We start from the raw sequence: 230,686 nt of genomic DNA, 5'->3' as shown, positions 1-230,686 counted from the left end.
AAAGACAAGGCTATTTCGTATTATTCTGCATTTTGATGTCAAAGTTAAGGCTTTAAACGGCTTTTTCCAGTGAGGTTTTATTCTTATTGTGGATTGTTCGCCCGCCCACTTCGATATTCGGCAAACTGATAGACAGCATTTGCAATAGCCGTTGCCATCCTCGCCCGCCATATTGGATCTGAAATCAACCTTTCATCCTCTCTGTTCGAAAGGTACCCGATCTCTATCAGAACAGAGGGGACATCCGGTGCCTTCAATACCTGGAACCCTGCATAGCGATGTGGATTTTTAATCAAATTTATGTTGCTGCGGGAAAGCCCCATAACGACTCGATCCGCAAAATTTACAGAAAAGGCATGCGTCTCTCGCCGTGTCAAATCAATCAGAATATCTGTGACCTCGGGCGTTTCATCCGCCGGCAGACCATCGAGAAGATCGGCTTTATTTTCCCGTTCCGCTAGGGCGCGTGCGACATCATCCGACGCTTTGTCTGAGATCGTATAAACTGTTGCACCGCGCAGAGAACTGGTATTAATCGTATCCGCATGAATTGAAATGAATAGATCAGCACCAAAGCCGCGGGCTTTTTGGACACGCTCATTCAAACGTAAGAAAACATCCGTGTCGCGAGTAAGAAAAACGTCTAAAGCCGTCTTTTTCTCTAATTGGTCGCGAAGCGCTTTTGCAAAAGCCAGCGTGACATCCTTTTCTAATATCCCGCTAATTCCTTGTGCCCCGCTGTCGATACCGCCGTGCCCTGCATCAATGACAACACGGAATGGTCGTAAAGCAATGTTTGCCACAGGTGTATTGGATGACGAATTTAACTCGCGCTGTTTTTTCAGCGCATTATCAAAATTCAGTCGGCTATCTTTTGTCAGGTCAACAACAAGCTGCCAGAGTCCACCATCCAGTTGCTGAACAGTATCTTTTTCGATGTTGAAGGGCGTAACGGTCGTTAAGATAATACGAGCAGCACCCGGCCCGGAAACACCATAACGGATATCTTTAACCATCCCCATTTTTGCAGGTGGCTGCTTTTGCGCGGAGAAATCCACCTCTGGCAGATTAATGACCAACCGTGCGGGGGAATCAAGCAGCAACAATTTATAATCCGGACGCGTGTTAAATACGGCGATCAAACGCAATCGCGAGTCATCCCCTGCCACACGTAGGTTCACAAGTCCAAGAACAGATGCTTGTTGCGCGTTTACTTGTCCGATGAAACAAGTGGTCAACAGTAAAAACAAGAGAGCCAAAAAACGTTTAAAATGGTTCCATCGTGATCCTGAACACCATTGTATCGCTTTCTCTCTCATTACTCCTACTTTTCCCTTCCGTCGCGTATTGTTCAACTCATTCTAGAGAATCGATGTTCTTATGGGCTGTATTTGGCAATTTCAAGGAGTTTGGCATGAAGACAATATCTCTTGGCAATTGCCAGTCCGATAAAACAATAAGATGCTGATTAATAGCCGCACTTTATGATTGTCACTTGTCATCATCACGATATCGACATAAAAGCATGATTGGCTTTTTATGCTTTGGGAAACAATGTGCGATAGATTATTCAATCAAGCGCGTGAATGCTTTCCAGCGCAAAAGCCCGCAGACTCTTGGTCTTTGATACAGCTGAGGCACCATGACCACAGCGTATCTTGATAACAGGTTTGTGTGATTTAAGTTTCGCTGGTTCGGGTAGCCGAACTATTTTAAAATTGTTTTGCCGGAGACTCGCAAGAGTATGAGTCATACAAAACAGATGGTGAAGATAATTACGAGAGCGGCACATGCTAGCAGGCATTTGCGCTCAGCCACCCATCTTGATGACCTGACAAAACACCTTTTCATTGGCAGACTGCGCTTCTTTCAACTTGGCATCCCCGGTGTCATATTGACGGGGTTTGCGCATGTCGCCTTCAGGATTTCATATAATGTCAAACAAAATGCTTATCGATGCCTCCCACCCGGAGGAAACACGGGTTGTTGTTGTTCGCGGCAATCGCATTGAAGAATTCGATTTCGAATCGGAACATAAAAAACAGTTAAAAGGTAATATTTATCTAGCGCGTGTTACGCGTGTCGAACCTTCGCTACAGGCTGCATTTGTCGAATATGGAGGCAACCGTCATGGTTTTTTAGCTTTTTCGGAAATACATCCAGATTATTACCAGATCCCCGTAGCCGATCGTCTTGCCCTTTTAGAAGAAGAGGAAAAGGCTGCTATTGACGAAAATGATGCCGACGATCTCGCGGCTGAAAAAAGTCAGAAGAAAAAGCGCTCTAAGAAATCTAAAAAGGATAAGAGCGACGAAACTATCGCCGCTGCCAATGAAACAGAGGTTGTGTCCGAAGCTTTAGAAAACGACGAGCATGACGATAATGATCATCATGACGACAATGGTGAAGATAGCGTCGAAATGGTTGGTGCAGAGGATGCGCTGGAAGAAGTACCGACACATCAACGCACACAGCGTCGCCAGTATAAAATTCAGGAAGTCATCAAGCGTCGTCAGATTCTTCTCGTTCAAGTCGTTAAAGAAGAGCGCGGCAACAAGGGCGCGGCCTTGACAACCTACTTATCGCTCGCAGGACGATATTCGGTTTTGATGCCTAATACCGCGCGCGGCGGTGGAATTTCGAGAAAAATTACCAACATACAAGATCGCAAGCGTCTTAAGGATATTGTCAAGGATCTCGATGTCCCAAAAGGTATGGGCGTTATTCTACGCACGGCTGGTGCCAACCGTACAAAAGCTGAAGTGAAACGCGACTATGAATATCTAATGCGGCTATGGGAAAATGTTCGTAATCTCACTCTTGAATCCGTCGCACCGTCTTTGGTCTATGAAGAGGGCAGTCTGATTAAACGGTCCATTCGTGACCTCTATAATAAGGATATCGGAGAGATATTGGTCGCGGGTGATCAGGGCTATCGTGAAGCAAAAGACTTCATGCGCATGCTAATGCCAAGCCACGCCAAAGTTGTGCAGCCTTATCGCGATCCATTTCCCATTTTTGCGCGTAATGGAATAGAAACCCAGCTGGACAGAATGTTGCAACCTCAGGTGACATTGAAGTCCGGCGGCTATTTGGTTATCAACCAAACAGAGGCCCTTGTCGCCATTGATGTGAATTCCGGCCGTTCGACCAAAGAGCATTCGATCGAAGAAACGGCCTATCAAACAAATCTTGAGGCTGCTGAAGAAGTAGCGCGCCAGCTACGCTTGCGCGATTTGGCTGGTCTTGTTGTTATCGATTTTATCGATATGGAAGAAAAGCGGAACATTCGCGTTGTCGAGAAAAAGCTTAAAGATTGTCTTAAAGATGATCGGGCACGCATACAGGTAGGCCGTATTTCGCATTTCGGACTGATGGAGATGAGCCGTCAGCGTATTCGTGCGTCTGTCTTGGAAAGCACGATGCAGCCCTGCCCGCATTGTGGCGGCACCGGCCATATTCGTTCAGATTCTTCGGTTGCGCTGCACGTTATCCGCTCCATTGAAGAGTATCTTCTACGTAATCCGCAATTCAATATAATTGTTCGGACACCGGTTGCCACAGCTCTCTATGTTCTAAATCATAAACGTCAAGTTTTGGGCGATTTGGAACTGCGTTTTGGTCTCACTATCAGTATCGAAGCTGATGATGCCGTTGGTGCACAACATCTAGCGATCTACAAAGGCACACCTGCTGAAGGGACGCCTATGGCACCGCCTCCACTTCCTCCCGTAGAAGAGGAACCGGAAGAAGAAACAATCGAAACGGTAGTCGATGAGATTGAAGAAGAAAGCCCAGCTGATAATAGCCAGCGCCGTCGCAGACGCCGTCGTGGAAAGCGCAGTGATCGGGACGACGATCAAAATCAGCGTGTAAACGCAACTGACGACGATCAGGGTGACGAAGATAGCCGACGCCGCAGAAGGCGTGGACGTCGGGGCGGCAGACGCAATCGCGATAGCGATTTCGATCGTCGTCGCATTCCTTACGCTGAACCTGTTGGTGAGTTTGCCGAACAAGCACTTGCAGAAATCAAGGCCGCACGTCGTCAACGCCGCGTTCCTGCTGCGGAGCCGGTTGGTTTTACTGGCAATGAAAATCCGAATAATGCCGTTAATCCTGTTGTTGCGGAACAGACAAGACAAGAAGAGACACAAACGGAATCGGTAAAACCCCAAGCACGTAGACAACGGAAAAAACGTGGAGAAAATAGTAAGGTTTCGTCCGCTGAAATTGATAGCAACGAAAAGAGTGATGACGTTGTTGCCGAATCAGTCGTTGAAAATGCCGAAACGGTAAAGCCAGTTCGCAAACGTGGACGAAAGCCTAAAGCGGAAAAACTGCCCGAAGCTGAAAGCATGAACGCAATCGCTTCTTCATCTATTACCGAAACTGAAAAGCCTGAAGCATCAGTGACAGCAGAAGAAAAGAAACCTGTCAAACGTACGCGTAAAAAAGCGGTGAAGGCGGAAGCGGTAGAAATAGCTGAAGAAGTTCAGATATCAAGCCCAAAAGAAGAGGTTATTGAGCCAAAACCCAGCCGTTCACGTCGTAAGGTGGTTACGAATACCGAACCTTCTGAGCCGGTTTTAACGTCCTCTGAAACCATAGAAGAGGAAAAGCCTAAGCGGGCTGGTTGGTGGCAACGAAAAGGCTTTTTCTAAGTTACTCGCAAACAACATTAAAATTTAAATTACAATTTACTGCCGTCGTGTAAAAAAAACATTTCCACGGCGGCATTTGTTTGGAACATACAATGCCGAATTTAGCGGCATTCCACGCTATCTTGATGGCCTGATCTCATAAATAGATAAGGCGAAAGAAATGGCGCTCACTTTGCGTGAAATTGAAACACAGTTAGCATCTGGTTTTGAAGCGCTTTCCCTTGACGAGCGCATGCTGAAGATTGAAAGCTTGGCAGGCTCTCAGGCCGTACTGACGACAAGCTTCGGCATTGAGGACCAACTCTTGACGCACCTCATTTCAAATCTTGGCCTCAATATTTGCCTTGTAACGCTGGATACTGGCAGATTATTCCCTGAGACTTATACACTTTGGCAGAAAACCGAAGAAAAATATGGCTGTCGCATTGCTGTTAAGTTTCCCGATCAAAATGACATAGAAGCACTCGTCGCTGATCAGGGGATCAACGGATTTTATTATGCATCCGAAATGCGCAAGAACTGCTGCAACATAAGAAAAGTTAAGCCGTTAAAACATGTTTTATCGGGTGCAAAGGTTTGGGTAACCGGATTACGCCGCGATCAGTCTGAGATAAGGAACGCATCGGATTTTGTCTCCTTCGATGCAGAGCACAATCTTATAAAAATCAATCCGCTCTTTGATTGGAAAAGGGATGATATCAAGCGATATACAGATGCACATACCATTCCCGTCAATACACTTCATCAAAAAGGCTTTTTATCCATAGGTTGTGCGCCCTGCACACGTGCGGTTGAAACTGGAGAGCTTGAGCGTGCGGGTCGCTGGTGGTGGGAGAGTGAAAGCCAGAAGGAATGTGGTTTGCATGTGAAACATGGACCAAACAGTGTCATCGATCACACGAAGACACTTCCTCGTAATTCTGGAGCGCAACGATGACGTCGAAGCCGCACCTTCTGAGGCTTGAAGCGGAATCGATTTTCATTTTACGTGAAGTTGTCGCGACGGCAGAAAATCCGGTAATGCTCTACTCGATTGGCAAAGATTCAGCGGTTATGCTGCATCTCGCGATGAAGGCATTTGCTCCTGGAAAGCCCCCCTTCCCTCTACTTCATGTCGACACGGGTTGGAAATTCAAGGAAATGATAGCTTTTCGAGACAGGGAGATCGAAAGGCTTGGATTGAACCTTATCATACACAGAAACGAAGAAGGTATCGCACAGAATATCAATCCTTTTGATTCCGGTTCCCGTATGCATACTGACATTATGAAAACTGCGGCGCTGAAACAGGCACTTGATAAATACTGTTTCGATGCGGCCTTTGGCGGAGCGCGTCGTGACGAAGAAAAAAGTCGCGCTAAAGAGCGTTTTTTTTCGTTACGTTCCAAAGAGCATCGGTGGGATCCAAAGTTTCAGCGACCCGAGCCTTGGAATCTTTTCAATACGAGGAAAAACCCAGGAGAGAGCTTTCGCGTCTTCCCTCTATCAAACTGGACTGAAAGTGACATCTGGGAATATATCGAAAGTGAGAAAATTCCTGTTGTACCGCTTTATTTTGCAGCCATTCGGCCAATTGTTGAGCGTGAGGGAATGCTAATCATGCGTGATGATGAACGTATGATTCTCAGACCGGGCGAACAACTTCAATCATTGAGCGTACGCTTCCGAACGTTAGGTTGTTATCCTTTAACCGGTGCAGTGAAATCCTTCGCATCCGATCTCCCCTCAATTCGCGCGGAGATGCTGCTTTCCCGTATATCTGAAAGGCAAGGAAGGGCCATTGACAAGGATGGCGGAGCTTCGATGGAAGAGAAAAAACAAGAAGGTTATTTCTGATGAGCTTGGCAATGCAACCCGCAAGTCTATCCGCAGCGCCCGATGAAGACAATGGACCTATAGAACAGGAGAACACTCTGTTACGTTTCTTAACATGTGGGTCTGTCGATGATGGTAAGTCAACGCTAATAGGCCGTCTTCTTTATGACACTGGCTCCATCTATGACGACCAACAAGCGAGCCTCGAGAGCGATTCAAAGAAATTTGGTACAACGGGGGACGATATTGATTTTGCATTGTTGGTAGACGGTCTGGCTGCAGAGCGCGAGCAAGGTATCACAATAGATGTCGCTTATCGTTATTTTTCATCGACAAAGCGTTCCTATATCATTGCAGATACGCCGGGACATGAACAATATACACGCAATATGGCCACGGGTGCCTCTCAAGCCGATCTTGCAATCATTCTAATCGATGCACGTAAGGGCGTCCTTCCGCAAACGCGCCGCCACGCCTTCATCACATCATTGGTGGGGATACGCTCCGTGATTGTTGCCGTTAACAAAATGGACCTCGTGAGCTACGACGAAATTCGGTTCAAAAGCATCGTTGACGAATTTTCAACGCTCCTACCCGCCCTATCTTTTGAGCAGATCGTATTCATCCCGTTAAGTGCGAAACTGGGAGACAATTTAGCAAATAAATCAGAAAATTTAAGCTGGTATGACGGATTAACACTGCTCGACTATCTTGATACCGTTTCGATAAAAAATAATGATACGACCAACAAGCCATTTCGTTTGCCAGTCCAGTGGGTCAATCGACCCAATCTGGACTTCCGCGGCTTCAGCGGAACTATTGGAACCGGAAAGGTTAAAAGCGGACACGAAGTTATCTCCCTACCGAGTGGAGCGCGGTCAGTCATTAAAGATATATTCGGAAGCGATGGCAAAGTCACAGAAGCTGCCAGCGGCGATGCCGTAACTGTCACCTTAACAAGCGAGATAGATGTATCGCGTGGAGATGTTTTGGTATCTGCAACAGATACCATAAATGCCTCTCGGAGCTTTTGCACCGACATTTTATGGATGCGACCTATACAGCTTTCACTAAAAGACCGCTTTTTATTGCGTATAGGCACAGCTACAACGCCAATGAAAATAATTTCACTCGATTATAAAACTGATATCCATAGCTATCAAAAGATTTTTGACAGTACACTGACGATGAATGAAATCGGCAGGCTAACGATCAATACAGAAAAGCCTATAGTCGCATCAAATTATCAAGATGACAAAACCCTGGGCGCTTTCATACTGATTGATCCCTATACAAACGAAACCGTCGCGTTAGGAACAGTAGCTTCTGTAAACGACTTACCAGAAGCTAATGACAAGAAACTAAAAAATTCTGATAAGGCTATCGTCAAAGAAGCGATAGAGCTCTGGATTCATCCCTTGAGCAATCAAAACGTTACTTCAATACTGTTTGGTCGGCTTTTGGCAGCGATACTCTTCGGCCTTATCATTTACCATCTCACAACATCTTTTATTGGGACATTATTCGTCATCGCGCTTGATTTCGTGTTGCGCCCATTTGTCTACCAAATAGCGAACAGACCGGACAAAACGCGCGTGCAAGGACTGCAAGACGGAGCCGGCATCTAGGCCTGACGTTACCCTGTTGATAGTTACACGATAAACACACTTCTTCTCGTCTGAAAACACTTGTAGAACAATTAATGAACATATAGAGTATGTTCTGGTTTTGTTTCTATTTTGATTCGTTGATTGGAAGGCTGTATGCTTACGCGCAAACAATATGAACTTTTATTGTTCATCCACGACCGCCTTAAAGAAAGCGGCATCCCACCTTCATTTGACGAAATGAAAGAAGCTTTGGATCTATCTTCCAAATCCGGCATTCATCGATTGATAACTGCATTGGAAGAACGCGGTTTTATCCGTCGGCTTCCCAATCGTGCGCGTGCATTGGAAGTTGTCCGGCTTCCCGATACCATTGCTCCTGGCCTCACAACAACGCGTAAATTTTCGCCGAGTGTGATAGAAGGAACAAAAGGACAGACATTGAAAAATGTCATGCCGCAAACACCTTCTTCAGCAAATGATATGGCTGTTGCGAATGTCAATGTTCCTGTTATGGGGCGTATTGCAGCTGGTGTTCCGATCTCTGCAATTCAGCAACAGACCAATATGTTATCGCTTCCGCCGGATATGATTGGTGTTGGAGAACATTATGCGCTTGAAGTGAAAGGTGATTCTATGATTGAAGCCGGTATTTTTGACGGCGATACCGTGATCATCAAACGTGGAGATACCGCCAATCCGGGCGAGATCGTCGTAGCGCTTGTTGACGATGAAGAAGCAACATTGAAGCGCTATCGTCGTAAAGGAGCTTCGGTTGCCTTGGAAGCTGCAAATCCTGCATATGAAACGCGTATTTTCGGGCCAGATCGCATCAGGTTGCAGGGCCGGCTTGTCGGCCTTATCCGACGTTATTAAAAGGCTTTTGGAAACCGTTTATCGCAATTTAAAAGCTTTCACGTTGTTAGACGCGAAAGTTTAGGAGAGCGGTTTTCGGTAGCAAACTTAACAACTTCATGTTATTCGCGCTTTTGTTAAAAAGTCGAAAAACGAGCAATATACCGCATGTCATAAAATATCTGGTCTACTACCAAGGTTTGACTTAAGGTTTTTCGGCCAATTTATAATCTCGGCAATGGATACAAGGTTGTCCATCCATATTGTTTTTGGGAATAAGTATGTCTGCGCCACGTATTAGCTTTGTATCGCTTGGTTGTCCTAAAGCGCTTGTGGATTCTGAGCGTATAATAACAAGCTTGCGTGCTGAAGGGTATGAAATTGCTCGCAAGCATGAGGGAGCAGATCTTGTAATCGTAAATACTTGCGGCTTTCTGGATTCTGCCCGTGATGAGTCTCTTGCTAATATTGGCGATGCTATTAAGGAAAACGGTAAGGTCATTGTTACGGGATGCTTGGGTGCTGAGCCCGATGTCATACGCAAAGCGCATCCTAACGTTCTCGCTATTACGGGACCTCAAGCCTATGAAAGTGTTATGGAGGCTGTTCACGAGGCAGCGCCTCCGGCACATGACCCGTTTGTAGATCTCGTTCCCCCGCAAGGTATTCGCCTGACGCCTCGCCATTATGCCTACCTGAAGATTTCAGAAGGATGTTCTAATAGGTGTAGTTTTTGCATTATACCGGCTCTGCGTGGCGATTTAGTCTCGCGCCCTGCAGCCGATGTTTTGCGTGAAGCTGAAAAGCTCGTCAATGCTGGTGTTAAAGAGCTTCTGGTTATTTCTCAAGATACCAGTGCTTATGGCGTTGATCTGAAATATAGTGAAAGCCCGTGGAAAGATCGACAAGTTCGGGCAAAGTTCCTTGATCTATCGAAAGAGCTCGGTGACATGGGGATTTGGGTGCGAATGCATTACGTTTACCCCTACCCCCACGTGGATGATGTTATTGAGTTGATGGCGGAAGGAAAAATTCTACCCTATTTGGATATTCCCTTTCAACATGCTTCGTCAAACGTATTGAAACATATGAAGCGTCCAGCCCATTTGGAAAAAACAAGTCGGCGCATCGAAAAATGGCGCGAAATTTGTCCTGATTTAGCGTTACGATCAACCTTCATTGTCGGCTTTCCTGGGGAGACTGAAGAAGACTTTCAGATACTTCTGGACTGGTTGGCTGAAGCGAAAATCGAGCGTGCAGGTTGCTTCAAATATGAGCCAGTTCATGGCGCTGCCGCAAATGATCTAGGTCTTGATATGGTACCAGACGAAATCAAAGATAACCGTTGGCATCGTTTCATGGCGCAGCAGCAAAATATATCGGCTGGCCTCTTGAAAAAAAAGGTCGGCAAGCGATTGCAGGTTCTCATTGACGAAGCATCCGGTACATCTGGAAAAGGTCGAACCAAATATGACGCGCCTGAAATTGATGGCGTCGTTCACATCACATCGCGGCGTCCTTTGCGGGTAGGAGAGTTTGTTACTGTTCGCGTCGAAAATTCAGATGCTTATGATCTCTACGGCACAGCGGTTTAAATTTAATCAGGTTTACGCCTGATAAACCGGTGACTTTGTTTGCTCTACCCTTGACGTTTGCGGCGAATGTCGCAAATCTTAGCTATTAACATCGCGGATTTAGGGAATATGACAGAGCATGACAAAAATGTGCCACAGTTTTTTCTAACTGCGCCCCAGCCTTGTCCATATTTACCAGATCGTTTTGAACGCAAGGTTTTCACCTATCTGAGTGATCCTGTTGCTGGTGACATGAATTCTGTCTTAACGCAGGGGGGATTCCGGAGGTCACAAAATATCGCCTATAGACCCGTATGCGATGGCTGTCAGGCGTGTGTGTCCATACGCATTGTAGTCGATGCCTTCCAACCGGATCGTACAATGAGGCGCGTTACAAAAAAGAATGCCCATATTTTTGGTGCGATTTGCGCTCCAAAAATAACGTCGGAGCAATATGCACTTTTCAGCGATTATCTTAATGCCCGTCATCCTGATGGCGGGATGAGCGAGATGTCAGTTTTGGATTATCAGATGATGGTTGAGGATACGCGGGCCGATACGCAGCTCATAGAATATCGCGGGTCCGGGATTGACACAGGCATTACAGGAAAAGGCGAAGGCCCTTTATTGGCGGTCGCATTGACAGATATCATTAATGATGGATTGTCGATGGTTTATTCGTTTTTTTCTCCTGAATTACGAAGTTCGTCTTTAGGTATGTTCGTCATCCTAGACCACATAAAACGGGCAAAGTCACTTGGTTTGCCTTATGTGTATCTTGGTTACTGGGTCGCAGGGTCAGAAAAAATGGGTTATAAGGAACGCTACCGTCCCCAGGAACATCTGACATCTAAAGGGTGGCAAATCTCCGGCAAATAAGCTAGTTATCCGCGATAATCGGATTTAATAGATATGAAACCTTATTTCGTTGCACTTTCGGGGTTGGAGCCTCGTTTCAAAGGAAACGCCAGGCTCGTTTTTGTACATCCCGACGATCCAGACCTGTTAATCAAAGTTCCACGACCCGAATGGATTGCGAAGACACATAAAGTCCCTGCATGGAAGAAAAGATTTAAACCGCTAGGTGCAAATTCTGTCAATATGCATGAGTTTCGTGAAATTATCCGTATCAACCCTAAACCTGAAAGCCAGCAACCTCACATGTTTTCCGTTGTAGGTATGCAGCAAACAGATCTTGGATGGGGGCTTACGGTAAAAGCAGAGAAAGACGCAAATAATGCTTTTGCCCCGCCGGTTGCTATATTTGCCAACAATCCATCTCCGATCAGATCCGCATTGGAGCAATTTGAGATCTGGATTCGTGAAACACCCGCTATCCTTTACGATTTAAATCCTTGGAACCTGGTTTTAGCCAATCGTAATGGTGAACAGCAGATCGTTATTATTGATGGAATCTCGGAGAAGTCTGCTCTTCAAACACGCACTTATTTCCCTTCCATCAATGCGAAGAAGAATCTCGAAGTTTATCAACGCTTCCAACGTCACATGGAGCGACTGCGTGAGAAAGAAGAATAAACGTCTTTACTCCTTCCCGGTGATTTGATACCCGAAAAGCTATCCGGTCGCAGCCTACCCGGTCAAAACAAGGACTTGATATGAAAGCTTTTCTTATATGTTCTGGTGGATTGGATTCCATCACATTGGCCTACCATCTTTTTCATCGCCAAGCCCTACAAGGGATAATTTCATTCGATTATAACCAACGACACAGAAAAGAAATTGCCTTTGCAAAGCAATGCGCTGAAAAACTTGATGTGCCGTTCCATTTGATTGATATTTCCTCAATAGGCACAAACCTATCCGGCTCGTCTTTAACGAGTGATGTTGACGTGCCAGACGGTCACTACGCTGAAGAGACAATGAAATTGACTGTTGTCCCTAACCGTAATGCAATATTCTTATCAATCGCTTTTGGCATTGCCGCTGCCAACAATGCTGATACAGTTGCTACCGCTGTACATGGTGGAGATCATTTCATCTATGCAGATTGCCGCCCAGATTTTATAGCTGCGTTTGATGCAATGGAGCAGCTGTCTTTGGACGGTCAATGCCAGCTTTATGCGCCTTACGTCAATGTAAGCAAAGCAGCTATCGTAGCGGATGGTGTGATCAATAGAGTCCCATTTGCAGAGACATGGTCATGTTACAAAGGCGGTGACCATCATTGCGGACGTTGCGGGACATGTGTAGAAAGACGTGAGGCATTTCATCTTGCAGGCGTTACAGATCCTACTATCTATGATGACGATTCATTCTGGATCAGCGCAGTCCGTGACAATAAAAAGCCAGATTTGGTTTAGATAGCGACGAATTCTGTAAATAGCATCAAGAGGAAATACACATGTCACCGAACCAATCTATCTATGCCAACCTTACCCAATTAGGAAAAGCCGCGGATTTACCTCCCTCACCTGAAGAAGCTGTTTTAGAAAAAGTCGCCAATCCGCAGAGTGACATAAACTATTGTGTGCGGTTTACCGCTCCGGAATTCACTTCGTTATGCCCGATTACCAGCCAACCTGATTACGCCTATCTCATGATCGACTACATTCCTGATCAATGGCTTGTGGAAAGCAAGGCGCTTAAGCTTTATCTCGGATCATTTCGTAATCATGGTGCTTTTCATGAAGATTGTACCGTCAGCATCGCACGCCGTTTGGTAGAACTTTTAACACCGCGCTGGCTGCGCATTGGTGGTTATTGGTACCCCCGCGGCGGCATCCCAATTGACGTTTTTTGGCAAACAGGAACAGCCCCTAGCAACGTTTGGATACCAGAGCAAAATGTGCCTAACTATCGCGGTCGCGGCTGACTAACGGATCTAACCGGAAAATTTACCCGAGCGTGGAAAACCTTTTGGCACCATACGCCCCGCGCCTGCGCGCGTACCGATCCATTCAATCAACTCACCGGCTTGGCGGGTAAAGCTGCGCTCCGCGGCATCCTGCCAAGTCAGTCCATCAGCCAAATTGAACGTACGGACATCACTTATTCCACCATCTTTGTAACGCTGAAGCCGCACACCCTTCCCGCGGTTCATTTCCGGTATTTGTTCAAGCGGGAAAACAAGTAGTTTACGATTTTCACCCACAACAGCAACATGATCGCCGCTCACCGGAACGCACAGTTTCGCTTCATCAGGCAGTTTGACGTTCATTATCTGCTTGCCCTTTCGGGTCGTTGCTACAATATCTGTTTCCGGAATGATAAAACCATTGCCCTGATGGGAAGCCAACAAGAGCTTCTGTTGGGGATTGTGAACAAAAGCGGTCAGAATGTCCTGATCATTTTCCATATCTACCAAGATACGAATAGGTTCACCATGCCCACGCCCACCAGGCAATGTATTCGCACCGATAGTGAAAAATTTGCCGCCCGTACTCATAACCACAATTTTATCTGTCGTAACTGCGGGGAATGCTATTTTCAACCTGTCACCTTCCTTGAAGGTGAAAGCTGAGTAATCATTTAGATGCCCTTTTAAGGCACGAAGCCAACCCTTTTCGGATATAACAATCGTTACCGGCTCTTTCTCGATCATAGCCTGCTGGATATCTTCCAGATCGTGCGAAGGCGCTTCCTCAAATGTTGTACGGCGTTTTCCAAGTGGTGTATCCGGCCCGTAAGTTTTTCGAACCTTAGCTATCTCTGTTGCGATAGCTTTCCACTGCTTAGTGTTTGAGGCTAAAAGTTCTTGTAACTCGGCTTCTTCTGCTTTCAAGCCATCAAATTCTTTGCGAATTTCAAATTCTTCAAGCTTACGCAACGAACGCAGACGCATATTCAAAATAGCTTCAGCCTGATTTTCCGTTAAATCGAAACGAGCGATCAAAGTCTTCTTCGGCTCATCTTCCTCGCGGATAATACGGATTACCTCGTCAAGATTGAGATAGGCGATGAGATACCCGCCTAAAATCTCCAAACGACGCGCTATTTCATCCAGCCGATGCTGCGAACGGCGTATAAGCACATCCTGACGATGCTGCAACCATTGCTGTAAGGTCTCACGGAGCGACAGGACATTAGGCACCTTACCCAATGTGAGAACATTCAAGTTTAGTGGGATCCTGACTTCAAAGTCAGTGAGCTTGAAGAGAGATTCCATAAGAAGCTCTGGATCGACTGTACGGTTTTTAGGCTCCAAAACAATACGAATATCTTCAGCCGATTCATCCCGTATATCATCCAACATCGGCAAACGGCGGGCGAGCAAAAGCTCGGCTGTTTTTTCGATCAAACGAGATTTCTGCACCTGATATGGTATTTCCGTCACAACGATGACATATGCGCCGCGGCTTCCCTCTTCCTTATGCCAACGTGCACGCAATCGGAATGCACCACGCCCTGTACGATAGGATTCATGTATACTGTTTTTCGGCTCGACGAGAATACCACCTGTCGGGAAGTCTGGGCCAAGAACAAACTTGGCGAGATCGTCGGTTGTCGCATCCGGATGCGCAATCAAATGTGTAGCGGCATCACAAAGTTCGGCAACGTTATGGGGCGGGATTGATGTCGCCATACCGACAGCAATTCCTGAAGAGCCATTTGCCAGAAGATTTGGGAAAGCACCAGGTAATACAACAGGTTCCTCATCTTCTTCATTGTAGGTCGGACGAAAATCAATTGCATTTTCGGTAATACCTTCAAGGAGAAGCGTTGCGACCTCTGTCATACGTGCTTCCGTATAGCGCATTGCGGCAGCGTTATCGCCATCGATATTGCCGAAATTTCCCTGCCCGTCGACCAAGGGATAGCGAACTGCGAAATCCTGTGCCAAACGCACTAAAGCATCATAAATTGACGCATCACCATGCGGGTGGAATTTGCCCATAACATCGCCAACGATACGCGCACATTTTGCATATGCCTGATCTGGGTTGAGCCGCAACAAACGCATGGCGTGAATAATGCGCCGATGAACAGGCTTAAGTCCATCGCGGACATCAGGCAAGGCACGATGCATGATTGTGGAAAGCGCATAGGCGAGATAACGTTCTTGCAAGGCAGAGCGCAACTCTACTGGCTCAATATGCTCTTTATCGGAAGATAGAATCACTTTGTCAGACATAAAGCAGAAATAGCAATTCAACGAATCGCCCGCAAGTGTTCCACCGCTATTGAGCGACGTATACTTGCAGTTATCAACGCTCGCTGTTACCAGTCAAAAGGAAATAGATCTTTATTCTGAAAAATGCAGGGATTCCGAAATGAATAAGCAATTTAAAACAGCTTTAAAATTGAGCGTATTCGCCTTTATGGCCGTAAACTCCATCCACAGTCAAGCATGGGCTGTGGAACCAGCAGCATTCATGGAGCGCGTTCAAAATAGCTTGAAAGCGAATTCATGGATTCTATCTTCCAGCAAGAGCGAAGCTGATGGGGATGACATCATCCTCCGCGAGGCGACGTTGAAACCCAATTTGCCACAAGCAAAATCCCCGGCAGAACCCATCAAAATCGGTGATCTTCGGTTCGAAAATGTGACAGAGGACAATGAAGGAAATTACAAGGCAGCAACACTGAAGATTCCGTCATTTGTGATGGACAAGGAAGATGCCAAGCTGCAAATTCAAAATATGGAATGGGATAATCTGAGTTTTATTTCCGACAAAAACACAAATCCCATGCTAAAATTCCTGCCTTACGAAAAATTACTGGTGGGCAGCATCTCTGTTTCAAAAAGCACGACACCGTTTCTAAGCATTGACGGTTTAAAAGTAATCTATACACCGAAAGATGGAACGCAGACTGTAGATATTACTTCAGGTATTGATGCGTTCGATTTTCAACCTGAACAAACCGGTGATCCAGCGACAGTTTCCAAATTTAAAAACCTTGGCTATGAACAGCTCAAAGGATCTTTTGATGGTCACATGCTATGGGACCTGAAATCTGGCAAAATAGATTCCGACAAGGCAGAACTCAAAGTCGATGATGCGGGAAACTTGAATATAACGCTCAATCTCGAAGGTGTTACCGCTGGCTTGCTTGAAGACATAGCGACGCTACGAAATAGTGCGTTGTCCGATAAAGCCGATCAAAATGTGGTCATGCTTGGCCTTATGGGGGTATCTCAACAAATTTCTTTGGGTGAATTGCAAATTCGCTATGAAGATAAGTCCCTGACCGGTCGAGCCCTCGACTTGGGCGCAAGTCAAAATGGCATATCACGCCCTGATTTCGTCGCCCAGATCAAAACCATGCTTCCATTGATGGGCACCCAGATTAATCATCCTGCGTTTGTCAAAAACACCAGCGAACAGCTGAGCACCTTTTTAGACAATCCACAATCACTGACGATTAGCGCAAAGCCAACCAAGCCGATTTCGTTTGCAATTTTGGGTGCAACGGCGGCAACGGCAAAAGAACAGCTGATTGATATGTTGGATATAAAAGTCGAGGCCAATAAATAGTTGGCAATGTCATAAATAAAAAAGCCCGATTCGATCGGGCTTTTTTTATACTTGAAAATGACATCATTGATGTATCAAACGGCTTTAGCGCTCAGACGGATCTTAGTCTTTTGCCGTTGGGGCCAGACGAATGGATAAATCACGCAATTGCGCGGGCGATACATTTGAAGGTGCACCCATAAGTAAATCAAAAGCTTGCTGATTCATTGGGAACAGTGAAATCTCGCGAAGATTTTTGACGCCAAGCAACAGCATGACGATACGATCAATACCGGCTGCCATACCACCATGTGGCGGCGCGCCATAATGGAAGGCACGGTAAAGTCCACCAAAACGTTCCTCGACCACATCACGCGATAAGCCTGCAATTTCAAAAGCTCTCACCATCGTTTCCGGTAAGTGGTTACGAATGCCACCAGATCCAACTTCAAATCCGTTACATACAACATCGTACTGATAAGCTTTGATGCTGAGCGGGTCTTGATTATCCAAAGCATCTTTCCCGCCCTGCGGCATGGAAAAAGGATTATGCGAGAATTCAACGCGCTTTTCGTCTTCATTCCATTCATAGAAAGGAAAATCCACAATCCAAGCGAGCGCAAAACGATCACGGTCAAGCAGATTGAGTTCCTCACCGGCTCTCGTACGGGCCGCACCGGCAAAAGTTGCGAATTTACGCGGATCACCCGCTGCAAAGAAACAAGCGTCACCATCCGTTAAGCCGAGCTGCAAGCGAATTGCTTCAACACGTTCTGCGCCGATGTTTTTCGCAATAGGCCCTGCACCTTCAAGGACGTCACCTTCCTTGCGCCAGAAAATATAACCCAAACCAGGCTGTCCCTCGCCTTGCGCCCATGAATTCATGCGGTCACAAAATGCACGGCTACCGCCGGTTTTTGCTGGGATGGCCCAAACCTCAGCTTTTTCATCATTCGCCAAAATGTTGGCAAAGACTTTGAACCCAGAATCCCTAAAATGCTCCGATACATCTTCCATGACAATTGGATTGCGCAAGTCAGGCTTATCCGAGCCATATTTACGCATAGCTTCGTCATACGGGATGCGCGGAAATTTCTGTGTGACCGGTTTGCCATCAGCAAATTCTTCAAAAATACCACGAATAACCGGTTCCATCGTTTCCAAGATTTCATCTTGCTCAACGAAGCTCATTTCGACGTCAAGCTGATAAAACTCACCCGGCAGACGATCGGCACGCGGATCTTCATCGCGGAAACATGGCGCAATTTGGAAATAGCGATCAAACCCTGACATCATCAGCAATTGCTTATATTGCTGAGGTGCTTGGGGAAGCGCGTAGAATTTGCCTGCATGAATACGACTTGGGACCAAGAAGTCGCGCGCGCCCTCAGGGGATGAAGCTGTCAGAATCGGTGTCGTGAACTCGGTGAACGTTGCCTCCTGCATGCGACGTCGGATAGACGCGACAATCTCGGTACGACGCATAATGTTTTTATGAAGTGTTTCGCGGCGAAGGTCCAAAAAACGATATTTGAGACGGATGTCTTCAGGATAATCAGGCTCACCAAAAACAGGCAGAGGTAATTCGTCCGATTTGGAAAGAACTTCCACTTCTTGCGCGAAGATTTCAACTTCACCCGTTGGTAAGTTGGTATTGATCGTTTCAGCCGAACGGGCACGCACTTCACCATCAATGCGTAGAACCCATTCCCCACGAACGATTTCAGCGGACTTGAAAGCTGGAGAATCAGGATCAGCGACAATCTGAGTGATGCCAAAATGATCGCGCAAATCGATAAACAGAATTCCTCCGTGGTCACGTACACGATGGACCCATCCTGAAAGACGGACATTTGTTCCTACATCGCTCTTACGGAGAGCGGCGCAGTTATGGCTGCGATAACGATGCATGGTCTTGCCTTTTTTGTTATTTCAAGCGCCTAAAAGCGCGATCAGACTGTGGGCAAAAGCGCATTTTGGCGGCCATTTGTCAAGATATGGCTCTGACTGTGCATGAAAAAAGATAGCAAAAGACAAAATCTTCATAATCGTTTATAGCCTCGACTATGAAACTGATAACACATACCAAAGACCTAGACGCCGCTGTTGCGATATTGCGCAAATCGAATTTCGTTACGGTTGACACCGAGTTTATCCGCGAAACCACCTTTTGGCCTGAACTCTGTCTCATTCAGATGGCGTCACCTGATACCAGTGTGCTTGTGGATCCTCTATCGCCCGATATCGATTTAAAATCCTTTTTCGAGCTGATGGCTGATAGTCATGTCGTCAAAGTTTTCCACGCTGCACGGCAGGATTTGGAAATCATCTATAAATTGGGCGGGCTGATACCGACACCATTGTTCGATACACAGATCGCCGGCGCGGTTTGCGGCTTTGGCGAAACCATTTCCTACGATCAAATTGTCCAGCGCATCACCGGCCAGCATCTTGATAAATCATCGCGTTTCACCGATTGGAGCCATCGTCCTTTATCGGAAAAGCAGCTCACTTATGCTTTGGCTGATGTAACCTATCTTCGCGATGTCTATCTTGCTCTCGTTGATCAGCTTGGAAACAGCGGCCGTAGTGCGTGGCTAGACGAGGAAATGGCTGTTTTGCAGTCTCCCACAACTTATGACGTGCCAGAAGATGAAGCATGGAAAAAGGTCAAGGGACGTGTACGCAAACCGCGGGAGCTCGCTGTTCTACAGAAGGTGGCGGCTTGGCGTGAACGAGAAGCAAAGGCGCGCAACGTGCCGCGGGGGCGTATACTCAAAGATGATAGTTTGATTGAGATCGCAACCCAGCAACCCAAAGATGAAGCCGCATTGTCGCGGTTGCGCAGTATCGGCAAGGGGTGGGAGCGATCGGCAGCCGCGGCGGGTCTTATCCAAGCCGTTCTTGATGGACTTGTTACGGATACCGACACACTACCGCCAATACAAAAACATGTGCCATTGAGCGATGGTACAGCTGCAGCAATCGATCTCTTAAGGGTGCTTTTGAAGTTAACGGCAGATGAAAACAATATTGCCGCCCGTATCATCGCCAGCGGCGATGACCTGGAAAAAATTGCAAAAGGTGACAAGGAAAAACATGTACTAGCGATGCAAGGATGGCGGTACGATATGTTTGGCAAAAAAGCCGAGGATATGCTGAATGGGCGCCTCGGTTTCTACTTCAATCATGGAAAAATATCGACCAAAGAACTTGAGCCTTAAATTGTGCTAAAAAATCGTGTTTACTAGCGGCTTGACTGAACATTTCGCTGTTTTTTTATCTACATTGGGGGGAACGCTATGGAAAAAGTTCTGACGGTCACATTTAATCCGACGGTTGATGCTGCCAGCGAAACAGATACAGTACGTCCGACCAGAAAGATCAGAACATCCGATGAAAGCTTTCATCCTGGTGGCGGTGGCATAAATGTCGCGCGTGTCATCCATCGGCTTGGGGGACATGTTACCGCGTTATACGCCAGTGGCGGCGTCATGGGACACGTTTTGAGCCATCTATTAGATGAGCGCGGCATCAACTGTGTAAAGATTGATATCGCGGGAAATACCCGTATTAACAATGTTATTCATGAACGTTCTTCCGGAATGGAGTACCGCTTCATAGCCGAAGGACCGGTAATGGATGAACTCGAATGGCGCAAAGCCGTTACCGAGGTCAACAACCAAGATTGGAATTGGCTCGTCGTTAGCGGAAGTCTGCCTCGTGGTGTTCCCTCGGCGGTTTATGATACGTTTATTGAACTGGCACAAACCCGCCAGGCTAAAATCGTTATCGATACCTCAGGAGACGCGCTTCATTACGTCTTAAAAAAGGGCGGTTTGACCATGGTCAAGCCCAGCCAAGGCGAATTCGAAATATGTACTGGCACGGTCTATAATTCAGCAGATGAAATCGCAAAAGCGGCTCAAAAGCTCTGTCGTCAAGGCGCAGCAGAGATTATTGCCGTAACACTTGGGCATCAAGGTGCCGTTTTGGCAACCACGAATGACACGCTTTATCTTCCGTCCCCTCATGTCAAAGTTCTGAGCGCGTCCGGTGCAGGCGATAGCTTTGTCGGCGGAATGGTTCATGCACTTGCTCTCGGCTGGAACGCTGAAGATGCTTTCAGGCTCGCAACGGCGTGCGGTACTGCAGCTGTTGCCGAAAAAGGAACAGGACTTTGTCAAATCGCTGACATTAAGCGGCTATATCAAGCGCTCGCGCGCGATGATGCACATTTCATGGCTGTGACACTGGAGCGTGAGCCTTAAGCGAAGTTAATAATTTTCGTTTCAATCGAAGACCAATGGATACCAGCGCGGATCAACATATTCTCACCGGCTTGTTTACGACGCTATTTAATCGAGTAAAACCAGCTATCAGACAATGCTGAATTGCCAAACAATCAGCTTACTTCAAACCTTAGATTATTATCTGTCACCTTAGATAATTGTTGCAGGCGGCCCAAAGGCCGTTCCGCAATAAGGTCGGAATGTCGTTCTGGTATGTTCAATACGATGTTCTTCTTTTTCTTTTCCCATGTCAGTTCGGGTAGGATTCCCGCAGTCGAGGCAGAAAACAAATTTGCCACCCGCATGAACCCACCCAACACGCGCGCCCTTTCTATCATAGCGGGCGACGCAAGCTTTATAATTGCAGGAGCCTGACTATCAGCGAACAAGCCTTCATTACGGAAGAAAACCGCAAGCGCGACAAATACCCTACCCGCGTGAGAAATACCGGGATAAGGGCCATAAGCAATCTGGATAGCCGCCTGATCACCTCTATAGTCAGGATGCACGCGCCAGCCAATATCAGCAAGAAGGCACGCCGCTTCCCGATACCGTTTTTGATTGTCGTTTTCGTCAATACCAAAAACTTGGAAGGCGTTGGCGGTAAAATCAATTAACTCGCTAGCTTGCTGAGGTGAGCGAGCGCGCAGAGTCGCCATTTCTCCACAAGCGGCCAATAAAGGATCCTCTTTACGCAATTTTGATGGCAGCATCGAGTATAGAAAACCTTCACGCACACCAGCGCCCGAAAAGATAATATGCTCGGGCGTCATACAGTGAATAAGCTCTATAAGCGCCGCTGCGCCATAGGAAAGCAATTGTCGACGGTTTTTCGATATTGCAGAGATTCCCCTCATCTGATCGAGGTCACCTTTGGCAACGCGATGCAGGAAACCTTCCAACTCATGGGCTTCAACTTCATAACCATGCATAACCGGCAGGGGATAACGCTTCGTCGACATGTGTAGTTTGGCGAGATTTCTCCACGTCCCACCCACGGCATAAAAATTACGCCCTTTATTTTTTTTCAAAAGATCAGACTTGCGTAGGTGCTTTCTTGCGATTTTGGTCGCTTCGGCAACATTGTTGTTAGACATATCTTGCAGACGCAACCCACCAAGCGGCAGTGTAATGCCATCTCCTACCCGATCATTGCATATGTCAACCAATTCGAGGCTACCGCCGCCTAGATCGCCTGCAATACCGTCCGGTTTGTGAAACGTTGAAATGATACCATAGGCAGAATACGTGGCTTCTTCTTTGCCGGTTAAAACGCAAATTTCGCTTTTCAAAATCTTTTGCGCTTCAGCGATAAAAGCTGGACCGTTTTCTGCCTCCCTAGCAGCGGCAGTTGCCAAGGTTTGCAATTCATCTACGCCAATTTGCTCGCAAACTGCGTGAAAGCGCTTGAGTGTACGCAGCGCCATCTCGACCGATTCTGCTTCCAGCCTGCCTGTCTTCGCCAAACCTTTGCCAAGTCCGCAAAGTATCTTTTCGTTGAACAAAACCGTCGGAGAGCGCACCAATCCTTCATAAACGACCAAGCGAACGGAGTTCGAACCAATATCGATGACGGCCACGGGCTTACGCCCTTTTAACCGTCCCTGCGCAGTTGCTTGTGTCATTGGCTATATCAGTCTTTACTTGTTTCTGTCTGTTGACGTCGAAGGGCGATTAATCGTGGAGCAGAGGACCGCAAAGATTTACCGCGACCAGAAAGGCTGGGATTGGTCATAAAATATTCCTGCGCATTGAACGGTTTTTCGCCTTTGATCGGTGTTATACGCTGTGACGTACCATCACTCAATATCTCAAAGCTCTGTTGGTTATCAATAATATTTGCCAGCATGATTTGAGATAAAATTTGCTGGTGTACGGTTTTGTTAAAAACAGGAACCAGTGTTTCAACTCGTCTGTCGAGGTTACGTGTCATCATGTCGGCTGAACCGAAATAGACAATCGCATTTTCACTTGGCAAATCTTCCCCATTGCCAAAACAAAAAATCCGGCTGTGCTCTAAAAATCGGCCAACAATGGACTTGGCCCGGATATTCTCTGAGAACCCCGGAATACCGGGGCGCAGGCAACATATACCCCGCACGACAAGATCAATCTGAACCCCTGCCTGCCCTGCCCGGTAAAGCGCATCGATGATTTGAGGATCGACAAGGGAATTCACTTTCATCCATATAGCAGCTGGAAGACCTTTTGCGACATTCGTGATCTCATCCTCTATATGCCCCAGAATACGTCGACGCAAAGTCAAAGGCGAAAACGCCAATTTCATTGACTCATCTGGTTGGGCATAGCCGGTGATGTAGTTGAAAATCAATTGAACATCATGACCGATATCATCATCAGTCGTGAAGAAGGATAGATCGGTATAAATTTTTGCGGTAATAGGGTGATAGTTACCCGTTCCCAAATGCACGTAGGAACGGAGACGATTTTCTTCACGTCTCACCACCAGAGACATTTTCGCGTGGGTCTTGAGCTCGATAAATCCAAAAACGACCTGTACTCCGGCTCTTTCAAGATCTCTAGCCCAGCGAATATTGGCCTCTTCATCAAAACGCGCCTTTAACTCCACAAGTGCCGTGACAGATTTTCCCGCTTCCGCAGCATCAATCAACGCACGCACAATCGGGCTATCGTTAGATGTCCTATAAAGTGTCTGTTTGATTGCAACCACATCGGGATCGGCAGCCGCCTGGCGCAAAAACTGCACAACAACGTCAAAAGATTCGTAAGGATGATGGACAACGATATCCTTTTCGCGAATGGCTGCAAAGCAATCCCCTGCATGCTCTCTGATGCGTTCGGGAAAACGCGGATTATAAGGCACAAACTTTAGATCTTCCCGCGGAATTGAAACAATCTCCGAAATCATGTTCAACGCCAATAATCCATCAAGAACGCTGATGCGGTTGTCTGGAACGGCAAGCTCACTGGTAACAAATTGGCGCAGATCGTCCGGCATCTCTGAATCGAATTCAATACGGATAACTTGTCCGCGACGCCGCCTCTTTAGGGCGCTTTCAAACAAGCGGACGAGATCTTCCGCTTCTTCTTCGACCTCAATATCGCTGTCACGGATGATGCGAAATGTGCCCGCGCCATTGACCTCATATCCAGGGAATAGCCTGCTGATAAACAGGCTGACAGTGTCTTCGAGCGCAATAAAGCGATAACCGTTTCCTTCTTCCGGTAGTAAAACAAAACGCTTAAGCGCTGTAGGAAGACGCAATAGTGCTGTCATGGGCTGCCGGTCGGTACGACGTAACAAGTGCAGGGCGATGGAAAAACCAAGATTGGGGATAAAGGGAAATGGATGGGCCGGATCAATGGATAGAGGCGTCAGAACAGGGAATATCGTCTCTAGGAAGTGTGTTTCCAACCAGGCTTTTTCTGTACCAGTTAAACGATCAGGACGAATGATAGCTATACATTCTTTTTCCAACTCACGACGCAATGCACGCAACTCTTGCTGTTGATTGGACTGTAGACGAGCTACTTCTGCAAGCACGAAATCCAGTTGCTCTTGAGGGGTTCGACCATCAGCACTACGGGTAACGATGCCTGCCCTGACCTGTCCAGCAAGACCGGCAATACGCACCATAAAAAATTCGTCTAAATTCGTTGCCGAAATTGATAAAAAACGTAAGCGCTCTAACAATGGATGCTTATCATTTGCTGCTTCCATCAAGACGCGGTTGTTAAACTGCAGCCAAGAAAACTCACGATTCACAAAACGCGCGGGACTTTCCATATTGATGTCCGTTAGAACCGATTGATTCGCGGAGCCGTTCTTAGTCCTTAAAGCCATGCTTATGTCCCTTCATTTTGTTTTCAAAAGCATATCATGCGCTGATAACACGTACCATCGCTGTTACGCTTCTACCCCCTGCTAACATAACCACAGATTACATTAAGCGGTTTATATGAAACATTCATTGCGATGATAGCGCTTGATTGCCCATATTAGAGAGATAATTTGTGCATATGAAGCTTTCCAGTAGCGCTGTTTCCGGCAAATTGTCGCAGTATCGGCAGGGCATTATCAACTAACTTGTAACAAAGCGTTGGCGACGAGCAAAAATTTGGCTTATATGAATCCAAACACTTTATTCGTTAGCAATAATTACATGGAGTTTACGCTATGGCTGATCATCACATTCCGCACTTTCAAAATGATGGTGGATACAAGGTGATAGAAATTGGTGTGAAGGAATTCATGTGCGTGGGAGCAAGCGCGCCTTTCGATCATCCGCATATTTTCATTGATATGGGCGCGGAAGACGAAAAAATATGCTCTTATTGTTCTACGCTTTATCAGTTCAACAGCGCCTTGTCCGAGACAGAAACCAAGCCTGCGGGTTGCGTCTACAATGTGAAGAATGCAGCCTGATCAAACAAGGCAAATACAATGAAATGGCAAAGTGATCAAAAACCTCTGATTGTTGGTGCAGGAATTGCCGGTTTGAGCTCGGCGTTGGCATTGGCACACAAGGGTATCAGCAGCACTATTTTTGAAAGCCGCGAAAAACTTGAAGAAGTCGGTGCCGGTATACAACTTGCCTCCAATGCTACGCGCATTCTCGATAGATGGGGCATCCTCGATAAAATCATAGAAAAAGGTGTTGAGCCGCGTTTCTTGGAATTGAAAGATGGCCTGTCTTTAAAAACACACGTACAGGTGGACTTGATAGATGTTGCCAAAAGGCGTTGGAAATCGCCCTACGTCACAATTCATCGCGCTGATTTACAAGACATTCTCTACGAAGCAGCCTCTGAAAATTCACTCATTCAAATGAATATGGGCGAGCGGGTTGTGACTGCGGCAACAACATCGGCTAAGGCTATTGATGTTGAAACAATGAGGGATGACCAACGGCAATTCTACTCAGCTCCTCTGCTTGTTGCATGCGATGGTGTATGGTCGAAAATCCGTCAATTACCGCCACTTAACGAGCATGCTGTTTTTAGCGGCTTCATTGCATGGCGCGTCACTATCCCCGTAGACAAGCTACCAGAAGGTTTTCGACAGGCTTTACCCGACTTAAAGACGATTGCGGCTTGGATGGGGCCGCGCAACCATCTCGTGGCCTATCCAGTACAAGCAGGGAAATCTTTCAATTTTGTGGCGATTACCCAAGGTAATAATCCCGGCGAAACCTGGTCACGTCATGGAGAAAAAGATCAGCTTCTCAATCATTTCAAAGATTGGAATCGTCACATCAGGGAAATCTTCGAGATCGTGGACGACTGGACATACTGGCCTTTGTACCAGATGCCGAACCATCGCTTTACTGGCCATTGTTGGCAAGTGTTTGTTGGAGATGCATCACATGGTTTCCTGCCTTTCGCGGCACAAGGCTCGGCTATGGCTATTGAAGATGCTGCAGCATTAGCCGAAGTGCTCGCAATGGATGATGTCGTTTTACCGGAAGCGTTATCGCTCTACAGCAACATTCGGACAGCGCGCGTCGCAGCTGTGAACAAGCGTGGTGATTTCAATCGCTTTGTTTATCATGCCACTGGTCCGGTCGCATTTGCGCGAAACCTTGCAATGAAGATGCGTTCTGCTGAAAGTTTCATGGCAAGTCTTGATTGGCTCTATACGTATGACGCCATGGCATTCGCACGGCGGCAATAGGTTTATGCTATAGGATTTGAGCAAGAAATTCCTTGGCACGCACATGTTCCGGATGGTTGAAAAAATCATCCGGTTTGGAAATTTCTAATATTTGACCCTCATCCATAAATACAACGCGATCCGCAACTTCCCGTGCGAATCCCATTTCATGGGTTACACAAAGCATCGTCATGCCCGTATCAGCCAGGTCGATCATCGTATCCAGAACTTCCTTGATCATTTCAGGATCGAGCGCGGAGGTTGGTTCATCAAACAACATAACACGCGGCTGCATACAAAGAGAGCGCGCAATTGCCACGCGCTGCTGTTGGCCGCCCGATAGTTGACCAGGATATTTGCCCGCTTGATCCGGTATTTTCACACGTTCCAATAGGTGCATGGCGCGCTCTTCAGCTTCCCGCCGCGAAATATGCTTGACCCAGATAGGTGCAAGGACACAATTCTCTAAAACCGTCAAATGCGGAAAGAGATTAAAGTGCTGAAATACCATACCGACATTTTGACGGATTTTTTCCAAATTTCGCAAACCGTTTGTAAGTGGAATTCCGGTGACACTGATATCGCCTTGCTGAACCCTTTCGAGCCCATTGATGCAGCGGATCAGCGTAGATTTTCCCGAACCAGATGGACCAGCAATAATCACCCTTTCTTTTGCCTTTACAGCCAGGTCGATGTCCCGCAAGACGTGCATTTTCCCAAACCATTTATTGACTTGATGCATGAAAACTTCGGTATCTTTTTCTGGTGTGGCACCCATCTTTTACATTAACCCCTATTAATTATCTACATGGTCTTTGGATGCGTTCAACCAACGCTCGATATAGTGGGCATAACGCGACATGGCAAAACAAAAGGCCCAAAACACAAGACCGATGAAAATCATTCCAGTCGCAGGTGTTTGCGGTGTACTCCATTGCGCCTGCTGAATTGCTTGCCGCACGACACCCAAAAGGTCAAACATGCCTATAATGTAAACAAGGCTGGTTTCCTTAAACATGCCGATCAGGACGTTTATGATGCCGGGTACAACCAGACTGTAGGCTTGTGGCAATATAACCAATAACATTGTTTTTGCATAGCCAAGGCCAAGCGACTGCGCCGCCTCATACTGTCCGCGCGGTATCGCCTGTAGACCTCCGCGCACCACTTCGGCGATATAAGCCGACGTAAAGAGCGCAACTCCAATCATTGCCCGCAATAATTTATCAAATGTCATCCCCTGCGGCAGAAATAATGGAAACATTACACTCGCAATAAACAGAACTGCTACGAGAGGAATACCGCGCACCGTTTCAATAAAAACAACTGAGATAATGCGTATCACGGGCTTTTGAGAACGTCGCCCTAAAGCTAACAAGCTGCCTAAAGGAAGAGAGATCGTGATACTGGTATAGGCAATTGTCAAAGTGACGAGCAAGCCGCCCCAAAGCTGCGTTTCAACCAATGGAAGATTGAAATAGCCACCCAAAAGCAGAAAGAAACCTATAAACGGTACGACGAACAAGGAAATCAGAGCATTCAAAATCTTGTAAGGTACCGATGGCATCAACATTGGAATATTGACCACGATAACAATAACCGCCATCGCATTGACACGCCATCTTTCCGGTTCTGGATAACGTCCATAAATGAATTGCCAAAAATTTGCTTTAACAAAGGCCCAACAGGCACCGCTCCAACCATTAGGCATTACACCGCCTTGATCGACAGTCGCGCAGGCTCTACGATCATCTCCGCTCCAAACGGCTTGAATAACCATCCAATTCAACAGCGGGATAAGACAGTAGATCAGCGCACCTGCCGTTAAGATAGTGACAACTGAATGAAGGGGCGTCACGAATAGATTTTGGCGCAACCATAGAAGCGCGCCACGCTCCGATATAGGAGGAGGTGAAGAAGGTATAATTTTCTCACTAACAAAATGTTTCACCACTATCAGCGCTCCACCAAAGCCATGCGCTTATTAAACCAATTCATAAACAGTGAAACGAGTAGACTTAACCCTAAATAGACAATGATCCATATCATAGCCAATTCAATGGATTGACCTGTTTTTTCAATAATGGTGCTTGATACCATCATCAGTTCTGAATATCCCACAGCAGCACCTAAGGAAGTATTCTTTACAAGGTTCATGTATTGGCTTGCCAAAGGGGGAATGATAATCCGCATAGCCAGCGGAAGCGTTATCAAACGCGTGATAAGGCCATCTGAAAGACCAAGCGAAGCACCAGCTTCTTTTAAGCCGTTGTCGACGCCCTGCAAACCTGACCTAAATGTTTCGGCGATAAGTGCTGCGGTATAAATTGAAAGCGCCAGATAAAGAGCCACAAATTCAGGGGAGATATAATAGCCGCCGCTATAATTGAAACCCTTGAGTTGTGGAACGCTCCATCCTTGAGGCCATCCCAAACCAATAATCGCAAAAATGGGGCACGCAACACCGATAAATGTTATATGCCACCAACGAATTAGCGTATACCCTTCATTGCGTCGCGCTTTAACTGCCATTGCGTAAAGTACAATCGCACATACGATTGCAATCGCCGATATAACCAATGCTAATCCGATGGAATTTCCCCAAATCGGTGCCGGCAAATAAAAGCCGCGAATATTGATAGTGAGCGGTCCCCAGACAAGACTTTGTCTTGCTGATGGTAGGATCTGCATTACGCCTATCGACCAGAAAAAAAGGAGAACAAGTGGCGGAATATTGCGAAAAAATTCAACATAGCAAAGCGCCAACTTCGCAATAAGCCAGTTTTTTGATAAACGTGCCAAGCCAATCGCAAGACCAAGGAAGGTAGCGGTAATCAGGCAAAGAATAGATATGAAAACCAAATTTACGAGACTGGCTAAGATGACCGCACCATTGGTCGCGTTGTCATCATATTGAATGATACTTGAGGGCTGGTTGAAACCGGCCCTTTTATCTAAAAATTCAAATCCGGATGCGATACCCGAAGCTTTAAGATTGGTGAGCGTATTATGTGCGATCCATTGGATCACTGCGATAAGTATAGCCAAAACAGCCAGTTGAACGGCAAAAGAAAGGAGCGAGCGAGCGCTGAAAAGGGCAGAAAAATCTGCCCTTCTCGTTTTTTTTCTTGTCATTCGTTTTTTTTCGCTCATCACTGCTTTCAATAACGCGGACAACCGTCAGCGAATAGGAAGACCGTATTGCAATCCGCCCTTTGTCCACAGCGCATTGATGCCACGAGAAATTTTCAAAGGGGTATTCTGACCGATATTACGCTCGAATATTTCTCCGTAATTTCCAACCGATTTCACAATTTGGACAACCCAGTCGTTGTTTAAACCGAGGTCTTTGCCAATCGTATTACCCTCTTCAACTCCAAGCATACGGCGGATGTCGGGATTTTCTGATTTGAGCATTTCATCAACATTGGTCTGCGTGATACCATACTCTTCCGCATTGAGAAGTGCATTGTGGGTCCAACGGACGACATCCGCCCATTGAGGGTCACCTTGCCTGACTGCCGGGCCGAACGGCTCTTTGGATATGATCTGCGGTAAAACAACATGAGCATCCGGCTGCTTCAATTGCAAACGCAAACCATAAAGTGACGACTGGTCAGTTGTATAAACATCACAACGTCCAGCATCATAGGCTTGATTGACCTCTGTAAATTTGTCAAACACAACCGGCGTATATTCCATCTTATTAGTACGGAAATAATCGGCCAAGGTAAGCTCGGTAGATGTACCTGATTGCACACAGATGGAAGCGCCTGACAACTGCATGGCTGACGTAATACCATCTAAATTCTTGCTATTGATCATGAAACCTTGACCGTCGTAATAATTGACGCCTACGAAGTCCAGTCCTAGAGCTGTTTCACGGCTCATGGTCCAAGTCGTATTACGGATTAGCACGTCAATCTCGCCCGACTGAAGCGCCGTAAAACGCTCTTTGGAACTCAACGGTACGAATTTAACCTTTTTACCATCGCCAAAGACTGCTGCCGCGACCGCGCGACAGTAATCAACGTCAAAGCCTGTCCACTCACCTTTTTCGTCCGGAATGCTAAAGCCGACGAGCCCCGTGCTTACACCGCATTGTACAAAGCCACGCGCCTTTACGTCATCCAACGTTCCTGCCGAAGCGGAACTTACGCCTATTGCCGCTGTAGCAAGCGTCGCCGCAGCGAGATAAGTGCTGATCTTCATATTCCCTCTCCTGAAGTTCAAAAATTTTTAAGACTTGCTCCATCGAAAAGCATTATTGACATTCGGTCAAGCAAATAGCGTTTCCTTAACAATAGAAATACGAACAGATTTTGCTTGACGCAGGTAGCATTTTGACAATGGTATTACGCCTTAGGGCAATTGCTTAAAAAGAAAGTTCAATCCATGACGGCAAAACTGAAACACGATCATTTTGGCATCAACACACAATTGGCGCACAATGGATACGATCCAATGGATTATTTCGGTTTTGTCAATCCTCCCGTCGTTCGTGCATCGACCGTGTTATTCCCAGACGCGCAGACGATGAAAACGGAGGAGCAACCTTACACCTATGGTACCCATGGGACAACGACAACCGATGCTCTTTGCCGAGCGGTCGATGCGTTGGAGGGATCCGTAAAAACTGTTCTTGTGCCATCGGGACTCGCCGCAATAACGGTTCCATTGTTGGGTGCACTCGGCAGCGGCGACCATGTCTTGATCGTTGATTCTGTGTACGGGCCTACACGCCGATTTGCCAACACCATGCTAAAAAAAATGGGTATTGAAGTCGAATATTATGATCCTTTGATTGGTGCTGATATCAAGAACTTGATGAAGCCAAATACGAAGGTTGTCTTCACCGAATCCCCCGGATCCAACACTTTCGAAATCCAAGACATTCCAACGATAAGCGCTATAGCACATGAACATAACGCGATCGTCATGATGGACAACACCTGGGCAACTCCTATTTATTTCAAGCCGTTAGACAATGGAGTTGATATTTCGATTAATGCTGCAACTAAATATCCCGCCGGTCACGCAGACATACTTATCGGGTTCATCTCTGCCAATGAACGGGTAAAACATCTAGTCGAACACGCGCATATGTTACTTGGCATGAGCGTATCAGGTGACGATGCATATACAACGCTGCGTTCGATGCGAACGATGGGTATTCGCTTGCAACATCAAGGCAAGACAGCTTTGGAACTGGCAAAATGGCTGGAAACGATGCCTCAAGTGTCACAAGTGCTACATCCCGCGCTGGAAAGCCACACTGGTCACACGCTTTGGAAGCGAGATTTTTCAGGTGCCTCAGCAATTTTCTCAATTGTATTAAAATCCGGGGGAGAAAGGGAAGCACATAACTTCCTGAATGCTCTTGATATATTCGGACTTGGCTATTCATGGGGCGGTTATGAAAGTTTAGCTGTTCACGTCAACCTCAATGACCGCACCGTTGCAAAAGGTTCGTATTCTGGACCAGTATTGCGACTACAAATCGGGATTGAGGATCTGGAGGATCTAAAGTCTGACTTAGAGAAAGCACTACTTGCGACACAAATCTAGGCAAAAAATCGCATCTTATAGTTCAACTCTTCACGAAAAAAACGCCAAAACCCAATCAGAATAAATAATTCCAAACAGACACTTATTAAAAGACTTTGAATCATTTTAGTAGATATTTCGTAGAAATATCTACTGTACGACAGCATTTTTTCCGCTGCTGCGGACGATGGTAATAACAGCGCCACACCACAAAAATAAGCTAGATTTAAAAGGTCGAATTGATCGTTTAAACCGGACTCTAAAGGGAAAACAGTCGCTACACGAGCTCAACGTCCACAATGCCACGAAGTGCTTTCATTGCACCCGCTACTTGCGGGCTCACGCGATACTTCTGCGGCAGAGATATTTCTACTTCCCTCGCCCCATCATCTTGTATCACGATGAGACCGACGTCACCATCACTACCACGCTCAAGATTTTTTTCAATTTGTTCAATTATTTCAGCGGTTCGCACAAAAATTCTCATAGTTTTGTGCAACCTCTCCGCTTCCGATTCAAGCGAATGCACCGTTTGAATCCTGAGACTTATACCTTCAGGACGATTTTCCGCAGCGACTGTGATGACAACCGATTGACCGGGCTCCAACATATCTCCGTATGCCGCCAGTCCTTCTGCAAACATGATCGCTTCATACTGTCCGGTGGAATCGGAAAACTGGATAATCCCCATTTTTTTCCCGGACTTTGTTTTTCGTATTTGCTTGACGCTAACCGTACCAGCCAAACGTCCCGCGCTTGCGCCTCTGCGCACAGCATTTGCAAAACTACCCCAGTTTTGCACGCGCATTTTATCCAGAATATCCTGATATTCATCAAGGGGATGAGCAGATAAATAAAAGCCTATCGCCTGAAATTCCAAATGCAATTTTTCGGCAGGCAGCCAAGGTTTTGTTTGTGGTAAAATCAACGGCTCTTTTGGCCCACCACTCATACCAAAAATATCAGTTTGACCGCTGCGATTATCGTCTAAAATGCGCAATGCACGTGCATTGATTGTTTCCAGTCCGGCAACTAGAACTTCTCGCGCAATATGAAAGCAATCAAAAGCACCGGCATTGATAAGGCTTTCCATGACACGCTTATTGACAATACGCGGGTCAGTTCTCTCGCAGAAATCTTCAAGATCCTTGAAAGGCTTATTGCCCCGCCTCTCTACTATATGGTCGACTGCCGGCTCCCCAACCCCTTTGATAGCTGCCAACGAATAATATATCCGCTTTTCACCCACTTCGAAGACACGGTGTGAAGTTTGTACAGACGGAGCAACAACCTCAATACCAAGCCTTGCAGCTTCACGCCTGAAGTCATTGAGCTTTTCGGTATTGGCCATATCGTAGGTCATTGATGCAGCGAGAAATTCTACCGGATAGTGAGCCTTCATATAAGCGGTTTGATAAGATACGATAGCGTAAGCCGCAGCGTGTGACTTATTGAACCCATAGTCTGCAAATTTTGCCAAAAGATCAAAGATCGTGTTGGCTTGGTTTTTATCAACACCGCCATCTGTTGCACCTTGCACGAAACGCGCACGCTGTTTTTCCATCTCCGCGTGGATTTTTTTACCCATGGCACGGCGCAAAAGATCAGCTTCACCAAGCGAATAGCCAGAAAGCACCTGAGCTATCTGCATCACTTGTTCCTGGTAAACGATAACACCCTGCGTTTCTTTGACCAGATGATCGATTTTAGGGTGGATGGAAGCAATTTCTTCCTCTCCATGTTTACGGGCATTGTAAGTCGGGATGTTTTCCATCGGGCCCGGACGATAAAGGGCGACAAGCGCAATAATATCTTCTATGCGATCGGGCTTCATACCAATGAGCGCTTTACGCATACCCGCGCTTTCCACCTGAAACACGCCCACAGTCTCGCCACGCGCCATCATTTCATATGTGGGAGCATCATCCAAAGGAATGTGTGATAAATCAATAGCGATGCCCTTACGTGCAACAAAATCGACGGCGGTCTTCAACACGGTTAGGGTTTTCAACCCCAAAAAGTCAAACTTGACCAAACCGGCCTGCTCAACAAACTTCATGTTGAACTGAGTGACCGGCATATCCGAGCGAGGATCACGATACATCGGCACCAATTGCCACAACGGCCGATCACCTATGACTATACCCGCAGCGTGTGTTGATGCATGGCGATAAAGCCCCTCCAATTGCAGGGCAATATCAAGGAGACGCCCAACAACGGGTTCTTTTTGTTTCTCCTCGTCAAATTTGGGTTCGTCTTTAATTGCTTTGGCTAGCTCAACATTACTGCCCGGTGTCTGCGGTACCAACTTTGTTAGGTAGTCCACCTGCCGATATGGCATTTCAAGAACACGGCCAACATCGCGCAAAACGGCTCGCGCCTGAAGTTTACCAAACGTAATGATTTGGGCCACCTGTTCACGCCCATATTTCTCTTGAACGTAGTGAATGACTTCTTCACGACGATCCTGACAAAAATCAATATCAAAGTCCGGCATTGAAACACGATCAGGATTTAGGAAACGTTCAAACAGTAAAGAGAAACGTAGCGGATCCACATCGGTAATTGTCAAAGCATAAGCCACCAGCGACCCAGCTCCTGATCCACGACCGGGCCCTACAGGTATGTCGTGGGCTTTGGCCCATTTAATAAAGTCGGAAACGATAAGAAAGTAGCCAGGAAATTGCATTCGGGTAATGATGGATATCTCATAATCCAACCGTTCTTCATAATCTTGAATGCTGTAACCTTCTGCTACACCGGCTGTATCCAGACGCATGCGCAGGCCTTCTTTTGCTTGCCGCGTAAGCTCTTCAGCTTCAGCTTGGACGCCCGCGGCAGGGTCATCGGATTGCCCTGTAAACCGCGGCAGAATTGGCTTCCTCGTCTGCGTATAGGCGTGACATCGCAAGGCAATTTCCACGGTATTGTCGACAGCCTCAGGAAGATCGGCAAAAAGAGCCACCATCTCTTCCTGCGTTTTCAAATAATGGTCTGGTGTGACACGGCGTCGATCAGGATTGGAGACAATCTGCCCCTCTGCAACAGCCATCAACGCATCGTGCGCCTCATATCCACCTTTGTTTGCAAAGAATGCCTCATTTGTGGCAACCAGAGGAAGGTTATGCTTATAGGCAAGATCAACCAGCGCTGCTTCAATAGAATGATCATAACTGCCATGGCGTTGAAGTTCCATGTAGAGCCGGTCGCCAAACGCGGCCATCAAAAATTCCAAGCGCTCCAGCGCCCTATCCGGTTTATCATCGGACAGCGCATCATTTATAGGTCCACCCGTGCCACCCGTTAGAGCTATTATTCCTTCGCATGAAGCAGGCAACCAATCGAATCGAATATTGGGTGGATCAGTGTCACGCTTATCCAAATAAGCGCGGCTGACAAGGTGAACAAGGTTATTATACCCCGTCTCGGTTGCAGCAATCAAAACGATTGAGGTAAACTCTGACGGATACCGCCACTTTGTTACACGCGGGTCATAACCGACGTCATCGAAATCCACTGCCAGCTGACAGCCGATGATTGGCTGCACACCATCAGCAAAACAATATTGCGAAAACTCAAGTGCACCGAATAGATTATTTGTATCTGTAATGGCGATCGCAGGCGCATTGTCCTTTGCAGCATGCTTTACAATTTCCTTGACCTTTAATGCACCTTCAAGCAGGGAATAAGCAGAATGCACCCGCAGGTGGATAAAGCGAGGCTTCGCAATTTCATCGCCATTTGCTTGATCAGTATTGTTCGGCATATTGAGTCTTTCTCACTCCTAACGGAACCCGCAAACAGTCGCTGTCAAACCGGTCTTTCATGCCCCACTGCAATTCAAAGTCAGTTTATACTACACGTTTAACACATTGTAAGTGTGTAGCCAGCTCCTTTGACTGCACCCTTTTAAAATGCCGTCAACCAAATTCCTATAGTCGCAACGAACAAACTCACAGAAACAAATGAAAGAACATCATACAAAATATCAGACATACATATCTCCTTTTCACTTTATGTATCCTTTATGTTCTCTTTTTGTTCTGATATCAAGATAAAAAAATTGGGAAGGCAATACTCGTTAACAAACTGTAAATTGAAATATCGACCACTGAGTTAAGTCCAATCGGAAGTTACAATGACTTTATGCGCGCGCATCAGGTACTCGCAGGTCGACTTAGATTGGATTATACCCCGTCTGATGACATGTCGCTTCTGGACTTGTCCCCAACTAACGCCGGCAAGAGCACTGGTAAAAGGTTGCTATCAACGTTATTTTTAAAATATGCGACCATCTTTGCTTGATCCCTTCTTTGCGTCAATCCGCTCCCTTTCCGGTGTGGGGCCGAAAGTGTGCGCTTTACTCTCTAAGGTCCTCGGAATAGATCCCACCCAGGATGATCCACGGCTTATCGACTTGCTGCAACTCATGCCACACAGCGTTATTGATCGAAGGGATAGACCTGGCGTTGCTTATGCCAAGGATGGGGCAATTACCACGGTGGAGATAACTGTTGATCAACACCAACCGCCGCCAGCAGGACGCCGACAATTGCCCTACAGGGTAATCGGTCACGACGATACCGGTGAGATCACGCTGGTTTTTTTTCACGCTCAGCAACCTTGGCTTGAAAAACAGCTGCCGGAAGGCGAAAAGGTTGTCGTGTCTGGAAAGGTTGAATGGTTCAACGCAAAAGCTTCAATGGTCCATCCCGACCATATGGCATTGGCCAGTCAAAGTGATCTGATGCCGTTGATTGAACCAATCTATCCATTAACAGCCGGCCTTTCCGGTAAAACAGTCACCCGGACTGTACATGAAGCTGTCAGCCACATTCCGACATTGCCTGAATGGATTGATGAGAGCGTCGTTAGAAAGAATGATTTTCCTTCATTTTCATCAGCGCTTTGCCGCATTCATAAACCAGATGATCCGACAGATGTTTCTTTGGAAAGCCTTGCGCGACAACGTCTGGCGTACGACGAATTTTTGGCAGGCCAACTTGCCTTAGGTCTTGTAAGATTGAAAACAAAGAAGCTTTCAGGCCTATCGAAGCCTTTAACCGGGTACTTTACGGAAGCGTTAAACAAAGCATTACCTTTTCGCTTGACTGAAGGGCAGAACAAGGCGATCAGCGAGATCGCTCTGGATTTAGCCGCACCTGAACGTATGCTGCGTTTATTACAAGGCGACGTTGGATCAGGAAAGACCGTGGTAGCTTTAATGGCAATGGCTCAGATTGCTGAGAATAAAGGTCAATCTGCCTTGATGGCACCCACAGAAGTGCTCGCACGACAGCATTATGCAACGATCGCACCGCTTGCAAAAAAAATGGGCCTTCAGGCGATATTGTTGACAGGTCGGGAAAAAGGCAAAGTCCGCGAGGCTATTTTATCCGACATACGCGATAGAACAACAGCAATCATCATAGGCACGCATGCCTTGATACAAGATGGCGTAGAGTATCATAATTTATCTCTGGTGGTGATTGACGAGCAGCATAGGTTTGGCGTTCATCAACGGCTCGCATTGACCGCAAAAGGCACTATGCCGGACATGCTCGTCATGACAGCAACACCCATTCCCCGCACGCTTGTTCTTACGGCATTTGGTGATATGGATGTATCCAAGCTTTATGAAAAACCCGCAGGTCGTAAACCGATCACCACAGCGACTCTGCCGTTTGAACGTATGGGGGAGCTGTTAGACCGGGTTTCAGCCGCATTGGAACGCGGTGAAAAGCTGTATTGGATCTGTCCATTGGTTGAGGAATCTGAAGCACTTGACCTTACTTCTGTGCAGGATCGGTTTGAAACATTACAACAAAGATTTGGGAACTTAGTTGGTTTAGTTCATGGGAAAATGCCGGGAATCGAGAAGGATGCAGCGATGGACGCCTTCAAGCGGGGCGAAACGCGACTGTTGGTTGCCACAACAGTAATAGAGGTCGGTGTCGATGTGCCAGATGCGTCGATTATCATCATAGAACACGCTGAGCGATTCGGCCTTTCGCAGCTCCATCAGCTACGTGGGCGCGTCGGAAGGGGCGACAAGCAATCTTCATGCATTCTGCTATATAAAGGCCCGCTGGGCAAAATCGCTGAATCACGTTTGAACGTCATGCGCGAAACGGAGGACGGGTTCCGTATAGCAGAAGAGGATCTGCGATTGCGGGGCGAAGGCGAGCTGTTAGGAACACGACAATCAGGTGTGCCAGGTTTTCGAATGGCAGACCTGACAGCGCATAGTCATCTGTTGAATATTGCGAGACAAGACGCGCGGCTCATATTAGAAAAAGATGCAAATCTTGATTCGGAGCGCGGTGAAGCACTGCGTCTGTTGCTTTACCTGTTCCGGCGCAATGATGCGATCAAACTTCTGCGCGCGGGATAAAAGATGAAGAAGCTCAAAAAGAATCACATCATCACACCTATCCTAATTTTGCTTACCGGATTTCTTATTACACTTGGCGGTATTGCTTTCTTCAAAACATTGCCTACGAAAACACCACGAGAACCTATAGGCGTCATGCCTGAAACATCGAATCCTTCTCCCGACAACTTGAGGGATCATACATTTTGCAAACGAGAAACATTTGAAAATAAGTCTTACATTGTCTGCAGCGTTGATCCTTCAAAATTAAAAATTGCTCTATTTCTGAACGATGCGGCGAACCGACCGTTTAAATATTTTCGCAATATTGAGAAAATGCTTCAAACAAGGGGGCAAACACTCGCATTTGCGGTGAATGGTGGCATGTATCACAAGGATTATAGCGCCGTAGGTCTTTACATAGAAAACGGGAAAGAACTGCATCCCCTTTCAACGAAAGATGGCCCTGGTAATTTTCACATGAAGCCCAACGGCGTTTTCTTCATCCGAAATGACAAGGCAGCAATCCTTGATACGGAGGCTTTCAAGAAGATAAGTTTTATGCCGGATCTGGCGACACAATCAGGTCCCATGCTCGTAATAAATAACGCAATCCATCCGCGTTTCATACCCAATTCTCCCTATTTAGAATATAGAAATGGCGTCGGAGTAAGGGAGGATGGGACAGTTGTGTTCGTCAACTCCGAGATGAAAGTGAATTTTGATGAACTAGCGCGCTTTTTTCGAGATAGCTTAAAAACCCCAAACGCACTTTTTCTCGATGGTTCCATCTCCAGCCTTTATGCGCCAGAAATGAAGCGTTATGATTGGTGGTATGGCTTAGGACCGATCATCGGGGTTGTTATCCCCGCTGATGAAAAGCCAAACGATATCGATACAGACAAATAAGCAACACGTTCCAAACACAGATAAAGGCTGGAACGTGTTTGAGTAGTTTATTCGACGGTTACCGATTTTGCCAAATTCCGAGGCTGATCGACATCCGTTCCGAGCAATACTGCTGTATGATATGCAATGAGCTGCACAGGAATTGCATAGGCGATCGGAGCGACGAATTCCGGCACATCAGGCATGACCACTGTTGCCAAATTATCCAGCCCGGTTGCCAAAGCCCCTTTTTTGTCAGTAATCAGAATGATCCGACCACCGCGAGCAGCAACTTCCTGCATATTGGATACTGTTTTTTCAAACCACTTATCGTGGGGAGCGACAACAATGACCGGCATGTTTTCATCGATCAATGCGATAGGACCATGTTTGAGTTCCCCAGCCGCATATCCTTCAGCATGGATGTAGGACAGTTCCTTAAGCTTTAAGGCGCCTTCCAATGCGATAGGATAAGATGTACCGCGGCCAAGGTAGAGGATATTCTGCACATTCATGAGATCGCGACAAATCTGCTCAATCTGGATATCCAGCTTAAGAGCTTCTGTGATGATACGTGGCAATTCAGCTAACTCACGGACCAGTCTTTGCTCAGTATCTTCCGTTAGCTTGCCTCGTTTCTTCGCAGCAGCAACGGCAAGAGAAGCCAATGTCGCAAGCTGACAAGTGAAAGCCTTCGTCGATGCGACCCCAATCTCTGGCCCAGCCAAGGTCGGCAAAACGTAGTCGGCTGCGCGGGCCATAGTAGATTCCGAAACATTGACCACCGTTGCAGTTTTTACCCCAAGTTCGTGGCAGTAGCGTAGCGAAGCAAGTGTATCGGCAGTTTCACCAGATTGAGAAACGAATATCGACAAGGTATCGCTTGTCATCGGGGGTTCACGATAACGAAACTCAGAAGCAACATCATTGTCAACAATCAAACCAGCGATACTTTCAAACCAGTAGCGCGCAACTAAGGTAGAATAGAAAGCAGTACCGCAACTGGCAAAGCTCAAGCGATTGATATTATTCCAGTCAATCGGATTTTGCATCTCGCGAACTTTGCCTTTGGCAAGATCAAGATAACGCGCCAGAGTATGTGCTATGACTTCTGGTTGCTCGAACATTTCCTTTTGCATGAAATGACGATGATTGCCCTTGGAAACCAAAAAAGCCGCCCCCGATGAAGTAGTGACCGCACGTTCAACAACACAATCATTACTATCATATATCACGGCGCTATTACGCTTTAGAACAACCCAATCACCATCTTCCATATAACTGATGCGATCTGTAAATGGAGCCAGCGCAATAGCGTCGGAACCAACAAACATCTCCCCCTCACCATAGCCAATGGCCAACGGCGGTCCAGAGCGGGCGGCGATCATGAGATCGTCTTCACCTTCGAAAATCAGAGCGACGGCAAAAGCGCCCCGTAAACGTTTAAGGCTGGTACGCATGGCCTCCTGTGGTGTCAGACCATTTTTCAAAGCACGCGTCACAAGATGCACTACAGCTTCCGTATCCGTTTCGGTTTCGAACACATAACCATCGGCGATCAATTCGTCTCGAAGTTCCGCAAAATTCTCAATGATTCCGTTGTGCACCATTGCCAACTTATCGGTCATATGCGGATGAGCATTATGTTCCACCGGCGCGCCGTGGCTTGCCCAGCGGGTGTGGCCGATTCCCAGATTGCCTGCCAAAGGCATTGCACGTAATTTTTCCTCAAGATGTACAAGTTTGCCCTCGGCGCGCAAACGTCCAAGATGTCCATTATCAACAGTGGCTATACCGGCGGAATCGTAACCGCGATATTCCAGCCTTTTCAGACCATCTACAAGAAGGGGCGCCACAGCCCTGTTGCCGAGAATACCTATAATTCCGCACATGCTAAATTCTCCAACCTAACCTTATAATTCTGTTATTGGTCGCAATGTTTTGTATTTCAAGTGCATTCGCTGAAATCTTATTGAAAACACACGTGTTTCAACTCAAGCAGACTGTAAAGTTAATCATTTCAGCACTTTTTGGACAATAACAATCAATTCGTTCAAAATATTCACTCAACATGGAATTTTCTAAGACGCATCGGCTCTCGCCATTTCTTAACCGTTGCTATTTTTATTTTGTTTGATCGCTGCAAAATGCGCACGCAATACAGAAGCACGACCATCTTTGTTCACTTGATGAGAGCGCGCAAAAGCGACACTATCTGCAGGAACAGCTTTTGTTACAACGCTTCCCGATGCGACATAAGCCCCCTGCCCTATCTCCACCGGCGCTACCAACGCAGAATTGGAACCAATGAATGCGTTTTCACCGATGACAGTTTTCCATTTGTTAAAACCGTCATAATTACAGGTAATGGTTCCAGCACCTATGTTCGCACGAGCACCAATATCTGCATCCCCTATATAGGTTAAATGATTGACCTTTGCGCCCTCACCAATATTGGATTGCTTAACCTCGCAGAAATTTCCTACCTTGGAAGATCTTTGCAGGTTTGCGCCCGGACGCAAACGTGCGTAAGGCCCAACTTCAGCGTTTTCACCAACTTCGGCACCCTCCAAATGGCTGAAAGCGTGTATAATTGCGCCTTTCGAAACATGAACGTCCGGGCCAAAATAAACATTCGGTTCGATAATTACATCTGCTTCAATAACGGTATCGTATGATAGATAAACGCTATCCGGCTTTAGCATGGTAACTCCAGCCAATAGCAGTTCGTTTGCCCTACGTCGTTGCCATAAAGCATCTGCTTCTGCCAATTCTAATCGATTATTGATGCCAATTACATTATCAAATGGCACTTCAATTGCCCGAACATCCATCCCCTGTTTGCTTGCGATGGAAACGATATCCGTCAGATAGTATTCATTTTTCGAATTATTATTGTCTATCTTATCGAGTAGATCCAAAGCCAACTTTCCCCGAAGCGCCATCAAGCCGCCATTGCAAAAGGTAATATCTCTTTCAATGTTGGTTGCATCTTTCTCTTCGACGATGGCTATCAGCTTTCCATCTTGCTGCAGCAAACGACCATAACCGAAAGGATTATCAGTTTCAAACCCCATGACGACAATATCAGCACCATCAGCGAGTTGATGACGAGCTTGTTCAAGCGAGGAACGTTGTATGAGCGGTGTATCGCCAAACGCTATGAGAACATCATCATAATTTTCCTTCAACGCTGACCGTGCAGCCAAAACAGCATGCGCTGTTCCTAACCGGTCTTTTTGCTCAAAAATAAGCGCATCAGGCTCAAATTCTTTAACGGCAGCAGACACTTGTTCTCCACCGCGGCCAACGACCACTGCAAGGCGGGCAGAGCCCACAGATTGCATCTGGCGCACAACATGGCAAACCAACGGTAATCCGGCTATTTTATGCAAAACTTTTGGCAGAGAAGATTTCATTCGCGTGCCTTCACCGGCAGCGAGGATAACGGAAAGGCAGCTACGGCTCATGACTTACCCTTTTACTGATCAAAAGAGATTGCGGAAGAAGTTTGTTATATCAGACCAGCTTAACGCCTCAATAGTGCTAAGAGTTGGATATTGCTCCAATAGCCAGAACGAGAAATTTTGCATATAGCCTGTTAAAAATAAAACACCAGCGATTACGAGTAATATACCGATAAACTTTTCGACCTTGCCAAGGTGGACTCTGAAAGAGCCTAAAAACCACATGAACGCACTGGAAAAAACAGCAGCCAAAATAAAGGGTATCGCCAAACCCAAAGAATACACCCCGAGCAGAAAGGCCCCTTCTCCAACGGATTCTTTCGTACCGGCAAGTGTGATGATTGGGCCTAGAATAGGCCCAATACAAGGTGTCCATCCAAAAGCGAATGCAAGGCCAATAACGTAGGCGCCCAAGGGACCGGCCGGTGTTTTTCGCGTCTGAAAGCGCGCCTCTCGCGATAGAAATCCTATTTTGAAAACACCGAGGAAATTCAAACCAAAAATAATAATGATGACACCAGCTGCCATGGCAAGCCAGTCGCGATAATAACCGATAAAACGCCCGATGGTACTGGCACTCGCACCAAGTGCAACAAAAACTGTGGTAAACCCGAGGGCAAACGCAATAGCGGCAATTACCAGCGCAATCCGCACCGGCTGTTTCTCCGGCCTGTCTCCACTCCGGAAATCTTCCACACTTACGCCAGCCATGTAGCACAAATACGGTGGCACCAAGGGCAGCACACAGGGAGAGAGAAACGATAAGGCGCCGGCAAAAAAAACGCCTAAGGTTGAGAGTTCTAAAGACAAAGCAGAATTTCCATGTTTTTCTAATGCTTTTTATTCTATTTTCCTTGACGAGGAAACCATCTATTTCCGCGGTGTTTTTTGTAGTATTGCAGCGATGATTTCATCACAAAGATATGATGGCGTGGTGAAATCTGCAAACACAACTATGCCCTAAATAAGGCGCAGCTGACGTTAAGCATGACAACCGCGCGGAAACATACCATGGCAAATGAATTAAAAACGAATGAAGGACCGATTGAACCGAGCGTTGCAGTAATCCCGTCACGCTTACGCAGCCTTTTAAAAACATCAATTGCTCCACTTGTCGGTGTAACGATTGCTGCCATTTCATTTTTTGTTTTATGGGAGCTTTTAAAGACGACCTCCAGACATGAAACGATGGAAGCCTTCCGAAGCTATAGTGGAAGCAGTTTTTTCTATGCGATTCTGTTCACAGCTATAAGTTATTGCGGCATTGCCCTTTATGATGTGGTCGCCGCCAGAACCATAGCACCGGGCAAAATAGCTCCATCCGTGGCCGCTTTGGCGGGTTCTGCCGGATACGCCGTGTCAAACGCGCTTGGTTTCTCATTTTTGACCGGTGGTGCGTTACGCTATCGTGTTTACGCCGGTGAAGGCGTCGGAATTGCAGACATCGGACGCATCATCAGCATGTCATGGTTTTCGATGTGGTTTGCCTTGCTGACCATTATCGGTTTCGCGCTGATTTTTGAACCCGAGAATCTGCCTTGGATCGGCACGTTGAATATCACCGCGGATCGTATAGTCGGTATTTTTATTGCATGTGCATTGATAGCTTTGATTGTTTGGCTCTATGGTGGTGCACGAAACCTGAAAGTAGGGCCTCTATCACTTAAACTACCTGGCTCTCGTGGTGCAACGCTACAAATCATTGCAGGTCTTATAGATGTTATCGCGGCATCAGCGACCCTCTACGTTCTAATGCCAGCAGATATTCAAACCGGTTTTGCAGCATTTACACTTGTCTACGCCATTGCCATCGTGATTGGTGTAGCCAGTCACGCGCCCGGGGGGCTTGGGGCATTTGAAGCTGTTCTTATCGGCGGCTTAGGCTTGGCGGGAAACCCACATGCGTTGGCTGCGCTGTTGATCTATCGCCTTATTTATACAATCCTACCACTCATAGTCGCCGTGTTCGGCATGACCTGTTGGGAGTTGTTACGGCAACGCAAAAGGGTTTCTGCGAAAGCTGCGCAGGTATCACGTATCATAGAACCGATGATACCCCTTGTTTCTGCCGGCCTGACATTTCTTGCCGGCGTTGTCATGCTTATATCTGTCGTGACTCCTGGCCGACGCATTCGCCTTGATGTGCTATCAGATATTCTACCGCTTATCTTCATAGAGACATCAAACCTTGTGGCCAGTTTGATCGGCGTCACACTTCTGATCGTCTCCTATGGTCTTGCCCGTCGCTTGGCGAATGCTTGGTTCGTGACCACGTTCCTCCTGCTAATTGGTGCTGTGTTTTGTCTGACGAAAGGACTTGATTGGGAAGAAGCGACGATCCTCTGTGTCTTCTGTGCGATCCTATGGGTATTCAGACAATCATTCTATCGCCGCCCTCTCAATAATGGCCTCACCATCAGTTGGGCTTGGCTTGCCAGCATTGCCACGTTAGGCTGTGCTGTCTTGTGGCTCGGATTTTTCCTTTATCGCCATGTAGAATATTCGAATGAACTATGGTGGAGCTTCGCATGGAATGCGAATGCGCCAAGGTTTTTGCGCGCGAGTGTCGTAATCTTTTCCGTTATTGTCATCGTTGCGGTTTATAATATTATTCATCGTCCCGTCGGAAAGCAACGAAGGTCGGTTGCAATCATTCCCGATTGCATACCGAATCTTGTTGCCCAGTCACCACTGTCGGACACGGCCTTGGCGCTCTTGGGCGACAAACAATTTCTGGTATCCCCTAATGAAGACGGCTTTATCATGTATAGTCGTTCAGGCGGCAGCATGATCGCGCTTGGAGAACCGGTCAGCAACAATAAAGAAGTCATCAATGAACTCGCTTGGGAATTCCGAAAACGGGCAGATAGCGCTGCCTTGCGTACCGTTTTTTATGGTGTAGGCCCCGCTCATCTTCCCCTCTATCTAGACATGGGACTATCGGTTATAAAACTAGGTGAAGTCGCAAAAGTGTACTTACCTGATTTTTCGTTGGATGGCCCTAAACGCCAGCCGTTCCGATATGCAGAACGCAAAGCTGAGAGAGAGGGGCTGAAGTTCAGTATCATTCCAGCACATGACGTTGAAAATCATTTGGTTGCTTTACGCCACGTCTCCGACACGTGGATGGTATCGAAAGCAGGTGCGGAAAAGCGATTCTCGATCGGTTATTTTAATGACGACTTCCTAAAGCGTTACGACGTAGCGGTTATGATAAAAGACGACCAGATCGTTGCCTTTGCAAATGTTTGGAAAAGCGGTCAACAGCAAGAAATTACAGTTGATATGATGCGTTATCTCCCCAACGTTTCGAAGATCATGATGGATGCTTTATTTGCGCATTTGATGCTTTATGGCAAAGAGCAGGGATTTCAGTGGTTTAATCTTGGCGCTGCACCTTTGGCGGGATTATCGGCTAATAGACTGGCAGCCCGCTGGCATCGTATTGGTTCATTCATCTATCGCCGTGGACGGGACCTATATCATTTTGATGGGCTCAAAACATTTAAAGACAAATTTGATCCCGTCTGGACCCCTCATTATCTTATATGCCCCGGCGGTCTTGACACAGCAAAGGTGCTGATTGATGTCACGACGCTTATAAATGGCAACCCTCTGGAGTTTTTACGAAAATGACCATCCGACGCATATTTTTCGTAATCTTGTCTATCTGTATAATTGGTTTGGCCGCATACGGAATTTTGCACCGCGGAAAAATCAATAGAATATGGGCAGGGTTGATAGGCTCCACATCTCCTGTTGTTTACGCCGAAGGTGAAAGGTTGACCAGTATCCCCGTGTATGTTCCTCAGGGTGACATTCGTGGATTGGTGATTTTGATCTCTGATACTGGTGGAGCAAAAACCAGAGAAACTGATCTCACATCCGCGCTTCTGAAGCGTCACCTCATTGTGGCATCTGTAGACTTCGATACTTGGCGGGATACTTTGAATAAGGAAGATGGCGAATGTATCTATCTTGTCTCTGACCTTGAAGCATTGTCGAAGGATGTTTTGCGTCGATTGGATCTGGACGTTTACTTTCACCCTGTCCTTGCAGGAATTGGCGAGGGTGGCGCCATAGCCTACGCCGCAGCGGCAGATTCACCCGAAAATACTTTGGCGGGAACCGTTGTTGTGGATCCATCATTGTCTTCCCATACCCGGCTTCCATCCTGCACTGAAGATGTTCAAGCTGTGAAGACAAGTGACGGTGGTTATGCATATGAAATCAATGCAACAATTCCCTCCCCAGCAACCCTTATTAGAAGTGAGGGACCGGCAAATAACCCCAAGGATGCAGCCCGGCAGCATATAGCAGCCCTGGTTAGCGAGCCCTCCTTTGAAGCGCGCATGAAGAAAACGGCAGATGTAGCTCTTGACTATGCAATCCGCGATGCAGCGAACTCCGCACTGCCGGTCATCGACATGCCATCCACAAAACCGGCAAAGGCTTTGGTGATTTTCTTTTCCGGAGACGGTGGTTGGCGAGACATTGATATGGAGATAGGTGACTGGCTTCAAAAGCAGGACGTGCATGTTATCGGCATTGATTCGCTGCGCTATTTCTGGAGTAAACGCACACCGGAAGAGATGGCGACAGATATTGAGGGACTGGTCAAACAGGCCGACCCCGACGGCAAACTTCCTGTCGCTCTATTCGGTTATTCTTTTGGCGCCGATGCTCTGCCATTTGCCTGGCCTCTTTTGGATGAAACAGTGCAGTCGCAAACCGCGATGATAGCGTTGATGGGCGTTTCAACTACAGCGGACTTCCAAATATCAATCGACGGGTGGCTTGGAGGATCAGGAGATATGCCGGAACTGCCCGCTTTGCAAAAAATGCCGCGCGATAAAACTATCTGTATCTATGGCGAAGACGAGGATGATACATCATGTCCTGATCCTTCCTTAGAACCCATGCAGCGGATAAAGCTTTCAGGCGGGCATCATTTTGATGAGGACTATCAGAGTCTTGCCAAATCTTTGCATGCGCTTCTACTTGAGAAAGCGGGATTAACAGGTGATCAACCCTGATAGACACATTGCGAGAAGCTTAATTGTAATGTTTCAGCTGGAATATTCCGGCCGATAACGACCAATTGGGATCGTTGGCGTTCCTCCTCTAACCAATGATCCCCATAGTCAAAGCCCACAATCTTGTGTACGCCTTGCACAATCAGTTTTCGATCGTCATCATGAACAGCAAAAATACCTTTATAGCGTAACATGTCATTGCCATATTGTTCGACAAGCGCTTCCATCCATGTTCCGATTGCGTCTGTATCCAGTAAACCTGCATCAAACACGTAACTTTTGATGTTGTCGTCCCAGGATTGCGTGCTTACCGCCTGAGCCACACCAAACATATGACTTTGCGGGTTTCGCTGTGTTACAGCTGTTGGCAGATCAGAATTCAGCTGGAATCCACCGATGTGAAGCCACACATTCGCATCACAACATCCATAGTCTACCGCTACAATATCGGCCTTCACGTTCATCGCTTTCAGGCGCGATATAACCGATTGCTTTGTTTGTTCATCAACAAGATCGGTTTTGGTCAATAAAATACGATCAGCAAAACCGATTTGCGCTGCGGCTACGGCATGTTCATTCAATTGTTTCATAATATGAACACAGTCAACCACGGTGATACAGGCTTCAAGTGCCAAAGTGTTTCTCAGGTTCTCATCAATGAAAAAGGCCTGCGCAATAGGCGAAGGGTCAGCCAGTCCCGTCGTTTCTACGATGATGAGATCGAAATCCAGCACGCCGTCTTCGTGCTGACGCATAAGATCAGTCATTGCAGCTGTGAATTCGCCTCTGACACTGCAACAAACGCAACCATTGCTTAATTCAACAACACTGACGTTTCGGGATTTATTCAAGAGCGCTCCGTCGATACTCGCGCTACCAAACTCGTTTTCAATGATTGCGACACGTAAGCCCGCGTCTCGCTGCAAAATTCCATTAAGCAACGTTGTTTTACCAGCGCCGAGAAAGCCGGTAAGGATAGTCACTGGTATTAAAGATGCCATAACATGCTCCTCACACAGAATTTCAACTCAACTCGGTGCTTCATACCTAGCAACAGCGAAATCCGCCTTTTCCACCATAGCGAGCATCTTGACGTTCACGGAAAAATTCTGGGTAGGTCATTGGCTCCTGATCAGGATGAGTCAATTTCATGTGCTGGACATAATTGTCATAGTCAGGCACACCTACCATCAGTTTGGCGGCTTGTCCGAGATATTTGCCCGCGGTCGACAATCGACGAAACATAACATTCTCCGAAATTTTATTGCAGTGTCACTGATACAGCGACACTGCAATACGCGTTTTAGTGCCCGCCGTTTTGCCCCACAGGCATAGATTGCGGAAACGGTTCATAGGGTGCTTCATTGACCGTTGGATTTTTGCTTTTCAAAGCTTTAAGAGCTGTTTTTATTGCAAAAAGCGTAAGAGCGACTACAACCAGCATAAAGAATGCCGTCAACACACCGTTGATTGTGTTGCCAAATGCCTGCTGCGGAGTTGCAGCCTTACCGGCGGCAACAAAAAAGCTCAATTTCGCATCGAAAACTTTCTGCCAACCGGCTGTCATTGTACAGACCAAAAGCCAAGCCGCTGGCAAAATAGCAACCCATGCGTATCGTTGCTGTTTCATCTTAAACAACACCACAGCACATAGCAATAACGCCATGGCAGCAAGCATTTGATTGGCAATCCCAAACAATGGCCATAGCGAATATATACCGCCTTTAGGATCAACAGCGCCTTGGTAAACGAAATATCCCCATAGTATGACAACCAATGCGGTGGCGAAAAGATTGGCAAACATGCTATCAGTCTTACGCATATGAGGATGTATCATACCCAACAAATCCTGAAGCATAAATCGGGCAGATCGGGTGCCGGCATCAACAGCGGTAAGGATGAAAAGTGCTTCGAACAGTATAGCAAAGTGATACCAGAAAGACATATTCATCCAACCGCCAAGCGCATTGTGCAGGATATGTGCCATACCCACTGCAAGTGTCGGTGCGCCGCCGGTTTTTGCAATGATGCTTTCTTCACCTACTTCATGAGCCACATTAATTAACATTTCCGGTGTAATATGAAAGCCCCAGCTATTCACAACGGCTGCGGCCGATTGCGCTGCATCGACAGCGCCTGCAGGGACAAGCACAGCCATAGGAGCGTTCATTGCGAAATAGATACCGGGGTTGATAACACATGCAGCGATCAATGCCATGATTGCCACAAATGACTCCATCAACATGCCGCCATAACCGATAAAACAAGCTTGGTCTTCATTGGCTAACATCTTTGGCGTTGTGCCAGATGAAATCAGCGCATGAAAACCGGAGACCGCACCGCAGGCAATGGTGATGAATAGGAACGGAAACAAATCACCGCCCCAGACAGGTCCCGTACCATCAATGTATTTGGTCAGAGCTGGCATTTCTAAAGTGGGCCTCAAAACAACAATTCCCACGGCCAAAGCGATGATGGTGCCGATTTTCAGAAATGTCGATAGATAATCACGAGGTGCCAAAAGCAGCCATACCGGCAAGACCGCCGCGATAAATCCATAAATGATAATCATCCATGTCAGTGTCGTTGCTTCAAAATTGAACCAAGAAGCATAGGCGCTTTCTTTTATCCAACCGCCGGAGATGATCGCAAACAGCAAAAAGAGCAGGCCAATAATCGACACCTCTCCGATGCGGCCAGGCCTGATATAACGCAGATAGACCCCCATAAAAAGAGCCAGCGGAATTGTAAATCCAACGGTGTAGGTGCCCCATGGGCTACCCGCCAAGGCTTTGACGACTACCATTGCCAATACGCCGAGAATGATGATCATGATCATGAAACAAGCAACAAGCGCAATTACACCCGCAACATTGCCCATTTCTTCACGCACCAATTCGCCCAAAGATCGGCCGTCTCGGCGTGTCGATATGAAAAGCACCATGAAATCTTGAACAGCACCTGCGAGCACACAGCCCGCTAATATCCAAAGCATTCCGGGCAGATACCCCATTTGCGCGGCCAATACCGGACCAACGAGAGGTCCAGCGCCGGCAATAGCTGCAAAATGGTGCCCGAAAAGTATATTTTTATCGGTAGGAACATAATCTAAACCGTCATTACGCCTGTAAGCCGGCGTCATGCGAGTCGAATCTGCTTTTAAAACGGTATTCGATATAAACAGGCCATAGAGTCTATATGCCACGAGATAGACACATACAGCCGCTACGACAATCCACATAGCGTTTATCGCTTCGCCACGATTGAGCGCGATATAGCCAAGAGCAAAAGCACCGAGTATCGCCAACACTGCCAATATGCAATATTGAACCGGTGTCATCGGTTTACGAATATTAGTCATGAATCCTCCTCCTCAGGAAGTGCAATCCACAAATGAAGCTCGCTCCTATACCGGAATCATGGCCCCATGAGTTGTTTCCCGTTTAGTTATGAATTCATTATTTGTTTTTGTCTACCACCGGCATAAAACAACCAAGCCATATTGTTATGTCCCTGTCATTTACGCATGTGATGAATGTTTTTTGATCTGCAAAGAATCTCATTTGCTTGAGCGTTGCCCCCCACTCCTTACAAGCTGCATTGCTTATATCAGCATCCTCCCCGTTTGTGATCGATATGATGACCCGAAAAGCGTAGGCCAATCTTAGAACGCAATAGATTATCTTTTCGAGGCTGGAAATTGCACGTCAACAATACCTGATGATATCTCTAACCGCAAAATCTAGGTTCGTACACCTTCAGTACAATAATGTCCTGGATACTGCATGGTGTCTCGCTAACTTGAGATGGCTAATATCAGGAGAAATGAGCCAATGAAAAATGGCGGCATAAAGCCGCCATTCATACAAAACATCCCCTATAGTGCTGCTTTAGAAGTTGCGTTGCATACGAACCATGCCCTGGAAAGCATCATCACCATGGAATGTCACGCGTGCGCCATCATCCCATTTTTTATCATTTCCGAAGTTGAGGTAAGAAACTTCAGGTGTAATGACCAACCCTGGAACCAGCTCATAAGCTAAGTTCACGGAAGCGCTGAAAACATCTGTATCGTCATAGGTCAACTGCGTATTGAACGAAGCTTTCTTGGTTGCCTTGAACGTACCGCCTCCCCAAACAGCCCAATCGCCACCCCAATCACCATATTGGCTTGTATGCATGCGATAATAGTAATCGCGTTTTCTGTTCGGATGCGCGCTATTATAATCGGCGTCATAAGCGTAATAATCATCATTGGTCTTGTAGCCGCCCATAACCCAAACAGACAGACGATCTGTCACGTTTAGGTTGACACGAACCTTCGCGGCCCATTCTTCCCACTGTGCATCATAGGCACCAATGGCAGCAATAGACCCCCAACCTTGCACGAATTTTGCGCCAACTAGAATGTTTGGTGTGTAGTCATCTATTTGGCTGCCACTGTAAAAATGACGTGCATCCGCATCATTACGGTAACCGATGCCAGAATTAATGCCTACACGCTTTCCATAGCCGCGCAAATAGTAATTGTCGCCGGCATTGTCGCTACCATCATCTGTGCCTTGCTCGACACCGATGATAGCGGAAAACCCATTGCTAGCTGTAAATGTATAGCTCAACACGTTCGTACGTTGGAACGCACCCGGGTCCACGATATCATCGTTTAGCACCTTACCAAGATATCCTGTCCAATGCCAAAATATCGACTCATCGACACCGACGCGCAATCCACCGAGCTCGATATAGGCAAAGTGGGCTTGACCGCTTAAAGAGTCATGGCCGTCATCCCATTGGTTACGCAGCTCCACAAGCGTACGCAAAGTTCCAAGTTCAGTCTCACTTGCTGTTTGAAAACGCAATTCCGCACGTGAGCGCCAATTATAGCTATCGCGATCCTTCTTGCCCTTATAGGCATATACATTATCGCCACCTTTTATATCGACGCGCAGATATCCGCCAACGCGCATACAAGTGTCGGTGCCAGGAATGTAAAAATAACCCTCGCCATAAGCATCACAAACCCTCACATATTCAACAGGTTCGGGTTCTGCGACCACGACATCGGCCGCATAAGCCGCATTTGAAATGATGACGGCGGCAGCCGAACCAGCCAATAACGTTTTAAGTTTCATAAAAACTCTCCCTCTGTCCGGTCCCACGCGCCGGAAATAAAAATTCTTCGATATTGGATACGCGACTCAACGTGCCAATTGAAAAACACAAAACCGTGAGCATTGCCATCTGTCAATCAGCCGTGATATTTTGGTTACAGGCGCAATTCACGTAGAATGGATGGAATAGACGCAATGAGGTCTTCGGCGATCGTTCCAATTCCAGTTTTTTGTCCGCACTCGGCGTGGACCCAAACACTTGCGCAAGCCGCTTCGAAAGCTGGCATTCTTTGTGCAGAAATTCCACCTAACAAACCGGCAAGAACATCACCTGACCCTGCTGTTGCGAGATACGGTGTGCCGTTAATAGAAACGGCCGTTGCCCGCTCTGGCGACGCGACTATGGTGTCCGGCCCCTTATAGATAATGATCGCCCCACTGATCTCGGCAGCATTTCTTGCTTTTTCAATGCGGGTTAGTTTTTCATCTTGGGCCAGATCAGGAAAAACTCTTTTGAATTCGCCTTCATGCGGGGTCATGACAACATCGACGGAAGACTTTTTGATCAACGCGAAAATCTCATCTGTTTGCCCTGCTAATGCACTTAAAGCGTCCGCATCAAGTACCAGCGCATTCACAACTTCATTCGCTAGAATGTATTTGGTTATCTGGACTGATTGCGTGAAAGATCCAAATCCTGGGCCGATAACAACCGATCTTACCTTCCGATCGATGAGAAACTGTTGCGTGTCGTCTTCACCCTTCAGTTCCCGCAACATGATGCTCGTCAAGTGCTGTCGATGAATAGGCAGAGCGTTTTCTGGCGCCATGATCGTAACGATACCCGCACCAACCCTTGCCGCTGCAAGCGCCGAAAGCCGCGCTGCTCCAGTAGAGTTTTCCGGCCCCGAAAAAACCACCGCATGTCCACGGCTAAATTTATGCGCGTCATAAGGGAGTTCAGGCCATTTTTGGATCCACAGACCGGGTACATTTATACTCGCTAACGGACAAATGTCGGTCAACACACTTTTATCTATGCCGATATCCGCCAATACAATGTCGCCACAATACTCTCTGCCGGGATAGCAAACGTGCCCCGGCTTCAAGCGGAAAAAGGTCACGGTTTTCGTCGCTTTTATAGCCGCTCCACAGACCCGTCCTGTCACCCCTGAAATACCAGTTGGAAGATCTATCGCAACCACAGGCCGATCCGTCGCAATAATCTGATGAATGAAATCATAAAGAACAGGTTCAAGATCGCGATCAAGGCCAGCGCCATAGAGCGCATCGACGAAAAGGTCATAATCGCGCGCGACAAAGTCATCCGGTGTCAAGGTTTTTCCATGCCATAAAGCGTATGCACGAGCAGCGGCGCTTTCTGTTTGTGGTAGTTGATTGCAAAAACAAACGACGTCCATACCTGCCTCATTCAATAGTCGTGCGACAACATAACCGTCGCCTCCATTGTTTCCTGGACCGCAAAGCACAGCGATCTTTTGGCAGGAAGCATAGTGCCGCAATATGATGTCACAGACAGCAGCACCGGCACGATGCATCAATTGATCTCTATCAAACTGGCCTGCAACAAGGGCTAAATGATCTGCCTTGGCCATTTCGAGTGGCGTTAGAAGTTCTGCAGTGCTGTTGAAATCATTTACATTTAGAATTGCACAATTTTTCATCAAAAGGCCCATTCTCTAATCATCACTTTGTTTCTCACCGCTATTCTATACCATCTCGCGCGACGCCGCATGCGCTATTCACAGTCGCACAGTGCCGATAACAGGCGCGCAGGTTTTATTTCATCAGCAATGTTGCGAGTTGGCATAGTTCGTGCTTGTATGATTATGGAAGCCGCCCATAAGGGCTGAACTTTAAGTCGGAGGCAATTTCAGTATGAAAAAAATTGAAGCTATCATTAAGCCCTTCAAGCTTGATGAAGTTAAGGAAGCGCTTCAGGAAGTCGGCCTGCAAGGCATTACGGTGACAGAAGCGAAAGGTTTTGGCCGCCAGAAGGGACACACAGAGCTCTATCGCGGCGCCGAATATGTCGTTGATTTTTTACCAAAGGTAAAAGTCGAAGTTGTTGTTGCTGACGAAACGGTTGAGCCCGCAATCGAAGCAATACGTAAAGCTGCTCAGACGGGACGTATCGGAGACGGAAAAATCTTCGTTTCCGCGGTAGAAGAAGTCATTCGTATCCGTACCGGTGAATCGGGCGTAGACGCTATCTAACGCAAGGAGTTACCCAATTAATTGCATTCAGCTTTCATGTTACAAGTCTAAAATAGATTGCAAACTTACATGAAAACAAGCCTTGTATTCGCGTTATTGTTCAGGCTGAATATAGCAACTGTGTTGGTTCTAATTGCCGCTTTCAAACTATCCATCGTCGTTTAATAAGGAAATGTAATATGACGACTGCATCTGATATCCTCAAACAAATTAAAGACAATGATATTCGTTTTGTTGACCTGCGCTTCAGCGACCCGAAGGGTAAGCTACACCACGTAACAATGGATATTGCCGAGATCAGCGAAGATAGTTTCGCCGACGGCGTAATGTTTGATGGTTCTTCAATCGCTGGCTGGAAGGCTATCAACGAGTCGGACATGGTCTTGATGCCGGACCCGGCGACTGCCCATATCGACCCCTTCTTTGCTCAGTCGACACTTGTGCTGCTTTGTGATGTTCTGGATCCTATCTCAGGTGAGTCATACAACCGCGATCCACGTTCGATTGCGAAAAAAGCTGAAGCCTATCTCAAGTCTTTAGGCATCGGCGATACAGTCAATGTCGGGCCCGAAGCCGAATTCTTCATTTTTGACGATGTTCGGTTCAAAACCGATCCTTACAATACCGGTTTCAAACTTGATTCCAGTGAATTGCCTTCCAACGACGATACAGAATACGAAATGGGCAATCTTGCTCATCGTCCGCGTGTTAAGGGTGGTTATTTTCCCGTCCCTCCAATTGATTCTTGCCAGGACATGCGTTCAGAAATGTTAACTGCATTGACGGACATGGGTGTACGCGTAGAAAAGCATCACCATGAAGTTGCCGCAGCACAACATGAATTGGGTATTCGTTTCGACACACTCGTTCGCGAAGCCGATAAAATGCAGATTTTCAAATATGTCGTTCATCAGGTTGCAAATACCTATGGGAAAACAGCGACATTCATGCCCAAGCCTATCTTTGGCGACAATGGTTCGGGTATGCATGTGCATATGTCCATCTGGAAAGATGGTAAGCCGACTTTTGCGGGCAATGAATATGCCGGTTTGTCTGAAACCTGCCTCTTTTTCATTGGCGGCGTTATCAAACACGCTAAGGCTATCAATGCATTCACCAACCCTTCTACCAATTCTTATAAGCGTTTGGTGCCAGGATATGAGGCACCTGTCTTGTTGGCTTATTCAGCACGTAATCGCTCGGCTTCTTGCCGTATTCCTTTTGGCTCATCGCCAAATTCTAAGCGTGTGGAAGTTCGCTTCCCTGATCCTACAGCAAATCCGTATCTTGCATTCGCGGCAATCCTGATGGCTGGCCTTGATGGTATCAAGAATAAGATTCATCCAGGTCAGGCAATGGATAAAGATCTTTACGATCTGCCACCTAAAGAACTCAAAAAGATACCAACCGTTGCCGGAAGCTTGCGTGAAGCCTTGCAATGCCTTGATAAGGATCGCGGCTTCCTTAAGGCTGGTGACGTATTTGATGATGACCAGATTGACTCATTCATTGAATTGAAGATGCAAGAAGTGATGCGTTTTGAAATGACCCCGCATCCAGTCGAATTTGACATGTACTATTCGGTGTAACCGAAAAATTAACGGAGGCTTCGGCCTCCGTTTTTTATTCTGGGTGTAAACTCTGCCATTTTGCGGTCACGCTTTGCCTTTAACGCTCGATTTGGCTAAACAATAAGCAAAATCAGTTTTAAGGGTCTTTTATGCGTCATTTCCGCCAGTTTATTCTTGCAATTTCTCTATTCGCAAGCTCTACAATATTCGTTCAAGCGCGTCCTGCGTCGGAAGCCGAGGTTAAATTGCTTGGTGAGGCAACCTCTGCCTATGCAAACGCTTTGCAAACTGCCGACTTTGATTCAATTCTCAATGCTATACCGCCACGGATAGTTGAAAAGCTTGCAGAGCAATCAAAAATTGCGCCGGAACAATTCCGCCAGATTATGATCAATCAAATGAAGCAATTGTCAAATAGCTATAAGGTAGTACAAATAGCCATTAATCAAACAAAAAAACGTGCAGGCGAATTTGAGGATGGAACACCCTACTTCATCATGCCTCTAGACTTTACAATCTTGGCAAATGGAAGCGATAAAAGTCGCATTAAGGGCGAATTGGTCGCAATATTGGACAACGATAAATGGTATTTTGTCCGTGGCGATGATGCAGCAACCCTGAGCACAATGAATGCCGCTTTTCCAGGCTTTGAAAAAATAAAGTTAAGCGCGCCCCAAGTTTCAAAAGTTGAATAGGCCGCGACCTCTAGATTGGTAGATCCAATCTGCATGGAATATTTGCGGTGCGTTCGTAACAACCGTGTCGAACGAACACCGTTAAAAAACGGAACAAACCACATCAAAAACCTTGGCCCGTCCATACTAATCAAATCAATATGGGCGGGCTATTATTCCGAATTTAAACAATGCGTATTTCTACATCAACATTTCCACGCGTGGCGTGAGAATATGGACAAATTTCATTATGGGCTGTGTGGGCTGCCATTTCGGCCTGTTGCTTGTCCAATCCTTCAAGATGTACATTAAGCACGACTGCAAGCTGAAATCCTCCAGCTTTACGCGGTCCGATTCCAACTTCAGCTTTCACGTAGCTTCCATCTAGTACCTTCCACCCCGACTTTGAGGCAACCAATCTGGTAGCGGATTCGAAACATGCTGCATAACCAGCCGCGAAAAGCGTTTCCGGGTTCGCCCCTACGGCACCACTTCCCCCCATTTCTTTAGGTTTAACGAGCGCTAAATCCAAAGCTCCATCATCGGAATGGATACGGCCTTCACGTCCGCCTTCCGCTGTGGCAGCGGTTTTATAGATTACATTTGATAACATTGACTTCTCCTCGCGTTGCGCATGCAAGCTATTGAATGCCTGCATTCTAAATCAGTTGCTTGATCATCGACCAATTTAGATAAATCGTCAAAGAAAAACTTCAATGGTTGAATGCGGCCAATATGGATACCGCAGCATCAAACTCAGCCATTTTATAGGCGCGACGATCTCGCGCCTCATGGTCTTCACCCCAATGTTCGATCGTCCAATCTTCATCAAGGTGAGCCAGATCCCATGCTTGTTTGAAACCTATACCACCAGACCGAACCGCCAATGCCAGCAGCGCTGAGCCACTCAGTGTTGTCATCGTATGCAACGCTGCCAATACATATGGAGATTCAATTTGTCTCAGATGGTTGCTCACAGCAGTAACGGCATCGTGTGGCTGTTCGATGTGCATAACGCCTTCTGCAAGAATAAAACGCGCACCCATTTTGTCAGCAGCCCAATCGAGAACCGGATCCCAAGCTCGATTTTGCCGTTCAACAAGTTCCTTAGGTGTGCTGGCGCGGTAAAAAAGCATGTCATTGGCAACAAAGCGTAACAAATCCTCAAAGACAGCCTGCATATCATCAGCGATACCATCAATCACGGTATTGACCAATCTCGTGACAGGCATCTTAGCAGGGTCAATGACCAATTCCTGCAAGTCGAATTCTCTGGCTATCATATCAGCTAGAACCGCATTCGGCACAAACAGATCTCGTCGCGCCGGGGTCTTTACCGGTCTTCCATCAAGTAAAACGGCATAGTTCTCGTCCCGTTTTTCCGCACTTACCGATTCATAGAAACGCTTTGGAAGCTGCCTCGCTGAAAGTGTCTGGGCTTTTTTAACCGGATCTGAATCTTCGCTGTCTTTGTCAAAATATTCAAGAATTTCGCGCATGGATATGAGCCTCAATAAGAATTGGCAGATCTTCAGGTTTCTTGGCGATCATGTCCGCACCAGCTTGCTGCAATGCATGTGCTGTATGGTATCCCCAAGACACACCGATTGCTGTGGCGCCGGCAAGTTTTGCCATTTGCATATCATAAATGGAATCGCCAACAACATAAGTATTGGTCGCATCAACGCCAGTCTCATCACAACATGAAAGCACCATGGTCGGGTCTGGTTTTGAGGGACAATCATCCGCTGTCTTGGTCGTGATAAAACAATCCAGACCATGAGTCTTGCAAACGAGATCTGCTCCCCGTCTAGACTTTCCTGTCACCATGCCCAATAGAATATCATCTTGTCTTTCGAAGGCTGCGAGCGCTTTTTTTATGCCACCATAGAGTGGCTCTTCAAACGCGATATCCTGCCTCAAGGTTGAAAATGCAGCTTTGTAAGCAACCACCATTTGACCAACCTCATCGTCTATTTGTCGGTGAAAAAGATGCGCTATCGCTGTATCCAAAGATAGACCGATAATCGACTTTGTCTGCTCGAAACTTGGAGGTTCGTAGGAAAAAGCTTCGAATGCTTTTTCCATACAATCTTGTATTGCGAAACCACTATCAACCAGTGTGCCATCACAATCGAACAGAACCAGAGATAGAGGTCTCCCGATCACTCGATATCTCCATCAGCTTCATCAAAAGCCAGCAGATTGAAGCTCTGTACCATATGGGGAGGAATGGGCGCGGTTACATCCAGCATACCGCCAGAAGGATTGGGAATGCGAATTCTTCTTGCATGAAGATGCAGCCGGTTTTGCATACCGCCAGGCAGATCCCAGTTGCTGTCTGCATAAAAGTACTTAGGGTCACCTATAATTGGATGATCAATATAAGCGGCATGAACACGCAGTTGATGTGTCCGACCTGTATAGGGTTCCATCTCAAGCCAGGATAGCACGCGTCCCCTCGTATCAATTACCCGGTAATGGGAAACCGCATGATCGGAATCAGGTTCTCCATGTTCGCAAACGCGCATCTTATCGCCATCTGGCGTGCTTTCCTTAACCAACCATGTCGATATCTTATCCTGATGCTTCTTTGGTACACCGCGCACCAATGCCCAATAAGTTTTTTTCGTCTCTCGAGCACGAAAGGCTGCCGTCAGTGCCTGCGCTGCGCCGCGTGTTCTTGCAACCACCAAAACGCCGGATGTATCCCTATCAAGACGGTGGACAAGCCTTGGTTTCTCGCCTTTTTTATTGCGCCAAGATTCCAGCATACCATCAACATGTCTTGCCACACCGGATCCACCCTGCACAGCCAAGCCGGCTGGTTTATTAAAGACGTAAACCTTTGCATCCTCATAAATGAGCATCTGTTTAAGCACATTGCTATCGTCTTGGCCGCGAATAGTTTTGCCTGTAAGCGGCACCTTGCCTTTTTCATCAACTGGCAAAGGCGGCACACGAACCGTTTGCCCAGGCTCCAGCCTGCTATCGGCTTTGACGCGACCACCATCGACACGTATCTGTCCAGAACGTAACAATTTTTGCAAATGGCCGAAGCCTAACCCTGGATAATGCACCTTGAACCATCGGTCCATGCGCATCCCGTTCTCATCCGCTTCAACTTTTTTAATCTCTACACCGGCCATACTGGTCTCCTTGGCCCCTCCTCTAACATTAACAACGGATAATGGCGATACTGTTTATCACGCTGCGTTACATCCCGTCGTGAAAATTGCCTTTCATCGTCACAAAACTGTCGATAGCGCTCACTATATTAAATACTTGCCCGACAATGGGTTTTTGGCTTGTTTATTTGCTTATCGCAATGGAGAGAAGTTTGTCGCTTTTTAAAACTTATACGCGCGCAGTCAGTTATTTGATGACCGAGAAAAAAGCTGTCATCATTATCTGCGCGGCCAATATCTCCATGGCGGCTATTCAAGTCTTTATTCCCAAAATTTTTGGTTGGATTGTTGATGACCTTTCTGCAACAGCCAGGGCTGTTTCAGAAGGAACGACATTTACAGCAGGTGATGCCTTTACCAACGTCATCCCCTATCTTGCTTTATGGACAGGCCTTGGCATGTTCAGCATCTTCGCCACGGTTATGGTCGACCGCGGGGCAGATCGTCTAGCGCATCGTCGTAGGTTAGGCGTGTTGAGTGAATCTTATCAGCGTATCATCAATATGCCTCTTTCTTGGCACCAGAAGCTCGGCACATCCAACGCTCTCCATACGATGTTGCGCGCCTGTGAATCGATGTTCACGATGTGGCTGGAATTCATGCGTCAACATCTGGCATCTATGATACAGCTCGTCATCCTATTAAGCGTAGCTATTTATACCGATTACAGACTTTCGGCCGTTCTAATATCGCTCGGCATAATTTACATTATGATTGCTCGCTTGGTGATGGCTAAAACCAAAAACGGCCAAGAATCGGTTGAAAAACACCATCTCGCTCTGTTTGAACATGTGACGGATTCAATTTCGAACGTATCCGTCGTCCAAAGCTATAATCGGGTAGAGCAAGAAAGCGCCAGATTGAGGGAGAACACACAAAAGGTTCTCAAGGCACAATATCCGGTACTAAACTGGTGGGCGCTGGCCGCCGGACTTAACCGTATGGCCTCGACAATCACTGTCATTGTAGTCATCGTTCTTGGTGCGTATCTGGTTAGCAAAGGTGTATTGAACATCGGTGACGTTGTTGCGTTTGTGTTCTTTTCTCAAATGATGATCGGTCAGCTCGACCAAATCAGCAATTTCATCAACCTTATTGGATCTAATCGCGCAAAGCTTGATGCGTTCTATGACATGATGGATTCAACAGTCGCAGAAGCCGAACCAGAAAATCTGCCCGCTTTGGAAAATGTCAAAGGCGAAATTCGTTTTGACCATGTCACCCACGAGTTTGCCAATACAGGACAGGGCGTTTACGATGTCAGCTTTAATATCAAGCCTGGACAGACAGTTGCTATCGTTGGCCCAACAGGTGCGGGAAAGACAACACTTATAAATTTGTTGCAACGCGTCTATGACCCTGCTGTCGGACACATCATGATTGATGGCATAGATACCAAAACCGTCAGCCGTCAATCGTTACGCCATGCAATGGCGACGGTCTTTCAAGATGCCGGGCTATTTAACCGCACAATACGCGAGAATATCGGCATTGGGCGTCCTAGCGCTTCAGATGACGAGTTGTTTGAAGCTGCCCGTGCAGCGGCTGCCCATGACTTTATCGAAGCGAAAAGTGATGGTTATGACACAAAAGTTGGGGAACGCGGCTCTCTGCTTTCAGGCGGAGAACGCCAGCGCCTTGCCATTGCTCGTGCAGTTTTAAAAAACTCACCGATTTTAGTACTTGATGAAGCAACAAGTGCACTGGATGTTGAAACAGAAGCGCGTGTGAAAGAAGCGATTGATACAGTTAGTCAAAACCGTACAACAATCATAATCGCTCACCGTTTATCTACAGTTCGCAATGCCGATCTTGTTCTGTTCATGGATCGTGGAAGAATGGTTGAACAGGGCAGTTTCGATGAGCTTGCTAAAAAAGGCGGTCGTTTTTCGGCACTCCTGAAGGCAGGCGGCCTTACAATTGATCAAACGCCAGTGGCATCGAAAACCGGCAACGTCATCCCGCTTCATGAGAATTTAGCCCGTTCATGAGAATAAAACGGGTTTTTTCAAACCCGTTTTATACACTATCTAACTAAAAACTTATCAAAGTGCATTTTTTACAGCAAGAATTGCGTTGTCTGCTTTTGTTCCATCGGGGCCACCGGCCTGCGCCATATCAGGACGTCCACCGCCACCTTTACCACCCAGTGCCTCTGACGCAATGCGTACCAAATCCACCGCATTGAAACGTCCGGTTAAGTCATCTGTCACGCCGACGACCGCGCTGGCTTTGCCGTCATCACCCACACCAATGAATACGACGATACCGCTGTCGATCTGGCTTTTACCCGCATCGGTTAGTGGCTTGAGATCACGAGGCGAAACGCCCGTCACGATACGTCCCATAAATGAAACACCATTAACGCTTTCAATATCCTGCTCAGTGTTTCCAGCTTTCCCGCCGCTAAGCGCCAATTGCCTACGGGCATCTGCAAGCTCCTTGTCAAGCTTACGGCGTTCATCAACCAGTGTTCGCACTCGATCAAGAGCATCTTGTGGAGTGGCCTTGAGCGCGCCGGCAATCTCTTGTACGCACAAATCTTGGCGATTGAGATAATGACGCGCAGCATTACCAGTTAAAGCTTCCAAGCGTCTCACGCCCGCAGCAACAGCACTTTCCGACACGATACGAATGAGACCAATATCGCCTGTTTGACGGACATGTGTTCCTCCGCACAACTCTATCGACCACGCCCTGTTCGTTAAACCTGATTGATCAAATTGTCTGCCCATGGACACAACGCGGACTTCATCACCATATTTTTCGCCGAAAAGCGCCATTGCACCTTCTGCAATGGCGTCGTCAACAGCCATCAAGCGCGTTGTAACGACGCTATTTTGCAAGATGATGTCATTTGCGAGATCTTCTATCTTTACGAGTTCTTCCGGTGAGATAGGTTTAGGGTGAGAAAAGTCGAAACGCAGACGATCAGGTGACACCAGAGAACCCTTTTGCGCTACGTGCGTTCCCAAGGTTTCTCTCAAAGCTTCATGGAGAAGATGCGTTGCTGAATGGTTGGATCGAATTTTTCCACGCCGCACATGATCTACTGCAAGCTCCACAGCATCCCCTGTCGCCACGCTGCCAGTTTTTACAACACCAAGATGGATAAAAACTCCATTTGCCTTTTTTTGCGTATCACTTACTTCGAAACTAAAGTTTTCACCCGCAATAACGCCGGTGTCACCCACTTGCCCGCCAGATTCGCCATAGAATGGTGTTTGGTTGACAACCAGAATACCTTCTTGTCCTTCAGACAGGCTCTCAGCCAACTGTCCATTTTCAATGACAGCCGTAATTACCCCCTCAGCCTTTTCAGTTTCGTAGCCCAAGAATTCAGTAGCACCTACCTTGTCGCGAACAGCAAACCAGATTGTCTCGGTAGCCGCCTCCCCTGAACCCGACCAATTGGCTCGCGCTTCAGCCTTTTGACGTTCCATGGCTTTATCAAATGCATCTGTATCCACCGATATATCGCGACGACGGAGTGCATCCTGCGTCAAATCTAATGGAAACCCATAGGTGTCATATAATTTGAATGCAACTTCACCGTCAAACCGATCCCCTGCATCGAGGCCTTCACTGGCTTCATTCAACAATACAAGTCCACGCTCCAACGTTTTGCGAAACCGTGTCTCCTCAAGCTTGAGCGTCTCCGAGATCAAGGATTCGGCGCGTAAAAGCTCTGGATATGCCTGTCCCATTTCACGTGTTAATGTAGGCAGAAGCCTCCACATCAAGGGGTCTTTAGAGCCAAGCAATTGTGCATGACGCATGGCACGACGCATAATACGACGTAACACATAACCACGACCCTCATTTGAAGGAAGAACACCATCTGCTATCAAAAATGCAGACGAACGCAAGTGATCTGCTATAACACGATGACTTGCCGTGAATTCGCCTTGGGCTTTAACACCAGTGGCTTCTTCTGATGCCCGTATGAGCGTACGAAAGAGATCGATATCATAATTATCGTGGACACCTTGTAAAACCGCGGCGATCCGTTCAAGCCCCATACCGGTATCAATTGATGGACGAGGCAGGTTCACACGTTCCTCTTTGGATATCTGTTCATATTGCATGAATACAAGATTCCAAATCTCAATGAAGCGGTCGCCATCCTCGTCAGCACTTCCGGGAGGACCGCCCCAAATTTTTTCTCCATGATCAAAAAAGATTTCAGAACAAGGTCCGCAAGGCCCAGTATCGCCCATAGCCCAGAAATTGTCATTCGTCGCAATACGAATGATTTTATCATCGGATAAGCCAGCAATCTTTTTCCATAAATCTGCCGCGGCCTCATCATCGTGATAAACCGTCACCAATAGCTTATCTTTAGGAAGAGCGAATTCCTTGGTCAGAAGGTTCCAAGCAAAAAGGATAGCTTCTTCTTTAAAGTAATCACCGAAGGAAAAATTGCCCAGCATCTCAAAAAACGTATGGTGGCGAGCCGTGTATCCAACATTATCAAGGTCATTATGTTTACCGCCAGCTCTAACGCATTTCTGTGCCGTTGTCGCCCGACTATACGGACGCTGCTCGAGACCAGTGAAAACATTCTTGAATTGCACCATTCCGGCATTTGTAAACATCAAAGTCGGATCGTTGCGCGGTACCAACGGACTCGAGGAAACAATCTCATGACCGTTACGATGAAAATAGTCCAGGAATGTTGACCGGATCTCGTTTACGCTATTCATAGTTCACACCTATACGATCCGTATCAACCAAACTGGTTCCACGGTATTTGCACAATCATTGTCCGCCTTTTAGAGCAATTTGTTGCATGTGGGAACCTATTTTTCTTGCCACTTTCGCTTATGCACCCAACGAAAAGTGCTCTGTCACCGACCAACACAAACGCCTGATAACTTGTTATCCGGAGAACACCAGCCGAGACAACCTCTATCGTATCTTCCCCCACTAAACAGTGGGTTGTCTTAGAAACCTGTCGATGATCAATAGTTTGCGAAACCTGAACAACAGCGATCATAGCCAATTTGAAAAAGAAAAGCCGCTACAATCTTTCGATTATAGCGGCCCTAAATCGCTGCCAGAAAGCAGCTAAGGCGTCTGAAAAAACTTAAACTGCTTCGCTTTCTTCTTGCGCATCTGGGCCACCGTTTTCTAAAAGCTCTGCAGCGATCAGGCCAGCATTTTGACGCAACGAAGTTTCGATCTCGTCAGCAACTTCCTTATTATCACGTAAAAACTGCTTTGCATTCTCACGGCCCTGCCCCAAGCGCTGAGAATTATAAGAGAACCATGCGCCAGACTTTTCGACGACACCTGCTTTAACACCCAGGTCAATCAACTCACCTAGCTTTGAGATGCCTTCTCCATACATGATGTCAAACTCGACCTGTTTGAATGGAGGTGCCAACTTGTTCTTTACAACCTTCACACGGGTTTGATTACCCACGACTTCATCACGATCCTTGATTGCACCAATACGCCGGATATCCAAGCGGACAGACGCATAAAACTTTAGAGCATTACCACCCGTTGTCGTTTCGGGCGAACCAAACATCACGCCAATTTTCATACGTATCTGATTGATGAAAATAACCATACAATTAGACCGCGAAATGGATGCCGTTAATTTGCGCAATGCCTGACTCATCAATCGCGCTTGAAGACCAGGAAGAGAATCCCCCATTTCGCCTTCAATTTCTGCACGCGGTGTTAATGCTGCAACCGAATCCACAACCAAGACATCTACAGCACCTGAACGCACTAATGTATCTGTAATCTCAAGGGCTTGCTCACCCGTATCCGGCTGAGAGATGAGTAGATTTTCAAGATCAACGCCAAGCTTACGTGCATATACCGGATCAAGAGCATGCTCTGCATCGACAAAAGCGCAGATACCACCACGTTTTTGCGCTTCAGCAATTGTATGCAAGGCTAGCGTTGTTTTACCTGAACTTTCGGGTCCATAGATTTCAACGATACGACCTTTGGGCAGTCCACCGACACCCAAAGCAATGTCCAACGACAAGGAACCCGTTGGTATCGTTTCTATTTCAACAACCTGCTCGTTCTGGCCAAGACGCATAATTGAGCCTTTGCCAAATGAGCGTTCAATCTGAGATAGCGCAGCATCCAGAGCCTTTGATTTATCCACCGTTTTATCCTCAACGAGTCGCAATGTGTTCTGGGACATTTTACACTAACCTTTTCTCAGACTTGAAGCCCATAGCGTTTATTCTCACAGACTATTTTGTACCTCTTTTGTTCTGTTTTTGCAATACCGCTATGCTGTTGATTTATCACATTTTTATAATTTTGTTCTTTTATTGTTCTAGGTACCTATTTGTTATCAGATTTGTAAGAAATAAAAAACCGCCGCACTGCATGCGGCGGTTTCAACCATTTTTTATATGGCTATTGCTTAATATCCACTCTGACGCAGAGGGGAAATTTGAATTTCTACACGACGATTCTGCGAGCGCCCATCTGGTGTTGCATTTGACGCAATTGGATTGGACGGCCCATAACCGACGACTGAAAGACGACGGCCATCAATACCCTGACTATTCAAATAGTTTGCAACCGATAGTGCTCTGCGCTGTGATAGGTCCTGATTGTGCTGCAGACTGCCTGTCGAGTCTGTATAACCAAGAACGTCCACAAGTGATTTTTCATATTTTTTCAGCACAAGACCGACAGAATTCAAGACCGGGTAGAACTGCGGGCGAACAGCATCCTGATCCGTATTGAAGGTGATGTTCCCAGGCATATTAAGAAGAATTTGATCACCATTTCTTGTCACAGAAACGCCCGAGCCTTGCAACTGTGCACGCAACTCTGATTCCTGTCGATCCATGTAATTGCCGATGAGGCCACCACCAAGCGCACCCACTCCAGCACCAATAAGAACTGCATTGCGTTGAGCCCGGCTTGAACCGCCAACCATAAGGCCGCCTAAGGCACCCGCGACAGCACCGATCGTTGCTCCTCCAGCGGTTTTGGATATCTGGCTCTCGCCGGTATAGGGATTGGTGGTTGTACAAGCAGCCAAGACACTACCGGACAAAAATAAGATGCCTATCTTTTTCAACATAGTCGATTAACTCCATTCTTAATTAGATCGTATAATCTCCGAATGGAGATCGTCGGTTTCCTCGAGCATTTGAGCAGAAATTATTAGAGGCTTTCTACGCAAACACCAAGTTTTTATTTCCTATTTGCGTTCGCTACGCAGCTTAGACCACCATTCCAAGCGTTTATTCAACTCGCGTTCAAAGCCGCGCTCAGGCGGTTTATAGTAATGTTGACGGCCCATTTTTTCCGGAAAATAATCTTGCCCTGAAAATGCGTCCGGCTCGTCATGGTCATACCGATAACCATCCCCATATCCCTCGCCCTTCATCAACTTTGTTGGTGCGTTGAGAATGTGCTTGGGCGGCAACAGCGAACCGTTTTCCTTCGCCGATCGCATGGCAGTCTTGAATGCCATATAAGCTGCATTTGATTTCGGAGCCGTTGCGAGATAAATGCACGCTTGCGCCAATGCAAGTTCGCCCTCCGGCGAACCAAGGTAATCATAGGCATCCTTGGCAGCATTACAAATGACCAATGCTTGTGGATCTGCAAGGCCAATATCTTCAACAGCCATACGCACCAGACGCCTACCTATATACAGCGGGTTTTCACCGGCATCAAACATGCGAGCAAGATAATAGAGTGCAGCATCCGGATCGGAACCGCGCACAGATTTATGTAAGGCGGAAATGAGATTGTAGTGTCCATCCTGTCCCTTATCATAAACAGGCGCTCGTCTTTGAACGATCTCCTGCAACATCTTCGCGTCGAATAATTCGCCATCACGCGCAGCGCGCCAAACCTCCTCGGCTAAGGTCAAGACAGCTCGACCATCTCCATCGGCCATGCGAACAAGCATGGTACGTGCCTCATCATCAAGCGGTAGTGTCTTGGCCTCAATCCGTTCAGCACGCGCCAACAAAGTTGCCAGACTTGCTTCATCATGAGCGCGGAATGTAAGAACGCGAGAACGCGATAAAAGAGCGGCATTAAGCTCGAAAGATGGATTCTCTGTGGTCGCTCCAATCAAAATAACCGTACCATCTTCCATTACGGGTAGGAAACTGTCTTGTTGGGCACGATTGAAACGATGGATTTCGTCAACAAAAAGCAGAGTTTGCCGTCCCGACATTTGGCGCGCACGTGCGCTTTCAAAAACCTTCTTAAGGTCAGCAACACCTGTAAAGATTGCCGAAACTTGCTCGAATGCCAAGCTCGTTTCATTCGCCAGAAGCCTTGCCACCGTCGTTTTACCTGTCCCTGGCGGTCCCCAAAAAATCATGGACCCCAAAGAGCCAGCAGCGATCATACGGCTCAGCACCCCTTCTGGGCCAGTCAGATGGTCCTGACCAGTCACCTCGCTGAGATGATGTGGACGCATCCGCTCTGCTAGAGGGCGGTTGCGATCTGCCCTTGGATCTGGCGAAGCTTCAAAAAGGTCATTGCTCAAAACACACCTCAACGAACGAATTGGCGGATAAGCATGCCATTGCGTTCAAATTCTAATTGCCAGATACGCGGAGTACCCGCAGCAAGAACCTTTTTTAGATCAGCAATCGATTTTATCTCATTGCCGTTCACTGCACGTATGATATCCCCCGGCCGGAATACAACAGCCGCATTGGCGTTGGCTTCTAAATTGTTGATTACCACACCGGTGCTATTCGGGGGCAGTCTGAAACGACGTGTATTTTGGGGCGTAAGATTTAATATTTCTGCTCCAGTGAATGGTGTATCACCAGCAAGAATCTCCGGCTTTGCAATCTGGTCAGCCGGTGTTGCTGCGAGTGCTATAGATGTTTCTATCGTTTTTCCATCCCGTAGATATTCGAGTTTCAGTTCGTGTCCGACCCCCGTCGTCATCAAACGATAACCGAGACTATCCGGGGTATCAACGCGCGCACCTTGCGCTGTCAAAATGACATCACCGATTTTTAAACCAGCCCGTTCTGCCGGACTATTTTTGACAATATCAGTAATGATCGCGCCATATGGTTGCTCCATCCCTAAACCTTCGGCCACATCCGCCGTGACATTCTGGAACGATGCACCGATGTAGGGTGGTTCGAAGCTTGTTTCACCACGTTTCACCGTATCGACCACAGCGCGCACAAGATTTGCCGGGATTGCGAAACCAATACCGACTGAACCGCCAGAACGCGAATAAATCGCGGTATTTATGCCAATCAACTCGCCCTTCATATCAATAAGAGCGCCACCGGAATTCCCCGGATTGATGGCTGCATCTGTCTGGATGAAAAAATCAAAATCTGAAATGCCAACTCTCGTACGAGCTTGAGCGGAGACTATTCCACTCGTAACGGTTTGCCCTACCCCAAAGGGATTGCCTATAGCAAGCACAAGGTCACCAACTTCAACGGCATCAGAGTTTCCTAATGGCAGAACAGGAAATTTAGCACCTTTAGGTTCAATCTTCAAAACCGCAATATCCGTTGCCTCATCTTTCAGCATGACTTTACTTTCGAACTCGCGACCATCAGATAGCGCGACCTTGATCTCGTCAGCGTCCCTTATCACGTGATAATTCGTTACTATCAGACCACCTTCATCGACAATTACACCCGAACCGAGTGAAGATTGGGTACGCGATGGACGATTCGGCATTGTCCGCCCGAAAAACTGCTCGAAAAATGGATCACCTTCGAAAGGCGAACGCGCGCGTACCTGACGTGCCGCATAAATATTCACGACCGATGGAACTGTTTTCTTCACCAATGGCGCGAAAGAGAGTTTGATTTCACCTTGCGATTGAGGAATCTGAGCCTGACTTGCTACCGGGGAGAAAAACGCCCAACAAATGCATGTAACAATTGTACAGAAGGATAGTTTCATATTCTTCTCCTCAATATCTATCAAAAACGACTATTCGGGTTCAACATAGCTGCTGCTGATGCGAGTGGACAGTACTCTCCTTTTATATGAGCGATTCGGGCAAAAGAACGATACCGATGGTAAAATTAATCACATCTATGTGTGAGATGTCGACCTCAACCAAATTTGTATTGCGCGTTTTTGGAACAGCTCTAAACACAGAAAACAAGTGTACATCGGGAAAGAACCATGATGAATAGAAGAGAACTGCTCACCGCTTTGGTCTTAACACCGCCGATTTTGGCATTACAAACCAACACGCTTTTCGCTCAAACGTCCAACCGTTCTGCAATATTGATTGTTAGTGAAGCACTGACAGGACGTTCTCCGCTTGATCCAGAAATCGCGATGAGAGTGGAACGGATCCTCACAAAACATGATGAGACATTTCCAAGCAGACTAGCCAAGCTGGCATCTGCCATTGGCGCCGCACAAGCCAGAGATCGTGATCACACTATAGCGTCTTTATCAGATGAGAATATCGATACAGCAATAGAAATAATACGACCCTGGTATTTAGGCTTCACCGGCACCCCCTCTACATCCCATATGGAAGATGATGCCGAATTTGTTACGTTTCTGTCTGCTCTCATGTATGAACCGACAAAAGATAATACGGTAAGACCAAGTTATGCGCGCGATGGTCGTGATTATTGGGCACAAACACCAGCCGGTGTCGAACCTCCAAACATGGATCCAAACATTCGCGAGTGGGGTGACAAATCTCCTAAAGCGGCAGCGACATATGCGTCAGCTGATCCGGCCTATCTTATACTCGTACAGGGGCGCGCAAAAACACTCAGCGAAGCAGAAACAATGCTGAAGAATGAAGCCGACCAAACAAACGAAGGCGCGACATCTAAAGGAGCGGTTCAATGAGTGTATTTGATGCGGATGTCGTGATCATCGGTTCTGGTGCTTTGGGCGCAAATGCTGCCTGCCGTTTAGCAAAGGCAGGAAAGTCGGTCATTATGTTGGAAGCTGGCCCGTATATTCCACGGTGGAAGGTTGTAGAAAACTATCGTAATGCTGCGGCTAAAAGAAATTGGAACGCTCCTTATCCCAATCTTCCTTGGTCGCCCAATTCCTATACGAAAGGCTACATTGACGCAGTAACTGATGATGATCTCGATTATGCGACCAGCTTCATCAAAGTAGCCGGTGGCACAACCCGTCATTGGGCTTCTGCCTGTTGGCGTCTATTGCCTAACGACTTTAAACTCAATACCGTTTACGGCGTAGGACGTGACTGGCCGATTTCTTATGACGATCTGGAACCATGGTATCTACAAGCAGAACGTGAAGTCGGAGTCGTTGGTACTCATGAAGAAGATCAGAGTGGTCAGGGTCGAGGTCACTATCCTCCTCGCTCGGCACCGTATCCATTGCCGCCAGAAGCGAAACCGTACATGCTTTTGCGCATGCAATCAAAGCTTGGGCCTCTCGGTTATCAAGTAACCCACGAACCGCATGGACGTGTCTCGCGCCCTTATGACGGCAGACCTGCCTGTGCAGGCAATAATAATTGTGAACCTGTTTGCCCGATTGGGGCAATGTATTCGGGCGATATGCATGTTGATAAGGCGATCAAGCTCGGCGTAAAACTCCTAACGGAATCGGTCGCATTTAAACTTGAAAAAGGCGAGAAGAATAAAATCGTCGCGGTTCACTATCGCAAACCGGATGGAAGCGATCATCGTTTAACCGCCAAGACTTTTATCCTCGCCGCGCATGCAATGGAAACACCTAAACTTCTGTTGATGTCCGATATCGCAAACAGTTCCGATCAAGTAGGCCGTAACTATATGGATCACACCGGAATGAGCCTTTCATTCCTGGCAAACGAACCGCTTTGGACGGGTCGCGGATCGGTCCAACATGGCAATATCGTCAATCGCCGTGATGAGCCAAGCAGATCACAGCACTCTGCTATACGATATTCATTTCGCAATCTCGTCCCGAATGTCGATGTGACACCTGCTTTATTGAAACAGCGATTGATGGGGACAAAGCTTGATGATGCAATACGCGACCATGCTTCACGTTCGATGAATATATCGACAATGAGCGAAACCCTTCCCAATCCCGCCAACCGGATACAGCCAAATCCTGATTACAGAGATTCAATCGGTCTGCCGGGATTGAAGATACACTACCATCTTGATGAGTATGTGCGGGGAATGCGTCCGCAAGCATGGAGTGACTTTGCAAACTTCTTACAGGCTTTCGAGGGCGAGATTACAGAAGCACCTACAGGATGGCGAAACCAGTTTCATATCATGGGCACTGTCATCATGGGCGCCGATGCTAGAAATTCTGTCGTCAATTCGGAGTGTCGAACTTGGGACCACGATAATCTTTTTCTGGCCACGACAGGTGTGATGCCCACATCCGCAACTGTCAATCCGACGCTGACAGGGATTGCACTGGCAATCCGTATTGGCGAAACCGTTGCCACAGAGGTTTAAGACATGCACAAGCTTTTAACCAAAATATTAGTTGCTTGCGCAATGCTTGTAAGCGTTTCATTCGCCGCACTATGTCAAACATCGAATCCTATTGATGCTAATACCATCCAACGAGGGCAGTATTTGGCGATAGCTGGCGACTGTGCCGCCTGCCATACGAACCCCGACGATAGCAACCCTTATTCAGGCGGCTTCGCAGTCAATTCGCCGATGGGTAAAATTTATGGGGCAAATATTACGCCCTCCAAAGTTAACGGTATAGGCAATTACAGTTTGGAAGATTTCTCGCGTGCTTTACGTGAAGGCGTGGCACCCGGTGGCAAATATCTTTTTCCTGCGATGCCTTATACCGCTTTTTCAGGACTATCCGATGAGGATATACATGCGCTATACGTTTATTTTATGAAAGGAATACCACCCGTTGACCACAATGTCTCGGAAACAGACCTCGGCTTTCCTTTCATTCGACCGGCCATGATCGGATGGAACATTCTTTTTCTGAACAAAAACACAATCGCTGGATCAGCTGAAGGGGCAACGCCTATTCAGCGCGGCGAATATCTCGTGAAGACACTAGGACATTGCTCTACCTGTCATACGCCACGTAATAGTTTTGCTGCTGAAAAGATGTCGGAGTTTTTGAGCGGTGGTAAAGTCGGTGCTTGGACTGCACCTAATATTACGCCCGACAACAAAACAGGAATCGGCGAGTGGTCGAATGATGATATCTTTACATATTTAAAAACCGGTCAGTTGCATGGCAAAGCTTATGCAGATGGCGATATGGGATTGGCAGTTCAAAACTCTTTCTCCAAACTTACGGATGAAGATCTTCGCGCTATCGCGGCTTACTTGAAGCAGATCCCCCCTATCTCTATTCCGTCACAGGCGCGAAATGGGAAAAAGGTCGACGACCACATAATTATTCACGATGTGGAAATGGGACAACCGAACGACTACAACACCAATTTCGATCTGAGCCAAATGACTGGTGCAGAAATATATAACGGCGCTTGCGCTACATGTCACGGCGCTGATGGTCAGGGCGCGCTGAGCGGGTCGAACGCATTTCCGCCGCTTCGTGGTACAACAACCGTCAATGCTACTGACGCATCAAACTTGATAATGACAATAAACAACGGCGTTCATAGAACAACCAATAGCAGACAAGTTTTCATGCCGGCTTTTAGGAATCAATTCGATGAAGAACAACTTCAAAAAGTAGCCGACTACGTTACCGCACATTTTAGCGTTGACGGTCACCATGTCTCAAGATCGCAAATCAATCAGGCGCTGTCTGGTGGCCCGAAACCCGGTTTTTTGTTAGAGAATGCCAAGACGCTTTCGATAGCAGGCTTTTTCATCATGTTGCTGCTCATAGTCGGGCTGATCAAACGCCTATTTACCGCAAAAAAATGACGTCAATTAAATTGGGTGATATGAGCGTGTATCTTAACAGGTCGTCTCACTGCTTATGTATTGTGGTGGGGCGACATCATCAAATAACGTTCGATGTGAAAACCACCTCACTCCGCAACTATCCCGTTTCGCTTCGCAATTCATAACTAAACTGACGTTTGAACTAAAAAGCTCATACCATCATTATCCCGACACTAAATTTATAGCTCGTCTGAGCTTAAAGATTATTTGGGGTATCCGGTAACCTGCCCAGTAACACAGCATACAATATTGTCCCATTAAATTGCCAAGAAGACCAAATATAGCGGATTACATCAAGCACTCGAAGAGAAACAGAATATCCGAACTGCGCGAAGACGCTACAGTGAAAAGAATGTCCAAGAATACATATAGTTACAACGCTTTCGGCAGTTCCAAACCATGAATTTGCGCATAAATAAGCGAAAGATAATAAGTCAATGACTAATGGCAGCGGTCAGGTTCGCTTTATCTCATTCTAAACAATCCAAACAAAAATAAATCATAGTGCAGTAACATTGGCTTTTCGATAAATTTTGGATATTTTTAGCGTTACCGGTAAGAATATGCCCCAAAAACTTAGTCGTTCAGAAGTGACGCCTTCAACTCTTAGAAAATAGAAAAACCCGCTGAAAATCAGCGGGTTTTCTGTCGAACAATGTAATTCACTTATAAAGCAAATTTCAAAAATTAGGCTGCGTCAGCTTCTTTTGCTTCTGCCTCAACACGAGCGCGGTCTGCTGCGCCCTTGGCATTAACATCGCGATCAACAAATTCAACAACAGCCAATGGTGCATTGTCGCCTGCACGATAACCAGCTTTCATAATACGCAGATAGCCGCCATTACGCGAAGCGTAACGAGGAGCAAGCGTTTCAAAAAGCTTCGCAACCTGTTTAACATCGCGAATAGCCGAAATAGCTTGACGACGTGCATGCAAGTCACCACGCTTTCCAAGCGTTACCAACTTTTCAACAATAGGACGTATTTCTTTAGCCTTCGGAAGCGTCGTCACGATCTGCTCGTGTTCGATAAGCGAAGTTGCCATATTGGCAAACATAGCTTTACGGTGACTAGCAGTCCGGTTCAGCTTGCGGCCTGATTTACCATGGCGCATGAGCTTTCTCCTTAATTCTTAAACTCAATATTGATCTTCGTAGCGTTTTGCGAGGTCATCGATGTTCTCCGGCGGCCATGCGGGGATTTCCATACCCAAATGGAGTCCCATGGAAGCCAGAACCTCTTTGATCTCGTTTAATGATTTGCGGCCAAAATTCGGAGTACGAAGCATTTCGGCTTCCGTCTTTTGGATAAGATCGCCAATATAAACGATATTGTCGTTCTTTAGGCAGTTCGCCGAGCGGACTGACAATTCAAGTTCATCGACCTTTTTGAGAAGCGCTGGATTGAAAGCAAGTTCGGAGACCTGTTCCTGAGGTGCTTCTTTCTGCGGCTCTTCAAAGTTCACAAAAACTGACAACTGATCTTGAAGAATACGAGCAGCAAAAGCGACTGCATCCTCACCTGTAACAGCACCATTCGTTTCGATCGTCAAAGTCAACTTATCATAATCAAGAACCTGTCCCTCACGGGTATTCTCAACTTTATAAGAGACCTTACGCACTGGCGAATAGAGACTATCAACTGGAATAAGACCAATCGGAGCATCTTCTGCACGATTTCTATCAGCAGGAACATATCCCTTGCCTGTATTGACAGTAAATTCCATGCGAATTTCTGCACCATCATCAAGCGTACAAATGACGTGATCTGGATTAAGAATCTCGACATCTCCAACCGTCTGGATATCACCAGCTGTAACAACACCAGGCCCTTCCTTGCGTACAACCATACGCTTAGGACCTTCGCCTTCCATACGAATGGCGATTTCTTTGATATTCAAAATAATATCAGTTACATCTTCCCGCACACCGGGAATAGATGAGAACTCATGCAAAACACCATCGATCTGAACTGCGGTAACAGCTGCACCGCGAAGCGACGACAATAACACCCGGCGCAATGCGTTTCCCAAAGTCAAACCAAAGCCGCGCTCCAATGGCTCGGCAATAACGATTGCCTTATTGGAACCAATTTGCGTCTGGAAATCGACCTTATTAGGCTTAATCAATTCCTGCCAGTTTTTCTGGATCATATTCCTATTCCTGTTCTTTACTCTCGTCACTATTCAGCCGTGACGACCAGTCTGAACGTCGAAGCATATAACTCCGACAATGAAAAACATACCGGATTAAACGCGACGCTTCTTGCGCGGGCGGCAACCATTGTGCGGGATTGGCGTCACATCACGAATCGACGTAATAACGAAACCCGCAGCCTGCAAGGCGCGCAAAGCGGATTCACGACCAGAACCAGGACCACAAACTTCTACTTCCAACGAGCGCATGCCGTGCTCTTGTGCTTTCTTGGCACAATCCTCTGCAGCAACCTGAGCCGCAAAAGGTGTAGATTTACGTGAACCCTTAAATCCTTGTGCACCGGCAGACGACCAAGCAATCGCATTACCTTGTGCATCCGTAATCGTAATCATTGTGTTATTAAACGTCGAGTTGACATGAGCAACCCCAGACGAAATATTTTTGCGTTCGCGACGACGAACACGTGTGGCTTCCTTGGCCATAATATCCCTTTCATTGATCTCTGCACCGCCGTAATACCAGCAGCTACACCCTCATTCGCTGTGACCACAAAGAGGCACTTGAGATGGCGAATGCACCTAAAACAAAACTGAAAAAATCAGTATTATTTCTTTTTACCCGCAATAGCCTTCGCAGGCCCCTTACGTGTACGAGCATTTGTATGTGTACGCTGTCCACGAACAGGAAGCGAGCGACGATGACGCAGACCGCGGTAGCAACCCAAGTCCATCAAACGCTTAATATTCATAGCAACTTCACGACGAAGATCACCCTCAACCTGATAGTCACGGTCGATAGCTTCGCGAATCTGAAGAACTTCAGCATCTGAAAGTTCATTCACACGACGTTCAGCAGGAATACCTACTTTTTCGACGATTTCCTTAGCAAATTTCGGTCCAATCCCATGAATATATTGTAGCGCAATAACAACACGCTTATTCGTAGGGATGTTGACGCCAGCAATACGAGCCACGCCTTTTCTCCTTAATTAGGTTGTCAACTAACTGTAAAGTAAATAACTACCATACAGCACAAAACGACCGGCACCGGTTGATACATCCGATTCCGATCATCTCACTGAAATGAATTGGTGCTGTCTTTGACGGATTTCTCCGGAAAAGTCAACTCCATTTCAATACTCCTGATCGATTGCTCTTATTTGAGCAATTGTTCGATGGCCGACGTCACAACAGATACATCAGCCATACCATCAACTGTTTTCAACTGCTGTGTACCAGAGTAAAACTGCGACAAAGGTGCAGTTTTTTCTCTGTACTCAATCAACCGCTTTTCAAACGCCTCTGGATTATCATCGGAGCGCACCTTACCGCCTGAAGCAAGCGTCTCTTCGACGCGCTTTTTCATACGGTTTACCAGAGCACCTTGATCAACAATCAATTCGATTACGCCATCAAGTTTCGTATTGCTTGATTCTAAAATCGACTGCAACGCCTCAGCCTGACCGACTGTTCTAGGATAACCATCCAAAATAAAACCGTTTTCGCAATCTTTTTCGCGGATTCTATCCGCAACAATTTGATTAACGATTTCATCCGAAACAAGACCACCATTATCCATAATAGCCTTGGCGCGCTTTCCTACTTCCGTTTGGGCGGCAACTGCAGCGCGCAACATATCACCCGTTGACAGTTGGGGAATATTGTATTTTTCAGTCAATATCTTGGCCTGGGTACCCTTTCCGGCACCGGGTGGTCCTAACAAAATAAGTTTCATCGATTCCTCTTCCCTCCCCTCAGTTTGGACTTCTTGATCAAACCTTCATACTGATGTGCAACAAGATGTCCCTGCACTTGCGAGACCGTATCAAGCGTAACTGTCACAACGATCAAAAGTGATGTACCTCCAAGATAAAACGGAACATGCAATGCTGACATCATGAATTCAGGCAAGAGACAAACCAAAATGATATAAACTGCACCTACAACCGTAATACGGGTCAAAACGTAATCAATATATTCCGCAGTACGCTCACCCGGACGGATCCCCGGAATAAAACCTGAATGCTTCTTAAGTTGGTCTGCCGTATCCTTAGGATTGAAAACAATTGCAGTATAGAAAAAACAGAAAAACGCCATAAGCCCCGCATAAACTAGCATATAAAGAGGCTGTCCATGGCTCAACGAGAACGATACGGTTTGAAGCCATTGCGGCATATTTTCAGAAAAATTATTGATTGTTGCGGGTAACATCAACAATGACGATGCAAAAATAGGTGGAATAACGCCGGCTGTATTTAGTTTAAGTGGGAGATGTGAAGTATCACCTTGAAACATACGGTTCCCAACTTGACGCTTCGGATACTGGATAAGAATGCGACGTTGTGCACGCTCAACAAAAACAATCACGGCAATGACCGCAACCACAATAAACACGATTGCTATAAGCAAGAAGGTGGATAGATCAGCCTGACTATGCGCTGTAAGCAGCTGTGCAATCGCAGAAGGAAGATTTGCCACGATACCTGCAAAAATAATCAGTGATATTCCATTTCCTATACCACGCGAGGTTATCTGCTCACCCAGCCACATCAAAAACATCGTGCCGCCCACAAGAGTAATAACGGCGGTTATACGGAAGAACATCCCTGGCTCTGTTACAATTTGCAAACCGGTCCCAAGCCCCGTTTCCAATGCAACAGCTATACCATAAGCCTGTATAAGCGCCAAAAATACCGTTCCGTACCTTGTATACTGGTTGATGATTTTCCTGCCGCTTTCTCCCTCTTTCTTCAACGCTTCAAGTGACGGCACAACTGACGTCATGAGCTGAACAATAATTGAAGCAGAAATGTAAGGCATAATACCTAATGCGAAAATCGCCATACGCCCTACAGCACCGCCGGCAAACATATTGAACAGCCCCAACACACCCGAAGCATGATGTTCAAAAGTCTGACGTAAAGCATCCGTATTGATTCCTGGCATCGGAATATACGTGCCAAAACGATAAACGAGCAGTGCACCCAAGGTGAACCAAATACGTTTTTTCAACTCGGTTGCACGTGAGAATGCGCCAAAATTCAAGTTCGAAGCGAGTTGCTCAGCGGCTGATGCCATAAAATTTCTCCGGTCTTCAATTCGTAACGAATTTAAAAGTTACGAAAACTTTGACAAGTCTTATCGTCATGCTACATCAAAAGCAAAGCCAAAGACTGTCCATTAAACCATTTTGTTAACAATTCTCGCTTTTGCCCTATTCAGAATCATATTGCAACGAGAAAAGACCACAAATAGAAAATGGCCCGGATGAGATGATAACCATCTCATCCGGGCCACAAAATTTTACTAAACGTTTTATTCAGCAGCAGCCGGAAGCTTGACCGAACCGCCGGCTTTTTCGACTTTTTCCACTGCAGCCTTCGAGGCACCGGCAACTTCAAAGACCACTTTTGTCTTTAACTCACCATCTGAAAGAAGACGAACTCCGTCTTTTTCGCGACGAAGAATGCCAGCTGCTTTCAACGCAGCAACGTCAACAGGCTTTGTACCGTCTAGCTTACCAGCATCAATAGCTTCTTGAACGCGGCCAATCGAAACTTCATTAAAGTTCTTTGCGAACAAGTTTGTAAAGCCACGCTTAGGTAACCGACGGTAAATTGGCATTTGACCGCCTTCAAAACCGTTTATTGCTACACCTGAACGAGACTTTTGCCCCTTAACGCCGCGACCAGCTGTTTTACCAGTCCCTGAACCAATACCACGTCCAACACGTTTACGGCTCTTTGTTGCGCCCTCTTGATCGCGCAGTTCATTGAGTTTCATTATCTTTACTCCTGCGATACTCAGCCTTCGTCCACAACGCGAACGAGATGCTGTACCTTGGCGATCATACCACGCACTGCAGGTGTATCCTGCAAAGTACGACGGCGGTGCATTTTATTAAGCCCAAGACCCTTCAACGTTGCACGTTGAACCTGAGGACGGCGGATCGGACTACCGACCTGCTCTACAGTAACCGTCTTGCCACCCTGAGATTTTTTCTCAGCCATTTTGAAATTCCTTTATCTCGCAAGTCCGGAGGACTATTCTTCCGAACCGACCAGATGCTGGCGACGAGCCTGCAAGGTCGAATACTTAATACCACGCTGGGCGGCGATATCTTTCGGATGCATCTGATGTTTCAAAGCATCAAAGGTTGCACGAACCATGTTGTATGGATTCGATGAACCAAGTGACTTAGCAACAACGTCTTGCATACCAAGCGTTTCAAATACTGCACGCATTGGACCACCAGCAATAATACCGGTACCTGCAGCAGCAGAACGCAACAAGACCTTACCGGCACCATGTCGCCCTTCAACATCATGATGAAGTGTACGACCTGAGCGCAGCGGAACATAAATCATTTCACGCTTGGCAGCTTCTGTCGCTTTACGAATAGCTTCAGGCACTTCGCGCGCCTTACCATGTCCAAAACCTACACGGCCCTTCTGATCGCCAACGACAACCAGAGCAGCAAAACCAAAACGGCGACCACCCTTTACAACCTTGGCAACGCGATTAATGTGAACGAGCTTATCAACAAACTCGCTATCACGTTCTTCGCGACGCTCGTCGCGATTATTACGTTCTTTTTGTGCCATTCCTCATTCCTTTTTCTTTTCCGGAAGCACGCAACTAAAAGAATCCTCTGGGTATCCAAGAGGATTCTTTGTGAAACACCCGAACACGATCCGGGTGAATATATTAAAAGCTCAGACCACCTTCACGCGCAGCATCAGCGAGCGCCTTGACACGACCATGATAAATGTACGGTCCGCGATCAAAAACAACTTCACTCACACCAGCCTTCTTTGCACGTTCTGCTATCAACTTACCAACAGCAGTCGCAGCATCTTTGCCAGCTCCACTCTTGACTGAATTTTTCAATTCACCCTCAAGTGTTGAAGCAGAGGCAACCGTGTGACCACGAAGATCATCAATGATCTGCGCATAAATATTTTGATTAGAGCGATGAACACTAAGCCGCAAACGACCATTAGCCACCGCTTTAACCTGACGGCGAACACGCTGAGCGCGACGCTGAAGAATTTCCTTAGGCGAAGCCATGATGCAAGTTCCTTATTTCTTCTTGCCTTCTTTGCGCACGATACGCTCGTTCGCATACTTAACACCCTTACCCTTATAAGGCTCAGGCCCACGATACTCACGAATCTCCGCAGCCACTTGACCGACTTGCTGCTTACTGATGCCAGAAACAACAATTTCGGTTGGCTTAGGAACGACTACCGTTATACCATTTGGCACTTCGTAGACTACATCATGACTGAAACCAAGTGAAAGCTGAATGTTTTTGCCCTGCATCGCAGCACGATAACCAACACCATTGATTTCAAGCTTTTTTTCAAAGCCGTCCTTCACGCCCTGAAAGATATTCTCAATCATCGAACGAGACATACCCCATTTAGAGCGTGCATCCTTAGACTGATCACGCGGAGTCACCGACACCGCATTTTCTTCAAATTTAACTAGAACTTCGTCATTAACGACATAGCTCAACTCACCCTTAGGGCCCTTGGCTTTAACCAACTGACCTTCAACAGTCGCTGTAACACCAGCGGGAACCGGTACGGGCTTTTTTCCAATACGAGACATTGCTTTAACCTGTCTTTCTGCCTGCGCCTATCACCACATCAGAAGATGCGGCAAAGAAGCTCCCCACCAACATTCTGCTCACGCGCCTCATGATCTGCCATAACACCCTTTGGTGTAGACAGAATCGAGATTCCCAAACCATTTGCAACTTGTGGAATGGATTTAACGGAAACATAAACACGACGGCCAGGCTTAGATACGCGCGAAATTTCACGAATAACCGCTGCACCCTCAAAATATTTCAACTCAATTTCGATTTCGGACTGACCGTTATCAAAATCAACCTGACTATAGCCACGAATATAACCTTCACGTTGGAGAACATCCAACACGCGGGCACGAAGCTTTGAAGCAGGTGTAGAAACCTTTGACTTTTTACGACCAAGAGCATTACGGATACGGGTAAGCATATCACCAAGAGGATCTGACATAGACATAACTATTCTCCCCTTACCAGCTAGACTTAACGATACCTGGGATATGCCCCAGTGAACCGAGATCACGCAAAGCAATACGCGACATTTTCAACTTGCGATAATAAGCACGCGGACGACCGGAAACTTCACAACGATTGCGAATACGAACTTTCGCAGAATTGCGCGGCATTTCCGCCAATTGAATAGAAGCGCGAAAGCGCTCATCAAGCGGTACTTTCTGATCCATAATAATGGCTTTCAAACGAGCACGACGGGCAGCATGACGCTTTACCATTGACTCGCGATGCTTATTTTTTTCAACGGCACTTGTCTTGGCCATAAACTTTTACCTCGCTACGCTTGCCGTTACGTACGGAACGGAAAATTGAAACCACGCAACAATTCACGTGCTTCATCATCCGTCTTCGCCGTCGTACAAACGATAATATCCATGCCCCAAATTTGATCAACCTTATCGTAGTTGATTTCTGGAAACACAATGTGTTCCTTAATACCCATGGCAAAGTTGCCACGACCATCAAAGCTTTTTGGATTTAGACCACGAAAGTCGCGTACGCGCGGAAGCGCGATCGTTACCAAGCGATCTAAAAATTCAAACATACGATCTTTACGCAAAGTGACCTTTGCGCCAAGCGGCATACCTTCACGCACCTTGAACGTCGCAATAGAATTGCGCGCATGCGTCACGATAGCTTTCTGACCCGAAATAAGAGCCAAATCTTCCGCAGCAATTGCAGGCTTCTTCGAATCTGCTGTAGCCTCGCCGACACCCATATTGATAACAACCTTATCAACACGAGGGATCTGCATTTCATTTTCATAACTAAATTTCTCTTGAAGCGCCTTACGAACAACCTCAAGATAATGCGTTTTTAAACGCGGCTCTTGTTTTTTATCAGCCATTGATCAGTTCTCCCGAACGCTTGGCAATACGAACCTTCTTACCATCTTCAACCCGAATACCAACTCGAGTAGGCTTGCCGTCTTTTGGATCAGCAACAGCCAAATTAGAAAGATGGATAGGAGCTTCTTTCGATATGATGCCAGCCTCCTGAGTCTGCGTCTGCCGTTGGTGACGCTTAACCATGTTTATACCGCGAACGAGAGCATTATTCTCTTTCGGGCTAACCTTGATAACCTCACCGCTGCGACCTTTGTCCTTACCAGACAAAACAACGACCTTATCGCCTTTACGAATTTTTTGCATCGCAATAGCTCCCTATAGAACTTCTGGAGCGAGCGAAATAATCTTCATATGATTCTTACCACGAAGTTCGCGGGGAACCGGTCCAAAGATACGTGTACCGATCGGCTCTTTCTTGTTATCTACTAAAACAGCAGCATTCTTATCAAAACGAATAACGCTACCGTCAGCGCGACGAATATCCTTAGCGGTACGAACCACTACAGCCTTCATCACATCACCTTTTTTTACGCGGCCGCGCGGAATAGCTTCCTTAACCGAAACGACAATAATGTCGCCGACTGAAGCATATTTACGCTTCGAACCGCCCAGCACCTTGATGCACATGACACGACGGGCGCCGGAATTATCCGCTACGTCGAGGTTTGTTTGCATCTGAATCATGACTGGCCGCCTTCTCTTAATGTTTACGTCCGGCAGTGCCTTTGACACATCCGGACTTGCCTGTCAAACAATGTTTAAAACTTTCTTCTCTAAATCGAAACGTTGGGCCACAATAAGCAACCCAACATTAATGTTTCAAAGTCAGAAAGTCTGGTTAATTACGCAGCGCCGTCTGTTACAACAACCCAGCGTTTATCTTTCGAAATCGGCTTTGATTCCTGAATAGAAACCTGATCACCGGTTTTGAACTGATTGTTCTCGTCATGCGCCTTGTACTTTTTAGACTGACGAATGGTTTTTTGTAGGAGCGGATGCGAATAACGACGCTCTACCTTTACCACAACAGTCTTATCGTTTTTGTCGCTGACAACAACGCCCTGCAGAATGCGTTTAGGCATGTCTTAACTTCCTTAAGCCTTGCTTTCGGCCGCCTTCTGGCGGGCGATGGTTTTAATACGTGCAATATCACGGCGAACCTGTTTTACACGTGCGGTTTTTTCCAACTGGCCAGTAGCCTTCTGAAAACGCAGATTAAACTGCTCTTTCTTTAGCTTCGCCAATTCATCGTTCATTTGGTCGAGCGTTTGCGCCCGTACTTCTGCGGCTTTCATCGCTTAACCTCTTTATTCAGCTATACGCTGGATGAAACGAGTCTTAACGGGCAGCTTTGCAGCTCCCAAACGTAAAGCTTCACGTGCCACATCTTCAGGTACACCGTCAAGCTCAAACATGATACGACCTGGAGCAACACGTGCTGCCCAATAGTCAACACTACCCTTACCTTTACCCATACGGACTTCGGTAGGTTTAGAAGTTACTGGAAGATCCGGAAAAATACGGATCCATACACGCCCTGCGCGCTTCATGTGACGCGTAATCGCACGACGAGCTGCTTCAATCTGACGCGCTGTCACACGCTCAGGCTCGACTGCCTTCAGGCCGTAAGCACCGAAATTTAGATCCGTACCACCTTTTGAAGCGCCATGAATGCGGCCTTTAAATTGTTTACGGAACTTTGTGCGCTTTGGCTGCAACATTGTTCTCTACTCCAAATCTTATCTGTACGTCAGAAAATCAAGCGTTTTCACGACGACGGTTCGTATTAGAACCCTGATTATCACCTTCAGTGGCACGGCGTTCGGAAGCCATTGGATCATGTTCAAGAATTTCGCCCTTGAATACCCAAACCTTCACACCACAAATACCGTAAGCGGTTTTCGCTTCTGCTGTACCGTAATCAACATCTGCGCGCAAGGTATGAAGAGGAACGCGACCTTCACGATACCACTCCATCCGCGCAATTTCTGCACCACCAAGACGACCGGCACAATTGATACGAATACCCTCAGCTCCGAGACGCATTGCAGATTGAACAGCACGCTTCATAGCGCGGCGGAAAGCAACGCGACGTTCTAGCTGCTGCGCAATAGATTGGGCGACAAGTGTTGCGTCAATCTCTGGCTTACGAACCTCGACAATATTGAGAGACGTATCAGCGTTGGTCATCTCAGCAAGCTTACGACGAAGCTTTTCAATATCAGCGCCTTTCTTACCAATGATAAGACCAGGGCGAGCCGAATGGATCGTAACGCGACATTTCTTATGGGGACGCTCGATAACAACTTTAGAAATGGCAGCTTGCTTGAGCTCTTCCATAACATATTCACGAATTTTCAAATCCTCGTGAAGTAGTTTGCCATACTCGCCTGTATCAGCATACCAGCGGGAATCCCAAGTACGATTGATGCCGAGACGAAGCCCGATAGGATTAATCTTCTGGCCCATTATGCAGCCTCCCCTTTTTCGGAAACTTCGCGAACGATAATGGTAAGATGCGAAAACGGACGTTCAATCCGACTTGCACGCCCTCGACCACGCACATGGAACCGTTTCATAACGATCGACTTACCAACATGTGCTTCGGCAACAATCAACGAATCAACATCAAGATCATGATTGTTCTCGGCATTGGCTACTGCTGATTCCAAAGTTTTCTTCACTGTTTCAGCAATACGCTTACGTGAGAATGTTAAATCAGCAAGAGCTGTATTCACCTTCTTACCGCGAATCAAAGCAGCCACCAGATTAAGCTTCTGGGGACTAACGCGGATTGTACGGGCGACAGCTTTCGCCTCGTTATCCTTAAGCTGGCGCGGAGCCTTAGCTTTGCCCATTACTATTTCCTCTTCGCTTTCTTGTCCGCACCGTGACCATAATAGGTACGGGTTGGAGCGAACTCGCCGAATTTATGTCCAACCATTTCTTCGGAAACAGAAACAGGCACATGCTTGTTACCGTTATAAACACCGAAGGTCAAACCTACAAACTGCGGCAAAATCGTGGAGCGGCGGCTCCACATCTTAATAACTTCATTACGACCGCCGGCACGAACCTTCTCAGCTTTCTTGAGAAGATAGCCGTCAATAAACGGTCCTTTCCAAACTGAACGAGCCACTTCAGACTACCTCTCTTATTTCTTGCGCTGATGACGCGAGCGCATGATGAATTTATCAGTTGCCTTGTTGGAGCGAGTACGCTTGCCTTTTGTAGGCTTACCCCAAGGAGAAACTGGGTGACGACCACCAGATGTACGGCCTTCACCACCACCATGAGGGTGATCGACCGGGTTCATAGCGACACCGCGTACGTGCGGACGTTTACCACGCCAACGCGAACGACCGGCTTTACCATCATTGATATTGCCATGATCTGGATTAGATACAGCTCCGACCGTTGCATAGCAACCACCCGACACAAGACGCTGTTCGCCAGAGTTGAGGCGTAGAATCGCCATGCCCTGATCACGCCCCACCAACTGAGCATATGTACCAGCTGAACGGGCAATCTGCCCACCCTTGCCCGGCTTCATCTCAACATTGTGGATGATTGTACCGACAGGCATATTCCCCAGTGGCATCGCATTACCAGGCTTTACGTCTGCATTTGAACTTGCAATAACGGTATCACCAACGGCCAAACGCTGAGGAGCAAGAATGTAGCTCAACTGGCCATCTTCATAACGGATGAGTGCAATGAAAGCTGTACGGTTCGGATCATATTCCAAACGCTCAACCTTAGCAGGCATATCCCGCTTTAAACGCTTGAAATCAACAAAACGATAAGTACGCTTATGACCACCACCCTGAAAGCGAGCAGTAACGCGACCGTGGTTATTGCGACCGCCTTTTGACGATAGACCCTCGGTTAGCGCCTTTACGGGCTTTCCTTTGAAAAGACCTGAACGATCAACAATAACAAGCTGACGTTGGCCTGGCGTGGTCGGATTAAAGTGCTTGAGTGCCATTATTCTTAACTCCGAGCCTCTTAAAGACCAGTCGAAACGTCGATTGACTGACCTTCAGCCAGCGTCACGATCGCTTTTTTGACATCACTCTGCCGACCGACAATGCCCTTAAACCGCTTTACCTTACCCTTACGAGTTGTGGTATTGACTGCTTTAACTTTCACGCCAAAAAGCGCTTCTACTGCAGCCTTGATTTCAGGCTTTGTCGCTTTCGGCGCGACATTGAAGACAACCTGATTATGTTCAGAAATCATGGTCGACTTTTCGGTAATAACCGGACTGACAATTACGTCGTAGTGGCGAAGATCCGTCATTTGAAACGCTCCTCAAGGGCTTCGACAGCCGCTTTTGACAAGACAAGCTTGCCACGACGCAGGATGTCATAAACGTTAATCCCCTGTACCGGCAAAACATCCACATTTGGTATGTTAGATGCAGCACGGGAGAAGTTCACATCGATTTCTTTTCCACCGATCAACAGCGCGTTAGTGAAACCGAGTTTCGCAAAGTTTGTGGTCAAAATCTTTGTCTTTGCTTCCTTGATGTTCAATTCATCAACGATGATCAAATCATTCGACTTTATCTTTGCAGAAAGTGCATGACGCAAGCCCAAAGCACGGATTTTTTTCGGCAGATCATGCGCATGACTGCGCGCAACCGGACCATGTGCCTTGCCACCGCCGCGAAACTGCGGTGCGCGAGCAGATGAGTGACGAGCACGGCCCGTACCCTTCTGTTTGAACATCTTAGCGCCTGTACGAGAAACATCAGCGCGACCTTGGCTCTGATGTGTACCTTGCTGGCGACGTGCTAACTGCCAACGAACAACACGCTGGAGAATATCCTCACGAGGATCAAGACCGAAGACCTCATCCGAAACCTTCAATTTTCCGGCTTCTTTACCTTCGAGAGTCGTAATTGTGATATCCATTATTCGGCTCCCTCAGCTGCTTGTGCTTCCACCGAAGCAACAGCTGCTTCTGTTTTTGCCGACAAAGCCTGACGAAGACCAGCTGGCTTAGGTGCATTATCAGGGAGATTATTTTTCACCGCATCACGAACCAAGATCCAAGCGCCCTTCGAACCCGGAACAGCGCCGCGAACCAAAATAAGACCGCGATCGAGATCCGTAGAGACAACTTCAATATTCTGTGTCGTCACACGCGTCTGGCCCATATGACCAGCCATCTTCTTACCCTTGAAAACCTTACCCGGATCCTGACGTTGACCAGTTGAACCATGGGCACGGTGAGTGATTGAGTTACCGTGCGAGGCGCGGTGACCACCAAAGTTGTGACGTTTCATAACACCGGCAAAACCTTTACCGATTGTTGTACCAGTCACATCAACTTTTTGACCCGGAACAAAATGTTCCGCAGTTATTTCTGCACCGATATCAAGAAGATTATCGGGGCTGACGCGAAACTCTGCTACTTTCGCCTTCGGTTCTACCGAAGCCTTGGCAAAGTGTCCGCGAAGGGCCTGAGAGGTATTTTTTACCTTTGCCAGACCAACACCTAACTGAACAGCCGTGTAGCCATTCTTCTCAACTGTACGCTGAGCGACAACCTGACAGTTCTCCAAACGAAGTACTGTGACCGGTACGTGCTCACCAGCGTCGTTATAGACGCGGGTCATGCCCAGCTTTTGTGCTATTACACCTGAACGCATCGGGTTCGTTCCTTCCGTCCCCAAGCCTTAAAGCTTGATCTCGACATCAACACCAGCAGAAAGGTCGAGCTTCATCAGCGCGTCCACCGTCTGCGGCGTCGGATCAACAATATCAAGAAGACGCTTATGCGTGCGCATTTCAAACTGCTCACGGCTCTTCTTATCGATGTGCGGCCCACGATTAACCGTGAACTTCTCGATCCGCGTTGGAAGCGGAATCGGACCACGGACGTTGGCGCCAGTGCGCTTGGCGGTCGACACAATCTCACGTGTCGAAGCGTCAAGGATCCGATGATCAAACGCTTTTAAGCGAATGCGGATGTTCTGACCGTTCATACTCTTAATTTCCCTGTCATTCGGAACGCCTTCTATAGAAGACGCTCCTTAACAATTAATACCCAAATTACTCGATGATTTTAGAAACGATACCGGCACCGACGGTACGGCCACCTTCACGGATAGCGAAGCGAAGCTTCTCTTCCATAGCAATCGGAACAATCAAGGCAACATCAACAGTGATATTATCACCTGGCATCACCATCTCTGTACCTTCTGGCAGCGTTACAATACCCGTAACGTCTGTCGTACGGAAGTAAAACTGAGGACGGTAGTTTGTGAAGAATGGTGTATGACGACCACCCTCGTCCTTGGTCAGAATATAAGCTTCTGCCTTGAACTTGGTGTGCGGCGTTACTGAACCCGGCTTAGCCAAAACCTGACCACGTTCAATACCTTCACGGTCAATACCACGAAGAAGCGCACCGATGTTGTCGCCTGCCTGACCCTGATCAAGAAGCTTACGGAACATTTCAACGCCGGTTACTGTTGTCTTCGATGTCGGACGAATGCCGATGATTTCGATTTCTTCACCAACCTTGACAATACCGCGCTCTACACGACCTGTCACAACCGTACCACGGCCGGAGATCGAGAAAACATCTTCAATCGGCATCAAGAAAGGCTGATCAACAGGGCGCTCTGGCGTTGGAATGTAAGCATCAACTTCGCTCATCAACAAGCGAACGGCATCTTCACCAATGGTCTTGTTGCTATCTTCAAGTGCTGCCAAAGCAGAACCCTTGACGATCGGAATTTCGTCGCCCGGGAAATCATACTTCGAAAGAAGCTCACGAACTTCCAATTCAACCAATTCCAAAAGCTCTTCATCATCAACCTGATCGACCTTGTTCAGGAAAACAACGATCGCAGGAACACCAACCTGACGGGCAAGCAGAATGTGCTCACGTGTCTGAGGCATCGGGCCATCAGCTGCGGAAACAACAAGAATTGCACCATCCATCTGGGCAGCACCGGTGATCATGTTCTTAACATAGTCGGCGTGTCCAGGGCAATCAACGTGTGCATAGTGACGGTTTTCCGTCTCATACTCAACGTGAGCTGTCGAAATCGTGATACCGCGTGCGCGCTCTTCAGGTGCCGCGTCAATCTGATCGTAAGCCTTGAATTCACCAAAATACTTCGTAATCGCTGCTGTCAACGATGTCTTGCCATGGTCAACGTGACCAATCGTGCCGATGTTTACATGCGGCTTCGTACGTTCAAATTTGCTCTTTGCCATTTGAGCTCTCCATTTCCTGTCCAGTTAAGGACTAAGTTGAAAGTTAATACGTAACCGCCTGATTACGCGAATTTTTTCTGAATTTCTTGAGCCACTGCTGTTGGCACTGGTTCATAATGATCAAACTGCATTGTGTACTGGGCACGACCTTGGCTCATCGAACGCAACGTATTCACATAACCAAACATATTAGCCAAAGGAACCATTGCATTAACAACCGTCGCTATACCGCGAGCTTCTGTACCTGATATCTGTCCGCGACGTGAATTCAAGTCACCGATCACATCACCCACATAATCTTCAGGAGTAACAACCTCGACCTTCATGATAGGCTCTAGTAGCTGAGCACCAGCTTTCTGCGCACCCTCTCTGAATGCTGCACGTGCAGCGATTTCGAAAGCAAGAACAGAAGAGTCAACATCGTGATATGCACCATCGATCAAAGTTGCTTTCACACCAAGCATCGGGAAGCCTGCCAACGGACCTGCACCCATAACACTTTCAATACCCTTTTGAACACCTGGAATGTATTCCTTCGGAACCGAACCGCCAACAATTTTTGAGTCGAACACGAAATCATCACCTTCGTGAGGCTCAAAAATGATTTTGACACGAGCAAACTGACCGGAACCACCAGACTGCTTTTTGTGGGTATAGTCAATTTCGGCAGCACGCGTAATTGTTTCACGATACGCAACCTGAGGCTGACCAACATTGGCTTCAACCTTAAATTCGCGCTTCATACGATCAACAATAATGTCCAAATGAAGCTCGCCCATACCTGCGATAATTGTCTGACCAGATTCTTCATCAGATTTAACTCGGAATGAAGGATCCTCAGCAGCTAGACGATTGAGAGCAATACCCATCTTTTCTTGGTCAGCCTTGGTCTTCGGCTCAATCGCGATCTCGATAACCGGCTCAGGGAATTCCATACGTTCCAAAATAACTGGCTTCAAAGGATCACAAAGAGTATCGCCAGTTGTAGTTTCCTTCAAACCAGCAAGCGCAACAATATCACCAGCGAAAGCTTCCTCGATATCTTCACGTGAGTTCGAGTGCATTTGCAACATACGACCCAAACGTTCTTTCTTACCCTTCACTGTATTTTCAAGCGAGGCACCTTTTTGAACCTTACCGGAATAAATACGGCAAAATGTGAGCGAACCTACAAACGGATCATTCATGATTTTAAATGCAAGCATAGAAAGCGGTGCATCATCTGAAGATTCGCGCGTTGTTTCCTGTTCAGTCTTCACATCTATACCAGCAATCGCAGGCACATCTACCGGTGAAGGCAAATAGGCAACAACAGCATCAAGAAGCGGCTGAACACCCTTGTTCTTGAAAGCAGTACCACAAAGAACCGGGTGGAATTCAACACCGATTGTACCCTTACGGATCAAAGCAACAAGCTCTTCATTGCTCGGCACATTGCCTTCGAGATAGGCTTCTGTCGCGGCTTCATCAACCTCAACAGCCATCTCAATGAGCTTTTCACGATATTCTTCGGCCTTATCTTTCAAATCGGCCGGAATATCGCCCACAACTGCGGCGGCACCAATAGAGCCATCCCATGTGTAGGACTTCATCTCAATCAGATCGACAACGCCTTCAAATTCGTTTTCAGCACCAATCGGCAACTGAAGAACAAGAGCTTTAGCACCCAAACGAGAACCAACCATCTCAACGCAGCGATAAAAATCAGCGCCGATCTTGTCCATTTTATTGACAAAAACCATACGAGGAACATGGTATTTTTCAGCCTGACGCCACACTGTTTCCGTCTGAGGCTCAACACCAGCATTCGCATCAAGAAGAGCTATAGCACCATCAAGAACACGTAAAGAACGCTCAACCTCAATGGTAAAATCAACGTGTCCAGGAGTATCGATAATATTAAAACGACGCTTTTTACCATCACGACCTTCCCAGAAGGTCGTGGTCGCAGCAGAGGTAATCGTAATACCGCGCTCCTGCTCCTGCTCCATCCAGTCCATCGTTGAAGCACCATCATGGGTCTCACCGATTTTGTGGTTCTTGCCTGTATAGAACAAAATACGCTCGGTCATTGTGGTCTTACCCGCATCAATATGCGCCATAATACCAAAATTACGATAGTCTTCGATTTTATATTCGCGGGCCATAACTTTTGCCTTAAATCTAAAGAGTTACACTTACCAACGGTAGTGCGAGAATGCGCGGTTAGCTTCAGCCATACGATGCGTATCTTCACGCTTCTTAACGGCAGAACCACGATTATTAGCGGCATCCATCAACTCGCCCGACAAGCGATCAACCATGGTCGTTTCATTACGGTTACGAGCCGCAGCAATCAACCAACGGATCGCAAGTGCCTGACGACGATCAGGACGAACATCAACTGGAACCTGATAGGTAGCACCACCAACACGACGAGAACGAACCTCTACATGCGGAGCAACATTTTCCAAAGCCTGATGGAACAACGCAACAGGCTCCGACTTAGCTTTACCTTCAACCACATCAAGCGCACCATAGACGATACGTTCTGCAACTGACTTCTTACCATCAAGCATGATGGCGTTCATAAATTTCGTAATAACAAGATCACCGAACTTCGGATCCGGATTGATTTCGCGTTTTTCTGCTTTATGGCGACGGGACATAGGCTCTGTCTCTCAAACTTATTTCGGACGCTTCGCGCCGTACTTAGAACGACGCTGCTTACGATTCTTAACACCCTGGGTATCAAGCACACCACGAATGATGTGATAACGAACACCCGGCAAATCCTTAACACGACCGCCACGAATCATCACAACGGAGTGCTCTTGAAGGTTATGACCCTCACCAGGAATATATCCAATAACTTCAAAACCATTTGTCAGACGAACTTTCGCCACTTTACGCAAAGCAGAGTTCGGCTTCTTTGGTGTCGTTGTATAAACACGGGTGCAGACACCACGCTTCTGTGGGTTCGCCTGAAGGGCTGGAACCTTATTACGCTTGACCGGCGCTGTACGCGGCTTGCGGATCAACTGGTTTACGGTAGGCATTCAACCTTCCTCTTTCAATCTCTGTTCGTCTCGCCCCCATGAGGGCCGCTTCACTTCATTACATCGCCGGACACCCGACGACAACAGTTAACTCATGCACAAAACCGGGCATCACTGCCATCCTGCAGATCACCCGATCATAAAAGCAGAGGAGACTTTTGGCCTCTTGCGCCCGGCATTTGCATTTTTAAAACCGTAAAACGAACCCTGTTTGAGGTAAACTCCGAAACGCGTCGTCTCGAAAATCGCTAACCTCACATCGGCTCAGATGGGCGTTTAATAGAGTGAAACCTCGCTTTCGTCAAGCCCATTGCCATAACGAGCTTGCGAAAAATGGAAAAAACCTTTTTTTAACCCTTTCGCGAGCAATTCTGCGCCGTCCGGAGCGCAAAAATTATCTTTTCACGGTTAATATTAATGCGCTCACGCAGATTCACCATGAAAATTGCTGGAGATTCGCTCACTCTCTTATGGTTAGCGAATCTAACTTAGAATCGTCGAAGCGTGAAAACGTCTCCTGAACTGCATTTCTAATCCACACGTCCGGTTTTAAGGCCATCCTATCGTCTTCGGGATAGCTATAGTTGGAACCGACATTCTGGGGAAAGTAAATCTGTCATAGCGCTAAGGCTTGATGTCTATATCTCTCCGACCTAAGATGGTGAAATGAAAATAGCTACATGGAACATTGCTGGAATTAAAGCTCGCCACGATACACTCATCGAGTGGCTTGCAATGTTCCACCCAGACATCGTCTGTCTGCAAGAGGTGAAAAGCATCGACGAAAACTTTCCTCGTTCTGCCATTGAAGGCCTTGGTTATCATATCGAAGCACATGGGCAAAAGGGGTTTAATGGCGTCGCGATACTGTCAAAAAAAAGTCCCGATGAAGTAATCCGGCGACTCCCAGGTGATGACAGTGATGAGCAAGCGCGCTATATTGAGGCACTTTTCTCTAGCGATAAAGGCGTTGTCCGCGTCGCTTCCTTGTATCTGCCCAATGGCAATCCGGTAAACAGTGATAAGTATCCCTACAAACTAAAGTGGCTGCAACGACTACAGTTGCATGCACAAAAACTCCTAAAATTGGAGGAACCGCTCGTACTAGCCGGCGATTATAACGTTATACCAGCAGCGATAGATGCGAAGACCCCTCAACAATGGATCGACGATGCCTTGTACCTTCCGCAGAGCAGGCAAGCATTCCAACGCATTATCGATTTAGGGTTTTATGATGCCATTCGTGCTGTAACGGACGAACCGAACTATAGTTTTTGGGATTTTCAAGCTGGCGCGTGGCCCAAAGACAATGGCATAAGAATCGATCATTTTTTACTCTCTCCCGAAGCAGCTGATATGCTTTTATCAGCCGATGTTCAAAAAGATGTGCGCGGCTGGAATAAACCTTCAGATCACACACCTGTCATGATTGAAATTTCGTAACGTCTTGCAATCTGCTGACATGGCATGGTTTATAGCTGTTAATGCAATTCAGTTGAAAACAGAAAAAAACGCTTAATGAACGCATAAATGTGCTAGTCTCAAAAACCCTCGCACTTTTCAATTAAAGCGAGATGAACTGGCTCAAAAAGCTCAAAAGGAGAACATTCATGAAGAAAGCCCTCTTAGCCCTCACTGCAGCAGCGGTTATTGGCTTAACTGGTGCAGCGCAAGCGCAACAAAAAGATACACTTGAGAAAATTAAGGAAACAGGGACGATAACCTTGGGTGTTCGTGAATCATCCGGCTTGGCATATGCGCTTGGTAACGGAAAATATGTCGGTTTTCATACAGAAATGGCCGAACGTATTATTGATGACATTTCTAAGAAAATTGGAAAGCCTATCAAGATTAACTATCTTCCGATTACATCCCAAAACCGCATCCCTTTAGTTCAGAACGGTACGTATGATTTTGAATGCGGTTCCACGACGAACAATGCATCACGTGCGAAGGAAGCAGCATTCGCATACACGACTTATGTTGAAGAAGTGCGTATTGCTACCAAGAAGGATTCCGGCATCAAATCTATTGCGGATCTTAACGGCAAAACTGTTGCGACCACTACCGGCACAACGTCAGTTCAGTTGATACGCAAAAACAAGCGTGCTCAAAACATCGACTTTAAAGAAGTCAACGGTAAAGACCACGCTGACAGCTTTCTATTACTAGAATCTGGACGCGCTGATGCATTTGTTATGGACGGTTCGATTTTGGCCGGAAATATCTCCAAATCAAAAAATCCATCCGAATATGTTATCCTGAATGACATTCTTTCCGTTGAACCTATCGCTTGCATGCTACGCTTGGACGACAAAAATTTCGAACAGGCTATTGATGATAGTATCGTGCGTCAGGTAAAAGACGGCTCGCTTGAAAAGCTTTATAATAAATGGTTTATGGAGCCGATCCCCCCATCAAACACAGTGGTTGGGCTTCCTTTGTCAGCCTCGACCAAGTTTGCCTGGGAACATCCCAACAATAAGCCTATGGAAGAATACACCGAAAACAAACAGTAATTTTCGGGCCTAAACGGCTGCATTTTATCAGATCATAATGCAGCCGTTACCTTCCAAATAGCTGCTGATAAGTATCACCTTGTCATTTCTGAAGCATATTGCACGGCCTCCATGTCAGGCCCCCATCGGGAAACACATAAATGGATTTTTCGTTTTTATGTATGGATGATCTGGATCACGTCCAGATACCCGGCTGCTTGGGTAAAGCAGGCGTAAGCCATACCTATCTTGATACGTTGCTGAATGGCTTTATGAATACTGCAATTCTATCCGTTTCAAGTTTGATCTTGGCAGTCGTCGTCGGTGTCATTATTGGCACCATGCGCACCCTGCCCCATACAACAACACTGAACAAAATTCTTCGAGCTATCGCCCGTATCTGGGTTGAATTGATGCGGAACGTTCCACTGCTTGTACAGATATTTTTGTGGTATTTTGTCGTACCGAAAATTTATCCGCCGGCGATGGGTTTCCCGCCGATTTTATTGGTCGTGTGTGCTTTAGGTTTCTTTACATCTGCGCGTATCGCGGAACAAGTGCGCTCCGGTATAGAGTCAATTCCGACAGGTCAGCGCTATGCTGCTATGGCTATGGGCTTTACGACTTCTCAAACTTATCGCTATGTGATCTTGCCGCGTGCGATGCGTACGATTCTTCCTCCTTTAGTTTCAGAATCGATGGGTATTGTGAAAAATTCCGCAGTGGCCTTTGCGGTATCTATTCATGAGTTAATGCAATTCCAGTATCAAGCGATTGAAGAGGTCAGCCATGTCTACGAGAACTATCTTGTTGTAACGGTGCTCTACATCATCATCGCGCTGGCAATCTTCATGGTAATGTCAATCATTGAACGCGCGGTTAAAATTCCGGGCTTCCAAACGGAAGGGCGTTGATCATGTCAGAACTCCTGGGCCCTACCCTTTCCTACTATTTGACCTTTGATTTTTCCGGATTTGATTTTTCGTTTTTTACGTTTGATGTATTCCGTTCCTATATCTTGTCAGGCTTAATATTTAGCGTTGTTTTGACTATTGTTGCAACGGTATTGGGCTTGATCTTTGGTACACTTCTGGCAATGATGCGTCTTTCGTCGTTCAGATTTCTTTCTTGGATTGCAACAATTTACATCACAGCAATGCGGTCAATTCCGCTGGTGATGGTGATATTGTGGTTTTTCGTACTATTGCCATTTATAACGGGTGAATCGATCGGTGCTAATAAATCCGCACTTATCACGTTTACGGCTTTCGAGGCCGCATATTTTGCCGAAATCATGAGGGCGGGAATTCGCTCCGTATCACAAGGCCAAAAGTATGCTGGTCAAGCTTTGGGTATGACCTACTGGCAGAGTATGTCGATCGTTATATTGCCACAGGCATTGCGTAATATGCTGCCCGTGCTTTTGACTCAGGTCATCATCCTTTTTCAGGATACGTCCCTTGTTTACGCGATCAGCGGCAATGACTTGCTGAAAGGTTTCGACATCGTCGCCAATAATTTTGGCGTTAAACAAGAAGCCTATATACTCGCCGCAATCTTCTACTTCGTCATCTGCTTTACGCTTTCACAAGCGGTTATGTATTTGCAGAAAAAAGTCTCTATTATCCGCTGATAGGAAAATTCCATGTCCGACCACATGATTGAAATGAAAAAAGTCTCCAAATGGTATGGAAAGTTCAATGTTCTGAAAGATTGCTCGACAAATATTGACAAGGGAGAAGTCGTTGTCGTTTGCGGGCCTTCAGGCTCCGGCAAATCAACATTGATCAAAACTATCAACGCTTTGGAACCTTTTCAGCAAGGTGAAATTTGGGTTGATGGCGTTCCCGTACATTCACCAAAAACAAATCTGCCTAAATTGCGCAGCCGCGTTGGGATGGTCTTTCAACATTTTGAATTGTTTCCGCATTTATCCGTCATGGAGAATTTGACTGTTGCGCAAATAAAAGTATTACATCGCAGCAGGGCTGATGCAATTGAACGCGGTTTGAAATATCTGGAACGCGTTGGTTTGATCGAGCATAAAAACAAGTATCCTGGGCAACTATCAGGCGGACAGCAACAACGTGTTGCCATAGCCCGCGCCCTCACCATGGATCCAATCGTTATGCTGTTTGATGAACCGACATCTGCATTGGATCCAGAGATGGTGGGCGAAGTTCTTGATGTCATGATCGGCTTGGCACAAGAAGGAATGACAATGATTTGTGTGACCCATGAAATGGGTTTTGCGCGCAAAGTTTCTAACCGCGTTATCTTCATGGATGAAGGCACAATATTGGAAGATTGTACATCAGAGGAATTTTTCGCAGATCCGAAAGCGAGAACACCGCGCGCGCAAGATTTCCTTTCGAAGATTTTGAGCCATTAGATGTATTCAAATTCGTAAGCTGGATTGCACGCCTTCCGTGGCTGTATAGGCTGCAACCAGTATCTACATCAGCAAAAACATCAAAGCCACGCCCATATGACAACTTTCACATGGCGTGGCTATTATCATGACTTAGATATACCCAGCTTAAAGCCTTCTTCATTTTGACTCTCGTAGAGTATATTAAAGAATAGGCTGCACAGACTAAGGCTACAGACAAGGCTCTGACGCGTGCTGCCGTTGAAAATTCGATTACCTCTAGATAGTCGTGATTGAGCAGAAGTACGAAACGTGATCTCACACAGCGAAAACCCGATCAATACAGATCCACTACAATAGGCTATTAAACGATATCGTTGAAATTAAAAGCCGCTATTGTTACTAGCAATATCACTGGCAAGGGAAATGGCAGTGCGTCGATCGGCCTCTCCAGCAACTGCAAAAGCACGCTCCTGCATTTGCCTTATCCAGCTTTGGTCTTCAGCATCGGCTTTCTCATAGGCCGCCGTCATCATGGCAAGACCTCTAACAGTTTTCCCTGCCTGAAACAACATATTGCCTAGCATGGCTTGCGCGGCTGGATTGCCTTTCTTTGCTGAAAGTTGAAACCAACGAGCTGCTTGTACCGGATTTTTATCGCCCCCATCGCCACTCAATAACATCTGGCCCAAACGATATTGCGCTTCTGGGTTACCAAAGTTAGTCGCGGCTTGCATATAAAGGCTGCGCGCATGCACTGCATCTTGCTTGACCGGCGAGTTTGGTATGCCTGTATGCAAATATCCTGCTATTTCAACCAATGCGTCAGAAAGATAGCTTTCATTTTCCGAGCCAGGATCTGCACCTTCCTCGACGATTCGCACAAAGAACTGATAGGCTTCATAGTCATTTTCAGCGACACCGTCGCCATCAGCATACATCCGCGCAAGTTTCCAACTCGCTCCAGGATGTCCCATATCAGCTGCATACCGAAGGGCCTTTATAGCCTGATCCTTATGCCCACTTTTATAGGCAGAAATACCGGATTTAAAGAAAAGGAATGGACTCTCTGAGTCACTATCCTTTGAGGCGTTCATATCAAGCGCAGAAGCCGTAGAAAGGCAGAATCCCAGAGTGACGGCAGTCACACTGGCTATCCATGTCTTTTTATGACTTCTCATCTAAAAATCACCCAATCTCTTGCCGTTTTAACGCCATTAAAAGCAATGGTGGCACTGGCGCCAAACTGCTCTCCCTTTGTGGTGGGAATGAGGCATTTTAACCTGACGAAACGTCTAGCACATCATTGGGCAAAAAGGTGTTGCGCAATGGCAACATAGGGCTATCCCTTTGTCTTTGGTTAATCGACATCCTTTTACATTGGTCCCGTTTTTGAATTTGCAACAAAACCGCAATTATGTAAAAAGATGAAAAAGCAGCGTGAAAAAGCGCGTTTGAACGAATTAAATGGAAATGCAACCGTTGGATGATGCACAATTGTGCAAACTTGTAGCAACTGCATACAAACAGGCAGAGAGAAAATGATAAAAAGCAATGGGGCAATATTGGCGTTACTGTTTGCGGCAACAACCTTAACCGCATGCAATGCGACAAGGACAGAGTCATTATCCGATTCTGATGTCGCCCCAACGGGCTACTGGTTTCTCGGCGACAATGGTGAACGTCAATGGCGAACGCTTGACCCTGCCGATATCCCGCCACCGGCTCCTGCCGTGCGCAAAAACTACGCAACACCGGTCGGAAACGGAAGCGGCCGCGGTTAGTTGACGTTAAACTTTAAAATTTGCGTACAGCTTTAACATGCTTTGTCTTACCAATGCATCATAGGTTGAACTTTAGTAAGATTGATTGACTTTAGCCGTCCTTTATCCAGGCGCATTTAAAAAAACTCTCTGGGAGAATCCATGTCGGCTTTTCTTTAAGAATACTTGTAGATTTTGCCTCTAGAGTATATGTCCGGACCCTCCATTGGAATCCGACTTGGATTGCAGCTTAACAAAGCCCCTAGCCCAACAGCCAACGCGCGACACTAATCTACGATATCGTTAGCCGTATGGGCATTAAAAACGCATTACACATATCATTAAGCTAAACGGTCCATGGCAATGGAAAGTTTTTCTTTAGCACCTTGCAGCTCTTTAAGTCTTTCACGCTCTGCTTCGACAACTTCAGGCTTGGCGTTCGCAACAAATTTAGGATTTTCCAATTTGTTATTGATTTTTTGAACATCCAAATCGATCTTACCGATCTCTTTTGCCAATCTAGCACGCTCGGCGTCCAAATCAATAAGCTTACCTAGCGGTAGGCAGAATGTCGCTTCACCCAACACAAGCTGGGCTGAGGCATCAGGCACAGTTGTTGCCAATTCTATCGAGTCCACACGCGCAAGTCTCTGGATGGAAGCTTGATGACGCAGCAATCTTTCCTGCGTTACAGCATTCGCCTCAATTACAACCAAGGGCGCTTGTGCTCCTGCGGGCACATTCATCTCTGCACGCACAGAACGTATGCCGCTGACAACATCAATCAGCCAATTAATATCCGTGGCCGACACTTCATCTTCAAATCCAATATTTGGCCACTGCGTTAAAGCCAGCATAGATGATCTATGATGAGCGTCAGCTGCTGTAACAGTCCACAACTCTTCTGTCATGTATGGCATGAAAGGATGGAGAAGCTTGTAGACTTCATCTAACACCCAAGCCACACACGCTTGCGCCTCTTTTTTTGCCGCTTCATCTTCACCCTGAAAAACTGGCTTTAAAAGCTCTAGATACCAATCACAAAGTGAGTTCCACACGAAACGATACAAGGACGCTGCAGCGTCATTAAATCGATATGTCTCTATGCCCGATGTTACTGCTTTAACGGTTTTTGAAAGCTCCGTCAATATCCAACGATTAAGCGGTAATTCTGCATTTTCAGGCTTAAAAAGCGGATCATGTGTAACGCCATTCATCTCGGCAAAACGAGTGGCATTCCACAATTTCGTGCCGAAATTGCGGTATCCGGCAATCCGCGTCGGATCCAACTTCACATCCCTGCCCTGAGCAGCCATGATAGCGAGCGTAAAGCGTAACGCATCAGCTCCATACTCATCCATGAGTTCCAATGGATCAATCACATTGCCCTTAGATTTCGACATTTTCGCGCCATTTTTGTCGCGAACCAAGGCATGCATGTAGATATCACGAAATGGCACTTCGCCCATGAAATGAAGGCCCATCATCATCATACGCGCAACCCAGAAAAAGATAATATCAAACCCAGTCACGACGACACTGGTTGGATAGTAGGCTTTTAGCTCGTCGGTATTATCCGGCCAGCCAAGGGTTGAAAACGGCCACAATGCCGAAGAGAACCAAGTGTCGAGAACATCTTCATCACGCGTGAGTTCAACAGGCGTTCCGTAGTGTACTTTTGCGGCTTCTTTCGCTTCTTCGACAGTCTTTTCAACAAAGATCGCGCCATCAGGACCATACCAGGCCGGTATTTGATGTCCCCACCACAACTGCCTCGATATACACCAAGGCTCTATATTTTCCATCCAGTTGAAATAGGTTTTCTCCCAGTTTTTAGGGATGATGGCTGTTTTTCCATCACGGACCGCGGCGATTGCAGGTTTGGCGAGTTCTGCAGCGTTAACATACCATTGATCCGTCAGTAGAGGTTCGATCGGTACACCACCCCGATCACCATGGGGCACCATGTGTGGATGGTCATCAATCCCAGCCAGGAAGTTTTGTTCTTTCATCATCGACACAATCATTTTGCGTGCAGAAAACCGGTCGACATGATCCAATTTGGAAAGCACTGTCGCAAGCGATTCCGAATGATCCAAACCTTGAAGAAAATCTTCATTGTCGCTCAAAAGCATCTCTGCTTTTTGCGTCATCACATTGATGATACGCAAACCATTACGCTTTCCAACCTCAAAATCGTTGAAGTCATGAGCAGGTGTAATTTTGACAGCACCGCTTCCAGACTCGGGATCGGCATATGTATCGCCAACGATTGGAATACGACGCCCTACGAATGGCAGAATAGCGTAACTGCCAATCAGCGCCTTGTAGCGATCATCGTCGGGATTAACAGCAATGCCGGTATCGCCAAGCATTGTTTCCGGACGAGTTGTAGCGACAACAATAAATGTTGAAGAATCTTCAGGATCGAAGGTTTTCCCCTCCAATGGATAACGGAAGTGCCAAAGATTTCCTTTGACTTCCCTTTGCTCCACCTCGAGATCTGATATTGCTGTTAATAATTTTGGATCCCAATTCACTAAACGCTTATCTTTATAAATCAGGCCCTGCTTATGCAGCGAAACGAAGACCTCCAAAACCGCTTTTGAAAGGCCTTCATCCATTGTAAAGCGTTCTCGCGACCAGTCACACGACGCTCCCAGTCTCCGCAGCTGATTGGCAATCATACCACCAGACTCTTCGCGCCATTGCCAGATGCGTTCAACAAATTTCTCACGTCCCATTTCGTGGCGCGACGGTTCTTTTCGCTCAGCCAGCTGACGCTCAACGACCATTTGGGTAGCAATGCCGGCATGATCCATACCTGGTTGCCATAATACGTTTTTACCGCGCATACGCTCGAAGCGTACCATGATATCCTGAATGGTATTATTTAGAGCATGGCCCATATGAAGCGAGCCTGTGACATTCGGCGGCGGAATGACGATACTAAATGCGTCCGCTCCAGGCTTTGCACCAGCACCAGCTTTAAACGCGCCGTTTTCTTCCCACATCTTTGCTATACGGGGCTCGGTGGAACCGGCATCATAGGTTTTTTCAAGCATTTTTTTTCCAGTCGCGAACATAGCTAAAAGCGTGTCATTAGCGCGATAGCTTGACACTTCAGCACAAAATTATTGGTTGCATGTATCTAAAACAGTTTTGTGTGGCTGAAAACCGGATTTTCCAAAAAAAACCAAAATGCGTGACTTTTGTGGCTTGAATTAAGTGTCCGAAAAGCAACTCAGCTGAAAGTCGCTTTGCCAATTTCGCTCGCTCACCATGAAAAACGACATATCCAAAAATGAAAATTGGATATGTCTCGGGAGAATTGGATAATATATCGGATTAGCGATTGTTCGAAAGCTCAACGCCACTTAGAATCTTAGCGATTTCTTCTCGCAATATTTTCTCAACAAGTGTTGGCAGTTGCGTTTCCAACCAGCTGCTTAACACCGGCCGCAACTCGTTCTCAGCGATACTTTCAGCCTCAGCCAAGAACAGGGGCTTCTTCACACCTATATCATTTGCTGCTGATGGACTGGCGGTCGTTTCCGATACAATTTTGGTCTTATCAATAGCCTGCGACGATGCCGCATTCAAACGACTTTCGCCAAAGATATCGGTTTCTGCATTTTGTTCCGCATCTTTGGATGGCTGTTCGGTTTCGATACCAACCGATAGACCAATACGTGCTGCTAAGGCCTTCATCGCATCATCAACGGAGAGGGAGGAATTAAGCGAGGTATTCACTCCATGGTCCACCGAAGGTTTGACTTTAGCTGCCGATTGAATTGATTCCAATTGAGCCGCCTGTGCTGTATTTTCTTCGATAATTTCTCGAATAGAGGTCAATATTTCATCCATGGTCGGCTCACGCATTGCGCTTGAACTTTGTGCCATAAACATAACCCCTTATTACTAAAAAACTACAGAATCATATGGGAAGCCTATCAAAAGCCCTTCGTGCAGGAAACGACTGATGCTTTGACAATCGTGACAACACACAACTTTCTATCGATCGCTCATCAATAGAAGACTTGATAAAACGGAGCTTAGACGGATACACACTCGCTACCAATATTCATAAAAAAAGCACGTCAAACGAAATCGACGTGCTTCCATGTCTGTAAACTGAGACGGAGAAAACCAGTAAGGCGATCAACGCCCGTCCGGTGTCCGCAATCCGATCCACTTATCTTTAACAGCTTTGTTATGCTCTTCAGGATCATATTTTACAACATTAAGTCCAAGACGCTCAGCTGTCATCTTACCGATTGCTGACTGAACATTATAACTAGCAACGACGACATTACGTTCTGCTGTTACCAATGAAATTTGTGCGCTTATCAGCTGGGTACGCGAATTCAAAACATCCAAGGTGGTTGCTTGACCAACACGGTTTTCCTGTACACGCCCATCAAGAGCGATCTCCGCAGCACGCACACTATCGCGATAAGCGATGACTGAAGCTCGTGCACCTTCCAATTGTGACCACGACGAGGAAAGATTCTCTCGAACACTATCCTGCGCCAAATCAAGCGTTATGCGCGCTTGTCCGAGCTGCTCTTTCGACTGCCTTATCTGGGCTGAAGTACGGCCACCCTGATAGATGGGCACATTGAGCGAAAGGCCCAGAGAGTTTGATCGGCCACCATCTCCCGGACCGTTATAGATCTGATTATACGATGTGCTGGCAGACAGATCCACCTGAGGCAGCAATGCACCTTCTTTCGCCTTCACATTATATGAACTCGCATCAATAAGATATTTTGCATACAAGATGGCTGGGTGAGTTGCAGCACCAATTTTATAACCAGTATCCGGCGTAGCTGGGATTTCTTTTGCAACGGGAGGACGCTCCAACTTATCTGGATCCGCACCAATCACCTGCCTATAGACAGCCTCGGCAGACTTAACATCCGCACGTGCCAAGCTCAATTCGGAAACAGCAACGGAGCGCGCGGCCTCAGATTGCGCTAAATCGGTACGCGTGCCTTCACCAACATCAAGCTTCGCCTTGTCTGCACGCACCTGTTCTTCAAGGGCTGCAAGATTTTGGCGTCGTAATTCCGCTATTCGACGATATTGGAAAACATCAGAATAGGCCGTTGCTGCGTTGACCAGCATGTTCTGCTCGGTGTTACGCAAATATTCACGTTGAGCCTGAGCCTTCACCTCAGCCGAGGCAACGGTATTTTTAGTTACAAAACCGTCAAAAACCTTTTGACTCAATTGGATACCAATCGAACCTGTCGTTGTATAATAGGTTGTGGCAGCGCTACGTCCGCGAGCATAAGTACCAAACCCCTCAATCTGCGGTCGAAAGTTTGACTTTGCTATAGCAATATCTTCATCCAGAATACGCGACTGCGCACGTTCAGAGTTGATATTTCCATTATTCGTATAAGCCTTGGCAAGCGCACCCTGTAAGGTTTCAGCTTGAGCTGATACCGATGCAAAAACGGCGCTCGATAGCAATAGAGCAGTCAAAAGAGCCTTTTTTGTTTTTACCACAGCCACACCTCAATTTCAAAAAATTCAAACTTATTCGGCTCAATGATTTAAACGAGCCGTCAACTATTTACCTGACCAGATTTAAAATGCAATGTGCCGGTCGATTAAAAAACGCAGCGTTGCAGATACGCAACCCATTCATCTATTCATTAAAAAACGAATTGAGGCGTTTTTAAGAAACCTTCCAAAGGTTTGATAGCCAGATTAAACACACGCCGCGCGGAAACCACACCATCCTCTTTCAAATAGACTTGTGCGACACCGGCGTTACCATGACCTTCCACAACTACCAAACGGCCACCTTCTTTTAATTGCTCAAACAAAGAGGCTGGCACAAAATCCACAGCCCCCTCAAGAAGAATGACATCATAAGGCCCCTCTTCAGCATAACCTTTTTCCAACGGCCCAGAGACAACAACAACATTGTCGCAACCGTTTTTGCTCAATATTTCAGAAGCATAATCAGCGAGATCCTTATCGCTTTCCAGCGCGATAACAGAACTTGCCAGCTGCGACAACAACGCCGCGCTGTAACCACTACCCGCCCCAATATCCAAGACGATATCGTCAGCCTTGATGTCGGCAGCCTGCAACAGCTTTGCAAGCGGAGCAGGCTCCATGAGATAACGACCTACCTTAACGTCGGTCGGTGAGGAAACAGGTATATCCTCGTCCAGATAACTAAGATTTCTCAAGTTTTCAGGAACAAACTCTTCCCGCGGCACAGATAAAAAAGCTGCAAGCACTGGAAGCTTTGTAACATCTACTGTACGGATTTGATTATCGACCATCTTGCGGCGGAGTTCGGCGAAATCTGCAGCCATGACCAGACCTTTCTTTTCACACATGCATAAATCCCATCAAGCTCAGAAAACACAGGATGGGCGACATTTTCCAACAGGGTGTCGCAAAAAAGCGCCTGACAGTCAATCACAAGATTGCTCATCCGTGATCACGCTTTGGACAACCGATCTCAACATCAACGGAATACATAGTGGTTGAAGACGAAAAATTGAAACATTGGGATAGATGGAGGCCTCGCCCGGAATCGAACCGGGATACAAGGATTTGCAGTCCTCTGCGTAACCACTCCGCCACGAGGCCTCAACGGCGAATTCACTGCAGGGTCAATAAGTGAACGTAAAGCATTCGTCAAGATACCTTTCGATGATCCGACGCTTTTCTTCAAACGCGTGCAAAGAGTTTATTTGTTCCTAGCCACAAAACGCAACGTGTCGCAATGATCGTAATGCTCATGGAATGAGACATCCGATATTAACAAGGAAATCAAATACTGGGAGGAAGCCAGTTTCATGCGCGTTTTTGCTTGTTGCTTCGGCCAAGCGTGATTGTTTTGCGTAAGCACGTCTACAGCGAAATCGTGCCATCAACCTCGCGATTAACATGCATTTGCGTTTTTTTTAAAAAAACTTCGCTTTCCCCCTTTGCAAATCAGTAATTCATTTGCTATAGCCCACCAGCGTTAAGCAATTGAGCACTGTTCCCCGGTAGCTCAGTGGTAGAGCAACCGGCTGTTAACCGGTTGGTCGCTGGTTCGAATCCGGCCCGGGGAGCCAATCACCCTACATTCTCAGTAATATGAAGTTTTCCTTAGTTGAACTATCCTTCAGCGAGATTCGCTAGGTCGCATTTTAGATTTTCCAGAGCAAATAAGTGATTGCTTACATGTAAGCCATCCATGGAAAGCTTTAAAATAGCCTATGGCGGCACGAAGTTCAGCATAACGTGCAACATCGCTTTTGATACTTTTTCCTATGCACAATTCAGACTCAAACGGATCATGTTCAGCCCAGTTTGTGTCCCTTATCACGACCGTAAATTACTGAATATTTTTCATCATATCATAAAATTATACGTTATTTTTTATCAATAAATATTAAAATAATCTCAAGTGATCCGAGCTTTGACGAAGGAACCATCATGAGAAGTCTATTTCTATGTTTAGGAGTGATTGTTATGTCATATAACGCTACAGCCCAAAGCATTCATCCCGAGGCGGATAATTTTTATCATAGTCCGCATGTCAACGCGCAGAAAGTATCATTTGAAAACCAATATCAGATGACTGTTGCGGGCAATCTCTACTCTCGGAAGGATATCGACGAAAATGATAAATACCCAGCTATCATTATCGGTCACCCGATGGGCGCGGTCAAAGAACAAAGCGCTAATCTTTACGCACAAAAGTTGGCCGATGAAGGATTTGTAACCCTTTCTATTGACCTTTCTTTCTGGGGAGAAAGCGATGGTTCACCACGCAATTCCGTTTCTCCAGATATCTATGCGGAAGACTTCAGCGCGGCAGTCGACTTTCTCGGCTCGCTTTCTTCCGTCGACCCAAAACGTATTGGCGTCCTTGGGATCTGCGGCAGCGGTAGCTTTGTGATAAGTGCGGCCAAAATTGATCCGAGAATGAAAGCGGTTGCAACAGTTAGTATGTATGATATGGGAGCCGCCACACGCAGTGGTTTAAACCATTCGCAATCGGTGGAACAACGGAAACGAATCATTTCGGCAGCAGCAACGCAGCGGGATATCGAGTTCAATGGCGGCGCTCGTAAATACACAAGCGGAACACCTGAAAAGATCGCTTCCCACTCTAATCCGATTGAACGTGAATTTTTTGATTTTTATCGGACGCCACGCGGAGAATATACCCCTGCGGGTCAATCACCGGACCTAACAACCCACCCTACTCTGACAAGTAATGTCAAGTTTATGAATTTCTATCCATTCAACGACATTAATACTATATCCCCGCGGCCAATGCTGTTCGTGACTGGAGAACATGCGCATTCGATTGAATTCAGCCAAGAGGCTTACCGGTTAGCCGCAGAACCAAAAGAATTATTCATTGTACCGAACGCTGGCCATGTCGACTTGTATGATCGTGTTGATTTAATACCATTCAAAAATCTGACCGCATTTTTCAAAGCAAACCTGTAAAATATCGGCCCGGTCCACACAACTGTTAATCTGCCGCTCTATAAAGCCGCACCGGCTCGGCGGAAGTATCGTTTAGTTTTAGCAGACAAATAAGCAATGGAAAGTTCGCCTATGAGGAATAGGCGTGAACGTTAATAATGCCCTCAATATCGTCAAAACCAACACGAAACACCCCGTCACGGATTGGGCAATGGGGTCCTGTATTTGCCTTATCGCTGTGTGTATTCATATTAATCGCCGCAGAATTTATGCCTATCAGCCTACTGACCCCTATCGCGCATGAATTCGCCATATCCGAGGGGCAAGCCGGCCATATGATTGCAGTTACGGGAACTGTTGCCGTATTTACAAGTCTCGTTATCGGAACAATCATTCACACAATTGATCGCAAATTTGTGCTTATTATACTCAGTACACTGACGCTCGTCTCTTGTAGTCTTGTTGCATGCGCTTCAAACTTTGCAATGATGATTGCCGGACGAGCGACACTCGGTATAGCACTAGGTGGGTTTTGGACCATTTCAGCCGCAACGACGATGCGTTTAGTTCCTGTCCAATATGTCCCAAGAGCCTTGGCAGTACTTAATGGGGGCAATGCACTGGCGACAGTGATAGCGCCGGCGTTTGGTAGCTACATTGGCGATTTGCTAGGTTGGCGCTTCGCATTTCTAAGCCTTGTGCCATTAGCGGTTGCTGCACTTCTTTGGCAGATAATGAGCTTGCCATCACTGCCGTCCGACAATTCAGTACGAAGTCGTATGCCTTTAATTTTACTTAAAGAAAAATCTGTACGCTACGGGTTCATAGCCGTATTTTTATTCTTCATGGGACAATTTTGCCTTTTTACCTATCTGAGACCCTTTTTAGAAAACATTGATCACGTCGATACTACTAACCTATCTCTGATACTCTTTTCGATCGGAATAAGTGGTTTCAGTGGAACCGTATGGATCGGTTTTATGGGCAATAAGAAATTAGGTTTGATGCTTATGATTGCCCCTGCCATTTTGGCCTTTGTTGCTATTGCACTTTCTTTGTTTGGTAACCAAATGGCGATATCGTGGGCACTATTGCTATTGTGGGGTTTCATCGCAACATCAGCGCCCGTCGCGTGGTGGGCTTGGCTTGCCAGACGGCTTCCGAATAATGCAGAAACTGGCGGTGGGCTTATGGTCGCCACTATCCAATTGGCCATAACGGTAGGTGCATTGCTTGGGGGATACCTATATGATTATCAAGGCTATCAGACAACATTCGTAGTTAGTGCTTGTATCCTATTGTTGAGCATGTTCGTTGCCCGAATTATCAAACAACAGTGACCTTGAAGCATGGGAGGAAAATTGCTTAACTTTTGTAGCGAAGCGCTTTGACAAATGCCTGAAACGCTGGGGATGACTGTCGTCGATTTGCATAATAGAGATGATAGCCGGAAAACGACGGACACCAATCCTCTAAAACCTCGACCAGCATACCTTGGTTGAGATGTGATTTTGCTAAATAATCAGGAATGATGGCAAGGCCAACGCCGTTTAGCGCTGCATCTAAAGCTTGCATGCTGTTGTTAGTAACATATTGTCCTTCAACTTTGACATTTTGTTGCTTTCCATCCTTTTCAAACTCCCAAACGTATAGGCCGCTTGATTTCGAATGACGTATATTTATGCAGTTATGATTGACGAGTTCTTTCGGAGTAAGAGGTTTTGGGTTGCTTGAAAAGTAGGTCGGAGAGCCCACAACCGAGAGACGCCAATCAGGGCCTATTCTCACTGCTATCATATCTTTGCTCACCGCTTCCCCAAGCCTTATGCCCGCATCATACCGTTCGCTGATTATATCGGAAAAACCGTTATCAACCATCACTTCCAGTTTAATGTCGGGGTATTCAGCCAGAAACTCTCTTAACATAGGTAATACTGTCACCTGTATCGCATCGCCCGAAGCGGTGATTCTTATGGTACCAGCAGGCCTATCGCGAAATTCGCCCAACCGATCAATCTCGATAGATATTTGCTCGTAAAGCGGGCCAATGGATCGAATAAGCCGTTCACCAGCCTCTGTCGGCGATACATTGCGCGTTGTGCGCGCTAAAAGACGAACACCGAGCCGTTCTTCAAGTTTTTTTATCGTATGACTAAGCGCCGATGGCGTAAGACCAATTTTTTTCGCTGCTTTGGAAAAACTCTCTTGCTCTGCAACTTCCAAAAAAGCACGCAAATCATCCAAAATTTATTTCTCCATTTACAAAAGAAGAACAACGGACCTAAGCACACGATCAACGCCATCGTTCAATCATTACATCACTAAATCCTACGGGTTCAAAACCGCATTTCTGATAAAGTTGCAACGCCCGCGGATTATCCAAAGTGTTGGTCTGTATAATCAGCTTTTCGGGATCGCTATTCCAGGCAGACTGAACGATCTCATTGAAAAAGAAACGGGAAAGCCCCAGTCCTTGATAGTCCGGCACGAGACCGAAATAAACGATCTCGCTTAATTGCGGTAGTTTGCGTAAACTGACTTCAGCAAAGCCGGCCGGGCAGCCATTGATATAAAGAATATGAATTTGTGTATCTTCGGCATTAATCAGGTTAGATAGTGATTCATCATCCATTTTTCGCCTCACTACCCAGTGATGCTCACGACCAATCAATGCGTAGAGATAACGATAGAAGTGCACAGGCATTTCATAGGCCCGCATGATAGCAAGTCGCATATTGGCCGGTGGGACAACATGCATTGTGGAACGATTTAGCATCTCCAAATGCGTTACCCGCGCTTTTAGAAAATCAGTTAATTCAATCTTTTTCATCGTCGTTTCCTGTCACCACCGGCGTATCGTGTTTCGCACCCCATTCGCTCCATGATCCATCGTAGAGCCTGACATTCCGATTGCCAAGTGACTCCAAGGCCAATGCCAAAACGGCAGCCGTAACACCCGAACCGCAAGTTGTTACAATCGGCGCACCGATATCGACACCAGCATCTTTAAAGATAGCTTCCAGTGCGGCTAAATCTTTAAATGCGCCCTGACTAGACATTAGCGTTGAAGGAATATTATGTGCGCCCGGCATATGTCCTGAACGCATACCAGATCGGGGCTCAGCTTCTGCCCCTGTAAAACGCGCATTACTGCGTGCATCCGCAATTTGGACCGAACCTTTATCGACGAGATTGCGCATTTCGCGCAACAAAACTACTTTATCCTGTTGAAAATCTGTCAGAAAACTTTTCGGTGCAACTTTTGAGTTCCCGCGCTCTACTGGCCTGCCTTCACCTTTCCAACGTTCGAAGCCGCCGTCGAGTACGACAACATTTTTTGCGCCCATTACACGAAACATCCACCAGACACGAGGGGCTGAAAAAAAGCCCACGCCGTCATAAACAACAATTGTATCGTCGTTTGATATGCCCATTTGTCCCACATCCCGAGCAAATTGCGCGGATGTGGGAAGACTATGGGGAAGCCCTGTTGTCTCATCACATATTTTATCTTGATCGAAAAACACTGCGCCCGGAATATGGCTTTCTTCAAATTCTTTTCGTGGATCTCGTTTCGTCGCCGGTAGATACCAAGATCCATCAACAATCGATACATTTGGTTTGCCGAGCTTTTCCTCTAACCATTGTGTTGATACGACAAAACGACTTTTTTCGATCATGGTTATGCCTCTACTGATTGGCGAGGGAAAATTCCCTACCCTGCTCTTTTTCAAAATTCTTGCTAAGGATGGCTTAACATCTTTGCAGCAAGGCTGCACTTCACAAAATAAATCTAAAAAATCGTAATACGAAACCGGTCTAAAAAATCATCAAAGGGTCGAATGTATAAAAAAGCCGGCTGGAGAACATTCAACTCCAGCCGGCTCACTTTAGGTTTATTGAAAGAACTTATGCAGCTCTTTTTACAGATTTCCGAAAACGGATCGGCTTGCCACGTTTTGCACCAGCATTTGCCTTCGGCTGATGCGGCTTACCACCTTCTGCTGACCTAGCTTTATGTGGAGCACCAGCTCCACTCTCGTCTTTAGAGCGGAAAGGCCGCTTACGACGGTTGGGTTTACCAGAACGACGATTATCTCCGCCTTCATTTCTAGATTCTTCCGATTTGAAAGGCTTATCCGGGTAAGGGCCAAACTGTGGCGGTACCTCTTCACGTGGGAGTTTCATGCGGATAACGCGTTCAACGCCTCTTAAACGAGCGCGTTCAATACCTTCATCATAAAGGGTGATCGCTTCTCCGCTAGCACCATTACGCCCAGTACGTCCAATGCGGTGAACGTAACTCTCTGCTTCATCTGGCAATTCATAATTAATGACATGACTTATACCAGGAACATCAATGCCGCGAGCGGCAATATCTGTTGCTACGAGAACTCTGACAGAACCATCACGAAAACCCTTCAGCGCACGCTGACGAGCATTTTGAGACTTGTTGCCATGAATCGTTGCGACCGGATAACCAATTTTTTCTAAATTCCTTGTAACCGCATCGGCACCGTGTTTTGTACGCGTAAAGACGATAACAGAGGCCAATGCCGGATTGGTCAAGAGCTTATTGAGAACGTCCTTTTTCTCGCGATTATTCACAGCATGCAGCTTCTGTACAATTTCAGCTGCCGTAGTACCTTGCGGTGCGACTTCCACACGAACAGGATCTTTCAGCAAGCTATCTGCCAAAGACGAGATCTCCTTAGGCATTGTTGCAGAAAATAATGCAGTCTGACGATCAGCATGCACGAGTTTTGCAATCTGACGAACGTCTTTGATAAAGCCCATATCAAGCATACGATCGGCTTCATCCAGAACTAGAAAATGTGTCTGTGATAAATCGACGCATTTCTCACGCACAAGATCCATCAAACGACCAGGTGTCGCGATGAGAACGTCAACGCCACCAGCCATGCGCTTGATCTGGGAAAGACGAGAAACACCGCCTAGTACAAGACAGGTTGAAAGGTGTGCACCTTTTGAGGCCATACGGATTGCTTCCTCGATCTGCACAGCCAATTCTCGTGTTGGTGCTAAAACAAGAGCTCGTGCTGTTTTTGCGCGGCGCTTATCACCCATTGCTACGATTTTCGCTAGGACCGGTAGACTAAAGGCCAGTGTTTTACCTGAGCCGGTTTGTGCAATACCAAGAATATCATGCCCTTCGAGCATAGCTGGTATCGCTTCTTCCTGAATGGGTTTAGGGGTTGTCATACCTGCAGCATCAAGATTTTTTGTAAGAATGGCAGGAAGGCCTAATGCTTCAAAAGCATTCAAAGTGTTATGTGTCAAAATAGAATCTTTCATAAACCGCATAGCAATAAAGCAATGCGGTTGGCAATAATCAGACCTCCGCGCAATCGGAAGGCTGAAAGTCATAAATGTTGGACGGAACGCCTGTGGGTTAAACCAATAAGCGACTTGCGCGGCCAGTGAACATCTCAAAAGAGATGATTGACGCCACAAAGTCTGCTTTCCAGAAAGCCGGATATTCCAGCTCAAGCGCCTAATTTGAGCTTATCGTCGAATTACGGCAAAAAAGCAACCACTATAATGGAATATTTTAATTCGTCGGATAAATAGGCAAACCCTCATTTACGGGTGATGGTTTCCTTCGGAATATTGACATTATGATATGCCGGATAAATCTCTAAGAAAACAGGGTTTTGTATGGTCTTCTGCCCGCCATAGATAAGATGCCACTTGGTATTGTCGAAAATAGCCAACGTTTGGTATTCAGCTATGGTATCAGCCGTTTCAACACGTGTCGGTACTAGCGCGTAAAATGTACCATCGTCTGTCTGACGGTATTCTATCTTCTCAGCATCGAGACTGTACGCGCCAGCGGGAAGGCTGGCAAATTGATTTTCCAACTGTTTGACAAGATTCGATCTAAGTGCCTCTTCTGTTGTGCGAAGCCTGATCGCCATTTCCTTAAACAAGCGATCAGGCATATTATTCGCAAGCATTGCCATATTTTTATGCTTCGCTGCATTATTTAAATCCGTGACCAACCCATTCAATTCTGTCTTCTGAATCGTATTGGGCTCAGCCGCGAAGGACGGTGAGATTATTGCAAGGGTGATGGCCAGTGTTGCTGCAAAAAAAGAAAACATTTTCATATTTTGTTCCTCGTTCCGTCCTATCAAACGGTCTAAATGACAAAGTCAAACATGACTTGATCGTTGGTTATATCCCGATAAGACCAGCCCAATTCCTTGAACTTTGCCTCTAGAACCGCAAAGTTCTCATGTTGTTTCGTTTCGATAGCAATGAGAACAGAGCCGAAGTTGCGCGCTGATTTCTTGAGATACTCAAAGCGGGCAACATCGTCATCAGGCCCCAATTGGTCGAGAAAACCGCGAAGTGCCCCCGGTCTCTGGGGAAAACGGAAAATAAAATATTTTTTCAATCCCTGATAACGGAGCGCACGCTCCTTAACTTCTGGTAAGCGCTCGAAGTCAAAATTTCCGCCCGAAATGATCAATAGGACTTTTTTACCTTTGAGGTCCTGCGGGGAGATGCTTTTGAGTGCATCAATGGACAAACCGCCCGCGGGTTCCAATACGATACCTTCAACATTCAGCATTTCAACCATAGTTGAGCACAAGCGATTTTCCGGTACGATCGATATATCGAAAGGCGAAAAACCTTTTAACATGTCATAGTTCAAAGCCCCGATTTCAGCGACGGCGGCACCGTCGACAAACGTATCAACGTCTGGAAGTTTTATCCGCTTTTTTTCAGTCAGGCTTGTAAACAAGCTTGCTGCACCTTCTGGCTCTGCAAACCGCACTTTTGATTTCCACCCGCTCTCCTGAATGAAATGACTAGTGCCACTTGCCAATCCACCACCACCGACAGGTACAATAACCAAATCCGGCTCTTCAGAACCGACTTGCTCCATCCATTGGTGCGATGCTTCGTACATGACCGTCGCTTGACCGGTAACAATGCGCATGTCATCGAAAGGCGGTGCCATCACACCGCCACCGTCTGCGACAAACGACTGGGCTGCCGCGTAACATTGATCAAACGTATCGCCGATGAGACGGATTTCTATAAACGCTCCTCCGAAAGTCCGTGTTTTGTCAATTTTTTGTTGCGGTGTTGTAACCGGCATAAATATAACGCCCTTGCGCTGGAAATGGCGGCAAACAAAAGCCAACCCTTGCGCGTGGTTTCCAGCAGAAGCGCATACAAAAGCTGCGTCAGGCGCTACCTTATCAAGCATTTGCGAAACAAAATTGAATGCGCCACGAATCTTGTAGGACCGAACCGGTGTCAGATCTTCGCGTTTGAGGTAAATTTCCGCACCATATTTATGACTCAAAAAGTCATTGCGCTGAAGCGGTGTTTCAGCAAAGAGACCACGCAAAGCTGTAACAGCTAGAGCAACGTCCTGTACAAATTCACTCATGACACTTAAAAAAATCCTCGCTCGATCAATGATAGAAAGGTATCTTCTAACGGCTGCCACTCCTTTTGTCAGCTGAAAACGACAATTGAAATGTTCAATAAAATTTTCATCTAAATCGGGCTTCACATTGCGCATTTGATTATCTATAAGAGCCAGACGTGCGGACGTGGCGGAATTGGTAGACGCAAGGGACTTAAAATCCCTCGATCCTAGATCGTGCGGGTTCGATTCCCGCCGTCCGCACCACTTTCTTTTATTGACAATATTATCCGTTTAACTCGTTGCGTTTCCTTCGGTGACGCTGGCAAACATTGTCCGGGATGGATTATCTGTGCTTTAGGGCCATAGTCTATCGAGAATCCAACAGATTACGCACGTTACAAAAGCTAGGTTAGCCAGCCCCGTTCATACCCACCCGAGACGATTATCCATTACCCTCTCAGCGAGTTTGGTGATTAGAATATCGTTACCGTCTCGGAACGAAATAGGTGAGTTAACGTTACCACTCCGTATCAATTAGAATCGACGGTCTTTATCGATCGGGACAAACGGAGGTCTTCACGTGTCGCGTATATCTTCCTCTCACTTCAATTTACCGGCTTTTTGTCGAGAGCTAGTGGCTGGAGCGCCATATAAGGCTAAAACGCGTCACTGGATCCCTTCTCCTCATAGGTTTACCTGTCTGCCCGACTACATGATCATAATACCTGCTAGAAACGAGCAGGATCGTATAGAAGATTGTCTGTCAGCATGTGCGGAAAGCATACGACAGATAGGCTCAGCCGGAAGAATCCTTCTTGTAATCAACAATACCGTTGACAATACAGTTGATATCGCCATGAGTTGGGGTGAACAAAACTCCATAGCGCTTGATATTCTAGATGTAGACTTTCCCGATGACATAGCATCGGCAGGATATGCGCGCGCTCTCGGCTTTGACTTGGCTCTATCGATACTCGGTCCAAGAGGCGTGATGCTGACAACAGATGCCGACAGTACAGTTTCAAGAAATTGGCTGGCAGGACATCTCAAATCTGCTGCTTTAGGTGCGGCCCTCACATGCGGGATCGTTGAAAGTGATAATTACGAACATGCCAAATTGCCTGCTTGGTTGAGAGAACGCTCAGCTATTGAAGATAGCTACTATAGTTTATCGAGGCAATTAATCACGCAGATGGACCCTGATCCTTTCAATCCATGGCCCTACCATGGAGACGAATCCGGTGCCAATATGTCGATTTCCGCTTACGCTTACGAACGTATAGGCGGTTCCCCGCATGTTAGAGAAAGCGAGGATCGCGCTTTGGTTCAACGCGTCATTAACCAGGACTTGTCTGTGTACTATTGCCCCAATTCATTGGTCACAACATCCGTGCGATTGAAAGGGAGAGCGGCGGGAGGAATGGCCGAAACAATAGCTAATCGAATGCTTGATCCAGATTATCTTTGCGATCAGAGGTTAGAAAGCGCAGATATGACGCTGCAGCGCGCAAAAGCACGAAAGATGTTACGTTTGGCCATGAAAAACGATGACAATCTTGAAGCGCTTTTGTTACGCCTCGGTCTAAACCAACAAGAGTGCAGACATGCGATGCATTATTATACATTCGGTGCTATGTGGAACTTTGTAGAAAGTTCCAGCACATTGCTGAAAAAGCACCGTATGCGTTTTAGTGAGATGCAAAAACAGCTCCCACTGTTACGTGAGATGGTGGAAAATGCTGCCATCCCGCCCTCATCTAATTCTTCTCGCGGGCAGACAAGAACTGCACGGCACCGCAAGATAGGAAATCATCCAACTACATCCTATGCGTCCTACGCCCCGGCATAATTTACGAAGCAGTTGGAACTAAATCCCCTAGTCGAAGTTTTACCATGACCTATCTTACTCAAAAAAAGGAATACCTCATGCGCACACTTAATTATACCACGCTTACTCTGCTTATTATTGGTGGCCTGAACTGGTTGCTAGTGGGCCTTTTTCAATTCGATCTTGTCGCTGCAATTTTTGGCGGACAGGCTGCATTGCTGTCTCGTATCATCTACGTCGTTGTAGGCCTCTCAGCGCTCTATCAGATTTCCTCACTTGTAGGATTCTCAGCGCATGAACGCGAGCTTCGTCACAACAAATACTAATATCTAAAAGCCCGTTTCCAGCGGGCTTTTTCTCTCTTCACCGGCGAGTAAAAAATGACAAAACACCGCATCGCAATGATTGCCCATCTTAAATATCCTATTGCCGAGCCATTTGCTGGCGGTCTTGAGATGCACACCCACATGCTGGCAAGAAATCTACGCTCCAAAGGCCATGATGTGACCGTTTTTGCCGCTACGAAAAGTGATGTGTCGGTAGGAGCCGTCCCGATATGTGATGCAACAGAGCTAAACAGCATTGGTACAGACGAAGCCCACAACATTACATTCTTTAAAGAACATCACGCCTATCTTAAGCTCATGATGAAGCTTAAGAACAGCGACTTTGACATAGTGCATAACAATTCACTGCACTATTTGCCTGTCGCTATGGCCGACACTTTACCAATGCCGATGGTCACCACATTGCATACGCCACCTTTTTGCTGGCTCGAAAGCGGTTTTCGCTGCGCGTCCGGTAAAAACAATACAGTTGTGGCGATATCCGAAACTACTGCCAATATGTGGTCTTCAATACTGAATGTAGACGAGGTCATTCTCAATGGTATTGACTTGCAGAAATTTCCTTTTTCGCCAAAACCTGCACGCGATCCTTATGTTATATGGTACGGGCGTATTGTAAGGGAAAAAGGTTTACACCATGCGATAGATGCTGCACGTCTAGCGCAAATGGATATAAAAATTGCTGGTCCAGTTTGGGATGAGAACTACTTCCGAAAGGAAATCTCTCCCCGCTTCGGTCCGGATACAGATTATCTAGGCCATGTATCACACGACATGTTGGCACAGTTGGTATCAGGCGCAACAGCAACAATTTGCACACCCTGTTGGGAAGAGCCTTTCGGGTTAGTTGTAGCAGAATCCCTTGCGGTTGGCGTTCCTGTCGCAGCCTTTGCACGCGGAGCAATGGCAGAGATTATTGATGACAAGAGCGGTGCGTTAGCGACGCCCGATAATGTAAAATCGTTAGCGCACGCGATTCAGAAAGCGCTGGCGTGTAAAAGAGTGGATTGTAGAAAACGGGCGGAAGACATAGCCGATCTCACAGTGATGATTGACCGATATGAAGCTTTGTACGACCGCCTTTTATCAAAAAAACAAACACCTAAAAACGCAGCTTTCGCGGGTCATCCGGCAACTAGGCAGATTGTAAACCGGGTCAACACAATGTTCACACGGGCAACGTTTTAGATGAATACGATAGGCATTTATGTCCATCATCACGGCGATGGCCACAGGCAGCGCGCTTTGAGTATCGCGCAACAAGCACCTGATCAATTCACTCTCCTAGGAACCAATCTTAAAGGTCGCACTGGCCGTATTGCGTGTCTCGATCTTCCCGATGACAGCCTAGCAGCAGGAATGGGCTTCCCTGCCGTGCCAACGCATCCCTCTTTACATTATGCACCTCTCCATCACGATGGATTGCGTAAGCGTAATAGGATGATATGTGAATGGATAGAAGTAACAAGACCGTCTCTGATGCTTGTTGATGTTTCGGTGGAAATAGCAACCCTGGCGAGCCTAAACGGTTTACCGTTTATTTACACGCGGCTTTCCGGAGAAAGGCGGGATACTGCGCACGAAAGCATATTCAGAGCTGCCGCAGGACTCTTATGTCCTTTTCATAGTCTCCTAGATGCACCCGACACAGAAGACTGGATAAAAATCAAATCGGTTTATTTTTCAGGCTTATCTCAAACACTATCGAGCTTTCGCACGATTGCGAAGAGCTTACTTGTCGTGCTCGGCCGTGGTGGGCATAGCATTGATTTAACAAATCTGGCCGAGATGGCTAGTGAGCTTACTGAATGGCGTATTGATGTCATTGGTCCTTTGGATACGCGGCCGGATTTGCCGACCAACTTGCACATTCACGGCTGGGTTGATCAGGTAGGCCCATACATTGCAAGGGCTAATGTGGTCGTAGGCGCTTGCGGCGATGGCCTTCTAGGTGATGTAACCGCCCTTGGAAAGCCTTTTATTGCTCTACCGCAAGCAAGACCTTTCGGCGAGCAGCATGAAAAAGCAAGACGCCTCGCTGAAATCCATGCGGCGATTACATGTGAAGCATGGCCAGCATCATGGCGGACGTTATTGGAAAAAGCAAAAAAACTCGGCAGTTCCATAGTGAACCTGCACGATGAAAGTGGGCCGAGACATGCATCTGACTATCTTCTCTCCATGGCGCATCAATATTCGGTGGACATGGTGTCGTTGGCGAAAGTGAGGACACTGTGAGCTGTAGTGTATTGACCTTGAACAAGAACCGTGATGAACATCTGCTCAATCTCATTACCGGACTTGAACGGAACTCTTCCAAGCCCGACGAACTTATCGTCGTCGAGATGGGCCAGAGACGAAACCCTCTACCCCAAGTTTCCTTCCCTATAGTAGAGGTTAGACTAACTGCCACGGAACTTTTACCCTTGGCGGCTGCCCGTAACTTGGCCGTTCGTCATGCGTCAAAAGACACACTCCTGTTCCTTGATGTAGACTGTATTCCATCGGAACATTTTGTAAGAAATTTAATTGCCGACGTGCTGCGTTACAATGCAATAATCAGTCCCGAGGTTTTTTACCTTCCGGAAAGAGCTGACTTGACCAATGCCAACGACACTTATTTATCTGAAATCGGTGCCTCGCACCCTGTTCGCATCTTTCCTAAAAGCGGTGCCGTGCAAGAGAACAATCCTGGCTTGTTCTGGTCTCTCGCTTTCGCGATGCGGCGTTGCACCTTCTCAATGCTAGGGGAATTCTGTGAAGACTATATAGGCTACGGCGCCGAGGATACAGATTTCGGCTTTCAAGCGGATAAACACGATGTGCGACATCTGCTTACTGCATCTTGTTGCGCGTTTCATCAATATCACGAGTCAATGGACCCGCCATTAAACCATTTCGATGATATTGTTGCCAACGCTTCGACCTTTTACAAACGTTGGGGGAAGTGGCCCATGGAAGGCTGGTTGCAAGCTTTCGCCGACAGAAAATTGATTGATTGGCGGCACGACCATATCGTCGTACTCGCAAGCCCGACCGCGATGCAAGAACAGGTTTAAGCCTCTCTTATTTAAAGCTCGCGCGGCTGCCATTTATTTCGATCGTATCTTCCGCTTTGATTGCAAAGCGATCACCATTTGGAAACGTGACGAAACATCCTTTGGGACATATTTCAACTGTTTGATCCGCCTTCAGTGAGACATCCCTCCTAGACGTCCCTTCTGTCACAACAAGCGATTGGGTTTTTTGATCAGTATTCTTGATACTTGCAGCAAAGCTGTATCCGTTTAACGTGCATAGCACTGCCACGGCTAGAAACAATCTACTCCATTTCATCTCAGGTAATTCCTTCATCGGAAAAGCGCTTATAAACCGCAAAACGAATCTTGTTGGTCACAGCCGTCGTCGAGGTTATATCGGGCACATAGACGGCCAAGGTAAAGTTAAGATTATTGCTGTCGAAGCTCGCGAAGCTTACCCAAGGTGCGGGATTTTTCAATATTCCCTCTGCCTGTGAGGCTATCTCCATAAGAACATCGACTATATGCTCCGGGTCCGTCATCGCTGGCACGATAAGTGGAATGTCCACCCGCCCGATCTTGTTACGATGTGTCCAGTTGCCAACATTGTTGTTGATGAGGCTGGAATTTGGAACAATAATCGTCTCACGCTTGAACGTCTCAACTTCTGTCGCACGGACGCTAATGCGCTTGACTATTCCACTTGTTGTTCCAGTTTCTACGTAGTCTCCGACCTTGAAAGGCCGTTCTGCCAATAAGATCAGTCCAGAAACAAAGTTTTGTACGATATTTTGTAAACCAAAACCAATACCAAGCGAGAGGCCACCGGCTATCAAAGCAAGACTGCTAAGGTTGAAGCCAGCCGCCGATAGTCCGATCAGTGCGGAGAGTGCAACGCCACCATAGCCCACAACAGTGCGGATGGAATTTCTAACACCGGAGTCTACCTTGCCTCGCGCTAAAACAGTACCATCAAGCCAACCAATGAACCAACGGATCAGAAACCAGCTTATCAGGAAAAATACAACGCCGGTCAGTATTCCGACCAGTGATATCGAAACATTTCCGATTTGAAAACCTGTCATCATATGGACAAAGGTCGTGAAAATATCACTCCCTGAAAACCCCAATTGCATAGCAATAGGAGGAACGCATAGCGCAATCACAATGAGGTTGAGGAGGATGCCTGCAAAGAGGCCAAGCTGATCCATCGTGCCGTCATCAATATTGAAACGCTGCACAAGACGGCGACCTATTGAGGTTTTCGCAAACTCACCCTCTCCCGCTATCGCGCGTGCTGTTTGAATGCCAAGATACATCAAAACCAGAAACGCACCGCTTACGACGATCTGCTGCGCTATAAAACGCGCCATTCCGACATAGCCTGCGAAAGCTGTCAAAATAGGCAATAGGCCAACGATGATAAGCGGAATACGAATATACAAAGGCCACGGAGCAACCGCCTGATCATCATTTCCGCGTATACGGGCACGCACGAATGATATTGCCAAGATAATGAGCCCCACAAGCATAACGGATATAAAACTTTTGGCGATCGCCAAAGATAATGGTGCCGCAACAGCCCTGTAAACCGCATTAAACACATAGTCCGCACCCATAACAAGCGCGAGAGCCGTCAACAACACGACCAACAAACGCGCTGGTCGAGGTGCGATATTCATCAACCGTAATTCTGGCGACTTAGGTGAGAGGATAACAAACGACATCCTTGCTATGAAGAATATCAGCACGAACTCGTCTGCAATCGAACGGAATACCGGACGGAGCTCCGTCCAACTCATTCCGAAGTAATCGAAAAACAACAGTACTGACGCGACAAACACAACACAAATGATTGTTGGAATCAGGGTCGAAACAAAAGCGACCGATAAACGGGTCAAGTACGAAACCTGATCATCGTCCTGAGATACGCCTTCTTTAGCCCTACCAATCATGCGATGAGCGAAATAGGTTAGAATCAAAACGATAAACAGCGGAATCAAAATCGCAAGAAACAATTGCAACAATTTGAAATGATATACGAAATTCCACCACGACCCGATCAACGATCTGAAATCAGTCGAAGCTTCATCTGCCGATTGTGCGATCTGCTTTCCCAAGGGTGAAGAAAATTCAACACGATGTGTAAGCGTTCTAGCAAAAAGTTCTCGCGATTGTGCTATGGTCCGCTCAACAAGCCTATTGGCGTCAATTGATTCATCTTCAAGCTGACCCATCAGTGTATTGATCTTGGCCTTGTCTTGGCGCAATCCATTACGCTCGTCGGTCACCGTCTTGGCCTCAGCAACACCTTGCTGAGGTTCCCCAAGCTGATCCAAACGTAGATTCAAATCGTTGAGAGGAGAACGAAACAGTAGCGCTGTTGTGATAATTTTCGCATTTATATCTTGCGCTTTATTTCGGATATCAGTGAGCGACGTATCATCATCCTGCTCGTCATCAAATCTTTTCTGTAAAGATTTCAGCTGATCTTTGAAGCCATCCGCCACGCTTTGCTGCTGCTTGACCATATCAGCAGGCGAAACTCCGATCGCGTCTGTCGCTGCTGTTGTTTGGGCAATAGCATTGTTAAGAGAAACAAATCCAAGCAAAGAACTCCCACCGAATAAAATGGAAAATCGCAAGGATAGGATAACGATCTGTAGAAACCGGTTTAGACGCAAAGAGCTGACCACCCTGACAATGAGAAACGAATCGTCGATACATTCACACGTAAAAAAGCAGGCTCATAGTGCTGCCCGCACCGCAAATGATGTGTTTTGCACTTTTCCAACAAAATTCTTGCATAACTATGGCAATGCGACATTTAAATGCGAAAAGACGAGAAATATCCTCATCCTATTTTCGAAGTGTGTTGATTAGCTGTTCATGATCTACGATTCTCAGAGTTCAAGGGCCACCAAACGCTTTCCCTACAGGGTGAATACTGTTAAGAGCTAAACCAATTGCATTATACGCCGCATTGATTGTCATGCGGAAAGAGAAAGAAGCCGGTATGTTTTTTTTGCGTCAAAGCCGCAAAAATGAAAATCCGTTATCCTTTTCTGCCTGGATATTTCTGGGTAGTTTCATCGTATGGCTTATGGGCGGTCTTGGTATCCAAGCAAATTTGGTTGGTACAAGACAAACACAGAATACGCTTGATGCTAATCATGCAGCGACAAAGCTTCAACAGGACCGATTGAGCCTGCCAACGCAATTGCAGAAAAACGATCTTCCTTTTCACATATTGGATAAAGTAGCACATACAACCGACCTTTATTTGAGATTTGCATCGGGTCATTCGTATGTCATACCAGCGCTGCTTTCTTTGGCAACAATCGGTTCCCCGCGCCATTATGCAGTTCAGCGTGCTCCACCTTCAATCTATTGACGAATAAACAAATGACGTTTTCCGCGCTGATCTTAAAAAGGTTTCTTAAGCGCCAATCTATTGGAAAAATTTATGCGTACATCACGCTGGTTGACAGCTTTCTATTTTCTCATACTTCTAGCGGGCGTCATTGTCGCTCTGCCAAATCTCTTCACGGAAGAGCAGATGAAAACTCATTTGAGTTTTCTGCCTGACACGCGTGTAACTCTTGGCCTTGATCTACAAGGCGGTTCCTATCTTGTGCTCGAAGTTGATGCAAATTCGCTCAAGCGCGATCAACTCCGGACGGTGCTGGATAATGTCCGTGCAAAACTTCGCGAGGAGCAAATCCAAACGAGCAGTGTAAGAATGGTTGGTGACTCTGTGGTCGCCATTGTATCAGACACAGCTCAGCGCGAACGTGCTCTCACGGCATTGAAGACAATCGCTTCCACGATCCAGGGATCTTTCGGCACCGCTGCTTCAGACATCGAGGTTAGCGAACAGAATGGTGGCATACGTGTCGCTTTGACTGAGGCCGGTATTAATTACCGTGTCAGTAACGCTGTTGAACAAAGTTTGGAAATCATCCGCCGCCGTGTTGACCAAGTCGGCGTTGCAGAACCATCTATCCAGAAAGTCGGCTCTGATCGTATCATGGTGCAATTGCCTGGTTTGCAAGACCCGAAACAATTGCGTGATCTTTTGGGCACAACAGCAAAGATGACCTTCCATCTTGTTCCGCCCAGTGCCGACTTAAATAATCCACCGGTTGGCGTATCGGTTTTGCCCGGCTATACTGATGAAAGCCAACGTTATGCCATTTATGATCAAGTCGCTCTGGATGGCAATGTGCTTGAGGATGCCCGTCAAACCTTCGATCCACAGATGCCCGGGCGTTCTATCATTTCGTTTAAAATGAACTCGGTCGGCGCAAAAACCTTCGCAGAAATCACACGTCAAAACATCGGACGCCCTTTTGCGATCGTACTTGATAACAAGGTGCTCACGGCCCCTGTCATTCAGGGTGTCATTCCTGGCGGACAAGGACAAATTACCGGTGACTTCGATGCAAAGGAAGCATCTACTCTCGCCGCTTTGTTGCGCGCAGGCGCTTTGCCCGCCCCTCTTACTGTGATTGAAGAGCGTACCGTCGGCCCTGACCTTGGAGCAGATGCTATCAAGATGGGGCTCTACACCGGTGTCGCAGGTTTCGTACTTGTTGCCATTTTTATCTTCCTGCTTTACGGTCTCTGGGGTATCATCGCCGACGTAGCTCTGGCACTCCATACCGTATTGACATTCGCAGCATTGAGTTTGCTTGGTGCTACGCTGACATTACCGGGTATAGCGGGTATCATTCTTGGCATCGGCATCGCCGTCGACGCGAATATTTTGATCAATGAACGTATTCGCGAAGAAAGTCGAAAGGGCGTTGGCGCTCTCGCCGCACTAGACCGTGGTTTCAAGCATGCTTTTGCGACCATTGTCGATGCAAACGTAACTGCCGTCATTGCTACAATCCTATTGTTCTGGTTTGGCACCGGCCCTATCCGCGGCTTCGCCGTTACGATGTTATTGGGCATCATCATTTCGATGTTTACCGATATCACAGTCGTCCGCATCATCATGGCTTGGGTGGTACGCAAGTGGAAGATGAAGACGCTCCATATCCAGCCTTTCTTCAGCTTCATTCCACAGCATACCAACTTCCGGTTCATGAACGCACGCTTTATGGGAATAGGCATCTCGATTGCACTTTCCATCGCGTCTATCTTTCTTTTCTTCAAACCCGGACTCAATTTCGGTATTGACTTCATGGGTGGCAGTCAGGTTGCTATCACCACAAAATCGCCCGCCGATTTGGCGACTTTGCGGTCATCGTTGGGCAATCTTGGTGTTGGCGAGGTCGCACTACAGAATGTTGATAATGAAAATACGGTGATGATCCGCGTTCAACAACAAGATGGTGGCGAAGCGGAACAAACAACCGCTGTCGAGAAAGTCAAAACCGAAGTTGAAAAACTTTACCCTGGTGTCACGTTCGATCAAACCCAAGTCGTCGGCCCCAAGGTTTCAGGCGAACTTGCAACCGCCGGTTTTACCGCAGTTATTCTAGCGTCGCTCGCCATGACACTCTATATTTGGTGGCGATTTGAATGGTTCTTTGCGGTCGGTGCAATTGTCACGCTTGTCTTGGATACAACCAAGATGGTGGGTTTCTTTGCTTTATTCCAGCTCGACTTCAATCTGACGGCCATTGCCGCACTGCTGACAATCGTCGGGTATTCCGTAAACGACAAAGTCGTTGTTTACGATCGCATGCGTGAGAATATGCGACTTTACAAGAAAATGCCTTTACGCGAATTGATAGATATGTCGATCAATCAGGTACTTGTGCGTTGTATATTTACGTCCATGACAACGGTTCTGGCAATGTTGCCAATGGCAATTTGGGGCGGCAGCGCCGTGCATAACTTCGCCGTGCCAATGGTTGTAGGCATCATAGTAGCCACCTCCTCATCAATATTCATCGCCGCGCCAATACTCCTCTTTCTTGGAGATTGGTGGCATAATCATCATAAGGGCCGAGATCTGGTCGAGGACAAAACCAATCCCGTCGCAAGCAAATAATACGCTCTAGGGTGCGGGATAACTCATTCCGCACCCTTCCCTCTGTTTAACCAATTTAATTACTTAGGTTTAAACGACATAAGCTCGACACAAATGAATCAAATAGTGAAAAACATCTCACAAACCATTCTGACGATTCAATAAACACGAGAAAGACCGCAAACATTATGCCGCACGACACCCCCTTGATCACAACAATCGTCGTGGGCTTGTGTTTGGCTTTTCTGTTTGGAATTATCGCAAACCGTCTACGCGTTTCGCCACTTGTCGGCTATCTTTTAGCAGGCGTCATTGTCGGACCTCATACTGGCGGCTTCAGGGCCGATCCCGAACTCACAAACCAGCTCGCTGAAATTGGCGTTATCTTATTAATGTTCGGAGTCGGACTTCATTTTTCTCTAAAAGATCTTTTATCGGTCAAGGCCATAGCTGTTCCCGGTGCAATTGCGCAAATGGCATTCGCCACACTGCTCGGCATAGGCCTAAGCGCTATAATGGGATGGAGCCTTGGCAGCGGTTTAGTTTTCGGTCTGGCCTTATCGACCGCCAGTACTGTTGTTTTACTACGCGCCATGCAGGAAAGGCGTTTAATAGAGAGCGAACGTGGACGGATTGCTGTCGGATGGCTTATCGTCGAAGACCTTGCGATGGTTATGGCCTTGGTACTTGTGCCAGCGCTTGCAGGCGCCCTTGGTGGTAGAGCAGATGTTGCGGTCGATCCACTGGTCGCCTGGCTTGGTCTTGGTATTTGGGGTATTGTCGGACTTACCATCACCAAAGTGGTGTTGTTTGTCGCCATTATGCTGATTGTTGGTCGCAGAGTTATCCCATGGCTTTTAAAGGTTACGGCTCAATCGGGTTCACGCGAACTTTTCAGATTAAGTGTCTTGGCAATTGCGTTGGGGGTAGCGTTTGGTGCTGCCCATCTTTTCGGCGTTTCATTGGCACTCGGGGCATTTTTTGCAGGAATGATTATGAGCGAATCAGAGCTCAGCCATCGCGCAGCAGAGGAATCGCTCCCATTACGTGATGCCTTCGCGGTTTTGTTTTTTGTATCAGTTGGGATGCTTTTCGATCCATTGAAAGTCTTGACCGATTTCTTCCCACTATTGGCCACCCTATTTATCATCATCATCGGGAAATCATTTGCAGCCTTCGTCATCGTCAAAGCATTCAAACATCCAAATGGGACAGCATTGACAATTTCCGCCAGCCTCGCACAAATTGGCGAATTCTCATTTATTCTTGCAGGACTCGGTTCAAGTCTTGGCTTATTGAGCGACGATGCACGTGATCTTATTCTTGGTGGCGCGATTTTATCGATACTCCTCAATCCATTGGTCTTCATCGCCGCAGACAAGATAAAACAACGTTTAGAGCGCCCCCTTTCAACACAGCAGGACTCCCACGACATCATAGAGATAAACTCCGCCGATGCAGATGAAGACCCTTATTCCGTTAGTGCCAAAACGAACCATACAATTGTCGTTGGATACGGACGTGTCGGACGTAGAGTTTCAGAAGCACTGTGGAAGAATGGTGATTCTCTCGTCGTCATCGAAGACGCATCGAGGACAGCTGACCGCGCGAGACAGGATGGCATGGAGACTATTTATGGAAATGCTATCAATCGAGAGGTTTTGCAAGCGGCCAATATCTCCGCCGCTCTTCGCATTGTTATTGCTATGCGGAGCACGATTGAAGCTGGCCAAGTGGTCGCTCAGGCGCGATACGCTAAAAATGACATAAAAATCATCGCCCACGCCTTAGCAGATGCCGAAACAGCCTATCTCATGGAGCTCGGTGCTGATATTGTGGTGACGGATGACGAAGAAATAGCTAATGGTATGATAGAGCATCTAGTCGGTCGACGGCCAAACCTCGATAGCCAATCGACAGGCTCAGACGCAAATGCTGAAACGGTGGTGCGAGAGCCACGAAAAAAGAGTAGACCCGCGTGAAACTGAAGAAATATATTTGGCCTCTTATCGGCATCATCGCAATGATGGTTTCCATCTATATTCTCTATAACAAATTATCATCGATTTCCTTCGGCGATGTCATGGGCAGACTTGAAGAGCTCAGCCTACACCACTGGGTTCTTGCATGTTTTTTCTCTTTAGTTGCTTATGCCGCGCTTGCCGGCTACGACCGAATAGCGCTGCAACATCTCAACCGCAAGATTTCATGGCTGTTTATCGCCATTTGCTCATTCACCACCTATGCGCTTTCCCATAATATAGGCGCATCCGTTTTTTCCGGTGCAGTCGTACGCTATCGTGCATATAGCATGAAAGGTTTGAGCGGTGCTGAAATTGCGGTTCTCGTTGGTTTCTGTTCCTTTACCTTCGCGCTAGGTACAATTTTGCTATCGGGTATCGTCTTGGTGATCAGACCAGACATCATTACCTTGGTTCATGATGATATACCGGCTTGGCTGGCAATGACGATTGGTATCGTGATGCTTGCCTTAGTGGCGCTTTATGTGTTCGGAAGCTGGCTGCAGCTCAAACCGTTGAAAATCGGGAAGTCCTTCCAGATATCGTATCCCCGCTTCAAGATCGTTTTACAGCAACTACTCATCGGGCCTCTTGAACTACTCGGAGCAGCTGGTATCATCTATTCGGTTTTGCCTGAAGTCGGAAATCCGGGCTTTGTCGCTGTTTTGGGGGTTTTTCTAGCTTCTTTTACCGTCACCCTTCTATCCAATGCACCGGCTGGCGGTGTTGGCGTATTAGAAGCAGTCTTCATGGCTGGTATGCCTAATATGGATCCCGCCGACGTAATTGCCGCACTTATCGTATTCAGACTGCTATATTTGATCATTCCGTTGATTATCTCGCTATTCTTTGTCGCAATATTCGAGATTGATCAGTATCGCCAACGTAATCGAACAACGCCCCGACAATAGACCAAAAACAGCTTACTCAAGTTACAGAGCTGTGCCGATAACCGGTTTCTTGGTACGCTCTATCTCAACACCGATTGCCAAGGGCCCAAGATCGAGCTTGTCGACGCGAACGATCACTTTTCTTACGCGCGGATAGGCGAGAATAAAAGCTGCTATACGTTCTGCCAATGTCTCGACCAATTCAACATGTCCCAAAGCGACAAGATTTCGGATACCATCAAGAATAAGATCATATGAAAAAATGTGCCGCATATCTTCAGGGTTGGCCGACAGGCGCGCCACTTCGGCTGAAATGTTAAACCGAACGTTTTGTTTTCGGCCATACTCGTGCTTGTAGGCTCCGATTTCGACAGGCAGAATAAAATCTTCGACGATGATACGATCCGTACCCAAAGCATCACCTAAGGAGTTGAAACTGAGATCGGTATCGAAGGGCAAAAGTGCGCGGATCAATGAAGTCGTCGTATCATCGCCAAAATGGCCATGTGTTATGGGGTGTTCGACAGAAAAACCAAGCCAGTCAGGAGAAAACGGTAACAGCCGTGGTATATCTGGTGCTTCCAGATTACCCATAATGCCACCAGCTATCCCTGCATCATGCGTATCTTGGATAAATTGCCCGATATCGGCCACCTCAAGCTGACTCAGAATATGCAGGTTTGTTTGACTTCCACGTAACAGAAAGCCGCAGACCCCCAAGGCAGCAGCGCTTTTCATCAAAGAGCTATCAGGTATATTTGAAGTGGTAATTGCTATCACAAGTTTAAAAGAACGAAGCTGGCAATCAACGGCCATAACAAGAGGTAATAGTTCTGAACGGCTTGCCGATAGAATAAGCTTTTCAACCTTCAAAGACGAGAGTGTATCTGCAGGCACAGCGGCCCCGCTATCGATTGCAAACCAGATATGCGGTTCGTAATCCGTATAAGCGTCTAATAAGGCGCGATACTCTTTGCATTTCTGCAAACTGCCAGTCATCATGACAATTTCGGCGCGCGAACGATATGCGATCCGCACATCATCTGGTTCGCTCAGCTCGACCAATAATTTCGTCATTTCAGTAGCCTGTCACTGTAACGCAAATACATCAACTTATCTTACGAATATGTATCAACCCAGAATTCATTTTGAAAAGCTCATCTAACACGGTTTTTGCACTCGCTTCAATCAATGTGCTCGGCTTAAAATTTCCAGCATCATCAATATATTGCGAATATCCAGGCACCGGAATTGTTTCCAATATAGGAACCATTTTAACTGCATTAACCATCAGGCGCGCCGTTTCTGCAGCACGAATCCCTCCAGATACACCGCCATAGCTCAGAAAGGAAACAGCTTTATAATTCCATTCACTGTTCAGGAACGTTACCGCGTTCACAAAAGATGATGGCGGCAGATGATCATATTCGGGTAAAACAAAAATATACGCATCAGCCCGTGCAGCAATCTCACTCCAACGCTTCGTATGCTCATGCTGATATTGATGCGCCCGAGGGTGCATTGGTTCATCAAATAGGGGTAAAGCTATATCCGCTAAATCAACGACTTCAACACGAAATGCATTATGGCTTTCTGCATATGATTGTAACCAGCTCGCAAGACGTGGGCCGGACCGCCCAGGGCGGGTAGATGTGATGATAATCTGTAGATGCGGCTTCATATCTCTGCCCTTCGCATTGGTTTGATGTTCTTTTTGAAACGCCGATTTTGCAAATCGCCCGAAAAGAACAACATAAAGATCAAAGCATGTATACCCGATCTTTATGCTGTAGGCTTCACTGCTACAATTGCGTTATTGCGCTTTCTCGACTATCAGAGGCGAGATCAAAACTTTTGCAATATTGCGACGTTCCATTTCCACCACCTTAAAATTCAAACCTTCGGCATCAAAGCTTTCGCCCGCCGTTGGTAAATGCCCAAAGTGCCAAAGCATAAATCCTGCAAGTGTCGTATAACGATCGTTATCGTCAACGAGATCTCTGTCTAAATAACCACTTAAACGACGAATGTCGGCATAGCCTTCAACCAGCAGGCTACCATCCTCCAGACGTTCCGCGACAACCGGTTCATCGTCATCATCTGGAAAATCACCAGCGATAGCTTCAAGGATATCGGTGGGTGTCGCTACCCCTTCAAATGAGCCATGCTCATCAACGACTATAGCAAGCTGAATTGGAGAATGACGTAGTTGCTCCATTAACCGCAAAACGCTGGTATGTTCATGAACAACCAAAGGTTGCCGCATAGCCTTTTGCCAATCGATCTTTTTTCCCTCAGCGAGGTTTAGCAGTAGATCTTTTGTCAAAGCTACGCCGACAAATTCATCAACTTTGTCGCGTGCCAAAATAAGGCGGCTATGCTTGAATTGCTGAAGCTCCGCCCGCATTTCTTTCTCATCCGCATCAAGATCCAACCATTCTATCTCATTTCGCGGCGACATAATCGAGCGAACAGGTCTGTCGGCCAAATCTAGTACGCCTCGAATCATTTCTTTTTCTTCGGGTCTGAACAGCTCTGACGCGGCTGCCTGTTCCGCGATCACATCGACAGTTTCCCCAAGGTTTCCTTCATTTCTGCCGCCGCCTAATAAACGTAAGACAGCGCCGGCCGTTCTCTCCCTCAGATCATTTGTCGTAACAAGTTTTTCGCGGTTATGCCGACCTATCTGGTTGAATGCTTCGATGAGAACCGAAAAGCCGATAGCTGCGTAGAGATAACCTTTCGGAATATGAAAGCCAAAACCTTCAACAACAAGACTAAAGCCAATCATCATTAAGAAGCCAAGACACAGTATAACGACTGTTGGATGGCGGTTGACAAATCGCATTAGAGGTCCTGAACCCCACATCATAACAGCCATTGCTATGATGACGGCGATATACATGACGGCCATCTGATCTTTCGGGATCATGCCCGTTGCCGTGATAATACTATCGAGAGAAAAGACAGCATCAAGTACGACGATTTGCACAATAACTTGCCAAAACACGGCATGTACAACGCCGGTCTCTTTCTCATGCGTATCGCCTTCCAATCTTTCATGCAATTCCAGTGTTCCTTTGGCCAAAAGGAAAGCACCACCAACAATCAAGATGATGCTGTGCCAACTGAAATTGAAAGAAGCGACAGAAAAGATGGTTTCGTCTAGCGTCATCACCCAGCCGATGACCATCAAGAGGCAAAGGCGCATGAGCAGCGCAAGACTTAATCCCGTAAGCCGCGCGCGGTTTCGTAGGTGCGGTGGTAATTTCTCAGCCAAAATGGCGATAAACACAAGATTGTCTATACCCAGTACAATTTCCAGGAAGATCAAAGTAACAAGGCCAAGCCAAGCGTGGGGATCTGCAATCCATTCCATAACGTTCAATTTCCTAAAAACATTGTCGGAGATATTTTAATCTGAATAAACCATGAGGCGCGAGACGCATCTTTGCGACTTAAATCTCCGAAGCGGAGAGCGAAATGAACAGCGGCCGAATCAAGATCGCCATGATCGCAAACCAAACGATAGCGAACAAAAAGAGAGTGGGGATATTCAGGAAAATCACATGGCGGCCTAAACCGCTTGATACAACTATAAGGGTCTTCTGAATTTTGGTCGGGCATTACGCTCGATCATCCTCTGCATAACTGTCCTAAAAAGCAGGACTCTGTTGATCAAGAGAATATAATGGGCACAATTCGCCGGAAGATCAAGCCACATAGATCCATTTTAACAGTGTGTGGATAAATGCCGCACGAAAAAATGCTATTTGACTGACGTTTTGGCTATAGACAACCCGCTTTAGGAAGGCTATAGAACCGCTCGTTGACATTACAACAACTCGTGGGTGATTAGCTCAGTTGGTAGAGCAGCTGACTCTTAATCAGCGGGTCGTAGGTTCGATCCCTACATCACCCACCAATCTCCTTTTATGAAATTACATGAATATATTTGGCTGTTACTGTTGGTTTGGAGACTCCAAGGCCTTTTGTTTTGAAGCTTCGCTTTGTCGGGTAAAAAAGTCGCGTTTAAAATTGATCATCCATCTGCAGGAATACAAGGTTTTACTCCTTAGCTTTAATCCAGATACAGCTTTCCCTCCGCGTACTTAACCGCATGGCCACCTATCCGAGCTGCTACAAGTTTTCCCTTCTCAACGTGCCATTCTAATCTAATCCGGGAAAGACGCCCCATTTCCATGCCCTGTTCCAACCAGATCTGTTTTGTACCATCCATAGGTTTATCGAAGTGCTGTACAATACCGCAAAACGCAGAAGCTGCTGACCCCGTTGCAGCATCCTCACTTCCATCTGGTCTAAACATCCGAGCATGAAACGCGCTCTGAAAAAGCTGAGTCTCGCGGCTATAAAGATAGAATGATGGTGTCTTACCCTCGATTTTATCGAAGTTTTCTTCGATATAAATAGGATCTGGCAAGGCGGAGGCTACCGTTTTCAAGTTATGCAACGGCACGAAGAAAAAAGGAATTCCAGCAGTCCATAACGATGGAAAATGGTTTTCGAAACCAACTTCCTGACTTTCCAGTCCAAACGCTGCGGCAAAGGTTTCTTTTTGTATATCCAGAGGTAAACGCTCGGGCAGTTTAGGCAAATCAAATTCCGCAAAACTTCCCTTATCTTGCCAATTGACAACCGCACGTACTGCGCCGATTGTTTCCTCCACAATAATAAGCGTATCGCCATCACCTTGGCCTTTTTGCGCTAAAGCTGCAACGGCTCCTATCGTCGGATGACCAGCAAACGGCATTTCACCGTTGGGTTTAAAAATACGCAGGCTTGCTGTGTGCATCGGATTTGTCGCCGGCAATATGAATACAGTTTCAGATAAATTAAATTCTTGTGCAATCGCTTGCATCTGCAAGCTGCTTAAACCAATCGCATCATAAACGATAGCAACGGGATTTCCCGCCAAGACAGTGTCGCTGAAAACATCGAAGATTTCATAAAAGCGACCTCCAGAAGTATCAGCCATGACTTTTCCCTTTATCCGACGAACAGATTTCCGCAGTCTATATTTATGATGACAAGAAGCGCTGTGTAAAGTTTGAATGATTAGGCGCGTTAAAAAGGCGCAGGTTTAAACCTGCGCCTCTAACTTGAACGAAGCGGAACACTTTCACGCTTAAAAATTTTATTTTCTACTCTGCCGTTAGTGTAAGCTTGGATACACCAACCGCTATATTTGCCCCTTCATGTGCTTCGACACTCAGCGGTTGCAGCGAAAAAACCTTGTTATCGCCTAACAGAATATTTGCTCCACCACCAACACCAGCCGCAGCATCTACGCCCAAGCCACCATATTTTCCAGCTAGAATGCCTTGTTTATATGCATCAGCACTGGCCGCCAAGACCATCCATGACATCTGGCCTTTACCTGTTTTGCCAATATCAATACCGATTTGTTCAATCTGACCTGTGTATTTATCAGGCATAGCTCCTTTATCATTCGGCTGATAAAGGCAAGATAGCTTTTCCGTCGCCTTGAATATGTGTCCTTCAGCACCCTGTCCTGTACACACCAGCATGCCTACCGTCACTTTATCCGCAGCGAATGCTCCGGATGAAGCCCATATTGCGCTGCCAGCCGTCAAACCTACGACCATCATAGTTTTCAAAAAATCAGACATTCTCATGAACCCTTCCACATTAACAACCGTTAATTTGGTACCTAAATGTGGCGAGACAAGTGTTACATACACGATCTTCTTAATGAATTTTTCGTGACAAATTAATTTTGCTCGGCCGTTGTGGAGTGCCCGATAAGTGCCCACATCAATCTAAAAGGATATTTATGTCATGACTGTACGTATATTTAAATTTTCAGCAATTTTATGTTTAAGTGTTTTGAGCGTGGCGAGCATATCTGAAGCTATTGAAATTAACAGTCCTCAGGCACCCGCTAGAAGACCTTCCATCGCCCCATTGCCAAACAGCCATTACGACCAGCCTCAAAGCAATCGAAATTATCAACCGCAACAAACGGTGCCTGGTGGTCCAACGTTTAAGCTCAATACCGGCCCAGACATCAATCACCAGCAATGGTGCAATAGCCGCTATAAAAGCTATCGTTCATCTGACGATAGCTATGTAGACCATGGTGGTGTGAGACAAAACTGCCAATCACCTTTCCCAAGATAACGGAACACACCAAGCTTCGTTATTTGTTCGACGGCTCAGCCAAAACGATTTTGACCGAGGGAGCCTTTTCTACTCATGATCCAAAGACACAAAGTGAAAAGCAATAATGAAATACCGAAAATTGAAAAAAGCTCAATATCTATGAGCGTCGACGAGTTGTCTGTATGATAAAGGAAAGCTAGCACTTCCTGCGGTGTGTAACCCAGAAGGACGCCGATGAAGAGTGAAATTGGGAAAAATAAGAGGAAAACTATAAAGGCAGAAATAAAATTGATAACATTAACGATAAAGCTGTAAATAAAAACCAAGGTTATTGATAAGATCGGTGGCATCCACCAACCTGTCAAATCCTGATCGTGAAGTCGGCGGACAACGAGCGCCGGTATAGGCAGCATAAAAATCCAAGCCAGCGGGAAGTAAAGCAATTGCTTTAGCAATACAGTATCAGCCGTCCCTGTCAGCAGAAAGCTTAAACGAATTAACTCGGAGCGCAAAAAATAGGCGATAACGGCGAGAAAAATGACACCTAAGACGTAAAACCAGAATTCACGTCGTGATGACCGGCCTTGGAAGTAGACGCTCGATTTTATCGTTTTCCATATACTCGCAAACATGTTCCCCCACCTTTAGGCACAGCATAAAAAAATGAGGTGACCAAGTCACCCCATTTTCGGAATAAATCACTGGTTTAGTCTAATTGCGTTCTTTATCTACCAACGCATTAGATTTAATCCATGGCATCATACCGCGCAATTTCTCGCCAACAGCTTCAATTTGATGTGCATCGTTCAAGCGACGTATGCCTTTGAAGCGGGCGGCACCGGCTTTGTATTCTTGCATCCAATCCGATGTAAACTTACCCGTTTGGATGTCGTTAAGAACACGTTTCATCTCGGCTTTTGTTTCAGCAGTAATGATGCGAGGTCCGGTTACATATTCGCCCCATTCCGCGGTATTTGAAATTGAATAGTTCATGTTGGCGATACCACCCTCATAGATGAGATCGACAATAAGTTTTACTTCGTGCAAGCACTCAAAATAAGCCATTTCAGGCGCATATCCAGCTTCAACCAATGTCTCGAAGCCAGCACGAATCAACTCGACCAAACCGCCGCACAAGACAGCCTGTTCGCCGAATAGATCGGTTTCGCATTCTTCCTTGAACGTTGTTTCGATCACACCGGAACGGCCGCCGCCAACACCGCAAGCATAAGACAAGGCAACATCATGCGCATTGCCGGATGCATCTTGATCAATAGCAATAAGGCATGGGACGCCGCCACCCTTCAGATACTCTCCGCGGACGGTATGACCAGGGCCTTTAGGGGCGATCATAACGACGTCAACAGTCTTCTTGGCTTCAATCAGACCAAAGTGTACATTCAAGCCGTGAGCAAAAGCAATGGCGGCTCCATCACGCAAATTATCATGAATATGTTCTTTGTAGATATCGGCCTGCAATTCGTCAGGGGTTGCCATCATGATCAGGTCGGCCCATTTTGCTGCTTCAGGCACAGAAACAACCTTAAAGCCGTCAGCCTCAGCTTTTTTTGCCGTAGCTGAGCCTGGGCGCAGAGCGATTTGTACGTCTTTTGCACCGGAGTCTTTGAGGTTCAGCGCATGAGCGCGTCCTTGAGAACCATAGCCAACGATGGCTACCTTTTTAGATTTGATCAAGTTTACATCTGCATCACGATCATAATAAACGCGCATGGAATACTCCCTTAAAAATGCGATTGTTTCATTAGGTGAATGTCTTCCGTCCCATACAGAACGAAAAATTGTCGCGTGGCTGTTCTCGCCTCGCGAATAATGTGGGCGTCATCCATAACAAGATTATCACCCAGCAATATGCGAATCTGCATGTCACGAACGACAAGGCCGAAGAATGTTCGAAATGCATTGTCAATGTCGTCGAAATGCAGAAAATTAAGTTCTAAACCCAGCTGCAAGATTGGCTTCAACCGACGAGCCATCGCCGATGGGCCATTATGAAGTACGATGTCGCCCAAGCGGGATTTATCAGAAGCTGCATGGCTCACAGCCAAACGATTCAAGGCTATCGACGTCTGCGATGACAACACCATGAGCCAATCACGTGCAAAATGTTCCAAGCTCGAAAAAAGCGCTTCGCTATCCAATGCCTCGCGGTTTAACGGCATGACGCGGACACGTGAAGCCTGCCATTGCACCATCGCTTCTAGAAATGAATCCCGATCACCGAACCACTTATACAATGTCTCTTTCGAGCAGCTAGCGGCATGTGCAATATTAGACATGGTCAAGGCTACATTGCCCTTTACCAACAAATGCAATGCAGCATCCAAAACGTCCTTCTGACGTTCCGTAAGCGTATTCTCCAAAACGGATGTCGATTGCTGCATAACCGCCACTCAAACCCAATAGTACCGTACCGTACGGTACTATGTCTTATTGGGGCGAAAATGGCAAGGACTATCTCTGTCTGTGTTGATCGGTATGGTTTGCGTATTCTAATAGACGACTTGCGACAGATCAAAGCAAAGCAAAGCGAGCCGGTAGCCCCATGGTATTTCATACACACAATAAAAAACTATCGAAAAGCCTTTATTTTGGTTATTTTTACCGTCGTACACCCCAATCTCACAACTGTCTGATGTTCGCAAAACGAGTGTTTCGATGACGGAAAATCCTCAAGATAGATATAGATAATGAAATATAGGTCGAGTGTTCCAAGCACCAATGGTCATCTAATCCGTCCTTCATACGAACGAGAACCGACAAAGAAACCCCGGCGCACTTATTACGCCGGGGCCATTGTTAGACCGTAACCTGGGTTCCGATCTCCACAACGCGACCTGTAGGTATTTGGAAATACTCGGTCGCATCTGAAGCCGTACGGGCCAAGAATATAAAGAACTTATCTTGCCATAAAGGCATATCCGATTTCGCTGCCGGTTTTATTGATCGGCGGGACAGGAAGAAGGAGGTTGTCATAATATCAAACTTCCATCCCAATTTACGGCAGATTGCCAAAGCTCTCGGTATATTAGGTTGTTCCATGTACCCGAACGTCAGTGTCACCTGCATAAACCGCTCGTTAAATTGCGATACGCGCGCCCGATCTGCTGACGATACTCGTGGAGTAGGCGCAGTGCGAACAGTCAAAATGACGTTGTTTTCGTGCAGCACCTTGTAATGCTTTAAGCTATGCATCAAGGCGCTCGGTGCGCTCTTTGGGTCACCGGTGAGAAAAACCGCAGTTCCAGGAACGATCATCGGTGGCTTCTCACCCATTTTTTCCACAATAAGGTCGAGCGGCACCTCTCCCTTGCGTGTTTTATTGAAAAGATGACGACTGCCACGAACCCAAGTCCACATGACAAGGACAATAACCAATGCAAGCCCGATAGATGCCCAACCGCCTTCATGGACTTTTGCCAGGTTTGCACTGAAGAACAGCAAATCAATAGACAAGAAGCACGCTGTTAATAAGAGGCAAAGTGGAAGGCTCCACTTCCAGATGCGTGTCATAACGATGAACAGAAGCGAGGTCGTTACGAGCATATTACCGGTGACCGATATACCGTAAGCTGCGGCAAGATTGGTCGATTTCTCAAATCCAATAACCAGAATCACTACGACGATAGCCAATAAGAGATTGACTCTCGGCATATAGATTTGCCCTAAAGTTTTTTCCGACGTATGGAGAATTTCCAACCGAGGAAGAATATTAAGCTGAACCGCCTGACGGGCCATAGAAAACGCACCGGTGATGACAGCTTGCGATGCAATTACGGTTGCCATCGTTGCAAGCACAATCATCGGTATAAGAGACCAGGACGGCAACATTTGATAGAACGGGTTTGCCGCAGCCTGTCCATGCGAAAGTATGAAGGCGCCTTGCCCCAAATAGTTAAGGATAAGACAGGGAAACACAATCCAAAGCCATGCCGCTACGATAGGTTTACGGCCAAAATGGCCGAGATCCGCATACAACGCTTCAGCACCTGTCACAGCAAGGAATACGGCGCCTACAGCGGCAAAAGAAGTTGCGGGATTGTCGAGAATATAATTCACCCCATACCAAGGTAGCAGAGCACGGAATATCGAAAGATCATCAAAGATGTGATACAGACCAAAGCCACCGAGCGCGAGAAACCACACGAGTGTAATCGGGCCGAATATGATTGCCACTTTGCCGGTACCAAATCTCTGTACGGAAAATAGCACGATAAGAATGACGACAGTGATGGGGACAATGAACGGTTCTAGGTTTGGTGCAACAACTTCCATGCCCTCAACAGCTGAAAGAACAGACACAGCAGGCGTGATAACCGCATCACCAAAGAACAACGATGCACCCAATATGCCTATTCCGAGTGCCCAACCGCCCTTCTTTTTAAAGGTCGTGCGCGCTAATGCCATGAGCGAAAGGATGCCGCCCTCACCATTATTGTCGGCACGCAGAACAAAGACGACATATTTAATCGTAACAATAAGCGCGAGCGCCCAAAAAATAAGGGATATGACCCCGAAGATATCGGCCTGCACAATCGCGTCGGAGCCGGCACCCGCATGCAGCGCCTCACGAAACGCGTAGATCGGACTTGTGCCTATATCGCCGTAAACAACGCCAATGGCACCCAGCAGAAGCAATCGAAAGCTTTCTTTCGAATGATCATTGTTTTCTTCCATTGTTGAAACGTCAGCAGCCGAAGCATCGCTATCTTGAAGTTCCGCCATAAGGCATTCCTTTCAGCCAAGGCTTAAACCTTGGTCATATGAACTGTTATGTGGGGGATTAAGAATCAGACCAGACAGATGTATCCTTCATCCGTCACTTATGCCTCTTTGATAATTTCAAATCACGACAACGCCTTCTTAAAACGTTGTACGGTGCTTCTCATACCATATTCTAGCGCATCTGCAACAAGCCCGTGTCCAATAGAGACTTCGGCAAGCCAAGGAATACGCTTCACCAGTGCCGGTAAATTAGCCACTGTCAAATCATGTCCGGCATTGATATCCAATTGTAAAGATTTGGCTTTTTCTGCTGCAAGACCTAAGCTTTCCAATGCATCGGCCTGTTGTTGCGCATTGTCATAAGAATCTCCATAGGGGCCTGTGTAAAACTCAACTCTTTCGGCACCGATTGCCTTGGCATGGTCCAGCCCCTCGGTTGTCGGATTAGCAAAAAGCGAAACGCGAATTGTCTTACTTTTCAATCTAGCCACGATGGGTGTTAAAAACTCTTTTTTGTCCGCAAAGTCCCAACCGTGGTCTGAGGTAGATTGCGACGGCGAATCGGGAACAAGCGTCACCTGATCGGCATATTTTTCGGCTAAATCTAGAAACGCGGCGTCGGGATAGCCTTCGATATTAAATTCAGCAAATGGAAATTCGTCATCAATAAGCTGTCTGATATCAGGCAAATCATTGAAACGAATATGCCGTTGATCGGGTCTCGGATGAACCGTCAACCCAGCCGCACCGGCGTCGAGCGCGATACGTCCTAATCCGGTCACACTGGGCCATGGCAGGTCTCGCCTGTTACGCAGCATAGCAATTGCATTGAGATTGACCGATAATTTCGCTGTCATCAATGTCACCCTAAAATAATTAAAAACGCTTTTGGTCTGGAACCTTCGGCGCTGAGTCTACATATAACCTACTTGCACGCGATAAAAGGACAAAAACATGCTACCTGAAAATACACTATCTGTGATCAGCAAAATAGCCACAGACCGGTCAGATGCATTGGCATTTTCCGTCAACGGGGTCCTCACATCGGCAGATGTCGAAAACTTATATGGGCTTTTCGATGCCGCCGCAGATCATAAAGACGATATAGATATGATCGTCATTTTCAAGGAATATGAAGGCATTGATTGGGGTGCCCTTTTTAATGAAGACACGGCGGCCATTCGATCCGAAGCATTCAAAAAATTAAGACGATATGCTATTGTCGGAGGGCCTTCATGGCTTAATCTTGCAATCGAATTCTTCAGGCCGTTTGGTAAAATTGATGCAAAATGGTTTTCGTTAGAGGACGAAAATGAAGCATGGGCCTACATAAATGCAAAACCAATTTAAAACATCGAGTTATCAGCAAAATACGATTCAGTTTATCAAAAACTGTCTACAAGTTCAGCCTTTTAGGTTTAAATGGAGTTAGTTTCCGGACGTTGGAAATCCCGACGGGTGATTGAATAACGGGCAAGCTTGTCGTAGAATGTCTTACGAGGAAGTCCCAATGCTTTTGTGGTTTCACTAACCGAGCCACCATATTTTTCTAATGCAGACCGAAGAATAGCTTCTTCATGACGATCCATTTGTTCGGCCAATGTCAATAGAGATAGCTCTTCAGCGGCGCTTTCGTCTTGATGGCATCCCGGCACACCCAAAACCAGCCTATCTGCCAAGTGGAGCAACTCACGCACGTTTCCGGGCCAGTCATGTTCCTTAATCATGCGATGCACGGTCGTGGGCACATTAGGGACGTCACGTTGAAACCGTTTCGCCGACTGTTGTAGAAAATAGGCAAGTAATAACGGAATATCTTGACGGCGTTCACGCAAAGGCGGGATACGCAGTGTCACGACATTCAGACGATAATAGAGATCGCTTCGAAATCGCTCACGCGCCTCTTGTGCTCCAAGATTTTGCTGAGCTGCTGCAACAACTCGAAAATCAATTTCTATAGGTTTATCTGCCCCCAAAGGTTGGATCATGCGCGTTTCCAGTACACGTAACAACTTCACCTGCGCGGAAACTGGCATTGATTCGATCTCATCAAGAAAAAGCGTCCCCCTATCGGCACCTTGGATTAAACCAATACGTTTCTTCTCAGCGCTGGTGAACGCACCTGCGACATGGCCGAAGAGTTCGCTTTCGATCAGGGGTTCTGGCAAGGCACCACAATTTAAGGCAACAAACGCCCCCCTACTGCGTTTTCCCAGTGTGTGAAGCAATTGAGCCACAATTTCCTTACCCGTACCCGTTTCACCCTCGACCAAAACGTCGACATCCATATCGGCCAATTGACTAATTGTATGGCGCAGGCTTTCCATTGCAGGTGCCTCGCCAATCAGCGGTGATGTGGTTTCCGTATTTTCAGCGAGCAATCTCAACTTGCGATTTTCAAGAACAAGCCGACGCATCTCACCCGCTCGTCTAATCGCTTCAACCAGACGGTCATTATCATAAGGTTTGGCGAGGAAATCATATGCACCTTTGCGTATAGCATCAACCGCCATATCGATATCGCCATGGCCAGTTATCAAAATGATTGGTAATTCAGCATCGCGTTTGCTCCAGTAGTCTAATAGATCTTGCCCGCTCATTCCCCCTAGTCGAATGTCACAAACAATTACGTCTGGCAAACAGTTCTCAAGCGCTGCATCCAGGCTTTGTTCTGCCGAACGAAACTCGTCTACATTAAAACCTGCAAGCTGCAGCGATTGCACATTGGCATGACGTAGATCTTCGTCATCATCTATGAAATACACGGAAAAAGGTTGCTGCATTTCGATATCCCTAAGCCTGCGGAAGTTCTACGGTGAAGACAGCGCCACTAAGTTCCCTGTCGCTATCCACACTAAGTCGACCACCAAAATCTCGAATAATATCACTGGATATGACAAGGCCTAGCCCTAAACCGCTGCTACGGGTCGAAACAAAAGGTTTGAATAGATTATTCTTGACGGAAGCATCAACACCCGGCCCGTTATCGGCAACGCGAATAAAGACTTTTTCATCCGACAGATCCAGCGTAAGTAAAACTCGCGGCAGTGCTCTTCCCGAAACAGCATCTGCTGCATTTCTTAATAGGTTTACAAAAACCTGTTCTAAAGGAACGCGCTCTCCGATTACATAGACTGCCTGCGAAGGCGGCGTCCATTCAATCTTTATTCCTTTTTGCTGCATGGGGATTTTTACGATCAAGAACGCACCATCAATAGACTGCACCACATCAATGCGGGAGGACTTTTGCCGTTGGCGACGTGCAAAACTCCGCAATCCTTCAGTGATGGACGCTAGCCGATCTGTCAGGCCAATGATCGTTGCAAAATTATCATTGGCTTTTTTTGGGTTTCCAAGTGCAAGAAACTTTACGCCATTTTGCGCATAGGTTCGTATTGCCGATAGAGGTTGATTGATCTCATGTGCGATACCGGCAGTTATCTGGCCCAAGGTTGTAAGCCTATTGGCCTGTGCCAACTCTTCACGTAATTGGATAACACGGGTCTCGGCACGTTCTCGTTCATCGATCTCTTCATAAAGTCGTTCATTGCTTGCGAGCAATGCGGTTGTCCTTTCGCGCACCCCCTCTTCCAAATCCTTGGCGCGTTGGCGAAGCTCCATTTGGCGCTGCCCGATAAGACGCCGACGTTTTATAAACCAGTATAAGCTTAGAATTGAAAGCGCGGTGACCAGAGCGCCGGAGGTCTGCGCTTGCATCACGGTCTTGCGCAAAAACGCTTGGCTATTCATCAGGACTGTCAACTGATAATCATCATGCGGGCCTGAGACAGCTTGCTTCAAAGGGAAATAGTTTTCTTTCGATTGTCCATCAAAGAATTGCAGCAAGCCATTATCCAACTGCTTGAAACGAAGCGGTTCAAAATTCAATGAGATTTCGGGGCTGTATCGCGTTATCTCGGTTTGCAGATCCTTCGGTGCCAATTGGCCCTCCGAGCGAAAACGGAAAGCGGAATCACTTGACAAAATGATGACTCCATATTCATCTGCAAGATAAACGAGTTGCCCTGACGCTTTCCATGCCGTTTCGATCTCCGCTGGTTCACGTTTGGCTACAACAATACCCAATGCTGCATCTGCCGGGCCAACACGACTTGCAAAATAGAAACCTGCATGATGGCTAACCGCTCCAAAACCAAATTGTTCAAATTGACCATATGCCAGCGTTTCACGATAATAGCCGCGATAATTGAAATCACTACCGATAAAACTATCTGGCTCACGGAAATTGCTTGAGGCAATCGCTTTACCCTCCCTATCTAACAAATAGATCGTAGATGACCTAGACTGACCAGCGAGCTTCGCCAACTTCTCGTTAATGGCATATATGTCTGCAGGATTTTTTGTTTTCAAAGCATTTTGAATATCAATGTCATCTGCGAGCAAGATTGGAACAAGGCGTTGCTTTTCCAATTCATTACGTAAACCAACGGATGCGAGAGATAAGACACCGGCCGCCTGTGCTTTTAAATCTCTGATAGCAACGTTTTTTGCCCACCAGCCACAAAGCGATGCAGCGGCAAACACCGAAAAAATAAAACAACCCCATTTAAGATAAGTCCTCAGATTGCGCATTTGCCACTCTCATTTGTGCGAAATATCGCACAAATGAGAAATTATCCAAGCAGAATCTCGCACAAACAACAATTTTGCCAGCCTGTGCCAAATACAAAAATATCACCCATCATGTCTTTTTTGCAAAATTTCATATGTTCCCGCCTAGTCCTGCCGCGCTTTTATACAAATTGGTGACTTTCGATGCACGTCAGCAGAAAACTGGCATAGTAATTGCAAGGCTAAACTCGAATACGGCTGAGGAGCCGTAATGACCCTGTACATTCGGGTAAAAGGGTCTATTAGAGGGAGGTCTCTATGGCTTATAAAATTGAACACATGACGACACCGCGTCCGCATCGCGTGTTTTACAAACACCTTTACGTACAAGTTCTTTTTGCAATCGTCTGCGGTATATTGCTCGGACATTTTTGGCCAGATATCGGCGTAGCGTTGAAACCACTTGGTGATGCTTTCATCAAATTAGTAAAGATGATCATCGCACCTGTTATTTTCCTAACGATCGTCAGCGGCATTGCAGGAATGAGCGACTTGCGCAAAGTAGGCCGCGTCGCTGGTAAAGCGATGATTTATTTTCTGACATTCTCGACACTTGCCCTGATTATCGGACTGATCATCGGAAATGTCGTACAGCCAGGTGCTGGCATGCATATTGACCCAGCATCGCTCGACGCCAATGCCGTCAAGGATTACGCCGAAAAGGCTCACGACGCCTCAGTCGTGAAGTTCTTGATGAATATCATACCGACCACAGTTGTTTCCGCCTTTGCAGAAGGCGATATCTTACAGGTTCTATTTTTCTCTGTGCTTTTTGGAATCGCACTCGGGTCTGTTGGTGAACGTGGCAAGCCAATATTGGATTTCGTTCATTACCTTACTGCACCAATATTCAAATTGGTTTCCATTTTGATGAAAGCTGCTCCAATCGGTGCGTTCGGCGCTATGGCTTTCACAATCGGCAAATACGGAATTGGCTCAGTAGCCAATCTGTTTTTCCTTATAGCGACCTTCTACGTCACGTCGATCCTCTTTGTCGTAATCGTTCTTGGTGCTGTATGTCGTTACAATGGCTTTTCAATTTTTTCGCTCATTCGTTACATCAAAGATGAGCTACTCCTTGTTTTGGGTACATCTTCATCTGAAGCGGCTCTGCCTTCCTTGATGGAGAAAATGGAACGCGCTGGCGCAAAAAAATCGGTTGTTGGATTGGTCATACCGACCGGTTACTCATTCAACCTTGATGGTACCAATATCTATATGACATTGGCAACGCTCTTCATTGCGCAAGCGCTGGACATTCACCTCAGCCTTGAACATCAACTGCTCATACTGGTTGTGGCGATGATATCCTCGAAAGGCGCAGCAGGTATTACCGGTGCCGGATTTATAACGCTTGCGGCTACGTTAGGTGCCGTGCCGGCAATTCCAGTCGCCGGTATGGCAATTATTCTAGGTATCGACCGTTTCATGTCGGAGTGTCGAGCACTGACGAACCTTGTAGGCAATGCAGTTGCTTGCGTTGTGGTAGCAAGGTGGGAAAAAGAGCTCGATACCGATCAGCTACATAAAACGCTCGGTGGAAAAGAGAGACACCCAAAGCCAACGATTGATGCCGCCTAGAAGCAATCATCATTGATTTAAAGAAAAAGCCCCGTTCATCGGGGCTTTTTATCGAACGCATTTACAACTTCAAATCTTGTCAATTGCGTCGAGTTCCTTAGCGACTAGGTAATAGAATGTGACGCGGTTCTTGGTTCTATCGCCTTTGAGAAGATCAGCCACGGTTTTAACGGCAGACTTGCTTTGAACTTCGTCAAAACCGAGTTTATCCTGTGCCCAATTCTTTTCCACACGCTTCAATTCTTCCATGTCGGAAGTCGCAACCATCGAAGCGTCCCTGTCGCGCATCACGAGAGCAAGACGCTGTACCAAGCGTTCAACGGCTGCTTCATCTGGATTGGCGTCATATTTTTTTATATCAGCCAGATACTCATTCATAATCAATTGCCTCCTGCAGCTAAGATATTCGATCAATGGTATTAAACTTGTAGCTAACTAGATAGCGCAAGAAAAATATAGGCAACCCCTTCCTTCTTGTGTTCCTTTTCCCTATATAGATTTTGCTGGCTTGCCAGCTATGGTGATAAATGGACAGTGTAATAAACCCATTGGACCCGGGGGCGGTACCCGGCGCCTCCACCATAAGCTAAACCGTTGGGTTTGGTTTATGACGGGGGCGAAACAGGATCGACAAGGGCGTAAAGATTGATCTTTTACTCGGCATTGTACCACCGTTATCGGGCTAAATTAGTAGTTGCAAATGACAACTATGCGGAAGCTCGTCTCGCTGCTTAATTGCGGCGCGAACGCTTCAAATTAAGTCTTAAGCCGTCGCAGGTTTAAGCGGGGTTCGGAGGCACCTGGCAACAGAAGCCTTCACTTTTTGTTTCCGCTTCATGTTTTTCTATGTAAAATAACTATAACCGGGCAATAAATGGGTGCATGATCAAAAAAATCTTGCTAGCAACATGTCATTGCTCCATTGCATTTTAACAAAACCCTTTGGGTAAAGCCGGTAAAAGGAACAGGATTCCAATGGTTCAGGATCAGATCCGTTATGACATTCTTGTACAAGACGCACTGCGCGGTGTCATTCGTAAGGTTCTTTCAGAAGTCGCGAAAGCTGGCCTGCCTGGCGATCATCACTTCTTCATTACATTTCTAACCGACGGACCGGGCGTGAAAGTATCCGCACGGCTCAAAGAGCGTTATCCTGAGCAAATGACAATTGTTCTGCAACATCAATTTCGCGACCTAACCGTTTCCGACACCGGTTTTGAAGTAAGCCTTTCATTCGGTGACATTCCTGAAAAGCTCGTTATTCCTTTTTCCGCTGTGCAGGTCTTTTACGATCCAACAGCAGCATTCGAAGCAGCATTCGACTTACCATCGGATCTGCCAGTCAGTGACAATGACAGCCATCATGACGGTAGTGCAGAACTAACAGTTTTACCGAGCAAAAAAGATAAAAAACCTGCGGCAAAAAAAGTTAAAGACATCGACAAAATTGAAGAGAGCGAGCTTGAGGTCATATCAGAAAAGGATGATAAACCGTCCGCAGACGTCGTTTCACTGGATGCTTTTCGTAAGAATAAATAGGTATTGAAATGGCTGAGCTCGTCAATCTTCGCCAATATCGCAAGAAACAAAAGCGTAAAGATGAAAGCAAGACCGCTGAGCAAAACCGTGTGATTTACGGTCGTACCAAAGTAGAAAAAATCTATGACCAGCGCATAAAACTGCGTTTAGAGCGTTCTGCAGAAAACCAAAAGTTGCAACCATCCACATCGCAAGATGGAACGCTAAACGATGATCAATGAAATTGATTGGTCTCAGGCATTTATCAAAAAAATTTCAGTTCGCATTGATGGACATCCAACAAGCATTGCTCTGGAGGATTGCTACCTTTCGATATTGAATGACGAATCTCGACGACAAAAGCTTGCTTTTTCTGCCTTTGTTAGGCTTGTCGACAAAGCTCGGCCTGAAGGTGTAAATCTATCGGCAGCACTACGTATTGCTGCATTGCATTTAGCGCATATCCGATCTTAATTTGACACTTCTATTGTCATATTTCAGCACAAGGATGATGTTGACGGCTCGGATCAACAGGACATTGCAACATGCTTTTATATATTTTCGCTTTGAAGGCGTATTTTTAAGCGTAAACACACTTGATTGAATATCAATGAGCGTCTAACTCAGCTTCATGGAACATTTTGAAGATCATCAAAGCGAAACGCAGCCCTTAACCGATCCGCAAACCTTACCGGACTTTGTGGTTTCAGCTGTTTTGAAGCGTGATGTTTTCTCAGAAACACGTGCCGGTTATTTCAGTGACCGCCCTGAGAAGCGGATTATACGTCGGATTGTCACAGCGTCCCCTTGGTGGTCACGTCCTCTCGCATGGATTTTAGCTAAACGTGAAATACGAGCGCTGAAAAAAGTACGCGGAATAACAGGCGTTCCTCAATTGATATCAGTGGATAAGGATGGGCTATATCGCTCTTGGAGCGATGGAACACCATTGCATCTTGCGCGTCCCAATACGCCAGAATTTTATCTTAGCGGTCACAAAATTCTCAGGAATATGCGCCGCCTTGGTATCACGCATAACGATTTGGCAAAACCGCAAAACTGGCTCATGACACCTGAAGGCGAAGCATCGATCATCGATTTTCAGCTTGCCAGTGCGCATAGACGCCGCGGAGCTTTATACCGTTATTTTGCCTATGAGGATTTCAGACATCTTATAAAGCAAAAAAAGAGTTTTGCCCGCCATCTTTTAACCCCTACAGAAAAACGTATCTTAAAAAATCGGTCTTGGCCTTCGCGCCTTTGGCTTGCTACCGGCAAACGGGTTTATAATTTTTGGACCAAGGGTGTGTTCAACTGGTCCGATGGTGAAGGAACGGGTGATCGTATCCAAGAGCAAGGGCCGACAATTCGTGCTTTGCTAAAAAGCGACGAACGAATTTATGATGTTGCTTTGGCGACTTATTCCCTACCTGCAAAAGGTGTTGGTCTTTATGCTTTCATTGAAACAACAAATCTCGACGAAAAGCAGATACGCACTTTACTTAAAGGCCAAAAGGTTGAGTTGTTACAAACTGTAACGCAACTACCGCGCAGACCAGACGGCTCGGTGCGGGATGACATCATGAAACTGATTGCCATGAACGAATTAACCGACTTGGCCAAAATAGTTAAGCGAGAGCCCGAAATTAAAGACATTGTCACGCAAATTGCCGAAAACAGGCTGAATTTTACGGATCGGCGTGTCCACGAATATGAGGTCAGCCGCTCTAAATAATAAAACTGCTGTGATTTTCATGCAAAAGTGCTGGCTGCTCTCTAGCAGAATGGCTTAAAAAACATTAAATCAGGGAACGATGACCGATTTTCCCGACGATATACCTTTTTTCGATGATGAAGCCCCTGCTCCTCGCACCCAGCCAAGTGGTCTGGCGGCGCGTGCCATGGCTGCGCGGAAGGCCGCACAAAAAGAGCCGGAATATCTTGATAAACTCAATCCTGAACAGCGTTTGGCAGTTGTGACAACCGAAGGGCCGGTACTTGTTCTTGCTGGAGCAGGTACAGGAAAAACCCGCGTTTTGACCACGCGCATCGCGCATATATTGCAATTGGGTCTGGCTTATCCCAGCCAGATACTTGCCGTTACATTCACCAATAAAGCGGCGCGTGAAATGAAGCACCGCATCGGTGATCTTGTCGGCGGTGCGATTGAAGGCATGCCTTGGCTTGGAACTTTCCATTCAATCGGGGTAAAACTTTTACGTCGCCATGCTGAACTTGCAGGGCTGAATAGCAATTTTACTATCCTTGATACTGATGATGTCATTCGGCTCTTAAAACAGTTAATCCAAGCTGAAGGGCTGGATGACAAAAGATGGCCAGCCCGTACATTCTCAAATATGATTGACGGTTGGAAAAATCGCGGCCTTTCACCAGAGCATATTCCTGAAGGAGATGCGCGGTCGTTTGGTAATGGCAAGGGACGCGAGCTATATCGTGCATATCAAGACCGACTAAGAACATTAAACGCATGTGATTTCGGTGACTTGTTGTTGCATCCCATACGCATTTTCCAGCAGAACCCTGATGTCTTGCGGGAATATCACGCAAAATTCCGCTATATTTTGGTCGACGAATATCAGGATACAAATACAGCACAATATTTATGGCTGCGTCTGTTGGCGCAACGCCCAGCAGGGCAAGCTGTCAACCTTTGTTGTGTTGGCGATGATGACCAGTCAATCTACGGTTGGCGCGGTGCGGAAGTTGATAATATACTGCGTTTTGAAAAAGATTTTCCCGGTGCAACGGTTATCCGTTTGGAGCGCAACTATCGTTCGACTTCCCATATACTCGGTGCCGCATCTCATCTCATTTCCCACAATGAAGGTCGACTTGGTAAAACTCTGTTCACCGATCGCAATGACCTCGATGAACCAAAAGTAAAAGTCCATGCAGCATGGGATTCTGAAGAAGAAGCACGTGCTATCGGCGAAGAGATTGAACAAGCACAGCGCACTGGTCATGCTTTAAACGACATGGCCATTCTTGTCCGCGCTTCATTCCAGATGCGAGAATTTGAAGACCGGTTTGTCACGCTTGGCTTGAATTACCGCGTCATCGGTGGTCCCCGTTTCTATGAGCGGTTAGAAATACGCGATGCGATGGCCTATTTTCGTGTCGTTGCACAACCGGCAGATGATTTGGCGTTTGAGCGCATTGTCAATACACCAAAACGCGGATTGGGTGAGGCTGCTATCCGGCAGATACATGATGCAGCGCGCGCACGCGGCATACCTATGTTTGCAGCGGCGTCGGAAATGGTTGAGACGGATGAACTTAAGCCTAAGCCGCGCAGTGCTCTAAAGCAGGTCGTTGAGAATTTCCGTCGCTGGCAAAACATGCTCGACAACACGCCACATACTGAGCTTGCAGAGACCATTCTTGATGATTCAGGTTATACAGGCATGTGGCAGGCCGACCGTTCTGCAGAAGCACCAGGACGACTTGAGAACCTGAAAGAGCTTATTCGTTCCATGGAAGACTTTGAGAGCTTGCGGAGTTTCTTAGAGCATGTGTCACTTGTCATGGATGCAGAAAAAAACGAAGATCTGGATGCGGTCAACATCATGACTCTTCATTCGGCTAAAGGCTTGGAGTTTGATACAGTGTTCTTACCAGGCTGGGAAGAAGGTTTATTTCCGCATCAGCGTTCGCTCGATGAAGGTGGACGCTCTGGCTTGGAGGAAGAGCGTCGACTGGCCTATGTGGGACTAACGCGCGCCAAAAAGAATTTACATATCTGGTTTGTTTCAAACCGGCGAATTCACGGTCTATGGCAATCCACCATTCCATCACGTTTTTTGGATGAATTGCCAGAGGATCATGTCGAAGTTGCTGAAGTTGAAACCTCTTACGGTGGCTATGGCCAATCGCGCTTCGACCGACAGGAACCATTTCAAAACACCTATGCGACGCCCGGTTGGCAGCGTGCGAAAAAAAACGCGAACGAAGCTACCCGCAATAATTGGGGTTCGCGTTCTGGTGCAAATGTCGAGCGGATCGGCTATGGTGAAGTCGATTCAGGCTTTGGCGCCGGTCGCTCTTCCAAGTCAAAAACCATCGAAGGTGAGCTCGTAGCAAAATCGGTTTCAGATTCGCCTTCTTCGTTTGCAATTGGTGACCGCGTTTTTCATATGAAGTTTGGCAATGGAAATGTATCGTCCATTGAGGGCAACAAGCTTACGATCGCATTCGATCGTGCCGGTGAAAAACGGGTATTAGACAGCTTTGTTCAGAAGGCTTAAAGATGCGGCAGCAATGTTAATATTACCGCCGCATCATTTCATTTTATGAAGTTATCGACCAGAAGATTTTTCACATCTTTGACGCGGCCTTGAAGAATTGCTTTTGTGCCATAAAGCGCCATACTGGAAACCTCTCCAGCTGTCACTTTCGGTGGCATGACCAGCTCGTAGCCACTTGTTTTGACGTCAAGAAGAGCCGGTCCCGGATTGGATAAGAATTGCTTTACTGTATTTTCAAGGTCTTCCGTTTTCTCAACCTTATATCCTTTAAGTCCAACGACTTCTGCGAGCTTGGAAAAATCGGGGTTAAGCAGATCGGTATAATGGTCGACCAATCCTTCAACCTTCTGTTCCAACTCTACGAAATTCAATGAAGCGTTATTAAAGACAACAATTTTTACGTCTAGCTTTTCTTGTATCACAGTCAAGAGTTCGCCCAAAAGCATTGCGAGACCGCCATCACCTGAAAATGAAATAACCTGCCGGTCTTTAAAAGCTTTCTTCAAGCCAATAGCTTGAGGCAACGCATTAGCCATCGTGCCATGGACCAAGCTTGCTAAAGTACGTCTTTTGCCATTGGTTTTGAAGTGTCGCATCACCCACACCATCGGCGACCCGCTATCTGCAACTGCAAATGCGTCGTCATCAGCATATCCACTTATGAGCGAAACAAGATGTTGTGGGTGAATAATGGTTTTAGACGATGCCGTTTCTTTCGTTTCAATTTCCTGAGCCTCTTTGCGGACTTTGAGGCACATATCAAGAAATGCCGTGTCGTGCTTCTCCTCCACCGTTTCTAACAATGCAGAAACAGTATCTTTTACATCACCAACGACACCTAAATGCACCGGATGCCTACGGCCCAGATGACTCTGATCAGAATCGACCTGTATAATCGTCGCTTTATCAGGATAGAATTGCGTAAAGGCAAAGTCAGTCCCCAAGAGCAATAGTGTGTCGCAACGCTCGAACATTTCAAAACCGGATTTAGAACCAAGCATTCCAGTCATCCCCATATCATAGGGATTATCATATTCGATAAAATCCTTAGCGCGTGATGCATGGCCAATAGGAGCTTTCAAAGTTTTCGCTAGCGCTATGACCTCATCATGAGCGCCTTTTACGCCCGACCCCACATAGATTGCAATCTTCTTACCCTTATGCAGCAAAGCAGCTATCTGCGCTAATTCTTCAGCTGATGGACGCAGAACGGGTTGTGGACGATGAACGCCGTAATTTGTAATATGTTTGACCATCTGCGCGGAAATGTCAGTGGGGAGGATGACGACCGCAACGCCTTTCTTCGCTATGGCTGTTTGGCAGGCCAGAGCAACTACACGTTGGGCGTCCTCAGGATTTAGAACCTGTTCACAAAATACCGAACAATGCGAATAGATCGCCCTGAAATCGACTTCCTGCGGATAATCTGTACCCAATGTATGGGTAGAGAGCTGACTGGCAATCAATATGACTGGAGAACGATTGCGATTGGACTCAAATATACCATTGATAAGATGAAGACTGCCCGGACCGCATGAACCGGCACATGCAGTCAATTCCCCGGTCATATAAGCTTCTGCACCGGCTGCGAAAGCACCCGCTTCTTCATGACGCATATGTACCCAGGCTATTTTGGATCGAAAAATCGCATCGGTAACGTGATTAAGAGTGTCCCCTACAATGCCATAACAATGTTTAACGCCGGCATTCTCAAGCGTATCAACCACAATTTCAGCAACGCGTTTTGCAGACATTTCCAAATCCTTCCCTGCAACAGATTGAAACAATAGGATGCTCCTGAAAAAGGGAAACAAGAAATAACGTCACCGTGTATCACGTGGCTTTGAACAATAAGCCTACTTCCATTTTTCTATAAACTCTTCGATGCTCAAATTTTGCATATCGGGCACGGCTTCATAAATGACGTTTAGCGTCCAATTCCACCAAGCCATATCAAGGAGTGCTTGAATAACCTCTTCCTGAAAGCGCATACGTAACCGACGGGCTGGCACGCCGCCGACAACCTCATAGGGGATGACGTCTTTCGTAACCACAGCATTGGCACCAATGACTGCTCCATGGCCAATCGTGATACCAGGCATGACAACGGCACCGTGGCCTATCCAAACGTCATTTCCAATGGTAACACGCTTTTCGTGGCGTCGTTCGCGAAAACCACTATCCAACGTCATAAAGCGAAAATACTCGTTGGGTCTATAGGTCATTTTATGCATAGAAACCCTCTCCATCGGGTGTTCCAGGGCATTGAGCCGAACATTTGATGCAATGGAACAAAAGCGCCCAACATCTGCATAAATAGCCTCTCCATTCCGTTCAAAGTAGCTGAAATCTCCAACTGTAACATCACGTAAAAGCACACGCTCACCGATCTCTGTATATCGACCAAGTTTGCATCCATGCAGGCGGGCTGTGTTGCTGATACGCGGTTCACTATCGTGAAAACGCTGATCGTTTTGACTACTCATGGGAGCCCCTATTTATTATCACTCAAAAGCTCAATCTTTATAAAGTGCAATGTGCCACGCGGCAATCGATCCCGCTCTGTGTTTTCCCGCGATCTGCGACCATTTTACCCGCAGCTTACCATTGCAGAATATCAACCTGCCCGATATAGTCCACGGCGTCGCAAGCTGGATATGCAAAAGCTGCTTCTCATGGTTGTATGCGAGAAAATGATTAAGGATTTTCCCTAATGAAGAGCGTTGTTCGTATTGTCATTTTGACAGCAATTTTCATTGCCGCTGTATTTGGATATGATGCGGTTATGAATCCACCATTAGGAGAGAATTTTTCTCTCACAGATTCAAATGGCAAGACTGTTACACAAGCAGACATCCGCGCGAAGCCGTCAGCGATTTTCTTTGGATATACGATGTGTCCGGATATTTGTCCGACAACTCTAATGGATTTGGATCGGTGGTTGAAAGAACTCGGGCCTGATGCAGACAAACTGGGTATTTGGTTTGTAACGGTTGATCCTGAACGCGATACACCGCAAATATTGCATGATTATCTCGCCAATTTCACCGATAAGATAACCGGCATCAGTGGCGATCCTGCAAAAGTTCACGCACTGGTTTCATCATTCAATATCGCCGCGGAGAAAGTTCCCGGTGAAAACGGTGACTATACCTATGACCACACTGCCGCTATTATCCTGTTAAAAAAAGGCGGAAGACTAGCCGGTATCATTCCCTATAATGTAGAAGAAAGCACGAATGCGCTAAAAGACAATATTGCTGTTGAGCGTTTGAAAAAGTTGGCTGCGCAGTAAATTTAAGGAAATTTCGCTTTGGGACAAATCCGTCTATACTACAAAACCTCCAAGACTGAGGCTGAGAAGCTTTATCAAATGATGGATGCTGCGTTTGAAGATGAAGCCTATCCGGTAGCAATAACAGAAATTGATGAAGCAAAAGAAATCAGCGAAGTTTCTCTTTACGCAGAAGAAGCAGAGCGAGATGATGTCAAAGAACGACTTGCTCATCTTCTTTCTATTGCGATATCGGCGATTGATGTTGAGATACTACCCGATATAGATTGGGTAAGCCATAGTCTGGCGGGGCTTAAGCCGGTACGTGCGGGACGTTTTTTTGTTCACGGGAGTCATGATCGCGAGAAGATCAAAGAGGGTGATCTCGCTATAGAGATAGATGCGGGACAAGCGTTCGGAACCGGTCACCATGGCACCACGGCTGGTTGTCTGGACATGATCACGCGCGTTATGCGGGATGAAAAGCCGCAAAATGCCCTCGACCTCGGTACTGGAAGCGGTGTTCTGGCCATAGGCGTAGCCATGCTGCAACCTATTCCGGTTCTTGCAACAGATATCGATCCGATTGCTGTTGATGTTGCCGCACAAAACTTTGTGCTTAACGGTGTATCGAACGTGGTGACCGCCTTGACAGCAACAGGCTTTTCCCACGCAGCTATCGCTTCACGCGCGCCATTCGATCTTATTGTTGCTAATATCTTGGCCAACCCATTGATCGAATTGGCACCGGAGCTTGTCGCTTCATTAAAAGCGGGTGGATCTGTTATCTTGTCTGGTATCCTGGAAGAACAACATGATCGCGTACTTAAAGCCTATACCGATCAGGGTTTGAACCATATTGACACGCTCCATCGTGAGGGCTGGGTTACAATACATCTTAAATAAAAATTATAGGGATCTTTCATGTTCCAATCATTCGATGTTTCAGCTGAACCGGAAATGGCCAAGCAGCGCGTTAAGGATCTACGCGAAAGAATGGAGATATTGAACATTGACGGCTTCATTGTTCCTCGAGCAGACGAACATCAAGGCGAATATGTCCCACCACATGCACAGCGCTTGAAATGGTTGACGGGCTTCACCGGATCGGCAGGCGTCGCGCTCATTTTAAAAAATAGTGCGATTATCTTTGTGGATGGACGCTATACGCTGCAAGTTCGCCAGCAAACTGATAGCTCTATATTTAATTACGAAGACCTTGTTTCATGCCCTCCCTCCAAGTGGCTCGCACAGCACGCGGCAGGCCTTCGCATTGGTTTTGATCCATGGTTGCACACCATGGCCGGCGTTGAAGCTCTACGGAGTAGCGTTGAAGAACAAGCCAAGGGGGAACTTGTCGCACTTTCAGAAAATCTGGTGGACATGGTTTGGACAGATCAGCCAGAACCGCCTTTATCCGAAGTTACAATACAGCCTATTGAATATGCTGGTGTATCTGCTGAGGATAAGATTAGAAAAATGCAGGATGAGTTACAGAAGACCGCTTGCAATCTAACAGTGTTAACCGATCCTTCTTCCATTGCCTGGACTTTTAATATACGCGGCAAGGATGTTTCGAACACCCCGTTTGCTTTATCGTTTGCGATCATTCGCGCTGAAGAACGTCCATCCCTGTTTATTGACGAACGCAAACTCGGTCATGTCGAGAAGAAATACCTCGAACAATTGTGTGATCAGCATCCACCAGCAGCCTTGCTTCCCGAGATTAGAAAAGAAGCGAACGCCAACAAGTCATTTGCGCTTGATCCGCAACTCGTTGCCGACATCTTGCGCCACGAAATCATCACAGCTGGTGGCAAAGTCGTAGAAAAACCTGATCCTGCGCGTTTGCCGCGTGCCGTTAAAAATGCTGCTGAACTAGAGGGGGCAAGACGGGCACATGCGCGCGACGGTGTTGCACTATGCCGCTTTTTCGCTTGGTTGAGTAGACAAACTCCAGGCAACGTCAGTGAGATTTCAGCAGCCCAACAATTAGAAGAATTGCGCGCTTCGACAGCAATTGAATTTGGATCCAAATTGGAAGATCTTTCATTTGATACGATTTCAGGTGCCGGTCCGGATGGCGCGATTATTCACTACCGTGTAACCAAGGCAACTGATCGACAATTGAATGATGGTGAACTGTACCTGGTAGACTCCGGCGCGCAATATCGTGACGGGACAACCGACGTTACGCGTACCGTTGCTATAGGAAAAACAAGCGCTGAAGAAAAACGCTGTTTTACTCTTGTATTAAAAGGCATGATTGCGATGTCAGCGGCACGTTTTCCTGCTGGCACACGCGGTCAAGATATTGACGTTCTCGCGCGGATTGACCTTTGGAAGGCTGGCTTGGATTATGCACATGGCACCGGTCATGGAGTTGGCGCTTATCTGTCAGTGCATGAAGGCCCTCAAAACCTGTCAAAACGAGGTGTTCAGGAATTGCTGCCCGGTATGATTATATCTAATGAACCGGGATATTATCGAGAAGGCGCCTTTGGCATTCGTATCGAGAATTTGCTTGCAGTTGAACCGGCCGAGAATATTGCCAATGGTGACCACCCGATGCTGGGTTTCGAGACGCTGACCTACTGCCCAATTGACCGCTCGCTGATCGACGTCGAAATATTGACGATTGAAGAAAGAAATTGGCTTAACCGCTATCATGCAGAAGTTTTCGATAGGCATTCTTGTCACCTTGATGACGCGGACCGTGCATGGCTGGAGCAAGCAACCAAGCAGCTGTGATAATCATCACTTTGTCATGGCTGGGTTAAAGAGGAAAAAACCCGCTTTCATTATGTTGATAAGCGGCTCAGCCCCGCACTTTAATGCGCGCAGAGCGTATCTGTTCGCGATAGAAAACAAATAGACCGCTGCCAACGACCAGAGTGGCTCCTACGAGCGTCAAGATATCAGGAATATCGCTAAATACAACGTATCCTATACAAACTGACCATACAAGCTGAAGATAATTAAACGGCTGGATGATTGTTAAAGGCGCTATTGAAAGTGCTTTTATCATCAAGAAATGCCCTGCAACAGAAGTCGCACATAACAGAGCCAAAAGCACAATGTGATGGCTGTCCATTGTCACCCAAAAGAATGGCAAACCAGCCGTCATAATCACTATTCCGACCAATCCTACGTAAAAAAACGATGTTTGCGGTTTATCGACATTGCCGACCAGACGCGTCAACGCCATATAAAGCGCAAAAAGAACAGCAGCCAAAATCGACCAAACAGCTCCCATTGATAGGACGCCTGCTCCTGGTCGCAACATGATGAGAATACCAAGAAACCCGACGACAAGCGCGCTGACACGTCGCCAGCCGACCTGCTCGTTAAGCAATAGCACAGCAAAGATTGTACCGAAAAGCGGGTATGATTGAAATATCGATGTGACTTCCGCCAAGCCCAACGTTCTAAAAGCCATCGCCACTATAATAAGCTCGGAAAGTAGAAGAACACCGCGTAGACACTGGATAATAGGCCGCTTGCTCTGGATGTTTTGACGTATCCCCCCATCCGCGGAACGAACCATATAGACGCCGGCCAAGAAAAATACCCAATAACGAACCATCACGATGAACGTAGCCGGATAGTTTGCTACAAGTGTTTTTGTTATCGCATCCTGGCCTGCAAAAATAATTGTCGCAATAACCGCAATAATAATGCCCACTGCATAACGAGGTTGGGAGGGAGGAACCAGTTCTGGCTGGATTTCAGGGGGAGCCGCCTTACGCATGATCTTGCCCTATCAAAACGAACCAATCATCTTCACCCATGGTCTCAATCCCCAATTCCTTGGCTTTAGCCAGCTTGGAACCCGCACCTGGCCCTGCAACTACCAGATCGGTTTTTTTCGAAACTGAACCTGCTGTTTTAGCACCTAAACGTTCGGCCATTGCTTTCGCTTCATCCCTCGACATGCGTTCGAGAGCTCCCGTAAACACAATGGTCTTACCGACTACGGGTGACCCTGACGTTACTGGTAACTCTTCCGCCAGAGGTTTCACTTGCTCTAGTAAAGCTTTCAAAACCTGCCGATTATGTTCTTCGCCATAGAAATCGATAATTGCCTCTGCGACAATACCACCGATTCCCTCTATATTTGTCAATTCATTCCAAGCTTCATTGCCTTTATCGCTTTTGTCTTTCGGAGCGACCGCATCAAGCGCAATTTGTGCAAATGTTTCATATGTCTGATAGGCACGAGCAATTCTGCGCGCATTAACCTCGCCTACATGGCGTATGCCTAGTGCATATAAAAACCGGCTTAATGTAATTTCACGCCGTGCATTAATAGAATCATAGAGCTTTCGCACCGAAGTTGTGCCAAAACCTTCTATATTCTCAAGCCGAACAAGCGCTTTTTCCTGTCTTGATTGCAGCGTAAAAATATCTGCAGGAGACTTTATTGCAAGATCTCCGCTTTCAGCGTGAAAGAAAAACTCGACCTGTTTTTCGCCCAATCCCTCAATATCAAAAGCATTTCGCGATACAAAATGTCTAATGCGTTCGACAGCCTGTGCAGGACAGATGAGCCCGCCGGTGCATCGGCGTACGGCTTCGCCCTCCTCACGCACTGCGTGACTGCCGCAAGCCGGACAAATATTGGGGAAGACAAACGGCTTTGCATCGTTAGGCCTGCGATCCTCTACAATATCAACAATTTGCGGAATGACATCACCCGCGCGTTGCACAATTGCCGTATCACCAACACGAATATCCCTACCTTCACGGATTACTTCGCCCTTGTTGCCGACGCCCTTTATATAGTCCTCATTGTGAAGTGTCGCATTGGTCACAACGACGCCGCCAACCGTGATGGGTTCCAACCGGGCTACCGGCGTTAACGCGCCCGTACGACCTACCTGTATGTCTATCTCTCGAATGATAGTCATGGCTTTTTCAGCGGGGAATTTATGGGCGATAGCCCAACGGGGCGAACGTGAAACAAACCCGAGGCGGTTTTGTAAGGACAGGTCATTAACTTTATAAACGACACCGTCTATGTCATAGCCTAAATCGGCGCGCTGCTCTTCTATTGCATGATAATGCCCAATGAGTCCTTCCGCAGTATCATACAATTTCGTCAGAGGATTAACTTTAAAGCCGTATTCGGCGAATTTATGGATCATACCCAATTGGGTATTTGTAGGAAAATCGCTGATTTCACCCCACGCATAAGCAAAAAACTTAAGTTTGCGGCCTGCAGTAACATTGGAATCCAGCTGACGAAGTGATCCTGCGGCAGCATTGCGCGGATTGGCAAAGATTGTTTTTCCTTCGTCTTGCTGACGTCTATTTAAAGCTTGAAAATCATCATGCCCCATATAGACTTCACCGCGGACTTCCAAAATGTCCGGAACAGCTTCAGGTAGAATATGGGGTATATCTTCAACAGTCTGTGCGTTAGCTGTCACGTTTTCTCCGATAGTCCCGTCACCCCGCGTTGCCGCGGTGACAAGCTTGCCTTTTTCATAACGCAATGACAGTGATAAACCATCAATCTTCGGTTCCGCTGTTATGTCTAACGGGTCATCCGCGTTTAAACGTAGAAAGCGTCTTATCCTATCCACAAAATCGCGCACGTCATCATCAGTGAATGCATTATCAAGCGAAAGCATCGGGATAACATGCCGAACCTTTTCAAACTTCTCCGATACGCTCGCACCGACCTTTTTAGAGGGGGAATCGTCCCTGACAAGCTGCGGAAAACGTAATTCAATTTCGTTATTTCGCCGCCTTAAAGCATCGTAGTCTGCATCGGAAATTTCTGGTTGGTCTTCAGTATTATAGAGAACGTCATGACGGGCAATCTCCTCCGCCAGCCTTTTCAATTCTTCAACCGCTTGCGGTTCGCTCATTTCATCGACGGGGATATCTTGCATTATTGGCTTCCGGAATCATTCGACGCAGCATCAACATGACGTTTTCTGCTTGAAAGCACAATACGCCAACGGTGGATCGATTGTGCATAGGCACAAAAACCAAAAGCTCCAAACCTTGAGTTGTTCCGAAAATTTTGGATTTATGACATGCCGAGCAATTTGTGGGCAGCGGCGCGTGCTTCTTCCGTAATTTGCTCTCCAGCAAGCATCCGAGCAATTTCTTCCGCACGCTCTTGCATATCCATCTTGTGCACACTCGTGGCTAAACGATTTTTGTCGTTCCTTTCGGTTTTGGAAATTAAAAAGTGTGCATCAGCCCGCGCTGCCACTTGTGGCGCATGGGTTACCGATAGAACCTGGACTGTTTTTGCAAGTCTCGAAAGGCGCTGACCAATAGCATCAGCCACAGCCCCGCCAACACCGGTGTCTATTTCGTCAAAAACGAGGGTTGGTGCTGAACCCCGATCTGCAAGAGCAACTTTCAAAGCCAATAGAAAACGCGATAATTCGCCGCCTGAGGCAACTTTCATCATCGGCCCTGGGCGAGTGCCAGGATTTGTTCGCACCCAATATTCAACACGATCTATACCTTCTGCGCCACGCAGGTTAGGATCGCTGGTCATTTCGACAATGAATTCGGCTCTTTCGAGCTTAAGCGCAGGCAATTCTGCCATTACAGCAGAAGATAAATCCTTGGCGCAGCTATGACGTCTTGCCGACAAGGTTGCGGCGGCTGCATCGTAGCCAGCAAGCGCTAACTGCACTTCACCCTCAAGTTGCTTTAACGTTGCTTCACCTGCATCAAGGTCAGCAAGATCAGCATCCATCCGGTCACGAAGTTCAGGCAGGCCATCAACAAGCACATTGTATTTACGTGCTGCTCCGCGCAAAGCAAAGAGACGCTCTTCAACCCGTTCCAGTTCGCGTGGATCAAAATCCAATGCCCGCATGGCGGCTTCAATACTATCCTGAGCAAAGCCCAGTGAATGCAGTGCTTCATCCAGGGATTTTACAATTGGCGCAATAAGTTCTTCAGCTTCGGGGATTTTACGTTCTAGTCGACGCACCAGATTCGCAAGAACAGGTACCGGCGATTCTGAACCGTTTAACATATCTCCCGCTTCATTGATATCTGTCGCAACCTTCTCAGATTTCATCATGTCGGAGCGACGGAAAGCCAGCTCCTCTTCCTCGCCTGGTTGCGGGTCAAGTGTATCAAGTTCATCAACAGCGGAACGCAGAAAATCGGCTTCACGGGCGGCCTGCTCTACCTTGGCTCGATGCTTTTTCAGCGTCGTTTCAAGCTCCCGCCAGACGCGGTAACGCTCCTTCAATCGCTCTGTTTCATCGTTCAGAGCACCAAACGCATCAAGCAAATTGCGATGCGCGTCGATATCAACCAAAGCGCGATCGTCATGCTGCCCATGAATTTCAACTAGTTTACGCCCGACATCGCGCATGAGCGCAACACTGGCAGCCTGATCGTTGATAAAAACCCGACTGCGCCCATCCGCTGACTGTATACGGCGCAATATAATATCACCGTCATCATCAAGACCATTATCACGCATGAGCAAACGCGCAGGATGATCACTGCCCACATCAAAAACAGCAGAAACCTGACCACTATCCGCACCGTGGCGAACAAGCGTAGCATCACCCCGCCCGCCTATGGCGAGCGAAAGCGAATCAAGCAAGATAGATTTACCAGCACCGGTTTCACCCGTCAGTACCGACAGGCCCGCTTCAAAGCTGATATCGAGCCTTTCGATCAGAACGATGTCGCGGATCGAAAGCTGTATGAGCATAATGGATCAGGACGCTTTCTTTCCGCCGCCAAATGCACGCGAAATCCACGACCCTTTATTTTCCTGTGGCGATACGCCGCCCTTCTGTAGAAGCTCAAATGCGCTCTTATACCACTTGCTTTCTGGGTAGTTCTGTCCAAGAACCGCAGCCGCTGTCTGCGCCTCGCTCGTGAGGCCCATCGCATAATTTGCCTCGGTCAAACGATAGAGCGCTTCTTCAATCTGGTTGGTGTTTGAGTATTCTTCAACAACCGTACGATAGCGCTTGATAGCTGCAAGATACTGCTTGCGCTCCTGATAATAGCGGCCAATTTGCATTTCTTTACCCGCCAACTGCTCACGACCAAAGCGGATTTTGGCCTTCGCATCATCGACATATTCTGATTGTGGATACCGATCGACAACTTCCTGCATAGCAGCGATAGCGCGTTTTGTATCTTTCTGATCACGTGTGATATCGGGTATCTGACGGAAATAGGCCAATCCGATAATATAATACGCGTACGCGGCTTCATCTGATGTAGGATAAAGAGCAATATAGCGTTTAGCCATATTGACAGCTTCATCGTAATTGCCCTGACGGTAATTGGTAAAAGCACCCATAACCAGCGATTTACGGGCCCATTCGGTATAAGGATGCTGCCGATCAATAGCGGAAAACTTCTTTGACGCTTCGCCTAAACGGCCAGCATCAAGATTGGCCAAAGCTTGGTTATAGAGAACATCGGGCGGATCGATCGTTTCGACATAGGCTGTCAGATCTATATCCTGATCTTTTTTGGAACAACCGGCCGTAAGGCATACACTGCCAAGCATCAGTCCAACCAACACTTTACGTGCAATATCGGATTTCGCATTTTCCGCGTTTTTATTATACGAAATAGACTTCGTCATGCTTTCTCCGGCCTTTCGGCACTGCCATTCTTCCATCAAACACCATGCCATACTGTCAACAGGCACACATCACTACTTGTGCATAAACCACAAGCTGTCCCGATCGGCAACTATCAACCTATAACTTTAACATTGAATTAGCCGATTTTTACCGTTCCGGTCAATCATTCCTTGAAGGCTCAATTGTGGCAAAATTAGTAAAAAAGCACGGATTACACACTAACCAACGGAAAATGTTAACTTTTCATATGCTTCATCATCTTCGAGCAATGCCTTTACTAATTGTGCATTTAGGGCATGCCCCCCTCGAAAAGAGCGGAACAAACCTATGAAGGGCATACCAAGCAATGCCGTATCCCCTATTGCATCGAGCAATTTGTGACGTACAAATTCATTTTCGTAGTTGTTACCCTCGGGATTAACGATTTTCTCGTCCATACCGATAACAAGCGAATTCTCAAGTGATGATCCAAGCGCCATACCGGCAGCCCATAATGTCTGTACATCTTGGAGAAAACCAAAAGTCCGCGCCCGCGAAATCTCCTCTTGAAATTGCCTTGCTGCCAAATCAAATATTATGCGGCTCTCACCAATAGCTTGTGATGCGAATGCGATTTTTACATCAAACCGTCTCCCATCGAAGGCTACAAATTCAGCAAAACCGGTTGGTGATTCGACCCTGATAGTTTTTTTCACAACCAGATAATGGCGTTTAACGTCTTGTTGAACGGTGCCTGCCTGCGTGAATGCCTCGCAATATGACCACGAGCCACCATCCAGAATTGGCATCTCATTAGCAGTCACTTCGATATAGAGATTATCGAGATTAAATGCAGCGATAGCAGCCATAAGGTGCTCAATCGTTTCGACGCGCGTTTCCCCATGCCCAAGTACTGTTGAAAGTTCTGTAGCACCTGTTTCGGCAGAAATTGCTTTGAATTGTTTGGTTTCGCCGGAGTGAGATGGGCGCAAAAAAACGATACCGGTATCCGGTTCAGCGGGCTTGATTGTAACGCAAGATGGTGTACCGCTATGCACACCATGCCCCTGCAATGTGACTGGTTTCGCTAGCGTTGATTGTCGTGTTGGCAATAGATTATAAGCCATTATAGAACCAGTCACGTTCAAACACCCTTTATACTCAATGTTGCAATACTACATCCAAAGCGAAACGGATTAGCGATAAAAGAAAATATAGAAATCCGCTTAGCCCGACAACCTTATCATTCCGCAAAACAAATTATAGCATGAATTGACAGAGAGATCGGCGAAACAAACCAACATATTTCTTCTACAGCTTACACAGCTAGCTAAGCCTTTTGTTAAGTTGATGTTATTCTAAAACATAAAAAAACCGCTGCCCTAAGACAGCGGTCAGTTGAGAAGGTATTGGGCTTTTTAGTATACAGGCTTTCAAATAATTGACGCCTGCTTTTATTATCGCAGAATAGCGAATTATCGCCGTTGAACTCAGTTTGCCTGACGACGCAGAAATGCTGGAATTTCCAACTGTTCTTCTTCGCTGGCAGCGGCACGCTGCTGTGGCTGGGGACGCATTTGCGGCTCTGCAGCACGACGTGGCGCATAAACAGCTGCGTCCGCAGAGATCGGACGACGGCCATCTGCAGCTGGCATAACCGGCTGACGTTGCATTGGCTTTGCAGCAGGTTCCAAACGGGCTGCTGGTTCAGCTTCATCGCGATGCATCAAACTTTGAGTCAGTTTCTGCCAAAGACTGCGCGGCCCTTGCTGTGTCGTTTGACGTGCAGCCGAACCATTCACCTGTTCCCGTCCGACTGCCGGAAAATCGCTTAGCTCAGGCATCCGCGCTGGCGCCGGACGCTGCTGTGGAGCAGCCTGTCTCTCACGCATCGCAGGAATTTCCGTCATTTCGTCAAGCACGCGCGCTGTTGCCTCCATGCTAACGGAAGGTGACATCTGCTGCTGCGGCACTGCACGGCTTTGCATTCTTGGAGCATGTGATGTTTGCGCATGCACACCAGCATGAGCCTGAACCTGCGGATTACTCCGCTGCGGCGCGACCGGAGCAGATGCCGAAGGTGTCTTGAATATCTGACTTTGTGGACGGAAAGGCTCTTCAACCGGCTGGTTCATTTCAACTTCAAGCGCTTCCATAACCTCGACCATCGCCTCTGGGCGTGGCTCTACAGCCTGTGCCTTTGGCGCTGCAGGAGCTGCGGCGGCGGGGGAAACATCTGGCTTACGCACCGGCGCGCTCATACGCTGCCCAGCAAAATCGCCTGCCTGAATGCCATCAACGCCCACACGATCAATACCTGTGGCAACGACGGAAACACGGATAACGCCTTCGAGTGATTCATCATCAATTGCACCAAAGATAACATTGGCATCTGAATCAACTTCTTCACGAATACGGTTTGCAGCTTCGTCCACTTCGAACAGAGTAAGATCCCGTCCGCCAGTAATGGAGATAAGTAGGCCACGCGCACCACGCATGGACGTCTCGTCCAAAAGAGGATTGGCAATCGCAGCTTCTGCAGCCGCAAGCGCACGACCTTCACCGGAAGCCTCACCAGTACCCATCATCGCACGACCCATTTCATGCATAACCGAGCGCACATCGGCGAAATCAAGGTTGATCAAGCCTTCTTTGATCATAAGATCCGTAATAGAAGCGACACCGGAATACAAAACCTGATCTGCCATCATGAATGCATCAGCAAACGTAGTCTTTTCGTTGGCGATACGGAAAAGATTTTGGTTCGGGATGACGATAAGAGTATCAACGCATTTCTGCAGTTCCTCTATACCGGATTCTGCTGTTTTCATACGACGGGCACCCTCGAAATGAAACGGCTTGGTGACCACTCCAACGGTAAGAATGCCTTTTTCACGTGCAGCACGCGCCACAACCGGTGCGGCACCGGTACCCGTACCACCACCCATACCACAGGTGATAAACACCATATGGGAATTACCCAAGTGATCAATAATCTCATCGAGACACTCTTCCGCAGCTGCCTGCCCTACTTCCGGCAATGCACCTGCACCTAGTCCTTCAGTTACCGCTGCGCCAAGCTGAATAACACGATCAGCCTTTGACATCGTCAATGCCTGTGCGTCGGTATTCGCTACGACGAAATCAACACCCTGTAGGCCGGCATTGATCATGTTATTTACGGCATTACCGCCACCGCCGCCAACACCAAAAACGGTGATGCGCGGCTTCAATTCGGTGATATCCGGCCGGTGCAGATTAATTGTCATTGTTTCATCCTTCTCATAGAACACCGCAAAGCCCAAAGCGGCGGAAATTGTTTATACTGAATACGCCCCACTCAAAAACTCTCGCGCAGCCATTGGCCGACACGCTGAAAACGCCCACCCGTACCCGTCTTTAACTGACTGGACGCCTGAACTGTCTTTTCTTCAAAACCAGCGGACTGTGGATAGATCAACAATCCAACAACCGCTGAAAAAGCTGCCCCTTTGGCCAATGTCGGCAAGCCCGACACGCCAAGAGGCCGTCCGATACGGACATTTCGCCCTAATATCTTACGTGCTGTTTCCGGCAAACCGGTCAACTGACACCCACCACCAGTCAGAACCACGCGCTTACCAACCACATGACCAAAACCCGAACGATTCAAACGATCCCGAACCATTTCAAGAGTTTCCTCGACACGAGCACGGATAATCCGGGTCAAAACAGCGCGCGGATACTGCGTTTCCTGTTGTTCACCGGCAATGGGCGAAACATTGATCATGTGACGATCATCAACACCGCCCGACAGGGCCGAACCATGCATAACCTTAAGACGTTCTGCAGCTTCCAAAGGCATGGAGAAGCCTCGAGCAATATCAAGCGTAACATGGTTACCGCCGACAGCAATCGAATCTGCATGAACAAAACGCCCTTCGGAAAACACTGAAAAGGTTGTCGTTCCACCACCAATATCTATACATGCCGCACCCAACCGGGCCTCATCTTCCACAAGCACCGACAATCCGCTTGCAAAAGGTGTCGCAACCATCGCCTCGACACTCAAATGGGCACGATTGATACATGCCTCGAGATTACGCAAGGGGACATTTTCAGCAGTCATCACATGCACATCAACACCCAGATGCTCACCTGTCATACCGATAGGGTCAGCAATACCCTTTTCGCCGTCAAGCGCATAAGAAAGCGGCACGGAATGCACGATATGTCGATCCATCCCAAATGCTTGACGAGACGCATCAGCCAAAACATGACGAACGTCTCGCGCAGAAACTTCCCGCCCAGCAACCCCTAATGCACCATGAACCAGAGTACTCTTTAAACGAGCGGAAGAAAAATTTACGATCAAAGAATCTACAACCAGCCCGGCCATCTTTTCTGCTGCATCAACCGCGAGCCTTACCGACTGCTCAGCCGCCGCCATATCCATAACGACACCGGATTTTATACCGCGCGACCGCTGAACACCAAAACCAAGTATCTCCATATGATGGGTACGCCCATGCAGATACTGCATATGATCAAGCGGACGCAACCGCGCAATGACACAAACGACCTTACTTGACCCCATATCAAGAACAGTCAACAAACGCGTTTTGCGAGAACCACCATGACCGGAACCAAGCAAATTCATGCGCGACCTGCCTTCTGAGCCTTCAACCGACGCTCTTCTTCTTTTACAACTTTATTACGACGCTCCAACGCCTCATCTGACAAAGCGACCGTCATACGATCCGGCAAACGCAAATCAACACTCAAAACATCACGCGAAAAAAGCCCTTGTGCACTTTCCGCCTTCACCGCATCAGCAAGACGCTTCATCGCATCCACTTCTGGAAGCTTGATACGAACACCATTATCCAACAAAATATCCCAACGACGATCACCCACACGGACATAAGCACGAACATGATCTTTAATTTGCGGGAAAGCAGACACATCCTGCACAAACCCAGATGCCTTTACTTCAGCACCCAGACCAACAACCAACGGCAGATCACCAACCAAACCCGGCCGAAAAGGCACAATCACACGACCGTCACGATCCACAATATCCATCTGGTCACCATGCTGCCAAACAGCATACGGCTGGCGCTCGACCAACGACACACGCACACGATCAGGATAAACCTTCTGAACATCAACAGACTGAACCCAAGGCAACTCTGCCAAAACCGATCGCGCAGCATTTGCATCAAAGCCGATCATAGATGTCTCACCATCCAAACCCAACGCAGAAAGAACATCCAATTCCGACATACGGTCATTACCAGCGATCTCAACATCCTCAACAGCGAAACCAAACGTCGATGTCGTCGCTTTAACAACATCATCCGTATGACCACCAGCCGACACCCCATAAGCGACAGACGACCCCAAAAACAACACAACAGCCAAAGAACCCAAATGGCGAGGAATATGCACATCCGCTAAAACAAAGTGAAAAACAGCTCGACGGAACCGTCGATAAAGACGAGGCAAAACAGACACCAACGATGCCATAACACCACCTTCTCTCTGACTGCTCAACGCATACACGACGCGTCCTCCACCATCCAACGAACCAAGTCACCAAACGTATGACCAGCCTGTTTCGCAATATCAGGAACCAGCGATGTCGGCGTCATACCCGGCTGTGTATTAATCTCCAACCAGACCAACTCACCGGTCTCCTCATCAAAACGAAAATCCGAACGACTAACACCTCGACAACCGATTGCCTGATGAGCCGCTAAAGACATCCTTTGCACATTTTGGTAAATATTTGGTGAAAGCACTGCAGGACAAACATGAATAGAACCACCCGGCTTATATTTTGAATCAAAATCATAAAACTGAAAACCGCCCTCGGGAACAATCTCACAAACATCCATCACCATGTCACCGACAACCGCACACGTCAGCTCACGACCCGCAATGTATTTCTCGACAATAACGTCATCACCATACATCCAATCAGCACCAGCGATCTCTTGCGGCGGAGCCGGCTGCCCTACCTTGACGATAACGACACCAAAACTTGAACCTTCACGCACCGGCTTAATCACATAGGGCGGCCCTATCGGATGAATAGATCCAATATCAAATCGGCTCATCACACGCGAGGGAGCAACAGAAACACCATTTGCCTCTACAACAATCTTGGCACGCCCCTTATCCATCGCCAAAGCGGAAGCCATAACACCAGAATGTGTATAGGGAATTTGAAGAAATTCGAGCACACCCTGCACACGACCATCCTCACCAAATGGCCCATGCAAAGCATTAAACGCTACGTCGGGTGCGACATGAGCAAGAACAGCCGCAACATCCCGACCAACATCAATCTTGGTGACACGATACCCCTCGCCCTCAAGTGCAGCTGCGCAAGCCGCCCCGGAAGACAAACTTACGGGACGCTCAGACGAAAAACCTCCCATAAGTACAGCGACATGCTTTTTCGCCATTACGAAAAGCTCCCTCTAGAATACCACATATAGTCCCCACCGAAACAATCGTTACCATAGGTAGATTGAATTCCAAATCTTCGTTGCGAATCAATGGACTAGCGTTAACCATAGTGAATCAGAGTCGCTCATTCATGACAAGTCCCGTTCAGCGCAACACGCTGATTCGTAAAGCAAAATTCTTTTCATCCCTTTGAAATGACTCAGAGATTTTTTTTTCGTTTGCTTTGGAGCTATTTTTGACAAACGTACATCTTGACAATGGCTGGCGCTTGGCTGTTTTCAACCAGCTGCAAGATAAAAATCTGCAGCGCGACTATTTCCATCTGTAATCAAATGGATTTCGTCATGACATGCAAAGAGGTTTTGCTCAGCAATATCCAGCAGCCGACGGCCGATGCCCTCACCTTGATATTCGGATCGGACGAACAACGCAGATAATTCACCAACGGTTTGATCTATTATGACAAAACCCGTAATGACATTCCTATATTGCGCCACCCAAGCGTTTGCGTTGTCGGTTAGCATCTGTGTAATACTATCAACAGTTATGCCGAGTTCGGCGAGCTGAAAGCGGGTCAAATGGTTTTCCTTAACCGATGTACGAATTTCAAAAATTTCATGCACATCGGCGGGATTTGCGGGGCGTATAATCATTTGGCAGAAAATGGAATAACTTTCATGCCATCAGCGAAGTTTCCAATACGCTGAATTTCCCACTGCAACGTTATACCACTATTCTCGTAAACACGTTTACGTACAGTCTCGCCCAAAAGTTCGAGATCATATGCGGTGGCCGTGCCAGTATTGATCATAAAATTACAGTGCATCTCGCTCATCTGGGCACCTCCAATGGTCAATCCACGGCACCCCGCAGCGTCGATAACCTTCCAAGCCGAGGTTCCATCCGGATTTCTAAATGTTGAACCACCGGTTTTTTCACGAATAGGCTGCACGTCTTCACGGTGGCGGGCAACCTCATCCATTGCGCGACGTATATCGTCTTTTTCACCTGGTTCGCCTTGCAACAAGGCCCCAACGAAAATCAGATTATCTGGTGTTTCTGAATGGCGATATGAATAGTTCATATCGGATTTTTTTAATGTTTGCCGTTTGCCTTCTCTGTCAATAGCATAAACTTCGACGACACGCTCAGCGGTTTCAACACCGTTTGCTCCACCATTCATCTTCAGCGCACCGCCGAGACCACCAGGTATGCCATGGTAGAAATGAAAACCTGAAAGCTCCGCTTGCAATGCAGCAGCTGCCAAACGTTTATCCGGCGTAGCTGCGCCCGCAAACAACTGCATTGGCGAAACCTGCTGAATTTCTCCGAAGCCCTTTGCCGAAAGCCTAATTGTCACCCCTTTTATGCCGCCATCTCGTACGAGAAGATTGGATCCTATACCGACGATCGTTACGGGGATTTCCTGAGGGAGCACCGACAAAAACTGGCTGAGATCAGCTTCGTCGGCGGGTTGATAAAACAATTCTGCAAGGCCACCTGTTCGGAACCATGTCACTTTGCTCATATCTACATTGATAGACATACGTCCACGGATATCCTTAAGCAAAGGCATCAAACGCTGCATAAGCGTGTCACCGTCAATGGCAGCCGAATAGGTCATTTGTCATCCATAATTGCTAGGTGTTCGGGCAGAGCATAAGCCCATTGAGTAATATTTCCTGCGCCGAGAAATACAACGTAATCTCCCGGCTTAGCCAACGACGCTACAAGCGGAGCAATCTCTTGAGGACCATCTAATAAACGCGCATCCCGGTGTCCAGCCGTCTTTATCCGCTCGACCAACTCCTTTGAACTTACACCGTCAATAGGATCTTCGCCAGCAGCATAAACCGGTGCAATCAGTATCGTATCCGCATCATTGAAACATGTTGCAAAGTCGTCGAACAAATCGTGCAACCTTGAGTATCGATGTGGTTGTGCAATCGCGATTACCCGGCCCTTTACACTATCACGGGCAGCTTTCAAAACCGCCTTGATTTCCACGGGATGATGGCCATAATCATCGAAAATTTCGACACCGTTCCAGCTTCCTGTATGTGTGAAGCGACGCTTAACGCCACCAAAACCCGCAAGCCCTTTGATTATTGCATCATCGGAAATACCCAATTCATGGGCAACTGCGATAGCTGCTGTCGCATTAGACACATTATGCCGCCCAGGCATCGGTAGAACAAGATTTTTCATCTCGATCACAGCGCCGGTCTTACGCGATCTTATGACGATATCGAAATGCGAATTCGCTCCTTCCATATGGTGATTGAGAAAGCGAACATCCGCTTGCGGATTGGCACCATATGTAATGACACGTCGGTCATCGATGCGGCTGACCAGGGCTTGCACTTCTGGATGGTCAAGACACATCACGCCAAATCCATAAAAGGGTACATTCTCGACGAATTGTCGGAATGCTTCACGCACAGCATCAAAACTACCATAATGATCAAGATGCTCAGGATCGATATTCGTGACGACAGCAATATCCGCAGGTAGCTTTAAGAATGTGCCATCACTTTCGTCAGCCTCGACCACCATCCAGTCCCCGCCGCCCATACGTGCATTCGTACCATAGGCATTAATGATACCGCCATTGATAACAGTCGGATCAAGATTGCCTGCTTCCAAAAGAGTAGCCACCATAGACGTAGTCGTTGTTTTGCCGTGTGTACCGCCAATGGCGACAGCTTGCCGGAAACGCATCAACTCCGCCAACATTTCCGCGCGCCTTACGATAGGCAGATGCTTTTCCTTCGCAGCAACATATTCAGGATTATTCTTGCGTATTGCTGTCGATACTACGACAACCTCGGCATGTCCGAGATTTTCTGCACTGTGACCAATGTGAACATCAATACCTTTCGCGCGCAACCGTTCCACATTAGCGTTATCTGCCTGATCCGATCCTTGCACCTTATAACCAAGATTGTGGAGAACTTCGGCAATTCCACTCATCCCAATACCGCCTATGCCAATAAAATGGACAAGACCAATGCTCAGCGGCATTTTCATAGTGTTTCTCCTTTTTTCAATATGCTGATTGATTGGCTAGATATCAGCAATTCAGCAAGATCCGCCAACTTTTCGGTAGCATCGACATGCCCGGCCGATTTAGCAGCAGCGGCCTGTGTCATTAAAAGATCAGAGTCGTCACATGCGACTTTAAAGACTTCCGAGAGTTTCTGCGCGTCAAGTTCGTGTTGCGCTATAACCTTAACACCTCCGGTCGCTGCCAATTTTGCTGCATTGGCTGCCTGATCATGATCGAGAGCATGGGGATATGGAACCAATAAAGCAGGACGTCCGATGGCAGCTATTTCCGAAACTGTCGACGCACCAGATCGCGCCATGACAAAATTTGCGCGGGCAATCCGATCTGCCATATCATCAAAGAACTCCGCAATTTCGGCTTCAACATTCATTTTGCGGTATGTCTCGACAAGTTCGACTTTATCGCCGCGTACTTGCTGCACTAGCCGGATACGCCTGCGGGTTTTCTCATCAAGGTGCGAAATAGCCTCTGGGACAACTTCAGAAAAATAGGATGCACCCTGACTGCCGCCAAAGACAAGCAAATGGAATGGCGCATCGCCAACTGATGGTCGATAAGGCTGACTCGCTGCCTTTATAACTGCTTCGCGTACAGGATTTCCTGTAATAACCGTCTTATTTTCATATTGTCCGCCATCTGCCAAAAATCCCCCCGCAATTGCCGTCACCCTTGGTGCCATTGCTTTATTCGCACGCCCCATAACTGCATTTTGCTCATGAATAAAGGTAGGAATACCCGCAGATTGTGCAGCATAAAGCGGAGGCAAAGTGGGATAACCGCCGAAGCCGCCAACCAGTACCGGCTTGAGACGCTTGAAGAGGCGACGTGAACAGCGCACGCCCTTTAACAGTTGCCATAGCGTTTTACAAAGTGAAATTGGATTTCTGCCTTTGATCGTAGCTGACGGAATTACGTGGATATGATCTTCGGCAAAATGACGGACAAAACGCTTTGCGCGCGTGTCAGTTGCGAGATGAACATCGTAACCACGCTTGGTTAATTCCCCGGCCAAAGCTTCAGCAGGAAAGAGATGCCCGCCAGTACCTCCAGCCACCAGAACAATTACCTTTTTATCCATCATTTTATACCGCCGGCAACATTGTGGGTAAGGACGCAGAAAGGCGAGCCTCAGGGCGACGACGCGTTAAGCTCAACAAGATCCCCATTGAGATTGCGATAGCTACCATCGACGAGCCGCCGTAAGAAATAAAAGGCAACGTCATGCCCTTAGGTGGCATTAGATGGAGGTTAACAGCCATGTTGATCATTGATTGACAACCAAAGAGCATCGCAATTCCGGCGATAGCGAAACGGGTAAACGAGTCCCGCTCATTCATCGCAATGCGCATAGAGCGTATCACAATGAAAGCAAACAGTGCTACAATCAACAAACACAATATAATGCCATATTCTTCGGCCGCGACCGAAAAAACAAAGTCGGTATGGCTATCAGGAACAATGCGTTTAACGGTTCCCTCTCCCGGCCCCTGCCCAAACCAACCGCCGTTTAAGATGGCCTCGCGTCCTACATCCACCTGAAACGTATCCCCTTCGCCGGTCAAAAAGCCATTGACGCGTTCTTGAACGTGATGGACAAACATATAGGCGCCGAAGCCACCAACAACAGCTAAACCGATAAAAAATACTATGACAATCAAAGGAACGCCGGCAAGGAAGAATAGACCACCCCACGTTGCGCTTATCAGCATTGTTTGACCGATATCGGGCTGCAGAACCAACAAACATGCGCATGTGGCGTAAAGCAGGATTGCCAATGTATAGCCGGGTATCCCGTTACGACGGGTTTGCTCCGAAAATAGCCAAGCAGACATTACCACGAAGGCAGGCTTCATAAATTCCGAAGCCTGAACAGAAATTCCCAACACTGAAATCCAACGCCGTGATCCTTTAACCTCGGCACCGAATAAAAGCGTTGCAACAAGCAATACAAGTGTTGCCAACAACAACAGCGCACAAAAACGCCGAATATTACGTGGCGTAAAAAATGAAATAAAAATCATGGTAAAAAGTGCTGGGAAGCTGAAGATAATATGCCAACGCACAAAATAAAAGCTATCAGCGATACCGATCTTACTGGCAACCGTTGGGCTTGCTGCAAAAGATAACATAATGCCAAGTCCCATCAGCATCAGACAAGCTGCGAGAATGGAACGGTCGATTGTCCACCACCAATTGGCTATCGGCCCGCGATCAGCGCGAGAAACCATGATATCCCTTTCTGCCGGTGCCAATTGCACCGTTATATTTGATCAATAATCAGATAGATTACGCTGAAAAAGATTCTGGTTGGTTAACGCCGTCGATAGTTTTTACAAGGCTTTCACAAGATTGATGAAAGCGTCACCCCTTGCACCGTAATTTTTGAACTGATCATAACTGGCACAAGCAGGAGAAAGAAGCACTGCGACTTCATCAGCAGCATCATTGGCAGCATCCTGTGCTGCTTGCTTGACAGCATTGTCCAACGTTCCACACATCGCAATCGGAAACGCACTGCCGATCGTGCGAGCAAAATCATCAGCAGCATCGCCGATCAGATAAGCTTTGCATATTTTCGGGAAATATTGTTTCAGAGCAGTTATGCCGCCCTCTTTTGCCAATCCGCCGATGATCCAGTAGATATGGTCGAATGTAGCAAGGGCGGGAGCTGAAGCTTCCGCGTTTGTAGCTTTGCTATCATTGACAAACAGAGCATGCCCTATCTTGCGCACCTGTTGCATACGATGCGGCAAACCTGAATAAGACGCGAATGCGCCATGCAGATCGTCGAAATGAATCTTCAACATATCAACTGTTGCGAGCGACATGAGAGCATTTTGCGCATTATGGCTGCCGCGTAAGGAATCGATACCTGCCAATGTCAACCGTTCAACAGGTTTCCCATCTGCAAAACTATAAAGCGCATTACCCAAAGCATAATAGCCACCGTCATCAGGTTTAGAATATCGCGAAACCGGATGGACATTTTTCTTCTGCTGTTTCAGCGCTTTAAAAATATCGAAACAGGCGGGATCATCAATACCGATCAAAGATGTCTTGGCACCTTCTACCAGACGCTGTTTTATTGCGCAGTAATTGGAAAATGTTCCGTGGCGGTCAATATGGTCGGGAGATAGATTGAGCAATATGCCGATTGTGGGATTGATGGAGGGTGTCAGATCAATCTGGAAAGACGAGCATTCAACGACGTAATAACGACCCGCCTTGAACGGGTCCAGAGAAAGGATCGCGGTTCCGATATTCCCACCCATCTGCACGTCTTTGCCTGCGACGGAAAGAAGGTGAGCGATTAATGCCGTCGTTGTGGATTTTCCATTTGTACCAGTTATTGCAATGAACGGGACATCCGCATCCGTTAAGCGGTTATCTTTGAGAAAAATGTCTCGGGAACGGATAAATAGCTCGATATCGCCGATAATCTCGATATCCGCATCGCGCGCGAGTTTAACTACCCAGTGCGGTTGAGGATGGGTCAATGGAACACCGGGTGATAGCACCAGAGCGGAGAACGATTTCCAATCTGCTTCGCGCAAATCAACCACCGGGATATTTTGAGCGTGTGCCGCTTCCACACCTGCCGGATTATCATCCCAACAGCATAAAGTTGCCCCGCCAGCAATCAAGGCATGTGCCGTCGCAAGGCCTGAACCGCCAAGTCCGAAAAGCGCAACTTTCTTATCTTTAAAACAATCAATCGCAATCATGGGATCTATCTAAGCTTCAACGTTGAAAGACCAATCAGGGCCAACACAATGGAAATGATCCAGAACCGGATGACAACCTGACTTTCTGTCCAACCTTTTTTTTCAAAATGGTGATGTATAGGCGCCATTAAGAAAACACGTTTTTTTGTCAATTTGTACCAACCAACTTGGATGATAACGGATAACGCTTCCATAACAAATAATCCACCGATGACCGCCAGCACGATTTCATGTTTGGTTGCGACTGCTACAGCACCCAACATACCGCCAAGTGCAAGCGATCCGGTATCACCCATGAAAATAGCAGCTGGCGGAGCGTTGAACCACAGGAATCCAAGTCCCGCACCAACTACAGCCCCTAGAAGAACCGTAAGCTCACCTGAACCTGCAACATAGTGGATTTGCAGATAATCGGCAAAATTTACGTTGCCCGACAGATAGGCGATTAGTGCGAAGGATGATGCAGCCACCATAACTGGCACGATTGCTAGTCCATCAAGACCGTCAGTAAAATTCACAGCGTTACCTGCTCCGACAATCACAAAAGCCACAAATGGTATAAAAAACCATCCAAGATTGACGAGGTATTCTTTGACGAAAGGTAGCGCCAAGCCGGTTGATTCCGTATACATAATGACCAGCGAAGCTATCGCGGCGATCAGAAACTCCAGACCCAATCTGGCTTTACCAGAAAATCCCTTGTCACTCTGTTTTGTGACCTTCAGGTAGTCATCATAAAATCCGATAGCGCCGAACGACAACATGACAAGCAGCACGACCCAGAAATACACATTTGCCAGATTACACCATAGGAGCGCTGAAACAACCGTTCCGCTTAAAATCATCAAGCCGCCCATGGTTGGTGTACCGGCCTTTTTGAAGTGCGTCTGAGGGCCGTCGGCGCGGATTGGCTGCCCTTTGCCCTGACGAACTTTCAGTGAAGCGATGATGCTTGGACCAAACAGGAACACGATCAGTCCCGAAGTCAGCATTGCTGCAGCTGTACGGAAGGTAATATAACGGAAAACCCCGACACCCGGCAAAAAATCGGTCAGTGACGAGAGAAACATCATCATGGCAGGAAGGCCCTTTTAAAATTTATGCGGCGACAGTCTTATAGCGCTCGCGAAGAGCCGCGACAATAAGAGACGAACGAATACTATTGGATGACTTGACCATAACCACATCGCCATTGGATATTTCTGCCAAAATAAGTGGAAGAATGTCATCGATTTTGGCTCGGTAATGAACGTTTAAGCGCTCTGAAAGATCTTTGGCAAGCGGCTTCATTTCTTTTCCGACGAGGTAAACCGGATTTGCTCCGCACTCGAAGATTGGCTCAGCCAATTCTTTATGAAGTTGCTCGCTATATTTGCCAAGTTCCAACATATCGCCCAATACAGCGATACGTCTTCCGCGTGGCCCCGTTTCAGCAGCAGAAAGCAACTCAAGCGCTGCGCGCATAGATGCCGGATTTGCATTGTAGCTTTCATCAATCAGTGTAAAATCGCCGCCTGTTGGCAATGCCAAATGATAACGGGCCCCACGGCCGCTTTCGGCTGTGAAACTTGCAAGAGCCAAAACCACATGAGCCAAATCGGCACCGGCACTATCGCAGGCACCTAATACAGCCAGACTATTTTGCACAATATGACGGCCCGGTGCCCCGACCTTGACAATCGCTTCCTGTTGCCCGACTTTTACCGTCATACACGAGCAATCCGCCTGCATATGCAACTGTTCTAACCGATAATCGGCGAAATCTGCTTCACCAAAACTCCGAATATTTTTGATGCCGCACCGCGTCGCTTTTTTTGAAAGATAGAAGAAGAAATCATCATCAGCATTCAGTAAAGCGATACCACCTTCGGTCATTCCTTCAAAAATTTCGGCTTTTGCATCGGCTATCTGTTCCAAACTCGAAAAGAAGCCGAAATGTACGGGAGCTATCCGCGTGATGATTGCAATCTGCGGCCTCACCAGCTTGACCAGCGGCCTAATCTCATTTGGGTGATTCATGCCTATTTCGAAAACACCATAATCGGTATCCAGAGGCATTCGGGCCAAAGTTAATGGCACACCCCAATGATTATTAAATGATGCCGGATTAGCATGAACTTTTCCAACTGCCTGCAAACAATGCCGGAGCGCCTCCTTCGTCGTTGTTTTCCCGACGGATCCCGTTACAGCAATAATCTTCGCCTTTGAGCGCTCGCGTGCGGCATTCCCAAGCTTTTCAAGAGCTATCAGAACATCTTCAACCGCAATGAGTGGGATAGAAAGCTTTTCCATGGCAGCGAGGCGCTCGATTGCAACAATCAAAACACCTGCACCCGCTGCTGCAGCCTTATCTGCAAAGTCATGACCGTCGAACTGGTCTCCTTTGATACAGAAGAATATTTCGCCAGGCCTAACCGTGCGACTATCAATAGAAACACCTGCAAACGTTTCAGGTACGTTTCCAATCGCTTTGCCTGCCACTGCCTCTATCAGCGCTTGGCGCGTCCATAAAGCTGTCATAAGTTTCTGCCTTCCAACGCTGCTGTCACTTCCTGATGGTCAGAGAAAGGTAAAACCTCTTGCCCAACGATCTGACCTTTTTCATGCCCTTTACCTGCAACAATGAGGGTATCACCAGCCTTTAATAGCGACACGGCATGGCGTATGGCTTGACGTCGGTCTGCGATTTCCGTTGCTCCACGTGCCGCGCTTAAAATCTCCCTGCGTATTTCTGCCGGCTTTTCTGTGCGTGGATTATCATCGGTCACAACCACAACATCTGCATATTTGGACGCGATTTTGCCCATCAGTGCGCGTTTTCCTTTATCCCGGTCACCACCACAGCCGAACACCAAAACAACTCTTCCAGTTGTAAATGGTCTGACTGACAACAATACCTGTTCCAACGCTTCAGGCTTATGCGCATAATCGACGTAAACAGGTGCATCATCCTTTGTCGCACCGACAAGCTCTAAACGGCCGGGCGCACCCTTCAAGCGTTCCAACGCCCTGAAAACTGCGGCCTCTGGCACACCTGTTACGATAGCCAAACCAGCTGCCACAACCGCATTTGACACTTGGAAATCTCCCGCTAACGGCAAATTTACTTCATATACGTCATTTCCCATCGCGAATTCTACGTATTGTCTATACCGTTCATGCTCCACGCGGCGTATGCTGATGAAATCCCCTTTTCTGCCAACGGTGAGAACTTTACGTTTTGACTTTGTGATATGTTCGATAGCTTTTTGCGAATACGCATCGTCAGCGAAAACAATTGCCGGTGCAGATTTTGGCAAAAGCGTATCAAACAAACGCATCTTCGCCTTGAAGTAATCTTCAACGGTCGGGTGATAATCCAAATGATCGCGACCAAGATTGGTAAAAGCTGCTGCTGCGAGCCTGACACCATCCAATCGGCGTTGGTCAATTCCGTGTGACGATGCTTCCATCGCAACATGTGTTACGCCTTCATTGGCAAGCTCACACAAAACTTTCTGCAGATAGACTGGATCAGGCGTGGTTAAAGAGCCATATTCGCTTCTGGTTGGAGACATCACCCCGACGGTACCAATACTTGCCGCTGGAAAGCCAGTATCTTTCCAAATCTGACGGGTAAAAGAAGCAACCGAGGTTTTGCCGCTGGTACCTGTAACTGCCGCAACGATAGGAGGTTGCTTTCCGAAAAACTTTGCTGCAGCCATGGCTAATTCATGGCGCGCATCCAACACACGCAAGACCGGAACCTTGGTGGCCTCTAGATGGAACTCATGATCCGTCAAAATCGCGACAGCGCCGCGGGCAACCGCATCAGCTGCATAAAGGCCGCCATCCCCCTTATTGCCTTTCAAGGCTACAAAAAGATACCCCGGCAAGACTTGGCGGGAATCAGCAGTAATGCCGGTTATCTCGATAGACGGCAAAAGCGAATGCGGGGTATCATCTGTTATCAATTGATCAAGCTTCATGTGCCTATCCCCTCAAGCTTTAGTCGTTCGCAGATGTTTCAGGCAATCCCTGACTGGTCGCAGCTGTCAAAACCGGCGCATATTCTTCACGAAAATCTGGTTTTACGCCAAGAAATGTTGCCGATCGACGAATAATGTTAGCCACCATAGGGGCAGCATTAAGACCGGCAGTTGCAGAAAATTTGCCCTCTTCAGGCTTTGGCTCATCAATAATCGTCAACACAACATATTCCGGATTATCAATGGGGAACGATGCTAAAAATGCATTGAACCGTTTGTTCTTGGAATATTTTCCATTTTCCACTTTTTCGGCTGTTCCCGTTTTGCCACCAACGCGATATCCCTCAACCTTGGCACGCCGTCCCGAACCGATATCACCGTTCAATTTATACAGATAACGCATATCCCGACTTGTTTCGGGTGCTATTACTTGCTTGGAATGCTCCATCGCTTGTTCGGCATTACGTTTGAGGAATGTCGGTTCTATTAGTTTGCCTCCATTCATCAACGCGCTGGCCCCGACTGCAGTTTGCAGAGGGGTTGTCATCATACCGTGCCCGAAGGCGATCGTCATTGAATTGACGGCCTTCCATTGCCGCGGTTCAACAGGGCGTGCCACTTCCGGCAACTCCGTCGTCATACGATCAAGCAAACCCAGTCTCTTCAAGAATTCACGATGACCATCTATACCGACAGTCAGTGCCTCCTTTGCCGAACCGATATTGGATGAGAAGATAAAGACCTCCCAAGCTGTCAGTGGACGATACTTACCATGAAAATCGCGAATGAAGCGTCCGCGTCCCGCCGGCAATGGCTTAGAAGCATCAATCATGCTGTTGAGCTGGAATTTTCCAGAATCGAGAGCCATTGCAGTGGTGAAACTCTTAATCGTAGACCCCATCTCGAATGTCCCGGCAGTCATGCGATTAAGGCGATCTTTTTTTAATGCATCGACCGGATTATTCGGATCAAAATCCGGCATGGATGCCATAGCCAGTACTTCACCCGTATGGATATTGATGACCACAGCTCCGGCTGCAATTGCTTGATAGCGCTCCATGGCGAGCGCCAATTCTTCACGCACGATAGCCTGAACACGCACATCAATCGACAGGCTGACCGGTTCAAGTGAGGTTTCATCAGCAAGACCGGCAGCGCGCAAATCGCTCAAACCGGCATTGTCGATATATTTCTCCATCCCCGCAGTCCCTTGATTATCGACATTGACCATACCAAGGATATGGGACGCTGTCGGACCACCGGGATAAAAGCGGCGCGTCTCGGTGCGGAAGCCGACACCGGGTATACCCAGTGCCATGATCTGCTCTTTTTGACTTGGCGTGAGACCACGCTGAATCCACGCAAAACCGGATTTACTTTTAAGTCTACGATAGGTTCCCTGCCAATCTAAATTGGGCAAAACCGTTGATATCAACTCGATTGTTTCATTGACATCAATAATACGGCGCGGCTCAGCGAAAAGCGAATAGGTCTTAAGATCTGTCGCCAGCAACCTTCCATTACGATCCAGAATATCTGGCCGTGCAGCTGACTGTTGCACCGCAGGACCATTTGCTTCCTCAATCTGCCCACCTTCCATACCGTAATATACGAGGCGCGCCCCAATAACTGCGTAAACACCGACAAAACACGTCACAACCACACCTAAGCGTCGACGACTGCGCCGCGAGCGATATTCGGTTTTCTGCAATTCCGCATATTTATCAGTCGGTTTTTTGCCTTTACGCGACAGAAAGGGAAACAGCTTCATGGACGAACACTCCCTGTCGCAAAATTATCGACACCTGCAGTCCCATTGCGAGCAAGCAGCGCATTGCTTTCTTCCAGCTCGTTATCTTTGATCAAGTTTTCAATCTGATCCGGCAAACGCTCTGGCACATCTTGCAGTTGAACGATTTGCCGCGCCTCTGTCACCTGCAACCCCAATTGCTCCTGATAACGTGATGCCAATATTTGCATACGCCCCGGCTCTATCATCATCGCCCATTCGGCATGTAAAAGATTGATAGTATTTTTTTCTGCAACAATCTGGCGTTCGATTCTACGGACCTCGCCAATACGTTTTTGCGCATCATACTTCACTTTGTAAGTGACACCTGCAGCACAAATCATAATCGCCACCAAAATCATATCAAATGTGCGAAATACTGTCATTTTTTACTACCATCAAATTCAACAATGTCAGCCAGACCAAAAATCGCCATATCCTCTACCATTGGAGGCGCATCGGTTCGCACCCCTACCCGCAAACGCGCAGATCTGGAGCGGGGGTTTATTTGCAGCTCGGCGTCATCGGCACTTTGGCCGCCCTTAAACAAAGGAATAAAGCTCGCCTTGACCTGCTCTACCTCAGGCAGATAACGCGACCCGCCCGTACCGCCTGAACGCGCTGCAAAAAAGCGCTTTACCATACGATCTTCCAGTGAATGGAATGTGACGACACCAAATCTGCCGCCCGGCACCAAAACACGTTCTGCAGCAAACATTGCGCGGGCAAGCTGACCGAGTTCGTCATTCACATAGATTCGCAATGCCTGAAAAACGCGCGTTGCGGGGTGGATATGGTCACCCGGCTTGCGCCCCACCAGCGCCTCAATAGCATTTGCCAAATCCGAAGTTCGCAAAAACAACCGATCCTGCCTGCGCCGCTCAATCATACGCGCAATACGACCGGCATGCCGCTCCTCGCCGAGAATCCCGAAAATTCTCGTCAAATCTGTAGCCCGCAAACGATTAACAACATCAGCCGCACTAAAACCTGCCTGCGCCATCCTCATATCCAAAGGCCCGTCTTTCTGGAACGAGAAACCTCTTTCAGCCTGATCTATCTGCATAGAAGAGACGCCAATATCGAGAATTACCCCATCAACCTTATCGGAAACAACTTCATCCAGACGAGAAAACTCGGTCTCAATCAAACGAAGGTGAGAAGCATATTGCGCCTCAAGCGCACGACCATCACGGATGGCATTCGGATCACGATCGAGCGCAATTACATTGGCTCCAGCAGCGAGCAATGCACGCGTATAACCACCTGCACCAAAAGTACCATCAATAATTGTCTGCGCTTCAAGCGGTGCCATCCCGTTCAAAACAGGTTGCAATAAAACGGGAATATGACGCTTGTCGTTGATATCCTGACCAGTCAAAATCGTTGTCTTTACAATGCATGCTTCACACCCCGCCGCGACACAGAGCATCGCAACGGAAACTTTGCACAAAACATCTACAGATAGAGTTATGCCTATCCAATTATCGCATCATTATGCTTAAAGAAGTGTTAGGATTGACAATCAACGTCAGGATATTTCAGGCAAAAGTCCGAATGTCATAAAAAGCAGAATAAAATTGAGAACCAAAACCAAAATCGCTGCCACGACCGCAATGATTTGCGTATAGATACGATTTGCAAACTGGCCCATAATATTCTCACGTCCGCTAAAATAAAGCAACGCAATCATTGGTACAGGTAATGATATTGACAGGATGACCTGGCTGACCACCAGAGCTTTGGTTGCATTAACGCCCATCGCAACAACGATAAAGGCTGGCAGCATCGTCACCAACCGACGCAGCCAAACCGGAATATGAAAACCGACAAAGCCCTGCATTATCATTTGCCCCGCCATTGTACCCACCACAGAGCTGGAAATTCCTGAAGCAATCAGTGACACTAGAAATACACCGGCTGCACCAACACCCAGCAGTGGTGTTAGGGTATGGTATGCCTGCTCTATCTCCGCCACATCACTATGGCTACCGTGAAAGGTACTCGCGGCCATGATAACCATGGCCATATTGACCATTCCGGCTACCGCCAATGCAACCACTACTTCCCGGTTAGAAAAACGTACAAGTCGCGCCCGATCACTATCACCTTCAACCTTTACGCGATGCTGTGTCAAACCGGAATGAAGATAAAGCGCATGCGGCATCACCGTAGCACCGATTATGCCAACCGATATAAGCAAGGCATTTGCATCAGGCATTTCAGGTTTAATGAGATGAAACCCTGCGGCTGCCCAATCTACGGGCGCGATAATCATTTCTATTAGATAGCAAATACCAATGATCGATACCAATACACCAATCAGTATTTCCATCGGACGGAAACCCTTACGGTCGATCATCAATAGCGCATAGGTTATAATAGCCGTGACGGCCATACCCGCCATGAGTGGCATATTGAACAATAAGGCCAAACCGATGGCACCACCAAGAAACTCAGCAAGATCTGTTGCCATGGCGGCGATTTCACTGACCACCCACATGATAATAACAGTCGGTTTAGAAAAATTATCACGACATAATTCGGCAAGATTTCTACCCGTGACAATGCCTATCTTAGCGGAAAGTGCTTGAAATAACATCGCAATAAGATTGGCGAGTAAAACCACCCATAAGAGGGTATAGCCATAACCCGAACCAGCCTGAATATTGGTAGCGAAATTTCCTGGATCCATATAGGCGATCGAGGCGATGACTGCAGGGCCCATCATTAAAAAAACAGATCGGCCGCCCATATGCTTGCCAGAAAGCATCGCTGAAATGCCCGCCGAGGTTCGTTCTGTTAAGCTGGCTTTGGAAAAGCGTTTATCTTTGGACGCGGGCATGAATGCTCTTTCTAAATGCGAATGCTTTGCATTTAGGCGCGAACCACCACACGCGTCAATTGCGCTAAGGCAAAATAACAATCACGTTGCGGTGAAAATGTCAGTCGGTCTGTAAGCCGGGTTCTGTATGGCGGGGCTATATGGCCCCACGTGGCAACCATTCATCTGGGACGGATGTTGCCATCCGCCTCTTGCAACCTACCCGGATGACTGGCCCGGAAACCGGCTGCAAGCCTAAGCCTGCACGTCATCCCTATTCGGTCTTGCTCCCGGTGGGGTTTACCTTGCCGCGACCATTACTGACCGCGCGGTGGGCTCTTACCCCACCCTTTCACCCTTACCCGATTGCTCGGGCGGTTTGCTTTCTGTGGCACTTTCCCTAGGGTTACCCCCGCCGGACGTTATCCGGCACCGTTATTCCATGGAGCCCGGACTTTCCTCACCTGCCGCCTTTCGGCATTGGACAGGCGCGGCTGCCCGACCGACTGACGCGCCGCTTATAAAGCAAAATAGCACCAGTGCAAACCGCTTACATAAAAAAGCGTTTTCACTGAACTGAAGCCAGATATATCTTAACTTTTGTGCAGTAACGCGCTGAAATAGGGTTCATCTTTTTTGCACCGTGACCGGCATTATATTTCAATATGGTTTTACATGTATCGCCGCCGCTCAACTTGTGCGCCTGCGCCAGATACTTCATGCCGTATTCCAAATTTGTCGCAGGTTCATATAGTTGCTTGATCGAACCGGAATAGCCCAATCCCTTGGCTGTCATAGGCTTTATCTGCATTAAACCCACCTCGCCAGCCGAACCTCGTGCATCGGCATCATAGTTACTTTCTGTGCGAACGATCGCGTGAGCAAGATCGACGGGAACATTATGCTTATTCGCGAGTTTCTGTATCAAGGCTTCATAAGGACGGGCGGATGTTTTATCTGCTGCAATGGAAGCATTTTTGGAAGCGTTATTACCGCGAGGGGCGGCATTTGCTTGGCTCAAAACAAGCGTCATCGACGCGAAGAGAGCAGCGCTAATAAGGCGTTTCATCAGTGATATCATCTTTTCTTCAGGAGATTTGCTTAACCTAGTGTTATGGTGAAGGGCATTTTATGCCGGTCAAATCGAGCCAAAGCGCGGCCTTACAATGATTTTATCAGGGCCATTTTGTGAATCTGTGCCGCGGGGAAACAAAAAGGCGAACAAGTGATTGTGTTTTGATTTCGCGCGGTATTAAACGCATGAACCTATAATTACTTGTTGTTTCAGGGCTCCTCGGATATGCGTTTGCACTATCAAACACTGCGTGTTCTCAATTGGTCGCGCCGTAAATTGCGTGCCAGCGAAAGCTGGTTTATCGTATTGGCGCTTCTCGTCGGCGCGCTTGCTGGTGTATTTGCCGTATTTCTGACAAGCGTTGCACACATGATGCAAACCTACTTCTTTGATCTTGCCCCCGACGAACGCTTAAGCGCTCATGCGCTTGGTTGGCAGCATCTTCTTATTTTGCCCATAGGTGGCGTTGTGCTTGCAGTTTTCTCCTATATCGTGAAAGCGCGTAAAAGGGCGCTAACCGACGTTGTGGAAGCCAATGCTCTCCATGGCGGAAGACTATCCATCCGTGACAGCCTGATCATCTCTGGACAGACACTCATTTCAAATGGCTTTGGCGCGTCGGTCGGCCTAGAAGCGGCTTATGCCCAGATGGGCGGTGCGGCGGGTTCACGATTAGGCCAACTCGTTAATCTTCGCCGCTCCGATATGCGTATCCTGGTGGGTGCGGGTGCCGGCGCTGCCATTGCAGCGTCATTCGGCGCACCGCTGGCTGGTGCATTTTATGCGTTTGAAATTGTAATCGGTGCCTATACACTTTCTGCACTAGCACCGGTTGCCGCAGCTGCTCTGGCGGCTGTCCTTGTCGCACAAACTCTCGGCGCGAAGCCTTATATAATCGCTGCCGTTAACGACCATTCGATCGATTTTCTGCACTATTGCCTTTACGCGCTTTTAGGCGGCGTTTGTGCGCTTTTAGGCATCGCTTTAATGCGGGCAGTCACCGTTGTCGAGTCGTGGGTGCGAGCTGCTAAAATTCCTGTTTGGTTACGCCCGGCACTCGGAGGGCTGCTTCTTATGCCTATTGCGGCTTTGACATCACAAGCCTTATCGGGCGGTCATGGAGCTTTAAGAGTCGATTTCGTATCATCCGCAACGATCGGCTTTATTGCACTTATTTTTATCGCCAAATCCGCTGCTTCCATTGTATCTTTAGGATTTGGTTTTCGCGGCGGTCTGTTCTTTGCCTCGCTTTTTCTAGGTACCCTGATTGGCCGTCTCTATGCAGGCGGTATTGATACATTGTTTCAAGATAATCTTCTTGACAGTAAAGTCGCGGCTTTAGTCGGAATGGCGGCATTTGCAGCTTCAGTGATTGGCGGGCCATTGACTATGGCCATGCTTGTATTGGAAGCGACACGCGATTTCAGCCTGACGGGAGCAGTCGTGATCGCCTCGCTGGTTGCCTCAACCATTGTCCGAGACCATTTCGGCTATTCTTTCTCGACATGGCGTCTTCATCTGCGTGGCGAAACTATAAAAAGCGCGCGTGATGTTGGCTGGGTGAAAACACTGACCGCTGGTCGCATGATGCGGCGGGAGACCAACGCCACCCCCGATGATTTAACGATAGCACAATTTCGCAGAAAGTTTCCTCTAGGCTCTACCAGCAGGGTCGTATTACTAGATCAAGATAACAAATATGCCGGAATTGTCATTCCATCCAACGCATATGTTGAAGGGCTGAAAGACGATGATGCAATTGCCAGCCTCGCAGAAACGCGCACCTATACTTTGACGCCGGAAATGGATGCGAATGCTGTTATGGAACGTTTTGATAAGGCAGCAACAGACCAGCTAGCGGTCGTCGATCAGAACCGCAATGTACTGGGAATTCTCTCCGAAAGTCACGTTCGCAAACGTTATGCAGAAGAGCTGGAAATCGCCCAACGCGCCTTCTACGGCGAACATTGAAACGCGGATTACATCGTTTTCGGCTTACATGGAAATGATGCAATGACGCCCTTTAGCCAAGCTTTCAGGATAAGCTTCCCAGAGTGCCAAGAAGTCTGTGTAACGTATCTATTGTTGAAACATCGGCAACACCATCAACTTTTTCTGGTCGGAAATGCCGTTGAAAACCTTCCGTTACAATACGCGTGCGCTCATCGAACTCACCAGTTATGTCAATACCATAGCCATAGAGTGCCAACATGGACTGATAAGCCTCAACCGGGCGCCCACTTTCACCGATAGTCATAAAACGACCGCCGGATATTGCTTTGGGTAAAACCCAATGGCCTATACCGTTCTCAAACAGTGTCTTCCAAGGGAATTTTTCACCCGGATCAATCTTGCGATGTGGAGCAATGTCCGAATGTCCCAAGACATAACGAGAAGCGATTTGATGTCTTGCCTGAATAGAGCGACAAAGGCTTATAACCGTTTCGATCTGCCGCTCAGCAAAATCCGGGAAATTGCCTAGAGGCCCTAAATTATCGATTTCAATTCCAATTGAGTGGGAATTGACATCTTGAATGCCATTCCAAACGCTTTCGCCCGCATGCCACGCTCGATCTATCTCACGCACCATTTGCACAACAACACCATCCTGTCGAACGACGTAATGGGCTGAGACTTTGGAATCTGGTGATTCTAGCAACGTCTCCGCAGCTTCCGCGTTTTCCATACCGGTATAATGCAAAATCAGAAATTGCGGCTTTACGTTGTCCTTACGGGGTTCAAAGTTTGGCGACGGACGAACGATAGCGCTTTCGTAATCCGGTTTGAAATTTTGCATCGTCATGCTGCTACAAACTCCTCGCGTACAATGGCCCACGCATTATTGATCGCTGCCAAGCGTTCATTGGCAATTGCCATGAATTCCTTTGGAAGCCCTCTTGCCAAGACCTGATCTGGATGATGTTCACGTACCAGATCGCGGTAACGTTTGCGCGCTTCATCGAAATTTGTATTTCTGTCCAACCCCAGAATACGCCAAGGATCTGCCCTGCCGGCGGACACGTGGCGGGCGCTGATTGCTTCAAAGCGTGACGGAGTAAACGCAAATATCTGCGCGACTTTACGCAGGAATTCCATTTCATCAGTATGAATCATGCCGTCGGACTTGGCTATATGGAACAACCCTTCGAGCACATCCTCTAGCAATTGCCTCTGACAATTGGTGTCTTGACATAACCGATAAAGGCGCGCCGCGTAAATATCAAAACCTGCGACATCCTGTTTTGCCAGATTATAAAGCCGTTCCACATTACGGTATTCAGGGGCAGGCACAGCAAATATCTCGTAAAAAGCTTTGACTTCAGCATCACTCACCACGCCATCTGCTTTTGCCATTTTTGCAGAAAGCGCGATCATTGACACCGAAAACGCAACTTGCCGGCGTGTTTCAGGATCACCTGCAAACAAAGTTCGTATGTGTTCGATAATTGTACCGAACGCATCACTGGCTGCGTGGCTGATCAATTCACCAAGGCGTGTCCATAAAGACGACATTGAGATTTCCTAAAATAGTGGTCTTCTTATGATATCCGACAAGAAGAAATGCAGCAACACAACAAAGGCTGCATATTACTGATCAGCATCGACTGGAGATGGCCTTTGCATAGCTTCTGTTGCAGCTTTTGCTGCTGCTTCGCCACTCATTTGGGCCTGTTGCTCACTCTGTCCGCTGGCTAAAGCAGCAGCGATAGCATCTTTCTTTGCTTGATCGATCGCATCCTGCTTCTGTTGCGGCGTCATGTTTGATGGAGTGAGAGGAGCATCAGGCAATGATAATGCAGGCCCCTGAGGCAATGCATTGCCATCAACGCCCGTAGAAGCGCCCCCCATAAACCGTTCATATGCCCATTTTCCCCCGATACCCAACAGAAGAAGAATGATAATCAAAATAATAATGCGGCGCCAGCGAAGCTTCTTCATGATTTTTCCCGAATATTTTGTTTCATATGCCATTCTTTTACTATTTTGCGCAATGGTCATTGCAATATCAAAGCGAGAGGCTTTCAATTGTTCACGCAAAATAATGTCGCAAAAATGGTGCGTCAAACCATTATTCCCGCAATCCTATCCGCCGTGCTGATCGGATGTACGTCAACGTCCTACGATTTCGGTGACCTCAAGCCGACAGCAAATACGATGCCGAAAGGAACAATCAACGCGCCGCGCTTTGATGATCGCAAGCCCCACGAATGGGGGCAAAAAACGCCGTGGCATTATCCCATACACGGAACAGACGTTTCGAAATATCAGCGTGATATTGATTGGGCTGCAGCAAAACGCAGCGGTATTTCATTCGCTTTCATAAAAGCAACTGAAGGCGGCGACCGTGTGGACGATTATTTTGTCAGGAACTGGAATGGCACACAAGAAGCCGGTGTAGCACGCGGGGCTTACCATTTTTATTACTATTGCCGTTCGGCAAAAGACCAAGCGAAATGGTTTATCCGCAATGTTCCCAAAGACGCAAGCGCCCTGCCTCCGGTTCTTGATATGGAATGGAACCATCTTTCACCCACATGCAAACTTCGCCCACCTGCTGAAACTGTTCGCAGTGAAATGAAAATATACCTCTCCATGGTCGAGAAACACTATGGCAAAAGGCCCATCATCTATACCACTGTCGATTTTTTTGATCGGAATGATCTAGCACAAATTAAGGGTTATACATTCTGGTTGCGCTCGGTTGCGGGACACCCTGAGGAAAAATACGGCCCGCACCCTTGGACCTTTTGGCAATATACCGGTACAGGAAGAATTCCGGGGATCGGCGGCGACGCCGATATCAACGTCTTTTCAGGTAGCCGTGAAGATTGGCAGCGTTTTGTCTCTGCCCGTTAAGTCAGAAGCCAACGAAAAACTGCTACTGGCATCTACAAGCATATTGTCGCACCCCGCTTCATTTCGTATAAAATATAGTGCATGACTGTTGGGGTCTTAGGTGGCAGGGAAATACGATTGATGAATCACATAAAAAAAGCACTTTTAGCAGCTTCGGCGATGTTGCTGGCAACAACGATCTGGTCACCGACACAAGCCGAGGATATTGCTTCCGGCGCCGCTCGGAGCGCTGTTGATGAGGCGGCAGCCAATGCTGCGAAAAGCGCATGCGGCACGCCACTGGATACGTTTATAAAAGGAGTAGCGCAAGATGCACAAAATGCTGGCGTCAGTGAGCACTCAATCGACCAGCTTAAACGCGCCGTTATTGATGAAAGGGTTCTTGGCCGAGACCGCTCACAAGCCATATTCAATCTCACTTTCGCTGAATTCTCTAAACGCGTTGTCCCCGATGCCCGTTTGAAAAAAGGTAAAGAGAATCTGCAGAAATACGCAAGCATCTTTAGCAAGGCGGAAGAAACTTATGGCGTTCCCGGTCCGGTGATAGCAGCATTCTGGGGACTCGAAACTGATTACGGTGCGGTACAAGGCGATTTCGATACACTCAATGCGCTTTTCACGCTAGCGCATGATTGCCGGCGCCCGGAACTTTTCAGACCACAATTGGTTGCTTTGCTGAAACTCTTTGATCAGGGCGTGGTCAATGCGAGCACGACAGGAGCATGGGCCGGAGAAATCGGTCAGATGCAGCTTTTACCAAAAGACTATTTGGAGCGAGGGGTCGATGGCGACGGCGATGGCAAGGTTGATTTAAAAGGTTCCGTTGCAGATGCTGTCATGACAGCTGCGCGGATGTTGAGTGAATTGGGCTGGAAACGTGGCCAACCTTGGCTTGAAGAGGTACGGATAACCCGTGACGACCTGCCTTGGCATGAAGCTATCCGTACTAATCGCAAACCGCATTCACAATGGGCTGAATGGGGAATTGAAGGAATGAACGGTCCGCTTGGTCCAGACGACGGCGATGCATCGCTTATGCTGCCGATGGGGCGAAAAGGTCCGGCATTTTTAGCCTATGAAAACTTTGATATTTTTGTCGAATGGAACAAATCCATTGTTTACGCGACGACGGTTGCTTATTTCGCTTCCCGATTGGCCGGTGCTCCGCCCTTTGACATCGGAAATCCAGAACCTGGATTAACGACCGATGAGCTCAAGCAATTACAACAAAAGCTTGCCGACCGCGGTTATGAAATGGGTAAAGTTGATGGTATTTATGGCGTTTTGACGCGTGATGCGGTGCGCACTGAGCAGCAACGCCTAGGAATGCCAGCCGATTCTTGGCCAACCAAGGAATTGTTGGACAAATTGTAATTGATACCCGCGCTTATTCTTCCAGAACAAAATGCGCTTAAGGATGTCTTTATCCGTTTTCATATGCCAATAAAAAACCCGACTGAAGAAAACTTCAGCCGGGTCAACGATCGGAGGAAATCCGTTGCGGGGGGTCTCGGTCTCCCCGATCGCTCAAACACATCGACCGTAAGGCCGACGCGAAGAACTTCGGTATCGGGCAAAATGACGGCTACAACAAGATATTCTTGAACGAACCCGTCGAAAACGATAAGTTTTTTTTGAAATGTCAGACAATATGATGAAATTATGAATTCATTGTCCCAAATTGACGCAACATTTTGCTTCTAGCAAGCTAAGAATGGAATGGTCTTTTGAGAATCATTTTCTCGCTATGACATTACCATAACGATCATTTTCTTAGGCGCCCCGCCAGTACTCCGTTTCAAACACCCTGCAAAACAGTTAAACGGGGCCTGCATCTAGGCATTTTGCATTGTAGAGAGATGCATCCAACAAACTGCCTTCGCACCTTCGTGATGTTACATCCACAACATCCTATTGCTTCTAACATAAACTATTTCGGCAGTTAACACGATCTTTTTTTCAAAAAACATCTCAAGCAAGACCACTTTTGGGCTGCTTTCAATAGCTGAGAAAGCGCGATAGAGGCGATCCTATATTAAAGCCATATTGCATTTGGGATGTTGCTTGGACTCTCTAATGCGTCGTCACTATACCCAGTTCCACACGCTGTTTTTTGGTCAATCCAGATGATACCAATTCATATGATTGTTTTATGTATTGCCTCAATTCATTATCATTAAGGACGGACTGTTGGGTCACTGCTAACCAGTTTCGCTGTGTATAGGGAGCACGTTTCAGCCCTTCCTGCCCCCGCATGATCTCATAACTCATGGGTGTTGTTTTAAAGACCATCGCTCCTGCCCACTGACCATTCGGATTGCCTAAGGCAGCAAAATAACGCGGCCCTATTTTGGCAATCCTTGCATGCCATTGATCATGAAGTGTGACTGGCCCCAGACTTGTGACGAAGGTCTCAAATTCAATCAACTCAAAAAGCGACATCAATCTACACCTCTAACGGGACGCACGCCGATGAGATGGCAAATAGCGTAAACAAGATCTGCCCTGTTCAATGTGTAGAAATGGAAATCCTCAATTCCGTGTTCAACCAAATCCAGCACTTGTTCACTGGCGACAGCGGCGGAAACAAGCGCATGCGTTTTGGGATCGTCTTCCAAACCTTCAAATCTCTGTGCCAGCCAATCCGGAATATGTGTGCCATTACGCGCACAAAAATTCTTGACCTGCCAGAAGTTATGGATAGGCAAGATACCGGGCAGTATGGGAATATAAATTCCCGCTTTACGCACGCGTTCAACGTAATCTTCATAGAGATGATTATCAAAAAAGCATTGGGTAATCGCTTTTGTCGCGCCATTGTCGATTTTCCTTTTGAGAAAGTCGATGTCCGTAGCAAAATCCGGACTTTCCGGATGCTTCTCCGGATAGGCTGACACCGTTATTTCAAAATCAGGATCAATTGCCTTGAGACCCGCAACAAGCTCTATGGCATTGGCATAACCTCCCGGTGTAGGCGTATATTGACCACCTATTCCATTGCTCGGATCCCCGCGTAAAGCCACGAAATGCTTTATTCCCATATCGGCAAACTGTCGTACCACAGCATCAACCTCATCACGCGTGGCGTCAACGCAGGTAAGATGGGCAGCAGCATCAAGATGGGTTTCTTTTATAATTCTTTCGACTGTGCGCCCCGTGCGTTCGCGGGTTGAACCGCCTGCGCCATAAGTCACCGACACGAATTCCGGATCGAGCGGAGCCAATCTTTCGACGGTTTCCCATAAGGTTTCTTCCATCTTTTCACTCTTGGGTGGGAAGAATTCAAATGATACTTTCAGTTTATCACCCATATCCGGGCGGCGGGAGAGTTTAGGCGCGGCCATCAGGCTGTCTCCGTTGTTGGGGTATCTGTGTCAGCCATCAGCAGGCGTGGATCTCTAGCCAACCATAATTTTACGGTTAGTCCCTTTGCATCCCCGCTTTTCGCCGGTGCAAAGCTCATGGTGTTTTCAAGCGTCAAGCCGGCTTGTCTCAACCAATATTCCATTTGAGCATCCGAAAAGCCCAAGCGCAAATGGGCATATCGCTCACGCAGGAATTCCATATCATGTGCGGCGAAGTCGACGATCAGTAAGCGCGCGCCTGCACGCATGACTCTGGCGGCCTCGCGAAGAGCCATTTGCGGGTCGTCAAGAAAATGCAGTACTTGATAGATCGTGACCAGATCAAAAGTTTCGCGATCAACGGGCAGCGCCGAAACGTCCCCAAGCCGAACCTGGGCATGAGAAATTCCGGCATTATCCAAGTTGACACGAGCGACTGCAAGCATGTCTCTATTGATATCCACTCCAACACCGCGCGTATAAAGTGGTGAAAAAAGCTTCAAAAGAGAGCCTGTACCGGTTCCAATATCCAGCATTGCTTGAAATGGCGTTAATCCGACCATCTCCACCATGGATTTTTCAACTGCATTGTCTGAAACATGCAGCAATCGCAACTGATCCCATTGCTCTGCGTTTTGAGAAAAATAAGCAGCTGCCGCTTGACTGCGCTGCTGTTTGACCTGATGCAGGCGCTCCAAGTCATGAGTAATAGCTAAGTCGTTTTTGTTGAGGCGATCGACAATGCAATTGATAATGTCTTTGCGCAAAATACATTCTGACAAGCCGAAATAGGCCCACGCACCCTCTTGATAGCGCTCAATCAGTTGCGCTTCATGAAGAAGACGCAAATGACGGGAAACTCTCGGCTGGGATTGTCCCAATATCAGCGTCAGATCGGATACTGTTAAATTCCCCTGCCCTAAAAGCATAAGGATGCGCAGGCGGCTAGGCTCAGCAACCGCCTTCAACACATCAATCATTCCATCAAGCCCCAATTGGCCATCCATACAGACACCTCTTTGATTTAGATATAAACATATGTTTATATATTATCTTTAAGTCAAGAGAAATAAACATATCGATGTATATTAGCTTGAATGTGACCAAACTTTCGCAAATCGCACAATATCGTCGCCATATGAGGTATATAGCGAGCATCTCGTCAGCATAAAGAACATCTGTGTCAAGAGTGGAAAATGGGCAGTTCATTATCGAAGCAAACTGCAAATCTATCCGATTTGACATGATATATAGAATGGAACAAGAATGCCGAATGACCACAAACAGACAAAAAGCACTTGCGAAAGAAATAGGTATTCTTATTCCATCCGCCCCTTTCAGCGACTGCGAGCCGATAAAAGCAGCAGCATCCAGCCCGCATATGAAACGCTTACCGCTTTCCATCGCTGTTTGGCTAGCAACTGTGGCACATATCCGCCACCGATATACAGACTATGATCTTCTACGTGATGAGGGGTACGATAAGGATTCCGCGCGATTTTTCGTCCTCGAGGCGATCAATGACAAATTGACGGAATGGCGTGCAACGCGGTTTTTGTCTGCAGATGAAGAGATAGAGTGACAGACCGTTAACCATTTATTAACCATACGGTGATAGTTTGCAAACTACCAACCACAAGCGTTTTTAAATAAACTCTCCAAGTTATTTAAAAAAAACTGGCTGGGCGATGAGCCCAGCCAGCCAGCAGAACAGCTTTAAAGCCGGTCGTTGGGGTCAGAACTTAGCTTTAAATCCGACTGTTCCACTTATCGCGTAGCTATCGCCAAAGTCGTTAAAGCTGCTACGCGCATCCACTTCACTGTAGAGTGAATAGGCATCATTTGCCCAGTTATAGCTGGCACCACCACCGATACCACCCTGGAACTGGTCATTGCGGTGCGATAGGCGCACACCTGCAAGGTTGACATTGGTCGCATCGTCAAGGAACTCATAATAGAGGTTGCCGATTGCGAAGGCTTTCAAACGGCTCGTTTGGCCTTTTTCATCCTGCCATTGTGTTTCACGGTCAAATGACAACCCAACGCGACCAAGCAGGCTATCGCCATCGTCCTTGGAAACACGTGCAGCAAAAGCGTCCGTGAAATCATCGAAATCGATGGAATTCCAAGATAGCTGCGCTTGTGGTGTCATAGTCCATTCGTGATTGAGGGCAAGCTTACGACCTGCTTCCAAGCTTAATGCGTAACCCAAGCCGTCATTGCCAGATACGAGATCCTGATTGGCGGTATCCGAATGGAGGTCCGAATCGAACCAGTTAACCAGAGCCTGCGCATCGACATAGACATCGTTTGCGCCATACCAGGTCAGGTTGCCACCAAAACCATAAGCGTCGGTTTTGATATTACCATCACCGTAACGGGAATTCACATCAGCCTTGCCATGTCCGTATTGGACAAACACACCACCGATAAAGCTTCCCTGTTCGTTTTCAGCCACAGTGAAATCCAGACCGAACTGCGCCTTGAAGATATCAAGATCATAATCCGCATTGGTTGTGCTGCGATCAGGATTGAAGTGGCTTGTTCCACCCTGCACACGCATCCAGAAGCCGCGCCCATCAACGATATCAGACGGCTCTTGGGTTTCCAACGCACCTTTTTTGAAAGGCTGTGGATCCATTGTGCCAACCCAAACGCGATTACCTACACGCTGACGGAGTGTGGAAACGCTGTTAAGCTCACGTAACACTTCTCCATACACTTCATAAAGCGGTGCACCAGCCTGATAGACAGGACGCGGTTTTGGCTTTTGTGGATTGGTCGGATCGGTTGGGTCTGTAGGATCAACAGTCGTACCATCATATACCGAGCGGAGATACCAATCGCCATCCTTTGGATTGGTGACACCGTTCTGATAAAGTGAGTAAGCGTAAGCACCACCGTAAGTCACCTGACGGCCCTGATAGGTTGCATCACCGATGAAATTGAAATTAGCGGTATTCCTGCGTCCATCAATCTGGATCAACTTAATGCCGTCGCCCGTTGTCAATGCACCGAGACCATCACGATTGGCAACCCGCACATTGGTATCACCGCTGGCATTACCAGCAATATGCAAGAAGTCCGTTGGAGAATTGCTATCGCCCAACTTCGTGTTGAACAGAATGGTACCATTATTGCCGACATAATTACCATCGACGGTCAGTGTCACAAAACCATTGCCGCGATTTTCGCCAAAGTTATTTCTGGCAAACTGTATGGTACTGTTGTCCAAAGTAAGATTGGTCACATTGGAATTTCCATCGATTGTCCAAGACGAACCATTGCTCATCTTAACGTTGGAAACGCCGGCCGAGCTATCAAGAATACCACCGTTGAAGATACCTTTTTCAGTGACTGCGCGGCCATAGAGCTTGGTATTGTCAACCGTTAGATCCAATTCGCTTTTACGCTCCAGAACCACTGGAATACCAAACGATGTCGTATGGACATAAAACAGTCCGTTACGTCCGCCGATTTCGGAATCCTTGGCAGTTACAACACCCTTTGTGCCAAATGTGCTATCATCGACATAGATGCCGTAGCCCTTATCGGACGTTACCTTGGAACCCGTCAAATTGACCTTACCACCTGATGCCAAATCGACATCGAGATCACCCACCAATGCCACATCATCATCAAACTCACGCGGAGCAAAATAGATGCCGTTAGCATTGACACCATTTGTCGCAACGGTGGAGTTTGTCAGATTGATCTCGGCACCACCTTGGCCAATCCATTTCCCCACAATTGGCCAATCGCTGGCAAAATCCAGAACATCTCGACCTTTAGCAACCAAACCATGCGCTTCATCGCCCGCTGTGGTTATTGTGACGCCGGTCAAATTAACCTCGGACTGCTCGCCGGAGGCATAAGCACCGTAACCGCGTTTGCCTTCGGTATAGATAGAGCCACCATTGATATTGATAACACCACTATCGAATGCAAATGCGCCATATCCGCGCTCGCCCTTCGTATAGACATCAACGTTTTCACCATTGATGGTTGCCTTCTGATTTTTGATAATAGGCGTATTGATGTTGTTACCATTGGCATATAGGCCGTAACTACGGTAGCCATCGGTAGAAACCGAAACATTCTTCGCATCAATCAGCGGGTTTCCGCCGCTTAATGTGCCGACAGAATAAATACCGCCTATTTCAGCACCTTTCGTTGTAATATCGACGTTCTCGAGACTTATATACGAGTTGGAACCAATGATGCTTCCACCTTCGGCACGCACGGCTGCTGTGGTGCAATTGATACCAAGCGATGAACATCCCAATTCATAGCCATTACCGGTAACATTCAGTGTACCATTTGATAGGTACATTTTACCACCTTGGGTTGCGGTTGCACCACCCATTACATTATCAAGACGTGACCATGTACCGTTGACGTTGATCTCAAAACCATCAATCTTCATTGTCGGCTGTTCGTCAGGATCCAGTCCCGCAACATTACCGAACATGCCCACACCATTGACTTCAACACCTGAACGGAATGCGTTGATTTTGACCTGTTTAAGATCGACTGTTGAACCTGTGGCACCTGGCTTGTTGCCCATCAGACTATCAGCACCCAGCTTGATGCCGGTTTTTACATCATTTGCTGTGAAGCCGGTTCCTGTCACCTTGGAATTGATGCCATAAACATTGAGACCTGTGATGCCGGTAAACTCTTTTGCAAGCCCATGTGCATTGACAACAACATCGTTCATGGCAAGCGTGCCATTATCCCAAACGCGGATACCATTACCATAAGGCAGGTATTTGTTGATTTCGACATGTTCCAACTGTACCTTCGTCGACACCAGGGTAGACGCACCCCAGACACCAACGGAAACACCATTAGGATTAACAACCGAATAGATCTTGGTACGGTCCTGTTCGCTGTTTCCGATCAGCTTGTGCCAACCGCGTTCACCGTCGGGGCCGGGCTTACCGAGCAGCGGGCCATATCCAAGATAAATCTTTGAAAAAGGCAGATTATTTTGGATGGGATCAACAACAGTATTTATACCGCCACCGATAATATCAATGATGCCGCCAACAACCGGCCAGCCATCAGCAGGCTGCCCAAGCGCATGAGCATTGCCGGTAAGAGCCATCATTGCTGCAACAGGCATAACTGCCAATGCTGTTGAACGTTTTAAATTTTGCGCAATTGTGGTTTTACGCTTCAAAAAGGCAGCAAGTTTCCACTGCCCCGTATTGGAAATACGTGGTTTCATTTAACCTCTCCAAGATTTCAACTTAAAAGGCCCCCTTGCGGCGAAACACGCCGTCAACCAATTACGGGCCACACATACGCTGCATTTGCGCAGCTAAAACTTACGCGATAAAGCCATAGTCTCCTTTCGCAAGACAAACGTTTGCACGTCGCACTTGACAGACAACACAACTCATCCATTTAAAGAACGAGAACGTTCTTTACTGGACAATAGGAACAACCTAAGATTGTTAACGATACCAACAGAAGGAGAAGAGCCGGGTCAGAGGTAAAACTTACGCAATGCCAACAGTGCGAAAAATAAACACAAAAACTCCAATCGCACTTTACCCAACCGGACACTTCAAACAACAACCAGTAAAACGGTCGTCGAATTGTCATGTTTAGTATCACCCGCTTCTATGTGCCCAACCACAAGCTCATGGAAACGTATTCCAATCTTTATTTCAACAACGTCGGGAACTCCGACGATGACAGAGGGATTAAATCATCTTCGCATTTTTGTAAAGTGCTTTTGTGGTTTAATGTGTGAATATCTTGGCGCGTCCTGAAACCCAACCCAAAACCCCACTAGCCTGTAGACTTAGACAGGTACGACGAGAAAATGGTGATCCAGATCGAGCTATTTTCGCATCAAAACTCGGTATCGGTAAAAACACAATCGCATTTTATGAGCGCGGCGAAAGGACGCCTGATGCATCGGTATTGGATGCCTATCGTCGCGTATTGGGAATCGATTTGAACTGGCTGGTGAGCGGTGCAACCACAGACAAGGTTGCCAATTATGCCATTGATAATGATGATGATTTTGCGCTAAAGCCGACCTTATCAAAACTGGTCAACATCCTTGGAGGCATTATCCGCGAGATCTATGTCAAGGAACAGCAGGTATTGAAAGTCGACGAATTTCAACGCCATCTTGAAGCCGCTTTGGACGACCTGATGGAGCGCGTTGAAGACTTGACAGATGCTGAAGAGGTCGAGGCTGTGTTTCCACAGATAACGGTCCATTTACGCAAAAAGATTCGGCAAAAAACAGCCAATCCTGCGTTGGAGAATCCTACCACTTAGTTAACAAAGTGTTGCATCATTACATCACTCTATGCCGTTCTACGGGACTTAGAAAAATGAAAATGTCGGTCATCAAAATGAGAAAGGGCGGTTAAAACCGCCCTTTCCTGTTCTTTCTGCATTAGCCAGAATCAACGAACGATAACTTTCGCTCCCGTCTGCACGCGTTCATAAAGATCGATAACATCTTTATTCAGCATACGGATACACCCTGCCGACACATTCTTGCCGATGCTGGAAGGCTGCGTGGTACCGTGGATGCGATAATAAGTGTCAATATTATTCTGGAACAGATAAAGCGCTCTTGCACCAAGTGGGTTGGTTAAACCACCGGGAACGCCATCTGCGAAACGTTTATACCGTCCCGGATTACGTTCAACCATTTCGGGGGTCGGTGTCCATTTTGGCCACTTACGCTTAAATTGCAGATTTGCAACACCCTGAAAGCCAAGACCGGCCGCACCCACACCAACGCCGTAACGAATGGCCTTGCCATTTCCTGTCACCAGATAGAGATAGTTGTTCTGCGGCTCCACAATGATTGTACCGGGTGCCTCGACAGAGGGGTAAGACACAATAGTGCGCTGGAATTGCTCGGGGATTTTTACCGTGACCGGCGGAATCTTAAATGGCTCGTCGGCAGACTGCTCATAACGCTCTTCCAATGGTTTTGTACCGAGCAAAGTTGACTTGACCACCTTGGCCGTTGGCGACGTCGTGTTGGTATTGCTTGCGGTCGTCGTGCAACCTGCCAAAGTCAATCCCAAAAGGCCTATTGCTGTCGACACCCCTAAATTTTTCCGCAAAGAACTTTTCATCACCATCTATAACCTTTTTGATTCCGCTGCGATAACACCACATCATTCTGTCTTTATGTAAACGTGGTTAATAGATGGTGAACACAATGAAAAGATGTGCTGACGCAGTAAAAATGCTTTTTCGGCGGGTTTGCGCGGTCTGCCATGCTTTTCGGAGTGAATTATCACAAATATATCACATCAAAAGTGCTGTTCTGACGCTTCCAGCCAAACTTTCAGTACATTGTATAGGCATAGCGATAATATCGACTCACCTATGAAAGACGCGCAATAATGTCTCTTTCCATGCATCCCCCGAAACGGAAAAGCCGGATAGAAATGTGGCTGAAGATGTTAACGGGCCTGATTTTTGTTTTAGTGGTTTTGGCGCTCTGCTGGACGTTTTACAACGCACGCGGCCGTCTTCCTGCCCTTTCATGGGGCGGGGAGCATTTGAACATACAACTCACGGATAAGTATGATTATCAGCAGCGAGACCCTCGTTGGAAAGATGAGCATTTAGGTGACATCGCTTCGGCTGGTAGTTTGGGTGAGGTCGGTTGCGCTATTTCAAGTATCGCTGTTGCACTGAGTAATCTGGGGATTGAGATCGACCCGTCCATGCTCAATAAAAAGCTGGTAGCCGAAAATGGTTTTACACCGCGTGGCTGGTTAATTTGGAGCGCAGTGGAAAAGGCCACCGATGGAAAAGCTGTTGCAGAAGCTTTTTCGCAGCCCAGCCGCAAACAGGTCGACGCTTGTCTCTCTGAGGGTCGCTATCCCATCGTGAAATATCTGATTGGCGGTGTTGTGCAGCATTGGGTTACCGTCGTTGGAAAGAAAGATAACACGTACCTCATCCGCGACCCGCTGATACAAGCGGCGCAACCAGAGGCTTTACACCACCATACGCCGTTTATCTTATCCGTTCGATGCATAGGCCTGTCATCACCGACAGATGTTACTTCACCAACACCATAAAGAGACGAGGAAAACGCAGCAGAACCTTTCCATCCATCTGCTGAGGATAAGCGCGTTCAATCTGTTCCAGATAAAGGGATAGATAAGTTTCGCGTTCCTCTTGATCGAGTGGATCCAGAAACGGGCGCAAGCCTGTGCCCTTTACCCACTCGACGATAGCGCTATGGTTGGCCATGGTGTGGTTATAAATGCTGTGCCAAAGATCGATATGCCGCGCAAAAGGGGCAAATGCATCATAATAGACGGAAACATCGGGCAGTTTGTTGCGCGCGGCATGGCCAATGCGTGCCTGCCAACGCGGGTCTTGCGCCACCTCGATCATAGCGCGGTGGCTCGGCTCCATAAGATTGTCCGGCATTTGTACCGCTAGAACGGCACCTTGTTTCATTTCAGCCAACAAACGCTGCAATTCCTCAATATGCTTCGGTATCCATTGGAAAACAGCGTTGGAAAAGAGGATATCACAATCGGACGGAGGCGACCAACATTCAATATTGGTGACATCAAATTCAAGATCGGGCAAGCGTTCCTTGGCTTTTTCGATCATATTTGGTGAGCTGTCAAAACCGCTGATCTGCGCGTGCGGCCAATGTTGCAAGAGAACTTCCGTGGAATTGCCCGGCCCGCAACCAATATCGACAATCTTGGCAGGTTCTTGTAACGGAATAGCATTGGCAAGGTCGCGCACCGGGCGCGTGCGTTCATCCTCGAATTTCAAATACTGTTTGGCTGACCAATCCTGCATGTCTTCCTCCCATTACAGCTATTCGTTCGACTGCTTTTTCCGCTTTTTACGGCTCTTGCTCTTGTTTTTCGTGTAGACTGAAAATTCTCTTGTTTCCAGCGTTTCCTCGCATGCCGCTTTGACCAGGTCTTGCAGCATCTCAATGCGCTCAAACAGCCAATTGAGATCATAAGCGTCAATTTTATACTGCGCGGAATAGCGTGCTTCGACATAGGCACGCTTTAATTTCTGGAATTTGCGGCGGGGTGAGCGCCCATCGCGCGGCCACGCTAAAATTAATTCCGGCGCCACCGTTTCCGCCAATGAGCGGAGCTGTTCGATATTATGTATCTTCGGGCTGTACAAAGTACGGGTCAACAAAAGGCAAACATAGATCTTTTCTGTCGCTTGATGGGCTTGAAACGCTGCCCAACGCATATCATAGCCCATTTCACCTTTTGATTCACTTAATGAAAATTTGGCCGCTTTTAAAATGGTTAGCGAATAACCAAACAAATCGTCATAGTTCTTCTGTGCTTCAGCAAACTTTACGTCGTCAGGCATTTTTCCCGGTTTGACGAAAGGCTCGGACTCGCTTTCATAGAGCATAATGCCGTCATGCAAAATATCCAGAAAAAACGGACGGCCAACAGCGAGCTGCTCATTGACGTAATTTTGGCTGTGAACGATCAATTGTGTCGGGGTTTTCAAGCGCTCTTGGGCTATCCATTCAGCCGTGAGATGCTCTTCCGCCTTTTCCCAGAAGGAAAAATCCTCAAACTTCTCTTCATTGACCAATATCAGCAGGTCATAATCTGAATAGTAACCGCCAACGGGGTCTTCCACCCAATCCCCACGGGCATAGGAGCCAAATAGTACAACCTTGACAATACGGCCATGATTGAGCTTTTTTGAATGTGTAAAACTGGTTTTCTTGGCGAATTCCTTGAACACGGTTTGCAGCACAAACGCCAGCTCATCACGCTTCGTCTGCGGCAAGTGCTGCAACTTTTCATGCCATTCTGGAATGTTTAAATCCATAAGAACCTCTTTGGTTTCGACGGCATTCCTTCTGCAGCACCAAGCATCAACAATGAGTGGAGCCTTGTCAACGGCACCACTCAACCATGTTGCAGATCTTTTTTAGCGGGTCAACCGCTTGTAGGTCACGCGTTTTGGATTGATGGATTCTGGCCCCAAACGACGCACCTTGTCGGCTTCATATTCTTCAAAGTTGCCTTCAAACCATTCAACATGACTATCGCCTTCAAAAGCCAACATGTGGGTGGCCAAACGGTCGAGGAACATACGATCATGGCTGATGACCACCGCACAACCGGCAAAGTTTTCAAGCGCATCTTCCAATGCAGCCAATGTTTCCGTGTCCAAATCATTAGTCGGCTCGTCGAGAAGCAGCACGTTGCCGCCTTCTTTCAACAGCTTGGCCAAGTGCACGCGGTTACGCTGACCACCGGAAAGATTGCCAACCTTTTGCTGCTGGTCGCCACCTTTGAAATTAAAAGCGCCGCAATAGGCACGGCTGTTCATTTCATACTTGCCCAGTTTAATAATGTCATTACCACCGGAAATTTCTTCCCAAACGGTTTTGCTGCCATCCAAGGCATCGCGGCTCTGATCAACATAGCTCATCTCAACGGTATCGCCGATACGGACAGAGCCGCTATCTGGCTGTTCCTGACCGGTCAACATTTTAAACAGGGTCGATTTACCGGCACCGTTGGGGCCGATGACACCAACAATACCGCCGGCCGGCAATTTGAACGACAGGTTTTCAATCAGAACGCGATCGCCATAGCCCTTGGTGAGGTTTTCAACCTCAATAACCACCTGCCCCAGTCGTTCACCAACCGGTATGATAATCTGCGCCTCGCCGGGACGACGCTTGTCCGCAGCTTCCACCAATTCATCATAGGCTTTAATACGGGCTTTGGATTTTGTCTGACGGGCCTTGGGGCTGGAAGCCATCCACTCCTGCTCGCGGGTAAGTGCCTTTTGGCGGGCTTCTTCCTCGCGCCCTTCCTGCGCCATGCGCTTGGCTTTGGCCTGCAAATAGGCCGAATAATTGCCTTCGTATGGAATGCCATGACCACGGTCGAGTTCCAAAATCCAGCCGGTGACGTGATCAAGGAAATAGCGATCGTGGGTGATGATCATCACTGCACCAGGATATTCGCGCAGATGTTTTTCAAGCCAAGCTGTCGTTTCGGCGTCCAAATGGTTTGTCGGTTCGTCAAGCAACAGCAAATCGGGCTTGGAAAGCAATAGTTTACAAAGAGCAACGCGACGCTTTTCACCGCCGGAAAGCTTTGAAACATCGCTATCAGCCGGAGGGCAACGGAGCGCGTCCATGGCCATTTCCACCTGACTTTCCAAATCCCAAAGGTTCTGGCTGTCAATGATGTCCTGAAGCTTGGCACCTTCATCCGCTGTCTCGTCGGAATAGTTCATCATCAATTCATTATAGCGATCCAGAATAGCCTGCTTTGCAGCCACTCCTTCCATGACGTTGCCACGCACGTCCTTGGTTTCATCCAATTGCGGTTCCTGCGGCAGATATCCGCACGTTGCGCCTTCTGCCAGCCAAGCCTCGCCGGTATATTCCTTGTCCAGGCCCGCCATAATGCGCAATACGGTCGATTTACCAGCGCCGTTAGGGCCCAAAATACCAATCTTGGCATCCGGATAAAAAGACAAATGGATGTTTTCCAAAATCTTCTTATTGCCATAAGCTTTGTTAAGACCTGCCATATGATAGATGAATTGCCGCGCCATAAAACTTCTTCCATTGTTCAAAATCCGCCGCATGATAGCACGGATAACTTATTATTCCGCCTATTTAGACCAAAGCCGTGCTACGGGCAATGTTTTGCAAAGATAAATACATCATGAAATTGAATATTTCCCGAAAGCATTAAAGCCGGGTGCGGATATTTCCGTCACCCGGCTTCCCCTCTGGGTTTACGAAGGCATAAATATGCTTCCGCTTCCAAACTGCAGGAGAGCTGGTTGTTGTAATTGATTGTTTCCTTGCTCTCGTTAAACGTGATAATGCTGGATTTTATCCGCCTTCGCAAGTGCAAATGCGCAAAAAACATACAGTGATTAAACTTTAATCAAATGACACAAAAAACAAACAGAATATCTGGCGATAGTGCCTTGAGAAATGCAGTTTCTCTGGATTTGAGTGGCGCTTTGGCTATGCCACTGCAATTCGACAACTCGCCGTTATATCTGCCTGATAACTTGCGCCGGAAACCGGCAGCCTTACAAAGCATGGACAGTGCCTTTTTTCGTCTTTCACCGCGGGCAACGGCCAACGGTAATACCGGGCAGTGCATATCCGCGCTGTATGCACCCGCACCGCTTGGCTTATGGGCAATTGCCGCACTAGCGTGTGGTCAGACAAGTTTTAAGCGCATTATCTTGGACCAGCCCCGCTATTATGGCTCATTCGGCATCATGTGGCTGCGATTGAGGTTGAAGAATGAGCGTCGGCTGATGGGGTCTGACGTGATGAGCCCGATGATGATGCGGACATTGCGTCGAAGCATGGTGGTTGCCGATTACTTCCCTTTGACCATCGGTGATTGGTTAAACCTTACAAAACAAACACGAAGCGATATACAAAAAGTGCAAAACGCTTGTTTCTGGATGGATGAGCACACAACGCCTGCTGAAATAACGCGCTTCATCGGTTGAAGACAGGTACGACTTGACCTTATCGGTCAGTGTAAATATCGCCTTAAAGCATGGACAGTGCATCATTTGAATGCTATGCAGCAGCCAATTTTCCATAAGGTAATGATAACATCCATGAAGCTATCCGTCGTCATTCCATGCCGCAACGAAGCTGACAATCTCGCCTTTCTGCTTGATGAAGTTGATGCCGCAATGGCGGGCCGCAACTATGAGGTTCTGGTTGTTGATGATGGGTCTACCGACAACACACCCAAGGTTCTGCAAGAGCGTATGAGCGCTGGCAAACCTTTGCGCCACATTCGCCATGACCGCTCAGCCGGACAAAGTGCTGCTGTACGCTCCGGTGTATTTGCGGCCGACGGAAAAATTGTTATTACGATTGACGGTGACGGTCAGAACAATCCGGCCTATCTGCCAAAATTGGCGGACGCGCTTATAGCTGCGGGACCGAATTTTGGTATTGCCGCTGGTCAGCGTCTTAAACGCACCGATACGAAGCTGAAACAATTTTCTTCGAAAATGGCCAATAAACTGCGTCAATCGATTCTCAAGGATGACACACGCGATTCCGGCTGCGGTTTGAAAGCCATTCACACCGATTTATTTCGCCAATTGCCATTTTTTGATGGTTGGCACCGCTATTTGCCAGCTTTGGTGCTGCGCGAAGGTTTGAAAACCACCCATTTAGATGTCGTAGATCGTGAACGCGTTCACGGAAAGTCCAACTATGGTATTCTAGACCGTGGAATGCGCGGCATTCTTGATCTTTATGGCGTGTGGTGGCTTCGCCGCCGTCGTAAGGTTGTGCCCAAAGCCACTGAGGTAAAGGCGGAAGCAAAGAATGGCTGAGTTTTTCTCACATATAGGGCAATGGCTGCATGATGTTTTTGTAGCCCAATGGGATGCTTGGATTGTGCTGGGCTTCATAGCACAGGCCTTGTTCATGATGCGCTTTGTGGTGCAGTGGCTTGCATCTGAAAAAGCAAAAAAAAGCGTCATGCCGGTAGCATTCTGGTTTTTTTCCCTTGGCGGGGGAGCATTGTTGCTGGTCTATGCCATCCGGCAGAAAGATCCCGTATTCATCGCCGGTCAAGGCTTTGGACTGATCGTTTATCTTCGCAATTTATGGCTTATCTACCGAGAAAAGAAAAATCACACCGACAATTCAAAGTCGTAAACTCTCAGCCGTTTAGAGCGATTGCCGATTGATGTGAATCATCAATCGGATAAGATACCGCGACAAATCAAATGCTTGAGACGCGCTGGCCGGATAGCATCAGGTCGAAAAGCGCTCTAAGGCAGGTAAAGAGTATAAATCCGCCTTTTCGCGTCGGTATCTCCCTTGAATCCAATATCGAAGTGAGCGATCTGTCCATCCGTGTCAAAACCTGCTGCACTCAATATTCTCGACAGATCATCAGGGAGCTTTTCATCGCCTGTCCACATCACCATCAGGGGCTTTTGAAGCCTTTCGCTTGCCATTGGCGTATCAGCATGAAGCGTTTTCAAAGATGGATCGCGCAGACGCAAATTTCCAGGCAGTTGCGGACGGCGCGACAAGATCATCTCGAACGGACCTTGCTGACGCAAGGCATTTTCCAACGATGCGTAGTCTAACAATTGTTCAGGCGGATCCGCACGATTGAACGTTGTAGCGATGTTGATATAGAGCGCAAACGGCACAATCAATCCGGCACACGCCCCGACCACACCATAGGCGCGGACATATTTTTGCGACCACGGAAGACGCGCCAGAGCAAGTGTGAAATAAGCAGGCGCTAAAAACAATAACGGTTGCAGCCATCTATCTTTCACATTGGTAATACCGAGCACGACGACCAGAAGAGCAATCAGGCAAATACCAAAAAGCAAAATACGAGAAAGAAAACGGACAGCAAGATCATCTTGCTGCATGGCATTTTCCAGCGTGTTTTTCTTGGCTAGCGCGCGCGCGCCAAAAAACAGCAAGATGACAAGCAGTGCCAAAGAACAAAAGCTCAAAGCAGCCATGGCAAAATCGGTAAGGCCAGAAACCCTATCGAACAGGAAGTGACCGGATTTGCCGACGGCAAGTTTATTGGCACGCTCGGTAACACCGGCCGGGTGCATAAGCATGAAAAACAGCGCGGGAAACATCGCTGCGACAGCGGTCAAAAGAGCAACCGGAAAAGTGCGGGTTGCAAGGCATGGTCTTATAGGGGCGGTTAAAAGAGCCCCCCCGACAAGCGCCAGTAAAAACAGTCCTCCATTATATTTTCCCAATATCGCCGCTGCACAAGCAAGCCCCAGCAAAATTGCCCGCAACCATGTTTGCCTACGGGAAAAGAGGGCGAATGCCGCAAATGTCCATGCCGAACCGGCCGTCCCCATGATGGAGTGGGTCAATGCCCTTTGTGACTCCCAGCCGATTTGCGGAAGTAAAAACATGGCCAGCATAGCCGCAGCTGCCACGGTAGGCTTGACATTTAAACAACGAAGGCCCGCATAGACCGCAAGGAATGTGCTGGCCAGAACGCTGAATTTCAGAAATTGATAGAGCGCCAGATGCACACCAAAAATCTGGGTAAGGCCATAGGCAAACCACGTATATAATGGCGGCTGGGAACCGCCATATCCCCAATTCCAAAAGCTGATATTGGAAATGAGTTCCGCGTCATCCAACCCCGCACCGCCAGAGATGTATGTTACAAAAACCGCTTCAAATGCAAAATATAGCAGAATGAAACAAATGGCCGCGTTGCCATAGCGCGATTGGTTTTCTGTCATTTGAGTGCCCTTGCTAGATTCCTTGCACTTTGCGATACACCATTGCACCAGCCAAAACTATGATTATTTGGCCGAAGCTTGCAGCAGATACGATCGAAAACGTCGCATCAAGCCTTAAGCAGTGGTTAAGTGCGGTCAGAAGCAACCTAGCTATACGATCCTCAAACTTCTAGACAAAGCCAATATAATGCAGAGCATACTCTGCCGTTTTATCTTTCTGCATAGCATTGGTTTCGAAGGTCACTGTTGTTGATTGAAGCGCAACTGCCTTGGCCCTTTTTTGCATAGCAATAATTGCGCTGATCGCTGTCAGAAATTGACGCACAACTGCCTTGCTCATGCTCAGCGTAGCATTGATTTCTTAGGTCGCTGGCGCTGATTGATGCACAACTGCCTTGCCCTTTTTTGGCATAGCAATAATTGCGCTGATCGCTATCGGAAATTGACGCGCAACTTCCTTGGTCATGCTCGGCATAGCATTGGTTTCTCAGGTCACTATCGTTGATTGAAGCACAACTGCCCTGCCCCTTTTTTGCATAACAATAATTGCGCTGATCGCTGTCAGAGATTGACGCGCAACTTTGGCTGTATGCTGCAGTCACCTGAAAGCCGCCCAGCATACACACGACGAAAGCCAGCATTGCTTTTTTCATGAAACTTATCCTTCTACCTTGATCCAATGGATAAGATAAAAACGCCGGATGAACCGGCTATGAACGAGACAAAAAAGCCATACAACTGTGGTTGCGCATTGTAATGAACAGTTATCAATTGCGTCGCAAATAGCTTTTTTGTCCGCCATCGGTATAACAAAATTGCCCACCGCGCGGCCCCGTGCAATAGCGGCCTGAACGGCAGGAACAATCGCCTGATACGGAAGGCGCCATGTCTGGCGTTGTTGCTCCACCGCCCATGAAATTGGAAGCACCACCGCCCATTACCACAGAACAATTTTTTCGCGACGCGCTGATAGAACCATCATTGCAAACGAAAGTCGCACCTTGGCAGTGGGAAATGCCGCCCTTGCGCCCTGAACAGGGCGTGTTGGCAGCCGCACCGAGCGGCAATGCAAAAGAAAAAATGATGAATATTATAAAGAACTGTTTCATAATGCCCCCGCATTTACGACGGTGCGAAACCTATCCGGCTTCATTCGCATCTTCATACGATATACGTTGCTGGGTAAAGAGAAATGATAGAAATCAGCTTAGATAAACCACATAAAAATAGCTCACGGACTGGAAGTGTAGTTGTCCGAGATTCCATCATTATAATTTCTCTTGCCTCAAGCTTTATGTTTTTTTTGGTCGGTTGTTTCCAGCCATCAAAAGATGATTATTATACTAAGCGTGACAACGACATTTATTACCACAATCACAAGGTTGAAAACATTGATACTGACAGTGCAACCATTGTAGCCAGGTTACTTTTAAAGGACAAAGATCACGTCTGGTTTAAAGGCAAAAAGATCGCTTTTCTTGATCCTCAAACAATCCACGTTTTAGAATCAAATGCCAACGGTGCAGGTACAGTCTACGCTGACAATCAAGGTATTTATCAAATAGGTTTTTTAGGTAAAATCAAGAAAACCGGGTCCTATGACAAGGCCACATTTCAGATGGTTGGAGAATACTTCAAAGACAAGGATTACCTTTATCAGTATGACCTATACGGCCATCCACGGCTGCAAAAAATTAAATTACCCCCAGAACTCGACCTTGCCAGTTTTCGTGCTTTGACGGCTATTTGGTATACTGACCATTCTCACGTTTACTATAGTAGTTATACTTCGGGGCCTCAATTGGCCAATATGATTGACCGAAACAGCGTCACACGCATCAATGAATTGTTCATCAAAGATAAGAACTATGTTTATTCACGCATGAGCGATCCCGATCATGGATATAAGAACCTCTATTTTCCCATGGCAAGGAAGGACGTTGATATTCATAGTGTTTATGATTTAGGAAACGGCGAAATAGCTGATAAATACCGTATATATCGTTTTGAACGTGATTGATATTTTTCAACTGTTATAACTGCTGGAAATCCAGAGACTTAGGATTATAAAAGCATACGAAAACGCAATATGAATCGTACACTATAAAACGGCGAACCTAGGCAACTGGTCTTTTCCGTGCTGTAAACCTTGATGTCATGTGTCGGAACAAGATAACACTGTTTGAAAAAGGACAGTCTTATAAAAACTGTTCAATTATTTCCCGTGACAATTTGTTTTTCTTGCCTATAATCATCAATTGAAGTGGCAAGAGACCAGTGCATCCCCACTTTATCGTGTCGTAACGATCGCATCGTGCTGGAGAAGAGAACCCTGCAGCCTGTGTGGGGAAGCCAGCATTATGAAACTGGTTTTCCCGTAACAGATTGTGATGGAACTCGCCAGCTTCCCGACTCTTTCCTATTCGGTCGGGGAGCATGGTGTTATAAAAATATGTGCTTACCGCTGAATAAGCGGGGCGACGGTGGAAGCTGCATGGGCGCGAATGGCCTGTGTATGTGAAAAGCCTAAGTTGGCACACAAGGCACCATGACTGGAAGCGATGCGACAGTTACGAACTTTCCCGATAGACTCCCTGTGTCGGATGCACCACAGGACATTGCGGGAGAAAGTCCATGCCGATTATCACACCATCATCAACACCCATACCGTTAAAAGATGGCAGTGAAGCCAGCATGTCGATTGACCAAATTGTCGGGCAGAACCTTTGCCGTTTGCGCGAAGGAAGAGGCTTTGCGCAAGTAGATTTTGCCGCAAAAATTGGTTTTACCCTTGCGCAATTACAAGCCTATGAAAACGGCAACCAACGAATCAATGCCGAAGTTTTGCAAGATATTTGCGAATTTTTTGATGTCGCACCCGCTTTGTTTTTCAGTACCGAAAACGCACAGTTCAAATCCTACCTTAGCAGTTTTGTTGATGCCTTTCTGGATAAGACAATCAACCTCCCGCTCGACGTGAGTGCTGAAGACATGCTTACGCACATTCGTCGCTACTTGGCGCTCAATCCCGTTCAGCGCGATCAGCTCTACCACGCCATGGCAGCATGGCTTGTCACCAATCATAAAAATCAACCGCACGCACAATAGGCACTCAACAGCCGATTCCTTGTGTGATGCCAGTTACGCTGGTTGGGGGACCGATGGTATCAAGCACGGGACAAGGTGGCTGGGCGTTTACGGATTGGGAACACGTCCAGCCACCGCGTTTTTACGAACTAAATGGTAAAAGCACATTTTTGTATAAAACAGCCTGTAAATGCAGACAAAAATCCGTATAAAACCGATATGAAATTTATATATCTGGAGGAGTGATATATGAAGCCGCCTTTGAGCGATCAGGCTATTCCTGATTTACCCAGCCACGATTGGGATGTTGTGAGAAACATTGCTATTCGTGAAAGTGATGAACCTCTTGTCGAGATACAAGATGCGCCACGGCTGAAACAAGACCCGATCTATTTCAGGCATCAGATACCTTATGCCATCAATCACTGTTTCGTTCGGCAAAGCATCGTCGATAAACTGCATGATGCTGTTGCGCTTCTACCCGAAAATCTGGGCATTGTGGTGCTGGATGCTTGGCGTCCGCGGGCAGTGCAACGTGCTCTGCTGGATCAGGTCGGTGATGTCATCAAAAAGACCTATCCCGATCTGGATGATGCAGCATTTCAAACCATGTTGTCAAAATTTGTTGCACCAGCGGCGGCTGATTTTATAAGTCCACATCTCACCGGTGGTTCGGTTGATGTCAGCTTGTATGATAGAGTCACGGGGGACTATCTGGATATGGGGTCAGCATTCGACGAACCGACGGATGCGTCATTTACCAGTGCCTATGAAAGCCAATCCCAACATGCAGCCCACACGCTCCGTCGCTTATTATACAACGCGATGACAAAGGCCGGTTTCACCAACATTACCAGCGAGTGGTGGCATTATGATTATGGCAACCAGCTTTGGGCATTCTACCACGCAAAAGACTTTGCCATCTATGGGGAAGCAAAGCCCATTGCTTAAAGCATAAACACGCGATCATGATTTCTGATTGCGGATATATCTGGAACAAGGCCTAACATGAAATACGGATATCCGTTTTTAAAATATTAGCAGGGAACCACTCGGGAGAAGCAGACGACATGGCATCATCGTTGAATAAGTCATTGAGTTTCACATCATTGGTCATTTTGGGGTCAGCCGGTGTTATCGGCTCAGGATGGATCTATACGACAAGTTACTTTTTTGCAGAATATACGGCAGGCGGCGTTATTCTGGGCATGGTGCTTGCCAGTCTACTGGCATGCTGTGTAGCGGTAGCCTATGGAGAATTGGCGGCGCAATTTCCAAGAGCCGGCGGTGAAATTCTATTCACCTTCATCGCCTATAATCGCACGCTATCCTTTATTGTGGGATGGCTTCTCATTGGTGCCTTTATCAGCTCCACCGCCTTTTACATGGCGGCATTTGGCGGGCTTTTAAGCAAAGGCCTGCCGATATTAAAGCCGACAATGGAGAGCATTCCGCTTTACAACATTGCCGGCAGCCAAGTGTATTTTGGCGAGCTTTTGTCCGGCATCGTGCTTGTTGTTGTCTTCTATCTATTGAACAGTAAAAGCGTTGATGTCGGTGCAAGCACGCAGAAAATATTGTTCACGGTAAAGGTCCTTCTGGGTGTCGCGCTGGCTGCCGCGGGCATCGGCCTTGGCAGTTGGGACAATCTGTTTCCTGCTTTTACCGCAATCGGCCAAACACAATCCGATGTGGTGCACGGGGCTGCATCGACCATGCGGTTTGTTATTCCGGCCTTGACCTTTCTCACTGGTTTCAGTCTTGTTTCTCTCTTGGCTGAAGAAGCTAAAATCTCGCCAAAGAAAATCGGTGTGGCTATCGTTTTGACCATTATTATCGCCGGCGGCTATTACTGTCTGGTTCTGCTGGGCACCGCAATGATTATACCTTGGCAGGATTCTGCCAGTATGGAATTTGGCGCGATATCGACTTTCACCCATGCCGGATATCCCGCACTTGGTTATGCCGCCATGGGGATTGCCTTTTTAGGCATGGGAACCGGCTCCCTCGGTATGGCTATGGGCTGTTCGCGCATCATCTTTGCCATGGGGCGCGGCGGCTTGCTGCCGCAATTCCTTGGCAAGGTCAATAAAAACGGCGTACCGGCAAATGCCCTGACAATGACACTCATCATTACATTGGCGCTTGGCTGGCTGGGAAAAGGCGCAATGATATGGTTTTTGGATGCCGGTGGCGTCTATGTCGGACTGTCATGGGCTTTGACTGTTTTATGCATGTATAAAATCCGCCGTAAATATCCCGATAACAAGCGTCCCTATCAGGTATCCTGGTCCTGGATGCCAATTCTAGGGGCTTTCGGTGCGGTAGCCATTATCTGCATGACGCTGATGCCCGGCACATCCATGTCCTTGAAATTTCCGGAATATATTATTTTGTTGTTATGGCTTGTCGGGGGGCTGACCATGTATGCCATCCAGAGCCGGAATAATCATCTGACCGAAGAACAAGCACTTAAAAACATGTTGGGCGACAGCTATTCCGAAATCAAAAAACTCAGCGAATAAAAAACCGGCGCATGAACCTGTCCATGCGCCGTTTTTGTTGTCACTTTCCAGCCCTATGTTTGGCCTATTTTGTTCGGCTAATACGAAAGCCGCAAACAATGCAAAATAGGCCGATAAGCACCGGGAGATAAAATAGGTAAACAGCATCCATTGTGATGAAATCGTTGTGATGACAGGCGATAGCGGTTGTCGACATGCACCCCATGGCACTGAACCACAGAAAAAACAATGTTGACGCTACGATGACAACGATGCCGAACAGGATCAGAACTAATTTCATATGCAAGCGCTCTATTGTGCCATATCAGTCAAATTCATAGGTCCTGCCCTAGGCCGCGGTAACAGTTTAACTTTTCATTGCGTTGGTGTAAAAATTTTGGCTGAATAGGAGAAAAATCGCAAACGGTGTCGGCCACCGTCAAGAATTTTCGACGCATTCAGACAAGATTTTTGCCCAACCCTTTCAGGGCCTAGCCAATCAGCGGGCGGCCTACGGAGCTGTATTGCAAACCTGTGCCTTTCAGGTCTTCGGCTTTGTAAATATTGCGTAAATCAATCAGCACATTTCCGGCCATTTCACTGGCAAGCTTTCTAAGATCCATGGCTCGATACGCATTCCATTCGGTCAGAATGGCTGTCACACCAGCGCCCTTGGCTGCTTCATAGGGTGAAGAACACCAAACAACATCGGGAAAGAGCACCTGTGCTGCTTTCATGCCTTCAGGGTCGTGGGCTTGCACCTTCAAGCCCGACTGCTGCAATGTCTTGATGATATCAAGTGCCGGGGACTCGCGGATATCGTCGGTGTTGGGCTTGAATGCCACCCCCAGCACAGCGACAGTGTCTGCACCTTGGGTTTTGGCTGCTGCAATCAAACGCGCTCCCATTTCCTGCTTGCGTTCTTCATTGACCTGAATAACCGTTTCGATCAACCGTTGTGGTGCATTATAGCGCGCGCCGGTAGCGGCGAATGCACGGGTATCCTTTGGAAAACAAGAACCGCCAAACCCCGGGCCGGCATGAAGGAATTTTGAACCAATGCGTTTATCCATACCAATCGCGTGTGCGACTTCTTGAATGTCACCGCCGGTTTTCTCGCAAAGGTCGGCAACCTGATTGATGAATGTAACCTTCATGGCCAAGAAAGCGTTGGCGGCGTATTTAATCAATTCCGCATTTTCGAGCGACGTTATAACCAGCGGGGTTTCGCGCAGATAGAGCGGACGGTATAAGCGTCGCATGGTCTCACGGCCTCTTTCGTCTTCAACGCCGACAACAACGCGATCCGGCCGCATGAAATCTTCGATGGCAGAACCTTCACGCAGAAATTCCGGATTTGACACCATGGAAAATTCAACATCGGGGCGCGCTTGTTTCATCCTGTCGCGGATGCGCGCATTGGTGCCAACCACGACTGTCGATTTAATCACCACCACAGCACCCTGCTTCATGGCTGCTGCCACCTGATCGGATGCCTTTTCGATATATTGCAAATCTGCTTCGCCATCGCCGCGGCGTGACGGTGTGCCGACTGCTAAAAAAACCACATCGGCATCGCTTACACTGGCTTCAAGGTCGGTCGAGAATGTAAGGCGGCCTTCACGGCTGTTACGCGCCATCAACTCATCAAGGCCAGGCTCAAAGATCGTAACCTCGCCTTTTTCTAAACGTTCAATGATTGCAGGGTTGGCATCGACGCAGGTGACATCAAACCCGAATTCGGCAAAACACACGCCTGAAACGAGCCCGACATAACCGGTTCCAATCATGGTAATTTTCATCACTGTCATCCTTGCTTATCAATCTATCTGTTTGATATGACTGTTTCAGTCTGACTGCAACCGCCAAATGGACGCATATCACAGGAGAGCCCGATGTATAGTGAAGCGCTGATTGTTATAGATGTGCAAAATGATTTTCTCCCCGGCGGCGCGTTGGCAGTGCCTGATGGTGACCTTATCCTACCTGCGGTCAATGCGTTGATGATGCGTTTCAACCATGTTGTGTTGACACAAGACTGGCATCCGCATGACCATAAAAGCTTTGCGTCAAATCACGACGATCAGGCCCCTTATGACACAATCAATGTCGCCTACGGGCCGCAAACCTTATGGCCGGATCATTGCATCCAAGGATCGATCGGGGCGGCATTGCACGGTTCGCTTCCCGTTGATAAGGCCGATATCATCCTGCGTAAGGGCAGCAATCGCGACATTGACAGCTATTCTGCTTTTTTTGAAAATGACCGTAAGACACCAACCGGGCTCAGAGGTTATTTGAAAGAACGCGGCGTGAGAAAGTTGACATTTTGCGGATTGGCAACGGATTTTTGCGTCGCATATTCAGCGTTGGATGCTGTGCGTTGTGGTTTTGAAGCCAGCGTGGCCCTCGGTGCCTGTGCGGGGATCGATTTGAACGGTTCTCTCGACCATATGCTGAAAGCAATGAATGAGGCTGGTGTCGAATTGCTTATGGTGGGCTAGAGCAATTCCCGAAAAGTATGAAGCGGTTTTCGGATAAGAATTGCGGTTAAACAAAGAGTTAGAGCTGATCTATGACCCAACATAAAATGGATCTGCTCTAGCCGGCAATCGTCGCTTTCAATCGCAATAGACAAAACCAGCATCTCTTGAAAAATCGGCCCCTATGCGGATGGAAACAGCATACGGGCCAATCATCGCTATAATATTAAAACGCATTATTAATCGTCCTTAGGCACTTGCAAATGCCAATCAGGATGGTTGCGATTGAAGCGAATTGATGAATAAAGCGCTGTCAGGATAAAGCACATGCCGATCAATCCGGTGATGACCTCCGGTATATGAACCAGCGTTTGAACGTACATGATGACCGCCAGGATGAGGATGGCATAAAACGCGCCATGCTCGAGATAGCGATATTGCGCCAAGGTGCCCTTTTCAACCAGCATGATAGTCATCGAACGCACGTAGAAGGCGCCGATGCCCAAGCCAATGGCAATGATGAACAGGTTTTTAGACAGCGCAAACGCACCAACCACCCCGTCAAATGAAAAGCTGGCATCCAGCACCTCAAGATAGATGAATGCACCTGCCCCGCCTTTGTAAACCGCATCCATCGATGGTTTGCGCGCATCAAGGAATGCTCCCAGCCCCTCCACGGCAAGAAAGGTCAATAAGCCATAAATCGCCGAAATGAGGAATGTATGCTCATCGGCGTCGTTTACCAGATTGGCAAAGACCAGAATGAGGATCAAAGCGACAGCCACTTCAATACCCTGAATAGAGGCGAATTTTTGCGCACGGGATTCAATCAATTGTATCCAATGGACATCCTTTTCGGCATCAAAGAAATATTTCATGCCCACCATCAGCAAAAATGTACCGCCAAAGGCAGCAATGCCTACATGGGCATCCGTCATGATTTGCGCATAATGTTGCGGCTCCCATATTGCCAATTTAATTGCCGCCAACGGATTGATCCAAGCAGCAAAGGCAACCACTGCCAACGGGAAAATGATACGCATCCCAAACACCGCAATGATAATGCCCCATGTGAGAAAGCGGTGCTGCCATTCCGGAGTCATGTCACGCAACACGCGCGCATTGACAATGGAGTTGTCAAACGACAACGAAATTTCCAAAACGCCAAGAACACAACAGATAAAGAAAAACTGTAAAGCACCGCTCATCGTGCCGGTTTCAACAAAGCCAAGCCACCCGCCAAGCGCTAAACCGATAAAGGTGAATACAAAAGCCCAAGTAAAATAGCGTAAAACGCCCATCATCTTCCCTCTAGAACAACACCCGCTTGCGGGCCAATATCCCCAATAATCGATATAACTTTAAAACCCCAAACCGAACTTTATATGGAAAGAGTGCACGAAAAACGCAAGGGGCGTTCGGATAAAAGCCATTGTCTACTTTTTGAAAACAATCTGTATTCATTATGACTGTTTTTAATATCAATGACCTGCGCTACATTAGTTCCAGTTTGATACCATAAGGAGACCACCCATGTTCTTGAAAAAACCAATGATCGCCGCCGCAATTCTTTTCACCGGACTAACAGCCGCATCAGCTGCCACGATAGACGTACCCGCAGGCCAATATACATCTGATCCCGCCCATACCAACCTTCTTTGGAGCGTCAAGCATTTCGGCCTTTCCAATTATTATGGCCGTTTTGATACAATCAAGGCCACGCTACAGCTTGATTCTGCCGATGTTGCAAAATCGACGTTAAACGTCACCATCGACCCGAAATCGGTTGATACCAATTACCCAGCCAAGCCCAATACATTCAATGAAGAAATCGCAGGTGAGAAATTCTTCGACGCCGCCAAATTTGACAGCATCACATTCAAATCGACGTCGATTGAATTGACCGGAGAAAAGACCGGTAAAGTAACCGGTGACCTGACATTCCATGGTGTTACCAAGCCTGTGACACTCGACGTGACATTGAATGCTGCTCTAAACCCGCATCCAATGTCTAAGAAGCCTGCCATCGGCTTTTCCGCCACCGGTGTGATCAAGCGGAGCGAATTTGGTGTCAACACGCTGGTAGGCCCGGTAAGCGACGATGTCAATCTGACGATCGAAGCCGAGTTTGCACCAGCCAACTAATCCGTTTTCTGTGAGGATCGAACGTCAATCCACGGATTGATGTTTGAAGCCGCATTCCATGTGCCCTGCCCGCCTGAAAATGGGTGGGGTTTCTTTTATCCAAGGCGTAACATCATGTCTGTGCAAGCAACAAATTCCCGTCTCTATGGCTACAATTCCGGTGCCATGATTTTACATTGGCTCATTGCCTTGCTTATCATCGTGCAATTGGCGATGGGTTTCGCGATGGAACGCGTGCCACAGATTGCCGATTCATTGCGATTTTCAATGATTCAATGGCATAAAACATTCGGTCTTTTGGTATTGGCTTTAACGCTTGCGCGTATTGCGTGGCGTTTGATGAACAAACCTCCTGCACACGCCCCGATGTTGAAAATTGAGGCCTTAACCGCAAATGCCGTCGCTGCACTATTTTACATCCTGATGCTGATGGTGCCTATAACCGGCTGGATAGTTGTTTCCACCTCGCCAACAGCCATTCCGACGCTTTTTTTCAAAATTTCCGGCCTTGTTTGGCCGAATCTTCCATTGAATAAAAGTGCCGTTATCGAACACTATGCAGCCTATACCCATATGATATTGGCCTATAGTTTCGTGGTACTTCTGGGGCTGCATGTCGGCGGTGCGTTGAAACATATGGTCATTGACCATGTGCCGGAACTCCAGCGTATGGTGCCAACTCGTACTCTTCCCCGTAAACCGGTTGGTCGTGGCAGCGTTTTGGCAAGCTGGGCAATCGTCATTATTTTTCTTGGCGTCGGCCTTGGCATCGGACAATTGATGATACGTCCAAATCAGCCAGACCATAGCGTGCAACACGCTGCTCCAATGACGGCCGGATTTACACCCAATTGGGCAATAGACAAACAAACATCAACGCTGAGCTACCATTTGGATTTCTCCGGTACATCAAAACCGGGCAAGATTGGCAATTGGGATGCCAATATACGTTTCGATCCGACGAACCTTGGCGATGCACGTGCGGAAATCAGTATTCGTAGCGCGTCTATCAGCTATGATGATTCCTATGTCTCGGGATCAATCAAGGAAGCGGATGGTTTGGATATTGCACAAAATCCGTTGATTAAAGTCATTCTGACCGAGTTCAAGCATCTGCATGACAATGCCTACAGTGCCACAGCTACCATTACCATTCGCGGTGTTGAGGTTACGGTCGACGTGCCGTTCACCTTTATTGAAACCGACGGTGTAGCACATGTAACCGGCAATGCCGATCTTGAACGACTGGCATTTGGCATTGGCAAGCAGAATGATGCCAGCGGCCAATGGTTGGGCAAGACTATCCATGTTGAATTTGATGTGAAGGCAAAAGCGTTATAGACCATTGCCGAAAAGATGGAAAAACCTTATCTTGATAAAAATAATCAAGTAATTTTCGTCGAAGGAACAAACAATGACCATTCGCTCTAGGGCTCTTATAAAAACCGAACATGCCAGTAAATATCTCCAGCAGCTTGCCAAGCATTGGAGCCATAAATTCGAAGATCTCACTTTCGATGAGAAACAAGCGCATATCCCTTTTCGTGAAAATGTCACGCTTGATATGTTTGCTGAAGAGAACGAGCTGGTGGCACAAATCCTTACGCCCGATGAGGAAGATGCCTTGCGGATGGAAGGCGTCTTTGACCGCCATATTGAGCGATTTGCCTTTCGTGAAGTGTTGGACATCCATTGGCAACGTGAAACATTGGCTTAACGCATAGCATCACCAGATAAATAAACCGGCATCGAGGTGCCGGTTTAAAAATATAAATCCAAGACCATAAGAGGCGCAGGACGCGAACGCCTAACGATCGCGTCCCGATAGGCGGCGTTCATCGTAAGCTTTGATGTGCGTGTAGGCGAGCGACAAGATCGGGTGCTTAATGTCATATTTTTTGGCACGCGCCAGCAGATCACCCAAAACATGATCGCCTTCTGTTGCGTTGCCTTGCTCAATATCGCGAAGCATGGAAGCGGTCGCCAAAGAGTCACGCCCGCTTAAAAAACTTCCCGTATCATTCATCTTTTCGGCATCCAGCGGATAGCCTTCCGCTGTGGCCACGCGGTTGTTTCCTTTGAGAAATTCCGTGATCGCTTCTGTGCCGCCGTAAGCACGGGTGATTTCTCCGATATTGGCTCGCATCATGCATGTCATACCTGCCAATGTAGCCAAACGTACCCATTTGTCCCACATACGCTGCATGGCATCGTCAACAGCACGCACTTTGACGCCGCGTGCATTGTCAAACAAGCCTGCCCATTGAGATGCTCTCGGATCGGTCCCACCGTCCTGAATACCGAAAAAACCCAAAGCATCATTATTCAAATGTTTGACAACGCCGTCTGCAGACAAGGTTGCCTGAATCACAACACAGCCCGCCATGACACGGTGTTTGCCAAACTCTTCATTCAGCCGATCAATATGTGCCATGCCATTAAGAACCGGCAGCAATACGGTATGTTCACCGATGGCAGGGCGAATACTGGCAATCGCCGTATCAAGATCAAATGCCTTACAGGTGAGAAAAACGAAATCATAATCGTCCTTCAGTGTCTCCTGTGTTACGGTTTTGACCTGCAATTTGGCATTCCCAGCCGGGCTCTCAATTCGCAAACCGTTTTCAGCCAAGATTTTCTGGCGTTTGGGGCGCACCAAGAAGGTGACATCGTGCCCCGCTTCGGCCAATCTTCCGCCAAAATATCCACCGACCCCGCCCGCACCCAATATTAGAACTCGTGTCATGATCTTCCACCTTCATTGCCACCGTTTAAGGGGCGTATACCAGCACAAATCAATGCGTTGCGCAATTAAAGAAAAAACCCGGAAGCGTTAACTTCCGGGTTTTCTCAGATCGCGATGATGGGGAAATTACGAACCCTGATTGGCTGGCGAACCATCCCCAAAGTTTTTCATTTCCTGTTCACTGACGCCGTGCCGGGAAACAGGAGAGTTCAGATGACGTCCCGGATAATAGGAGTCTTCGACCGAGCCATCGCCACGATAGAAATAGGCTTTGTTGTCACCTTTAAATTGTTGGGCTGCAACTGAAGACGACTGACCTGGTACATAACGGTTTTCACGTGCACCGTCGCCAAAGCTGTTTCCTGCAAAAGCGCTGCCTGCGCTTAAAAGAACTGCTGCTGCAATAAGAACTGATTTTTTCATTTTTACTCTCCTTTTTACGTCTACCGAAAGGGCTGCCATCTGAAGCAAGCGCGGTCGGCTGTTTTTAAAGACCCCTTCAAATCTGTTGATCTGTTGTGATCTCTTGAAACAGAGATGCGCTTTTCACACGAGCTTTTCTATTCACATACGCGTTTATTGATCACGGGTTTGTGATGATGTTTTTAAATATAAAAAACAGATACTTAAATAATTCTACGATAACGCGATCCCGTACCACGTCACGGTGATCACGCGTTTTGTGATTAAACGTGATGGACTCGTCCAAAAAAATAGAGCTTGCCCGTATTATTGGGGCCGGCAATCGGAATTTAAGTAAACCAAGCGAAGAAAAACTGGTGCTCTAGAGCGCTTTCCGGCCTGATAGCATCAGGTCGAAAAGCGCTCTATTGTGCCATATCAGTTAAATTGATAGGTCCTGACCCTTGCCTAATTCCGGCCTGATAAAACGTCGGTTTTGCAAGCAGGGCAGCGCCGCGCGCACATCTTGCAGCCTTTGCCGATCAACGGTGGTCGTAAACAAGCCTTCGCCTGCGTTGCCTTGTGCCATAATAATTCCGAGTGGATCAACCACCATACTCATACCGATATTGCGTTCGCCGCATTCACCCGAAGCAATGAGATAGGAGGTATTTTCCAGTGCGCGGGCGCGTAGCAGAATCTCCCAATGGCTCTCTTTGCCCGGGCCTTTCAGCCAAGCGGCTGGTAGAAGCAATATGTCTGCCCCATCAACAACCAAGCGTCGGGCAAGTTCAGGAAAACGGATATCGTAACATGTCATCAATCCAAGTCGGAACCCGCCAAACTCGACGATAGGTGGCACCCGTTCACCGGGCACAACATTGTTGGATTCTTTCACCGCAAAAGCGTCATAAAGGTGCAACTTGTCATAATGGGCAATTATTTTACCCTGATGGATAAACAAATGGCGGTTAAGAACTTTGTCACCATCGGTTTGCATGTTGAATGTCAGTGATAAAGCAACGGAATTCTTGACGCTTATATCCAAAAGACCGGAAACGAAGGGGCCGTCTTCCGGCTGCGCCGTTTTAACAGTATAATGAGGGTCGGATGCATCGCGGGCCAATATGCACTCAGGCAATGCCAGAAAATTAGCGCCTTCACCTTCCGCCTTTGCCACCAAGCGGGTTATCGTTGCAAGATTGGTAGCATAATCCTTTGCCACCGCAAATTGTCCTACAGCAACTTTCATCATCTCTGCCCTCTCATCCAATGAGAGACAATCGAAACGTTCACGTTGCAATTGTCAAGACCAGTAAGATGCGCCTATCAACGTCAGCTCAATAACGAACCAACAATACGGCACAATCAAGCATTGCATGGTGCGCCGGATAAGCCGATTTTTTCATATTGTTTCTTCGGCAGCAACGCCATAAAGCGAAAGATTTTCCTGCCTTGCTGTTAAAGCCTATACCGCCTTTGACGGCAGGACTGTTTTGCCCCACCGTTAAAGGCGCTAACAAAAGTTTTTTGAATATTATAAACCTTGCGACAAAATTTCTTCGATCGCGGATGCCCTGTTATCAATGTCGGCGGCATTTACACCCGGTGCGAAATTGAGTGTCAGTACCCCATCAGCGAAAGAAACACCGTTTTTATAGTTACTGACGGGCGCCGTCTCAGCATCATATTTCATAACTATTTTATGCAATTTCTCTTTAAGTGCCGTCTTACCTTCGTCATCACGGGTAACAGATTGCAGAGCTTTTATAAGCGGCTTAAAAAACACATCCTTCAAATACCAGTCATCACCGAAATTTTCAGCAAAATCCTGTTTGAAAAAGCTTTCCCACATAGGTTCTACAGCAACATCGAAACCGGCAGCCTTTTGAACTTCTTTTAATAGTTCGGGATAAACGGTTTTTTGGTAGTTGCTTACAATCCGGCGTTCATTAAGACCTAGTCCCTGTGCTTGTACGGCAGATACGTGCCCCACAGCTACAGGTAGACTTAAACCTAGCGTCATCATCACTGAAAAAACACCCGATTTCCATAAATTTTTCATAACTATCTTTCGCTTTCTCAAATTGGTTCGTTCTTCAGCCGATGTCGAAACCATTGCCGTTGCAGTTGATATTGGCATGGCCCGTTTCCACAAAACCAAAGATTCATCGCAAAAAGGGCACGTGCTTCAAATTATTGGCGGATAACCAAGATTACCGCCAACTTCATCGTCAAAACTGGTAGCGCATGCCGGCATTAAACGTCGCGCCAGATATGCCCGCTTTTTCGATTTTGTTTTGGTAGGCGACATCGCCATAGAGCGAGAAGTTTTCCGACATTTTCGCATTGATGCCCAAACCGCCCTCAATGGCCGAACCAAAATCTCCAAGCTTGAAGTTGTCGCCAAGGTTCACTGTTCCGCCATCGCCAAAGCTCGTCAAAAGGTTCAGCTTACCGTAAACACTTACCACACGCCCTTGCGCCGTGGGCTGCAAAGTCTTGACCAAACGTCCTCCCACTCGCGCCGTCCACTGGTCCTGATCGCCCAGATCAACTCGGAAGTTGTCGATATCACGCTGCGTATCAAACATCAGACGCTGATAAACAAGTTGCGCCTGCGGCTCGATCACTAAACCTGCAATACCCGTTTCAAAAGGCATTCCCGTTTCAACGGATACAGCAAAACTGTCACCCTTGACCTTGGCCGTCTTGCCGCGTAGCGAGGTTGATACATCACCGCTAAAGCCGCCATAAGAGATAATGCCATCAACATAGAAACCATTATCACGCAGATAGGTGGCATAAGCCGATACTGTCCATTTATCGATATCATTCTTTTCGCTGCCATAGACATGCTTCGGCTCGAAAGACAATTCACCATAGCTGCCCGATAAACCAAAACGGGAGATACTGTTGGCCGTTTCAATGGCATAGAGGTTTCCGCCCGCCTGAATGGCAGCATATTGCATATCGGCATCATAGCCATAGTTCAAAGCGCTGCGGTTGGATGACGTGTCATAGGTACCGCCATAGGTGCGCAGGAAGAACTCTCCCTGCCCGCGGCTATCACCCATTTTGTTCTGACGGATCTCGCCAAGGCGGCTATGCAAATTGCTGATATCCATCAGGCCTGCCTGAAACAGCGCTGTGGGGGCCACAAGATAACTGGCAAGCTGGGGTGCAACCGCCTTGACAGGCGGTGTCGTTCCGCCACCGTTGCCGCCACCATTGGGATCAACGGGGTCAACAGGCGGCTCTGTCGGATCTACAGGTGGCACCACTGGCGGAACAGGTGGTTCTACATAGACGCTTTGCAGCCGGTAATCCCAATAGGGAGTGGTGCCACTCACTAGCCGCTGATCGTCAGCAGCCTCACCGCGTGAAGAACCGGGCCCATAAGCATAGATCGAATACTGATAGGGCTTCTCATTCATGGTTACGTATCCGCCGGCCAAAGCAAAACTGTTTTCTGCAGCCTGACCGGAAACCTGAATGATGGAAATACCTTCTTCGTTGGTGAAACTTTCCACTGATGTCGCACCACCTGGGCTTCCCGCCATCGTCACAATGTTTACCGTCGCGGTGCCGGTGACATCACCGTTTACCAGCAGACGATCAGTGAACTGGTTTGAAAGGCTTCCACCGGTGTTCAAATAGGTATTCAGCGTGACATTGCCATTGACCATGTCGAGCTTTGCCGTCGTCAGTTGCTGATAGATATCATCAACCGGTGCCGAAAAAGCCAAGGTACTATTGTTTAATGACAAGCTTGATACCGCAGATTTTCCATCCTCGCTATCGGGCCGCGTCACCGTCCAGACAGAATTGTTTTTCAGCGCAACATCTAAAGTGGTGTTACCGGCAAAATGGGAAGCACCGAAAAGCTTCGAATTGTCGGCATCAATCGCCACTTTGGTCGCATATGTCTTGCTTGGCTGTGTAATATTCACAAGCCCCTTCCCGCCGGAAAGGGTCGTATCTTTCAATATAAGCGTATTAGCGGCGTTATCGGTGAAGCTATCATTCTGCGTACTTGTTACTGCATAACCATTTTGCACATCCAATGAGCCGCCGATAATCGTGACCACATTTTGCGCATCATATTTATAAGAATTTTGATAAACAATACCATTTCCATTTGCGCCACTAACCGTCACATTTGTATCTGTCAGCGTAATGTTGGACGAGCGCAGAATATTGATCGCGCTGGAATTTTCACCAAGAACACTGACCTGACTTTTCTCAACCGAAATAGATGATTGGAAATCGGCAGAAGTGGCGTAACTATTGGTTGCTGTCTCGCTTAGATCAACAGTGACATCATTGAGAATAACACTTGACTGTACGTTGAATGCCTGCACTCCCGTACTGCTGCTGCCGGTGACCTTTATGCTACCATGTGTAAGCGAAATAAGGCTGCGCGCATCAGCATACACACCATTGCTTGATTGGCCGTGAACGCTGATGTCGCTGTTGGTTAATGTAACCGAAGACTGATATGTTGTGACACCATATCCGCGTACACCTTGCGTAACAATTGTCAAACGATCACCAACCACTTCTGTTCGTCTGTCACCTGTTGATGCAAAGCCTGTTGCCCAGATACCGGCAACAGAGTCACTTGTAGAAGTCAGCTTGCCATTGCTCAAAGTAATACTGCTCATGAAATTAGCAGTCACAACACCACCGGAACCATCTTGGCCAGTCGTGGTAAAGTCAAAATTTCTTGCGGTAGCTGAACTTCGATCCGACATTCCTGAACCAACATCAAAAGCCGCGCCAGTTGACGAAACTTTGGTGCCGTCGATAAGGCCACCTGCGCCTTCATATATATTGATTGCGCTTCCCGTCATGGCGACATGTTGCATCGTTCCGCCGTTTACCGTGAGAAACGAGCCGACATTTCCTGCATAATATCCGTTATTGCCCGTAAACGTTACGTTATTCAGTGTGACACTTCCGCCATTTCGAACTTGCACGCCGCTGACGACATCTCCAACTACTGTCGATTGGGTGTCGATGGCACCACCATTCATGACCACCTGACTGCCGCTATATTGCGCTGCAATTGCATTGGCACCGCTTATCTTGCTGTCTGCCAGTTCAATACGACCACCGGAATAAGCGAATACTGGAGCAGATAAGGTGCCAGACTGGACAGGAATTCCACCATCTGAAATTGTGAGATTAGAACCCAGAATTTTGCTTGAAGCACCGATAGCCAAAACGGCAGAACCGGAATAGGTTGCCCCTGTCGACGTATAGGTCTTTCCATCAACGGTAACCGTTGACCCATTGGAAACAGACAGTGACTCTGCCCAGAGCGGCTGCGTGCACGAAAGCGCAACACAAATAAATGAAACCGAGCCCAGTAGAGTTTTCTTCATGT

Annotated in this window: 201 protein-coding genes, 4 tRNA genes, 2 other RNA genes and 1 pseudogene; 76 read left to right on the top strand and 132 right to left on the bottom strand. The window is 47.3% G+C overall.

Features of this window, described 5'->3' with window-relative positions:
• Positions 1–83 precede the first annotated feature (83 nt).
• Positions 84–1,319 (bottom strand): N-acetylmuramoyl-L-alanine amidase, encoded by a 1,236-nt coding sequence (locus tag ACYSNS_RS07890; protein WP_461722602.1) that lies wholly within the window; start codon positions 1,317–1,319, stop codon positions 84–86.
• A 615-nt stretch (positions 1,320–1,934) separates the two neighbouring features.
• On the opposite strand from ACYSNS_RS07890, the gene ACYSNS_RS07885 reads away from it, so the two are divergent.
• From ACYSNS_RS07885 to queF, 10 genes are all read left to right on the top strand, one after another.
• Positions 1,935–4,664, top strand: a complete 2,730-nt coding sequence (locus ACYSNS_RS07885; RefSeq protein ID WP_461722601.1) for an Rne/Rng family ribonuclease — start codon at positions 1,935–1,937, stop codon at positions 4,662–4,664.
• 160 nt (positions 4,665–4,824) lie between these two features.
• Entirely contained in the window at positions 4,825–5,601 is a 777-nt protein-coding gene (locus tag ACYSNS_RS07880) for a phosphoadenylyl-sulfate reductase (protein ID WP_461722600.1), read from the top strand.
• Positions 5,598–6,500, top strand: coding sequence for a sulfate adenylyltransferase subunit CysD (cysD, locus tag ACYSNS_RS07875; RefSeq protein WP_461722599.1), 903 nt, complete (start codon positions 5,598–5,600; stop codon positions 6,498–6,500). Before ACYSNS_RS07880 ends, cysD begins: the two co-directional genes overlap by 4 nt.
• Positions 6,500–8,107 (top strand): sulfate adenylyltransferase subunit CysN, encoded by a 1,608-nt coding sequence (cysN, locus tag ACYSNS_RS07870; RefSeq protein ID WP_461722598.1) that lies wholly within the window; start codon positions 6,500–6,502, stop codon positions 8,105–8,107. The genes cysD and cysN overlap by 1 nt, the downstream gene beginning before the upstream one ends.
• A gap of 135 nt (positions 8,108–8,242) precedes the next feature.
• A complete protein-coding gene (gene lexA, locus ACYSNS_RS07865; protein WP_461722597.1) occupies positions 8,243–8,962 on the top strand; it encodes a transcriptional repressor LexA in 720 nt (239 codons plus the stop codon).
• Positions 8,963–9,222: 260 nt separating this feature from the next.
• Positions 9,223–10,536: a 30S ribosomal protein S12 methylthiotransferase RimO gene (gene rimO / locus ACYSNS_RS07860; protein ID WP_461722596.1), complete on the top strand. Its 1,314-nt coding sequence runs from the start codon at positions 9,223–9,225 to the stop codon at positions 10,534–10,536.
• Between the two features lie 108 nt (positions 10,537–10,644).
• Complete coding sequence (locus ACYSNS_RS07855) at positions 10,645–11,394, top strand: arginyltransferase (protein WP_461722595.1); 750 nt, start codon at positions 10,645–10,647, stop codon at positions 11,392–11,394.
• 33 nt (positions 11,395–11,427) lie between these two features.
• The gene (locus tag ACYSNS_RS07850) at positions 11,428–12,051 is read left to right on the top strand and encodes a YrbL family protein (protein WP_461722594.1); all 624 of its coding nucleotides are present in this window, start codon (positions 11,428–11,430) and stop codon (positions 12,049–12,051) included.
• A gap of 80 nt (positions 12,052–12,131) precedes the next feature.
• A complete protein-coding gene (gene queC, locus ACYSNS_RS07845) occupies positions 12,132–12,836 on the top strand; it encodes a 7-cyano-7-deazaguanine synthase QueC (RefSeq protein ID WP_461722593.1) in 705 nt (234 codons plus the stop codon).
• 41 nt (positions 12,837–12,877) lie between these two features.
• On the top strand, positions 12,878–13,348 hold the full coding sequence (queF, locus tag ACYSNS_RS07840; protein ID WP_461722592.1) for a preQ(1) synthase: 471 nt from the start codon (positions 12,878–12,880) through the stop codon (positions 13,346–13,348).
• Between the two features lie 9 nt (positions 13,349–13,357).
• Here queF and parC read toward each other — a convergent pair whose 3' ends face one another.
• On the bottom strand, positions 13,358–15,607 hold the full coding sequence (parC, locus tag ACYSNS_RS07835) for a DNA topoisomerase IV subunit A (protein ID WP_461722591.1): 2,250 nt from the start codon (positions 15,605–15,607) through the stop codon (positions 13,358–13,360).
• Between the two features lie 139 nt (positions 15,608–15,746).
• Between parC and ACYSNS_RS07830 the strand changes: the two genes are divergently transcribed.
• The gene (locus tag ACYSNS_RS07830) at positions 15,747–16,952 is read left to right on the top strand and encodes a hypothetical protein (RefSeq protein WP_461722590.1); all 1,206 of its coding nucleotides are present in this window, start codon (positions 15,747–15,749) and stop codon (positions 16,950–16,952) included.
• Positions 16,953–17,054: 102 nt separating this feature from the next.
• Here ACYSNS_RS07830 and aspS read toward each other — a convergent pair whose 3' ends face one another.
• Positions 17,055–18,842: an aspartate--tRNA ligase gene (gene aspS / locus ACYSNS_RS07825; protein WP_461722589.1), complete on the bottom strand. Its 1,788-nt coding sequence runs from the start codon at positions 18,840–18,842 to the stop codon at positions 17,055–17,057.
• Positions 18,843–18,997: 155 nt separating this feature from the next.
• Between aspS and rnd the strand changes: the two genes are divergently transcribed.
• Positions 18,998–20,155 carry a ribonuclease D gene (gene rnd / locus ACYSNS_RS07820; RefSeq protein ID WP_461722588.1) on the top strand — a complete coding sequence of 386 codons (1,158 nt, stop codon included), beginning with the start codon at positions 18,998–19,000 and terminating at the stop codon, positions 20,153–20,155.
• A gap of 78 nt (positions 20,156–20,233) precedes the next feature.
• Positions 20,234–21,202: a 1-phosphofructokinase family hexose kinase gene (locus ACYSNS_RS07815; protein ID WP_461722587.1), complete on the top strand. Its 969-nt coding sequence runs from the start codon at positions 20,234–20,236 to the stop codon at positions 21,200–21,202.
• A 134-nt stretch (positions 21,203–21,336) separates the two neighbouring features.
• Here ACYSNS_RS07815 and ppx read toward each other — a convergent pair whose 3' ends face one another.
• Positions 21,337–22,848 (bottom strand): exopolyphosphatase, encoded by a 1,512-nt coding sequence (ppx, locus tag ACYSNS_RS07810; protein WP_461722586.1) that lies wholly within the window; start codon positions 22,846–22,848, stop codon positions 21,337–21,339.
• A 41-nt stretch (positions 22,849–22,889) separates the two neighbouring features.
• Positions 22,890–25,049 (bottom strand): annotated as a pseudogene (locus ACYSNS_RS07805) (RNA degradosome polyphosphate kinase); the annotation flags it as partial.
• 333 nt (positions 25,050–25,382) lie between these two features.
• On the opposite strand from ACYSNS_RS07805, the gene ACYSNS_RS07800 reads away from it, so the two are divergent.
• Positions 25,383–25,631, top strand: a complete 249-nt coding sequence (locus tag ACYSNS_RS07800; RefSeq protein ID WP_461722585.1) for a zinc-finger domain-containing protein — start codon at positions 25,383–25,385, stop codon at positions 25,629–25,631.
• A gap of 18 nt (positions 25,632–25,649) precedes the next feature.
• A complete protein-coding gene (locus ACYSNS_RS07795) occupies positions 25,650–26,879 on the top strand; it encodes an FAD-binding protein (protein WP_461722584.1) in 1,230 nt (409 codons plus the stop codon).
• Positions 26,880–26,886: 7 nt separating this feature from the next.
• Here the strand turns inward: ACYSNS_RS07795 and ACYSNS_RS07790 are convergent, their stop codons facing one another.
• From ACYSNS_RS07790 to ACYSNS_RS07775, 4 genes are read right to left on the bottom strand one after another with little or no spacing between them, the layout of a single operon-like run.
• The gene (locus ACYSNS_RS07790; RefSeq protein ID WP_461722583.1) at positions 26,887–27,636 is read right to left on the bottom strand and encodes an amino acid ABC transporter ATP-binding protein; all 750 of its coding nucleotides are present in this window, start codon (positions 27,634–27,636) and stop codon (positions 26,887–26,889) included.
• Between the two features lie 18 nt (positions 27,637–27,654).
• Entirely contained in the window at positions 27,655–28,809 is a 1,155-nt protein-coding gene (locus ACYSNS_RS07785) for an amino acid ABC transporter permease (RefSeq protein WP_461722582.1), read from the bottom strand.
• Between the two features lie 5 nt (positions 28,810–28,814).
• Positions 28,815–29,993, bottom strand: coding sequence for an amino acid ABC transporter permease (locus ACYSNS_RS07780; protein WP_461722581.1), 1,179 nt, complete (start codon positions 29,991–29,993; stop codon positions 28,815–28,817).
• Between the two features lie 45 nt (positions 29,994–30,038).
• On the bottom strand, positions 30,039–31,070 hold the full coding sequence (locus tag ACYSNS_RS07775; protein WP_461722580.1) for an amino acid ABC transporter substrate-binding protein: 1,032 nt from the start codon (positions 31,068–31,070) through the stop codon (positions 30,039–30,041).
• Positions 31,071–31,253: 183 nt separating this feature from the next.
• Here ACYSNS_RS07775 and ACYSNS_RS07770 point away from each other — a divergent pair, with 183 nt between their 5' ends.
• Positions 31,254–32,426 carry a cystathionine beta-lyase gene (locus ACYSNS_RS07770; protein WP_461722579.1) on the top strand — a complete coding sequence of 391 codons (1,173 nt, stop codon included), beginning with the start codon at positions 31,254–31,256 and terminating at the stop codon, positions 32,424–32,426.
• A 256-nt stretch (positions 32,427–32,682) separates the two neighbouring features.
• Here the strand turns inward: ACYSNS_RS07770 and dnaE are convergent, their stop codons facing one another.
• On the bottom strand, positions 32,683–36,171 hold the full coding sequence (gene dnaE, locus ACYSNS_RS07765; protein WP_461722578.1) for a DNA polymerase III subunit alpha: 3,489 nt from the start codon (positions 36,169–36,171) through the stop codon (positions 32,683–32,685).
• A gap of 519 nt (positions 36,172–36,690) precedes the next feature.
• On the opposite strand from dnaE, the gene recG reads away from it, so the two are divergent.
• Entirely contained in the window at positions 36,691–38,799 is a 2,109-nt protein-coding gene (recG, locus tag ACYSNS_RS07760; protein WP_461722577.1) for an ATP-dependent DNA helicase RecG, read from the top strand.
• Between the two features lie 3 nt (positions 38,800–38,802).
• A complete protein-coding gene (locus tag ACYSNS_RS07755; RefSeq protein ID WP_461722576.1) occupies positions 38,803–39,687 on the top strand; it encodes a phosphodiester glycosidase family protein in 885 nt (294 codons plus the stop codon).
• Between the two features lie 47 nt (positions 39,688–39,734).
• Here the strand turns inward: ACYSNS_RS07755 and glmS are convergent, their stop codons facing one another.
• From glmS to ACYSNS_RS07740, 3 genes are all read right to left on the bottom strand, one after another.
• Positions 39,735–41,558 (bottom strand): glutamine--fructose-6-phosphate transaminase (isomerizing), encoded by a 1,824-nt coding sequence (gene glmS / locus ACYSNS_RS07750; RefSeq protein ID WP_461722575.1) that lies wholly within the window; start codon positions 41,556–41,558, stop codon positions 39,735–39,737.
• 216 nt (positions 41,559–41,774) lie between these two features.
• Positions 41,775–43,136 (bottom strand): bifunctional UDP-N-acetylglucosamine diphosphorylase/glucosamine-1-phosphate N-acetyltransferase GlmU, encoded by a 1,362-nt coding sequence (gene glmU, locus ACYSNS_RS07745; protein ID WP_461722574.1) that lies wholly within the window; start codon positions 43,134–43,136, stop codon positions 41,775–41,777.
• An 18-nt stretch (positions 43,137–43,154) separates the two neighbouring features.
• Complete coding sequence (locus ACYSNS_RS07740; RefSeq protein ID WP_461722573.1) at positions 43,155–43,943, bottom strand: cytochrome c biogenesis CcdA family protein; 789 nt, start codon at positions 43,941–43,943, stop codon at positions 43,155–43,157.
• Between the two features lie 201 nt (positions 43,944–44,144).
• On the opposite strand from ACYSNS_RS07740, the gene mprF reads away from it, so the two are divergent.
• Both mprF and ACYSNS_RS07730 read left to right on the top strand, forming a co-directional pair.
• A complete protein-coding gene (mprF, locus tag ACYSNS_RS07735; protein WP_461722572.1) occupies positions 44,145–46,769 on the top strand; it encodes a bifunctional lysylphosphatidylglycerol flippase/synthetase MprF in 2,625 nt (874 codons plus the stop codon).
• The gene (locus tag ACYSNS_RS07730; RefSeq protein WP_461722571.1) at positions 46,766–48,169 is read left to right on the top strand and encodes a virulence factor family protein; all 1,404 of its coding nucleotides are present in this window, start codon (positions 46,766–46,768) and stop codon (positions 48,167–48,169) included. The genes mprF and ACYSNS_RS07730 overlap by 4 nt, the downstream gene beginning before the upstream one ends.
• Here the strand turns inward: ACYSNS_RS07730 and ACYSNS_RS07725 are convergent.
• The 5 genes from ACYSNS_RS07725 to ACYSNS_RS07705 all read right to left on the bottom strand — a co-directional run bounded on the left by ACYSNS_RS07725 (position 48,160) and on the right by ACYSNS_RS07705 (position 54,965).
• On the bottom strand, positions 48,160–49,170 hold the full coding sequence (locus ACYSNS_RS07725; RefSeq protein ID WP_461722570.1) for a CobW family GTP-binding protein: 1,011 nt from the start codon (positions 49,168–49,170) through the stop codon (positions 48,160–48,162). The genes ACYSNS_RS07730 and ACYSNS_RS07725 overlap by 10 nt on opposite strands.
• Before the next feature lie 46 nt (positions 49,171–49,216).
• Positions 49,217–49,414 carry a YbdD/YjiX family protein gene (locus ACYSNS_RS07720; RefSeq protein WP_461722569.1) on the bottom strand — a complete coding sequence of 66 codons (198 nt, stop codon included), beginning with the start codon at positions 49,412–49,414 and terminating at the stop codon, positions 49,217–49,219.
• Positions 49,415–49,472: 58 nt separating this feature from the next.
• Positions 49,473–51,530, bottom strand: coding sequence for a pyruvate/proton symporter CstA (gene cstA, locus ACYSNS_RS07715; RefSeq protein WP_461722568.1), 2,058 nt, complete (start codon positions 51,528–51,530; stop codon positions 49,473–49,475).
• Positions 51,531–52,059: 529 nt separating this feature from the next.
• Positions 52,060–53,301 (bottom strand): porin, encoded by a 1,242-nt coding sequence (locus ACYSNS_RS07710; protein WP_461722567.1) that lies wholly within the window; start codon positions 53,299–53,301, stop codon positions 52,060–52,062.
• 134 nt (positions 53,302–53,435) lie between these two features.
• Entirely contained in the window at positions 53,436–54,965 is a 1,530-nt protein-coding gene (locus ACYSNS_RS07705) for an NAD(P)H-hydrate dehydratase (protein ID WP_461722566.1), read from the bottom strand.
• Positions 54,966–55,179: 214 nt separating this feature from the next.
• Here ACYSNS_RS07705 and ACYSNS_RS07700 point away from each other — a divergent pair, with 214 nt between their 5' ends.
• From ACYSNS_RS07700 to ACYSNS_RS07690, 3 genes are all read left to right on the top strand, one after another.
• Positions 55,180–55,518 carry a P-II family nitrogen regulator gene (locus tag ACYSNS_RS07700; RefSeq protein WP_461722565.1) on the top strand — a complete coding sequence of 113 codons (339 nt, stop codon included), beginning with the start codon at positions 55,180–55,182 and terminating at the stop codon, positions 55,516–55,518.
• 179 nt (positions 55,519–55,697) lie between these two features.
• Entirely contained in the window at positions 55,698–57,107 is a 1,410-nt protein-coding gene (gene glnA / locus ACYSNS_RS07695; RefSeq protein WP_461722564.1) for a type I glutamate--ammonia ligase, read from the top strand.
• 131 nt (positions 57,108–57,238) lie between these two features.
• Positions 57,239–57,784, top strand: coding sequence for a hypothetical protein (locus ACYSNS_RS07690; protein WP_461722563.1), 546 nt, complete (start codon positions 57,239–57,241; stop codon positions 57,782–57,784).
• Positions 57,785–57,947: 163 nt separating this feature from the next.
• Here the strand turns inward: ACYSNS_RS07690 and ACYSNS_RS07685 are convergent, their stop codons facing one another.
• The 4 genes from ACYSNS_RS07685 to ACYSNS_RS07670 all read right to left on the bottom strand — a co-directional run bounded on the left by ACYSNS_RS07685 (position 57,948) and on the right by ACYSNS_RS07670 (position 60,912).
• Positions 57,948–58,376: an organic hydroperoxide resistance protein gene (locus ACYSNS_RS07685; RefSeq protein WP_461722562.1), complete on the bottom strand. Its 429-nt coding sequence runs from the start codon at positions 58,374–58,376 to the stop codon at positions 57,948–57,950.
• A 100-nt stretch (positions 58,377–58,476) separates the two neighbouring features.
• Positions 58,477–59,262 (bottom strand): ATP12 family chaperone protein, encoded by a 786-nt coding sequence (locus ACYSNS_RS07680; protein WP_461722561.1) that lies wholly within the window; start codon positions 59,260–59,262, stop codon positions 58,477–58,479.
• On the bottom strand, positions 59,246–59,932 hold the full coding sequence (locus tag ACYSNS_RS07675; RefSeq protein ID WP_461722560.1) for an HAD-IA family hydrolase: 687 nt from the start codon (positions 59,930–59,932) through the stop codon (positions 59,246–59,248). The genes ACYSNS_RS07680 and ACYSNS_RS07675 overlap by 17 nt, the downstream gene beginning before the upstream one ends.
• Positions 59,929–60,912 carry an RluA family pseudouridine synthase gene (locus ACYSNS_RS07670; protein WP_461722559.1) on the bottom strand — a complete coding sequence of 328 codons (984 nt, stop codon included), beginning with the start codon at positions 60,910–60,912 and terminating at the stop codon, positions 59,929–59,931. The genes ACYSNS_RS07675 and ACYSNS_RS07670 overlap by 4 nt, the downstream gene beginning before the upstream one ends.
• 191 nt (positions 60,913–61,103) lie before the next feature.
• On the opposite strand from ACYSNS_RS07670, the gene ACYSNS_RS07665 reads away from it, so the two are divergent.
• Positions 61,104–62,942 carry a glucan ABC transporter ATP-binding protein/ permease gene (locus ACYSNS_RS07665; RefSeq protein WP_461722558.1) on the top strand — a complete coding sequence of 613 codons (1,839 nt, stop codon included), beginning with the start codon at positions 61,104–61,106 and terminating at the stop codon, positions 62,940–62,942.
• 54 nt (positions 62,943–62,996) lie between these two features.
• On the opposite strand, the gene alaS is transcribed toward ACYSNS_RS07665, so the two are convergent.
• The 5 genes from alaS to ACYSNS_RS07640 form a co-directional block, all read right to left on the bottom strand.
• Positions 62,997–65,657: an alanine--tRNA ligase gene (gene alaS / locus ACYSNS_RS07660; protein WP_461722557.1), complete on the bottom strand. Its 2,661-nt coding sequence runs from the start codon at positions 65,655–65,657 to the stop codon at positions 62,997–62,999.
• 383 nt (positions 65,658–66,040) lie between these two features.
• The gene (gene recA / locus ACYSNS_RS07655; RefSeq protein WP_461722556.1) at positions 66,041–67,123 is read right to left on the bottom strand and encodes a recombinase RecA; all 1,083 of its coding nucleotides are present in this window, start codon (positions 67,121–67,123) and stop codon (positions 66,041–66,043) included.
• Positions 67,124–67,351: 228 nt separating this feature from the next.
• Positions 67,352–68,023: an OmpA family protein gene (locus ACYSNS_RS07650; protein WP_461722555.1), complete on the bottom strand. Its 672-nt coding sequence runs from the start codon at positions 68,021–68,023 to the stop codon at positions 67,352–67,354.
• A gap of 120 nt (positions 68,024–68,143) precedes the next feature.
• The gene (locus ACYSNS_RS07645; RefSeq protein WP_461722554.1) at positions 68,144–69,454 is read right to left on the bottom strand and encodes a replication-associated recombination protein A; all 1,311 of its coding nucleotides are present in this window, start codon (positions 69,452–69,454) and stop codon (positions 68,144–68,146) included.
• Positions 69,455–69,462: 8 nt separating this feature from the next.
• Positions 69,463–70,857 (bottom strand): DegQ family serine endoprotease, encoded by a 1,395-nt coding sequence (locus ACYSNS_RS07640; RefSeq protein ID WP_461722553.1) that lies wholly within the window; start codon positions 70,855–70,857, stop codon positions 69,463–69,465.
• A gap of 228 nt (positions 70,858–71,085) precedes the next feature.
• Here ACYSNS_RS07640 and ACYSNS_RS07635 point away from each other — a divergent pair, with 228 nt between their 5' ends.
• The 3 genes from ACYSNS_RS07635 (at position 71,086) to ACYSNS_RS07625 (ending at position 74,783) form a co-directional block, all read left to right on the top strand.
• Positions 71,086–71,775, top strand: coding sequence for a sugar dehydrogenase complex small subunit (locus tag ACYSNS_RS07635; RefSeq protein ID WP_461722552.1), 690 nt, complete (start codon positions 71,086–71,088; stop codon positions 71,773–71,775).
• Positions 71,772–73,364 carry a GMC family oxidoreductase gene (locus tag ACYSNS_RS07630; protein WP_461722551.1) on the top strand — a complete coding sequence of 531 codons (1,593 nt, stop codon included), beginning with the start codon at positions 71,772–71,774 and terminating at the stop codon, positions 73,362–73,364. Before ACYSNS_RS07635 ends, ACYSNS_RS07630 begins: the two co-directional genes overlap by 4 nt.
• Before the next feature lie 123 nt (positions 73,365–73,487).
• On the top strand, positions 73,488–74,783 hold the full coding sequence (locus ACYSNS_RS07625; RefSeq protein WP_461722550.1) for a c-type cytochrome: 1,296 nt from the start codon (positions 73,488–73,490) through the stop codon (positions 74,781–74,783).
• Positions 74,784–75,491: 708 nt separating this feature from the next.
• Here the strand turns inward: ACYSNS_RS07625 and rplQ are convergent.
• From rplQ to rpsL, 31 genes are all read right to left on the bottom strand, one after another.
• A complete protein-coding gene (gene rplQ, locus ACYSNS_RS07620; protein WP_461722549.1) occupies positions 75,492–75,917 on the bottom strand; it encodes a 50S ribosomal protein L17 in 426 nt (141 codons plus the stop codon).
• 24 nt (positions 75,918–75,941) lie between these two features.
• A complete protein-coding gene (locus ACYSNS_RS07615; RefSeq protein WP_461722548.1) occupies positions 75,942–76,955 on the bottom strand; it encodes a DNA-directed RNA polymerase subunit alpha in 1,014 nt (337 codons plus the stop codon).
• Positions 76,956–77,051: 96 nt separating this feature from the next.
• Positions 77,052–77,441 (bottom strand): 30S ribosomal protein S11, encoded by a 390-nt coding sequence (rpsK, locus tag ACYSNS_RS07610; protein ID WP_182417112.1) that lies wholly within the window; start codon positions 77,439–77,441, stop codon positions 77,052–77,054.
• A gap of 122 nt (positions 77,442–77,563) precedes the next feature.
• Entirely contained in the window at positions 77,564–77,932 is a 369-nt protein-coding gene (rpsM, locus tag ACYSNS_RS07605; protein WP_461722547.1) for a 30S ribosomal protein S13, read from the bottom strand.
• 182 nt (positions 77,933–78,114) lie between these two features.
• Entirely contained in the window at positions 78,115–78,693 is a 579-nt protein-coding gene (locus ACYSNS_RS07600; RefSeq protein WP_461722546.1) for an adenylate kinase, read from the bottom strand.
• Complete coding sequence (secY, locus tag ACYSNS_RS07595; RefSeq protein ID WP_461722545.1) at positions 78,690–80,036, bottom strand: preprotein translocase subunit SecY; 1,347 nt, start codon at positions 80,034–80,036, stop codon at positions 78,690–78,692. The genes ACYSNS_RS07600 and secY overlap by 4 nt, the downstream gene beginning before the upstream one ends.
• Before the next feature lie 237 nt (positions 80,037–80,273).
• The gene (rplO, locus tag ACYSNS_RS07590; protein ID WP_461722544.1) at positions 80,274–80,741 is read right to left on the bottom strand and encodes a 50S ribosomal protein L15; all 468 of its coding nucleotides are present in this window, start codon (positions 80,739–80,741) and stop codon (positions 80,274–80,276) included.
• 20 nt (positions 80,742–80,761) lie between these two features.
• Positions 80,762–80,968 (bottom strand): 50S ribosomal protein L30, encoded by a 207-nt coding sequence (gene rpmD, locus ACYSNS_RS07585; protein ID WP_461722543.1) that lies wholly within the window; start codon positions 80,966–80,968, stop codon positions 80,762–80,764.
• Between the two features lie 33 nt (positions 80,969–81,001).
• Positions 81,002–81,562: a 30S ribosomal protein S5 gene (gene rpsE / locus ACYSNS_RS07580; protein WP_461722542.1), complete on the bottom strand. Its 561-nt coding sequence runs from the start codon at positions 81,560–81,562 to the stop codon at positions 81,002–81,004.
• A gap of 103 nt (positions 81,563–81,665) precedes the next feature.
• Positions 81,666–82,028 (bottom strand): 50S ribosomal protein L18, encoded by a 363-nt coding sequence (gene rplR / locus ACYSNS_RS07575; protein ID WP_461722541.1) that lies wholly within the window; start codon positions 82,026–82,028, stop codon positions 81,666–81,668.
• 12 nt (positions 82,029–82,040) lie between these two features.
• The gene (gene rplF, locus ACYSNS_RS07570) at positions 82,041–82,574 is read right to left on the bottom strand and encodes a 50S ribosomal protein L6 (protein ID WP_461722540.1); all 534 of its coding nucleotides are present in this window, start codon (positions 82,572–82,574) and stop codon (positions 82,041–82,043) included.
• Between the two features lie 38 nt (positions 82,575–82,612).
• Positions 82,613–83,011 carry a 30S ribosomal protein S8 gene (gene rpsH, locus ACYSNS_RS07565; RefSeq protein WP_461722539.1) on the bottom strand — a complete coding sequence of 133 codons (399 nt, stop codon included), beginning with the start codon at positions 83,009–83,011 and terminating at the stop codon, positions 82,613–82,615.
• A gap of 13 nt (positions 83,012–83,024) precedes the next feature.
• Positions 83,025–83,330 (bottom strand): 30S ribosomal protein S14, encoded by a 306-nt coding sequence (rpsN, locus tag ACYSNS_RS07560; RefSeq protein ID WP_461722538.1) that lies wholly within the window; start codon positions 83,328–83,330, stop codon positions 83,025–83,027.
• A gap of 26 nt (positions 83,331–83,356) precedes the next feature.
• Positions 83,357–83,914: a 50S ribosomal protein L5 gene (rplE, locus tag ACYSNS_RS07555; RefSeq protein ID WP_461722537.1), complete on the bottom strand. Its 558-nt coding sequence runs from the start codon at positions 83,912–83,914 to the stop codon at positions 83,357–83,359.
• Positions 83,907–84,218: a 50S ribosomal protein L24 gene (gene rplX, locus ACYSNS_RS07550; RefSeq protein ID WP_461722536.1), complete on the bottom strand. Its 312-nt coding sequence runs from the start codon at positions 84,216–84,218 to the stop codon at positions 83,907–83,909. The genes rplE and rplX overlap by 8 nt, the downstream gene beginning before the upstream one ends.
• A 12-nt stretch (positions 84,219–84,230) precedes the next feature.
• On the bottom strand, positions 84,231–84,599 hold the full coding sequence (gene rplN, locus ACYSNS_RS07545) for a 50S ribosomal protein L14 (protein WP_008039971.1): 369 nt from the start codon (positions 84,597–84,599) through the stop codon (positions 84,231–84,233).
• Between the two features lie 158 nt (positions 84,600–84,757).
• Positions 84,758–84,997 (bottom strand): 30S ribosomal protein S17, encoded by a 240-nt coding sequence (gene rpsQ, locus ACYSNS_RS07540; protein ID WP_461722535.1) that lies wholly within the window; start codon positions 84,995–84,997, stop codon positions 84,758–84,760.
• Between the two features lie 12 nt (positions 84,998–85,009).
• Positions 85,010–85,210 (bottom strand): 50S ribosomal protein L29, encoded by a 201-nt coding sequence (rpmC, locus tag ACYSNS_RS07535; protein WP_077992526.1) that lies wholly within the window; start codon positions 85,208–85,210, stop codon positions 85,010–85,012.
• 12 nt (positions 85,211–85,222) lie between these two features.
• A complete protein-coding gene (rplP, locus tag ACYSNS_RS07530; protein WP_461722534.1) occupies positions 85,223–85,636 on the bottom strand; it encodes a 50S ribosomal protein L16 in 414 nt (137 codons plus the stop codon).
• A gap of 37 nt (positions 85,637–85,673) precedes the next feature.
• Complete coding sequence (gene rpsC, locus ACYSNS_RS07525; RefSeq protein WP_461722533.1) at positions 85,674–86,384, bottom strand: 30S ribosomal protein S3; 711 nt, start codon at positions 86,382–86,384, stop codon at positions 85,674–85,676.
• Positions 86,384–86,773: a 50S ribosomal protein L22 gene (gene rplV, locus ACYSNS_RS07520; RefSeq protein WP_461722532.1), complete on the bottom strand. Its 390-nt coding sequence runs from the start codon at positions 86,771–86,773 to the stop codon at positions 86,384–86,386. The genes rpsC and rplV overlap by 1 nt, the downstream gene beginning before the upstream one ends.
• Positions 86,774–86,775: 2 nt before the next feature.
• Entirely contained in the window at positions 86,776–87,054 is a 279-nt protein-coding gene (gene rpsS, locus ACYSNS_RS07515; protein ID WP_461722531.1) for a 30S ribosomal protein S19, read from the bottom strand.
• A gap of 15 nt (positions 87,055–87,069) precedes the next feature.
• Entirely contained in the window at positions 87,070–87,903 is an 834-nt protein-coding gene (rplB, locus tag ACYSNS_RS07510) for a 50S ribosomal protein L2 (RefSeq protein WP_461722530.1), read from the bottom strand.
• Between the two features lie 20 nt (positions 87,904–87,923).
• Positions 87,924–88,217, bottom strand: a complete 294-nt coding sequence (locus ACYSNS_RS07505) for a 50S ribosomal protein L23 (protein ID WP_461722529.1) — start codon at positions 88,215–88,217, stop codon at positions 87,924–87,926.
• Complete coding sequence (rplD, locus tag ACYSNS_RS07500) at positions 88,214–88,834, bottom strand: 50S ribosomal protein L4 (RefSeq protein WP_461722528.1); 621 nt, start codon at positions 88,832–88,834, stop codon at positions 88,214–88,216. Before rplD ends, ACYSNS_RS07505 begins: the two co-directional genes overlap by 4 nt.
• The gene (rplC, locus tag ACYSNS_RS07495) at positions 88,834–89,574 is read right to left on the bottom strand and encodes a 50S ribosomal protein L3 (RefSeq protein WP_461722527.1); all 741 of its coding nucleotides are present in this window, start codon (positions 89,572–89,574) and stop codon (positions 88,834–88,836) included. Before rplC ends, rplD begins: the two co-directional genes overlap by 1 nt.
• 27 nt (positions 89,575–89,601) lie before the next feature.
• Positions 89,602–89,910, bottom strand: a complete 309-nt coding sequence (gene rpsJ, locus ACYSNS_RS07490) for a 30S ribosomal protein S10 (RefSeq protein WP_007477064.1) — start codon at positions 89,908–89,910, stop codon at positions 89,602–89,604.
• A gap of 67 nt (positions 89,911–89,977) precedes the next feature.
• Positions 89,978–91,153, bottom strand: a complete 1,176-nt coding sequence (gene tuf / locus ACYSNS_RS07485; protein WP_461722323.1) for an elongation factor Tu — start codon at positions 91,151–91,153, stop codon at positions 89,978–89,980.
• A gap of 62 nt (positions 91,154–91,215) precedes the next feature.
• Entirely contained in the window at positions 91,216–93,300 is a 2,085-nt protein-coding gene (gene fusA / locus ACYSNS_RS07480; protein WP_461722526.1) for an elongation factor G, read from the bottom strand.
• A gap of 30 nt (positions 93,301–93,330) precedes the next feature.
• Complete coding sequence (gene rpsG / locus ACYSNS_RS07475) at positions 93,331–93,801, bottom strand: 30S ribosomal protein S7 (RefSeq protein ID WP_461722525.1); 471 nt, start codon at positions 93,799–93,801, stop codon at positions 93,331–93,333.
• A gap of 18 nt (positions 93,802–93,819) precedes the next feature.
• Positions 93,820–94,191 carry a 30S ribosomal protein S12 gene (gene rpsL, locus ACYSNS_RS07470; RefSeq protein ID WP_002964366.1) on the bottom strand — a complete coding sequence of 124 codons (372 nt, stop codon included), beginning with the start codon at positions 94,189–94,191 and terminating at the stop codon, positions 93,820–93,822.
• Between the two features lie 666 nt (positions 94,192–94,857).
• Here rpsL and xth point away from each other — a divergent pair.
• The 5 genes from xth to ACYSNS_RS07445 all read left to right on the top strand — a co-directional run bounded on the left by xth (position 94,858) and on the right by ACYSNS_RS07445 (position 99,081).
• On the top strand, positions 94,858–95,634 hold the full coding sequence (xth, locus tag ACYSNS_RS07465) for an exodeoxyribonuclease III (RefSeq protein ID WP_461722524.1): 777 nt from the start codon (positions 94,858–94,860) through the stop codon (positions 95,632–95,634).
• 167 nt (positions 95,635–95,801) lie between these two features.
• Entirely contained in the window at positions 95,802–96,710 is a 909-nt protein-coding gene (locus ACYSNS_RS07460) for a transporter substrate-binding domain-containing protein (protein WP_461722847.1), read from the top strand.
• Between the two features lie 140 nt (positions 96,711–96,850).
• Complete coding sequence (locus ACYSNS_RS07455) at positions 96,851–97,603, top strand: amino acid ABC transporter permease (RefSeq protein WP_461722523.1); 753 nt, start codon at positions 96,851–96,853, stop codon at positions 97,601–97,603.
• Between the two features lie 2 nt (positions 97,604–97,605).
• On the top strand, positions 97,606–98,322 hold the full coding sequence (locus ACYSNS_RS07450; protein ID WP_461722522.1) for an amino acid ABC transporter permease: 717 nt from the start codon (positions 97,606–97,608) through the stop codon (positions 98,320–98,322).
• A 12-nt stretch (positions 98,323–98,334) separates the two neighbouring features.
• Positions 98,335–99,081, top strand: a complete 747-nt coding sequence (locus ACYSNS_RS07445) for an amino acid ABC transporter ATP-binding protein (protein ID WP_461722521.1) — start codon at positions 98,335–98,337, stop codon at positions 99,079–99,081.
• A gap of 362 nt (positions 99,082–99,443) precedes the next feature.
• On the opposite strand, the gene ACYSNS_RS07440 is transcribed toward ACYSNS_RS07445, so the two are convergent.
• Positions 99,444–100,157: a tetratricopeptide repeat protein gene (locus ACYSNS_RS07440; protein WP_461722846.1), complete on the bottom strand. Its 714-nt coding sequence runs from the start codon at positions 100,155–100,157 to the stop codon at positions 99,444–99,446.
• A gap of 444 nt (positions 100,158–100,601) precedes the next feature.
• Here ACYSNS_RS07440 and ACYSNS_RS07435 point away from each other — a divergent pair, with 444 nt between their 5' ends.
• A complete protein-coding gene (locus ACYSNS_RS07435) occupies positions 100,602–100,844 on the top strand; it encodes a hypothetical protein (RefSeq protein WP_461722520.1) in 243 nt (80 codons plus the stop codon).
• A gap of 320 nt (positions 100,845–101,164) precedes the next feature.
• On the opposite strand, the gene ACYSNS_RS07430 is transcribed toward ACYSNS_RS07435, so the two are convergent.
• The 5 genes from ACYSNS_RS07430 to ACYSNS_RS07410 form a co-directional block, all read right to left on the bottom strand.
• On the bottom strand, positions 101,165–103,888 hold the full coding sequence (locus ACYSNS_RS07430) for a valine--tRNA ligase (RefSeq protein ID WP_461722519.1): 2,724 nt from the start codon (positions 103,886–103,888) through the stop codon (positions 101,165–101,167).
• 283 nt (positions 103,889–104,171) lie between these two features.
• On the bottom strand, positions 104,172–104,726 hold the full coding sequence (locus ACYSNS_RS07425; protein WP_461722518.1) for a DUF2497 domain-containing protein: 555 nt from the start codon (positions 104,724–104,726) through the stop codon (positions 104,172–104,174).
• 258 nt (positions 104,727–104,984) lie between these two features.
• Positions 104,985–106,340: a TolC family outer membrane protein gene (locus ACYSNS_RS07420; RefSeq protein ID WP_461722517.1), complete on the bottom strand. Its 1,356-nt coding sequence runs from the start codon at positions 106,338–106,340 to the stop codon at positions 104,985–104,987.
• Positions 106,341–106,489: 149 nt separating this feature from the next.
• On the bottom strand, positions 106,490–107,164 hold the full coding sequence (locus ACYSNS_RS07415; protein ID WP_461722845.1) for a protein-L-isoaspartate O-methyltransferase family protein: 675 nt from the start codon (positions 107,162–107,164) through the stop codon (positions 106,490–106,492).
• Between the two features lie 206 nt (positions 107,165–107,370).
• Positions 107,371–107,444: transfer RNA gene (locus ACYSNS_RS07410), tRNA-Cys, on the bottom strand.
• Positions 107,445–107,842: 398 nt separating this feature from the next.
• On the opposite strand from ACYSNS_RS07410, the gene ACYSNS_RS07405 reads away from it, so the two are divergent.
• From ACYSNS_RS07405 to ACYSNS_RS07395, 3 genes are all read left to right on the top strand, one after another.
• Positions 107,843–107,917 (top strand) — tRNA-Asn (locus ACYSNS_RS07405).
• 505 nt (positions 107,918–108,422) lie between these two features.
• Positions 108,423–109,307, top strand: coding sequence for an alpha/beta hydrolase (locus ACYSNS_RS07400; protein WP_461722516.1), 885 nt, complete (start codon positions 108,423–108,425; stop codon positions 109,305–109,307).
• 137 nt (positions 109,308–109,444) lie between these two features.
• Positions 109,445–110,626: an MFS transporter gene (locus tag ACYSNS_RS07395; RefSeq protein ID WP_461722515.1), complete on the top strand. Its 1,182-nt coding sequence runs from the start codon at positions 109,445–109,447 to the stop codon at positions 110,624–110,626.
• A 25-nt stretch (positions 110,627–110,651) separates the two neighbouring features.
• On the opposite strand, the gene ACYSNS_RS07390 is transcribed toward ACYSNS_RS07395, so the two are convergent.
• The 6 genes from ACYSNS_RS07390 to ilvA form a co-directional block, all read right to left on the bottom strand.
• On the bottom strand, positions 110,652–111,533 hold the full coding sequence (locus ACYSNS_RS07390) for a LysR family transcriptional regulator (RefSeq protein WP_461722844.1): 882 nt from the start codon (positions 111,531–111,533) through the stop codon (positions 110,652–110,654).
• Positions 111,534–111,579: 46 nt separating this feature from the next.
• Positions 111,580–112,116: a GNAT family N-acetyltransferase gene (locus ACYSNS_RS07385; RefSeq protein ID WP_461722514.1), complete on the bottom strand. Its 537-nt coding sequence runs from the start codon at positions 112,114–112,116 to the stop codon at positions 111,580–111,582.
• Positions 112,103–112,966: a 3-mercaptopyruvate sulfurtransferase gene (gene sseA / locus ACYSNS_RS07380; protein ID WP_461722513.1), complete on the bottom strand. Its 864-nt coding sequence runs from the start codon at positions 112,964–112,966 to the stop codon at positions 112,103–112,105. Before sseA ends, ACYSNS_RS07385 begins: the two co-directional genes overlap by 14 nt.
• Before the next feature lie 229 nt (positions 112,967–113,195).
• Positions 113,196–114,602: a DEAD/DEAH box helicase gene (locus ACYSNS_RS07375; RefSeq protein WP_461722512.1), complete on the bottom strand. Its 1,407-nt coding sequence runs from the start codon at positions 114,600–114,602 to the stop codon at positions 113,196–113,198.
• A gap of 284 nt (positions 114,603–114,886) precedes the next feature.
• Positions 114,887–115,417, bottom strand: coding sequence for a hypothetical protein (locus tag ACYSNS_RS07370; RefSeq protein ID WP_461722511.1), 531 nt, complete (start codon positions 115,415–115,417; stop codon positions 114,887–114,889).
• Positions 115,418–115,449: 32 nt separating this feature from the next.
• On the bottom strand, positions 115,450–116,715 hold the full coding sequence (gene ilvA, locus ACYSNS_RS07365; protein WP_461722510.1) for a threonine ammonia-lyase IlvA: 1,266 nt from the start codon (positions 116,713–116,715) through the stop codon (positions 115,450–115,452).
• Between the two features lie 160 nt (positions 116,716–116,875).
• Here ilvA and ACYSNS_RS07360 point away from each other — a divergent pair.
• From ACYSNS_RS07360 to ACYSNS_RS07335, 6 genes are all read left to right on the top strand, one after another.
• Positions 116,876–116,961 (top strand) — tRNA-Leu (locus ACYSNS_RS07360).
• 448 nt (positions 116,962–117,409) lie between these two features.
• Entirely contained in the window at positions 117,410–118,546 is a 1,137-nt protein-coding gene (locus ACYSNS_RS07355) for a glycosyltransferase family 2 protein (protein ID WP_461722509.1), read from the top strand.
• A 77-nt stretch (positions 118,547–118,623) separates the two neighbouring features.
• Positions 118,624–118,851: a DUF378 domain-containing protein gene (locus tag ACYSNS_RS07350; RefSeq protein ID WP_461722508.1), complete on the top strand. Its 228-nt coding sequence runs from the start codon at positions 118,624–118,626 to the stop codon at positions 118,849–118,851.
• A 54-nt stretch (positions 118,852–118,905) separates the two neighbouring features.
• Positions 118,906–120,060, top strand: a complete 1,155-nt coding sequence (locus tag ACYSNS_RS07345) for a glycosyltransferase family 4 protein (RefSeq protein ID WP_461722507.1) — start codon at positions 118,906–118,908, stop codon at positions 120,058–120,060.
• Positions 120,061–121,110 carry a glycosyltransferase gene (locus tag ACYSNS_RS07340; protein ID WP_461722506.1) on the top strand — a complete coding sequence of 350 codons (1,050 nt, stop codon included), beginning with the start codon at positions 120,061–120,063 and terminating at the stop codon, positions 121,108–121,110.
• Positions 121,107–121,931, top strand: coding sequence for a glycosyltransferase family 2 protein (locus ACYSNS_RS07335; protein ID WP_461722505.1), 825 nt, complete (start codon positions 121,107–121,109; stop codon positions 121,929–121,931). Before ACYSNS_RS07340 ends, ACYSNS_RS07335 begins: the two co-directional genes overlap by 4 nt.
• Positions 121,932–121,938: 7 nt before the next feature.
• Here the strand turns inward: ACYSNS_RS07335 and ACYSNS_RS07330 are convergent, their stop codons facing one another.
• Together ACYSNS_RS07330 and ACYSNS_RS07325 are read right to left on the bottom strand one after the other, a co-directional pair.
• A complete protein-coding gene (locus ACYSNS_RS07330) occupies positions 121,939–122,226 on the bottom strand; it encodes a hypothetical protein (RefSeq protein WP_461722504.1) in 288 nt (95 codons plus the stop codon).
• Complete coding sequence (locus ACYSNS_RS07325) at positions 122,210–124,504, bottom strand: mechanosensitive ion channel family protein (RefSeq protein ID WP_461722503.1); 2,295 nt, start codon at positions 124,502–124,504, stop codon at positions 122,210–122,212. Before ACYSNS_RS07325 ends, ACYSNS_RS07330 begins: the two co-directional genes overlap by 17 nt.
• 380 nt (positions 124,505–124,884) lie before the next feature.
• Here ACYSNS_RS07325 and ACYSNS_RS07320 point away from each other — a divergent pair, with 380 nt between their 5' ends.
• The 4 genes from ACYSNS_RS07320 to ACYSNS_RS07305 all read left to right on the top strand — a co-directional run bounded on the left by ACYSNS_RS07320 (position 124,885) and on the right by ACYSNS_RS07305 (position 130,810).
• On the top strand, positions 124,885–125,286 hold the full coding sequence (locus tag ACYSNS_RS07320; RefSeq protein WP_461722502.1) for a hypothetical protein: 402 nt from the start codon (positions 124,885–124,887) through the stop codon (positions 125,284–125,286).
• Between the two features lie 72 nt (positions 125,287–125,358).
• Complete coding sequence (secD, locus tag ACYSNS_RS07315; RefSeq protein ID WP_461722501.1) at positions 125,359–127,899, top strand: protein translocase subunit SecD; 2,541 nt, start codon at positions 125,359–125,361, stop codon at positions 127,897–127,899.
• Positions 127,900–128,066: 167 nt separating this feature from the next.
• The gene (ybaL, locus tag ACYSNS_RS07310; protein ID WP_461722500.1) at positions 128,067–129,860 is read left to right on the top strand and encodes a YbaL family putative K(+) efflux transporter; all 1,794 of its coding nucleotides are present in this window, start codon (positions 128,067–128,069) and stop codon (positions 129,858–129,860) included.
• Positions 129,857–130,810 carry a lysylphosphatidylglycerol synthase transmembrane domain-containing protein gene (locus tag ACYSNS_RS07305; protein ID WP_461722499.1) on the top strand — a complete coding sequence of 318 codons (954 nt, stop codon included), beginning with the start codon at positions 129,857–129,859 and terminating at the stop codon, positions 130,808–130,810. The genes ybaL and ACYSNS_RS07305 overlap by 4 nt, the downstream gene beginning before the upstream one ends.
• Before the next feature lie 21 nt (positions 130,811–130,831).
• On the opposite strand, the gene ACYSNS_RS07300 is transcribed toward ACYSNS_RS07305, so the two are convergent.
• The 3 genes from ACYSNS_RS07300 to ACYSNS_RS07290 all read right to left on the bottom strand — a co-directional run bounded on the left by ACYSNS_RS07300 (position 130,832) and on the right by ACYSNS_RS07290 (position 134,168).
• Entirely contained in the window at positions 130,832–131,866 is a 1,035-nt protein-coding gene (locus ACYSNS_RS07300; protein ID WP_461722498.1) for a dihydroneopterin aldolase, read from the bottom strand.
• A 31-nt stretch (positions 131,867–131,897) separates the two neighbouring features.
• Entirely contained in the window at positions 131,898–132,470 is a 573-nt protein-coding gene (locus ACYSNS_RS07295) for an NADPH-dependent FMN reductase (protein ID WP_461722497.1), read from the bottom strand.
• A 132-nt stretch (positions 132,471–132,602) separates the two neighbouring features.
• Entirely contained in the window at positions 132,603–134,168 is a 1,566-nt protein-coding gene (locus ACYSNS_RS07290; RefSeq protein ID WP_461722496.1) for a TerC family protein, read from the bottom strand.
• 470 nt (positions 134,169–134,638) lie between these two features.
• Between ACYSNS_RS07290 and ACYSNS_RS07285 the strand changes: the two genes are divergently transcribed.
• Positions 134,639–134,714: transfer RNA gene (locus ACYSNS_RS07285), tRNA-Lys, on the top strand.
• Between the two features lie 156 nt (positions 134,715–134,870).
• Here ACYSNS_RS07285 and ACYSNS_RS07280 read toward each other — a convergent pair.
• Both ACYSNS_RS07280 and ACYSNS_RS07275 read right to left on the bottom strand, forming a co-directional pair.
• Positions 134,871–135,785, bottom strand: a complete 915-nt coding sequence (locus tag ACYSNS_RS07280) for a PhzF family phenazine biosynthesis protein (RefSeq protein ID WP_461722495.1) — start codon at positions 135,783–135,785, stop codon at positions 134,871–134,873.
• Positions 135,786–135,951: 166 nt separating this feature from the next.
• Complete coding sequence (locus ACYSNS_RS07275) at positions 135,952–136,440, bottom strand: DUF992 domain-containing protein (protein ID WP_461722494.1); 489 nt, start codon at positions 136,438–136,440, stop codon at positions 135,952–135,954.
• Between the two features lie 169 nt (positions 136,441–136,609).
• On the opposite strand from ACYSNS_RS07275, the gene ACYSNS_RS07270 reads away from it, so the two are divergent.
• On the top strand, positions 136,610–136,951 hold the full coding sequence (locus ACYSNS_RS07270) for a BA14K family protein (protein ID WP_461722493.1): 342 nt from the start codon (positions 136,610–136,612) through the stop codon (positions 136,949–136,951).
• Positions 136,952–136,986: 35 nt separating this feature from the next.
• Here the strand turns inward: ACYSNS_RS07270 and ACYSNS_RS07265 are convergent, their stop codons facing one another.
• The 5 genes from ACYSNS_RS07265 to ACYSNS_RS07245 form a co-directional block, all read right to left on the bottom strand.
• A complete protein-coding gene (locus ACYSNS_RS07265) occupies positions 136,987–137,565 on the bottom strand; it encodes a DUF805 domain-containing protein (protein WP_461722492.1) in 579 nt (192 codons plus the stop codon).
• Between the two features lie 79 nt (positions 137,566–137,644).
• On the bottom strand, positions 137,645–138,664 hold the full coding sequence (gene ilvC / locus ACYSNS_RS07260) for a ketol-acid reductoisomerase (RefSeq protein WP_461722491.1): 1,020 nt from the start codon (positions 138,662–138,664) through the stop codon (positions 137,645–137,647).
• A gap of 11 nt (positions 138,665–138,675) precedes the next feature.
• Positions 138,676–139,335, bottom strand: a complete 660-nt coding sequence (locus ACYSNS_RS07255) for a TetR/AcrR family transcriptional regulator (RefSeq protein WP_461722490.1) — start codon at positions 139,333–139,335, stop codon at positions 138,676–138,678.
• A 415-nt stretch (positions 139,336–139,750) separates the two neighbouring features.
• A complete protein-coding gene (locus tag ACYSNS_RS07250) occupies positions 139,751–141,628 on the bottom strand; it encodes a potassium transporter Kup (protein WP_461722843.1) in 1,878 nt (625 codons plus the stop codon).
• Positions 141,629–141,798: 170 nt separating this feature from the next.
• Positions 141,799–142,533, bottom strand: coding sequence for a pyridoxine 5'-phosphate synthase (locus tag ACYSNS_RS07245; protein ID WP_461722489.1), 735 nt, complete (start codon positions 142,531–142,533; stop codon positions 141,799–141,801).
• A 97-nt stretch (positions 142,534–142,630) separates the two neighbouring features.
• On the opposite strand from ACYSNS_RS07245, the gene ACYSNS_RS07240 reads away from it, so the two are divergent.
• Entirely contained in the window at positions 142,631–143,026 is a 396-nt protein-coding gene (locus ACYSNS_RS07240) for a SpoIIAA family protein (RefSeq protein ID WP_461722488.1), read from the top strand.
• 68 nt (positions 143,027–143,094) lie between these two features.
• Here ACYSNS_RS07240 and ACYSNS_RS07235 read toward each other — a convergent pair whose 3' ends face one another.
• On the bottom strand, positions 143,095–144,459 hold the full coding sequence (locus ACYSNS_RS07235) for a sigma-54-dependent transcriptional regulator (protein ID WP_461722487.1): 1,365 nt from the start codon (positions 144,457–144,459) through the stop codon (positions 143,095–143,097).
• 10 nt (positions 144,460–144,469) lie between these two features.
• Positions 144,470–146,269 (bottom strand): sensor histidine kinase, encoded by a 1,800-nt coding sequence (locus tag ACYSNS_RS07230; RefSeq protein WP_461722486.1) that lies wholly within the window; start codon positions 146,267–146,269, stop codon positions 144,470–144,472.
• 297 nt (positions 146,270–146,566) lie between these two features.
• Between ACYSNS_RS07230 and ACYSNS_RS07225 the strand changes: the two genes are divergently transcribed.
• Positions 146,567–147,889, top strand: coding sequence for a dicarboxylate/amino acid:cation symporter (locus ACYSNS_RS07225; RefSeq protein WP_461722485.1), 1,323 nt, complete (start codon positions 146,567–146,569; stop codon positions 147,887–147,889).
• A 69-nt stretch (positions 147,890–147,958) separates the two neighbouring features.
• Here ACYSNS_RS07225 and ACYSNS_RS07220 read toward each other — a convergent pair whose 3' ends face one another.
• Positions 147,959–148,267 carry a DUF2853 family protein gene (locus ACYSNS_RS07220; protein WP_461722484.1) on the bottom strand — a complete coding sequence of 103 codons (309 nt, stop codon included), beginning with the start codon at positions 148,265–148,267 and terminating at the stop codon, positions 147,959–147,961.
• An 85-nt stretch (positions 148,268–148,352) separates the two neighbouring features.
• Between ACYSNS_RS07220 and ssrA the strand changes: the two genes are divergently transcribed.
• From ssrA to ACYSNS_RS07190, 6 genes are all read left to right on the top strand, one after another.
• Positions 148,353–148,710: a transfer-messenger RNA gene (ssrA, locus tag ACYSNS_RS07215) on the top strand.
• A 154-nt stretch (positions 148,711–148,864) separates the two neighbouring features.
• A complete protein-coding gene (locus ACYSNS_RS07210) occupies positions 148,865–149,428 on the top strand; it encodes an SspB family protein (RefSeq protein ID WP_461722483.1) in 564 nt (187 codons plus the stop codon).
• Positions 149,429–149,436: 8 nt separating this feature from the next.
• A complete protein-coding gene (locus ACYSNS_RS07205) occupies positions 149,437–149,649 on the top strand; it encodes a DUF4169 family protein (RefSeq protein WP_461722482.1) in 213 nt (70 codons plus the stop codon).
• Positions 149,639–149,881, top strand: coding sequence for a ribbon-helix-helix domain-containing protein (locus ACYSNS_RS07200; RefSeq protein ID WP_461722481.1), 243 nt, complete (start codon positions 149,639–149,641; stop codon positions 149,879–149,881). The genes ACYSNS_RS07205 and ACYSNS_RS07200 overlap by 11 nt, the downstream gene beginning before the upstream one ends.
• A gap of 157 nt (positions 149,882–150,038) precedes the next feature.
• Positions 150,039–151,142: a serine/threonine protein kinase gene (locus ACYSNS_RS07195; protein ID WP_461722480.1), complete on the top strand. Its 1,104-nt coding sequence runs from the start codon at positions 150,039–150,041 to the stop codon at positions 151,140–151,142.
• 79 nt (positions 151,143–151,221) lie between these two features.
• Positions 151,222–153,672, top strand: coding sequence for an ATP-dependent helicase (locus tag ACYSNS_RS07190; RefSeq protein ID WP_461722479.1), 2,451 nt, complete (start codon positions 151,222–151,224; stop codon positions 153,670–153,672).
• Positions 153,673–153,710: 38 nt separating this feature from the next.
• On the opposite strand, the gene ACYSNS_RS07185 is transcribed toward ACYSNS_RS07190, so the two are convergent.
• Together ACYSNS_RS07185 and ACYSNS_RS07180 are read right to left on the bottom strand one after the other, a co-directional pair.
• Positions 153,711–155,426, bottom strand: a complete 1,716-nt coding sequence (locus ACYSNS_RS07185) for a thiamine pyrophosphate-dependent enzyme (protein WP_461722478.1) — start codon at positions 155,424–155,426, stop codon at positions 153,711–153,713.
• Between the two features lie 102 nt (positions 155,427–155,528).
• A complete protein-coding gene (locus ACYSNS_RS07180; RefSeq protein ID WP_461722477.1) occupies positions 155,529–156,158 on the bottom strand; it encodes a DapH/DapD/GlmU-related protein in 630 nt (209 codons plus the stop codon).
• Positions 156,159–156,385: 227 nt separating this feature from the next.
• Between ACYSNS_RS07180 and ACYSNS_RS07175 the strand changes: the two genes are divergently transcribed.
• Genes ACYSNS_RS07175 through ACYSNS_RS07165 form a run of 3 tightly spaced genes read left to right on the top strand, consistent with a single transcriptional unit; the run spans position 156,386 to position 159,697 of the window.
• A complete protein-coding gene (locus tag ACYSNS_RS07175; protein WP_461722476.1) occupies positions 156,386–156,967 on the top strand; it encodes an SCO family protein in 582 nt (193 codons plus the stop codon).
• An 18-nt stretch (positions 156,968–156,985) separates the two neighbouring features.
• Positions 156,986–157,852 carry a 50S ribosomal protein L11 methyltransferase gene (locus tag ACYSNS_RS07170; protein WP_461722475.1) on the top strand — a complete coding sequence of 289 codons (867 nt, stop codon included), beginning with the start codon at positions 156,986–156,988 and terminating at the stop codon, positions 157,850–157,852.
• Positions 157,853–157,870: 18 nt separating this feature from the next.
• A complete protein-coding gene (locus ACYSNS_RS07165; RefSeq protein ID WP_461722474.1) occupies positions 157,871–159,697 on the top strand; it encodes an aminopeptidase P family protein in 1,827 nt (608 codons plus the stop codon).
• Positions 159,698–159,764: 67 nt separating this feature from the next.
• Here ACYSNS_RS07165 and ACYSNS_RS07160 read toward each other — a convergent pair whose 3' ends face one another.
• The 24 genes from ACYSNS_RS07160 to ACYSNS_RS07045 form a co-directional block, all read right to left on the bottom strand.
• A complete protein-coding gene (locus tag ACYSNS_RS07160) occupies positions 159,765–160,697 on the bottom strand; it encodes a DMT family transporter (protein WP_461722473.1) in 933 nt (310 codons plus the stop codon).
• A complete protein-coding gene (ligA, locus tag ACYSNS_RS07155) occupies positions 160,690–162,846 on the bottom strand; it encodes an NAD-dependent DNA ligase LigA (RefSeq protein WP_461722472.1) in 2,157 nt (718 codons plus the stop codon). The genes ACYSNS_RS07160 and ligA overlap by 8 nt, the downstream gene beginning before the upstream one ends.
• 140 nt (positions 162,847–162,986) lie before the next feature.
• Entirely contained in the window at positions 162,987–164,654 is a 1,668-nt protein-coding gene (gene recN / locus ACYSNS_RS07150) for a DNA repair protein RecN (RefSeq protein ID WP_461722471.1), read from the bottom strand.
• Between the two features lie 6 nt (positions 164,655–164,660).
• Complete coding sequence (locus tag ACYSNS_RS07145) at positions 164,661–165,548, bottom strand: outer membrane protein assembly factor BamD (RefSeq protein WP_461722470.1); 888 nt, start codon at positions 165,546–165,548, stop codon at positions 164,661–164,663.
• 219 nt (positions 165,549–165,767) lie between these two features.
• Positions 165,768–166,655, bottom strand: a complete 888-nt coding sequence (gene lpxC / locus ACYSNS_RS07140) for a UDP-3-O-acyl-N-acetylglucosamine deacetylase (RefSeq protein ID WP_461722469.1) — start codon at positions 166,653–166,655, stop codon at positions 165,768–165,770.
• A 363-nt stretch (positions 166,656–167,018) separates the two neighbouring features.
• Entirely contained in the window at positions 167,019–168,797 is a 1,779-nt protein-coding gene (ftsZ, locus tag ACYSNS_RS07135; protein ID WP_461722468.1) for a cell division protein FtsZ, read from the bottom strand.
• A 71-nt stretch (positions 168,798–168,868) separates the two neighbouring features.
• Positions 168,869–170,167, bottom strand: coding sequence for a cell division protein FtsA (ftsA, locus tag ACYSNS_RS07130; protein ID WP_461722467.1), 1,299 nt, complete (start codon positions 170,165–170,167; stop codon positions 168,869–168,871).
• Complete coding sequence (locus ACYSNS_RS07125; RefSeq protein WP_461722466.1) at positions 170,164–171,072, bottom strand: cell division protein FtsQ/DivIB; 909 nt, start codon at positions 171,070–171,072, stop codon at positions 170,164–170,166. Before ACYSNS_RS07125 ends, ftsA begins: the two co-directional genes overlap by 4 nt.
• Positions 171,060–171,980 (bottom strand): D-alanine--D-alanine ligase, encoded by a 921-nt coding sequence (locus ACYSNS_RS07120; RefSeq protein WP_461722465.1) that lies wholly within the window; start codon positions 171,978–171,980, stop codon positions 171,060–171,062. Before ACYSNS_RS07120 ends, ACYSNS_RS07125 begins: the two co-directional genes overlap by 13 nt.
• 282 nt (positions 171,981–172,262) lie before the next feature.
• Entirely contained in the window at positions 172,263–172,562 is a 300-nt protein-coding gene (locus tag ACYSNS_RS07115) for a GNAT family N-acetyltransferase (RefSeq protein ID WP_461722464.1), read from the bottom strand.
• Between the two features lie 71 nt (positions 172,563–172,633).
• The gene (gene murB, locus ACYSNS_RS07110) at positions 172,634–173,608 is read right to left on the bottom strand and encodes a UDP-N-acetylmuramate dehydrogenase (RefSeq protein WP_461722463.1); all 975 of its coding nucleotides are present in this window, start codon (positions 173,606–173,608) and stop codon (positions 172,634–172,636) included.
• Complete coding sequence (murC, locus tag ACYSNS_RS07105) at positions 173,605–175,014, bottom strand: UDP-N-acetylmuramate--L-alanine ligase (protein WP_461722462.1); 1,410 nt, start codon at positions 175,012–175,014, stop codon at positions 173,605–173,607. Before murC ends, murB begins: the two co-directional genes overlap by 4 nt.
• A complete protein-coding gene (gene murG, locus ACYSNS_RS07100) occupies positions 175,011–176,135 on the bottom strand; it encodes an undecaprenyldiphospho-muramoylpentapeptide beta-N-acetylglucosaminyltransferase (RefSeq protein ID WP_461722461.1) in 1,125 nt (374 codons plus the stop codon). The genes murC and murG overlap by 4 nt, the downstream gene beginning before the upstream one ends.
• Before the next feature lies 1 nt (position 176,136).
• On the bottom strand, positions 176,137–177,282 hold the full coding sequence (locus ACYSNS_RS07095) for an FtsW/RodA/SpoVE family cell cycle protein (protein ID WP_461722460.1): 1,146 nt from the start codon (positions 177,280–177,282) through the stop codon (positions 176,137–176,139).
• Between the two features lie 102 nt (positions 177,283–177,384).
• Positions 177,385–178,779: a UDP-N-acetylmuramoyl-L-alanine--D-glutamate ligase gene (gene murD, locus ACYSNS_RS07090; protein ID WP_461722459.1), complete on the bottom strand. Its 1,395-nt coding sequence runs from the start codon at positions 178,777–178,779 to the stop codon at positions 177,385–177,387.
• A gap of 5 nt (positions 178,780–178,784) precedes the next feature.
• Entirely contained in the window at positions 178,785–179,855 is a 1,071-nt protein-coding gene (gene mraY, locus ACYSNS_RS07085) for a phospho-N-acetylmuramoyl-pentapeptide-transferase (RefSeq protein WP_461722458.1), read from the bottom strand.
• Positions 179,856–179,877: 22 nt separating this feature from the next.
• Entirely contained in the window at positions 179,878–181,299 is a 1,422-nt protein-coding gene (locus ACYSNS_RS07080; protein WP_461722457.1) for a UDP-N-acetylmuramoylalanyl-D-glutamyl-2,6-diaminopimelate--D-alanyl-D-alanine ligase, read from the bottom strand.
• Positions 181,296–182,747 (bottom strand): UDP-N-acetylmuramoyl-L-alanyl-D-glutamate--2,6-diaminopimelate ligase, encoded by a 1,452-nt coding sequence (locus tag ACYSNS_RS07075; RefSeq protein WP_461722456.1) that lies wholly within the window; start codon positions 182,745–182,747, stop codon positions 181,296–181,298. Before ACYSNS_RS07075 ends, ACYSNS_RS07080 begins: the two co-directional genes overlap by 4 nt.
• Positions 182,748–182,766: 19 nt before the next feature.
• Positions 182,767–184,518: a peptidoglycan D,D-transpeptidase FtsI family protein gene (locus ACYSNS_RS07070; protein ID WP_461722455.1), complete on the bottom strand. Its 1,752-nt coding sequence runs from the start codon at positions 184,516–184,518 to the stop codon at positions 182,767–182,769.
• A complete protein-coding gene (gene ftsL, locus ACYSNS_RS07065) occupies positions 184,515–184,922 on the bottom strand; it encodes a cell division protein FtsL (protein WP_461722454.1) in 408 nt (135 codons plus the stop codon). Before ftsL ends, ACYSNS_RS07070 begins: the two co-directional genes overlap by 4 nt.
• Positions 184,919–185,917 (bottom strand): 16S rRNA (cytosine(1402)-N(4))-methyltransferase RsmH, encoded by a 999-nt coding sequence (gene rsmH / locus ACYSNS_RS07060; RefSeq protein WP_461722453.1) that lies wholly within the window; start codon positions 185,915–185,917, stop codon positions 184,919–184,921. Before rsmH ends, ftsL begins: the two co-directional genes overlap by 4 nt.
• Before the next feature lie 150 nt (positions 185,918–186,067).
• Positions 186,068–187,381, bottom strand: coding sequence for an Nramp family divalent metal transporter (locus tag ACYSNS_RS07055; protein WP_461722452.1), 1,314 nt, complete (start codon positions 187,379–187,381; stop codon positions 186,068–186,070).
• 96 nt (positions 187,382–187,477) lie between these two features.
• Positions 187,478–187,870: RNase P RNA component class A (rnpB, locus tag ACYSNS_RS07050), an RNA gene on the bottom strand.
• Between the two features lie 58 nt (positions 187,871–187,928).
• Positions 187,929–188,438 carry a lytic transglycosylase domain-containing protein gene (locus tag ACYSNS_RS07045; protein ID WP_461722842.1) on the bottom strand — a complete coding sequence of 170 codons (510 nt, stop codon included), beginning with the start codon at positions 188,436–188,438 and terminating at the stop codon, positions 187,929–187,931.
• 222 nt (positions 188,439–188,660) lie between these two features.
• On the opposite strand from ACYSNS_RS07045, the gene ACYSNS_RS07040 reads away from it, so the two are divergent.
• Positions 188,661–190,406: a chloride channel protein gene (locus ACYSNS_RS07040; RefSeq protein ID WP_461722451.1), complete on the top strand. Its 1,746-nt coding sequence runs from the start codon at positions 188,661–188,663 to the stop codon at positions 190,404–190,406.
• Positions 190,407–190,470: 64 nt separating this feature from the next.
• On the opposite strand, the gene ACYSNS_RS07035 is transcribed toward ACYSNS_RS07040, so the two are convergent.
• The 3 genes from ACYSNS_RS07035 to ACYSNS_RS07025 form a co-directional block, all read right to left on the bottom strand.
• Positions 190,471–191,232 (bottom strand): N-acetylmuramoyl-L-alanine amidase, encoded by a 762-nt coding sequence (locus ACYSNS_RS07035; protein ID WP_461722841.1) that lies wholly within the window; start codon positions 191,230–191,232, stop codon positions 190,471–190,473.
• Between the two features lie 2 nt (positions 191,233–191,234).
• Positions 191,235–191,948 carry a TerB family tellurite resistance protein gene (locus ACYSNS_RS07030; protein ID WP_461722450.1) on the bottom strand — a complete coding sequence of 238 codons (714 nt, stop codon included), beginning with the start codon at positions 191,946–191,948 and terminating at the stop codon, positions 191,235–191,237.
• Between the two features lie 75 nt (positions 191,949–192,023).
• The gene (locus ACYSNS_RS07025) at positions 192,024–192,374 is read right to left on the bottom strand and encodes a hypothetical protein (protein WP_461722449.1); all 351 of its coding nucleotides are present in this window, start codon (positions 192,372–192,374) and stop codon (positions 192,024–192,026) included.
• Positions 192,375–192,488: 114 nt separating this feature from the next.
• Here ACYSNS_RS07025 and ACYSNS_RS07020 point away from each other — a divergent pair, with 114 nt between their 5' ends.
• Positions 192,489–193,292 (top strand): glycoside hydrolase family 25 protein, encoded by an 804-nt coding sequence (locus ACYSNS_RS07020; RefSeq protein ID WP_461722840.1) that lies wholly within the window; start codon positions 192,489–192,491, stop codon positions 193,290–193,292.
• 129 nt (positions 193,293–193,421) lie between these two features.
• Complete coding sequence (locus ACYSNS_RS07015; protein WP_461722839.1) at positions 193,422–194,666, top strand: lytic murein transglycosylase; 1,245 nt, start codon at positions 193,422–193,424, stop codon at positions 194,664–194,666.
• Between the two features lie 699 nt (positions 194,667–195,365).
• Here the strand turns inward: ACYSNS_RS07015 and ACYSNS_RS07010 are convergent.
• From ACYSNS_RS07010 to ACYSNS_RS07000, 3 genes are read right to left on the bottom strand one after another with little or no spacing between them, the layout of a single operon-like run.
• A complete protein-coding gene (locus ACYSNS_RS07010; RefSeq protein ID WP_461722448.1) occupies positions 195,366–195,734 on the bottom strand; it encodes an MmcQ/YjbR family DNA-binding protein in 369 nt (122 codons plus the stop codon).
• Positions 195,734–196,636 (bottom strand): methylenetetrahydrofolate reductase [NAD(P)H], encoded by a 903-nt coding sequence (gene metF, locus ACYSNS_RS07005; protein ID WP_461722447.1) that lies wholly within the window; start codon positions 196,634–196,636, stop codon positions 195,734–195,736. The genes ACYSNS_RS07010 and metF overlap by 1 nt, the downstream gene beginning before the upstream one ends.
• Complete coding sequence (locus tag ACYSNS_RS07000; RefSeq protein ID WP_461722446.1) at positions 196,636–197,643, bottom strand: ArsR/SmtB family transcription factor; 1,008 nt, start codon at positions 197,641–197,643, stop codon at positions 196,636–196,638. The genes metF and ACYSNS_RS07000 overlap by 1 nt, the downstream gene beginning before the upstream one ends.
• Positions 197,644–197,909: 266 nt before the next feature.
• Between ACYSNS_RS07000 and ACYSNS_RS06995 the strand changes: the two genes are divergently transcribed.
• Positions 197,910–198,218: a DUF2293 domain-containing protein gene (locus ACYSNS_RS06995; RefSeq protein WP_461722445.1), complete on the top strand. Its 309-nt coding sequence runs from the start codon at positions 197,910–197,912 to the stop codon at positions 198,216–198,218.
• 153 nt (positions 198,219–198,371) lie between these two features.
• Here ACYSNS_RS06995 and ACYSNS_RS06990 read toward each other — a convergent pair whose 3' ends face one another.
• Positions 198,372–201,869, bottom strand: a complete 3,498-nt coding sequence (locus tag ACYSNS_RS06990; protein WP_461722444.1) for an autotransporter family protein — start codon at positions 201,867–201,869, stop codon at positions 198,372–198,374.
• 527 nt (positions 201,870–202,396) lie between these two features.
• On the opposite strand from ACYSNS_RS06990, the gene ACYSNS_RS06985 reads away from it, so the two are divergent.
• A complete protein-coding gene (locus ACYSNS_RS06985) occupies positions 202,397–202,939 on the top strand; it encodes a helix-turn-helix domain-containing protein (protein WP_461722443.1) in 543 nt (180 codons plus the stop codon).
• A 131-nt stretch (positions 202,940–203,070) separates the two neighbouring features.
• Here the strand turns inward: ACYSNS_RS06985 and ACYSNS_RS06980 are convergent, their stop codons facing one another.
• Positions 203,071–203,757: a L,D-transpeptidase gene (locus ACYSNS_RS06980; RefSeq protein WP_461722442.1), complete on the bottom strand. Its 687-nt coding sequence runs from the start codon at positions 203,755–203,757 to the stop codon at positions 203,071–203,073.
• Positions 203,758–204,075: 318 nt separating this feature from the next.
• Here ACYSNS_RS06980 and ACYSNS_RS06975 point away from each other — a divergent pair, with 318 nt between their 5' ends.
• A complete protein-coding gene (locus ACYSNS_RS06975) occupies positions 204,076–204,717 on the top strand; it encodes a cysteine peptidase family C39 domain-containing protein (protein WP_461722441.1) in 642 nt (213 codons plus the stop codon).
• Here the strand turns inward: ACYSNS_RS06975 and tam are convergent.
• The 3 genes from tam to ettA form a co-directional block, all read right to left on the bottom strand.
• The gene (gene tam, locus ACYSNS_RS06970) at positions 204,698–205,462 is read right to left on the bottom strand and encodes a trans-aconitate 2-methyltransferase (protein ID WP_461722440.1); all 765 of its coding nucleotides are present in this window, start codon (positions 205,460–205,462) and stop codon (positions 204,698–204,700) included. The two genes, ACYSNS_RS06975 and tam, sit on opposite strands and share 20 nt — an antisense overlap.
• Before the next feature lie 18 nt (positions 205,463–205,480).
• A complete protein-coding gene (locus tag ACYSNS_RS06965; protein ID WP_461722439.1) occupies positions 205,481–206,482 on the bottom strand; it encodes a HEPN domain-containing protein in 1,002 nt (333 codons plus the stop codon).
• A gap of 102 nt (positions 206,483–206,584) precedes the next feature.
• A complete protein-coding gene (ettA, locus tag ACYSNS_RS06960; RefSeq protein ID WP_461722438.1) occupies positions 206,585–208,234 on the bottom strand; it encodes an energy-dependent translational throttle protein EttA in 1,650 nt (549 codons plus the stop codon).
• A 384-nt stretch (positions 208,235–208,618) separates the two neighbouring features.
• On the opposite strand from ettA, the gene ACYSNS_RS06955 reads away from it, so the two are divergent.
• The 3 genes from ACYSNS_RS06955 to ACYSNS_RS06945 all read left to right on the top strand — a co-directional run bounded on the left by ACYSNS_RS06955 (position 208,619) and on the right by ACYSNS_RS06945 (position 210,338).
• The gene (locus ACYSNS_RS06955; protein ID WP_461722437.1) at positions 208,619–209,161 is read left to right on the top strand and encodes a hypothetical protein; all 543 of its coding nucleotides are present in this window, start codon (positions 208,619–208,621) and stop codon (positions 209,159–209,161) included.
• Between the two features lie 114 nt (positions 209,162–209,275).
• Positions 209,276–210,010: a glycosyltransferase family 2 protein gene (locus ACYSNS_RS06950; protein WP_461722436.1), complete on the top strand. Its 735-nt coding sequence runs from the start codon at positions 209,276–209,278 to the stop codon at positions 210,008–210,010.
• A complete protein-coding gene (locus ACYSNS_RS06945) occupies positions 210,003–210,338 on the top strand; it encodes a lipid-A-disaccharide synthase N-terminal domain-containing protein (RefSeq protein WP_461722435.1) in 336 nt (111 codons plus the stop codon). Before ACYSNS_RS06950 ends, ACYSNS_RS06945 begins: the two co-directional genes overlap by 8 nt.
• 116 nt (positions 210,339–210,454) lie before the next feature.
• Here ACYSNS_RS06945 and ACYSNS_RS06940 read toward each other — a convergent pair whose 3' ends face one another.
• The 3 genes from ACYSNS_RS06940 to ACYSNS_RS06930 form a co-directional block, all read right to left on the bottom strand.
• Positions 210,455–211,927 carry a glycosyltransferase family 39 protein gene (locus tag ACYSNS_RS06940; protein ID WP_461722434.1) on the bottom strand — a complete coding sequence of 491 codons (1,473 nt, stop codon included), beginning with the start codon at positions 211,925–211,927 and terminating at the stop codon, positions 210,455–210,457.
• 169 nt (positions 211,928–212,096) lie between these two features.
• Positions 212,097–212,267: a hypothetical protein gene (locus ACYSNS_RS06935; protein ID WP_461722433.1), complete on the bottom strand. Its 171-nt coding sequence runs from the start codon at positions 212,265–212,267 to the stop codon at positions 212,097–212,099.
• A 427-nt stretch (positions 212,268–212,694) separates the two neighbouring features.
• The gene (locus ACYSNS_RS06930) at positions 212,695–213,036 is read right to left on the bottom strand and encodes a YdcA family protein (RefSeq protein ID WP_461722432.1); all 342 of its coding nucleotides are present in this window, start codon (positions 213,034–213,036) and stop codon (positions 212,695–212,697) included.
• A gap of 83 nt (positions 213,037–213,119) precedes the next feature.
• On the opposite strand from ACYSNS_RS06930, the gene ACYSNS_RS06925 reads away from it, so the two are divergent.
• From ACYSNS_RS06925 to ACYSNS_RS06910, 4 genes are all read left to right on the top strand, one after another.
• A complete protein-coding gene (locus ACYSNS_RS06925) occupies positions 213,120–213,947 on the top strand; it encodes a DKNYY domain-containing protein (protein WP_461722431.1) in 828 nt (275 codons plus the stop codon).
• Between the two features lie 614 nt (positions 213,948–214,561).
• Entirely contained in the window at positions 214,562–215,035 is a 474-nt protein-coding gene (locus tag ACYSNS_RS06920) for a helix-turn-helix domain-containing protein (RefSeq protein WP_461722430.1), read from the top strand.
• A gap of 228 nt (positions 215,036–215,263) precedes the next feature.
• Entirely contained in the window at positions 215,264–215,965 is a 702-nt protein-coding gene (locus ACYSNS_RS06915) for a M15 family metallopeptidase (RefSeq protein WP_461722429.1), read from the top strand.
• 119 nt (positions 215,966–216,084) lie between these two features.
• Positions 216,085–217,539, top strand: a complete 1,455-nt coding sequence (locus tag ACYSNS_RS06910; protein ID WP_461722428.1) for an APC family permease — start codon at positions 216,085–216,087, stop codon at positions 217,537–217,539.
• A 470-nt stretch (positions 217,540–218,009) separates the two neighbouring features.
• Here the strand turns inward: ACYSNS_RS06910 and ACYSNS_RS06905 are convergent, their stop codons facing one another.
• Positions 218,010–219,320: a UDP-glucose dehydrogenase family protein gene (locus ACYSNS_RS06905; RefSeq protein ID WP_461722427.1), complete on the bottom strand. Its 1,311-nt coding sequence runs from the start codon at positions 219,318–219,320 to the stop codon at positions 218,010–218,012.
• 93 nt (positions 219,321–219,413) lie between these two features.
• Here ACYSNS_RS06905 and pncA point away from each other — a divergent pair, with 93 nt between their 5' ends.
• Positions 219,414–220,022 carry a bifunctional nicotinamidase/pyrazinamidase gene (pncA, locus tag ACYSNS_RS06900; RefSeq protein ID WP_461722426.1) on the top strand — a complete coding sequence of 203 codons (609 nt, stop codon included), beginning with the start codon at positions 219,414–219,416 and terminating at the stop codon, positions 220,020–220,022.
• Positions 220,023–220,240: 218 nt separating this feature from the next.
• On the opposite strand, the gene ACYSNS_RS06895 is transcribed toward pncA, so the two are convergent.
• Positions 220,241–221,302, bottom strand: coding sequence for a DUF475 domain-containing protein (locus tag ACYSNS_RS06895; RefSeq protein WP_461722838.1), 1,062 nt, complete (start codon positions 221,300–221,302; stop codon positions 220,241–220,243).
• Between the two features lie 232 nt (positions 221,303–221,534).
• Here ACYSNS_RS06895 and ACYSNS_RS06890 point away from each other — a divergent pair, with 232 nt between their 5' ends.
• The 3 genes from ACYSNS_RS06890 to ACYSNS_RS06880 all read left to right on the top strand — a co-directional run bounded on the left by ACYSNS_RS06890 (position 221,535) and on the right by ACYSNS_RS06880 (position 223,863).
• Complete coding sequence (locus ACYSNS_RS06890) at positions 221,535–222,146, top strand: YceI family protein (protein WP_461722425.1); 612 nt, start codon at positions 221,535–221,537, stop codon at positions 222,144–222,146.
• 114 nt (positions 222,147–222,260) lie between these two features.
• On the top strand, positions 222,261–223,487 hold the full coding sequence (locus ACYSNS_RS06885; RefSeq protein WP_461722424.1) for a cytochrome b/b6 domain-containing protein: 1,227 nt from the start codon (positions 222,261–222,263) through the stop codon (positions 223,485–223,487).
• Between the two features lie 73 nt (positions 223,488–223,560).
• Complete coding sequence (locus tag ACYSNS_RS06880) at positions 223,561–223,863, top strand: DUF2218 domain-containing protein (RefSeq protein ID WP_461722423.1); 303 nt, start codon at positions 223,561–223,563, stop codon at positions 223,861–223,863.
• A 90-nt stretch (positions 223,864–223,953) separates the two neighbouring features.
• Here ACYSNS_RS06880 and ACYSNS_RS06875 read toward each other — a convergent pair whose 3' ends face one another.
• From ACYSNS_RS06875 to ACYSNS_RS06855, 5 genes are all read right to left on the bottom strand, one after another.
• Positions 223,954–224,892, bottom strand: a complete 939-nt coding sequence (locus ACYSNS_RS06875; protein ID WP_461722422.1) for a ketopantoate reductase family protein — start codon at positions 224,890–224,892, stop codon at positions 223,954–223,956.
• Positions 224,893–225,018: 126 nt separating this feature from the next.
• Entirely contained in the window at positions 225,019–225,315 is a 297-nt protein-coding gene (locus tag ACYSNS_RS06870) for a hypothetical protein (protein WP_461722421.1), read from the bottom strand.
• Between the two features lie 421 nt (positions 225,316–225,736).
• Entirely contained in the window at positions 225,737–226,549 is an 813-nt protein-coding gene (locus ACYSNS_RS06865; RefSeq protein ID WP_461722420.1) for a deaminated glutathione amidase, read from the bottom strand.
• Positions 226,550–226,831: 282 nt separating this feature from the next.
• A complete protein-coding gene (locus ACYSNS_RS06860; protein ID WP_461722419.1) occupies positions 226,832–227,359 on the bottom strand; it encodes a hypothetical protein in 528 nt (175 codons plus the stop codon).
• A gap of 169 nt (positions 227,360–227,528) precedes the next feature.
• The coding region (locus ACYSNS_RS06855; RefSeq protein WP_461722418.1) for an autotransporter outer membrane beta-barrel domain-containing protein at positions 227,529–230,686 on the bottom strand (3,158 nt) is incomplete at its 5' end.

The organism is Bartonella sp. LJL80, from assembly GCF_054871565.1.
Note: the sequence above shows the minus strand (reverse complement) of the source record. Positions and strands in the feature narration are given on the sequence as shown.

Bases quoted from the DNA above. Each gene is read 5' to 3' on its own strand.
- ACYSNS_RS07795 (WP_461722584.1), top strand. From the start codon at position 25,650: ATGAAATGGCAAAGTGATCAAAAACCTCTGATTGTTGGTGCAGGAATT.
- ACYSNS_RS07205 (WP_461722482.1), top strand. From the start codon at position 149,437: ATGGCTGAGCTCGTCAATCTTCGCCAATATCGCAAGAAACAAAAGCGT.
- ACYSNS_RS06890 (WP_461722425.1), top strand. From the start codon at position 221,535: ATGTTCTTGAAAAAACCAATGATCGCCGCCGCAATTCTTTTCACCGGA.
- ACYSNS_RS07225 (WP_461722485.1), top strand. From the start codon at position 146,567: ATGGCTTATAAAATTGAACACATGACGACACCGCGTCCGCATCGCGTG.
- pncA (WP_461722426.1), top strand. From the start codon at position 219,414: ATGTATAGTGAAGCGCTGATTGTTATAGATGTGCAAAATGATTTTCTC.
- ACYSNS_RS07800 (WP_461722585.1), top strand. From the start codon at position 25,383: ATGGCTGATCATCACATTCCGCACTTTCAAAATGATGGTGGATACAAG.
- rnd (WP_461722588.1), top strand. From the start codon at position 18,998: ATGAAACTGATAACACATACCAAAGACCTAGACGCCGCTGTTGCGATA.
- recG (WP_461722577.1), top strand. From the start codon at position 36,691: ATGCGACCATCTTTGCTTGATCCCTTCTTTGCGTCAATCCGCTCCCTT.
- ACYSNS_RS07385 (WP_461722514.1), bottom strand. From the start codon at position 112,116: ATGAAAAAGATTGAATTAACTGATTTTCTAAAAGCGCGGGTAACGCAT.
- rpsQ (WP_461722535.1), bottom strand. From the start codon at position 84,997: ATGCCTAAACGCATTCTGCAGGGCGTTGTTGTCAGCGACAAAAACGAT.
- ACYSNS_RS07200 (WP_461722481.1), top strand. From the start codon at position 149,639: ATGATCAATGAAATTGATTGGTCTCAGGCATTTATCAAAAAAATTTCA.
- rplN (WP_008039971.1), bottom strand. From the start codon at position 84,599: ATGATTCAGATGCAAACAAACCTCGACGTAGCGGATAATTCCGGCGCC.
- ACYSNS_RS06870 (WP_461722421.1), bottom strand. From the start codon at position 225,315: ATGAAAAAATCAGTTCTTATTGCAGCAGCAGTTCTTTTAAGCGCAGGC.
- ACYSNS_RS07850 (WP_461722594.1), top strand. From the start codon at position 11,428: ATGAAACCTTATTTCGTTGCACTTTCGGGGTTGGAGCCTCGTTTCAAA.
- ACYSNS_RS07395 (WP_461722515.1), top strand. From the start codon at position 109,445: ATGCCCTCAATATCGTCAAAACCAACACGAAACACCCCGTCACGGATT.
- ACYSNS_RS07070 (WP_461722455.1), bottom strand. From the start codon at position 184,518: ATGAAGCTGTTTCCCTTTCTGTCGCGTAAAGGCAAAAAACCGACTGAT.
- parC (WP_461722591.1), bottom strand. From the start codon at position 15,607: ATGTCTGACAAAGTGATTCTATCTTCCGATAAAGAGCATATTGAGCCA.
- ACYSNS_RS06930 (WP_461722432.1), bottom strand. From the start codon at position 213,036: ATGAAACAGTTCTTTATAATATTCATCATTTTTTCTTTTGCATTGCCG.
- rplP (WP_461722534.1), bottom strand. From the start codon at position 85,636: ATGTTGCAGCCAAAGCGCACAAAGTTCCGTAAACAATTTAAAGGCCGC.
- ACYSNS_RS06910 (WP_461722428.1), top strand. From the start codon at position 216,085: ATGGCATCATCGTTGAATAAGTCATTGAGTTTCACATCATTGGTCATT.
- ettA (WP_461722438.1), bottom strand. From the start codon at position 208,234: ATGGCGCGGCAATTCATCTATCATATGGCAGGTCTTAACAAAGCTTAT.
- fusA (WP_461722526.1), bottom strand. From the start codon at position 93,300: ATGGCCCGCGAATATAAAATCGAAGACTATCGTAATTTTGGTATTATG.
- ACYSNS_RS07730 (WP_461722571.1), top strand. From the start codon at position 46,766: ATGACCATCCGACGCATATTTTTCGTAATCTTGTCTATCTGTATAATT.
- ACYSNS_RS07340 (WP_461722506.1), top strand. From the start codon at position 120,061: ATGAATACGATAGGCATTTATGTCCATCATCACGGCGATGGCCACAGG.
- ACYSNS_RS07830 (WP_461722590.1), top strand. From the start codon at position 15,747: ATGAATAAGCAATTTAAAACAGCTTTAAAATTGAGCGTATTCGCCTTT.
- ACYSNS_RS06975 (WP_461722441.1), top strand. From the start codon at position 204,076: ATGTGGCTGAAGATGTTAACGGGCCTGATTTTTGTTTTAGTGGTTTTG.
- ACYSNS_RS07160 (WP_461722473.1), bottom strand. From the start codon at position 160,697: ATGCGTAAGGCGGCTCCCCCTGAAATCCAGCCAGAACTGGTTCCTCCC.
- ACYSNS_RS07120 (WP_461722465.1), bottom strand. From the start codon at position 171,980: ATGGCGAAAAAGCATGTCGCTGTACTTATGGGAGGTTTTTCGTCTGAG.
- ACYSNS_RS07370 (WP_461722511.1), bottom strand. From the start codon at position 115,417: ATGAAAATGTTTTCTTTTTTTGCAGCAACACTGGCCATCACCCTTGCA.
- ACYSNS_RS06935 (WP_461722433.1), bottom strand. From the start codon at position 212,267: ATGAGCAAGGCAGTTGTGCGTCAATTTCTGACAGCGATCAGCGCAATT.
- lexA (WP_461722597.1), top strand. From the start codon at position 8,243: ATGCTTACGCGCAAACAATATGAACTTTTATTGTTCATCCACGACCGC.
- ACYSNS_RS06880 (WP_461722423.1), top strand. From the start codon at position 223,561: ATGACCATTCGCTCTAGGGCTCTTATAAAAACCGAACATGCCAGTAAA.
- ACYSNS_RS07000 (WP_461722446.1), bottom strand. From the start codon at position 197,643: ATGGATGGCCAATTGGGGCTTGATGGAATGATTGATGTGTTGAAGGCG.
- ACYSNS_RS07855 (WP_461722595.1), top strand. From the start codon at position 10,645: ATGACAGAGCATGACAAAAATGTGCCACAGTTTTTTCTAACTGCGCCC.
- ACYSNS_RS07685 (WP_461722562.1), bottom strand. From the start codon at position 58,376: ATGTTATCAAATGTAATCTATAAAACCGCTGCCACAGCGGAAGGCGGA.
- ACYSNS_RS07435 (WP_461722520.1), top strand. From the start codon at position 100,602: ATGATAAAAAGCAATGGGGCAATATTGGCGTTACTGTTTGCGGCAACA.
- ACYSNS_RS07025 (WP_461722449.1), bottom strand. From the start codon at position 192,374: ATGAAGAAGCTTCGCTGGCGCCGCATTATTATTTTGATTATCATTCTT.
- metF (WP_461722447.1), bottom strand. From the start codon at position 196,636: ATGGCCGCGCCTAAACTCTCCCGCCGCCCGGATATGGGTGATAAACTG.
- ACYSNS_RS07635 (WP_461722552.1), top strand. From the start codon at position 71,086: ATGATGAATAGAAGAGAACTGCTCACCGCTTTGGTCTTAACACCGCCG.
- ACYSNS_RS06905 (WP_461722427.1), bottom strand. From the start codon at position 219,320: ATGAAAATTACCATGATTGGAACCGGTTATGTCGGGCTCGTTTCAGGC.
- sseA (WP_461722513.1), bottom strand. From the start codon at position 112,966: ATGATCGAAAAAAGTCGTTTTGTCGTATCAACACAATGGTTAGAGGAA.
- ACYSNS_RS06980 (WP_461722442.1), bottom strand. From the start codon at position 203,757: ATGAAAAGTTCTTTGCGGAAAAATTTAGGGGTGTCGACAGCAATAGGC.
- mraY (WP_461722458.1), bottom strand. From the start codon at position 179,855: ATGATGATGTTTCTCTCGTCACTGACCGATTTTTTGCCGGGTGTCGGG.
- ACYSNS_RS07055 (WP_461722452.1), bottom strand. From the start codon at position 187,381: ATGCCCGCGTCCAAAGATAAACGCTTTTCCAAAGCCAGCTTAACAGAA.
- recA (WP_461722556.1), bottom strand. From the start codon at position 67,123: ATGTCCCAGAACACATTGCGACTCGTTGAGGATAAAACGGTGGATAAA.
- rplO (WP_461722544.1), bottom strand. From the start codon at position 80,741: ATGAAACTCAATGAACTGCGCGATCAAGAGGGCGCAACAAAGAGCCGT.
- murD (WP_461722459.1), bottom strand. From the start codon at position 178,779: ATGATTGCGATTGATTGTTTTAAAGATAAGAAAGTTGCGCTTTTCGGA.
- ACYSNS_RS07680 (WP_461722561.1), bottom strand. From the start codon at position 59,262: ATGCGCGAAATTCTTGAATATTTTGACAAAGACAGCGAAGATTCAGAT.
- ACYSNS_RS07455 (WP_461722523.1), top strand. From the start codon at position 96,851: ATGGATTTTTCGTTTTTATGTATGGATGATCTGGATCACGTCCAGATA.
- ACYSNS_RS07255 (WP_461722490.1), bottom strand. From the start codon at position 139,335: ATGCAGCAATCGACATCCGTTTTGGAGAATACGCTTACGGAACGTCAG.
- ACYSNS_RS07725 (WP_461722570.1), bottom strand. From the start codon at position 49,170: ATGGCATCTTTAATACCAGTGACTATCCTTACCGGCTTTCTCGGCGCT.
- ACYSNS_RS07230 (WP_461722486.1), bottom strand. From the start codon at position 146,269: ATGCGCAATCTGAGGACTTATCTTAAATGGGGTTGTTTTATTTTTTCG.
- ACYSNS_RS07320 (WP_461722502.1), top strand. From the start codon at position 124,885: ATGCGGAAAGAGAAAGAAGCCGGTATGTTTTTTTTGCGTCAAAGCCGC.
- ACYSNS_RS07030 (WP_461722450.1), bottom strand. From the start codon at position 191,948: ATGTCGTCTTTATGGACACGCCTTGGTGAATTGATCAGCCACGCAGCC.
- ACYSNS_RS07705 (WP_461722566.1), bottom strand. From the start codon at position 54,965: ATGAAAAATTGTGCAATTCTAAATGTAAATGATTTCAACAGCACTGCA.
- rpsC (WP_461722533.1), bottom strand. From the start codon at position 86,384: ATGGGCCAGAAGATTAATCCTATCGGGCTTCGTCTCGGCATCAATCGT.
- rplC (WP_461722527.1), bottom strand. From the start codon at position 89,574: ATGCGTTCAGGTGTAATAGCACAAAAGCTGGGCATGACCCGCGTCTAT.
- ACYSNS_RS07630 (WP_461722551.1), top strand. From the start codon at position 71,772: ATGAGTGTATTTGATGCGGATGTCGTGATCATCGGTTCTGGTGCTTTG.
- queF (WP_461722592.1), top strand. From the start codon at position 12,878: ATGTCACCGAACCAATCTATCTATGCCAACCTTACCCAATTAGGAAAA.
- ACYSNS_RS07300 (WP_461722498.1), bottom strand. From the start codon at position 131,866: ATGACGAAATTATTGGTCGAGCTGAGCGAACCAGATGATGTGCGGATC.
- aspS (WP_461722589.1), bottom strand. From the start codon at position 18,842: ATGCATCGTTATCGCAGCCATAACTGCGCCGCTCTCCGTAAGAGCGAT.
- ACYSNS_RS07020 (WP_461722840.1), top strand. From the start codon at position 192,489: ATGGTGCGTCAAACCATTATTCCCGCAATCCTATCCGCCGTGCTGATC.
- cysN (WP_461722598.1), top strand. From the start codon at position 6,500: ATGAGCTTGGCAATGCAACCCGCAAGTCTATCCGCAGCGCCCGATGAA.
- rplE (WP_461722537.1), bottom strand. From the start codon at position 83,914: ATGGCTGATAAAAAACAAGAGCCGCGTTTAAAAACGCATTATCTTGAG.
- ACYSNS_RS07180 (WP_461722477.1), bottom strand. From the start codon at position 156,158: ATGAGTAGTCAAAACGATCAGCGTTTTCACGATAGTGAACCGCGTATC.
- ACYSNS_RS07650 (WP_461722555.1), bottom strand. From the start codon at position 68,023: ATGTTGAAAAAGATAGGCATCTTATTTTTGTCCGGTAGTGTCTTGGCT.
- ACYSNS_RS07690 (WP_461722563.1), top strand. From the start codon at position 57,239: ATGCGTCATTTCCGCCAGTTTATTCTTGCAATTTCTCTATTCGCAAGC.
- ACYSNS_RS07235 (WP_461722487.1), bottom strand. From the start codon at position 144,459: ATGCAGCAACCTTTTTCCGTGTATTTCATAGATGATGACGAAGATCTA.
- ACYSNS_RS06925 (WP_461722431.1), top strand. From the start codon at position 213,120: ATGATAGAAATCAGCTTAGATAAACCACATAAAAATAGCTCACGGACT.
- murG (WP_461722461.1), bottom strand. From the start codon at position 176,135: ATGATGGATAAAAAGGTAATTGTTCTGGTGGCTGGAGGTACTGGCGGG.
- ACYSNS_RS07505 (WP_461722529.1), bottom strand. From the start codon at position 88,217: ATGACGGATCTTCGCCACTACGACGTAATTGTCAGTCCGGTTATTACC.
- ACYSNS_RS06865 (WP_461722420.1), bottom strand. From the start codon at position 226,549: ATGATGAAAGTTGCTGTAGGACAATTTGCGGTGGCAAAGGATTATGCT.
- ACYSNS_RS06920 (WP_461722430.1), top strand. From the start codon at position 214,562: ATGCCGATTATCACACCATCATCAACACCCATACCGTTAAAAGATGGC.
- ACYSNS_RS07450 (WP_461722522.1), top strand. From the start codon at position 97,606: ATGTCAGAACTCCTGGGCCCTACCCTTTCCTACTATTTGACCTTTGAT.
- ACYSNS_RS07890 (WP_461722602.1), bottom strand. From the start codon at position 1,319: ATGAGAGAGAAAGCGATACAATGGTGTTCAGGATCACGATGGAACCAT.
- ACYSNS_RS06950 (WP_461722436.1), top strand. From the start codon at position 209,276: ATGAAGCTATCCGTCGTCATTCCATGCCGCAACGAAGCTGACAATCTC.
- ACYSNS_RS07775 (WP_461722580.1), bottom strand. From the start codon at position 31,070: ATGAAGATCAGCACTTATCTCGCTGCGGCGACGCTTGCTACAGCGGCA.
- dnaE (WP_461722578.1), bottom strand. From the start codon at position 36,171: ATGCCGAACAATACTGATCAAGCAAATGGCGATGAAATTGCGAAGCCT.
- ACYSNS_RS07425 (WP_461722518.1), bottom strand. From the start codon at position 104,726: ATGGCACAAAGTTCAAGCGCAATGCGTGAGCCGACCATGGATGAAATA.
- ACYSNS_RS07375 (WP_461722512.1), bottom strand. From the start codon at position 114,602: ATGAAAGATTCTATTTTGACACATAACACTTTGAATGCTTTTGAAGCA.
- ACYSNS_RS07780 (WP_461722581.1), bottom strand. From the start codon at position 29,993: ATGACAAGAAAAAAAACGAGAAGGGCAGATTTTTCTGCCCTTTTCAGC.
- queC (WP_461722593.1), top strand. From the start codon at position 12,132: ATGAAAGCTTTTCTTATATGTTCTGGTGGATTGGATTCCATCACATTG.
- ACYSNS_RS07720 (WP_461722569.1), bottom strand. From the start codon at position 49,414: ATGTTTCGTCGATTGTCGACCGCGGGCAAATATCTCGGACAAGCCGCC.
- ACYSNS_RS07440 (WP_461722846.1), bottom strand. From the start codon at position 100,157: ATGAACGCCTCAAAGGATAGTGACTCAGAGAGTCCATTCCTTTTCTTT.
- rplQ (WP_461722549.1), bottom strand. From the start codon at position 75,917: ATGCGCCATGGTAAATCAGGCCGCAAGCTGAACCGGACTGCTAGTCAC.
- ACYSNS_RS07190 (WP_461722479.1), top strand. From the start codon at position 151,222: ATGACCGATTTTCCCGACGATATACCTTTTTTCGATGATGAAGCCCCT.
- ACYSNS_RS07770 (WP_461722579.1), top strand. From the start codon at position 31,254: ATGACGGCAAAACTGAAACACGATCATTTTGGCATCAACACACAATTG.
- ACYSNS_RS06860 (WP_461722419.1), bottom strand. From the start codon at position 227,359: ATGAAAAATTTATGGAAATCGGGTGTTTTTTCAGTGATGATGACGCTA.
- ACYSNS_RS07040 (WP_461722451.1), top strand. From the start codon at position 188,661: ATGCGTTTGCACTATCAAACACTGCGTGTTCTCAATTGGTCGCGCCGT.
- tam (WP_461722440.1), bottom strand. From the start codon at position 205,462: ATGCAGGATTGGTCAGCCAAACAGTATTTGAAATTCGAGGATGAACGC.
- ACYSNS_RS07885 (WP_461722601.1), top strand. From the start codon at position 1,935: ATGTCAAACAAAATGCTTATCGATGCCTCCCACCCGGAGGAAACACGG.
- rimO (WP_461722596.1), top strand. From the start codon at position 9,223: ATGTCTGCGCCACGTATTAGCTTTGTATCGCTTGGTTGTCCTAAAGCG.
- ACYSNS_RS06885 (WP_461722424.1), top strand. From the start codon at position 222,261: ATGTCTGTGCAAGCAACAAATTCCCGTCTCTATGGCTACAATTCCGGT.
- ilvA (WP_461722510.1), bottom strand. From the start codon at position 116,715: ATGAGTGAATTTGTACAGGACGTTGCTCTAGCTGTTACAGCTTTGCGT.
- ftsL (WP_461722454.1), bottom strand. From the start codon at position 184,922: ATGACAGTATTTCGCACATTTGATATGATTTTGGTGGCGATTATGATT.
- rpsJ (WP_007477064.1), bottom strand. From the start codon at position 89,910: ATGAACGGTCAGAACATCCGCATTCGCTTAAAAGCGTTTGATCATCGG.
- ACYSNS_RS07175 (WP_461722476.1), top strand. From the start codon at position 156,386: ATGAAGAGCGTTGTTCGTATTGTCATTTTGACAGCAATTTTCATTGCC.
- ACYSNS_RS07265 (WP_461722492.1), bottom strand. From the start codon at position 137,565: ATGTTTGCGAGTATATGGAAAACGATAAAATCGAGCGTCTACTTCCAA.
- rplF (WP_461722540.1), bottom strand. From the start codon at position 82,574: ATGTCTCGTATTGGAAAAAAGCCCGTACCGGTTCCCGCTGGTGTTACA.
- ACYSNS_RS07460 (WP_461722847.1), top strand. From the start codon at position 95,802: ATGAAGAAAGCCCTCTTAGCCCTCACTGCAGCAGCGGTTATTGGCTTA.
- ACYSNS_RS07755 (WP_461722576.1), top strand. From the start codon at position 38,803: ATGAAGAAGCTCAAAAAGAATCACATCATCACACCTATCCTAATTTTG.
- ACYSNS_RS07270 (WP_461722493.1), top strand. From the start codon at position 136,610: ATGACTGTACGTATATTTAAATTTTCAGCAATTTTATGTTTAAGTGTT.
- ACYSNS_RS07165 (WP_461722474.1), top strand. From the start codon at position 157,871: ATGTTCCAATCATTCGATGTTTCAGCTGAACCGGAAATGGCCAAGCAG.
- ACYSNS_RS07245 (WP_461722489.1), bottom strand. From the start codon at position 142,533: ATGACAGCGAAATTATCGGTCAATCTCAATGCAATTGCTATGCTGCGT.
- ftsA (WP_461722467.1), bottom strand. From the start codon at position 170,167: ATGAATTTGCTTGGTTCCGGTCATGGTGGTTCTCGCAAAACGCGTTTG.
- ACYSNS_RS07700 (WP_461722565.1), top strand. From the start codon at position 55,180: ATGAAAAAAATTGAAGCTATCATTAAGCCCTTCAAGCTTGATGAAGTT.
- recN (WP_461722471.1), bottom strand. From the start codon at position 164,654: ATGCTCATACAGCTTTCGATCCGCGACATCGTTCTGATCGAAAGGCTC.
- ACYSNS_RS07080 (WP_461722457.1), bottom strand. From the start codon at position 181,299: ATGACAGCTTTATGGACGCGCCAAGCGCTGATAGAGGCAGTGGCAGGC.
- ftsZ (WP_461722468.1), bottom strand. From the start codon at position 168,797: ATGACAATTAATCTGCACCGGCCGGATATCACCGAATTGAAGCCGCGC.
- ACYSNS_RS06990 (WP_461722444.1), bottom strand. From the start codon at position 201,869: ATGAAACCACGTATTTCCAATACGGGGCAGTGGAAACTTGCTGCCTTT.
- ACYSNS_RS06875 (WP_461722422.1), bottom strand. From the start codon at position 224,892: ATGACACGAGTTCTAATATTGGGTGCGGGCGGGGTCGGTGGATATTTT.
- rpmC (WP_077992526.1), bottom strand. From the start codon at position 85,210: ATGAAAGCCGCAGAAGTACGGGCGCAAACGCTCGACCAAATGAACGAT.
- rpsE (WP_461722542.1), bottom strand. From the start codon at position 81,562: ATGGCACAAAAAGAACGTAATAATCGCGACGAGCGTCGCGAAGAACGT.
- rplX (WP_461722536.1), bottom strand. From the start codon at position 84,218: ATGCAAAAAATTCGTAAAGGCGATAAGGTCGTTGTTTTGTCTGGTAAG.
- rpmD (WP_461722543.1), bottom strand. From the start codon at position 80,968: ATGGCTGAGAAAAAATCTCAGGGTGGCAAGACGGTTACTGTAGAGCAG.
- ACYSNS_RS07280 (WP_461722495.1), bottom strand. From the start codon at position 135,785: ATGGCTGATACTTCTGGAGGTCGCTTTTATGAAATCTTCGATGTTTTC.
- ybaL (WP_461722500.1), top strand. From the start codon at position 128,067: ATGCCGCACGACACCCCCTTGATCACAACAATCGTCGTGGGCTTGTGT.
- tuf (WP_461722323.1), bottom strand. From the start codon at position 91,153: ATGGCAAAGAGCAAATTTGAACGTACGAAGCCGCATGTAAACATCGGC.
- ACYSNS_RS07195 (WP_461722480.1), top strand. From the start codon at position 150,039: ATGGAACATTTTGAAGATCATCAAAGCGAAACGCAGCCCTTAACCGAT.
- ACYSNS_RS07815 (WP_461722587.1), top strand. From the start codon at position 20,234: ATGGAAAAAGTTCTGACGGTCACATTTAATCCGACGGTTGATGCTGCC.
- ACYSNS_RS07640 (WP_461722553.1), bottom strand. From the start codon at position 70,857: ATGAAACTATCCTTCTGTACAATTGTTACATGCATTTGTTGGGCGTTT.
- ppx (WP_461722586.1), bottom strand. From the start codon at position 22,848: ATGACACAAGCAACTGCGCAGGGACGGTTAAAAGGGCGTAAGCCCGTG.
- ACYSNS_RS07355 (WP_461722509.1), top strand. From the start codon at position 117,410: ATGATCATAATACCTGCTAGAAACGAGCAGGATCGTATAGAAGATTGT.
- ACYSNS_RS07615 (WP_461722548.1), bottom strand. From the start codon at position 76,955: ATGATCCAGAAAAACTGGCAGGAATTGATTAAGCCTAATAAGGTCGAT.
- ACYSNS_RS06995 (WP_461722445.1), top strand. From the start codon at position 197,910: ATGACCACAAACAGACAAAAAGCACTTGCGAAAGAAATAGGTATTCTT.
- ACYSNS_RS07220 (WP_461722484.1), bottom strand. From the start codon at position 148,267: ATGAATGAGTATCTGGCTGATATAAAAAAATATGACGCCAATCCAGAT.
- rplD (WP_461722528.1), bottom strand. From the start codon at position 88,834: ATGGATATCACAATTACGACTCTCGAAGGTAAAGAAGCCGGAAAATTG.
- ACYSNS_RS07275 (WP_461722494.1), bottom strand. From the start codon at position 136,440: ATGTCTGATTTTTTGAAAACTATGATGGTCGTAGGTTTGACGGCTGGC.
- rplB (WP_461722530.1), bottom strand. From the start codon at position 87,903: ATGGCACTCAAGCACTTTAATCCGACCACGCCAGGCCAACGTCAGCTT.
- ACYSNS_RS07350 (WP_461722508.1), top strand. From the start codon at position 118,624: ATGCGCACACTTAATTATACCACGCTTACTCTGCTTATTATTGGTGGC.
- mprF (WP_461722572.1), top strand. From the start codon at position 44,145: ATGGCAAATGAATTAAAAACGAATGAAGGACCGATTGAACCGAGCGTT.
- ACYSNS_RS07010 (WP_461722448.1), bottom strand. From the start codon at position 195,734: ATGTCGCTTTTTGAGTTGATTGAATTTGAGACCTTCGTCACAAGTCTG.
- ACYSNS_RS07295 (WP_461722497.1), bottom strand. From the start codon at position 132,470: ATGAAGCCGCATCTACAGATTATCATCACATCTACCCGCCCTGGGCGG.
- lpxC (WP_461722469.1), bottom strand. From the start codon at position 166,655: ATGGCTTATAATCTATTGCCAACACGACAATCAACGCTAGCGAAACCA.
- murC (WP_461722462.1), bottom strand. From the start codon at position 175,014: ATGAAAATGCCGCTGAGCATTGGTCTTGTCCATTTTATTGGCATAGGC.
- rpsH (WP_461722539.1), bottom strand. From the start codon at position 83,011: ATGTCTATGTCAGATCCTCTTGGTGATATGCTTACCCGTATCCGTAAT.
- ACYSNS_RS07035 (WP_461722841.1), bottom strand. From the start codon at position 191,232: ATGCAAAATTTCAAACCGGATTACGAAAGCGCTATCGTTCGTCCGTCG.
- ACYSNS_RS07670 (WP_461722559.1), bottom strand. From the start codon at position 60,912: ATGGCCGGTGTAGAGATTAAAAAAGTTGAAGCGGATGAGAACGGGATG.
- xth (WP_461722524.1), top strand. From the start codon at position 94,858: ATGAAAATAGCTACATGGAACATTGCTGGAATTAAAGCTCGCCACGAT.
- secD (WP_461722501.1), top strand. From the start codon at position 125,359: ATGCGTACATCACGCTGGTTGACAGCTTTCTATTTTCTCATACTTCTA.
- ACYSNS_RS06965 (WP_461722439.1), bottom strand. From the start codon at position 206,482: ATGGATTTAAACATTCCAGAATGGCATGAAAAGTTGCAGCACTTGCCG.
- ACYSNS_RS06895 (WP_461722838.1), bottom strand. From the start codon at position 221,302: ATGGGCGTTTTACGCTATTTTACTTGGGCTTTTGTATTCACCTTTATC.
- cstA (WP_461722568.1), bottom strand. From the start codon at position 51,530: ATGACTAATATTCGTAAACCGATGACACCGGTTCAATATTGCATATTG.
- ACYSNS_RS07250 (WP_461722843.1), bottom strand. From the start codon at position 141,628: ATGGAAGAAAACAATGATCATTCGAAAGAAAGCTTTCGATTGCTTCTG.
- ACYSNS_RS06945 (WP_461722435.1), top strand. From the start codon at position 210,003: ATGGCTGAGTTTTTCTCACATATAGGGCAATGGCTGCATGATGTTTTT.
- ACYSNS_RS07095 (WP_461722460.1), bottom strand. From the start codon at position 177,282: ATGGTTTCTCGCGCTGATCGCGGGCCGATAGCCAATTGGTGGTGGACA.
- ACYSNS_RS06940 (WP_461722434.1), bottom strand. From the start codon at position 211,927: ATGACAGAAAACCAATCGCGCTATGGCAACGCGGCCATTTGTTTCATT.
- murB (WP_461722463.1), bottom strand. From the start codon at position 173,608: ATGACCTATTCGGCTGCCATTGACGGTGACACGCTTATGCAGCGTTTG.
- rplV (WP_461722532.1), bottom strand. From the start codon at position 86,773: ATGGGCAAAGCTAAGGCTCCGCGCCAGCTTAAGGATAACGAGGCGAAA.
- ACYSNS_RS07880 (WP_461722600.1), top strand. From the start codon at position 4,825: ATGGCGCTCACTTTGCGTGAAATTGAAACACAGTTAGCATCTGGTTTT.
- ACYSNS_RS07600 (WP_461722546.1), bottom strand. From the start codon at position 78,693: ATGAAACTTATTTTGTTAGGACCACCCGGTGCCGGAAAGGGTACCCAG.
- glmU (WP_461722574.1), bottom strand. From the start codon at position 43,136: ATGAGCCGTAGCTGCCTTTCCGTTATCCTCGCTGCCGGTGAAGGCACG.
- rpsG (WP_461722525.1), bottom strand. From the start codon at position 93,801: ATGTCCCGTCGCCATAAAGCAGAAAAACGCGAAATCAATCCGGATCCG.
- rpsL (WP_002964366.1), bottom strand. From the start codon at position 94,191: ATGCCTACCGTAAACCAGTTGATCCGCAAGCCGCGTACAGCGCCGGTC.
- ACYSNS_RS07330 (WP_461722504.1), bottom strand. From the start codon at position 122,226: ATGAAGGAATTACCTGAGATGAAATGGAGTAGATTGTTTCTAGCCGTG.
- rplR (WP_461722541.1), bottom strand. From the start codon at position 82,028: ATGGCTTCGCCTAAGGAAATTCTTCAGCGTCGCGCTCAGCGTGTTCGC.
- secY (WP_461722545.1), bottom strand. From the start codon at position 80,036: ATGGCATCAGCCGCTGAGCAACTCGCTTCGAACTTGAATTTTGGCGCA.
- ACYSNS_RS07400 (WP_461722516.1), top strand. From the start codon at position 108,423: ATGACTGTTGCGGGCAATCTCTACTCTCGGAAGGATATCGACGAAAAT.
- alaS (WP_461722557.1), bottom strand. From the start codon at position 65,657: ATGAATAGCGTAAACGAGATCCGGTCAACATTCCTGGACTATTTTCAT.
- ACYSNS_RS07445 (WP_461722521.1), top strand. From the start codon at position 98,335: ATGTCCGACCACATGATTGAAATGAAAAAAGTCTCCAAATGGTATGGA.
- ACYSNS_RS07345 (WP_461722507.1), top strand. From the start codon at position 118,906: ATGACAAAACACCGCATCGCAATGATTGCCCATCTTAAATATCCTATT.
- ACYSNS_RS07710 (WP_461722567.1), bottom strand. From the start codon at position 53,301: ATGAAACTTAAAACGTTATTGGCTGGTTCGGCTGCCGCCGTCATCATT.
- ACYSNS_RS07075 (WP_461722456.1), bottom strand. From the start codon at position 182,747: ATGAAGCTTGATCAATTGATAACAGATGATACCCCGCATTCGCTTTTG.
- ligA (WP_461722472.1), bottom strand. From the start codon at position 162,846: ATGCAAGATATCCCCGTCGATGAAATGAGCGAACCGCAAGCGGTTGAA.
- ACYSNS_RS07290 (WP_461722496.1), bottom strand. From the start codon at position 134,168: ATGGAATGGATTGCAGATCCCCACGCTTGGCTTGGCCTTGTTACTTTG.
- rpsK (WP_182417112.1), bottom strand. From the start codon at position 77,441: ATGGCCAAGGAAGCCACACGTGTTCGTCGTCGCGAACGCAAAAATATT.
- ACYSNS_RS07430 (WP_461722519.1), bottom strand. From the start codon at position 103,888: ATGCTTGAAAAAACCTATGATGCCGGTTCCACCGAGCCCCGTATAGCA.
- ACYSNS_RS07790 (WP_461722583.1), bottom strand. From the start codon at position 27,636: ATGGGTGCCACACCAGAAAAAGATACCGAAGTTTTCATGCATCAAGTC.
- ilvC (WP_461722491.1), bottom strand. From the start codon at position 138,664: ATGCGCGTTTATTATGATCGTGATGCAGATGTAAACTTGATCAAATCT.
- ACYSNS_RS07415 (WP_461722845.1), bottom strand. From the start codon at position 107,164: ATGGCTGCAGATTTCGCCGAACTCCGCCGCAAGATGGTCGATAATCAA.
- ACYSNS_RS07185 (WP_461722478.1), bottom strand. From the start codon at position 155,426: ATGTCTGCAAAACGCGTTGCTGAAATTGTGGTTGATACGCTTGAGAAT.
- ACYSNS_RS07240 (WP_461722488.1), top strand. From the start codon at position 142,631: ATGCTACCTGAAAATACACTATCTGTGATCAGCAAAATAGCCACAGAC.
- rpsN (WP_461722538.1), bottom strand. From the start codon at position 83,330: ATGGCCAAGACAAGTGCCGTTGAAAAAAATAAGCATCGCGAGTCAATG.
- ACYSNS_RS07210 (WP_461722483.1), top strand. From the start codon at position 148,865: ATGGTTCAGGATCAGATCCGTTATGACATTCTTGTACAAGACGCACTG.
- ACYSNS_RS07145 (WP_461722470.1), bottom strand. From the start codon at position 165,548: ATGACGAAGTCTATTTCGTATAATAAAAACGCGGAAAATGCGAAATCC.
- cysD (WP_461722599.1), top strand. From the start codon at position 5,598: ATGACGTCGAAGCCGCACCTTCTGAGGCTTGAAGCGGAATCGATTTTC.
- ACYSNS_RS06915 (WP_461722429.1), top strand. From the start codon at position 215,264: ATGAAGCCGCCTTTGAGCGATCAGGCTATTCCTGATTTACCCAGCCAC.
- glmS (WP_461722575.1), bottom strand. From the start codon at position 41,558: ATGTGCGGAATTATAGGTATTCTCGGCAACAGGGCTGTGGCGCCCCTT.
- glnA (WP_461722564.1), top strand. From the start codon at position 55,698: ATGACGACTGCATCTGATATCCTCAAACAAATTAAAGACAATGATATT.